The 230,686-nt window shown below is 40.7% G+C and carries 183 protein-coding genes, 5 tRNA genes and 1 riboswitch (2 of these 189 running past the window's edge); of the genes, 111 read left to right on the top strand and 77 right to left on the bottom strand.

Translation table 11 applies throughout. From position 1 onward, the window contains the following. Positions 1–26, top strand: partial view of an MBL fold metallo-hydrolase gene (locus AAH582_RS24040; RefSeq protein ID WP_343320801.1) — the 3' end only. The gene continues 1,084 nt to the left of window position 1, outside the view; the window shows 26 of its 1,110 coding nt (coding positions 1,085–1,110); its start codon lies off the left edge, out of view; its stop codon occupies positions 24–26. 4 nt (positions 27–30) lie between these two features. Here the strand turns inward: AAH582_RS24040 and AAH582_RS24035 are convergent, their stop codons facing one another. Next, entirely contained in the window at positions 31–1,266 is a 1,236-nt protein-coding gene (locus AAH582_RS24035; protein ID WP_046673099.1) for a glycosyltransferase, read from the bottom strand. Positions 1,267–1,390: 124 nt separating this feature from the next. On the opposite strand from AAH582_RS24035, the gene AAH582_RS24030 reads away from it, so the two are divergent. The 6 genes from AAH582_RS24030 to AAH582_RS24005 all read left to right on the top strand — a co-directional run bounded on the left by AAH582_RS24030 (position 1,391) and on the right by AAH582_RS24005 (position 8,454). Then, on the top strand, positions 1,391–3,985 hold the full coding sequence (locus AAH582_RS24030) for a phosphatidylglycerol lysyltransferase domain-containing protein (RefSeq protein ID WP_343320800.1): 2,595 nt from the start codon (positions 1,391–1,393) through the stop codon (positions 3,983–3,985). Between the two features lie 21 nt (positions 3,986–4,006). Then, complete coding sequence (locus AAH582_RS24025) at positions 4,007–4,675, top strand: AcvB/VirJ family lysyl-phosphatidylglycerol hydrolase (RefSeq protein WP_286752806.1); 669 nt, start codon at positions 4,007–4,009, stop codon at positions 4,673–4,675. A 171-nt stretch (positions 4,676–4,846) separates the two neighbouring features. Further along, the gene (locus AAH582_RS24020) at positions 4,847–5,887 is read left to right on the top strand and encodes an Atu2307/SP_0267 family LLM class monooxygenase (RefSeq protein ID WP_046673101.1); all 1,041 of its coding nucleotides are present in this window, start codon (positions 4,847–4,849) and stop codon (positions 5,885–5,887) included. 71 nt (positions 5,888–5,958) lie between these two features. Continuing rightward, positions 5,959–6,540 (top strand): tRNA-(ms[2]io[6]A)-hydroxylase, encoded by a 582-nt coding sequence (locus tag AAH582_RS24015; RefSeq protein WP_046673102.1) that lies wholly within the window; start codon positions 5,959–5,961, stop codon positions 6,538–6,540. A gap of 74 nt (positions 6,541–6,614) precedes the next feature. After that, positions 6,615–7,715, top strand: coding sequence for a 23S rRNA (adenine(2503)-C(2))-methyltransferase RlmN (gene rlmN, locus AAH582_RS24010; RefSeq protein ID WP_419722671.1), 1,101 nt, complete (start codon positions 6,615–6,617; stop codon positions 7,713–7,715). A gap of 40 nt (positions 7,716–7,755) precedes the next feature. After that, the gene (locus AAH582_RS24005; protein ID WP_046673103.1) at positions 7,756–8,454 is read left to right on the top strand and encodes a ComF family protein; all 699 of its coding nucleotides are present in this window, start codon (positions 7,756–7,758) and stop codon (positions 8,452–8,454) included. A 130-nt stretch (positions 8,455–8,584) separates the two neighbouring features. On the opposite strand, the gene AAH582_RS24000 is transcribed toward AAH582_RS24005, so the two are convergent. Beyond that, a complete protein-coding gene (locus tag AAH582_RS24000) occupies positions 8,585–8,971 on the bottom strand; it encodes a VanZ family protein (protein WP_084823112.1) in 387 nt (128 codons plus the stop codon). A gap of 154 nt (positions 8,972–9,125) precedes the next feature. Here AAH582_RS24000 and AAH582_RS23995 point away from each other — a divergent pair, with 154 nt between their 5' ends. The 3 genes from AAH582_RS23995 (at position 9,126) to AAH582_RS23985 (ending at position 13,704) form a co-directional block, all read left to right on the top strand. Then, complete coding sequence (locus AAH582_RS23995; protein ID WP_046673104.1) at positions 9,126–9,497, top strand: PadR family transcriptional regulator; 372 nt, start codon at positions 9,126–9,128, stop codon at positions 9,495–9,497. Next, positions 9,490–11,160 (top strand): PspC domain-containing protein, encoded by a 1,671-nt coding sequence (locus tag AAH582_RS23990; RefSeq protein ID WP_343320799.1) that lies wholly within the window; start codon positions 9,490–9,492, stop codon positions 11,158–11,160. The genes AAH582_RS23995 and AAH582_RS23990 overlap by 8 nt, the downstream gene beginning before the upstream one ends. A 135-nt stretch (positions 11,161–11,295) precedes the next feature. Continuing rightward, positions 11,296–13,704 (top strand): TonB-dependent receptor domain-containing protein, encoded by a 2,409-nt coding sequence (locus AAH582_RS23985; protein WP_343320798.1) that lies wholly within the window; start codon positions 11,296–11,298, stop codon positions 13,702–13,704. Positions 13,705–13,789: 85 nt separating this feature from the next. On the opposite strand, the gene AAH582_RS23980 is transcribed toward AAH582_RS23985, so the two are convergent. From AAH582_RS23980 to uxaC, 5 genes are all read right to left on the bottom strand, one after another. Then, positions 13,790–15,409, bottom strand: coding sequence for an NADP-dependent glyceraldehyde-3-phosphate dehydrogenase (locus AAH582_RS23980; RefSeq protein ID WP_046673107.1), 1,620 nt, complete (start codon positions 15,407–15,409; stop codon positions 13,790–13,792). Positions 15,410–15,480: 71 nt separating this feature from the next. After that, the gene (locus tag AAH582_RS23975; RefSeq protein ID WP_410528172.1) at positions 15,481–16,923 is read right to left on the bottom strand and encodes an MFS transporter; all 1,443 of its coding nucleotides are present in this window, start codon (positions 16,921–16,923) and stop codon (positions 15,481–15,483) included. 114 nt (positions 16,924–17,037) lie between these two features. Continuing rightward, on the bottom strand, positions 17,038–17,682 hold the full coding sequence (locus AAH582_RS23970) for a ketohydroxyglutarate aldolase (protein ID WP_046673108.1): 645 nt from the start codon (positions 17,680–17,682) through the stop codon (positions 17,038–17,040). Continuing rightward, positions 17,679–18,704, bottom strand: a complete 1,026-nt coding sequence (locus AAH582_RS23965; protein WP_336830615.1) for a sugar kinase — start codon at positions 18,702–18,704, stop codon at positions 17,679–17,681. The genes AAH582_RS23970 and AAH582_RS23965 overlap by 4 nt, the downstream gene beginning before the upstream one ends. A gap of 9 nt (positions 18,705–18,713) precedes the next feature. Further along, the gene (uxaC, locus tag AAH582_RS23960; protein WP_336830616.1) at positions 18,714–20,114 is read right to left on the bottom strand and encodes a glucuronate isomerase; all 1,401 of its coding nucleotides are present in this window, start codon (positions 20,112–20,114) and stop codon (positions 18,714–18,716) included. A 384-nt stretch (positions 20,115–20,498) separates the two neighbouring features. Here uxaC and AAH582_RS23955 point away from each other — a divergent pair, with 384 nt between their 5' ends. From AAH582_RS23955 to AAH582_RS23945, 3 genes are all read left to right on the top strand, one after another. Next, a complete protein-coding gene (locus tag AAH582_RS23955) occupies positions 20,499–21,800 on the top strand; it encodes a UDP-N-acetylmuramoyl-tripeptide--D-alanyl-D-alanine ligase (protein WP_343320797.1) in 1,302 nt (433 codons plus the stop codon). Positions 21,801–22,129: 329 nt separating this feature from the next. Then, positions 22,130–22,885 carry a tRNA pseudouridine(38-40) synthase TruA gene (truA, locus tag AAH582_RS23950; RefSeq protein WP_336830618.1) on the top strand — a complete coding sequence of 252 codons (756 nt, stop codon included), beginning with the start codon at positions 22,130–22,132 and terminating at the stop codon, positions 22,883–22,885. A 24-nt stretch (positions 22,886–22,909) separates the two neighbouring features. Next, a complete protein-coding gene (locus AAH582_RS23945; protein WP_046673113.1) occupies positions 22,910–24,673 on the top strand; it encodes an ABC transporter ATP-binding protein in 1,764 nt (587 codons plus the stop codon). Here the strand turns inward: AAH582_RS23945 and AAH582_RS23940 are convergent, their stop codons facing one another. Next, entirely contained in the window at positions 24,674–25,195 is a 522-nt protein-coding gene (locus AAH582_RS23940) for a hypothetical protein (RefSeq protein ID WP_053003581.1), read from the bottom strand. It lies immediately after the preceding gene. 192 nt (positions 25,196–25,387) lie between these two features. On the opposite strand from AAH582_RS23940, the gene AAH582_RS23935 reads away from it, so the two are divergent. Together AAH582_RS23935 and AAH582_RS23930 are read left to right on the top strand one after the other, a co-directional pair. After that, positions 25,388–25,870, top strand: coding sequence for a DUF4293 domain-containing protein (locus tag AAH582_RS23935; protein ID WP_046673114.1), 483 nt, complete (start codon positions 25,388–25,390; stop codon positions 25,868–25,870). A gap of 67 nt (positions 25,871–25,937) precedes the next feature. Beyond that, positions 25,938–26,402, top strand: coding sequence for a hypothetical protein (locus AAH582_RS23930; RefSeq protein ID WP_343320796.1), 465 nt, complete (start codon positions 25,938–25,940; stop codon positions 26,400–26,402). 63 nt (positions 26,403–26,465) lie between these two features. On the opposite strand, the gene AAH582_RS23925 is transcribed toward AAH582_RS23930, so the two are convergent. Beyond that, on the bottom strand, positions 26,466–27,005 hold the full coding sequence (locus AAH582_RS23925; RefSeq protein WP_343320795.1) for a DUF2892 domain-containing protein: 540 nt from the start codon (positions 27,003–27,005) through the stop codon (positions 26,466–26,468). A gap of 228 nt (positions 27,006–27,233) precedes the next feature. On the opposite strand from AAH582_RS23925, the gene ung reads away from it, so the two are divergent. After that, positions 27,234–27,908 (top strand): uracil-DNA glycosylase, encoded by a 675-nt coding sequence (gene ung, locus AAH582_RS23920; protein WP_343320794.1) that lies wholly within the window; start codon positions 27,234–27,236, stop codon positions 27,906–27,908. A gap of 147 nt (positions 27,909–28,055) precedes the next feature. On the opposite strand, the gene AAH582_RS23915 is transcribed toward ung, so the two are convergent. Next, complete coding sequence (locus AAH582_RS23915) at positions 28,056–28,526, bottom strand: Lrp/AsnC family transcriptional regulator (protein ID WP_046673117.1); 471 nt, start codon at positions 28,524–28,526, stop codon at positions 28,056–28,058. Positions 28,527–28,858: 332 nt separating this feature from the next. On the opposite strand from AAH582_RS23915, the gene sufB reads away from it, so the two are divergent. The 3 genes from sufB to sufD all read left to right on the top strand — a co-directional run bounded on the left by sufB (position 28,859) and on the right by sufD (position 32,500). Further along, positions 28,859–30,310: a Fe-S cluster assembly protein SufB gene (gene sufB, locus AAH582_RS23910; RefSeq protein WP_046673118.1), complete on the top strand. Its 1,452-nt coding sequence runs from the start codon at positions 28,859–28,861 to the stop codon at positions 30,308–30,310. A 64-nt stretch (positions 30,311–30,374) separates the two neighbouring features. Next, on the top strand, positions 30,375–31,133 hold the full coding sequence (sufC, locus tag AAH582_RS23905; RefSeq protein WP_046673119.1) for a Fe-S cluster assembly ATPase SufC: 759 nt from the start codon (positions 30,375–30,377) through the stop codon (positions 31,131–31,133). Between the two features lie 59 nt (positions 31,134–31,192). After that, positions 31,193–32,500: a Fe-S cluster assembly protein SufD gene (gene sufD, locus AAH582_RS23900; RefSeq protein ID WP_343320793.1), complete on the top strand. Its 1,308-nt coding sequence runs from the start codon at positions 31,193–31,195 to the stop codon at positions 32,498–32,500. A 494-nt stretch (positions 32,501–32,994) separates the two neighbouring features. On the opposite strand, the gene AAH582_RS23895 is transcribed toward sufD, so the two are convergent. Both AAH582_RS23895 and AAH582_RS23890 read right to left on the bottom strand, forming a co-directional pair. Continuing rightward, positions 32,995–33,067, bottom strand: a tRNA-Gly gene (locus AAH582_RS23895). Between the two features lie 59 nt (positions 33,068–33,126). Then, a complete protein-coding gene (locus AAH582_RS23890; RefSeq protein WP_343320792.1) occupies positions 33,127–34,671 on the bottom strand; it encodes an NAD(P)/FAD-dependent oxidoreductase in 1,545 nt (514 codons plus the stop codon). 165 nt (positions 34,672–34,836) lie between these two features. Between AAH582_RS23890 and AAH582_RS23885 the strand changes: the two genes are divergently transcribed. The 5 genes from AAH582_RS23885 (at position 34,837) to AAH582_RS23865 (ending at position 38,928) form a co-directional block, all read left to right on the top strand. After that, a complete protein-coding gene (locus AAH582_RS23885; protein WP_046673163.1) occupies positions 34,837–35,415 on the top strand; it encodes a LemA family protein in 579 nt (192 codons plus the stop codon). A 155-nt stretch (positions 35,416–35,570) separates the two neighbouring features. Next, positions 35,571–35,999 (top strand): TPM domain-containing protein, encoded by a 429-nt coding sequence (locus AAH582_RS23880; protein WP_046673123.1) that lies wholly within the window; start codon positions 35,571–35,573, stop codon positions 35,997–35,999. A gap of 199 nt (positions 36,000–36,198) precedes the next feature. Further along, positions 36,199–36,960 carry a TPM domain-containing protein gene (locus AAH582_RS23875; protein WP_046673124.1) on the top strand — a complete coding sequence of 254 codons (762 nt, stop codon included), beginning with the start codon at positions 36,199–36,201 and terminating at the stop codon, positions 36,958–36,960. Between the two features lie 74 nt (positions 36,961–37,034). Then, on the top strand, positions 37,035–38,174 hold the full coding sequence (locus AAH582_RS23870) for a TlpA disulfide reductase family protein (protein WP_046673125.1): 1,140 nt from the start codon (positions 37,035–37,037) through the stop codon (positions 38,172–38,174). Between the two features lie 307 nt (positions 38,175–38,481). Further along, positions 38,482–38,928: a hypothetical protein gene (locus AAH582_RS23865; protein WP_046673126.1), complete on the top strand. Its 447-nt coding sequence runs from the start codon at positions 38,482–38,484 to the stop codon at positions 38,926–38,928. 167 nt (positions 38,929–39,095) lie between these two features. On the opposite strand, the gene pfkA is transcribed toward AAH582_RS23865, so the two are convergent. From pfkA to AAH582_RS23845, 4 genes are all read right to left on the bottom strand, one after another. Then, a complete protein-coding gene (pfkA, locus tag AAH582_RS23860; protein WP_046673127.1) occupies positions 39,096–40,070 on the bottom strand; it encodes a 6-phosphofructokinase in 975 nt (324 codons plus the stop codon). Positions 40,071–40,267: 197 nt separating this feature from the next. Then, entirely contained in the window at positions 40,268–41,971 is a 1,704-nt protein-coding gene (locus AAH582_RS23855) for a protein-disulfide reductase DsbD family protein (protein WP_343320791.1), read from the bottom strand. An 86-nt stretch (positions 41,972–42,057) separates the two neighbouring features. Then, on the bottom strand, positions 42,058–42,507 hold the full coding sequence (locus AAH582_RS23850) for a protein-disulfide reductase DsbD domain-containing protein (RefSeq protein WP_046673129.1): 450 nt from the start codon (positions 42,505–42,507) through the stop codon (positions 42,058–42,060). A 155-nt stretch (positions 42,508–42,662) separates the two neighbouring features. After that, on the bottom strand, positions 42,663–43,433 hold the full coding sequence (locus AAH582_RS23845; protein WP_343320790.1) for a biotin--[acetyl-CoA-carboxylase] ligase: 771 nt from the start codon (positions 43,431–43,433) through the stop codon (positions 42,663–42,665). Between the two features lie 47 nt (positions 43,434–43,480). Between AAH582_RS23845 and rsfS the strand changes: the two genes are divergently transcribed. From rsfS to AAH582_RS23825, 4 genes are read left to right on the top strand one after another with little or no spacing between them, the layout of a single operon-like run. Further along, positions 43,481–43,855: a ribosome silencing factor gene (gene rsfS / locus AAH582_RS23840; protein ID WP_046673130.1), complete on the top strand. Its 375-nt coding sequence runs from the start codon at positions 43,481–43,483 to the stop codon at positions 43,853–43,855. A gap of 45 nt (positions 43,856–43,900) precedes the next feature. Continuing rightward, positions 43,901–45,982, top strand: coding sequence for an ATP-dependent zinc metalloprotease FtsH (ftsH, locus tag AAH582_RS23835; RefSeq protein WP_046673131.1), 2,082 nt, complete (start codon positions 43,901–43,903; stop codon positions 45,980–45,982). A gap of 55 nt (positions 45,983–46,037) precedes the next feature. Beyond that, positions 46,038–46,685 carry a LutC/YkgG family protein gene (locus AAH582_RS23830; protein WP_046673132.1) on the top strand — a complete coding sequence of 216 codons (648 nt, stop codon included), beginning with the start codon at positions 46,038–46,040 and terminating at the stop codon, positions 46,683–46,685. Positions 46,686–46,693: 8 nt separating this feature from the next. Next, entirely contained in the window at positions 46,694–47,317 is a 624-nt protein-coding gene (locus AAH582_RS23825) for a rhomboid family intramembrane serine protease (RefSeq protein WP_343320789.1), read from the top strand. On the opposite strand, the gene AAH582_RS23820 is transcribed toward AAH582_RS23825, so the two are convergent. Further along, complete coding sequence (locus tag AAH582_RS23820; protein WP_046673134.1) at positions 47,314–48,858, bottom strand: YifB family Mg chelatase-like AAA ATPase; 1,545 nt, start codon at positions 48,856–48,858, stop codon at positions 47,314–47,316. The two genes, AAH582_RS23825 and AAH582_RS23820, sit on opposite strands and share 4 nt — an antisense overlap. Positions 48,859–49,092: 234 nt before the next feature. Between AAH582_RS23820 and AAH582_RS23815 the strand changes: the two genes are divergently transcribed. The 3 genes from AAH582_RS23815 to AAH582_RS23805 all read left to right on the top strand — a co-directional run bounded on the left by AAH582_RS23815 (position 49,093) and on the right by AAH582_RS23805 (position 50,459). Further along, positions 49,093–49,362 (top strand): YtxH domain-containing protein, encoded by a 270-nt coding sequence (locus tag AAH582_RS23815; RefSeq protein WP_046673135.1) that lies wholly within the window; start codon positions 49,093–49,095, stop codon positions 49,360–49,362. 184 nt (positions 49,363–49,546) lie between these two features. Continuing rightward, positions 49,547–49,966, top strand: a complete 420-nt coding sequence (locus AAH582_RS23810) for a phage holin family protein (RefSeq protein WP_046673136.1) — start codon at positions 49,547–49,549, stop codon at positions 49,964–49,966. Further along, the gene (locus AAH582_RS23805) at positions 49,956–50,459 is read left to right on the top strand and encodes a hypothetical protein (protein WP_343320788.1); all 504 of its coding nucleotides are present in this window, start codon (positions 49,956–49,958) and stop codon (positions 50,457–50,459) included. Before AAH582_RS23810 ends, AAH582_RS23805 begins: the two co-directional genes overlap by 11 nt. 16 nt (positions 50,460–50,475) lie before the next feature. Here the strand turns inward: AAH582_RS23805 and fcl are convergent, their stop codons facing one another. After that, positions 50,476–51,417, bottom strand: a complete 942-nt coding sequence (gene fcl / locus AAH582_RS23800) for a GDP-L-fucose synthase (protein ID WP_343320787.1) — start codon at positions 51,415–51,417, stop codon at positions 50,476–50,478. A 201-nt stretch (positions 51,418–51,618) separates the two neighbouring features. Between fcl and trmB the strand changes: the two genes are divergently transcribed. The 5 genes from trmB (at position 51,619) to AAH582_RS23775 (ending at position 60,116) form a co-directional block, all read left to right on the top strand. Continuing rightward, the gene (trmB, locus tag AAH582_RS23795; RefSeq protein WP_343320786.1) at positions 51,619–52,275 is read left to right on the top strand and encodes a tRNA (guanosine(46)-N7)-methyltransferase TrmB; all 657 of its coding nucleotides are present in this window, start codon (positions 51,619–51,621) and stop codon (positions 52,273–52,275) included. Positions 52,276–52,913: 638 nt separating this feature from the next. Further along, a complete protein-coding gene (locus AAH582_RS23790; RefSeq protein WP_343320785.1) occupies positions 52,914–56,180 on the top strand; it encodes a SusC/RagA family TonB-linked outer membrane protein in 3,267 nt (1,088 codons plus the stop codon). A gap of 11 nt (positions 56,181–56,191) precedes the next feature. After that, on the top strand, positions 56,192–57,727 hold the full coding sequence (locus AAH582_RS23785) for a SusD/RagB family nutrient-binding outer membrane lipoprotein (protein WP_343320784.1): 1,536 nt from the start codon (positions 56,192–56,194) through the stop codon (positions 57,725–57,727). A gap of 31 nt (positions 57,728–57,758) precedes the next feature. Beyond that, positions 57,759–59,285 carry a DUF5689 domain-containing protein gene (locus AAH582_RS23780; protein WP_343320783.1) on the top strand — a complete coding sequence of 509 codons (1,527 nt, stop codon included), beginning with the start codon at positions 57,759–57,761 and terminating at the stop codon, positions 59,283–59,285. Positions 59,286–59,408: 123 nt separating this feature from the next. Next, positions 59,409–60,116 (top strand): DUF937 domain-containing protein, encoded by a 708-nt coding sequence (locus tag AAH582_RS23775; protein ID WP_343320782.1) that lies wholly within the window; start codon positions 59,409–59,411, stop codon positions 60,114–60,116. Between the two features lie 128 nt (positions 60,117–60,244). On the opposite strand, the gene AAH582_RS23770 is transcribed toward AAH582_RS23775, so the two are convergent. From AAH582_RS23770 to AAH582_RS23725, 10 genes are all read right to left on the bottom strand, one after another. Continuing rightward, a complete protein-coding gene (locus AAH582_RS23770) occupies positions 60,245–61,231 on the bottom strand; it encodes a rhodanese-related sulfurtransferase (RefSeq protein WP_343320781.1) in 987 nt (328 codons plus the stop codon). A gap of 95 nt (positions 61,232–61,326) precedes the next feature. Then, a complete protein-coding gene (locus AAH582_RS23765; protein WP_046673143.1) occupies positions 61,327–61,542 on the bottom strand; it encodes a DUF3820 family protein in 216 nt (71 codons plus the stop codon). Continuing rightward, positions 61,542–62,297: a glycosyltransferase family 2 protein gene (locus tag AAH582_RS23760; protein ID WP_046673144.1), complete on the bottom strand. Its 756-nt coding sequence runs from the start codon at positions 62,295–62,297 to the stop codon at positions 61,542–61,544. Before AAH582_RS23760 ends, AAH582_RS23765 begins: the two co-directional genes overlap by 1 nt. Positions 62,298–62,302: 5 nt before the next feature. Continuing rightward, positions 62,303–63,217 (bottom strand): sugar transferase, encoded by a 915-nt coding sequence (locus tag AAH582_RS23755; RefSeq protein ID WP_343320780.1) that lies wholly within the window; start codon positions 63,215–63,217, stop codon positions 62,303–62,305. Between the two features lie 3 nt (positions 63,218–63,220). After that, positions 63,221–64,093: a glycosyltransferase family 2 protein gene (locus tag AAH582_RS23750; RefSeq protein WP_343320779.1), complete on the bottom strand. Its 873-nt coding sequence runs from the start codon at positions 64,091–64,093 to the stop codon at positions 63,221–63,223. Beyond that, positions 64,094–65,554: a lipopolysaccharide biosynthesis protein gene (locus AAH582_RS23745; RefSeq protein WP_046673147.1), complete on the bottom strand. Its 1,461-nt coding sequence runs from the start codon at positions 65,552–65,554 to the stop codon at positions 64,094–64,096. Between the two features lie 23 nt (positions 65,555–65,577). After that, positions 65,578–66,321, bottom strand: coding sequence for a DeoR/GlpR family DNA-binding transcription regulator (locus AAH582_RS23740; RefSeq protein ID WP_046673148.1), 744 nt, complete (start codon positions 66,319–66,321; stop codon positions 65,578–65,580). A gap of 65 nt (positions 66,322–66,386) precedes the next feature. Continuing rightward, positions 66,387–67,652: a hypothetical protein gene (locus AAH582_RS23735; protein WP_343320778.1), complete on the bottom strand. Its 1,266-nt coding sequence runs from the start codon at positions 67,650–67,652 to the stop codon at positions 66,387–66,389. Positions 67,653–67,773: 121 nt separating this feature from the next. Beyond that, complete coding sequence (locus AAH582_RS23730; protein WP_046671585.1) at positions 67,774–68,499, bottom strand: YebC/PmpR family DNA-binding transcriptional regulator; 726 nt, start codon at positions 68,497–68,499, stop codon at positions 67,774–67,776. Between the two features lie 2 nt (positions 68,500–68,501). Continuing rightward, complete coding sequence (locus AAH582_RS23725; RefSeq protein ID WP_046671586.1) at positions 68,502–69,449, bottom strand: NAD-dependent epimerase/dehydratase family protein; 948 nt, start codon at positions 69,447–69,449, stop codon at positions 68,502–68,504. Positions 69,450–70,025: 576 nt separating this feature from the next. Here AAH582_RS23725 and AAH582_RS23720 point away from each other — a divergent pair. Then, entirely contained in the window at positions 70,026–71,015 is a 990-nt protein-coding gene (locus AAH582_RS23720) for an aspartate-semialdehyde dehydrogenase (protein ID WP_046671587.1), read from the top strand. Between the two features lie 118 nt (positions 71,016–71,133). Here the strand turns inward: AAH582_RS23720 and def are convergent, their stop codons facing one another. Further along, positions 71,134–72,360 (bottom strand): peptide deformylase, encoded by a 1,227-nt coding sequence (gene def / locus AAH582_RS23715; protein WP_046671588.1) that lies wholly within the window; start codon positions 72,358–72,360, stop codon positions 71,134–71,136. Positions 72,361–72,682: 322 nt separating this feature from the next. Between def and ruvX the strand changes: the two genes are divergently transcribed. Further along, positions 72,683–73,096 carry a Holliday junction resolvase RuvX gene (gene ruvX, locus AAH582_RS23710; RefSeq protein ID WP_046671589.1) on the top strand — a complete coding sequence of 138 codons (414 nt, stop codon included), beginning with the start codon at positions 72,683–72,685 and terminating at the stop codon, positions 73,094–73,096. A gap of 48 nt (positions 73,097–73,144) precedes the next feature. After that, positions 73,145–73,573 carry an rRNA maturation RNase YbeY gene (ybeY, locus tag AAH582_RS23705; protein ID WP_343320777.1) on the top strand — a complete coding sequence of 143 codons (429 nt, stop codon included), beginning with the start codon at positions 73,145–73,147 and terminating at the stop codon, positions 73,571–73,573. Between the two features lie 139 nt (positions 73,574–73,712). On the opposite strand, the gene AAH582_RS23700 is transcribed toward ybeY, so the two are convergent. Next, positions 73,713–74,132, bottom strand: coding sequence for a nucleoside-diphosphate kinase (locus AAH582_RS23700; protein ID WP_046672716.1), 420 nt, complete (start codon positions 74,130–74,132; stop codon positions 73,713–73,715). Between the two features lie 285 nt (positions 74,133–74,417). Here AAH582_RS23700 and AAH582_RS23695 point away from each other — a divergent pair, with 285 nt between their 5' ends. The 5 genes from AAH582_RS23695 (at position 74,418) to galK (ending at position 79,940) form a co-directional block, all read left to right on the top strand. Continuing rightward, entirely contained in the window at positions 74,418–75,266 is an 849-nt protein-coding gene (locus AAH582_RS23695; RefSeq protein ID WP_333627335.1) for a 4-hydroxy-3-methylbut-2-enyl diphosphate reductase, read from the top strand. An 81-nt stretch (positions 75,267–75,347) separates the two neighbouring features. Continuing rightward, positions 75,348–76,382: a ferrochelatase gene (gene hemH, locus AAH582_RS23690; RefSeq protein ID WP_343320776.1), complete on the top strand. Its 1,035-nt coding sequence runs from the start codon at positions 75,348–75,350 to the stop codon at positions 76,380–76,382. Positions 76,383–76,394: 12 nt separating this feature from the next. Further along, on the top strand, positions 76,395–77,669 hold the full coding sequence (locus AAH582_RS23685) for a metallophosphoesterase (protein ID WP_046672713.1): 1,275 nt from the start codon (positions 76,395–76,397) through the stop codon (positions 77,667–77,669). Between the two features lie 68 nt (positions 77,670–77,737). After that, positions 77,738–78,787 (top strand): UDP-glucose--hexose-1-phosphate uridylyltransferase, encoded by a 1,050-nt coding sequence (locus AAH582_RS23680; protein ID WP_343320775.1) that lies wholly within the window; start codon positions 77,738–77,740, stop codon positions 78,785–78,787. Position 78,788: 1 nt separating this feature from the next. Beyond that, positions 78,789–79,940: a galactokinase gene (gene galK, locus AAH582_RS23675; protein ID WP_343320774.1), complete on the top strand. Its 1,152-nt coding sequence runs from the start codon at positions 78,789–78,791 to the stop codon at positions 79,938–79,940. Between the two features lie 91 nt (positions 79,941–80,031). Here the strand turns inward: galK and AAH582_RS23670 are convergent, their stop codons facing one another. The 6 genes from AAH582_RS23670 to AAH582_RS23645 all read right to left on the bottom strand — a co-directional run bounded on the left by AAH582_RS23670 (position 80,032) and on the right by AAH582_RS23645 (position 88,165). Beyond that, positions 80,032–81,222 carry a trans-sulfuration enzyme family protein gene (locus tag AAH582_RS23670; protein ID WP_343320773.1) on the bottom strand — a complete coding sequence of 397 codons (1,191 nt, stop codon included), beginning with the start codon at positions 81,220–81,222 and terminating at the stop codon, positions 80,032–80,034. Positions 81,223–81,441: 219 nt separating this feature from the next. Then, positions 81,442–84,777, bottom strand: a complete 3,336-nt coding sequence (mfd, locus tag AAH582_RS23665; protein ID WP_343320772.1) for a transcription-repair coupling factor — start codon at positions 84,775–84,777, stop codon at positions 81,442–81,444. Positions 84,778–84,935: 158 nt separating this feature from the next. Then, the gene (locus tag AAH582_RS23660; RefSeq protein ID WP_343320771.1) at positions 84,936–85,067 is read right to left on the bottom strand and encodes a hypothetical protein; all 132 of its coding nucleotides are present in this window, start codon (positions 85,065–85,067) and stop codon (positions 84,936–84,938) included. A 2-nt stretch (positions 85,068–85,069) separates the two neighbouring features. After that, a complete protein-coding gene (locus AAH582_RS23655) occupies positions 85,070–85,654 on the bottom strand; it encodes a hypothetical protein (protein WP_343320770.1) in 585 nt (194 codons plus the stop codon). Between the two features lie 137 nt (positions 85,655–85,791). Then, a complete protein-coding gene (locus AAH582_RS23650; RefSeq protein ID WP_115046399.1) occupies positions 85,792–87,084 on the bottom strand; it encodes an HAD-IB family phosphatase in 1,293 nt (430 codons plus the stop codon). A gap of 109 nt (positions 87,085–87,193) precedes the next feature. Beyond that, a complete protein-coding gene (locus AAH582_RS23645) occupies positions 87,194–88,165 on the bottom strand; it encodes an NAD-dependent epimerase/dehydratase family protein (protein WP_286897772.1) in 972 nt (323 codons plus the stop codon). Between the two features lie 189 nt (positions 88,166–88,354). Here AAH582_RS23645 and AAH582_RS23640 point away from each other — a divergent pair, with 189 nt between their 5' ends. Together AAH582_RS23640 and rmuC are read left to right on the top strand one after the other, a co-directional pair. Further along, on the top strand, positions 88,355–89,542 hold the full coding sequence (locus AAH582_RS23640) for a formimidoylglutamase (protein ID WP_343320769.1): 1,188 nt from the start codon (positions 88,355–88,357) through the stop codon (positions 89,540–89,542). A 201-nt stretch (positions 89,543–89,743) separates the two neighbouring features. After that, positions 89,744–91,066, top strand: a complete 1,323-nt coding sequence (gene rmuC, locus AAH582_RS23635) for a DNA recombination protein RmuC (protein ID WP_343320768.1) — start codon at positions 89,744–89,746, stop codon at positions 91,064–91,066. Positions 91,067–91,156: 90 nt separating this feature from the next. Here the strand turns inward: rmuC and AAH582_RS23630 are convergent, their stop codons facing one another. Further along, a complete protein-coding gene (locus tag AAH582_RS23630) occupies positions 91,157–92,233 on the bottom strand; it encodes a DUF4407 domain-containing protein (RefSeq protein ID WP_046672704.1) in 1,077 nt (358 codons plus the stop codon). Positions 92,234–92,403: 170 nt separating this feature from the next. On the opposite strand from AAH582_RS23630, the gene AAH582_RS23625 reads away from it, so the two are divergent. Both AAH582_RS23625 and AAH582_RS23620 read left to right on the top strand, forming a co-directional pair. Next, positions 92,404–94,515, top strand: coding sequence for a M3 family metallopeptidase (locus tag AAH582_RS23625; RefSeq protein ID WP_343320767.1), 2,112 nt, complete (start codon positions 92,404–92,406; stop codon positions 94,513–94,515). A 126-nt stretch (positions 94,516–94,641) separates the two neighbouring features. Continuing rightward, on the top strand, positions 94,642–94,962 hold the full coding sequence (locus AAH582_RS23620) for a hypothetical protein (protein WP_046672702.1): 321 nt from the start codon (positions 94,642–94,644) through the stop codon (positions 94,960–94,962). 140 nt (positions 94,963–95,102) lie between these two features. Here the strand turns inward: AAH582_RS23620 and AAH582_RS23615 are convergent, their stop codons facing one another. Next, positions 95,103–96,488 (bottom strand): nucleotide sugar dehydrogenase, encoded by a 1,386-nt coding sequence (locus AAH582_RS23615; protein ID WP_343320766.1) that lies wholly within the window; start codon positions 96,486–96,488, stop codon positions 95,103–95,105. Positions 96,489–96,714: 226 nt separating this feature from the next. Here AAH582_RS23615 and dnaG point away from each other — a divergent pair, with 226 nt between their 5' ends. Genes dnaG through AAH582_RS23600 form a run of 3 tightly spaced genes read left to right on the top strand, consistent with a single transcriptional unit; the run spans position 96,715 to position 100,142 of the window. Continuing rightward, a complete protein-coding gene (gene dnaG / locus AAH582_RS23610; RefSeq protein ID WP_046672700.1) occupies positions 96,715–98,718 on the top strand; it encodes a DNA primase in 2,004 nt (667 codons plus the stop codon). A gap of 8 nt (positions 98,719–98,726) precedes the next feature. Beyond that, positions 98,727–99,083, top strand: a complete 357-nt coding sequence (locus AAH582_RS23605) for a YraN family protein (RefSeq protein WP_046672699.1) — start codon at positions 98,727–98,729, stop codon at positions 99,081–99,083. Positions 99,084–99,113: 30 nt separating this feature from the next. Further along, positions 99,114–100,142 carry a glutaminyl-peptide cyclotransferase gene (locus tag AAH582_RS23600; protein WP_046672698.1) on the top strand — a complete coding sequence of 343 codons (1,029 nt, stop codon included), beginning with the start codon at positions 99,114–99,116 and terminating at the stop codon, positions 100,140–100,142. A gap of 580 nt (positions 100,143–100,722) precedes the next feature. On the opposite strand, the gene AAH582_RS23595 is transcribed toward AAH582_RS23600, so the two are convergent. Both AAH582_RS23595 and AAH582_RS23590 read right to left on the bottom strand, forming a co-directional pair. Further along, entirely contained in the window at positions 100,723–101,745 is a 1,023-nt protein-coding gene (locus tag AAH582_RS23595; protein WP_343320765.1) for a Kelch repeat-containing protein, read from the bottom strand. Positions 101,746–101,748: 3 nt separating this feature from the next. Next, positions 101,749–103,116, bottom strand: coding sequence for a DUF4270 family protein (locus tag AAH582_RS23590; RefSeq protein WP_343320764.1), 1,368 nt, complete (start codon positions 103,114–103,116; stop codon positions 101,749–101,751). A gap of 119 nt (positions 103,117–103,235) precedes the next feature. Here AAH582_RS23590 and AAH582_RS23585 point away from each other — a divergent pair, with 119 nt between their 5' ends. Beyond that, positions 103,236–104,672 carry a sensor histidine kinase gene (locus AAH582_RS23585; RefSeq protein WP_343320763.1) on the top strand — a complete coding sequence of 479 codons (1,437 nt, stop codon included), beginning with the start codon at positions 103,236–103,238 and terminating at the stop codon, positions 104,670–104,672. Between the two features lie 121 nt (positions 104,673–104,793). After that, positions 104,794–105,468, top strand: a complete 675-nt coding sequence (locus AAH582_RS23580) for a response regulator transcription factor (RefSeq protein WP_343320762.1) — start codon at positions 104,794–104,796, stop codon at positions 105,466–105,468. 53 nt (positions 105,469–105,521) lie between these two features. Here AAH582_RS23580 and AAH582_RS23575 read toward each other — a convergent pair whose 3' ends face one another. Beyond that, on the bottom strand, positions 105,522–108,263 hold the full coding sequence (locus tag AAH582_RS23575) for an outer membrane beta-barrel protein (RefSeq protein WP_343320761.1): 2,742 nt from the start codon (positions 108,261–108,263) through the stop codon (positions 105,522–105,524). 219 nt (positions 108,264–108,482) lie between these two features. On the opposite strand from AAH582_RS23575, the gene AAH582_RS23570 reads away from it, so the two are divergent. After that, positions 108,483–109,025: a TetR/AcrR family transcriptional regulator gene (locus AAH582_RS23570; protein ID WP_046672693.1), complete on the top strand. Its 543-nt coding sequence runs from the start codon at positions 108,483–108,485 to the stop codon at positions 109,023–109,025. 367 nt (positions 109,026–109,392) lie between these two features. After that, positions 109,393–111,099 carry a glycoside hydrolase family 3 protein gene (locus AAH582_RS23565; RefSeq protein WP_046672692.1) on the top strand — a complete coding sequence of 569 codons (1,707 nt, stop codon included), beginning with the start codon at positions 109,393–109,395 and terminating at the stop codon, positions 111,097–111,099. 95 nt (positions 111,100–111,194) lie between these two features. Here AAH582_RS23565 and AAH582_RS23560 read toward each other — a convergent pair whose 3' ends face one another. Further along, the gene (locus AAH582_RS23560) at positions 111,195–112,742 is read right to left on the bottom strand and encodes a glycoside hydrolase family 10 protein (RefSeq protein ID WP_343320760.1); all 1,548 of its coding nucleotides are present in this window, start codon (positions 112,740–112,742) and stop codon (positions 111,195–111,197) included. 215 nt (positions 112,743–112,957) lie between these two features. Here AAH582_RS23560 and AAH582_RS23555 point away from each other — a divergent pair, with 215 nt between their 5' ends. The 7 genes from AAH582_RS23555 to AAH582_RS23525 all read left to right on the top strand — a co-directional run bounded on the left by AAH582_RS23555 (position 112,958) and on the right by AAH582_RS23525 (position 121,218). Further along, on the top strand, positions 112,958–114,385 hold the full coding sequence (locus AAH582_RS23555; RefSeq protein WP_343320759.1) for an L-serine ammonia-lyase: 1,428 nt from the start codon (positions 112,958–112,960) through the stop codon (positions 114,383–114,385). A 76-nt stretch (positions 114,386–114,461) separates the two neighbouring features. Further along, on the top strand, positions 114,462–115,274 hold the full coding sequence (locus AAH582_RS23550) for an MBL fold metallo-hydrolase (RefSeq protein ID WP_046672690.1): 813 nt from the start codon (positions 114,462–114,464) through the stop codon (positions 115,272–115,274). A 387-nt stretch (positions 115,275–115,661) separates the two neighbouring features. Beyond that, positions 115,662–116,378 carry a DUF4198 domain-containing protein gene (locus tag AAH582_RS23545; protein WP_343320758.1) on the top strand — a complete coding sequence of 239 codons (717 nt, stop codon included), beginning with the start codon at positions 115,662–115,664 and terminating at the stop codon, positions 116,376–116,378. Continuing rightward, positions 116,317–118,917: a TonB-dependent receptor gene (locus tag AAH582_RS23540; protein WP_231585214.1), complete on the top strand. Its 2,601-nt coding sequence runs from the start codon at positions 116,317–116,319 to the stop codon at positions 118,915–118,917. The genes AAH582_RS23545 and AAH582_RS23540 overlap by 62 nt, the downstream gene beginning before the upstream one ends. Positions 118,918–118,946: 29 nt before the next feature. Beyond that, entirely contained in the window at positions 118,947–119,279 is a 333-nt protein-coding gene (locus AAH582_RS23535; protein WP_112375062.1) for a hypothetical protein, read from the top strand. Positions 119,280–119,289: 10 nt separating this feature from the next. Beyond that, positions 119,290–119,568 carry a hypothetical protein gene (locus AAH582_RS23530; protein WP_070561349.1) on the top strand — a complete coding sequence of 93 codons (279 nt, stop codon included), beginning with the start codon at positions 119,290–119,292 and terminating at the stop codon, positions 119,566–119,568. Between the two features lie 6 nt (positions 119,569–119,574). Further along, a complete protein-coding gene (locus AAH582_RS23525; protein WP_343320757.1) occupies positions 119,575–121,218 on the top strand; it encodes a PepSY-associated TM helix domain-containing protein in 1,644 nt (547 codons plus the stop codon). 192 nt (positions 121,219–121,410) lie between these two features. On the opposite strand, the gene AAH582_RS23520 is transcribed toward AAH582_RS23525, so the two are convergent. Both AAH582_RS23520 and AAH582_RS23515 read right to left on the bottom strand, forming a co-directional pair. Beyond that, positions 121,411–122,826: a PLP-dependent aminotransferase family protein gene (locus tag AAH582_RS23520; RefSeq protein WP_046672685.1), complete on the bottom strand. Its 1,416-nt coding sequence runs from the start codon at positions 122,824–122,826 to the stop codon at positions 121,411–121,413. Between the two features lie 2 nt (positions 122,827–122,828). After that, complete coding sequence (locus tag AAH582_RS23515; RefSeq protein WP_343320756.1) at positions 122,829–123,200, bottom strand: hypothetical protein; 372 nt, start codon at positions 123,198–123,200, stop codon at positions 122,829–122,831. Positions 123,201–123,374: 174 nt separating this feature from the next. On the opposite strand from AAH582_RS23515, the gene AAH582_RS23510 reads away from it, so the two are divergent. Then, complete coding sequence (locus AAH582_RS23510; RefSeq protein WP_343320755.1) at positions 123,375–124,952, top strand: Na+/H+ antiporter; 1,578 nt, start codon at positions 123,375–123,377, stop codon at positions 124,950–124,952. Positions 124,953–125,028: 76 nt separating this feature from the next. Continuing rightward, positions 125,029–125,667, top strand: coding sequence for an NAD-dependent epimerase/dehydratase family protein (locus AAH582_RS23505; protein ID WP_343320754.1), 639 nt, complete (start codon positions 125,029–125,031; stop codon positions 125,665–125,667). 99 nt (positions 125,668–125,766) lie between these two features. On the opposite strand, the gene AAH582_RS23500 is transcribed toward AAH582_RS23505, so the two are convergent. Together AAH582_RS23500 and AAH582_RS23495 are read right to left on the bottom strand one after the other, a co-directional pair. Further along, positions 125,767–127,458 carry a HEPN domain-containing protein gene (locus AAH582_RS23500; RefSeq protein ID WP_343320753.1) on the bottom strand — a complete coding sequence of 564 codons (1,692 nt, stop codon included), beginning with the start codon at positions 127,456–127,458 and terminating at the stop codon, positions 125,767–125,769. A gap of 45 nt (positions 127,459–127,503) precedes the next feature. After that, entirely contained in the window at positions 127,504–128,787 is a 1,284-nt protein-coding gene (locus AAH582_RS23495; protein WP_343320752.1) for a hypothetical protein, read from the bottom strand. Between the two features lie 186 nt (positions 128,788–128,973). Between AAH582_RS23495 and AAH582_RS23490 the strand changes: the two genes are divergently transcribed. The 3 genes from AAH582_RS23490 to AAH582_RS23480 all read left to right on the top strand — a co-directional run bounded on the left by AAH582_RS23490 (position 128,974) and on the right by AAH582_RS23480 (position 131,236). Next, positions 128,974–129,390 (top strand): hypothetical protein, encoded by a 417-nt coding sequence (locus tag AAH582_RS23490; protein ID WP_053003538.1) that lies wholly within the window; start codon positions 128,974–128,976, stop codon positions 129,388–129,390. A gap of 26 nt (positions 129,391–129,416) precedes the next feature. Then, positions 129,417–129,797: a hypothetical protein gene (locus AAH582_RS23485; protein WP_046672679.1), complete on the top strand. Its 381-nt coding sequence runs from the start codon at positions 129,417–129,419 to the stop codon at positions 129,795–129,797. A 218-nt stretch (positions 129,798–130,015) separates the two neighbouring features. After that, positions 130,016–131,236, top strand: coding sequence for a hypothetical protein (locus AAH582_RS23480; protein ID WP_343320751.1), 1,221 nt, complete (start codon positions 130,016–130,018; stop codon positions 131,234–131,236). Positions 131,237–131,416: 180 nt separating this feature from the next. Here the strand turns inward: AAH582_RS23480 and lipB are convergent, their stop codons facing one another. From lipB to AAH582_RS23435, 9 genes are all read right to left on the bottom strand, one after another. After that, positions 131,417–132,112 carry a lipoyl(octanoyl) transferase LipB gene (lipB, locus tag AAH582_RS23475; protein WP_046672677.1) on the bottom strand — a complete coding sequence of 232 codons (696 nt, stop codon included), beginning with the start codon at positions 132,110–132,112 and terminating at the stop codon, positions 131,417–131,419. Positions 132,113–132,172: 60 nt separating this feature from the next. After that, positions 132,173–133,363 carry a GTPase HflX gene (gene hflX / locus AAH582_RS23470; RefSeq protein WP_046672676.1) on the bottom strand — a complete coding sequence of 397 codons (1,191 nt, stop codon included), beginning with the start codon at positions 133,361–133,363 and terminating at the stop codon, positions 132,173–132,175. Positions 133,364–133,874: 511 nt separating this feature from the next. Beyond that, positions 133,875–135,980 carry an ATP-dependent DNA helicase RecG gene (recG, locus tag AAH582_RS23465; protein WP_343320750.1) on the bottom strand — a complete coding sequence of 702 codons (2,106 nt, stop codon included), beginning with the start codon at positions 135,978–135,980 and terminating at the stop codon, positions 133,875–133,877. A 64-nt stretch (positions 135,981–136,044) separates the two neighbouring features. Further along, a complete protein-coding gene (locus AAH582_RS23460) occupies positions 136,045–136,470 on the bottom strand; it encodes a hypothetical protein (RefSeq protein WP_343320749.1) in 426 nt (141 codons plus the stop codon). Positions 136,471–136,775: 305 nt separating this feature from the next. Next, a complete protein-coding gene (locus tag AAH582_RS23455) occupies positions 136,776–138,446 on the bottom strand; it encodes a RagB/SusD family nutrient uptake outer membrane protein (protein ID WP_343320748.1) in 1,671 nt (556 codons plus the stop codon). A 96-nt stretch (positions 138,447–138,542) separates the two neighbouring features. Then, a complete protein-coding gene (locus AAH582_RS23450) occupies positions 138,543–141,602 on the bottom strand; it encodes a SusC/RagA family TonB-linked outer membrane protein (protein WP_343320747.1) in 3,060 nt (1,019 codons plus the stop codon). A gap of 436 nt (positions 141,603–142,038) precedes the next feature. Then, positions 142,039–142,962 carry an EamA family transporter gene (locus AAH582_RS23445; RefSeq protein ID WP_046672671.1) on the bottom strand — a complete coding sequence of 308 codons (924 nt, stop codon included), beginning with the start codon at positions 142,960–142,962 and terminating at the stop codon, positions 142,039–142,041. Between the two features lie 3 nt (positions 142,963–142,965). Further along, entirely contained in the window at positions 142,966–143,352 is a 387-nt protein-coding gene (locus AAH582_RS23440) for a RidA family protein (RefSeq protein ID WP_343320746.1), read from the bottom strand. Positions 143,353–143,364: 12 nt separating this feature from the next. Continuing rightward, on the bottom strand, positions 143,365–143,496 hold the full coding sequence (locus AAH582_RS23435; RefSeq protein WP_312128511.1) for a DUF6728 family protein: 132 nt from the start codon (positions 143,494–143,496) through the stop codon (positions 143,365–143,367). A gap of 147 nt (positions 143,497–143,643) precedes the next feature. Here AAH582_RS23435 and nagA point away from each other — a divergent pair, with 147 nt between their 5' ends. The 3 genes from nagA to AAH582_RS23420 all read left to right on the top strand — a co-directional run bounded on the left by nagA (position 143,644) and on the right by AAH582_RS23420 (position 147,205). Continuing rightward, positions 143,644–144,750 carry an N-acetylglucosamine-6-phosphate deacetylase gene (gene nagA, locus AAH582_RS23430; protein ID WP_046672669.1) on the top strand — a complete coding sequence of 369 codons (1,107 nt, stop codon included), beginning with the start codon at positions 143,644–143,646 and terminating at the stop codon, positions 144,748–144,750. Positions 144,751–144,844: 94 nt separating this feature from the next. Further along, entirely contained in the window at positions 144,845–146,470 is a 1,626-nt protein-coding gene (locus AAH582_RS23425) for a glycoside hydrolase family 10 protein (RefSeq protein WP_046672668.1), read from the top strand. 180 nt (positions 146,471–146,650) lie between these two features. Beyond that, entirely contained in the window at positions 146,651–147,205 is a 555-nt protein-coding gene (locus AAH582_RS23420) for an acyl-CoA thioesterase (RefSeq protein WP_046672667.1), read from the top strand. A gap of 15 nt (positions 147,206–147,220) precedes the next feature. Here the strand turns inward: AAH582_RS23420 and AAH582_RS23415 are convergent, their stop codons facing one another. Further along, positions 147,221–147,868 (bottom strand): DUF6266 family protein, encoded by a 648-nt coding sequence (locus tag AAH582_RS23415; RefSeq protein WP_343320745.1) that lies wholly within the window; start codon positions 147,866–147,868, stop codon positions 147,221–147,223. Between the two features lie 595 nt (positions 147,869–148,463). On the opposite strand from AAH582_RS23415, the gene AAH582_RS23410 reads away from it, so the two are divergent. From AAH582_RS23410 to AAH582_RS23330, 17 genes are all read left to right on the top strand, one after another. Beyond that, on the top strand, positions 148,464–151,625 hold the full coding sequence (locus AAH582_RS23410) for a SusC/RagA family TonB-linked outer membrane protein (RefSeq protein WP_286710256.1): 3,162 nt from the start codon (positions 148,464–148,466) through the stop codon (positions 151,623–151,625). A gap of 12 nt (positions 151,626–151,637) precedes the next feature. Next, positions 151,638–153,410 (top strand): SusD/RagB family nutrient-binding outer membrane lipoprotein, encoded by a 1,773-nt coding sequence (locus AAH582_RS23405; protein ID WP_046672664.1) that lies wholly within the window; start codon positions 151,638–151,640, stop codon positions 153,408–153,410. Between the two features lie 53 nt (positions 153,411–153,463). Then, the gene (locus AAH582_RS23400; RefSeq protein ID WP_159333454.1) at positions 153,464–154,111 is read left to right on the top strand and encodes an N-acetylmuramoyl-L-alanine amidase; all 648 of its coding nucleotides are present in this window, start codon (positions 153,464–153,466) and stop codon (positions 154,109–154,111) included. A gap of 444 nt (positions 154,112–154,555) precedes the next feature. Beyond that, the gene (locus tag AAH582_RS23395) at positions 154,556–155,800 is read left to right on the top strand and encodes an exo-beta-N-acetylmuramidase NamZ family protein (RefSeq protein WP_231585213.1); all 1,245 of its coding nucleotides are present in this window, start codon (positions 154,556–154,558) and stop codon (positions 155,798–155,800) included. Between the two features lie 51 nt (positions 155,801–155,851). Next, the gene (locus AAH582_RS23390; protein WP_046672662.1) at positions 155,852–159,343 is read left to right on the top strand and encodes a SusC/RagA family TonB-linked outer membrane protein; all 3,492 of its coding nucleotides are present in this window, start codon (positions 155,852–155,854) and stop codon (positions 159,341–159,343) included. A gap of 13 nt (positions 159,344–159,356) precedes the next feature. Beyond that, a complete protein-coding gene (locus tag AAH582_RS23385; RefSeq protein ID WP_070561302.1) occupies positions 159,357–161,198 on the top strand; it encodes a RagB/SusD family nutrient uptake outer membrane protein in 1,842 nt (613 codons plus the stop codon). A gap of 143 nt (positions 161,199–161,341) precedes the next feature. Next, complete coding sequence (locus AAH582_RS23380; RefSeq protein ID WP_343320744.1) at positions 161,342–163,201, top strand: PQQ-binding-like beta-propeller repeat protein; 1,860 nt, start codon at positions 161,342–161,344, stop codon at positions 163,199–163,201. 42 nt (positions 163,202–163,243) lie between these two features. Beyond that, entirely contained in the window at positions 163,244–165,070 is a 1,827-nt protein-coding gene (locus tag AAH582_RS23375) for a glycoside hydrolase family 9 protein (protein WP_343320743.1), read from the top strand. Positions 165,071–165,129: 59 nt separating this feature from the next. Further along, positions 165,130–165,765: a polysaccharide deacetylase family protein gene (locus AAH582_RS23370; protein WP_343320742.1), complete on the top strand. Its 636-nt coding sequence runs from the start codon at positions 165,130–165,132 to the stop codon at positions 165,763–165,765. A 22-nt stretch (positions 165,766–165,787) separates the two neighbouring features. Further along, positions 165,788–166,600 (top strand): N-acetylmuramic acid 6-phosphate etherase, encoded by an 813-nt coding sequence (gene murQ / locus AAH582_RS23365; RefSeq protein ID WP_046672659.1) that lies wholly within the window; start codon positions 165,788–165,790, stop codon positions 166,598–166,600. 38 nt (positions 166,601–166,638) lie between these two features. Then, positions 166,639–168,129 (top strand): sodium:solute symporter, encoded by a 1,491-nt coding sequence (locus AAH582_RS23360; protein WP_046672658.1) that lies wholly within the window; start codon positions 166,639–166,641, stop codon positions 168,127–168,129. Positions 168,130–168,247: 118 nt separating this feature from the next. Further along, on the top strand, positions 168,248–169,063 hold the full coding sequence (locus AAH582_RS23355; protein ID WP_343320741.1) for a purine-nucleoside phosphorylase: 816 nt from the start codon (positions 168,248–168,250) through the stop codon (positions 169,061–169,063). Between the two features lie 113 nt (positions 169,064–169,176). Further along, complete coding sequence (locus AAH582_RS23350) at positions 169,177–171,246, top strand: putative porin (protein ID WP_343320740.1); 2,070 nt, start codon at positions 169,177–169,179, stop codon at positions 171,244–171,246. Positions 171,247–171,376: 130 nt separating this feature from the next. Continuing rightward, positions 171,377–171,454: transfer RNA gene (locus tag AAH582_RS23345), tRNA-Val, on the top strand. 9 nt (positions 171,455–171,463) lie between these two features. Next, positions 171,464–171,541: transfer RNA gene (locus AAH582_RS23340), tRNA-Val, on the top strand. A gap of 9 nt (positions 171,542–171,550) precedes the next feature. Beyond that, positions 171,551–171,625: transfer RNA gene (locus AAH582_RS23335), tRNA-Val, on the top strand. Between the two features lie 35 nt (positions 171,626–171,660). Beyond that, a tRNA-Val gene (locus AAH582_RS23330) sits at positions 171,661–171,735 on the top strand. 117 nt (positions 171,736–171,852) lie between these two features. Here the strand turns inward: AAH582_RS23330 and AAH582_RS23325 are convergent. After that, the gene (locus AAH582_RS23325) at positions 171,853–173,034 is read right to left on the bottom strand and encodes an acyloxyacyl hydrolase (protein ID WP_343320739.1); all 1,182 of its coding nucleotides are present in this window, start codon (positions 173,032–173,034) and stop codon (positions 171,853–171,855) included. Between the two features lie 259 nt (positions 173,035–173,293). Between AAH582_RS23325 and AAH582_RS23320 the strand changes: the two genes are divergently transcribed. Then, positions 173,294–176,239, top strand: coding sequence for a M16 family metallopeptidase (locus tag AAH582_RS23320; RefSeq protein WP_046672655.1), 2,946 nt, complete (start codon positions 173,294–173,296; stop codon positions 176,237–176,239). Between the two features lie 205 nt (positions 176,240–176,444). Here AAH582_RS23320 and AAH582_RS23315 read toward each other — a convergent pair whose 3' ends face one another. After that, positions 176,445–176,966, bottom strand: coding sequence for an NADPH-dependent FMN reductase (locus tag AAH582_RS23315; protein ID WP_046672654.1), 522 nt, complete (start codon positions 176,964–176,966; stop codon positions 176,445–176,447). Between the two features lie 227 nt (positions 176,967–177,193). Here AAH582_RS23315 and AAH582_RS23310 point away from each other — a divergent pair, with 227 nt between their 5' ends. The 5 genes from AAH582_RS23310 (at position 177,194) to lepB (ending at position 182,186) form a co-directional block, all read left to right on the top strand. Beyond that, complete coding sequence (locus AAH582_RS23310) at positions 177,194–177,991, top strand: ParA family protein (protein ID WP_046672653.1); 798 nt, start codon at positions 177,194–177,196, stop codon at positions 177,989–177,991. Position 177,992: 1 nt separating this feature from the next. Further along, positions 177,993–178,928, top strand: a complete 936-nt coding sequence (locus AAH582_RS23305) for a ParB/RepB/Spo0J family partition protein (protein ID WP_046672652.1) — start codon at positions 177,993–177,995, stop codon at positions 178,926–178,928. A gap of 1 nt (position 178,929) precedes the next feature. After that, positions 178,930–179,652 (top strand): DUF5683 domain-containing protein, encoded by a 723-nt coding sequence (locus tag AAH582_RS23300; protein ID WP_046672651.1) that lies wholly within the window; start codon positions 178,930–178,932, stop codon positions 179,650–179,652. Positions 179,653–179,857: 205 nt separating this feature from the next. Then, positions 179,858–180,601 (top strand): 4-hydroxy-tetrahydrodipicolinate reductase, encoded by a 744-nt coding sequence (gene dapB, locus AAH582_RS23295; RefSeq protein ID WP_343320738.1) that lies wholly within the window; start codon positions 179,858–179,860, stop codon positions 180,599–180,601. Positions 180,602–180,617: 16 nt separating this feature from the next. Then, on the top strand, positions 180,618–182,186 hold the full coding sequence (gene lepB / locus AAH582_RS23290; RefSeq protein ID WP_084823092.1) for a signal peptidase I: 1,569 nt from the start codon (positions 180,618–180,620) through the stop codon (positions 182,184–182,186). A 228-nt stretch (positions 182,187–182,414) separates the two neighbouring features. Here lepB and AAH582_RS23285 read toward each other — a convergent pair whose 3' ends face one another. Next, positions 182,415–183,131 (bottom strand): pyridoxine 5'-phosphate synthase, encoded by a 717-nt coding sequence (locus tag AAH582_RS23285; RefSeq protein WP_046672649.1) that lies wholly within the window; start codon positions 183,129–183,131, stop codon positions 182,415–182,417. Positions 183,132–183,191: 60 nt separating this feature from the next. Between AAH582_RS23285 and cdaA the strand changes: the two genes are divergently transcribed. Then, the gene (gene cdaA, locus AAH582_RS23280; RefSeq protein WP_046672648.1) at positions 183,192–183,986 is read left to right on the top strand and encodes a diadenylate cyclase CdaA; all 795 of its coding nucleotides are present in this window, start codon (positions 183,192–183,194) and stop codon (positions 183,984–183,986) included. Between the two features lie 87 nt (positions 183,987–184,073). Here the strand turns inward: cdaA and AAH582_RS23275 are convergent, their stop codons facing one another. The 5 genes from AAH582_RS23275 to AAH582_RS23255 form a co-directional block, all read right to left on the bottom strand. Beyond that, on the bottom strand, positions 184,074–184,919 hold the full coding sequence (locus AAH582_RS23275) for a DUF2911 domain-containing protein (protein WP_343320737.1): 846 nt from the start codon (positions 184,917–184,919) through the stop codon (positions 184,074–184,076). Positions 184,920–185,154: 235 nt separating this feature from the next. Next, the gene (locus AAH582_RS23270) at positions 185,155–186,447 is read right to left on the bottom strand and encodes a sugar MFS transporter (RefSeq protein ID WP_159333446.1); all 1,293 of its coding nucleotides are present in this window, start codon (positions 186,445–186,447) and stop codon (positions 185,155–185,157) included. Positions 186,448–186,769: 322 nt separating this feature from the next. Further along, on the bottom strand, positions 186,770–187,195 hold the full coding sequence (locus AAH582_RS23265; protein WP_046673622.1) for a hotdog fold thioesterase: 426 nt from the start codon (positions 187,193–187,195) through the stop codon (positions 186,770–186,772). Beyond that, positions 187,161–187,709, bottom strand: coding sequence for a DinB family protein (locus AAH582_RS23260; RefSeq protein WP_046673623.1), 549 nt, complete (start codon positions 187,707–187,709; stop codon positions 187,161–187,163). Before AAH582_RS23260 ends, AAH582_RS23265 begins: the two co-directional genes overlap by 35 nt. Next, positions 187,690–188,919 (bottom strand): sensor histidine kinase, encoded by a 1,230-nt coding sequence (locus tag AAH582_RS23255; RefSeq protein ID WP_046673624.1) that lies wholly within the window; start codon positions 188,917–188,919, stop codon positions 187,690–187,692. The genes AAH582_RS23260 and AAH582_RS23255 overlap by 20 nt, the downstream gene beginning before the upstream one ends. A 121-nt stretch (positions 188,920–189,040) precedes the next feature. Between AAH582_RS23255 and gltX the strand changes: the two genes are divergently transcribed. Then, positions 189,041–190,561: a glutamate--tRNA ligase gene (gltX, locus tag AAH582_RS23250; RefSeq protein ID WP_343320736.1), complete on the top strand. Its 1,521-nt coding sequence runs from the start codon at positions 189,041–189,043 to the stop codon at positions 190,559–190,561. A gap of 241 nt (positions 190,562–190,802) precedes the next feature. On the opposite strand, the gene AAH582_RS23245 is transcribed toward gltX, so the two are convergent. Together AAH582_RS23245 and AAH582_RS23240 are read right to left on the bottom strand one after the other, a co-directional pair. Further along, the gene (locus tag AAH582_RS23245; protein WP_197084016.1) at positions 190,803–192,374 is read right to left on the bottom strand and encodes an MFS transporter; all 1,572 of its coding nucleotides are present in this window, start codon (positions 192,372–192,374) and stop codon (positions 190,803–190,805) included. Between the two features lie 11 nt (positions 192,375–192,385). Next, positions 192,386–193,435 (bottom strand): HlyD family secretion protein, encoded by a 1,050-nt coding sequence (locus AAH582_RS23240; protein ID WP_343320735.1) that lies wholly within the window; start codon positions 193,433–193,435, stop codon positions 192,386–192,388. A gap of 351 nt (positions 193,436–193,786) precedes the next feature. On the opposite strand from AAH582_RS23240, the gene AAH582_RS23235 reads away from it, so the two are divergent. Continuing rightward, the gene (locus tag AAH582_RS23235) at positions 193,787–194,596 is read left to right on the top strand and encodes an AraC family transcriptional regulator (RefSeq protein ID WP_343320734.1); all 810 of its coding nucleotides are present in this window, start codon (positions 193,787–193,789) and stop codon (positions 194,594–194,596) included. A gap of 8 nt (positions 194,597–194,604) precedes the next feature. Here AAH582_RS23235 and AAH582_RS23230 read toward each other — a convergent pair whose 3' ends face one another. Further along, on the bottom strand, positions 194,605–197,490 hold the full coding sequence (locus tag AAH582_RS23230; RefSeq protein ID WP_159333442.1) for a DEAD/DEAH box helicase: 2,886 nt from the start codon (positions 197,488–197,490) through the stop codon (positions 194,605–194,607). Positions 197,491–197,744: 254 nt separating this feature from the next. Next, positions 197,745–198,524, bottom strand: coding sequence for a diaminopimelate epimerase (gene dapF / locus AAH582_RS23225; protein ID WP_046673631.1), 780 nt, complete (start codon positions 198,522–198,524; stop codon positions 197,745–197,747). Between the two features lie 230 nt (positions 198,525–198,754). Between dapF and AAH582_RS23220 the strand changes: the two genes are divergently transcribed. The 5 genes from AAH582_RS23220 to AAH582_RS23200 all read left to right on the top strand — a co-directional run bounded on the left by AAH582_RS23220 (position 198,755) and on the right by AAH582_RS23200 (position 203,392). Further along, positions 198,755–200,308 (top strand): Do family serine endopeptidase, encoded by a 1,554-nt coding sequence (locus AAH582_RS23220; RefSeq protein ID WP_046673632.1) that lies wholly within the window; start codon positions 198,755–198,757, stop codon positions 200,306–200,308. A gap of 596 nt (positions 200,309–200,904) precedes the next feature. Continuing rightward, positions 200,905–201,351 carry a low molecular weight protein-tyrosine-phosphatase gene (locus AAH582_RS23215; RefSeq protein ID WP_046673633.1) on the top strand — a complete coding sequence of 149 codons (447 nt, stop codon included), beginning with the start codon at positions 200,905–200,907 and terminating at the stop codon, positions 201,349–201,351. Positions 201,352–201,386: 35 nt separating this feature from the next. After that, positions 201,387–201,734 carry a hypothetical protein gene (locus AAH582_RS23210; protein WP_046673634.1) on the top strand — a complete coding sequence of 116 codons (348 nt, stop codon included), beginning with the start codon at positions 201,387–201,389 and terminating at the stop codon, positions 201,732–201,734. 58 nt (positions 201,735–201,792) lie between these two features. Beyond that, entirely contained in the window at positions 201,793–202,551 is a 759-nt protein-coding gene (locus AAH582_RS23205) for a peptidylprolyl isomerase (protein WP_046673635.1), read from the top strand. 73 nt (positions 202,552–202,624) lie between these two features. Beyond that, positions 202,625–203,392 carry an exodeoxyribonuclease III gene (locus tag AAH582_RS23200; RefSeq protein ID WP_070561278.1) on the top strand — a complete coding sequence of 256 codons (768 nt, stop codon included), beginning with the start codon at positions 202,625–202,627 and terminating at the stop codon, positions 203,390–203,392. Between the two features lie 81 nt (positions 203,393–203,473). On the opposite strand, the gene AAH582_RS23195 is transcribed toward AAH582_RS23200, so the two are convergent. Further along, positions 203,474–204,538 (bottom strand): Mrp/NBP35 family ATP-binding protein, encoded by a 1,065-nt coding sequence (locus AAH582_RS23195; RefSeq protein WP_046673637.1) that lies wholly within the window; start codon positions 204,536–204,538, stop codon positions 203,474–203,476. 490 nt (positions 204,539–205,028) lie between these two features. Here AAH582_RS23195 and AAH582_RS23190 point away from each other — a divergent pair, with 490 nt between their 5' ends. Together AAH582_RS23190 and hpt are read left to right on the top strand one after the other, a co-directional pair. Next, positions 205,029–207,203 carry a biosynthetic peptidoglycan transglycosylase gene (locus tag AAH582_RS23190; RefSeq protein ID WP_343320733.1) on the top strand — a complete coding sequence of 725 codons (2,175 nt, stop codon included), beginning with the start codon at positions 205,029–205,031 and terminating at the stop codon, positions 207,201–207,203. A 27-nt stretch (positions 207,204–207,230) separates the two neighbouring features. Beyond that, on the top strand, positions 207,231–207,770 hold the full coding sequence (gene hpt / locus AAH582_RS23185) for a hypoxanthine phosphoribosyltransferase (protein ID WP_046673639.1): 540 nt from the start codon (positions 207,231–207,233) through the stop codon (positions 207,768–207,770). Positions 207,771–207,814: 44 nt separating this feature from the next. On the opposite strand, the gene AAH582_RS23180 is transcribed toward hpt, so the two are convergent. After that, positions 207,815–208,312 carry a hypothetical protein gene (locus AAH582_RS23180; RefSeq protein ID WP_343320732.1) on the bottom strand — a complete coding sequence of 166 codons (498 nt, stop codon included), beginning with the start codon at positions 208,310–208,312 and terminating at the stop codon, positions 207,815–207,817. A 105-nt stretch (positions 208,313–208,417) separates the two neighbouring features. Further along, entirely contained in the window at positions 208,418–208,981 is a 564-nt protein-coding gene (locus AAH582_RS23175) for a DNA-3-methyladenine glycosylase I (RefSeq protein WP_046673739.1), read from the bottom strand. 123 nt (positions 208,982–209,104) lie between these two features. Between AAH582_RS23175 and AAH582_RS23170 the strand changes: the two genes are divergently transcribed. The 3 genes from AAH582_RS23170 (at position 209,105) to AAH582_RS23160 (ending at position 212,154) form a co-directional block, all read left to right on the top strand. Continuing rightward, entirely contained in the window at positions 209,105–210,079 is a 975-nt protein-coding gene (locus tag AAH582_RS23170) for a DUF4271 domain-containing protein (RefSeq protein ID WP_046673641.1), read from the top strand. 11 nt (positions 210,080–210,090) lie between these two features. Beyond that, positions 210,091–210,861, top strand: coding sequence for a uroporphyrinogen-III synthase (locus tag AAH582_RS23165; protein ID WP_046673642.1), 771 nt, complete (start codon positions 210,091–210,093; stop codon positions 210,859–210,861). A gap of 423 nt (positions 210,862–211,284) precedes the next feature. Continuing rightward, positions 211,285–212,154, top strand: a complete 870-nt coding sequence (locus AAH582_RS23160) for a cupin-like domain-containing protein (protein WP_046673643.1) — start codon at positions 211,285–211,287, stop codon at positions 212,152–212,154. A gap of 110 nt (positions 212,155–212,264) precedes the next feature. Here AAH582_RS23160 and AAH582_RS23155 read toward each other — a convergent pair whose 3' ends face one another. Both AAH582_RS23155 and AAH582_RS23150 read right to left on the bottom strand, forming a co-directional pair. Beyond that, positions 212,265–215,144 (bottom strand): PD-(D/E)XK nuclease family protein, encoded by a 2,880-nt coding sequence (locus AAH582_RS23155; RefSeq protein ID WP_343320731.1) that lies wholly within the window; start codon positions 215,142–215,144, stop codon positions 212,265–212,267. Positions 215,145–215,151: 7 nt separating this feature from the next. Then, positions 215,152–218,502: a UvrD-helicase domain-containing protein gene (locus tag AAH582_RS23150; RefSeq protein ID WP_343320730.1), complete on the bottom strand. Its 3,351-nt coding sequence runs from the start codon at positions 218,500–218,502 to the stop codon at positions 215,152–215,154. Between the two features lie 443 nt (positions 218,503–218,945). Between AAH582_RS23150 and AAH582_RS23145 the strand changes: the two genes are divergently transcribed. The 5 genes from AAH582_RS23145 (at position 218,946) to AAH582_RS23125 (ending at position 225,706) form a co-directional block, all read left to right on the top strand. Continuing rightward, a complete protein-coding gene (locus AAH582_RS23145) occupies positions 218,946–219,467 on the top strand; it encodes a 30S ribosomal protein S16 (RefSeq protein WP_046673646.1) in 522 nt (173 codons plus the stop codon). 119 nt (positions 219,468–219,586) lie between these two features. After that, entirely contained in the window at positions 219,587–220,111 is a 525-nt protein-coding gene (gene rimM, locus AAH582_RS23140) for a ribosome maturation factor RimM (RefSeq protein WP_046673647.1), read from the top strand. Positions 220,112–220,221: 110 nt separating this feature from the next. Then, positions 220,222–221,073, top strand: a complete 852-nt coding sequence (locus tag AAH582_RS23135) for a hypothetical protein (protein WP_343320729.1) — start codon at positions 220,222–220,224, stop codon at positions 221,071–221,073. A 229-nt stretch (positions 221,074–221,302) separates the two neighbouring features. Continuing rightward, a riboswitch (SAM riboswitch) is annotated at positions 221,303–221,405 on the top strand. A 70-nt stretch (positions 221,406–221,475) separates the two neighbouring features. Continuing rightward, positions 221,476–222,432, top strand: coding sequence for a methylenetetrahydrofolate reductase (locus AAH582_RS23130; RefSeq protein WP_046673648.1), 957 nt, complete (start codon positions 221,476–221,478; stop codon positions 222,430–222,432). Positions 222,433–222,676: 244 nt separating this feature from the next. Continuing rightward, entirely contained in the window at positions 222,677–225,706 is a 3,030-nt protein-coding gene (locus AAH582_RS23125) for a glycosyltransferase family 117 protein (RefSeq protein ID WP_343320728.1), read from the top strand. 144 nt (positions 225,707–225,850) lie between these two features. On the opposite strand, the gene AAH582_RS23120 is transcribed toward AAH582_RS23125, so the two are convergent. The 4 genes from AAH582_RS23120 to AAH582_RS23105 form a co-directional block, all read right to left on the bottom strand. Continuing rightward, positions 225,851–226,516 (bottom strand): OmpW/AlkL family protein, encoded by a 666-nt coding sequence (locus tag AAH582_RS23120; RefSeq protein WP_046673650.1) that lies wholly within the window; start codon positions 226,514–226,516, stop codon positions 225,851–225,853. Between the two features lie 456 nt (positions 226,517–226,972). Then, positions 226,973–228,643 carry a glutamine--tRNA ligase/YqeY domain fusion protein gene (locus tag AAH582_RS23115; RefSeq protein WP_343320727.1) on the bottom strand — a complete coding sequence of 557 codons (1,671 nt, stop codon included), beginning with the start codon at positions 228,641–228,643 and terminating at the stop codon, positions 226,973–226,975. A gap of 178 nt (positions 228,644–228,821) precedes the next feature. Beyond that, on the bottom strand, positions 228,822–229,469 hold the full coding sequence (locus AAH582_RS23110; RefSeq protein WP_046673652.1) for a carbonic anhydrase: 648 nt from the start codon (positions 229,467–229,469) through the stop codon (positions 228,822–228,824). Between the two features lie 208 nt (positions 229,470–229,677). Continuing rightward, a protein-coding gene (locus AAH582_RS23105) for a SulP family inorganic anion transporter (protein ID WP_046673653.1) crosses the window boundary here: on the bottom strand, positions 229,678–230,686 show its 3' portion. 533 nt of this gene lie beyond the right edge of the window; 1,009 of the gene's 1,542 nt are visible here — the last part of the coding sequence; the start codon falls outside the window, past its right edge; its stop codon occupies positions 229,678–229,680.

Below are 230,686 nucleotides of genomic sequence, written 5' to 3'. Positions count from 1 at the left end.
CCCCTTGGTGGCGGGAAGTTAACTAAGGATCTATTTATTTTTTTCCTCGATCCATAAAGACATATATTTCGTGCTCTGCATCGTGTGGTGCAATAATATCTGACTAATAAAGTTTTGTTGACGATGCCTGTCAATCTGTACTTTTAATAAAGATAGATTAGTCATAAAATCGGACTGATACTTTCGTTTTTCATAACGTTCGTTGATAATACGGATACCATGTTCTTGGGCCGTTTTCCAAAGATCTTCATTTTCGTAGAGCTCAACAGTCTTTCGGCAGAACGTTTCGGGATCGTCTTCGATAAATCCATTCCAGTCCAAATTGCCCTTCATGGCTTCTGCACCAACTTTCGTGGTGACAGCTGGTGTACCTGTTTGCATGGCGTCGATAAACTTCCCTTTCACACCGGCACCAAATTGTATTGGAGCCACCAGTAGACGGTAACTTTCCATGGTTAGACGAGCAGATTCCGCTCGGCCCTTGATCAGGAAATTCTCTTTTGGGTTGTTTAACTGAAGTACTTTTTGGGTTGCGTAGGCGCCATAAATGTGTAATTCCACTTTGGGGAGCATCCTCCGTAATTGCGGCCAGATTTGTGTTTTTAGGTATTGTACCGTATGCCAGTTGGGCTCATGAATAAAATTTCCAATAAATAATAAGTTCTTGCGCTCTTCGAAGGTGTTCCATTGCTCCACATCTGCAGCAGTGATCTCATCTTCAAGAAAAGGGAGATAATAAAGAATATCGGGTGAAATGCGAAATTCTTCGATAAGAATCTTCATTTCGGATTCGGAAATGATCAACGAGAGGTCACTGCGCAATATCGCGGCAATTTCCCGTTTGGCCGTATCGGTAAATAACGCTTGAAAGGAAAAATCACCGTTATTTTTGACAGATGTCTGTCTCGCCTGACGCAAAAAATGCAAATCTTCCGTGTCAAGTACGCGGAGTGCATCTGGACAATGCTGTGCAACACGCCAACCATATTGCTCCTCTACCATAAAGCGGTCAAATACAACAATGTCGGGCTTAAGCTGAGCAATAAATTCATCAAAGCTATTGCTATTCAGCACGATGGCCTGTTCCCGGATCCCGAGAGATTGTAAAGGTGCACTATACGGCGATTTGGCAGCAGCAGAAGCAAATGTAATCTGATAAGAGCGATTAACAAACGTCTCAATTAATTGCATCATACGGAAGCCCGCTGCTGAAGATGTTGGCTCTGGCCATACCAGTCCGATGAACAAAACCTTTTTCTCTTTCATGCCGGAAAATTACTGATTAATGTGAAAAGAATTGACGAAAAATTAACAATTAGTCATTTTCAAACGATTAGCTTTATTTCGTGTTTATACTATATCTCAAGGTTATTCATCATTAAACGATTATATGGCCAAAACTATTGCGCAACGGATTCGACATTTTTCACCAAAGACCTATTGGAAGGAACTAATAGCTGTTTTGGTTATTTTGTTGGCCTTTGTATTTTTTAGAAATGAACGAAAAGAGCTTGCTGCCATCATTCCACATTTGCGTGCGGCCAATCTAACCTGGGTTTTGGTCGGCGTTGGAATTACTCTCGTCTATATTGTACTTCAGGGATTGATGTATGTGCAGAGTTTTAAAGCGATAGGCCTTTCTATTAATCTGAGAATCGCTATTGATCTTTTCCTGAAGCGAAATTTACTCAGTGTGTTTCTGCCTGCGGGTGGGATTAGTTCTTTGGCATATACAACAACGCAGTTGCGAAAAAGAAATTTGAATACGACGCAAATTCATCAAGCAGGGGCGCTGTATGGCTATGTCGGACTATTGACGGTCTTTCTGATCGGAGTACCTGTTATATTGTATACGATTTGGCACAATAAAAATTTTGGTGATGCCTGGATCTCATTGGTGGTTTTGGGGCTGCTTCTGGGTGTCGTATTTTGGCTCGTTTGGTCTTTTAGAACACACAAAGGCATCTATCGCTGGGTTGAACTAAAATTTCCTGCTGTAGCCTCTAATATCGATGAAATATTTTCAGGAGAGGTCAAGCTAAAATATTTGTTGGGTACCATGCTGGCATCGATGGTCGTTGAATGCTGCGGTATTGCCCATGCTTTTGTAAGTATGTATGCCCTTGGTTTGGACCACTCTTTCGAGGCTGCGGCTATTGCCTATACTGTTTCGGTGGTATTGATGATTGTTTCTCCTTTTCTACGGGGACTTGGGGCCGTAGAGTTGACTATGCTGTATATTTTTAAAGCCTACGGCTACTCGCAGGCAGAAGGATTGGGCATTACAATTCTCTATCGGGCATTCGAATTTTGGCTACCTTTAGTACTGGGGCTTCTGGCTTTTGCATGGCGTGGGAAGCAATTGCTGGCACGTATTGGCCCAGCGCTGCTTATCTTCTTCTTGGGCATGGTAAATCTCGTATCTGTATTGACGCCTCCTTTGGCCGACCGGATGAAACTTGATCGTTTCTATTTGCCTTTAGAAGCAATTCACGCTTCCAAATTTATGGTGTTAGTGTTGGGCTTAGGGCTGTTGGTAACCTCGGCTTACTTGATCAAAGGTTTCCGAATTGCGTTTTGGATCGCCGTAGTGTTTAGCGCATTGTCGCTTTTTGGGCACGTGTTTAAGGCATTGGACTATGAAGAAGCTTCGGTTGCTTTATTGACCTTGATTTTACTGGCCATGAGCTATAAGCAATATCGGATCAAGAGTAATATTCGTTGGGTGCGAATTGGGTTTATCACATTTTTTGTCGCTCTCCTAGCCATATGCCTTTTTGACGTAATGAGCTTCTACTTCATTGATAAACAGCATTTCGGTGTTGACTTCACCTGGCGACAATCCATCTATCATACAGCACGGAGTTTCCTCTTGTTTGCCGATGATGAATTGATGCCCCAAACTGTTTTTGGTCAAGAATTTCTGCGGATCACCCAGGTACTTGGACTTTTTTGCTGGTTTCTCCTAATCTATGCGTTAGCCCGCCCCCGTCTCTTGGCAGATGAAGACTCCAGTCATTCTGAATTGGAACGTGCAGAACAATTATTGCGCGAATTTGGACAGTCTCCCATGGATTTCTTTAAATTGGGAAAAGATAAGAGTCTGTTCTTCTCCGAAGTATCCGAGGGATTTACCGCCTATCGCTTGGCCAATGAATTTGCCATTGTATTGGATGAACCTGTCTGTGAACAGGGGGATAAGGAAGAGCTAGTCGAGGAATTTGATCAATATTGTTATGCCAATGGATTAAAGGCCATTTATTACCGCGTTGACGAAAATAGTTTGGTTCATTTTTCATCCCTGCGCAAGCAAAAGATCACCATTGGACAAGAGGCGGTATTGGAACTCGATACATTTAAGTTGGAGGGCAAAGACCGTAAGTCTTTGCGTAACGGGCTGAATGCGATTCAAAAAAAGGGTTTTGCTACGGAAGTTTTGAAGGCACCGCAAAAGAAAGAAGTTATAGCCGAATTGAAAGTGATATCTGATGAATGGTTGAGCGCATTTGATAAAAAAGAAATGGTTTTTTCGCAAGGGATGTTTGATGAAAATGAGCTTATTTTGCAAGATATCATTGTACTGAAAAATGAGCAGAATACTATCGTAGCCTTTCTGAATATTATTCCCGATTATGCCAAAGATGAGTGCACCTATGATATGATCCGGAAGTCGCTTGACGCGCCGGGCGGAAGTATGGACGCATTGATTGTCGAGCTTATTGCGTATGCTAAGGCTCAAAAATACGTCTATTTAAATTTGGGCATGGTACCAATGACGGGGTTGGGGGCGACAGATAGTCCCGCAGAAAAGATTATGAAATTTGCCTCAACACGATTGGGCAACTTTAAACATTATCATAGCCTGCGCGACTTTAAAGAGAAGTATGCGACATTTTGGGAAAATAAATACCTTATATTTGATAACGATTTTGATCTCATACAACTTCCTGTAGCACTGGTCAAAGTGATGAAACCGAACGAATAGCTTCATGTAGATGCTGTACAGATGAAAAAAATAGCTACCTTATTAATAATTGCTGGCATGGCGTTTCATGCGTTTGCACAACAGCGTTTGATTGACATGAAATATTGGAACAATAAAGCTGCATTACCTTTGGTTCTCTATCTGAGTGGCGATGGTGGATTTAATTCATTCTCTAACAAGCTTTGTGAGCTGATTGCTGGAGTAGGATATACTGTGGCAGCGATCGATTCGAAAACCTATTTCTGGAAGAAGAAAAGCCCGAGTGAGATTGCTGCCGATGTTTCGAATACACTGAAAAACGTACTCTTAGCACGGCAAAATATGCATCTTTTTGTAGTGGGGTATTCATTTGGCGCAGACGCGGTTCCTTTTATTATTAATCGCCTGGATCCCGTCATTAAGAAGAACCTCAAGAGTGTTGTCCTGCTGGAACCATCTGTGTCAACAGATTTGGAGATTCATATAGCGGATATTTTGGGTCGGAGTAATACAAAACGGAGTCTGGACGTGATCGCGGAAATCAATCGAATGGGTGCAGTCAAAACGGGCGTTATTCTTGGTGATGATGAAGCTGATTTCCCGATACAGAAGATAACACTTAAGAATTTCACAAAGAAATACCTGTCCGGCGGGCATCATTTTAGTGGCAATGCAGACCAGGTCGCGAAGAATACTGTTGCACTCTTTTAGCCGAGGAGCCTAGTATAACTTTGTTGATGGTCAGATCAAGTAAGCGACCAAATAGACAGCTCTTTATTTTTTTGTGATCCAGGGTATGGTGCGGTATCATTTTCTTATCCTAGATCAAATAATTCAGGGAAAGAAGGTGTTACTTTTGAATGACTTATAAAATAGATAAAAATGGAATTAGGAATAGGAATGTTTGGCGACTCGAGGATAGATCCTGTTACAGGTCAAATCCAGGCAGCACAAGATAGAATGAAAGAAATTATTGAAGAGATCAAGCTTATGGATCAAGTAGGATTGGATTTCTTTGGAATAGGGGAGCATCACCGTGCAGATTATGCGGTTGCAGCACCCGAAATTATCTTGGCGGCGGCTTCTACCGTTACTAAAAATATTAAATTGGGAAGTGCAGTTTCGGTATTAAGTTCTGCCGATCCGGTTAAATTATTTCAGGATTTTGCGGCTGTCGATCTTTTATCCGATGGACGTGCTGAGCTGATGGCTGGAAGAGGATCCTTCATTGAATCCTTCCCTTTATTTGGTTATGATCTAAAAGATTATTCCGAGTTGTTTGAGGAAAAACTAGAGCTTTTGCTTCGATTGAACAAGCAAAATCCGATAACTTGGCGTGGAAATTTTAGAGCGCCGTTAATTAATCAAGAGGTCTTTCCTCGGCCTAAAAATGGATCATTGCCGATTTGGGTTGCCGTAGGTGGTACAACATCTTCTGTTATCCGTGCCGGAAAGCTGGGTTTACCGGTCATGTTCGCCATCATCGGCGGGATGTATGAAAGCTTCGATCATTTATTTGAAATGTATCGTCAGGCTTATGAAGATAATGGACACGATATGGCTAACTTTCAGGTTGGGGTACATATGCATGCGTTCTTTGGCGACAACAGCGCTCAGGTAGCAGATTATTACTATCCGATTTATTCGGCCCAGATGGATCGTATCGGTGCAAGTCGTGGATGGCCGCCATATCAACGGACTCAATATGACTTCGGAAGGTCTTCGAGAGGGCACCTCATTGTTGGGGATGCTGCTTATGCCGTGGATAAAATATTGCAAATACAGGAAAAATTTGGATTGACACGTTTCTCTGCACATATGGATGTGGGGGCACCTGGGCATAAAGAAATGCTGCGTTCTATAGAGATTTTTGGTGAGAAAATAGCACCTGAAATTCGAAAGGCTCTTCATAAAGATGCCTAAAGAGCGATTATCATTTTTTTAACGCTGAGATATTCGTTACCTTTGTGACGTAAATCATTTTAGAGAGTAAGATGCTTGGATTAAAGTTGTTGACCGATCCGCGATGGGCAAACATCGCAGAAGGAAATTTGGAGGAAATTTTGACAGATCATGCCTGGTGTGAACAAAAGGCTGCTTCGAATGCCATATCCTTAATTACCAACAACTCAGAACACGAAGATTTAGTGCATGAGCTGACAGCAATTGCTATCGAAGAAATGGAACATTTTAAGATGGTTATTGATATCATCAAAGAACGTGGCTATACCTTGGGGCGTGAACGAAAAGATGATTATGTCGGTCAATTGATGAAATTCTCTAAAAAAGACGGCAGTAGAAATATGGCTTTTATTGACCGTTTATTGTTTGCGGCGATGATCGAAGCCCGAAGCTGCGAACGTTTTAGAGTGCTTTCACAAAATATTCAAGATAAAGATCTTGCGAAGTTTTACTATGATTTAATGGTATCTGAGGCAAATCATTATACCACATTTTTAAATTTTGCACGCAAATATTCCGTAGACGTCGACGTAGAAAAGCGTTGGAAGGAGTGGTTGGAATTTGAAGGGAAGCTAATTCAGTCGTACGGAAGTAAAGAAGCCATTCATGGCTAATTGAACCTCGCTCCTACCTATTTTAAAACACATACATAACAGTTGTCCCGTTCTATTTCTTAGAACGGGATTTTTTGTCACTTATTTATTCTTATCTTTGTACCGTGATTGAAAAAAGTAAAATAATAGATATCAGGAGTTTGTCTTTGGATCAGATCAAAGATCAACTTACCGCGTTGGGGGAGCAGGGCTTTCGTGCGAAGCAGATTTATGAATGGATTTGGGCGAAATCTTGCGTAGATTTTGATCAGATGAGTAATTTGAGTAAGCCCCTTCGTGAGAAGCTGAAAGCGAATTTTACGATCAATGCAGTTACAGTCAAAGAATCTCAGATCAGCTCCGATAAAACAATTAAAAGTAGTTTTTGGCTGTATGACAACAACATCATTGAAGGGGTATTAATACCAGCTCCGGAGCGTATGACAGCCTGTGTTAGTTCACAAGTTGGTTGTAGCTTGACCTGTAAATTCTGTGCAACGGGTTATATGGATCGTAAACGTAACCTCAATGCCGATGAGATCTACGATCAAGTCGTTCTTATCAGCAAGCAGGCCGAAGAAAATTATGGACAGCCACTGACAAATATTGTTTATATGGGAATGGGCGAGCCCTTGTTGAATTATGCCAATATGATGAAATCGGTTGAGCGCATTACTGCCCCAGATGGATTGAACATGGCTGCCAAGCGGATTACCGTTTCTACTGCCGGTATTGCAAAAATGATTAAGAAACTCGGTGATGATCAGGTACGTTTCAATTTAGCGCTTTCTTTACATGCTGCAAATGATAAAAAGCGGAATGAAATTATGCCGATCAATGAGCAGAACTCACTAAAGGCACTGGCCGAAGCCCTCAAATATTTTTATGCGAAAACAAAGAACCCCATTACATTTGAATATATTGTCTTTAACAATTTCAATGATGAGTTGGAGGATGCAAAAGAACTGGCCAAGTTCTGTAAACACGTTCCTTGTAAGGTCAACCTGATTGAATACAACCCTATCGCACTGGCCGATTTCCTGAATGCTGAAGCAGATAAAATCGAGGTGTTTGCAAATTATTTAAAAAGCCAAGGTATCATCACGAATGTCAGACGGAGCCGTGGCAAAGATATTGATGCAGCCTGCGGACAATTAGCTATCAAGGATAAGGAAAAAGAGGAATCCGAAGCATAATCTGAAGGATAGTTCCTATCTTTAATAGGGAATTAACCAGATGAAATCCGAATTAAATAAGGTTTTTAGCGATTTTATAGCCATATTTTTTCCAAGGGAATGTGGCTGTTGCGGCTGTGTGCTAAAATATCAGGAAAAGTTTGTCTGTACAGAATGCGATTTCCATTTGCCCTATACTAACTTTCACGAATATTCGGATAATGATACCGCAAGACAGCTCTGGGGGAAGGCTCCGGTGGAAGAGGCATGTTCTTTCTTATTATTGCAAAAGGATAGTCGCGTAGAGCGCCTCATTTATCAGATCAAATACAACAACCAACCTTTTCTTGCTGAATATTTTGGTTATCTATACGGCTTAAAATTAATCAAAATAAAGGCCTATCAGGATATCAATTGTATTGTTCCTGTTCCCTTGCACCGTAGCAAACTCCGAAAAAGAGGCTACAACCAATCCACTTACTTCGGAAGAGGGTTGTCCAGAGCAATGGGAATCCCTTTGCGTGAAGATATTTTGGTCAGGAAGAAAGCGACAATGAGCCAAACGGGTAAGGGGCGGCTCGACCGGTACGACAATGTAAGTGATATTTTCGATTACAAGCCCACTATGTTGCCGGCTAATGTACACATCCTTGTGGTTGACGATGTATTGACCACGGGAGCAACGGTTGTTTCAGCCGCATTAACACTCTTAGATGCAGTTGATTGCCGGATATCTGTTGCTACTTTGGCAAGGGCCTAGTTTGCAAGTCTATCCCATAACTTATACCCTTCTCCGTCCGGATAAAGCGAATTCAATAATTACGGGAACCACTATTACGAGCAGGTCATGCCTTCAATAGTAATGACCAGGTCAAAACGAATTCAACACGTTATTTGCGACGTCGGTTGACATAGTTTAGGAGATAGGCAAATCCTGCCATGCCTATTCCGATGCTGTCTGCAAATAAATCCCACCAATCACCACTGCGATACGTAAAAATATAGAGTTGGAGTAATTCTGTCAGTCCTGCAAATAAAAAACCAAGGATAGAAACGACAAAGATTGGAATCCAACGGGTCGGTTTACCATGGAATTGCTGGATTACACCATTGTATAGCAGCGTACAGAAAACAAAGAACATCCCACAATGGACTAATTTATCCATACCTGGATAGGCGGGAACTGCATCAAAATTATTGCCCGGGAGGGTGCATAAAATAATAACTATTATGGCCCAAATAAAACACCACTTATAGTCTAATAAGATTTTAATCATGGCGATAAATATCCAAAAATTTCCTGATAGAAATAAAAATATTATTTATTTAAAAATTATTTATCTGTAAATCAGTTGTTTAGTTATATTGTTTTGTTTTATACGGTACTATGTATTGCATGGTACCATAAAATACATATATCTTTGTATTGTTATGATAGCTGAAAATACACAAATCCAAATGAGGAAGGGGATACTTGAATATTGTATCCTATCCATAATTTCTCGAGGAGAAATTTATGCCTCCGATATTATCAGCGAACTGAAGAAAGCTCAATTATTGGTTGTGGAAGGAACCTTATATCCGCTTTTAACACGTCTAAAAAATAATGGCCTGTTAAGCTATATATGGAAGGAGTCAACTTCAGGTCCGCCTAGAAAATATTATGAAATCACCCAAGAAGGGTTAGAAGTCCTTTCAAGACTAGATGTTACCTGGAATGAGCTCGTGTTTGCTGTAAACACGTCATTGGTGGGTAGAAACAATGATTCAACTAAACCAGTTAAAGATAATAACGATGAATAAGACAATAATTATCAACATAAATAGTATCGTCTTCCATATTGAAGAAGATGCTTATGAGGTGCTTCGCTCCTACATGATTGATATAAAGAAGCACTTTGGACAATCGGAAGATAGTAAGGAGATTTTAGAAGATATCGAAAATCGTATTTCTGAAATGTTTACCGAAAAGATTCAGGCGGGGAGCAAAGAAGTTCTAAATATGGATGATGTGAATGCTGTCATTGAGCAGATGGGTAGCGTAAGCGATTTTGAGTCTGAGGATCAGGATGGTTATGCGTCTTTTCAGCGCCAGCCAAATGCAGATGGCTTTAAAGTAGGAAAGAAGCTGATGCGCGATCCCGACGACAAAGTTTTCAGTGGAGTATGTAGCGGACTGGGCCATTTTTTTGGTATTGAGGCAAAATGGGTACGACTACTCTTTGCGTTATTTGTTGTGATCGGCGGATCGGGTGTGTTGGTCTATGTTATCCTATGGATCGTAATGCCGCTCGCTGTAACCCGTGCAGATAAAATGGAAATGCGTGGTGAAGCACCGAACATTCAGAATTTCAAACGTTCTTTCGATGAAGAAATGAGTGGCGTAAAGGATTCGTTTTCAAGGGGAATAGACCGTACAGGCGATAGTGTTGCTAAGTTGCTGCAGGTTGTTGTAAAAGTTATCGGTGTATTTTTTGTTATTATCGTCGGGTTGACACTCATTGGTTTGATCATTGGGCTAATTTTCTTTGCTTTGGCTATTGTGAACGTAATTCCTGACGTCATGGACGATTCGGGTCCTTTTTACCTCATGGACCCAAGCGATGTACCTTTTGCCTTGATTGCGGGTTTCTTGGCCATTTTTATCCCTTTTGCCGGATTGTTTTATTTGCTTCTCCGAGTCCTCTTCGATAAAAAACCAATGAACAATTATTTGACAACTACCTTGTTTTTAGTATGGTTGGCATCGATAGGCGCTATTATCTACTACGCTACATCGGTAGCAAAGGAGTTTAAAGAATCCAGTACAATTGTTGAAGAGAAACCGCTGCAAAAACAGGCTGTTTATTATTTAAACGAAAATGATATTCGGGTAATCCGCTTGAAAAATGGTGTAAAAAGCGGTTTGGGTATCAAAAGCGAAAATCTTTCTACTTACCTGAGACGTAATATTCGTATTCGAGTTGAACGTATAGACTCCCTACAGGAACCTTATGTACGCTATGAGTATTCGGCTAAAGGAAGTACGTATAAAGTAGCAACGGACAGAGCTGGTAAAATTAATTATGCCTTGAGACAGGATAGTACGTCATTGATATTTGACAATGCGTTCCAGTTGAATGAAGGCGAGCGTTATCGGGATCAGGAAGTGAATGTTACCTTGTTTCTCCCGGTAGGCACCAAATTGATCATCAATGATAATTTGGAAGATAAATTAAGGGATATTTCATTTTACGAATGTCGTGATCGGTATAGCGAAGATCTAAGGGATGTAAAAGAGGTCGAGTTTGTGGTCACCTCACTCGGCTTGAAATGTGCTCTGCCCCCCAAAAAGTCTGATGAAACTGAAGAAGCAGATGCGGAGGGTAATGGAGTAGTCGCAAATGATACTTCTATTGTCATCCGTCGGGATACCATTATCAATGTCAAAAAAGATGGTGTTACCATAGAGACAAAAAAGAAATAATATAAAGCAAGTCTTCCGCCCCTAGGCGGAAGACAAATATTGAAGCTGTAACCAATCGAAAATTAATACTAAACCTCGTGTGATAAGCCGACTTAAAACAATCAAGTAAATGCTATTACACTTTTTGATAAACGAATGAAAAGATATTTTTACCTCTTACTCCTAAATTTTTTGATTGTTTCCTTTGCCTATCCACAAGTGAAAGTTACCGGCAAAGTACAGGCGGAAAATAATGCGCCTTTGGCTTCTGCAACTGCTTATCTGATGAAAGCAAAGACGGCTGTTATTTTGAAAGCCGTTGTTACCGATGAAAATGGAGAATACCAATTCTCGGATGTACAAGCTGGAAGTTATTATGTCGAAGCGAAAATGGTTGGGTATACCGCCAATAAGGGCAACGCTTTTGATATCAGTACGTCAGATTACAAGGTGCCAACGATCCTACTGAACGCGGACACACGAAAATTGCAGGAGGTCGCCGTAGAGGGTAAGCGGCCGATGGTTGAAAGCAAGCCTGGTAAACTGGTTTTAAATGTGGAAAATTCGCCTTTGGCCGCAGGGAATAATGCCTTAGATATTGTACAGCGGGCTCCTGGAGTGAGTTTAGATAACAATAACAATCTACAGCTGATGGGTCAATCTGGTGTTTCTGTGACCATCGATGGTCGGCAGACCTATATGTCGGGTGAACAGTTGGTGAATTTTTTGAAGAGTACGGATGGCAATCAGATTAAGTCCGTCGAAGTGATTACTACTCGTGCAGCAAAAGATGACGCTGAGGGGGCAGTGGGAACAATTAATATTGTACTCAAAAAAAATCGGATGGAAGGTTTTAACGGAACCTTTAACGTGACGGCAGGGAGGGGAGAAAAATTCAGAGGGAATAGCTCCTTATCCCTGAACTATAAGAAGAACAATACGACAGTATTTGGGTCGTATGCGTATTCGGATGAAAAAAGCCATCGGAAGCTCCTGCTTGATCGTGTTATTCAGAATAAAGGTGAAAAGACCTATTTTAACCAAAGGTCGATATTGGATGAAAAGGAAAAGAACCATTCCTATCGCTTTGGTGTTGAGCAGAGGACATCGGCCAGAAATACGTTAACCGTTCAGTTTAATGGATCGAATAATATCGAATACAACGATAACGATAGTAAGACCAATGTAGGAAAGTCTTTCACAACATTGGATTCGCTTTTGATTTCGACATCACAGTTCAAAGAGTTATTTGATCGTTACTCCGCTAATTTAAATAATGAGTTTAGAATTGATTCGAATGGCAGAAAACTTACCCTTGATTTGGATTGGAGTAAATTCAAAAGCAGCAAACGCGTAGGTTATAATAACCAATATTTTAATGGTCAGATGGATGCGATTACGCCCGAAGAGATCCAACGCAGTAGAATGCCCATCGGAATTGATATCTATGTCGCCAAACTGGATTATGAACGACCGCTATCGAAGGTTTCCAAGCTTGAGATGGGGGCTAAATATTCAAACGTTACGTCGGATAACGACTTAACCTTTGAAGACTTTTTGAACAATTCCTGGATTAATAATGAAAAGCGTACGAATCATTTTGTGTATAAGGAGCAGATCGCCGCTGGATACATAGACTATAACAATACCATAGGGAAATGGGGCCTGAAGGTCGGCGCGAGGGGAGAATATACATTTTCTGACGGGAACTCGTTGACCTTAAATAAGCAAGTGAAACGGAATTACTTTAAACTTTTTCCGAATGCAAATCTGACATATACATTCCATGAGAATCATATCCTTTCTTTAGGTTACGCAAGGAAAATCACGCGTCCTAATTACCGACAGTTGAATCCTTTTGATTATTTTATTGATAAACTAACCTTTGAACGTGGTAATCCTTACCTGAATCCGCAATTTTCCAATGAATTCACCCTAAACTATACGTTGCTGCAACGTTATAACGTGACATTGGGTATTAACGATGTGCGGGATGCGATTGTAGAGAGTATGGGGCAAGATTCGGTGCTGAAACAGACCTGGGTTATACGTGAAAATTTAGGTAAAAATCTGACGGCGTATCTGAATCTGAACATCCCAGTTACGGTATCCAAGATTTGGAGCATGAATAACAATATTACAGGCATCCATTTTAACTTTGATGGCATGGTAAGTGGTCATCCGTTGAAAAGGACCTCCTTTCTTTTGCAAGCTACATCAATGCACAATTTAAAATTGGCGAAAAGTCTGTCGGCAAATGTCAATTTGAGGTATTTCTCTCCGTTCAACTATAATGTATACGATATGAAGGCCCGTTGGGATATGGAGGTTGGGGCGACAAAGACATTTAAAGATCAACGTAGTTCGTTGAAGCTGGCGGTGAGCGACTTGTTTAATACAGGGAATCAGAACCTGAAAACCAATTTCGGCGACTTTGACTCCAGTATCAGGCAATACCAAGATCGTCGTGTGGTTCGATTGACCTATTCGTATAAATTCGGAAATTTAAAAAACAACTATCGTAAGAAAGATACAAGTAATGAGGAGAAAGAAAGAGCGCAATAGGCCCTTGAATTTTCTAAAAAAAAGCGACACCGCGAGATGATCTAAAATCATCCCGCGGTGTCGCTTTTTTTTATAGACAATGCTATTAGAAAATGTATTTGGTACTTAAAAAGTTCGATTCATTTTCACTAACGATGTCATTCAGCAATTTCTTGTTTTCTTCGGTGAACTTTGCCGCTACCAGCGATCGTATCGAGAATGAACGTAGGGCATCCACAACCGATAATGTTCCCTCAGCGCTGTCCTTTCTTCCGGTGAAAGGGAAGGTATCTGGACCACGTTGACATTGACAATTGATATTGACACGACTTACCTGATTGACCAAAGGATCGATTAAAGACGACACAACTGCAGCATTGTTACTAAAGATACTGACCTGCTGTCCATGTGAAGAGCCAATAAGGTACTCAATAGGTTCTTCAAGATCGTCAAATGGCACAACAGGGATAACTGGACCAAATTGTTCCTCCCTGTAAAGTTTCATTTGAGAATTGACCGGATAAACAATCGCTGGGTAGAAGAAAGATTCGGCTACCTGTCCGCCATTTTCGTTAATCACCTTTGCACCATAAGCTTTTGCATCTTCAATACATTCAGTCAGATAAGCTGGTTTGTTAACCTCTGGAAGAGGTGTCAAAGACACGCCTTTTTCCCAGGGCATACCATATTTTAGTTTAGCAACTTCCGCAGAAAGACGTTTTAAGAATTCCTGTGCCAGGCTGCGGTGTACATAGATAATTTTAAGTGCGGTACAGCGTTGGCCATTGAATGAAAGCGAACCCAATACGGTTTCAGAAACAGCAAGATTTAAATCGGCATCCTTGGTGATGATCGCTGCATTTTTAGCGTCCAGACCAAGAATTGCGCGGAGACGGTTAACTTTAGGATGTAATTTCTTCAGTTCGTCAGCAACACGGCTTGAACCGATCAAGGTCAACACATTGATCTTTCCGGATTGCATCAGACTTGGAACAATCTTGTTGCCACGACCATAAATTGTATTGACTACGCCTTTGGGGAAACTTGTTCTAAAAGCTTCTAATAAAGGGTAGTGTAGTAAAGTACCGTGTTTAGGTGGTTTGAACAACATGGTATTTCCCATGATCAATGCCGGGATCAACGTTGTAAACGTTTCATTCAGCGGGTAGTTGAATGGCCCCATACATAAAACGACTCCTAGTGGAGATCTTCTGATTTGGGCAATGATACCTTGTTCGATCTGAAAGCGGGAAGAATCGCGGTCGATATCTTTCAATGCGTCGATCGTTGCGTATATATACTCCACCGTGCGGTCAAACTCCTTAACAGAGTCAGCATAGGATTTGCCAATTTCCCACATAATAAGCTTGACAACAATGTCCTTCTTGGCAATCATCTTTTGCGTGAAATTTTCAACACAGGTAATACGATCGGCAACGCTCATTGTCGGCCACTCTCCACGGCCGTTGTCGTATGCTTTTACAGCAGCTTCCAAGGCTTCCATGGACTCTTTTTCAGTACAAACAGGGAAACTACCGATGCGCTTACGTTTCAAGCCATCCTTGGTCTTTACACAGATTGGTGAAAATACCTCGTTTACTTGACCCGTCCAAGAAATCATTTCTCCATTGGAAAGGAACTCTCTTTGATCGACCTGTTCGTCCAGTGTAAATTCTGCGGGAATGTCTTTCTCCTCGTAGAAGATACCTTCTAAGTTTAAGCTCATTGTTTTTAAAAATGGTTTAGATTGATATTTATAAAGATATCGCTAATATACTGTAAATTTTACAATATTTGTTAATTTTTTATTAAAATAAGTTTAGGGACTAGCGTTTTCATTACAATCCATGCAATCAAATAGGCGATGGAACAGAAAGAAAAAATAATAAAATAGCCCGCTTCTTCCCCCTTAAAACCCATAAAAACCAGTTGAGTCTCTTTCGCATAGTCGAATAGCCAGCCCGAAGTTTTATTGATAATAAAGGCTCCAACGCCACCCGCAAGCCCACCTATTCCTGTAACAGTGGCAATAGCACGTTTTGGAAAAGAATCGCCAATCGTAGAAAATATATTGGCCGACCAAGACTGATGTGCCGCACCTGCAAAACCAATTAAAATAACAGGAATCCAATAGGAAATATGCCCTAAGGGTTGTGCAAAGAGTACGACCAATGGGACGAAAGCAAACAGCAACATGGCCTTCATTCGGCCTTCATAGGCATTCATTCCCTTTTTCTCCACAAAATACGTCGGCAACCAGCCGCCATAAATAGACAGCATCGTGATCGCATATAAAACAAATATGGCCAATTGCCCTTCTGTATCGGAAGACTTTATGTCGTAAACAGCCGATAGATAAGCTGGCATCCAGAATAAGAAGAACCACCAGACACCGTCGGTCATGAATTTTCCGAAGACAAAAGCCCAGGTTTGCTTGTACTTGAGGCATTCCCCGATGGTGGTTTTAGGCTGTTTTGGTGCTCCAGTCTGTTCTGTTTGGTGTTCATGATCATCTTGGTGAATATAAGCCAATTCTGCCGCATTTACTTTCGGATTTTCGTGCGGTTTTTTATAAAGAAAGATCCAGAAACCCATCCAGACAAATCCAAGGGCTCCTATAATGATGAAAGACATCTCCCAACCCCAATGTGCGGCGATAACTGGTATCATCAGCGGTGCTGCTAGGGCGCCAATGGTCGCTCCAGAATTGAAGATACTCGTCGCTAAAGCACGATCTTTCTTTGGAAAATACTCTGCGGTCGCTTTAATGGCAGCTGGGAAATTTCCAGCTTCACCGACAGCCAATACAAACCGGGCGAAAATAAATAAGTTTACACTAACGCTGATGATTAAACCGACATTGTTCACATGAGAAATGGCTTCTTTTGCGCCTTCAAATCCAACAAACCACTCGCCAGCGACAATTCCTGAGGTTGCAATACCACAAAAAGCATGTAATATGGCACCAATGGACCAAACAGCAATCGCCCATAGAAAACCTTTTTTTGTATCCATCCAATCGACAAAACGTCCGGCGAAAAGCATGCTGATGGCGTAAAAAATAGAAAATAAAGCGGTAATGTTCCCATAGTCCGTATTGGTCCAGTGGAATTCGGGACTGATAAAATCTTTCCAGGTTAAGGATAATACCTGGCGATCCAAGTAATTAATTGTGGTAGCAAAAAATAGTAGGGCACAGATTACCCAGCGGTAACTACCCTTTTTCTCTGTATTAATCATAATGGGTTTAATTGTTTATTTTTCTTGAGCCTATCGTTTCAAATGACCAATAATTAATGCTGTATGCCATCCTTTAACGATGTTATTGGAAGGCATACAGCATCGATTATTGTTTTAACGTGCTTTTGAGACAAGATCAAGTGCTTTTTGTGTATTTTCGAATAAATTGCTGGTGTCCTTTGGATCAATCAGTTTACTGCCCATCCCTACTGCGCATACACCTGACCTGAACCATGCTTTTAGATTTTCTATTTCGATGTCTACACCCCCCGTTGGTATAAAGTTCTGACCTTTAAAAAGATCCCGAATAGATGACATAAATGCTGGTCCCAAAATATTTGCAGGGAATAATTTTATCAATGCGGCCTGTTGCTGCTGAGCCGTGTAGATTTCTGTCGGTGTCATACAGCCCGGAATCCACAACTTATGGTGCTCATGTACGAGCGAACCAACCAAAGGATTCACTAAGGGTGCAACAATAAAATCCGCTCCAACCTGGAGAAACTGTTGTGCATCGTCCACCGATTTGATGGTGCCGATCCCCAGGTAGAGGTCTGGCATCTCGAGGTTTCTTGTTGCAACAAGCTGCTCAAAAACAGCCAAAGCTTCGGGACCACGATTTGTAAATTCAAAAACGCGTACACCCGCTCGGTATAAAGTTCGTAGAATATCGATACTTTCTTCCTGATCATGATGGAAGAATAAAGGAAGTGTTCCTTGTTCGATAATTTTATTTAATACAATCTCTTTTAAATTCATGCTATCATTCTCTTTTTTATATCGTCCACTGTACTTGTTGTTGCATCGCTGGCGATAAATAGTTTATCGAATGCCGCGCTTGTTGCAAATTCCAAGGTCTCCTCCGGGGAGAGGTTGGAATACAATCCATAAATCAGACCAGCCATAAAGCAGTCGCCACTTCCTACTTTATCCAAAATCTCTTCCGCGATATAGGTTGTAGATTTGATGAGACGGTCTTTATCAAATAATGTGGTATAGTACTTTATCCCTTTGGTATGGTGGTCAAAACGAAAGGTATTGGCTACATACTGGCATTTGGGGTTTGAAGCAACAATTTCCCGGCTGGTCCGGTCTGCTTGGGCTTGTAATTCTTCTTCGCTGTATCCTGAAGAGCTTGCTAAGAATTGTTCGTCTAGTGAAGTTCCGAGCATCTGGTGTGCAGCCCAAATATTGCCCATAATTAAATTGCAATACCTGGCAATCGGAGGCATCACCTCTTTCGGCGTTTTACCATATTTCCAGAGCTTTGATCGGTAGTTCAGGTCTAGGGATACAAAAATTCCTTTTTCCTGTGCTTTTTGCACCGCTTCAAGACAGAGGTCTGCAATCTCTTGACTGATTGCAGGGCAAATTGCCGAAAAGTGAAACCATTTTACATCCTTCAAGGCTTTATCCCAATCAATACTGCCAACTTTGAGGCTTGCAAAAGATGAATTGGCACGATCGTAGATAACCCCCGCATTTTTAAGATCTTTGCCTTTTGGAAGATAGTATATACCCAAGCGCTCTCCGCCCCATTGCATCGCCGATGTATCGATGTTTCTACGGTTCAAATAGGAGTCTATACCTTCACAAATGGCATTTTGCGGTATTGCAGATAAATAAGATGATGGCAGGCCCCATAGGGCCAAAGCTGTAGCGACGTTTAATTCTGCTCCTCCAACGTAAAAAGGCAATTGATGCTGTTCAATCCAGTTTTCTTCAATATCCGGGCAGATCCGCAACAGCAATTCCCCAAAGCTTAAAACTTTACCCTGCATGTTCATTCATTAAAATTCAAAATATTCTTTTGCGTTATTGTAGCTGATATCCTGTATGATTTTCCCGACCCATTCGATATCATTTGGTATTTCTCCTTTTTCGATGTCCTGTCCAAAGATGTCACAGACCAATCTTCTAAAGTATTCATGTCTTGGAAAAGAAAGAAAACTTCTGGAATCGGTCAACATGCCTACAAGACGACTTAACAAACCCATATTCGACAAGGTATTAATCTGTTTTGTCATGCCGTCTTTTTGGTCCAAAAACCACCAAGCTGAGCCAAACTGAATTTTTCCTTTGATAGAACCATCATTGAAATTCCCAACCATTGTCGCAATAAGTTCATTGTCGGCTGGATTGAGATTATAGATAATTGTCTTGGTTAGCTTATCTTGGTTGTCTAATTTATTCAAAAACTTTGATAATGTACGTCCCTGACTAAAATCCCCAATAGAATCCCAGCCGGTATCTGGACCGATCAATCGGTGCATGCGGGAGTTATTGTTACGTAAAGCGCCCAAGTGGTATTGTTGCACCCAGCCTTTCTCATGATCCCATTCTGCAAAATAGACCAACATGGCGGATTTAAACTTCAGGTTCTCTTCAAAAGTTATTTCTTTGCCTGCACGAATTTTATCAAAGATGAATGCGATTTCAGTTTCGGTATAATCTTCAGCATAGATGTGTTCCAAACCATGATCTGAGACTTTACAACCGTTGGCGGCAAAGAAGTCGTGCCTTGCTTTCAAGGCGTTGAGGTAGTCGCTTAAACTGCTTATCTGGATATTGCTGACTGCTTCAAGCTTGTCGATGTATTGGTTCAATGCAGGCAGGTCATCGCAATTCATTGCTTTGTCAGGACGAAATGCCGGAAGCATTTTAAATGATTCACGCTCTTTCGCAAACTGCTGATGAAATTCCAGGCTATCGATCGGGTCGTCTGTTGTGCAAACGACTTCAACATGCATCATCTTGAGTAGTCCGCGTACCGAATGACTATCTTGTTGCAGCAAAGCACTGGTATCTGCATAGATCTTGGCCGCAGTTTTTGGAGATAATAGATCAGTTATGCCAAAATAACGTTGTAATTCAAGGTGTGTCCAATGGTGTAATGGATTTCGTAAGGTATAAGGAACAGTTTCGGCCCATTTGATGAATTTTTCTTCATCTGAAGCGTCTCCGGTAACATAATGTTCGTTGACACCGTTGGCACGCATGGCCCGCCATTTGTAATGATCACCATGTAACCAAACCTGACTTATATTATCAAACTTGACGTTATTTGCAATCTGTTCTGGGATTAGATGATTATGGTAATCAATAATCGGCAGATGTTTTGAATAATTGTGGTACAGCTCTTCAGCTGCTTTTGTGTTCAATAAAAAGTTGTCGTCTAAAAAAGTTTTCATACAATGTATTGATTTGCAGGTTTATCTGTTTTCTACCTTCTTTTGTCTGTCGACCTTTTTATTGCTGAAGTAATCGGACATAAAAAATGCAAAAGGGGATGAAAATACGGTCGCCTGAATTTCCCAAACTGTTTAAATGGTCAATGAAAATACCAATATTCAAGTCATCCTTAAAGGAAATTCACGAAAATAAATGCGCAAACGTTATCGGTGGGGTTTAAGGCAATCGGATTATGCCGCATTTTCTACGTTTTCTGAGCGAATTTTCGCTATCGATGATTGCTTGAAATTTTGAAAAAGTCGCGAATAATATGAGCTGCTAAAGCGTAATTGTATTGCATATAAAAAGCAATTTCTCTAAGTTTGTTCAACAAATTGCTCAACATGGATATCCAGTCACTCTATCAGATTTATAAACAGTATCCGAATATTACAACAGATACACGTAAAATTGAAAAAGATAGTCTATTTTTCGCTTTAAAAGGGGCCAATTTCAATGGGAATACTTTCGCCGAGAAAGCACTTGAAATGGGTGCTAAATATGTGGTTATTGATGACGAGACCTACCGAAAAGGAGAAGCGTATATTCTTGTTGATGATGTTTTAAAAACATTACAGCAACTGGCAAATTACCATAGACAGCAATTGCATATTCCAGTTATTGGGGTGACGGGAACCAATGGAAAAACGACGACCAAAGAGCTTTTGAATGCTGTTGTGTCGCAGAAATACAAGACCTATGCGACCAAAGGAAATTTGAATAATCACATCGGCGTCCCATTGACATTATTAGCCATAGATGATTCAATTGAGCTCGCCATCATCGAAATGGGGGCAAATCATTTGGAAGAGATTGCTTTCCTATGTGGGATTGCCGAACCGACACATGGTTTGATTTCTAACGTTGGTAAGGCCCATCTCGAAGGTTTTGGATCCTTTGAAGGCGTAAAGAAAACCAAAGGCGAACTGTACGATTGGTTGCAGGACCATCAAGGGGTATTATTTTTGCAGGCAGATAACCCACATCTCAAAGAGATGGCTTCCGCCCGCAAGATAGCCAACATCGTCACCTATGGTTTTTCTGAAGGTAATGATGTGATTGGAAAGCTTCTTAGGGCAAATCCCCTCTTGCAAATTGAATGGCACAAGAAGGGTGCGACCGAATCTTATGTTGTCGATACCCAGTTAACCGGATCTTATAATACCGAAAACTTCCTTGCAGCTATTGCTGTGGGTTTGCATTTTGGCGTTTCTTCTGCGTCGATCAATCGGGGTATTGAAGGGTATACACCTACGAACAATCGCTCCCAGATTATGAAAACTGCGCATAATACCCTAATCTGCGACTATTATAATGCAAATGCAACTAGTATGGCCGCTGCGCTGGACAATATCCGGATTATTGAAGCGGATAAGAAGGCTATTGTATTGGGTGATATGTTTGAATTGGGGGCAGAATCCTTTGAAGAACATAAAAAAATTGTCGAGAATGTAAGATCCATTCCTGCAGATCGTAAGGTTTTTGTAGGAAAAGAATTTTTTGCCCATCGGTATGAGAGCGGAGAGTTTTATGAAACTACTGCCGAAGCGAAACAAGCAATCAGCGAAAATCCGATAACTGATGCCACGGTTTTATTGAAAGCATCACGCGGCATGGCTTTTGAAAATCTGGTCGATCTACTATAGCCTTTTTAGCCTTGTGTTATGGACAATTAGGGGACAAGTTCGGGCTGCAACCATAGTGTCACCATGGTACTTCCGCATTGAATGTACTTAAAAAGGTGGACTCAACGTGGACTCACTGTGGACTTGCCGTGGTCGCATGGCGAAGATAGTAGGAGTTTGCTGTGGCTTTGGTGCCGCTGATACCGAATTACCGGCCAAGTGGATTCGAGCAAAAAGAAGTGCAAAATAACTAGTTTTGTCATGTAAGGATTAAATAATGAGGAAAATGAGTAAATTCGGTCCGCGAAGAAATGATGCTCATTTGGAAAAACGTACCTTTGTTTCATATAATGGATAAAAGACGTTTTTTTTTAGAAATAGCCTATTTTGGACAGGCTTATCATGGTTGGCAAATTCAGAACAATGCAATTTCCGTGCAGGAAGTGCTAAATAAAGCGCTTGAAACCCTGTTGCGAGAACCTGTTGAAACAACTGGAGCTGGCCGTACAGATACGGGTGTTCATGCCAAGCAATTGTATGCGCATTTCGATGCAGCACCTGTGGGTATTCTACAAAATGCGGATCGTTTTATTCATTCGCTCAATGCCTTATTGCCCTTTGATGTGGCCGTTAAGCGTTTGATCGAAGTGGGGCCTGAAGCGCACGCTCGCTTCGATGCGACACAACGATCCTATGAATACCATCTTCATTTTCATAAAGATCCTTTTATCTATCCTTATTCATGTTTTATGCGCGATCGTCCGGATGTAGAAAAGATGAATGAAGCTGCAAAATTTTTATTGGGCAGGCAGGATTTTGAATGCTTTAGTAAGTCTCATACGCAGGTGTTTACAAATATTTGCGATATTCGTAGAGCCGAGTGGGTATGGCATACCGAACAACATTTGGTTTTTCATATTACCGCTGATCGGTTTTTGCGCAATATGGTACGCGCTATTGTGGGGACATCGTTGGAAATAGGGATAAAAGGCAAACCTGTTTCATTTATGCAGGAGGTTATTCAAAGCAAAAACCGAGGAAAGGCAGGAGTTTCAGTACCGGCACATGGCCTGTATTTAACAGAAGTAGCCTACCCTTATTTATAGAATTTAATAGATATAAAATTTAACGTGAGTCAAGATAAAATAACGGGTAAAACCTACGATATCAATTTGGTAAAACGCATGAGTCGCTATATGCGGCCATATCATGTGGCGTTTTGGATATCGGTTGTTCTAACAATATTGTTGGCTGCCGTGGCGCCTGCTTTACCTATGCTAATCCAGCATACACTCGATAACTATATCTTAAACTTCGATACTAAGGGATTGTCCCTCATGCTGATTGCGATGTTGGCATTGGTCATCCTGCAGACCTTGATCCGTTATTACCATACCTTAATGACAAATACATTGGGGCAGTCGGTTATCCGTGATATTCGGATTCAGGTATTTAACCACATTGTTCAACTCAGGCTAAAGTATTTTGATCGAACAGCACTAGGGAAATTGATTACACGTACCATCTCTGATTTGGAGACTCTTTCCAATATTTTTTCTGAAGGTTTGATTCAGATTATCGGCGATTTATTGCAATTGGTCGTTATTCTGGTTGTGATGTTTTACTCCGATTGGAAGCTGACATTGATTGTTTTAATTCCGATGCCTTTGATGGTGGCAGCAACTTACGTGTTTAAAGAGGCGATGAAGTCTGCTTTTATCGATGTGCGGAAATGGGTTTCTAACTTAAATACCTTTTTGCAGGAACACATTACGGGAGTCGGTATTATCCAATATTTTGCGCGTGAAAAACAGGAAATGGATAAGTTTAAGGAAATTAATGCGCAACATCGTAATGCTCATATTCGGACCAATTGGTATTTCTCCATCTTTTTTCCTGTTTTGGAAATTATCATGGCCATTGCTTTGGGATTATTGGTCTGGTTCGGTTCCAAACAAATTATGGGTGATGTGATCTCTCCGGGGGTAGTGGTGGCCTTTATCATGTATATCAATATGATCTTTAGGCCCATTCGGGAGCTTATTGACAAATTCAATACGCTTCAAATGGGCATGGTTAGCGCTGAACGGATCTTTGAAGTGTTGGATACCGATGAAAAGACCCCAAATTTGGGTACATTGAAACCTGCACACATCAAAGGTGAGATTGCGTTTCGCGATGTTTGGTTCGCCTATAATGAGGAAAACTGGGTCCTAAAGGATGTAAACTTTAACGTTAATCCGGGTGAGACGCTGGCTTTAGTTGGGGCGACCGGTGCCGGAAAATCTTCTACGATCAATATTCTGAGCCGTTTTTATGAAATCAATAAAGGTGAAATCCTGTTGGATGGCCGTAATATCAGGGATTATGAGCTCGATTATCTAAGAAATACCATTGCTACGGTATTGCAGGATGTGTTCCTCTTCTCGGATAGTGTCATCAATAATATTACATTAGGTGATCCTGCGATCTCTAGAGAACAGGTCATTGAGGCAGCAAAAGAAGTGGGGGCGCATGACTTTATAATGCGTCTGCCTGGCGGTTATGATTACGATGTGAAAGAACGTGGGGCAACCTTATCTGCGGGGCAGGCCCAATTGATTTCTTTTATACGGGCTTTGGTGCACGATCCTCGGATTCTTATTTTGGACGAAGCAACTTCTTCTGTAGATACCGAAACGGAAGAACTGATCCAGCATGCCATCGACAACTTAATGAAGGGTAGGACTTCCATCGTTATTGCTCACCGTTTGTCCACCATTCAGAAAGCAGATAAGATTATTGTGCTGGATAAAGGCGAAATCAAGGAAATCGGAACGCATCAGGAATTGCTATCTTTTGATGGGTATTATAAAAAACTATACGACTTGCAATTTCATTCTGCAGGGATTTAATTAATCAATAATACTCTCTTTTGGGATCGTTTCTTCATCTTCGATCCGTGTATTTGCTTTAATTTCTGAACCTCGGCCTACGAGCACGTTTGCTCCGATCGAGACATTTGGTCCGATATTAACGAAATCTTCGATGATGGTATTGCTTTCGATAACGGCAGAACCGGCGATAACGCAATGGTTGCCTATCTGTACATCGGGAGCGATGGATGCGCCGGGAAGGATAATGGTTCCTTCACCAATCTCTGCTCGTTTTGATACGTAGGCTTTGGGATGGATGAGGGTCTGGTAATTCCAGTCTGCATTTTCCGATACAATCCGTTGGCGAAGGCCTGGGTTCTTGACTGCAATAAAGAAATCTTCATCCGTGCTTTTTACTTGATGATGAAGTTGAACCTCATAATCGAATACATCTTCAATGAGTAGCGATTTGTCGATAAGGCCACCAATTTCAATTGCTAAATCTTCTGCTACATCTACTGCAGTTTTTGCGTGGGCAGTTGCACCGTATATATATAACATGGTATTTTTTTTTCGCAAAGATAAAACTTTCTAAAATGAAGCCCTTTGGTATCGTGTAAAAAAATGCAACAAAATATAGGGTTTGATTGTTTTGCTGTTTAAAGAGCGTTAAGGTTGATTGTTTTTCGGACGCAATAATATTGCATATAAAAATCAATTTATCTAAGTTTGTTGGTATACAAAAATTAAACTATGATTCAACGTATCCAAACTGTTTATTTGCTGATAGCAGGATTAGTCATTTTTGGCTTGTTTCTATTTCCCTATGTTAATTATAGCGATTTAGTTGGTTTAGGAAAGAATGTGAAGGTGACCGGTGTGTATAGTGTTGCTGCGGGTCAGCCGGTACACGAGGGGGGATTTGGTTATATTCTCCAGACTGTGGCCACCGTATTATTAGGCGGGCTTCCCCTGTTCACGATATTTAAATTTAAACAGCGTAAAGTTCAACTTTTGCTTATTTGGGTAGAGGTTGTCGCAATTATCTTATTTGCAGTATGGCTCTACTCTTCTGCAAGTACTCATTTAGCTACGGTCGGTCAATTTTTGGGTGCTGGGAATATCGGTGTAGGATTCTTCTTGTTGCCTATCGCGATTATTTTCTGTGCGTTAGCCATGGGAGGCGTGCGTAAAGATGAAAAGCTGATCCGGTCTGCCGATCGGTTGCGTGCATAATTTTAAAATAATAACACCATAATAGTTAAAGCCACGAAGATCGTGGCTTTTTTAAATATAATATGATATGAACGTTTTTTTTCGATATGTTGTTGTCTTGATGCTCTTCCTTGGAGGCGGGTTTGTAAAGGCGCAGTCAGCAGATTCATTGCTGGTTGTTGACGATATTCAATTCGATATAAAGGAATTTCACGTAGATGAGCCTAAGCATGAATTGGTGATCAATTTGTTTGCTATATCGTATAGTAAGAATCCTCGGGAATATAAAATGAACACCTTTTCCACGCAAGTGTTGGATCAGAAGAAACAATCCCATTTCTTTTCAACGATTCAGATGGGTAATGTATTGGTTAAATTTGAAGATAAGCAGAATTATCTACACTATTTGCTGGAAGAAGATAAGCCTGTGGATATTCAGGTCGTTATAAAGGATTGGAAGAAAACGGATAAACCAGTTATGATCAAACTGGTCTTTGAGAGCAGTACGGAAGAGGGGGAGTTTTTGGAGGTTCCTATTTCATTAAAGAAATAATTGATTTTGGCTCTTGACAAAAAAAAGCTTCGAAGTTATAACTTCGAAGCTTTTTTGATTATATTATCGATTGTATCTGATCTGTTGTTTGTCCATCATGCCCATCTGGTCTTTCATCATTTTGATCTGATCAGCTAATAACTTATTTTTATCTGCTTTTTTAGCTTCTTGAAGAAGTTTTTCGGCTTCGCGTTTATTGCGCTTCGCCATGGCGACACCAGCCAAGCTTAATTTTGCTAAGGCGATGTTATGGTCCATATGGAGACCCAAAGACAATGCTTTCTTAAAATATTTTTCAGATTGCATAGGTGCACGTTGTGATTCGATCAGTCCGATCAGCATGTTGTAGTAACCATGCTGTTGTGGGATCAATTGCTTTTCGTAGTTGGTGATTTTACCCAGCCATTTTTCAGCTGCGGCCATATTTTGTTTACGCATATGCCATTGCGCAATCAGCATATATTCATGGAAAAATACAGTAACGAAGCCTAAGATCGTGATCAAGATCCCTAAAATTCCCCACCCCCAATTTCCGGTCCAGAATAAGGCAACTGTTCCGATAAGCAATGCACTGCAAATAATGATTCTAACGAGATTTGACATAAATCGTTGTTTAAATATTTGTATTCAATTTAATTCTGCAAATATCCGTTAATTTCACCGTTTAAGCAAAGGTTCAGGTTGTTATTTTGTAAAAATGTGTTTTTCCAGAAAAACGCAGCTTTTAGATTAAGCAATGTTTTCTAATCATCTTGCTTTGGAATATCGCGGAATAGGAGGGGGGCGCCGGATAAATTTGCCTTTATATGCAACTTTGTCTATGTTTGAATTATGGAAAAGCAATACGATGATTCTTGGGCCCCTGTGCTGAAGCCTTTATTCGCCCAGCCCTACATGAAACAGCTGTCTTCTTTTGTGCAAGCAGAGCGGCAGAAAACGAAAGTGTTTCCGCCAGCAAGTCTGGTGATGAATGCTTTTAAGCTGACGCCATTGGATCAGGTGAAAGTCGTTATTTTAGGGCAGGATCCTTACCATAATGATGGGCAGGCACATGGACTGTCTTTTTCAGTTCCGGCAGGGATTGCCTTGCCCCCGTCTTTAAAAAATATTTTTAAGGAATTGCAGGACGATATCTCTGGCTTTGTTGAGCCGCATGCTGGCGATTTGACGTCTTGGGCTAAGCAGGGGGTGTTATTGTTAAATGCAACCTTGACAGTACAGGCACATTTGGCCGGTTCTCATCAAAAGAAAGGCTGGGAGATTTTTACGGACAGTATTATTCATGCTATTTCCGAGCGTTGTGAACATGTGGTATTTCTGTTGTGGGGAAGCTATGCCCAGAAGAAAAGTGTGCTTATTGATGCCAAAAAGCATCTTATTCTCACGGCGGTACATCCCTCTCCGTTGTCCGTTTATCGTGGTTTTTTTGGTAGTAAGCATTTTTCACGCGCAAACCAGTATTTGACGGCACATGGTAAAACCCCGATTGACTGGCGTTTGGTTTAGGATTTACCTTGGGTTAAGCGTTACCAAGTGCTGGGCGGTCCCGCATCAAATTGGATAAACATCATTGCCGGTGATCGGCGCATGGTGCAAATGCGTCCAAGAGCAAGATTCCGGTAATGATATTGTTGATTGGGCTTATTCCGTCGCTTAATATTCTAAAGGAATAATGGGTTCTTTTTTACTGGTCGACATAATCATCATGGTTTGGAATGTCTTTACAAAAGGTATTTTAGAGATTTTTTCCATGATGACGCCTTCATAAGCTTTGATATCTTTCACGTAAACCTTGAGGATGAAATCACAATTGCCGGTGACGTGGTGGCATTCGGTTACCTCTGGTATCATTTTGACAGCGGCGACAAATTCAGGTATAGCGTTATGTGTATGAAAATCGAGCGAAATCTGGATGAACGATTTGATTCCAAGCCCCAGTTTCTCCTCGTCCACAAAAGCATGGTAACTTTTGATGAAGCCTGAGTTTTCCAGTTTTCGCACACGCTCTAAGGTTGGTGCGGGAGATAGTCCGATGCTAGATGCGAGTTGCAAATTAGTTATACGACCATTCTCTTGTAATAGTTTAAGAATTTTTAAATCTGTTTTATCCGGTGCAAAGGGCATATCTTAAGTCTTAATAATCAATAGTATTTGTAAATATACAAAATTATATTTGGAAATTTAAAAATATACAAAATTATTGATGATTAATAGATTTTAGTTATATTGTTGTTATTTTGTTATAGTTTTAATTGATGTAAAATCATTTGACTGTCATAATCGATTGAAATGTGCTCATTTTAATGAAATGGAGTGATAAATGTCATTTTTTTATTAAAAATACCTTCGTAAGGTGCTATTAAATGCTGTTTTATTGGCTTTGAAATTGTAACTTTGCAGTTCGATAGGTGCGGAGGTGAAGCCCTCCCAAATTAGTTAAACCGTGAGAGCGCAATATGAGTACTAAAGACGACGATTTGTTAAAAGAGCTGGAGCTCGAAGAATATAAATACGGGTTCACGACAGATATCGAAATGGAAATTGCAGCCAAAGGCCTTACTGAGGATACGGTTCGTTTTATTTCGGCAAAAAAGAATGAACCTGAATGGCTATTGGAATGGAGATTAAAAGCTTTCCGTCATTTCTTGACGTTAAGAATGCCTACTTGGCAAAATTTCAAAGCTCCGGAAATTGATTTTCAAGAGATTTCCTACTATGCGGCCCCGAAAGCAAAACCACAGCTTAATTCGATGGATGAGGTTGACCCTGAGTTGATTTCCACTTTCGAAAAGTTGGGGATTCCTTTGGATGAGCAGAAAATCTTGGCTGGAGTGGTGGCAGTAGATGCTGTCTTTGATTCTGTATCCGTCAAAACAACGTTTCGTGAGAAATTAAAAGAACAGGGGGTTATTTTCTGTTCATTTGGTGAGGCTGTGCAAGAGCATCCCGACCTGGTAAAGAAATATCTAGGTACGGTTGTTCCGCAAACAGATAACATTTATGCAGCCTTGAATTCGGCTGTGTTTTCCGATGGATCATTCGTGTACGTCCCAAAAGGAGTAAGGTGTCCAATGGAATTGTCTACCTATTTCCGTATCAATGCACAGAATACCGGGCAATTCGAACGCACGTTGATCATTGCAGATGAGGGGGCTTATGTTTCTTATTTGGAAGGATGTACTGCACCTATGCGTGATGAAAACCAGCTGCATGCTGCAGTGGTTGAATTGATTGCCGAACGCGATGCTGATATTAAATATTCTACCGTTCAAAACTGGTACCCTGGTGATAAAGAAGGAAAAGGTGGTATTTATAACTTTGTAACCAAGCGTGGAATCTGTAAGGGTGATAACAGTAAAATCTCCTGGACACAGGTAGAAACTGGTTCTGCAATTACATGGAAATACCCGGGTGTGATTTTAAAGGGTGATAACTCGATTGGCGAGTTTTACTCTGTAGCCATGACGCGTAATCATCAGGTAGCTGATACAGGAACGAAGATGGTTCATTTGGGTAAAAACACAAAATCTAAAATTATTTCTAAAGGTATCTCTGCCGGTAAGAGCCACAACAGTTATAGAGGTTTAGTGAAAATCGGTCCAAATGCCGACAACTCACGTAACTTTACACAATGTGATTCCTTATTGATCGGTGATAAATGTGGAGCGCATACATTCCCTTATATCGAAAATAGAAATAAGACGGCCAAATTAGAGCATGAGGCGACTACTTCCAAAATCGGTGAAGATCAGGTATTCTATTTGAATCAACGGGGTATAGACTCTGAGAAAGCTGTTGGTTTAATTGTCAACGGATATGCAAAGGAAGTATTAAATCAATTGCCGATGGAGTTTGCTGTAGAGGCTCAAAAATTATTGGCAATTTCATTAGAAGGTTCAGTAGGATAGATAAAAAAAATCATTGGGAATGTAGTTTAAGACGCTACATTGCACCATACTCAATACGAATAAAATGTTAAGCATTAAAAATTTACATGCGTCTGTAGAAGACAAACAAATATTAAAAGGGTTAAACCTAGAAGTAAAAGCTGGCGAAGTTCATGCAATTATGGGACCAAACGGTGCTGGTAAAAGTACATTAGGTAACGTATTGGCAGGTCGTGAATCCTATGAAGTAAGTGAAGGTTCTGCACTATTGGATGGTGTAGATTTATTGGATCTTTCTCCTGAGGACCGCGCACGTGAAGGGCTGTTTTTGGCTTTTCAATATCCTGTGGAAATTCCGGGCGTATCGAATATCAATTTCTTGAAAACAGCTGTAAATGATATTCGTGAGTATAAAGGCCTTCCTCCAATGGAAGCGAAGGAATTTTTACAAATGGTAAAAGACAAGCAAAAATTGGTTGAGTTTTCAGCTAATTTGGCTAACCGCTCTTTAAATGAAGGATTCTCCGGTGGTGAGAAAAAGCGTAACGAAATTTTTCAATTAGCGATGTTGAATCCGAAATTATCTATTTTGGATGAGACAGATTCTGGTTTGGATATCGATGCACTTCGTATCGTTGCAAATGGTGTGAATCAATTGCGCTCTAAAGACAATGCTTTTATTGTTATTACACACTACCAACGTTTGTTGGATTATATCGTTCCAGATTTTGTTCACGTATTGTACAATGGCCGTATCGTGAAATCGGGACCTAAAGAATTAGCTTTGGAGCTCGAAGAAAAAGGATACGATTGGTTAAAAGAATATGATACACAAAACGCCTAATCTTTTACCTGAGTAAATAGGATTAGAAGAGAATTTTGGCGATTTGATTAAAAAATAACATGAGTACATTAGTTTCAGAATCATTACTTCAACAAGTGTTGGGAGCTTTCAAAGAGCAAGGCGTTTCAGACGAACCTTCGTTTTTCGTGGAGGCCCGCCAACTTGCATTCGAGCGTTTCGAAGCAGCAGGCTTTCCCACCGTTAAGAATGAAGAATGGAAATATACAAACATCCACAGTATTATCAATAAGCCTTATGCGCTTGATGTCGATGTGGATATCGAAGGCTTAAACTTTAGTGCAGGTGAGATTCCGCAGCTAGATGCCTACCGCATTATTTTGGTGAATGGTCAATATGTATTAGCGGTAAGTGAATTAGAAGATGTAAAGGGACTGTCGGTTATTCCAATGGATGAAGCCGCTTCAGAGCCTGCATTTGAGTCCCATTTTGCTAAATATGCAGATAAGTCAGACAATATTATGGTCGCATTGAATACGGCTGCTTTTACCAATGGTGTTTTTATCCATTTGAAAAAGGGAGTTGTACTTGATAAACCAATACAGATTATTCATGTCGCTACAGGGAAAGAGGATTTCTTTGCACAAACACGTAATTTGATCGTTGTCGAGCCAAATGCAGAGCTTGAATTGATCGAAAGCTTTATTACTGCAGAGGGCACCGCAAATAATGTACACAATAAGGTCTCTGAGATTATCGTCAAAGAGAATGCTAAAGTGCAACATTATTATTTGCAGCTCGCGGAATCTGTAAGCCGTTACTTTAATCATACAGAGGTATACCAAGAAAAATACAGCCTTTACAATAATTACAACTGTAATTTTCCAGGCGCTTCGTTTATCCGTAACAATATCAATGTCCGTTTGGATGCCGAGCATGTGGAGAGCCATTTATATGGAATCAACTTAACGGCTGCTGATCAATTGGTCGATAACCATACTATCGTAGACCACCTGAAACCACATTGTGAGTCTTATGAATGGTATAAAAATATTACACAGGACAAGTCCGTTGCGGTTTTCAATGGAAAAATCTTTGTGCGCGAGGATGCGCAGAAAACGAATGCTTTTCAACAGAACAATAATATGTTGATGTCGGACAATTCGGCGGTTTATACCAAACCACAATTGGAGATCTTTGCCGATGACGTAAAATGTTCACACGGGTGTACCATCGGTCAGTTTGATAATGAAGCGCTGTTTTATCTGAGAGCAAGAGGGATTGGCGAAGAGTCCGCCCGTATCCTGTTGGTACACGCATTTGCATTTGACGTAACGACACGTTTCTCTAATGAAGTTGTTCGCAAATATGTTGAAGAGCTTGTAGAAGAAAGTCTAAGAACAAATTAAATCCATTTAGGATCATATAGCTTATAAAAAGGGCGTTTACCCATGCGGTGAACGCCCTTTTTATAGAAACAGTAGGATCTGCGCGATCTTTTTGTGTTTTGTACGACCATGTACATGTCTTTATCTACCACTTACGCTTACAAACCTTGGGTTTATAGTGTCTTCGCTTATTTTCTTGTTAAGACCCCTATCGACAAATAGATAGGACTGTCTCTTTGTATTAGCATATTCCTGCTTTATGGAATACGCTGGAAATGGGTCTGCATCCTGCTTATTTTTTGGTAAAGTGATCTGTTGTGTGCCTACAGAAATGTTGGAACGGGTGTTTTCGGTTTATTTTAATATAGCCATTTTGCTGAGTATAATTGGTATCCTTTTTACTGGATCTATAGCAGATGCTATCGGTTGCGACGGCTTTTGTTATAGAAGGAGGCTGGAAAAAAAGATAGTACTATAAAACGAAAAAAGCTTCCAAATTTTGGAAGCTTTTTTTGAGCGAAAGACGAGATTCGAACTCGCGACCCCAACCTTGGCAAGGTTGTGCTCTACCAACTGAGCTACTTTCGCGTTGATGCTACAAAAGTAAGGCATTTATTCGTATTCTGCAAGAGGAAAAGCAAAAAATATTAACTTAAATTGATCGCATCAACACAATTAATACCGTCTATAGCCGCTGAAATGATACCGCCGGCATAACCAGCCCCTTCACCACAAGGGTAAAGTCCTTTGACCTGAGGGTGTTGTAAATCTTCTTTATTTCTAGGAATCCGAATCGGTGAAGAGGTACGTGACTCTACACCTACTAAAATGGCTTCATTGGTATAATACCCTTTCATCTTTTTGCCAAAGATGGGCAATGCACCGCGTAATGCTTCGTGAACAAAAGCAGGTAGCACTTCGGTGAGATCTGCAGATGCTGTTCCCGGCTTGTACGAGTTTTCTGGCAGATCCATAGACACACGTCCTTCAACAAAGTCGACCATGCGTTGCGCCGGAGCAACGAGCTTGCCGCCACCTACTGCAAAAGCCTTTCGCTCGATCTCTTTCTGAAAATTCAGTAATGCAAATGGATCCTTATGTGCATTGGCGACGTCCTCAAGGTTGATTTGAATAACGGTGCCTGAATTAGCGTGTGGATTATTTCGTTTGGATGGCGACCATCCGTTGACAACAATTTCATCTAAATCTGTTGCACAGGGCGCAATGACGCCGCCTGGGCACATGCAGAATGAAAATACACCACGGTCATTCACCTGTTCAACCAGGCTATAATAGGCTGGCGGCAAATGCTCGCTTCTTACCTGGCAGTGGTATTGCGCCTGATCAATAATTGCCTGCGGGTGCTCGATACGCACGCCCAAAGCAAATGCTTTGGCTTCGATCAGCCAATTGTTGCGATGAAAAAGCTCGAAAATATCCCGCGCAGAGTGTCCTGTCGCTACAATGACATGATCTGCCTTAATTTCTCCACCATTGGCTAATTTGACACCGCGTACTTGACCGAAAGATTCTAAAATGTCATCGACACGTTGGTCAAAATGAAATTCGCCCCCAAATTCAAGGACGCTCTCGCGCATGGCCTCAATAATATGCGGCAATTTATTTGTACCGATATGTGGCCGTGCATTCACCAGAATATCCGTCGTGGCCCCATGGGAAACGAAAAGTTTGAGTACTTTATCGACATCACCTCTCTTATTGGAACGTGTATATAATTTTCCATCGGAGTAAGTTCCAGCTCCACCTTCACCAAAGCAGTAGTTTGACTCAGGATTTACGATGCCTTCCCGGTTCAGCTTAGCTAGATCGCGTCTACGGTCTTGGACCTTTTTACCGCGTTCGATTACAATTGGTTTGAGACCACGTTCAATACAGCGTATTGCTGCAAACAGGCCGGCAGGACCCGCGCCAATAATAATAACGGGTGTTCCGTCTTTAACGGACTTAAAATTATTTTCGTAGATTTCTGGAACAGGAAGCTCGTCAATGTAGTAAATAACCCGAGCTCGGTAAACAACCTGCTTGCTTCGGGCATCAATGGAACGTTTACGGATTTTATAACCTTTGACTTGTTGAGGTTGGACTTTCAGGGCTTTGATCCCTTGCTGTAGAATATACTGATCGTCCTCGATTCTTTCTGGAAGTATCGCAATTTCAATTTCTTTTTGCATAATATGAGGGCTGGGTTTTTATCCCAAAACCGGGACAAAGTTAATGAATATTGGCTATTTGGAGATTTGGAAATAAAAATATTCTTATCTTAGTAAGAGCTTGGTATATGCTTTGATAGTGTAACCGTATAATTTGAATAGTATTTAATTCTTTGAACAATGAAAATTAAAAGATTTTTGGTCGCCCTATGTGGTTTATTTGCATTAGTATCATTAAACTCCTGTGGGTACAATACGATGGTCTCACAAGATGAGAATGTTAAAGGAAAATGGGCACAAGTTGAAAATGCGTATCAACGTCGTGCGGATCTAGTTCCAAATTTGGTTAATACAGTAAAAGGAGCGGCAAAACACGAAGAAAGTACATTGACAGCTGTTGTAGAGGCAAGAGCTAAAGCAACTTCGGTGACGATTAATGCCGATGATTTGTCTGAGGAGAATATTGCCAAGTTTCAAAAAGTTCAAGATGAATTCAGCGGTTCGTTGAGTCGTCTTTTGGCGTCTGTTGAAGCTTATCCTGATTTGAAAGCCAATCAGAACTTTTTGGAATTACAAGCACAGCTGGAAGGTACTGAAAATCGTATTTCAACAGAACGTAGATCTTACAACGAAGCGGTACAGCAATATAATACCACCGTACGTAGCTTCCCGAATAATTTAATGGCGGGTATGTTCGGATTTAAGGCAAAAGGTACATTTACTGCGGCCCCGGGTTCGGATAAAGCGCCAACGGTATCATTCTAACAGCAAATTGTTAGGAATGAACAGGATGATGGATGATGCGGCTTTCGTAGAAGCACATCATCCATTTTTTTATCGTGTTTTAATTAGTTTAGACCCTTTGAATCTGGAATAACCGGTATGGTAATCTAGTTTTGGAGTGCAAACGTATACAAACTATGGCATTAAATTCTGAAGAACAAGAGAAGATCGTTCACGCTATTAATGTGGCTGAAAATGAGACTTCTGGTGAGATTCGTGTGGTGGTCGAAAATCATTGCCCCGACGAGGTACATGATCGTGCAACCTATTATTTTTCCAAATTGGGTATGCATAAGACCGCATTGAAAAATGGTGTTCTTATCTATATCGCGCTTGAAGACCATAAATTTTCCATTATTGGCGATAAGGGAATTCACCAACGTGTAGAAGGTGATTTTTGGAACAGTACCAAAGATCTTATGGTGGCGGAGTTTCGGGTAGATCGTATTGTTGAGGGCTTGGTCAAAGGGATCGAACATGCGGGTAAACAATTGGCAAAATTCTTCCCGCGTGAACACGATGACATCAATGAGCTTCCAAATGATATTGTTTTTGGAGACCGTTAGTTGTTAAGTGACCAGAAACAGTCCCGAAAAGCGATTCCCTGTCTCATAAATAAACTGATAAAGATCGTGATAAACCCGATTTCGGGATTCACCGAACGCCATTTGCATGAAAACTGCTCAAGGCAAATAAAAATGAATAAAAGAGAATTATAGGATGAAATTTGTATCGAGATTATTTTCTCGGGTTCGAATCCCTGCTATGGCTATGTTGCTTTGTTTGCTGTCGGTAGCCACAGTATTGGGACAAGATTTCCCAGAAACATCAAATAGGCTTGTCAATGATTATACAAACACATTGACCGCAAGTCAGAAGCAATTATTGGAGCAGAAGCTATTGGCATTTGAGGATTCCGCATCTACGCAGATTGCAGTGGTTATGATGAATTCTACCGGTGGCTATGATATTTCTGATTATGCGGTTCGTTTAGCGAAAAAATGGGGTATTGGGAATAAAAAGTATAATAACGGTATTCTTTTGTTGGTCGCTCTGGGAGATCGGGCGGTGACCATTCAAACAGGTTATGGTATAGAGGGCGCTGTCCCGGATGCCATTGCATATCGTATTATTGAAAATGATATCAAGCCGGCTTTTCGTCAGGGCGATTACTACAAAGGAGTGGACGATGCGACCAGTTCGTTAATTTCCTACACAAAGGGTGAGTACAAAGCTGATCCAAAACAACCGAAAGGAAAGGGATCAGGTTCGGTGATGTTTGTTGTTATTATTGTGATAGTCTTGGTTGTTCTTTTCTCCAATCGCGGTGGACGAGGTGGTGGCGGTGGTGGCCGTGTGATGAATGGACGCGGCGCTTCTGATATCTTTTGGTGGACATTGCTGAATGGTCTTGGCGGCGGTGGCGGCCGAGGTGGCGGCGGTGGCTTCGGCGGAGGCTCTGGTGGCGGCTTTGGCGGTTTCGGTGGCGGTGATTTTGGTGGTGGCGGTGCTTCCGGACGTTGGTAACATCTTTGCTAAATAATGTTAAATAAAACGACAGTGAAACAGAAATGTTTTACATTTATGGGAAGTATATAATTATGAAAAAGGGAATATTAATGGGTTTAAGCTTTTTACCGGCCTTGTTAATGGCACAAGAAAGCTACACGGTTACAGGAAAAGTAAACACGACGTCAGACAAAGCGAAAGTGTTTATGCAGTATGCTGCGAATGGCACTCGTCAGACTGATTCAGCAACGGTCGTAAAAGGCGAATTTAAGTTCAACGGACAGGTAGCTACACCAACAAAAGGTATGATGATCTATTCGCCGGAGGGCTTAACTTTTGCAGAACTTAGAAATAGTCAAAAGCAACCTGAAACAGCACAGTTATATCTTTCTAAAGGCGTTATCAAAGTCGATGCAACCAAAGGGTTTAAAAATGCAACGGTCTCAGGTACGGCGCTTAATGACGATCTGACACAGTACAAGGCTTTTGTGAAACCGCATACAGATGCGTTCGAGGCATTGAACCAACAATATTATGCGGCTTCGGAGACGCAAAAACAGGATCCTAAATTCATCGAAGGATTACAAAAACAAGCTGGTGAGATTTCCGAAAAAATGGAAAAAGCAGATGCTGAATTTATTAACAAAAACCCAAAAAGCTGGTATACGTTGGATTTGTTGTCTGAGAATATCAGCGGTGAGAACGTCAATGAATATGTGACTTCTTTTGAGAAATTGTCTCCTGAATTGAAAAATTCTGAAAAAGGGAAGGAATTGGCTGAGCGTATCCAAAAGTTGAAAGCAGTAGCTGTTGGTTCGGTAGCACCTGACTTCACATTGCCAGACACAACAGGCAAGAATATTTCCTTATCTTCTTTAAGAGGAAAATATGTCTTGTTGGATTTTTGGGCAAGCTGGTGTGGTCCTTGTCGTCATGAGAACCCGAATGTCGTTGCGGCTTTCAATAAATTCAAAGATAAAGGGTTTACCGTGTTTGGTGTTTCTTTAGACAATCCCGGTAAAAAAGATGCTTGGGTGAAAGCTATCCATGATGATAATTTACAACAATGGCCACACGTTTCGGACCTACAGGGCTGGAAATCCGCTCCGGTAAAATTGTACGAAGTACGTGGTATTCCGCAAAACTTCTTAATTGATCCTTCTGGTAAAATTGTCGCATCAAATTTAAGAGGTGAGGCTTTGGAAGCGAAGTTAGCTGAATTGCTAAAGTAAACTGATATCTAGTTGCCATTAGGCATTGGAATAGCCCCTAATTGTTATACTCAGGTGAACTGAGTCTGCGATTAGGGGTTTCTTTTTAATCATGTTTGTCCTGATCCAATTGCTCTTTCATCGTTACTGCGCTAGCTGTAGTGTTAAAATAGGGGGAATTCGCTAACTTCGTCTGCTGCTATGGCAAATGATTGCGGGAAACCGCTGTATCCTCGTAAAAGCTGGATTAGGGGATGATGAATCCTAGGTGTTTAAACATGGTGATCAACGGGATTTCTAGTGCTATTGTGGTTATAAAATTATAAAGATGAAAAAAATAGCAATTTTGGGTATATTTTTGGGTACGGTGATCGCTTCCTGTAGTGGCGATCAAGATAAGGGGATTCCTGTTGTCAACCTGGAGGCGTTGCATGGCATTCCTTTGGATCACCCTATTGATCAATTGGCTAAAGACACGACATTTATCGATGTTAAGCTGCCGCCAAATGCCCGGATCGATCAGTTGTCGCAACAGGAGCTGGGCCAATTAAAGGCTGCGGCATATCGTTTTTATCAGCATGTTACACTGGAAAATAATCAATACCGTGTTGATCTCAAAGATCCTAAAGTCCTACACCTATCGGAACAGGTTGTTAAGGCGTATGAACAGGCGATCAGTAATACGAACCATTTTGCGGACTCGATGGCCAAAGCAGGCCAGGCCATTCAGCTGCCGCCGGTATCTGAAGAATACCGCAATAATTTGCTTAAATAACAACTGTGCAGGATATGATGCTCATATGCCTTTATGGAATATGACCGTTCAGGTATCAGGCCTTACCAAAGAATTTGGGGCAAATCTCGCAACGTAAGGCATAAAAAAGAGTATACATCACGATGTATACTCTTTTTTTATTGTTAGTCAAGAATAAACTAGATCATTTACAACGAAAGTATCTCAATGATACGCAGCAGATCTTCATTCATTTTTACGTTATGCTTAATAGCGCTCTTAAAGGGAGTGAATCTTACTTCACTGCAAATCAGTCCGGCCATTTCACCTCTGCGGCCTTGTAGTAAAGCCTCTACCGCTGCAACTCCAAGCCTGCTGGCCAATACGCGGTCCATGCAAGTAGGGCTTCCGCCGCGCTGAATATGTCCTAAAATAGATAATCTAACGTCGTAATGCGGGAAATTTTCCTTGATTTTTTCCGATACCACCATACCGCCTTCTTTGTCGCCTTCAGCAACAATAATAATGCGGGATGATTTATTTTTACGGCTTTTGTCAAGTCTTTTCATGATCGCATCATAGTCTACCTCGAACTCAGGAACCAGGACTGCTTCAGCACCAGTACTGATACCAGAACGGACGGCGATAAGACCAGAGTCGCGGCCCATCACTTCGATCACAAAAAGTCTATCGTGAGACTCAGCGGTGTCGCGAATTTTGTCTACGGCTTGGATAACAGTATTAATGGCCGTATCATAGCCAATAGTGAAGTCTGTGCCGGCCAAATCGTTATCGATTGTGCCCGGGAGACCGATGATAGGAAAATCGAATTCTTCGATAAATTTGGATGCGCCGGTAAATGTACCATCGCCACCGATAACAACCATGGCATCAATACCGTGGCTGCGTAAATTTTCATAAGCCTGCTTACGTCCTTCAATTGTTTTGAAAGCCTCGCTGCGGGCTGTTTTTAGGATAGTACCACCACGTTGTATGATATTGGCTACAGATTTAGCATCCATAGGGATAATCTCACCATTAACTAGACCATCATAACCTCTGCGTACCCCAAATACTTCAAGATTATTGTAGATCCCCGCTCTAACAACAGCGCGGATACCAGCATTCATTCCTGGAGCATCTCCTCCAGATGTCAAAACAGCAATTTTTTTAATGTTACTCATACGTACTCAAACTTAGCTATTTTTAAGCGTATATACAATTATATTTCCGTTATTAGAAGTCGCCAATATCGCTATTAAGAACAAGCAATCGCTTTTTTAACTGCAATTCATCTAAGCGTGAGCTAAAGATAATGCAAATTTAATAATTGCATGTTCTCTGCTGTTATTCTCTAAGCATACCTTCTGCTGTATACAGACTATTTTTTTGCCTTAAAGGCGTCAATTCCGCTCTGTAAAAACGCCGTGTACTCCGCAATATTATAGTTTGCACCGGTTTTTGGAACCAATACGGTGCCGGATGCATCGACGATAACATAGAGTGGTTGCGAATTGCTGTCGAAAGCTGAGGCTTGGAAATCGCTATTTTTATTTCCTATCGTTTTGATTTTTTTGCCACTGTATTTTGATACGAATTGTTCGTTTGCAGGTAATTCTGTTTTATCGTCGACAAACAATTCGGCCATTATAAATTCTTCCTTCAATAGCTTGGCAACGGCGGGATCAGTCCAGACATTTGCTTCCATTTTTCGGCAATTGACACAATTCCAGCCTGTAAAATCTATCAATACAGGTTTATTCTGTTCTTTTGAAGCCGCAAGCGCCTCATCATAATCGTAATAAGGATCAAATCCTTTTGGTGTACCGCGTTCGTGAAAAATCTCCGCGTATTTTTTGACTTTACCGTCAGTGTGTGCGGGAGCGGCTGCTATTCCTGCCGACAGGTCAAAGTCCTGTGTTGCCGAAGGCGGCAAGAACGCTGAAATAGATTTTAGGGGAGCTCCCCATAGTCCCGGTACCATATAGACAACGAAGGAGAATACAATGATAGCGAGGATAGTTCTGGGTACGGAGAGGAATTTTAATTCACTGTCATGTGAAAATTTAATCTTTCCAATAAGGTATAAGCCCATCATACTAAAGATGGCAATCCATAGCGATAAGAACACCTCCCGATCCAGCCAATTCCAATGGTAGGCCAAATCTACATTTGATAAGAATTTCAGCGCCAGTGCGAGCTCTAAGAAGCCGAGTACAACCTTCACCGAATTTAACCAGCCACCAGATTTTGGCAGGGATTTTAACATCGAAGGGAACATTGCAAATAAGCCAAAAGGAATTGCAAGTGCTATAGAAAAACCGAGCATACCAATTGCGGGACCTAGGCGTTCTCCTTTTGAGGCCGCTTCGACCAATAAGGTGCCAATAATGGGGCCAGTACAGGAGAAGGAGACCAGTGAAAGGCTGAATGCCATAAAGAAAAGTCCTACTAGGCCGCCTTTGTCGGATTTGGCATCCATTTTATTGACGAAGGAACTCGGTAAGGTGATTTCAAAAGCACCAAAAAAGGACGCGGCAAAAACAACCAATAACAGGAAGAATAGGAAATTAAATATCCCATTTGTCGATAAAGCATTCAACGCATCCGAACCAAAGGAAATGGTAATAATCATTCCTAAAGCGACATAGATCACAATAATAAAGAGACCGTAGAGGAGTGCCTTGCTGATACCGCTTGCGCGGCTTCCAGCCTGTTTTGTAAAATAACTTACGGTAAGTGGGAGCATTGGAAATATACAAGGCATGAGTAGCGCTGCGAAGCCACCAACGAGTCCTGCGATAAAGATACTCCAAAGTGATTTTTTACTTGATTCTTGCCCGGAGGGTGCGTTTGCCTTAGCAGGAGCTATTTTGCTGCTGTCTTGACTAACCATTGTGTCAGGTGAAGCTGTAAAATTTAGATCTTCAGGTACCGCTTCAACAGCAGTAGCTGTATCCGGTGATGATTCAAATTGAAGTCCTTCTGTACTTGTTAAGCTATCTTGTGCGGAGGCAAAAGTTGCTGTCGTTAAAGAAAGACTGAAAAAAGCAATTAAAAGTAGAATGAATGTGTTTTTTAACATGCGTATGAATTTCTGATGTTATGGTCAAAAATAAAAAAAGGCGATGAGAATCGCCTTATTAATTTATCCGTGTAGAATCATTTTTACTATTTGATTGTCACAGCAAAAGCATATTCATCTGGAGGAAGACATTGTGATGCATCACATGCTTGCCATTCAACAGTGCCTTTAACGGTGGCAGTTCCTTTGTTTAAAGTTACTTTCTGTTGGAAAATTACCTCGTTTGTAAAATAACCAACATCCATCTTAAATACATCCTCGTGTTTTACTTTTGGTTTCGGTTCTGCAGTTTTACCAACCAATGCGTAATCTGCTGCTTTAGCAAAGTTGAAAGAAGTTGGAATCGGGCCCCCATCTTTCACGTTTTGTGAATAAATGTGCCATCCATTTTGAATTGTAGCTTTTACATAAACTACAGCTTCTTTGTTATTTAACTTTTTGCTCGCCACAGTCCATTTTACAGGTTTGTGAATCTGAGCGAATGCTCCCGTAACTGCAAAAATTACCACAGTCATTAACAGTATTAACTTTTTCATCAGAATTTAATTTGTTCTTTCCTTTTTCACTACAATGATTGCAGTGTGTTCTTGTTCTTTGATGCTTCGGGTGAATAAAGGTTTAATCACGCTGTTGACAAATTTAGAACAAAGGTTTGACAATTCTAAAATGGGTTATCCTTTTTTTGTAAAGATTAGGTAATAAGATGTGTAATTTCTTTGATATCAAATTCGCGCAGGGTGTCTTCTAAAAGAACCAGTAGCTTCCCGTCATTAGACACTTGTTGAATAATGCCAGTTTTTTTGATGCCGTCGACCAGAAATGGTCTTTCCTCACCTTTCCAAAATAATAATGCGTTGTAGCGGCTTAACTGATGTTGAGGGCCCTCCTTATATAGGGTCAGGTACTCCTGTTGGACCACTTGGAATAACTCCTGTGCCAGTTCCTTGATGTTGTAATCCTGTCGATCGGTCAGGCAGGCGAGCGAAGTTATTGTTGTTGCTGTGTCAAAATTAATTTGATTAATATTTACACCAATGCCGATAATAGCGTGCTCTATTTTACTGCCTTTTAATTTATTTTCTATTAAAATGCCTGTTATTTTCTTTGAATTGACGTAAATATCATTGGGCCATTTCACGGCTACAGGCTGCTCGGTTTTGCTTTTCAGCCAATTGACGGTTGCAATGGCGATTGTGGCGGAAAGCGCAAATTGTTCCGCTATCGGCAGGAAATGAGGCTTTAAGAGGATGGATGTCGTTAGGTTTTTCCCTGGTTCACTGACCCAGGAGCTTCCGCGCTGCCCCTTCCCCTGAAATTGTTCTTCTGCTAAAATGGCAGTCCCCTCAGCTAGTGGCTTGAAATTTGACAATAATTCTCTGAGATAATCGTTTGTAGAGGCGACTTTGTCAAGATATATTGTATTTTGACCGATGATAAGTCCCGAAATATTGTTATTTTGCAAACTGAAAGTATTAAATAAATATTAAGTCAAAACTATCACATTTTTTAATGAGTAAAAATAAAAGTTCAGAATTGTCCCAACGTCTATCAGAAATTATCGTTTATGGTATGCAAGAAAAGAAAGCAAACGAGATCGTTCGCTTGGATTTAAGAGATCTTCACAGTTCTGTTTCCGATTATTTTGTGATTTGTCATGCCGATTCTAACATTCAGGTGAATGCGATAGCAAAGAGTGTCGAAGAAGAAGTCTATAAGGCATTTGGTCAAGAACCCCAATATAAAGAAGGACAATCCAATGGAGAATGGTTGATTTTGGATTTTGTGGATGTGGTTGTACATATCTTTAAGACCGAAAAAAGAGCGCATTATGGTATCGAGGATTTATGGGGAGATGCAGAAGTACAGCATTTCCAAAGCGCTTAATTGTCCTCAACGAAAAATTTATAAAGAAAATATAATTACGATATAATGAAAAAAATCCCGAGTAGTAAGGTAAGCCCGAAACCGCCAAAATTCAATTTTGTGTGGCTTATGATTGCCATGTTTTTAGGTTTTTTTGCCTTACAGTACGTTTTTGGAGAAAGCCCAGCTAAGGAAGTTAGCTATAGTGATTTTGAGACACGTATGTTGAATACAGGCGCTGTAGAGCGTCTTGTCGCCTATAAAAAGAATGATCTTGTCGAAGTGGAGGTCTATTTAAAAAAGGGCTGGAAAGATAACCCAAGTTTTAAAGACGCTACAAAAGCTGCTGATCCGCTTCCAAGTCTATCAGGACAGGAAGACAAGGGGCCACAATATATTTTTAAGGATGCTTCGCCTGATGTTTTAGAAAAGAAATTAGCTGCTTCACAAGCGGAATTAACGCCAGGTACACCAAAAGTCCAATTGACTTATGATGATCGTTCTAACCCTTGGGCAAGCTGGTTTATCACGTTTATGTTGCCCTTGTTGGTATTGGCTGCCATCTGGATCTTCTTGATGCGTCGTATGGGCGGTGGTGCTGGCGGCGGTGGCGGTGCGATCTTTAATATAGGTAAATCTAAGGCGACGTTGTTTGATAAAGAATCGCAGATCAATATCACATTTAATGATGTTGCTGGTCTTGAAGAGGCGAAACAAGAAGTTATGGAGATTGTGGATTTCTTAAAAAATCCACGTAAATACACCAATCTAGGGGGTAAAATTCCGAAAGGCGCTTTGCTTGTAGGGCCTCCGGGAACGGGTAAGACGTTATTGGCTAAAGCTGTAGCCGGAGAGGCTCAAGTGCCATTTTTCTCATTATCCGGATCTGACTTTGTCGAAATGTTTGTGGGTGTAGGTGCATCGCGTGTTCGCGATTTGTTTAAGCAAGCGAAAGAGAAAGCGCCATGTATCATTTTTATCGATGAGATTGATGCTATAGGTCGTGCTCGTGGTAAAAACTCGATGATGGGCGGTAATGACGAGCGTGAAAATACATTGAACCAATTGTTGGTGGAGATGGATGGTTTCGGTACGGATTCGGGGGTTATTATTTTAGCGGCTACTAACCGTATCGATGTACTGGATACAGCATTGTTGCGTCCCGGACGTTTTGACCGTCAAATTTCTATTGATAAACCGGATTTGATTGGCCGTGAGCAAATTTTCAAAGTGCATCTAAAGCCGTTGAAATTATCGGCTGAGGTCGACGCAAAAAAATTATCGGCGCAGACACCTGGTTTTGCGGGAGCTGAAATTGCCAACGTGTGTAACGAAGCAGCCCTTATTGCTGCCCGTAAAAATAAACCAGAGATTGATATGCAGGATTTTCAGGATGCCGTTGATCGTGTGATCGGTGGTCTTGAAAAGAAAAACAAAATCATCTCTCCGGAAGAGAAACGTATTGTAGCTTATCATGAGGCTGGGCACGCTATTGCGGGCTGGTTTTTAGAGCACGCCGATCCTTTGGTGAAAGTATCTATCGTGCCACGTGGGGTCGCTGCTTTGGGTTATGCACAGTATCTTCCCCGTGAACAGTTCTTATATACGACAGAACAACTTATAGACAGTTTATGTATGACTATGGGAGGTCGTGTTGCTGAAGATATTACGTTTGGAAGAATTTCAACAGGTGCTCAAAATGACTTAGAGCGTATCACGCAACTTTCGTATGCGATGATTGCAATCTACGGTATGAATGATAAAGTTGGAAATGTCTCTTTCAGAGACAGCTCCGAAGCCTCTTTCCAAAAACCATATTCTGACAAAACGGCAGAGCTGATTGATGCTGAAGTTCGTAACTTGATCAACGATGTTTATGCACGTACCAAACAGTTATTGCTGGATAAACGTGAAGGTTTGATTAAAATAGCAGAAAAGCTATTGGAAAAAGAAATTCTTTTTCAGTCGGACTTGGAAGAGATCTTAGGTAAACGCCCATTTGAAACGAAGACTACTTATGAGGAGTTTGTGAATGGTGCTGATGGTGGTGGAGTTCCACAGACAGATCTACCGTTGGATGTTCGCCCGGACGAAGCGCGATCTAGTGAAGGACAAGGTTCAGAAACACCGTCAAATAATTTGAATTAATTTGAATGCTGCAGCGCTAGAGTCATCTAGCGCTGCATTTATATAGATATGCGCCATGAACGTGAAGAACGCAACAGCGAAGGAGGTAATGTTAAAACGGGTACGTCAGGCATTACTACAGAAAAACGATAATCCTCATCCCAATTTCAAAGAAACAGCCCTTTATAAAGAAGAGGATGAGTTGGTGGATATTGTTTTTGTCCGCGAATTGACTGCTGCAGGAGGCAAGTTTCTCTATTGTGATGGCGAAATCGGTCTGATTGAAAATTTGATTTCATTGACTGAGGAGAATAATATTAAAAATATATACGCTTGGGAGCAAGGTGTTCAAAATCTACTCAGTCCATATGGTTTTCCTTTTTTAAAAACAGAGCGCGATTTTGAATTGGCAAACGCAAGCATCACATCCTGTGAAGCATTAGTTGCACGTAATGGCAGTATTATGGTGAGTAATGCAAATGCTTCAGGGCGCCGGTTGAGCATATATCCACCAATTCATATTGTTATTGCCAAAGCCTCGCAACTGGTGTGGGATCTAAAAGATGCTTTAGCCTATATGCAGAAGCGTTACGGTCAGGAAATTCCGACGATGATTTCGACAATTACGGGCCCTTCCAGAACGGCCGATATTGAGAAAAGATTGGTTTTGGGGGCACATGGACCAAAAGAACTTTATGTTTTACTTTTAGAGGATCGATTCTAGGAATTACTATGCTATTGTATTATCTAACAGAAATGCCTGTTGCGAGTATTATTTTCTTTTTTACACTCACTACCAGTATCTATACATTTTCACATGAACAACTTTACGGCAAGCTGATGTTGCATCCGTATAGTATCGCGCGTAATCGAAAAGTATATACTATCCTTACCAGTGGTTTTGTCCATAAAGATTGGGGGCATTTACTGTTTAATATGCTTACCTTCTACTATTTTGCATTTGGTTTGGAGCGTATACTTGCAGAGGCGAGTCCATATGGTCATATTTTATTTGCGGTGATCTATATCGGTAGTTTAATCTTGAGCGATATACCGACGATCATCCAACAGAAGAATAGCCCCGGTTATTATAGTTTGGGCGCTTCTGGAGCGATCTGTGCGGTCTTGTTCAGTTATATTCTTTTCGACCCGAAAGTGACCATTGGTGTGATGATGATTATACCGATGCCGGCTTACCTGTTTGCATTCTTATTTTTGGGCTATTGCATATGGGCATCGAAAAAAGGACAAGATGGTATAAACCATGATGCCCATTTCTTTGGTGCATTGTCAGGTCTGATCTTGACGATTATCTGTTTCCCTTGGGTTATTAAGCATTGTTTGGCGCAGTTTTAGAATTTTCCGCCCCAGGTTTCCCGGTCTAAATTTCTGTATTGGATCGCTTCAGCAAGATGATGGTTCTCGATGTTTTTACTCAGTTCCATATCAGCGATTGTACGAGCAACCTTGAGTATTCGATCGTATGCTCTTGCGGATAGGCTGAGGCGTTCAATCGCCGTTTTAAGTAACTTCTTTCCGTGCTCATCAACCTGACATATTTCTCGGGTCAATTGTGTACTCATCTGGGCATTACAATGGATGTCTGGCAAAGAATCGAACCGTTCCTTTTGAATTTCGCGTGTCTGAATGACCCGACTTCGCACAGTGAGGCTGTCTTCGGCTTTATGTGTTGTACTCAGTTGGTCAAATAGTACAGGTGTCACCTCAATATGCAGATCGATACGGTCTAAAAGAGGTCCCGATATTTTACTTAAATAACGTTGTACCGTGTTACTGCCACATATACATTCCTTTTCGGGGTGATTGAAATAGCCGCAGGGACAGGGGTTCATGGCGGCAACGAGCATGAAACTCGCCGGATAATCCACCGTGAGTTTTGCCCTTGATATGGTAATCTGTCGTGATTCAAGAGGTTGGCGCATGACTTCCAATACAGTACGTTTGAATTCCGGTAACTCATCAAGAAACAACACGCCATGATGTGCCAGTGAGATTTCACCTGGGAGCGGATTGGAGCCTCCACCTACCATGGCGACGTCCGATATGGTATGATGGGGAGAACGAAATGGCCGTGCAGTCAAGAGCGACTCTTTGGTTTTCAGATTTCCAGATACAGAGTGTATTTTGGTGGTTTCTAAAGATTCAGTCATATTGAGGGGTGGGAGGATCGTCGGTAATCTTTTTGCCAACATCGTTTTTCCTGCGCCGGGGGGACCTATTAAAATGAGGTTATGGCCGCCCGCAGCTGCAATTTCAAGGGCTCTTTTAATATTCTCCTGTCCTTGAACATCCGAAAAATCGACATCATAATGATTTGTATTGCTCTTAAAGAAACTTTGAATATCAATTTTTGTGGGGTCAATATTTATCCTATGGTTTAGGAAGTCAACAACTTGGCTGAGGTTTTCTACACCTATAATATCGATTCCCGAAACAATAGCGGCTTCCCTTGCATTCTCTTGTGGTAAAATAATCCCTTTAAAGCCTTCCTTCAAGGCTTGTAAAGTAATGGGTAAAATACCGCGTATAGGCTTAATGCTTCCATCTAATGATAGTTCGCCTAAAATGAGATAATCGGCCAAAAGCTCATTTGCCATTTGTCCGGAGGATGCGAGTATGCCGATTGCGATTGACAAGTCATAGCTGGAGCCTTCCTTACGGAGGTCTGCGGGTGCCAAGTTGACAACAATCTTTTGGCGTGGCATGTGAAGTTGACAGGAAGTAATGGCACTTTCGACACGTCTTAAGCTTTCTTTTACGGCATTGTCAGGCAATCCTACGATATAATAATGCAGGCCTGTAGACACGATTACCTCAACGGTAATTGTGCAGGCATTAATCCCATAAACAGCACTGCAATAGGTTTTATTTAGCATAATTTTTATAATGGGTTGATTTAAAGATACTAAAAATCCCAAAGGGTTAATAATTGTTTGGTGAATTATTGAAAGTCAATCAAAATTTATTAAAAAATGATTATATTGGAAGATATAGTTTCTCGTAAATAATGGATTAAATGCCGCATTTGGCAAACGATTTGCTCTGTTAATTGTATTATACACGAGGACTAGTTTCATCGTAATAGAATTAGAAATTAAAACGAAAAAGAAATGAATGACACAAGTAAAGTAGCTTTGGCGTTGTTAGCGGGTCTTGCTGCAGGTGCAGCTTTGGGAGTTTTATTTGCTCCAGACAAGGGGTCGGATACGAGAGATAAAATCAATGATTCATTAAGCGATTTGAGTGATGCTATTCGTGAAAGAGCGGAAGAACAGTTCGATCAACTGAATGACTTTAAAGAGAAGATTGTTTCTACATTGAAAGGGAAATTAAATCAGAGCGAAGAAGTGCTAGATGATGATATCATCGAACATGCATAATCCGCAGATTATTCATTGGAATAATTGGTGTAGAATACATATTATCAGGCTATTTCTAGGGATAGCTGTCTGACGAACTATTTACTCCTTATGCGTAGAGAGTGGATTTGTGTTGGCATCCTAGGATGCAGCGTTTTCGTTTTTTAAGCTAGCGGTTGAAATAGCCTGAATAAATTTTAGATGCATGGAAGAAGAAAAATTTTCACTTAGCGGTACGTTTCAAAAAACCAAAGAGTATGTTGACTCTCAGTTTAAGCTTGTCAAATTAAAGACAATCGAACGGTCGTCCAGATTGATTGCTAGCCTTGTTGTTGATGCGACAAAGTTGATTTTCACGTTGTTCGTTCTGTTTTTTTTGTGCTTGGCACTGGGTTTTTGGCTCGGGGAGCTATTGGGAAGCTATTCACTGGGCTTTTTGGCGACAGCAGGTATCTTTTTAGTGATTATCATCTTAATACGGGTTTTTGAGCCTATGCTGGAATCCAAATTTATGGATCTGTCAATCCGCCGTTTTTTAGCGAAATGGAATGACGAGATCGAGGAAGAGGAGGAAGAATTGCACAAGGAAAAACTTGACAGAGAAAGGGTTACAAATGAACAATAAACAGACTAAAATACGTAATCTGCAGGAACTTAAAGCTGAGATTTCCCGTTTAAAGACATTAAAAAACGAACAAGAATCTTATCTTAAGGCTCAATTTACCTTGCTCAACAATAAAATAGAGGCTCCGATTCGTTTTTTCAATACCTTAAAAGATAATATACCGGGGGTAAATATCGTCCAGCAGTTGTTTGCGAAAAGTAGCAATCCAGATTCCGATTGGCTAACGAAGACCTTACGTATCGGCGTGCCCTTTGTTATGAATAGGTTGTTCCTAAAAAATACGGGCGTTTTAAAGAAAGCGCTGATGTTGCTGTTATCAGAGCGTGCTGTCGGCCAGATCAATCAAGATAAAATCACCGGCCTCATTGGTAAATTAACAAGCTTTATTCGTCCCAAGAAAAAGAAGAAAAATAAAGCTGCCCAAGCGGAAAATGTAGTTATCAAGGATGAGGTTAACGAGTACGGCATTCCTTCCTATAGCGAGACTTACTAATGCAATCGTGTTGGATTTATTCGGAAGCGTTTGCTTCTTTCTTTAAAAAATCCGCATAAGCTAGTTGAATGCCTTCCCGGAGGTTAACTCGATGTTTCCAGCCCAGCGCATGTAGTTTTGAGACATCCATGAGTTTTCGCGGCGTTCCGTCAGGTTTGGAACTATCGAAGGAAATAGCTCCCTGGTAACCGATGATGTCTTTAATCAATTCGGCAAGTTCTTTAATGCTTATGTCTTCGCCAATGCCAATGTTGACAAATTGTTTCTCGTCATAATTATTCATTAAGAAAACGCAGGCATCTGCCAGGTCATCCGAAAAAAGAAATTCCCGTAAGGGGGTCCCTGTTCCCCAGATCATAACTTCAGGGAGCTGATTGATTTTAGCTTCATGAAATCTTCTGATCAAGGCCGGTAAGACATGTGAATTTTGCGGATGGTAGTTGTCGTTAATTCCGTAAAGATTTGTTGGCATAACGGAGATATAATTGCATCCATACTGATCCCGAAAGGCTTCTGCCATTTTTATTCCCGCGATTTTAGCAATTGCGTAGGGCTCATTTGTAGGCTCCAGTGTGCCCGTGAGTAGCATATCTTCATTCAAAGGCTGTGGAGCCATTTTTGGATAGATACAGCTTGAGCCTAAGAACATTAATTTTTTAACCTTATTATCGTAGGAAGATTTGATGACGTTATTTTGTATAGCCATATTCTCGTATATAAAATCAGCGCGATAGGTGTTGTTCGCCATGATCCCGCCAACTTTGGCTGCGGCTAAGAAAACATAGTCCGGTTTTTCCTGATCGAAAAAATCAGCGACCGCTTGCTGGTTGCGCAAATCTAATTCCGAAGATGTGCGGGTGACAATGTTATTGTATCCAAGCTCCGATAATTTGCGATGAATTGCCGATCCGACCATTCCACGATGGCCTGCTATATAAATTTTAGCGTCTTTCTCCACGATAAGTTATTGATTCCTGCAAACTTAGATAAATTGCTTTTTATATGCAATATAATTCGCCCGTGTGGATGCAATTTATGGATTACTGTGTATGCTATCGGACGTCGGATTGTTCTGTAATTGCCGGTATTGGTGCTGTCTCTCAGATTTATTTTTTTTAGCGGGAATATAAGGTTATTTTTGCGGGATATTTATTAAAAAATGGGAAAGGACAAACTACGTAAATTTGCTGAAGTTGCTACTTTTGAAAATGTAATCCAACTCGACGCAGGCAAAGAATATAAAGGAAAATGGGCTGAGAAGCAATTTGGTAATACTAATCCGGTTGTTTTGGAGCTTGCTTGTGGTAAAGGTGAGTATACTGTTAATCTAGCGAGATTGTTTCCGGAGAAAAATTTCATCGGTATCGATTTTAAGGGTAATCGTATTTGGCGGGGAGCCAAAACAGCTTTGGAGGATGGAATTCGGAATGTTGCTTTTCTTCGGATACAAATTGAGACTATTCTTGAACATTTTGCTGAAAATGAAATTGATGAAATCTGGATTACCTTTCCGGATCCGCAACCACAAGATAGCCGTGAAAAGAAGCGATTGACCGGGCCAAAGTTTTTGGATCGTTATAAAGTCATTATGAAGCCTGAAGGAATGATGAATCTGAAAACAGATAATGATGGTTTTTATGCCTATACATTGGAGCAGATTGATCTACAGAATCTGAAAAAATATAAAGAAACGACAGATCTTTACCATTCGGACTTAGTGGATAATGTTTTATCCATCAAGACATACTACGAACGGAAGTATTTGGCACATGACAAGAATATTAATTATGTGAAGTGGAGTTTCGAGAAGGCTTAAGCCTTAACGCTTCTATTGTAATAAAGAGCCCAAACTTTCGTTTGGGCTCTTTTTTTTTCTTCCGGGGGTGTGGATCTAAAGGCCTGATCGCTCGATTTTAAGCCTTATTGGCAGCTGCGCCCCTTGGTGGAATCTATTTTTTCGTATTATACATGAAGGTTGTCCCATGCTTTCTGTATTGTTTGCATATTGTAGTATATATATTGGTGAGAAGTCCTAATAGCTGCTAAAAGCAGCTGAGAAATTTGCTTAAAACTTTCTTGGAATACCTTCTTCCCTACAGTTGCAGTAATTTTATATGTCCTTTAGGTTCACTTGACTCTTGTGTTGTGTGTTCTGATGTGCGGTTTTAAATAATTTCGATTTATTTCGTTTTTTAAATATTATTAATTATTTTCGATTTGGAAAATAAAAAATAACCAAAAGAAAGAGCACTTTATAGTGTGCCTAATGCGTGATAATCCCTTCATAGTGGGTTTCAAAGCATTTTACTAAAGATTGAAACAGTAATAGTGTGCCTAAAGGAAATGCTATTCGAAATAATTGTTAACAAAAAGAAAACATTAAGTTAAAGCAAACTTTTTGTTAGGGATATATTTTTGTGCCAAATTGAAAATTAACAATTTACACCAATAACTATGTTTAGTATTAACCCTATCCAAATTAATCTAAGGCACTCCTCCTCGAAAGTGCTATTTGTGGCCTTAGCAATTGCCTGCAATATGGATGTAGCTGGGGCAGCGGTTCCATTAGAACGGGGCCACGGCGTTTTTCATTATTTTAATCAGGGGAAGATTAAAATCAAAGGAAAAGTTGTAGATAATAAAACCAAGGAGCCATTGGCTTCAGTATCGATACTTTCAGGTGGGGTGACGAAGGGTTCTACGGATCGAAATGGTAATTTTGAGGTAGATATCGAAGCTGGGGGGAAAGTCCGTTTTCAGATGATCGGATATGAGGCTCAAACAAGGGCATACGATGCTGCGCAAACAAATGTTCACATTGGTTTAAATCCAACATCTGAAGCACTTGAAGAAGTTGTTGTCACTGCATTGGGGATTAAAAGACAAGAACGAGAATTAGGGTATGCCACCACGGTTGTAAAAGGAGAACAGTTGACTGATGCACTATCCAATAACTGGAGTGACGCATTGTCGGGTAAAGTGGCAGGCTTGAACCTAATGCGTTCAAATGCTGGTCCTACGGGGTCGACTAAGATTATTTTAAGAGGCGAAACGAATTTAAACGGCGATCCTGGGGCATTGATCGTCGTGGATGGTGTCGTTGTGAATGAAGGGAGCGGCCGTAAGACGGCAAATTCGGGAGAAAGTGCTTATGGTACAGGATCAGACAATATGCCGGCAGACTATGGGTCTGGCATAGATGATCTTAATCCTGAAGACATTGAAAATATAACGGTTCTAAAAGGGGCCAGTGCAGCGGCGTTGTATGGTCAACGGGGTGCCAATGGGGCTATTATGATTACGACCAAATCTGGAGCAAAAGGTAAAAAAGGCATTGGAGTTACGGTAAATTCAAATACCTCGCTAGAAGCCATTAATCGAATGCCCGATTTACAGTATGAATATGGACAGGGGCTTGACGGTGCGGATTATTACTCTTATGGTACAACGGAGGACGGCGCAAGTACATCGGGAACAAGTTCAGCCTATGGACCGAAATTTGACGGCCAATATTTTTATCAATATGATCCGGTTACGCAAGCAGTGGGTACGGAACGTACCCTTTGGCGTCCTTATAATAATTTGAAGTCTTTCTTTGATGTCGGAAAAACATTCACTAACTCAGTCAGTATAGATGGGGGAACGGATAAAACATCAGCGCGGTTTTCTGCAACCAATGTAAACAATACTTGGATCGTGCCAAATACGGGTTACAAAAGAAATACGGTTGCATTGTCGGTTAATTCAAAAGTGAGCGACAAACTACAGATCAATGCTAAGGTAAATTATACAAATAAATGGTCTGATAATTTACCAGGAGCTGGATATGGAAATCAGTCGCTGATGTATTGGTTCATTTTTTGGCAGCCCAATGCTGATATGAATTGGTTGAAAGATTATTGGGTGCAAGGAGCTGAAGGGCAGAAGATCAAATACCCATTTTCTTCTTATCCTGAAAATCCGTATGCCATATCTCGGGAGTTTATAAATGGTACCGATCGCCATGGGGTCACGGGAAATGTTCAGGCGAGCTATCAGTTTAATAAACATTGGAATCTGATGTTACGAAGCTCTTTGGATATGGCTTACGAGAATAGAGAGCAAAAAAGACCATATGATGCAGGTGCGAAAATGCCATATGGTAGTTATCGAACTCAATCTATTTCGTCGCGGGAAACCAATTTGGATTTCTTATTGAAATATGAAACGGAGATAAACAAAGACTGGAAAATGACGGGGACTATCGGTGGTAGCACAAATGATAACCGTTATCATAAAGATGAAATGCGTGCAGATTCGCTGACTTATCCTGGGGTGTATGTCATGGCTAATGCAAAAGGGCCTATTCTTAACTTACCTTATAAAAGTCATGTGCAGAGGAATGGCCTGTATGGACTATTTACAGCAGCTTATAAGAATTTCTTGTATGTAGACGGGACTTATCGTATTGATTGGGCAAGTACATTGGCATCTGCAATGGCACCAGATAAGAAAAAATATTTTACTTATCCGTCGTTAAATGCAAGCTTAATCGCTTCAGAATTATGGAAATTGCCCAAGGCAATTAATTATGCAAAATTGAGAGGCTCGATTTCAGGTGTAGGAAGTGGTGGCGATGATCCATATACTATTGATTTTTCTTATGAAAATGCAGGTGGTCAATATCCTGGCGGGTTACAAGTACCAACATTAATTGTAAATCCTTACTTACAGCCCTTACGTACACAATCTATCGAGTTTGGTACAGAGGTGCGTATGTTTAAGGATAGATTTGGTTTTGACCTTGCTGTTTATCAGAGTAATACAAGAAATCAACAGCTAAAAAGGACGATAGATGCTTCGACTGGTGGTCGGCAGAAAGTTGTCAATGCAGGGGAGGTTAGAAATAGAGGGATAGAGTTGGCCATGGATGGCACACCAATTAAAAATAAAGATGGATTTAATTGGAAAGTATTCGCGACATTCTCCATGAATCAGAATAAAATTATGTCGTTGGCAGATTCGTCTATGATTCTTCAGACCGGACCTGTGGCAGGTGGTCAGTTGGTGGCGAAAGTAGGTGGTTCAATGGGCGATCTATACGGTATTGGTTATAGAAGATCTCCGGATGGACAAATTATTTATGATAGTAAAACCGGTGTTGCTTTATTGACTGATGATGTGGTTTACTTAGGGAATACGATCCCTAAGGGAAAAGTAAGTTTGGGCAATGAATTTAGATATAAAGGTTTCCGGTTAAACTTATTATTTGATGCACAATTTGGTGGGGTAGCACATTCCTTGACACATTATAAATTGGCAGAGCAAGGAAAAACTAAAAATACGCTTCCTGGACGTTATAGTGGAATTATTGGGAATGGTGTTGTTCAAAATCCCGACGGTACCTATCGCAAAAATGATGTCATTGCAACAAATGTTGATGAATATTACCGTTCTCATTATGGGCAGGATAATGCTGAGGGAAGTACCTTTTCAACAAACTTTATCAAATTTAGGGAAGCTCGATTTGATTACTCCTTTTCCAAAGCTTTTGTTAGCCGCTTGAAATTACAAAAAGCTTCAGTTGGTGTTTATGGAAGAAATCTTGTGATTTGGTCAAACTGGCCAAACTTTGATCCAGAATTTGGTACGTTGTCGGGGACTGACATTGTCAAAGGATTTGAAATTGCTCAATTTCCTTCTACAAGGACGTACGGTTTTAACTTAGTTGTAGGCTTTTAACAATATAGACAATGAAACAATCGTTCAATTTTATAGGGATGGTCCTAATTGCCGTTGCAATGTTTTTGCAATCTTGCGATAAAAATTTTGAAGAAATTAATACAAATCCAAATAACAGTGTAAACGCTTATCCCTATCAATTAATGCAGCCTGCATTTAGGGATCTTGTTGCGTCCAATATGTCTCGTAATCGCTCATTAAATAATGAGCTGATGCAGGTCACGGTTAATATCAGTGATGGAGAATACCGTGTGTTCCGTTATGATATACGTAATACCGTCTCTGACGGACCTTGGAATTCCATGTATCCCGAGCTGAAAAATGTAAAAGAAATTTACAGATTGGCTGATGGTGGGCTCAATGATAATGCATCTTATCGTGGAATATCTTTAATCATGCAAACTTGGGGATTTTCTATCCTGACCGATACCTATGGCGATATTCCTTATACAGAAGCATTAAGAGGATTGGGTGAAGATATCCTGGAGCCTAAGTTCGATACACAGAAGGAAATTTATCTGGATTTCTTTAATAAGTTAGATTCTGCCAATGTATTATTATCAAAAAGCACGGCAATCAAAGGGGAATATGATCCGATTTACAATGGAAATGTCAGCAGATGGCGTAAGTTTGGAAACTCGTTATTTTTACGATTATTGTTAAGAGCTTCCGGGCAGACTGATCCAGCAGTTGCGACATTGGTTCGCTCAAAAATTAATGACATTTTAGTGAATAATGCATCTTTCTATCCCATTATGTCAAGTAATGACGATTCTGCTATCCTACGTTGGACAGGCATGTCTCCCTTGATTTCTCCATTTATGGAGGTGAGAGCACAGGACTTTCGTCAAGCATCTTTAGCAAATTTTTTTATTGATCATTTGGTTGCCTGGAACGATCCACGAATTAACATTCCGACCTATGGTTCAAACGGTGTAAATCGTTTGGGAATTGCACCGGTCAGTGGAAATTTCGTTGGTATTCCAAGTGGTTATGCTCCTGGCGAGGGTTGGGAACGTCAGTCCTATTTTTATTCTTATGATCAAACCGTGAATAATATTCCTGTGAAAACCATGATGAACGAGCCACTGACAGGAATGATCATGAATTGTTCGGAATTGCAGTTTATTAAAGCAGAACTGGCATTAAAAGGATTCTATGCAGATAAGGTCGGCGACCTTTACAAAGATGGTGTTATGAAAGGTATTACGACATGGCTTCCAACCTATGCCGAGCCTATTGAAGAATATTTAAATAATGGCGATATAAATTGGGATGATAACAACAGTTTCGAGAAAAAGATGGAAATGATTCATCTACAAAAATATTATGCCCTCTTATTTGTAGACTGCCAGCAATGGTTTGAATTTCGGAGGACAGGTTACCCTTTGTTGCCAAAGGGAACTGGTTTAAAAAATGGAGGCGAGATGCCTGCCCGCTTGAAGTATCCAATTTATGTCCAATCGGCAAACCCTACAAACTATAAACTAGCTATCGCACAGCAAGGGGCTGATGAGATTAATACGAAAGTGTGGTGGCAGAGATGATAATGGGTTTTATAATTTTAATGCGTAGATAATGAAAAAATATATTTTTTATATAATAACGGGATTCATGGGCGCGTTTGTTCTTGGTTCTTGCAGCAAAGACGGAAATTATCCTGGCGGGATGGTTAGTTCTTATATCGGTATTTTCGACGTCAGAAACATTTACAAGGGACAGCCTGTACAAATCAATCAAGATAATTTGGACGGATCTACAACAATTGCTGGAGTCGTTGTTTCGGACCATCGCGAGGGAAATTTTCCGGATGGATACCTGGTCATCCAAGATCGTAGACGCTTACGCCAGCTACGTGGTATTACCATACCCTTGGGAAAGGCGGCAGAAAATTATGTCATAGGAGATTCCTTGGAAATCAATATCGTTGGCAGTGAGTTGACGCGGGAAAATGGTATTCTGCAGTTAAAAAACATTGCCGAATCAAATATCGTAAAGATTGCTTCGGATAGGCCGATTCCCAATAATCGCGTGACTGCGAAAGATATTTTGGCAAATCCAGATAAATATGAAAGTACGTTGGTTGCAATTGTAAAGGGCGGTTTTAATCCTTTGCCTGCTGCTGGGGATATTTTAGAGGGGCAGAAAATTCTGAATGATGGATTCGGTAATTTAAATTTGGAGACCAAATCATCGGCAAAGTTTGCTAAAAGGAATTTAAGTGTTTTGGCTAATTATTTTGGTGTGATCTTTAATAAACAGGATTCCGAGGGAAAGCTCATTCCTTATGAGGTCTTGCGTAAAGAATCGGATATTCAGGAATTGAGCTCGGTAATTGAACATACCTCTGTGGCTATTTCTGGTTTTGCCAGCGATGTAAAAGGTGGGGATGGAAATTATGAATATGTTCAGCTTTTAGCAATTGAAGATATAGACTTTTCAAAAACGCCTTATGCTGTCATTGTCAGTAACAATGCGAATGCTTCTACACCAACTGGTATCCCTGCAAAAGGTTGGGCGACAGGAGGAATGCGAACGTATAAACTGAACATTACTTCTGGCACTGTTACAAAAGGCCAGTATTTCTATGTAGGTGGAAAATATAAATTAATTAATGGATCGAGTTCAACAGATATTTCGAATGCAAAATGGGTGGTAAATTATGACTATGTTGCAAAAGATGGTTTCGATGGTATTGGAACTAAAACTGGTGGGTTAATGGCTAATAGTGGTAATGCATTTGGCATTGCAGTATTTAATACGACTGCAGTGACAGAAGCAACAAAACCGGTGGATGTGATGTATATTTCGGGCGGCGGAGCATTGACCGATGGAACGAGGGGATATCGTATTACAAATAATGACTTTTATGATGTCATCGATCCCCTATCCTTGAAGTCACAGCCATTTTTTATGGCGGGAACCAATACGATCTTCTTAAAATACAATACGGCTGACGTAGGTTATTTTGTTAGTTTGGGTGGGGTATACAACACATCGTTAGCACGATGGACTTCTGCTCGATCTCAAAATAACATCGAGATGACCAAGGCTTCCACGCTGAGTGAAATCGAAAATGAGTTGTCAACGAAAATTGAACAATAGGTTGTATAAATAAAGGGGCTACAGCCCCTTTATTTATTCTATAGAAGCATGTCATTCTCCAAAAATTGGTAAAGCTAAAACATATTTTTATTATCTTCATTATATAACTATAAACGAAGACTTATGAACTTAACAGATTTAGTTACAGGTGGAGTAGGCTCTAAAGCGATAGAGACTATTTCAAAAATTACTGGTGTCAGTGAATCTAAAGCCAAGTGGATTGTAGCAGCGGCAGTTCCTTTGATGATTGCAGCATTGAATTACAATGCGAAAAACAAAGGGCAGGCTGAAAATATTGATAAGGCTATTGACCAGCATAGCAGTAGCGGGATACTCGACAAAATTGGAGATTTCTTTGGGCAGGGGGGAGCAGAACAGGGCAGTGCGCAAAATGTTTCTGAAGACGGTAATAAAATTGTCAACCATATGTTCGGCCAAAATACCGAAGTCGTGACACAGCATATAGCGGATAAAGCAGGCTTGAGTTCTTCTCAGGTGACGGGGGTACTGGCCACACTTGCACCTATCGTAATGGGGTATCTAGGGCAACAAAAGCAGGCTTCAAGCGGCGCTGGGATTGGTGATCTGATCGGCTCTGTGCTTGGTGGTGGAACACAGCAAAATGCAGGTGGCGGTATGTTGGGTGGTATATTAGGCTCTTTTTTAGGCGGTAGCCAAGAAGAACAAGCGCAAGCAACTGAGCAACCGGCATCGGGAGGTAGTGTCACCGACATGTTGGGCGGATTGGCAGGCAGTTTTTTTGATAAAAATAACGATGGGCAGGCAAAGGGCAATATTCTTGATTCAATCGCCGGTATGTTTGGCAAGTAAACTTTGTTAGGCTATTATTCGTCTTGATAAAAAGCTAGTATGGGATTAAGCTAAGATGGTGCAGATCCTAAACAGGAAGCGGTCGGAAGTTCTACACTTCCGACCGCTTTCTGTTTGTTCAATTTGTATTAATCTTCGGCCGATACTTTCGGTGGAAAATTTTTATGTTTTCTTTTGCTGATTTTGTCAATATTGACGGGTTGAGGTACCTTGACATAATATCCTGTTCCGTCATATTCACGTTTATTGGGATTTTCCTTACATGCTGGTGAACAGCATCCATCCATCTCCCAGCCGCACTCATCACATTGTGTGAAATGTTCATTACAAGTCGGGTTGGCGCAGTTGATCATTTTGGTGGTTTTCTTGCCACAGTTAAAACAAGTTGATACCACGGATGGGTTGACAGAATTTACATCGACAGTAACGCGATTGTCAAAGACGTAGCATTGACCTTCAAAATCTTCACCACCGGCTTCCTTTCCGTATTTAATAATGCCGCCATGTAATTGATAAACATCCTCGAAACCTTCTTTTAACAAGAGAGCAGATGCCTTCTCACATTTGATACCGCCTGTGCAGTACGTTAATATTTTTTTTCCTTTATATTGTTCGAGCTCTTTGATTTTCTCCGGGAACTCGCGGAAATTGTCAATATCTAGGGTAACAGCATTTTTAAAATGACCAACATTGTGCTCGTAATTTGAGCGTACATCCAATACGACCACATCCTCTTGGTCTTTCATGGCCAAGAAATCCTTCGGTTCAAGGTGCACACCGGTTTGACGGTTGGGATCAATTTCTTTTGGATCTCTCAAACCAGAGTGAACGATTTCGGCTTTGTAGCGGCAATGCATTTTAATGAATGATGGTTCATCTACATCGTCAATTTTGAACTCTGTTTTATTGAAACGACCATCGGCATAAATGGCATCGATATAGCTTTTACAGGATTCTACAGTACCCGAAACAGTTCCATTAAGACCTTCATCAGCTACAATGATACGGCCGACTAAGTCCAGTGATTTACAAAATTCTAAATGATCTGATGCGAATTTTTCGGCATCCTCGATAGGGCTGTAACAATAGTACAGCAAAGTTTGATATTGTGTCATGATATTCATTGATACCGCTGCAAACGGCGTTTAATGCTAAAAATAAATTTAGTGCAAAGCTACGAAAAATAATAAGTGGAATAAAATGACCCTCGTCACCTTTTCTTCAAAGGTTCGAGGAGGTATTCCAAGCCATTAAGCTTTATTTCATAGAGTGTCGCTAACTGCTGGCCTAGTTTTCCCTTTGGAAAGCCTTTTTGGTTATACCACACAAGATAGGGCTCAGGAAGATTACATAAGGTGTATCCCTGGTATTTGCCAAATGGCATCTTGACTGTAACAAGCTCGGTTAAAATTTCAGGATTCAACATTAGTCTTGAGGTTTTCCATAATTAAGACGGTACCAAATCGCTTTTAGCGCAATGATGCCATGATTGAATAAATTGGGAATGGCTCCATAGTACCGTTTGAATATCGCAAAGCGCTCTTTCAAGGATTCCTGATGTCTTTGTTTTGACATTCCGCCAACAAGATACCGGGCAACATATTGCTGCGCATTGACCGTTTTTTTTGCCTTTTTGGCACAACGAATAACCCAGTCAATATCAGCGCACAATTTATAATTGAGATCGTAGGGCTCGGCGATTTCCCGCTTGATGTAGATCGCCTGATGGCATATATTCATGCCATAGCGAAAGCTTTTCCAGTCGAAATGAGCCGGAACCTTATGTCTCCGTTCACCAATAATATTCCGATTGTCGTCCACGAGGATTGTTTCGCCGTAAAGAATATCTGCGTTATCGCTCAGTTTGGCGAGGTTCTCAATGCTATTCAGATCATAGATCTCGTCTCCAGAATTTAAAAAAAGAACATAATCGCCTGTTGCTAGGGCTAAACCCTTATTCATGGCATCATAGATACCCTTATCCTTTTCGGAGAGGATGACGGCGATTTTATCCTTGTATTTTTGGATGATCTCTAACGTTCCGTCGGTTGATTGTCCATCAATGACAATATACTCTATATGATCATAGCTCTGATTGACAACAGATTTTAGGGTGTGTTCTATGTCACGCACATTGTTGTAAACGACAGTTATAATCGAAAATTTAGGATGAGCAGACATGTTTTTTATGTATTGAATTTATTTATTTTCTTCTTCAGGAATCGGATGCCACGGTCGAGTAAAGATCCTTTCCGATGGGCGTAGAAATACTTGATGGCTTCATAAGCTTGCTTGTTTTCTGAAATTTCCGTCGGAAAATACCGTACAGGACTTTCCGCTAGTGTAACCTGATATGTAGCTTCTGCAGCGGTATGTGTACCCGAACCATCGTTACCAATATTTTGCGTCATCGAATTCCTTGGATACAAAACTAACCCATTTTTTTTGAATACAGAAGCATACCAGCGTATGGCCCAAGAGTTGATCTTTCCCGCTTTAAATTCCTGCACTTGTTTCCAAAAGTTTTCTTTCCCCTCGATACTGAATTGGTGTATCTGCTCGTCCGTAAAATCCGATACAAGTTCATCGATATTAGGATTGAAATGTTGCCAGGCGCGGTCCCAGGTTGCCCAGCCCCAACTATTGGCGACCCGAAAAAAGAAGGTTTCTGGCAGTTTATTTAAATCTTTTAACGGATAGCCATAACCGCTGATCTCCATGACCCGATCTTGATCTTTATAGCGCTCCAGTGCCTGGTTGAAATAGTCTAGTGCAAACACCGCAGTTTCCAGATCGTCTTCCAAAACAATAATTTTTCCATGTGCATTGACCACTTTTGTAACACCATCGATCACATTGGCCGCTAAACCCCAGTTTTCTGTTCGTTCGACAATAATAACCTCTTTGAAGTTCCAGGACTTATTGATAATCTTTCGGACTTCAGTAACGGCGGGAACAGATTTTTCGTTTTTTGCAGCATCCGAATAGATGTATAGCGTGGTCTGGTCTGCTAATATATTATTTTCTAAAGCTGAGAGTGTTTTTATTGTATGATCAGGACGATTGTACACAAAAAGTATGACGGGAGCAATATTGTTCATTTATCAATAGATTTTGTTGAATACTTTTTTGTTGGTCATACGGGTACGATAAACGGCTCCTGTTTTGCCCAGCAATCTAAAAGCAATGTTTAAGTAGCTTTTTGCTTCAAAAGTATGACCTTTAAAAAATGAAGACGCCATTTTCTTTAGACTTGCCAATATTGCCATGGAAAAAGCTTTTACAAAAGTATAATTGATATTGCAATATTCTGTCAAATGATAGACAAATTCGCTTTTCAGAAAGGCCCTGCGGTCTATTTTACGTTGTTGCCTATCGTGGTAGGCTTTGGCTCCTTCAGCGAGAACAATGTTTAATCTGTAGTACTTGATGCGGTTGGCATAATCTTTATCTTCTCCATAATGAAAAAAGATCGGTGCGAAACCACCGACTTTTCGGATCACCGGATTGGGGATAAACCAAAATGCAGCATTGACGAACGTGCAAATTCGATTAGAATTTTCGATTATAGCATTTTTTGTATAGACAGCAAAACCGTAGTCCAGTGTTGTTTCGGTTCCATCGTAGTGAATAGGAGAGATAATTCCGATATTGTCTGCGTTGACCTTCAATAAGTTGGCAATACAGTCCCGATCCAGCCAGGCGTCCTGATTGACCAAAAATGCATAATCATACTCTTCTTTCAAAACAATGTCAAGTCCAATGTTGTTAGCCTTTCCAAAACCTAAATTTTCGGAACTTTCTATCAGTCGTATTGTTGGATACGTTTCTTTTATGATCTGTGTTGTGTTGTCTGACGAATTGTTGTCTACAACTAAAATATCTGTTGGGTAGCTCGAATCCAATAAGCTGGGTAAGCACTTGTGAATCCAAGGCTCAAAATTATAAGAGACGATTATGGTGAGAATCCTGGCCATCTATTTTTTTCGGATAACTGTTAGGAAATAGTGGTACAATTCCAACAAAATACTGGGTTTAAAGATTCTATTTACGATGATATAACTGCATACTGCAATTCCAATTGTACTTGCAAACCGAAGATAGAGGTTGGCTATGGCTGCGGTGGCATAATGTGCTGCTAAGCAGCTTATCGCTGCCAATAGTGCATAAGCAAAAATATCTGTTAGCAGATAACGAAATGAATAGTTCATATAAGGTTTGGCTGATATGTACCAAACGAATATCCAGAGGGCATTTAATGCCGAGGTCAATCCAATGAGCAATTCTAGGCCTAATGATTTGCCGAAAAATAGGATGGCAATTTGGAGCAGACCAAAAACGATGATATTGCGCATGTAAACTTCAGGTTTCCCCTTGCTAATGATTAAGTTGGAGAAAACATTGCTTACAGAATCAAATGCGGCGCCGATACAGAATATTTGAAGAAAAATAGCGCTTTTCGCCCATTTGTCGGTGATCGCAATAGTAATAAAATCTTGTGCTACCGTGGTTAAACCCAATAACATTGGAAAGGCTAAAAAGGCTGTAAAGGAAATCAGTTTGCGAAAAACCCGAACTTGTCTATCCTTATCATCTTCTATTTCCTTTAAAATAGGCTGTGTCACGTTATTGACCATATTGGTCAATATATTTTGGGCCATGATGCTCCAACGATTTGGATTCACGGTATACCCCAGTTCTTCAGCGGTATAATGCCGGCCTAAGATCGCTGCATATATATTTTTGTTGATATTGATAAAAATATTGGTGACCAGTATTTTGCTGCTAAATCCTAAAATGTCACGAATAGGTTTAAAATCGAACTGGAAAGTAGGCCTGAATTTGGAAAAATACCAGAATCCGAGCATATTGAAACCACTATAGGAGACAATTTGGATCGCGTATGCCCAATAGGCATAGTCCTTATAGGCTAAATAAACGCCAACTATATTTGATGCGATAAGAGCAAAGGTGCCTGTGATGACCCTTTCTTTGATTTTTAAATTTCGGAAGAGGTAAGCATTGTGTGCAATACCAAAGCTACCTAACCAAAAGGATAAAAAGGTAAATCTGCTTAGTTCTACAAGTACTGGCTGATTATAGTATAAGGCGATAAGAGGAGCTGCAAAAAATAGAACGATATAAATAAATGTTCCAATCCCTACACTTGTCCAGAATACCGCGTTATAATCTTTATGTTCAACATCTTTTTTATTGACAATCCCATACACAAATCCACTTTCTTGGAACGCAGAAGCGAGAACAGAAAAGATGGTGATCATAGCGACTAAACCATAGTCTTCTGCTGTTAGCTTACGGTTTAGAAGGATGCCGAAGCCGAAGCCCAAAAACTGCTGGATGATACTGGCCATACCACCCCATAGCAGTCCTTTTGTTGTTTTTGATTTTAAAGAGTCATTTTTCGTTTGCGATGACATGCTAAATTAAATGAGCGGCAATATTAAAGTATTGCAATTGTATTCGCAAATTCTTTTAGGGAAACATCAGTTGGATTGACATCGGTAATCAAATAGGAAATATCACGTAACGGAACTACTTTCATTTTTTGAACTGAATTAAGTTTTTCCGCAATGCTCAGAATAGCTACTTTTTTTGAGCATTTAATCATCGCACGTTTGATTTGCACCACTTCCCAGTCTGAATCGGTCACCCCATCTTCTACGGAAAGAGAATTTGTTCCCAACAAACAAAGATCGACTTTAAGATCGGCCAGTTCATTAGCTACCTGGGCACCAGAAACAATGTTTGTATTGCGTGAAAGCTTACCACCAACAAGGATGACTTCAAGATTTGGCTTTTCGGCCAATTCTAATGCAACTAGCGGACTTATGGTGAAAAACGTACACTGCAGGTGATCGGGTATTGTTCTTGCTAATTCAATTAAGGTTGTCCCGCCGCCGACTAAAACGGTCATACCATTAGAGATTAAAGTGCTTGCTTTTTTGGCAATTTCTTTTTTTGCCTCTTTGGCATAAACGTTCCCATCCTGAAAAGGGAACTGAAATGATTTTGATAATGCTCCACCATAGACTTTTAGAACTTTACCATTCTCAGCAAGTTCGTTCAAGTCACGTCTAATTGTATCTTCAGACACATTCAGCTGAACACTGAGGTCTGAGGATAAAACTTTATTATGTAGGTTGATCTGATGTATGATGAATGCTTGTCTTTCTTCCTTTAACATTGGTCTTTTGGTTTTTAATCGGAATTTTAAAATTAATTGAGAAATCAGTCTAAATGTAGTGAAAATTATTCTTCCTTTTTATCAATTTTTGTTAGGCCAGCTTTGAACCTCGGTTTGAAGCCTGTAGGCTTGCTGGCAGCAGGTTCCTGTGTTTCTGTGCTGTTGTTTTCAGGTTCAGCCTTTACGCTCGCATCTAACTTAATTTCGTCTTTCGTATCGGGCAGCTGTGTCTGTTCAGCAGTTTCTGTTTTGGTTACTCCGGCCTTGAACCTCGGTTTGAAGCCCGTAGGTTTTGGAGCGGATGTTGTCGCCTCATCAGTCGTTTCGTCGGATGCAGAAGTGCTTGCCGCTGCGTCGGGAGCTTTGGTTACTCCAGCCTTGAACCTAGGTTTGAAGCCTGTAGGCTTGCTGGCAGCAAGTTCCTGTGTTTCGGTGCTGTTGTTTTCAGGTTCAGTCTTTACGCTCGCATCTAACTTAATTTCGTCTTTCGTATCGGGCAGCTGTGTCTGTTCAGCAGTTTCTGTTTTGGTTACTCCGACCTTGAACCTCGGTTTGAAGCCCGTAGGTTTTGGAGCGGATGTTATCGCCTCATCAGTCGTTTCGTCGGATGCAGAAGTGCTTGCCGCTGCGTCAGGAGCTTTGGTTACTCCAGCCTTGAACCTCGGTTTGAAGCCTGTAGGCTTGCTGGCAGCAGGTTCCTGTGTTTCGGTGCTGTTGTTTTCAGGTTCAGCCTTTACGCTCGCATCTAACTTAATTTCGTCTTTCGTATCGGGCAGCTGTGTCTGTTCAGCAGTTTCTGTTTTGGTTACTCCGGCCTTGAACCTCGGTTTGAAGCCCGTAGGTTTTGGAGCGCATGTTGTCGCCTCATCAATCGTTTCGTCGGATGCAGAAGTGCTTGCCGCTGCGTCAGGAGCTTTGGTAACTCCGGCCTTGAACCTCGGTTTGAAGCCTGTCGGTATTGAATCTGGAGTGGATTCCGCTGAATCAGCTATTTCCTGTTTGGATGCTGCCTGAACTTCATCTACTACAGCTGTAGAAGGAGCCTTGAATCGCGGTTTAAAGCCTGCAGGTTTTGCCGTAGGAATCCTGGAGGTCTCGGATGATGCATCTGGGGTAACCTGCTTTTCAACAGGTTTTGCAATAACAGTTTCCTCCTCTGCTAAATGGAAACTTTTTCGAAGCTTGTTGAACCAAAACTTTTTGCTGTGGTCAAAACTTTTTTCTCCCATAGCAGAATAATGTGCTTTGAACTCTTCAAATAAAGGTTCATCTGCAGCTTTTAAAGCTTTTAAATCAATTTTCTTTTTTATGAAAAATTCTTCAAAAGTCATTCTGGTACGAGTTTGATTTAGTCTATTACAAATGTAGTAATTTTTCTGACGGAGCTAGGCGGTGCTTTAAATAAAAAAGAGCGACAAGCGCTCTTTTTTATAGTTTTATAGGTTCAATAGCTTAAGCCATGTTATGGTAAACTGCTTGAACATCGTCATCTTCTTCGATTTTATCGATCATCTTCAATACATCAGCAGCTTGTTCTTCCGTAATATCTGAATGCGATAATGCGATACGTTCCAATTTTGCAGATGTTACTTCAATTCCCTTTTCTTCCAGTAATTTTTGCATATTACCAAAGTCTTCAAAGGAAGTTTGAACGACAGCAATATCATTGCCTTCTTCATCAGATTCTACGTACAATTCTTCTAAGCCTCCATCGATCAACTCTAATTCAAGCTCTTCTAGGTCCAGTTCATCTGTTGCAGCAAAACGGAAAATGGATTTACGATTGAAAATAAAATCCAATGATCCTGTTTTCCCCAATGAACCACCTGCTTTTGTGAAATAGCTACGGATGTTTCCTACGGTGCGGTTGGTGTTATCTGTTGCAGTTTCAATTAATACAGGTACGCCATGAGGGCCGTAGCCTTCGTATACATATTCTTCGTAACCTTTTGAATCTTTTTCCGAAGCACGTTTGATTGCGGCTTCGATACGATCCTTTGGCATATTTACTGCCTTGGCATTGTGTATTGCTGTACGAAGTCTCGAGTTAGTTTCAGGGTGAGGGCCGCTTTCTTTAACCGCCATAGCGATTTCTTTACCTAAACGTGTAAATTGAACGGCCATTTTGGCCCAGCGTTTGAATTTCCGCTCTTTTCTGAATTCGAAAGCTCTTCCCATTGTTATATTTTGTTTTTAAGATTTTCAATCATGTCGACTGTCATCTTCTGGATGTCAAATTCCGGCGTCCAGTTCCAGTCTTTTCTTGCATAAGAATCGTCTAGACTAGCAGGCCATGAATCGGCAATCTGTTGTCTTGGATCGTTCTCGATGTAAGAGATTGCAAAATTAGGAAGAATTTTTTTAATTTCTTGTGCAAGTTCTTTTGGAGTAAACGTAATTCCACCAAGGTTATAGCTATGACGAATGCTTAGGCTTTCTTTGGGTGCATCCATTAATTCGAGTGTACCACGGATGGCGTCCTCCATATATAACATGGGTAATGCCGTGTTTTCAGATAAGAAACACGCATAAGTCCCGGTTTTCAATGCTTCATAAAAAATATCGACTGCATAATCCGTTGTGCCACCCCCTGGTTCTGTTTTCCAAGAAATGATACCTGGATAACGGACACTGCGAATATCCAGACCACGGTGTTCTTGATACCATTCTATAAGGCGCTCACCTGCAAGCTTGCTGATGCCATAAATTGTGTTCGGATCCATTACGCAATATTGTTCGGTATTTGTTTTCGGAGAATGCGGTCCAAAAACAGCAATCGAGCTTGGCCAAAATATCTTTGAAACTTTATAGCTCACGGCTAGATCAAGCACATTCAACAGACCATTCATGTTCAATTCCCAAGCCTTCTCAGGGTATTTTTCACCTGTAGCTGAAAGCATGGCAGCTAATAGATATACTTGAGTAGGTTTATATTGTTGAAATAATGTCTCGAGTCCATTTTTGTCAAGGACATTAGCGATTTCGAAATTTTCGTCAGGGCTTTTAATCTGTGGTTCTCTAATGTCAGTGGTTACAACATTCTCTGCACCAAATTTTTTGCGCAAGGCGATAGCTAATTCTGTGCCGATCTGGCCATTTGCACCAATGATAATAATGCTTTCTTTCATTTGTAAGTTTTATTTTATGAAGCTCCTGCTTTCACTATAATGAGTGTTTATGCTCAAAATATAAATGAATCGCTTCGCTCGTTTCTTCCTATCGATATGATAGGATCTAGCCTGACATAATTTACGTTTCATCATGTAATGAAAAATGAAATTTCAACCATGGCGGTTTATGATGCAAATATAAAGGCTTTTCAGTATCTATCAACTTTGTGGCCTTTTAGGAAGTCGGGAAAAAATGTTAATTTTTAGACTCTTGGGACTGTTTTTATGAGATTTTAAACTGTTTCAATCGTTTGTTCTTTTTTTTTGAATAAGCGGTGAAAATTTTTATTTTTTTTGAATTGCTTTAATTCTAATTTTATAGCATGAATCAAAGAACTTAACGATTCCATTTTAGCAATTTAGGAGGGGAAATGCTAAATGTTGTGACATTTTTAGCTAAGCGCTTAATATTTTGTTATTTTAATAGTGGAATTGGGGAATATTTTTTAAATTTGAAGAATTCATTCTTCGAGAATCAACTAAAAACAAAATCAAATAACAATTTTAATATACACAATTTAAACACAGACAAAAATGAAAGTGGCAGTAGTCGGCGCAACAGGCCTTGTAGGTACTGAGATGCTAACCGTGTTGGCGGCGCGAAATTTCCCAGTAACAGAATTAATTCCAGTAGCGTCAGAGCGTAGTAAGGGTAAGGAAATTGAATTCAAGGGAAAGAAGTATAAGGTGGTTACACCATCTGAGGCTATTGCTTTGAAACCTGATGTTGCGTTATTTTCTGCTGGCGGTGATACCTCGAAAGAATTTGCCCCTCAATTTGCAGAAGCTGGAATTACAGTGATCGACAATTCTTCGGCATGGCGTATGGACCCAACGAAAAAGTTGGTTGTTCCAGAAGTAAATGGTGATGTGTTATCTGCTGAAGATAAAATTATTGCAAACCCGAATTGTTCAACTATACAAATGGTGGTGGCTTTAAAGCCATTACATGATAAATATAAAATCAAACGTGTTGTCGTTTCTACCTATCAATCTGTAACAGGTACTGGTGTTAAGGCGGTTAATCAATTGATGGATGAACGTGCCGGAAAAGATGGGGAAAAAGCTTATCCTTATCAGATTGATCTGAACGTTATCCCGCATATTGATGTTTTCCAAGAAAATGGATACACCAAAGAGGAGATGAAGATGATTTTGGAAACAAATAAAATCATGCGTGATGATTCTATTAAAGTAACTGCAACGACAGTGCGTATTCCTGTGATGGGTGGACACTCTGAATCATTGAATATCGAATTTGAAAATGACTTTGATTTGAATGATGTACGTGCAGCTTTAGCCGCGCAAAGTGGCTGTATTGTTGTTGACGATCCTGCGTCGCTACAATATCCAATGCCAAAGGATGCACACGGTAGAGATGAGGTTTTTGTAGGACGCATCCGTCGTGATGAATCTCAGCCAAATACGCTCAACATGTGGGTAGTAGCGGATAACTTACGTAAGGGTGCTGCAACAAATGCAGTTCAGGTAGCGGAGTTATTGGCTGAAAAAGGATTGATCTAACTCAAGTAGATTCCATAATAAATATTGAGCCCCCATGAATTCGTTCATGGGGGCTCTTTTTTGTCCTGTTATCAAATCACAATTTATATAATTTGGTCTTTGATGCCGAGGCTATAAATTATGGTGTCAGTGTTTTGGGTTGGATAGAAAACTCAATCTTATCATTTAACGGTGCGTAGGCTTCTTTGCTTTGCTCTTCCAGTCGATCTGGAAATAGAATGCCGAAAAGATGATCCGTTTCGTGCTGGAAAATAACAGCGGTAAAACCCTCGATATTTTCTTCGATAACTTTACCTTCTTTATTGATGTATTGCAGGCGGATCGCATAACTCCGTAATACATCTTCTTTCCGGTTGGGGATAGAAAGACAGCCTTCTGCACCTTTGCGCTTCAGTTTGGAGCGCCATAGAATTTTAGGATTCACATAGAATTCAAATGGCTGATCCGGTTTGTCAAATCGCTGTACCCAGATTAAATTTTTATTGATGCCGATCTGTGGTGCTGCGATGCCTACACCGGGGTGATTGGGATCACGTACAGTCGCGAACATTCTTTTGGAAAGAGACTCAATCAATGGGTCGTTGTATTTGACATCACTGCTTGTCGCTTTTAAAACTTTCAGATCTTTATCGTCTGTTGTTTGCAATACGCGAAGAATTGCATTTTCATCTCCTGATAAAATGATTTTCTTGTCGGCAGCACTGAACTCCTGTCCTGCGTTAAGATTGACTGGTCTTTCATTCTTTGACTTATGAAATGCTTTTTCTCCGGCCATAATTTTTGTTTCTAAATTGTTCTCGACTGGGGGTACTGGGCAACGGTACCCGTTGCTATAAGCACAGTATGGGTTGTAGGCTTTGTTAAAGTCTATCTCAACATCGTTTCCTTTAATGTCGTCTGTGGATAAATCAATATACCGGCCCCCACTATAGCTTTCCTGACCATTTGTTAAATCTAAAAATGGTAAAAATAAATGTTTTTTGTATGCAGGATTTTGAAATAATGCGACACTTTGATAGATATTTAGCGTATGTTCCTTTCCATGAAGATTAAATGTTATGATGGCGTAACGTTTGTACTCGTTGCTAGTGCCGTCGTAGGTTGGCATCCGAAATACCGGTTCGTCAAACAGCACCTCAATTTTGGCGTTGACTTTATAGCTGGCGTCTACAGGAAAGTAATCCAAAAAAGCTACTTGATCTGATTTTAATGGGCCATATTGTTCTTTCGCCAATTCAGCGGCTTTTTCTTCACGAAGAGCAGTAATGTGTTGCTCGTATTTACTTTGGGCATGCGTATTCAAGCATAAGGCCAAAAGGAAACTGGCAATAAGTGTTTTTTTCATTTGTTTACATATTTATTTGTCCGATTTCACACAGCGAGATGCCCTGTTGCTTTTGCTGTTATTTTGATCCGTGTACTTATAGGGTAAGTCCGTAGACACGCTATGATCGGATTGAATTCGGTGATCTATTGCCCCAAAAAGCAACTTAGTTTGCTTTTGTTAAATAGTCTATCAAAGTTATAGTTTTTTTTGATTAAAAAGTCAGAATTAAAAGATCAAAAATTAAAACGGCATGTATTGAAAAGATGGGGGCAATTGAAATATTACATCTTCCTGTGTAATACTCAGGACTACTTTGTATTTTTGTGAAAAATATATATCCATGAGATTGATGGCCTTTGATTACGGTACAAAACGAATAGGGGTTGCGGTGACCGATCCAATGCAAATTATTGCTACAGCATTGACGACGGTACACCCGCAGGATATCTGGACATACTTAGCCGATTATTTACAGACAGAACAGGTGGAAACTTTTGTTGTAGGCAAGCCACGGCAGCTGGATGGGACCGACTCTGAATCCGCACAGCATGTTGTCGGGTTTATTCGAAAATTGAAAAAGACTTATCCCGCAATTGCTGTCGCTGAAATAGACGAGCGTTTTACTTCTAAAATGGCTTCTGCAGCGATCGCACAAAGTGGCAAAAAAAAGAAGGATCGTCAACAAAAAGGGCTGATTGATACGGTTTCTGCAACGATCATTTTGCAGAGCTACATGGATAGCCGTAATTTTTAGATACACAGTGACTAATACGTCAAATAAGAATGAATAATAAATAGAAGGATGAAGAGCATATTATTTTTTACCGAGGATACGGATTTCAAATTAAAAGAAAAGGGAAAGATTCGCCAATGGATTGCTGATGCCATCAAAGGCGAAGGGTTTAAACGGGTAGGCGAATTGAGCTTCATCCTTTGCTCGGATGCTTACTTGCTTGAAATCAATAAGCAATATTTAAATCACGACACCTATACTGATATCGTTACCTTTGATTCTTCCGAATATGACGACACCATCGCCGGTGATATTTTTATCAGTGTGGAACGTATTCAGGAGAATGCCGAAAAATTTAAGGTTGATGTGCGAGACGAGCTTCATCGGGTGATCATTCATGGTGTCATGCATCTGTGCGGTTATCCGGATAAAAAGCCGGCAGATAAAGCCAAGATGACGGCCAAGGAGAATGAGTATCTCGGTAAAAGAAACTTTTAACATATTCCTTCGTACACTCATTAGTGGCTATGGTTCAGTGAACGGTTGGAGATTCTTTTTAGGCTGCAGTCGAAGGGGGCAATACATAAAAAAAGCGCTTTACAAATTGTAAAGCGCTTTTTTTATGTTGTTCTAACGACTAGAATCTTTCAAATTGAGAGAAGAAGAAGTTTCCTTCTATAGCAGCATTCTCATCTGAATCCGATCCATGGATAGCGTTTGCGTCAATAGATTTAGCATATTTGTTACGGATTGTACCTTCAGCTGCATCAGCAGGATTAGTCGCGCCAATCAATGTACGGAAATCTTCAACGGCATTATCTTTTTCCAAGATTGCAGCAACGATAGGACCTGAAGTCATAAAATTTACCAACTCACCATAGAAAGGACGCTCTTTGTGTACTGCATAGAATGCACCAGCTGTCTCTTGAGAAAGTTGGATGTATTTCATTGCAATGATTTTAAAACCACCAGCAATGATATCGTTTAAGATTGCACCGATGTGACCGTTCGCTACTGCGTCAGGTTTGATCATCGTAAAAGTTCTGTTAGTTGCCATTATTTTAATTTTTTTGCAAAATTAGATAAATTGCTTTTCATATGCAATATCATTACGCCTCTATATAGACACAATTATTGATAAGCCGACGGGTTGATGTCACCCTTATCGCTAAATTATTGGTTTTTGTTCCCGGATCTATGCCTCTGCTGAAATAGATGTTTCCGTTTGTTCCCAACTGAATGTCTTTCTCTGTATGTAACAAAACTTTGTATCTTACCGTTTATAGAAAAGTAAAAAAACAATTGATCTAAGTTCAATACGAATATGTAACTTTGTGTTATTATGGCATTAAATCTAACAGTAGACATCGATAAAGATTCAGGCTTTTGCTTTGGAGTGGTATACGCTATTGATATGGCGGAAGAGATTTTAGAGGAAGAGGGGTACCTTTATTGTTTGGGAGATATCGTTCATAATGATGAGGAAGTTGCCCGATTGAAAGCAAAAGGTTTGCGGATTATCGATCATGCCGCTCTGCCGACCTTGAGCAATGAAAAGGTATTGATCCGTGCTCATGGTGAAGCCCCGGAGACTTATCGAGTTGCTTTGGAAAATAACATTACCTTGATAGATGCCTCTTGTCCAGTGGTGCTTAAACTGCAAAACCGTATAAAAACGTCGTTCGACCAAGAGGAGAAAATTTTAATCTTTGGGAAGCATGGACATGCTGAAGTGATCGGTTTGCAGGGTCAGACAAATAATGAAGCTTTGGTTTTTCAGGATATTTCCGAATTGGATCAAGTCGAACTGCCGGCCTCATTTACCCTATACAGCCAGACAACAAAAAGCGTGGATAAATTTTATGCCATCAAAGACGAATTGATCAAGCGAGGCTATGAGGTAAAGGCCAATGATACGATCTGTCGACAAGTTTCTAATCGATACGAAGATCTTGGCGCTTTTGCCAGACAATACGATAAGATCGTTTTTGTCTCAGGCAAGAAATCCTCCAATGGAAAGGTGCTGTTTGAAGTTTGTCAAAACGCCAACCCCGCTAGTTATTTTATTTCTGATCCAGCTGAATTAGATGCATCGGTCTTTGCTGAAAACGATCGCATTGGAATCTGTGGCGCTACTTCAACACCAATGTGGTTGATGAAAGACGTAAAAGCAAGTTTAGAAGCATTATAAGTACAATTACCCGTCACAGATATTTCATAATTCCGCGGTTTAGGTCCGGAGTGCACTCTTTTTTGCGTAGCTTTGTAAGCTATGAGCAATAAAGGCAAAAAAGGTATTCTTTTAGTACAATTGGGTACACCTGATAGTCCCACCACTCCAGATGTAAGAAAGTATTTAACGGAGTTCCTAATGGATCCGCGAGTTATTGATATTCCTTATTTTCAACGCACCTTATTGGTCAAGGGAATCATTGCACGTACACGTGCGCCCAAATCGGCAAAAGTATACGAAACGATTTGGGATAAAGAAACGGGATCACCTTTGATGCACTACAGTATTTTGCAACGTGATCTGCTTCAAGAAGCGTTGGGAGAAGAATACCATGTGGAATTAGCAATGCGTTATCAAAATCCGTCAATTGAGGCTGCATTGAAAAATATGGAAGGCCTATTTTTGGAGTCCATTCGCGTAATCCCTTTATTTCCACAGTACGCATCGGCAACATCGGGCTCGGTCATTGATCGTGTTATGGAGCTCATTCGCAAATGGAATTATCTGCCAGAAATTAGTTTTGTAAGCAATTTCTGTACAGATGATTTAATGGCAGAAACTTATGCAGACCATGCCCGCAGGCACGATTTGGAAAGTTTTGACCATTTTGTCTTTAGTTATCATGGCCTTCCTGTGCGGCAGCTTGGAAAAGTAGATCCGACAGGCCAGCTTAAATGCCCCGAATCAGGCTGTGATTCCTGTAAAACGACGGCCAATTCATATTGCTATCTTTCGCAATGTTATGCGACAACACGGACGATAGCTGCCAAGCTCGGGTTAAAAAAAGAACAATATTCGCTCTGCTTTCAATCCCGTTTAGGTAAAGAACCCTGGATACAGCCCTATACCTCCGATTTATTGCATGATCTTGCCGCTAAGGGGTATAAGAAGTTATTAATTTTTAGTCCTGCTTTTGTGGCGGATTGTATCGAGACCATTGATGAAATTGGCGTGGAATATGCTAATGAATTTAAACATTTAGGTGGGGAGGAAGTGTGTTTGGTAGAGAGTCTGAATGATGATCCCAAATGGATCGAATCTTTAAAACAATTGGCGCTTAATGCCAAAAACTAAAATCGATAAAAGATGTTGCTAGTAAACGCGTGTGTATTACTCATATTGGATTTTTATATTTTCTTTGCGCTCCGTGCAACGAAGATTAAATTCCCCAAAACAAAAGTATTTGCTATTCTCTGGTGGTCTTATTCTGTTTTACTGCTATTGGGCGTTTTTATCTCAGCACAATATAGTATTCCTTTAATCGTACGGTCGGTTATTTTAGTCGCCTTTTTTCTGACAGCCGCATCAAAGATATTTTTCTTTTTGATTTTGTTGATTGATGATATCCGACGTGGGGGTGTATGGTTGAAACGTCTGTTCGCAAAAAAGAGATCTGTTGAGGATTTAGTCGACGATGCCGGAGAACCTTTACCGGAAAATCCAGTGAAAGGGATTAGTCGATCCGAGTTTTTAACAAAAGCTGGTATTCTAGTCGGTGCCTCACCCTTGATACCCTTGAGCTGGGGTATTATTTCAGGAGCCTACGACTATCGTGTAAGGAGAGTACCGTTGTATTTACCAAATTTGCCCAAAGCATTTCATGGAATGACCATCGCGCAGATTTCAGATGTGCACTCTGGATCTTTCTACAATAAAAAGGCTGTCAGCGGTGGTATTGATATGCTTTTAAAGGAAAAAGCAGATGTGACATTTTTCACCGGTGATATCGTGAATGCCCAAGCTTCTGAAATGCGTGGTTATCAAGATATTTTTGCGCGTGTGAAATCTGATTTGGGTGTGTTTTCTACATTAGGTAACCATGATTATGGTGATTATTATTATGGTAAAGAAGATTCTCCTGCAAAGCGTAAGAACCTCAAAGATGTTATCGATGTTCATAAAATCATGGGCTGGGATCTTTTAATGGATGAAAATCGTAAGATTAAGGTCGATGGTGAAGAGCTTTGTATTGTCGGGGTTCAGAATTGGGGGACTGGCCGTTTTCCGAAACATGGTGATATCAAAAAAGCGTTAATGGGTACCGAAGAGCAACCTGTTAAGTTGCTTTTATCGCACGATCCCTCACATTGGCGGGCCCAGGTATTGGATACAGACGTTGATGTGATGTTTGCTGGACATACACATGGTATGCAATTTGGCGTAAGGTCCGAGATGTTGCAATGGAGTCCAGTGCAATATATCTATAAGGAATGGGCGGGGTTATACCGTGCGCAACAGAACAAACGATTATATGTTAATGTGGGCTATGGCTTTTTGGGTTATCCAGGACGTGTTGGAATTCTTCCTGAAATTACCATATTCGAATTGCTGAAAGCGCAGGACCCAAAGTTTAAAGCCTAAAAAATCTCCTTTGACTTTTGAGTTAATATACCTATAATTGTGTATTCTGTACACCAGTTATACATAACATGCAATCAACTTTAAACTTTGGGGACTCTCCCCACACACGTGTTAATATTCTTACCGGGGAAAAAGTACTTGTGTCTCCGCATCGTAGTAAAAGACCATGGCAAGGGCAAGTAGAAGATCTTCCCGGGGATAATAGACCGGAATATGATCCACAATGCTATTTGTGCCCGACAAATAAACGAGCAGACGGTGATATCAATCCAGATTATAAAGAAAGTTTTGTCTTCGTGAACGATTTCTCAGCTTTACTAAAAGATACAAGCCAGCAAGAATTTAATGAAGATGAATTATTTATCGCCGAAACCGAAAAAGGAATCTGTAAAGTAATTGCATTCACACCACGCCACGACCTAACCTTGCCAGAAATGGATCAGGTAGCTATTAAAGCAGTAGTCGATCTTTGGCAGAAAGAGTTTGTTGAGCTCTCTCAGGTTGACTGGATCAAATATATTCAGATCTTTGAGAATAAAGGTGCAATCATGGGCTGTAGTAACCCACATCCCCATGGACAGATCTGGTCACAAAATCATTTGCCTGTAGAAATCCAAAAAGAATGCGTTCAGCAACAGCACTATTTCAATAAATATCAACGTACGATCCTGTCAGATTATGTTAAAGCGGAGTTGAGAAAAGAGGAGCGCATTATAGACGAAAATGATTCTTTCGTTTCGCTAGTCCCTTTTTGGGCCGCCTGGCCTTACGAAACGATGATCGTCAGCAAACGATCTATCCAAAACATTGCTGGGTTTGACGAGAAGGAAAAGTCGGATTTTGCCGCTATTCTCAAGTTACTGACGACGCGTTATGACAATCTCTTCAAAACATCTTTCCCCTATTCTGCAGGAATGCATCAGGCCCCAGTAAATGATGGTGACCACCCGGAATGGCACTGGCATATGCACTTCTATCCACCACTGTTACGTTCTGCTACCGTTAAAAAGTTTATGGTTGGTTATGAAATGCTAGCAAATCCACAACGTGATATCACACCGGAGGTTGCCGCAGAACAATTGCGAAATTGTTCGACAGTACATTATAAAGCGAAATAAAATGATAACAAAAGATACAATTGTAAATAAATTTAAAGAACTCTACCAAGAAGAACCTCTTGTCGTTACTTCCCCCGGCCGGATTAATATCATTGGAGAACATACGGATTATAACGATGGATTTGTATTGCCTGCCGCAATTGACAAAGCAATATATGTTGCTGTAAGTAAGCGATCGGATGATAACATTGTGCTTTATGCGGAAGACTACAAGGAACGTCATGAGGTCAAGCTAGCAGCTATTGCTATTTCTGAGAAACATTGGCCAAACTATATTTTGGGGGTTGTTGACCAGTACCTGAAACGTGGGGCAACACTGGGGGGCTTCAACCTGTATATCGATGGTGATGTGCCACTGGGTGCTGGATTATCGTCTTCAGCTGCCGTTGAATGTGCCGTTACCTTAGCACTCAGTGAACTGTTCAATTTGCAGGTCGAACAACTTGATATTCCACAGATTGCTCAAAAGGCTGAACATACCTATGCTGGTGTGATGTGTGGTATCATGGATCAGTTTGCTTCAGCCTTCGGTAAAGAGAAAAATGTCATCAAACTGGATTGCCGTACCTTGGGTTTCGAGTATGTTCCGCTTGATCTTAAGGGTTATGAAGTTGTATTATTGAATACAAACGTAAAACATTCATTAGCTTCTACAGCGTACAATACGCGTCGTGAACAATGTGAGCAAGCTTCTGCATGGGTGCAGGAGAAGTACCCGGCTGTAAAGAATTTGCGTGATGTAACCATTGCGATGCTTGATGAATTAGTGAAAGATAAAGATGCCGACATTTATGCGAAAGCAAGCTTTGTAGTTCGCGAGAATGAACGCGTAGAGAAATCGTGTGATGCACTACGTTCAGGAGATGTTGCTCAGCTTGGACAGTATATTTTTCAGAGCCATGAGGGATTAAGTAAAGTGTATGAAGTCAGTTGTCCGGAGCTGGATTACTTAGTGGATTACGTCAAACAGTTTCCTGAGGTGATCGGTGCCCGAATGATGGGTGGCGGGTTCGGTGGATGTACAATCAATATCGTAAAAGAAGGCGTACTACCTTCAATTTTGCCAACACTTGAAAAAGAATACAAAGAGAAATTTGATAAAGAACTTTCGGTCATTCAAGTCAGGATTGCCGATGGTACCCGCGTACTTTAATAAAAAATAGGTGTGCAGTAAGGGGAATAACACGTTCATGTTATTCCCCTTATTTTTTTGTATTATGTGATAACGACTTACCATATAAGTCTTAGTTAAGCTGGTCCAATGCCTGTTTTAAGTCGGCGATTAGATCATCGGCATGCTCGATTCCAACAGAGATACGCAACATGCCTAGCGTGATTCCGGAAGCTTCTTTTTGTTCCTTCGTATGATGACCGCCCCACATACTCGCAGGATGTACAATAAGCGACTCGACCCCTCCCAAACTGGCCGCATTGATAAATATATGGACTCCATTGATGAGTTTCTGTGCATTTAAAAATGCCTCCTCTTCATCTTTACCATTGACATCGATACAAATCATGCCCGAAAAACCGTTCATTTGTTGGGCGGCGAGTTCATGTTGGGGATGATTAGGGAGTCCGGGATAACTCACTTTTTTGATTTTTGGATGTTGATCCAGAAATTCAGCCATCTTTAGCGCATTGGTATTGATCTGTTTGACTCGTAGACTTAATGTTTTTAATCCTCGTAATAATAACCAGGAATCAAGCGGTGCGAGTGATGCGCCCAAAGCGACGGATCGTTTCCATACGCTGGCGATATAGTCCTGCTTACCGCAGACGATACCAGCAGTGAGGTCACTATGTCCACCTAAGTATTTCGTGGCACTGTGGACAACGACGTCTATTCCAAAATCTGTCGGTGTTTGGTTGATAGGAGAGGCGAATGTATTATCGACCATGCTCTGAATCCCATGTTGTTTGGCGAGTTCCCCGATCGCTTTTAGGTCTGTGATATGAAGATTAGGGTTCGATGGAGTCTCTATATAAATCAGCTTGGTATTTGCCTGAATAGCTTCTCCAAATGCTGAAACATCGGTCTGGTCTACAGCAGTAACCGTGATACCATAATCGGTTAGGAACTCTTTAAAGAAAATAGCTGTTCCGGAATAATGTGCATGTTGGGCGACAATATGATCCCCCGATTTAACGATGGCCAATATGGCTGTACTGATCGCTGCCATACCGGTTGCAAATACCAGTGCATCCTCCGTTTTTTCCAATTTTGCTAGAATGGAGGCGACTTGGCTATTCGTCGGGTTGCCATGACGATGATAAAAATAAGGATGCTTCGGTTCGGTAGCGGCCTTGATATATTCCGCAGGGTCAGGATCCGCAATGTAAGTGGATGTCTGATAGATTGGCGTAGTTACTGCAGATGTCTGGTTGAATTGCTGTCCTTCATGGACGAGTATCGTTTCGGTATTGGTAGCCATACTAATAATGTTGATTGATGCTTGTATTGCCTTAAGAGTCTATAATTCGATCTTGTCGAATCTTTGACCGTAAGGAACCCTTCGCTCGTTTGAAAGCATTGTTGGTGCTAATAGCGCGAAGACGGTTTATCTTGTATCTCAAATATAAATAAAATCTACTCAGTATGTAGATTTTATTTATATCGGGTGCATCAATATCGCTTACAACATTAATACATCTTATAACATTTCTTTCAGAAGACTCAACGCATACCCAATGGTATTCACATTATTTAACGCTAAACGGAGCTGGCCTTTGACTTCTTTGAGGTTGCTGATCTCTGGATGGCTTTGTACAAAGGACAGTACACGGCCGAATTGATCCGATTCAAAGTAGCTGGATTTGGGGTTATTGACAAAATAACCTTTCAGTGTATGCTTTTTATACGCTATTTTTTCAAACCCGATCGTTTTGCCAAACCACTGTAAACGGAGTGTATTGAATAATTCAAAGACTTCGCGTGGGATGGGGCCAAATCGATCTTCAAGTTCTTTTTCAAAGGCTGCCAATTGCTGCTCGTTCTCCAATTTGGAGAGTTCAGTATACAGATTATACCGTTCTGTAATATTGGTTACATATTCATCGGGGATCAATACCTCGAGGTCTGTGTCAATCTGCGTAAAGGATACATATTTTCGTTCTTTCTCATCCGCGAATACTGCCGAGAACTCGTCCTCTTTTAGCTCCTGAATAGCTTCGTCTAAGATTTTATGATACATTTCGAAACCGATCTCGGCAATAAAGCCCGATTGTTCGCCGCCCAAGAGATTTCCCGAGCCACGTATATCTAAATCGCGCATGGCAACATTAAATCCAGAGCCCAGTTCCGAAAACTCTTCTATTGCAGAAAGTCGTTTATAGGCTTCCGGTGTTAAGGTCGACAATGGCGGACTCAGTAGATAACAAAAAGCTTTCTTATTGGAGCGGCCCACCCGACCCCGCATTTGGTGCAGGTCGCTCAGGCCAAACATATGGGCATGATTGATAATGATCGTATTCGCATTTGGGATATCAAGACCCGCTTCAATAATCGTTGTTGCAATTAAGACATCAAAATCGTGATTGATAAACTTGAGCATCACATCCTCAAGTTCATCCCCTTCAAGCTGGCCATGTGCCACACCGACCCGTGCTCCGGGAACCAGCTTGCGAATCAAATTGCCCAGCTGCGGAAGATCTGCAACACGATTGTGGATAAAAAATACCTGCCCGCCACGATCAAGTTCGTAACTGACAGCTTCGCCGATCAATGTTTCATTGAAAACATGCAGTTCGGTCTGTACGGGCTGCCGGTTGGGTGGTGGAGTCGAGATGATACTCAGGTCGCGGGCCCCCATTAATGAGAAGTGCAATGTTCTTGGAATTGGCGTTGCTGTCAATGTCAGCGAGTCTACATTCGCACGCATGACTTTCAATTTTTCCTTTACTGCCACCCCAAACTTTTGTTCCTCATCGATAATCATCAGGCCGAGATCTTTGAATTTGACATCTTTGCTAACAAGGCGGTGTGTACCAATGATAATGTCTATTTTTCCTTCAGCGAGCCTGGCTAAGGTATCTTTGATCTGTTTGCTCGTCTTGAAACGGTTGATATAGTCGATCGTGCATGGAAGACCCTTTAGACGCTCCGAAAATGTCCGGTAGTGCTGTAATGCCAGGATAGTAGTCGGTACCAGGACAGCGACTTGTTTGCTGTCTGCTACAGCTTTAAAGGCCGCACGGATGGCAACCTCCGTTTTTCCGAAGCCTACATCCCCACAGATCAATCGGTCCATCGGATGTGGCGATTCCATATCTTTTTTCACATCGGCAGTAGCCTTTTCCTGATCCGGTGTATCCTCATAGATAAAGGAGGCCTCTAGTTCATTCTGTAAATAGCTATCCGGTGAGAACGCATTTCCATGCTGTGCCTTTCGTTTGGCATAAAGCATGATCAAGTCGCGCGCAATATCCTTGACTTTTTTCTTGGTCGTCTTCTTGAGTTTGTCCCAGGCGTCGGTCCCCAATTTATTCATTTTGGGAACAGTGCCCTCCTTACCGGAATATTTGGAAATGCGGTTTAAGGAGTTGATGTTCACGTACAACAGGTCATTGTCCGCATAGATCAAGCGGATCATTTCCTGAGATTTACCGTTGACGTCCACTTTTTCCAAACCACCATAGCGACCGACACCATGATCAATGTGGGTAATGAAATCGCCTGGTTTAAGATCCCGTAGATCTTTGAGCGTAATTGCCTGTGAGCGCTCGTAAGCCTTCTTTCGTTTATATTTATAATAACGGTCAAATATCTGGTGATCCGTGTAACAGGCCAACTTTAAACTGTCGTCCCTAAAACCTTCGCGTAACGCTTTATGAATCGGAATGAAAGTGGCTGATTTATCGAGATCTTCCAGAATCGTATAGATCCGTTCGACCTGTTTGGTCGAATCTGAAAAAATCAGATTCTGAATCCGCTGGCCCTCATTCTCCTTGAAATTATGGATTAAGAGATTAAAATCTTTATTGAATGAAGGTTGGGGATGTATATCGAACTTGAATGTTGTCTCAGCTTTATAAAAGAACTGTTTGCCGAATTCGATGATGGGGAACTCAAAAAATAAGGCGTTGAGGTTTTTCTCGTCTGTAAATTCATAGGCTGGATTATGCCATTCGGGATTATCTTTTTTCTGCTTATCGGTTAATCCCGCCCATAATTTTTCCGCTTTCTTTAACCCATCTTTCACAATATCTAACGTAAATTGAGCGTCTTTGATCCAGATTGTAGCGTCCTGATCTACATATTCCAATAGTGAAATGTGTTGGGATGTCAAGAATTTCGCTTGAACATTTGGGACAATGGTTACTTTGTGGATTTTTTTGACAGACAACTGGGATTCAATGTCAAATGTACGTATGCTTTCGATGTCATCGCCAAAGAATTCAATACGGTATGGGAGGTCATTCGAAAAAGAAAAGATGTCTACGATGCCACCGCGTATCGCAAATTGTCCTGGTTCATACACAAAGTCGACACGTTCGAAATCATATTCGATCAAAAATTCGTTGATGAAATCAATACTTAGCGCCGTGTTTTCTGTTATTTCTAAGGTGTTTTTATCCAGGTCGTTGCGGTTGATCACTTTCTCAGCAATAGCCTCTGGATAAGTAACAACCATTTTCGGTAATTCCGAAGTATGATTGAGCGAACTTAATGTCTCCGCACGTTGCAATACATTGGCAGAGTCCGTTTGCGTAAAATCAAATGTTTTGCGATAAGACGAAGGGAAAAAAAGAACCTGCTTATCCAACAGGCTTTCCAGGTCACTTAAAAAATAAGAAGCGTCTTCATGAGTCGGTAAGATAAAGACCATTGGACGTTCCTGTAAGTTGTAAGAAGATACGGCTATGAATGCATCCGAAGAACCAATAAGCCCTTTCAACTGAATCTTGGGTTTTTTGGATTGTAAAGCCTTGGTAAGCGACTGAACAGTTTCGCTTTGGCTGTATTTTTCTAATATTTCTTGAATTCCCACGAGCAAAAATTTCGAATAAGTGCGAATTTAACGAAATAGTATCAAGTATCGGGTATGAAGTGCTAATTTTTTTGGTAAAAAAATAGTTGACTTGCTCGTTAAGAAGGAGATGACTTTGTGAAGCTCAAAAGCTATAATAGATGAATCTGTGCAGGGGCTTATTTCGCGAGGTAAAAAGTGTAGGCAAAAGCGAGCAACACCAATAAGGTGGCCAAGTAAATTAATTTATATTGCTCATAAGCTGTAACCTGAAAGGATCCAATTTTAACGCGATTTTTGCTGTTTCTCATAACTAATTTAGGTCGAGGTCAATCTTCTGTTCACTAATATAGCTTTTAAGTGTTGTATTACCAAAAGCATCCAGTGTATTTTGAAAATCTTCCCGATAGTCAAATTGAAAGTCTTCATGAAGTTTACTGTATTTGCCCACCGCATGCTTGATACGCCCTGTTATATATTTATGTAATTTGTGGGCAGCAGACTGATAGGAGGAGTCGAAAAGCCTGTCGTAATCAGCGATGGCTCTCTTTAGGATATAACATCTAAATTCTACTTCACTGATTTTATCCTTGGTGACTTTTTCGTGCTCATTCACTAAACCGCTTGCCTGTTTGATAAGCTTGCTAAGCGAGATAAAATTACTATGTTGTGGCGTATTGCCAATTTGACTCAAACCACTATCGAACAATTGCTCTAGCTGCTTCCGTAGTTTTTCAATACGTCTCTCTAAATCCTCCGCGTCCTCCAACAATTGGAAATGCAATTGCTTGATGAGCATTTTGTCCTTGCTGATCAGGCGTACGAGGAGTTTGTCTTTTTCCTTTTGGGGTAGATCAAGGACAGCTCTCTTTAGTTGGGCATCTTGATGTAAGGACATAATATGTGTGTTTTAGTGTAAAAAGAGTTATTGAGCGAAAATTCAGGCACACCGTCGGTATGCCTGAATAAATTTCTCGTTTCATAAGCCGGAATTTATGTACGCAATAGCTGCCCCATATTTACCGCCGCATGCTATTAATACAATATTCTGAACTTAATTGTATTGTCGATCTGTTTGAGTTGTTTCAATAGATCTTTATCATATTCACCTTGTATATCGGTTACCGCATAGCCAATGTCGTTTTTGGTCATTAGAAATTGGGCAACGATATTGATGTTATTTTGGGCATAGACCTTATTAATCTGAGCCATAATTCCGGGAACGTTTTGGTGGATATGCAGCAATCTTGTGACCTGTTTTACTTTTGGTAAAATCAGATTTGGGAAGTTGCGACTTAAATAAGTATCACCATTGTTGATAAAATCGGCCATCCGACGCGGAATAAACTCTGAATTTTTCTTTTTATTTTTCTTGTCGTCGAAAACGACAATACCTTTTGCATTGCAGATATCCTTATTGATATGTCCTTTGATATCGCCCAAATATCCGATTGTTTTTAATTTGTCGGCCTGCTGAAGCTGTTCATCACTGATGTCTATATTGTCGCCCAAGAGCAGCATCCCTACATCCTTTACATACTTTTCTTCGAATGTATCTTTTGTGCGGATAGAAAAACCGTCTCTTTTTAAGATATGAGCCGCTATTTCTGGTACATCTCCCACGATCAAACAAAGGATACGATTTTTAGGATAGGAGATGGCACGGGGCAGATCATTTACATATAAGAACTCATCAAAACTAGGTGTGATGAAGTCTGCTTTCTCAGTGACACTTTTGCGTTGGATATTTTCTGTAAATGCAAAGAATTTTTCAATTAATCCCGATTCTTTCAGTTGAAAATCTGAATAACCGTCACCAATGCCAAATAGTCTTCCTTCAATATTCAATTGTTTTAATAATTGCACTTTTCCACCTTCATTTGATAGAGGATTCTCTTCATCAAAACCGATGATATTACCTTCTTCATCAAATCTGAATGTATTGGCATAGATATTTTCAGTCTTGATATGATAGGGTGTAACGACAGGTGTAATAAACTCCTTAAAACCTCCTGAAACGATCCATGCGGTGTCGGCGTGTTTCTTGAAAAATTCACGATTTCGAGAAAAAGAAGTTGAAACCTTTTTCTTAAGATGTGAAACAAGTTTATCGAGATGAGATTTATTGGCATTGAGGAGTTTTACGCGACCAGCCAAAGCCTCTCGGAAAGAGAGTTTACCCTCCATGGCAAGATTGGTGTACCGCTCAATTTCTTGATAGATAGATTCGCGATCCGGATGGTTCTCAAGAGAGATCCGTGCAAGTTCGTCAAGTGCTTCTACTTGTGTAAATGTACTATCAAAATCAATGATGTAATAGTTTTTCATTTTATTAATTTTTTATGAAACGATCATGAGCAATAGCGCTGAATGCTAGTCTCCGATATCGGTAGGTTGCCGATGGTTTCAAGGTTCGGTTGTTTGTTATGTTATAGTTTTACTGTTTGTTATATAAATCTGCAATTTCCTTTAGCGTTTGTTCCAAAGGCCGATAACTGTGGTTTAAAAGTTCTTGGATTTTAGCGTTGGAATACTGCAATTTGGCGCTTGAAGCCGCCGCAGTTTCTTTTGTTAATGGTGTATCCGATTTTTTAAATACGGAAAGCACGCTGGAAACAGTAGAGGCAATTTGTAGTAAGGTCTCGGAAACTTCGATTGTCGGTTCTGGCTTGTTCATTAACACACTTGCCACACTCAACAGATCCTTGTTGCTTATATTGAGATGATTGATAATATAGCGCTCAGCAGTAATATCGTCCCTTTCCATCAATTGAATCATGATCGCAGCAACATCTTCTACGTCAACAACGCCAACGCTTCCTTTTGGGTAAAATCGTAAACCTTTATTGATCATTGAAAAAATAGCTCCAGAGCCTTTGTCGTTGGCCGAAGCACCTAAAATTACGGCGGGGTTGACAATAACTGCATTTAGACCCTCGGTAATGCCACGCCATACCTCCATCTCCGCCTGATACTTTGATAACGAATAGTTGGATGTTAGTGCATTGTGTTCCCAGTGGTCTTTCTCGGATACCGGCAGGTTGTCTCTATTTGTCCCTAAAGCTGCGATCGAGCTGACATGAAGTAGGCGAATGCCCTTTTCAAGGCAAAGATTGACTACATTTGTCGTTCCTTCCACATTCACTTTAAAGAGCGCTTTAGCGTCTTTCTTTTGGTAGGAAACCAATGCTGCACAATGGAACACTTTAGTAACCCCTTCAAGAGCATCTTCTAATTCAAAATAATTGTTGATATCAGCGTCGATCCATTGAATCAACGAAGAAGATAACAACGAGGCAGGAATAGTCGATTGAGCTCTTTTGATGGCAATGACGTCAATTCCTTGGTCTATCAACTGTCTGATTAGTGTAGACCCTAAAAAACCTGTTCCTCCAGTTATTAATATCACTTGATAAAGATACTGTTAAAAATAATGTTTTCAAAAGTTAGTTAATAAATGGATATTTGTGTGAATTGCATCCTGAAAAACCTTCATGCTTTCGCAGGTATTAAACGCCATGAAAGCCGGGTAAATTCTTTCAGTCCAATTAAAACAGTCGTTTTCAGAACAAATAGGAGATTTTACAAATTATAGCTTATGTCATCACTGTCCGTATTCTTTAGCCCGATTTCAATTACAGGTTTTGCTCCTGAGCATGGGTTCTTGAGTTCTCAACTTGGAAACGTTATTCAAGCCTATGAAACTGATTTTCCGAGCTGGGAAAGGGATAAACAGCCTCAATTGGCTATTGTCGGTGTGGAGGAAGATCGTGCATCCATGAATAATAATGGAACGGATAAAGCGCCGGATGCTGTACGAAAACATCTCTATGCACTATATCAGGGCGATTATAAGATGAATATCGTTGATTTGGGAAATATTAAAGCAGGTAATACAATTCAAGATACTTATATCGCTTTAAAATCTGTCGTGGAGGAACTGGTCAAAGAGAATATTCTTCCAATTATCATTGGTGGTGGACAGGACCTCACCTATGCACAATATTTGGGGTATCAAAATTTAGAGCGAAAGATCGAGCTGGCAATTATAGATGCGCGTTTTGACCTTGACGAGGAAAATGCCGAAAATGTAATACTGAATTCCCGATCTTATGTAAACCATATTATTTTGCATCAGCCTGACTATTTATTCAATTTAAATGCCATAGCCTATCAAACCTACCTCGTCAGTAAAGAGTCTATCCATATGTATGATAAACTATTTTTTAATGCGACACGAGTCGGTATGATTGCCGGTAAAATGGACCAATCAGAGCCTTTGATCCGGGCGGCAGATTTAATTAGTTTTGATATTGGAGCCATTCGGGCCTCCGAAGCACCTGGAAATGCCAATGCAATGCCCAATGGTTTATTTGGCGATGAAGCTTGTCAACTTGCCCGCTATGCGGGGATGTCGGATAAATGTTCTTCCATCGGTTTTTATGAATTCAATCCAACATTTGATCCAATGGAACAGACGGCTATGTTGGTCTCCCAAATGATTTGGTGCTTTATTGATGGTTATTATAATCGTAAACAAGATACGCCGTTGTATCCCAAATCATCTTATATCATTTATCGCACCACACTGGAAAATGAGGAGCATGAATTGGTCTTTGTGAAAAGTAAAAAATCAGACCGCTGGTGGATTCAAGTGCCTTATTTTGGATCTAAATCAGTCAACGAACGCTATTACCTCGTGCCTTGCCGTTATGAAGACTATCAATTGGCTGTCTCAGGTGAAATGCCCGATCTATGGTGGAAAACACACCAAAAATTGCAATAAAGCTTCGTTGAACGGTACATTGCTCTGATTCTGCTTCGATGGCGAAGCGGATGATGCACCGTGTAAATTGACAACAGACTTTTTATCGGTGTTTTAATAGCGCTGATCCATTGAATTTGGGCACCTATAGTTAATTTAATACAATGATGGCTAAACTGACCTGCGTAGGTAAGGATACACCATCTTCAGAAAATACAAATCATGGAAATATTTTTCTTTGCGGGAATCGTGTTGTTATTGGTCATTTTGATCGTATTGGTACTAAAAAAGAATACCGATGCCAGTGCTGGTCCTGCGTACAATAAAGAGGTTGAAACACTAAAAATTGAGCTCGCTAGATCGCATCAGCGGGAACAAAGTTTGCTGGAAGAGCGTCTTACACTAAAAAATGAATTGGATAAGGAACGGGAGAATCTTCTGGTCGCAGAGCGGTCTTTAGAGAGTACACGTTCATTTTATGAGGCGCAGCTCGATAAATTTCAGGAACAGAAAAATGAAATCGCCGAGATTAAACGGCAGTTCAACAATGAGTTTCAGGTTATTGCCAATAAAATATTGGAAGAAAAGACACAAAAGTTTACAGAGACCAATCATCGTTCCCTGGGGTTGATTTTGGACCCATTGAAGGAAAAAATCAAATTGTTTGAAGAGAAAGTCGATAAAAATTACAATCAGGAGGCAGCGGATAGAAATTCTTTAAAGGGAGTTGTCCTTCAGCTGGTCGAACAGAGTCTTAAAATTAAAGACGAAGCCAATAGCCTAACCAAGGCATTAAAAGGGGATACCAAAAAGCAAGGCAATTGGGGCGAGGTAATTTTAGAGCGGGTCCTGGAGCGTTCTGGACTGATGCGCGATCGGGAATTTAGATTACAGGTGTCTCTTATGGATGCCGAAGGAAGAAGAATGCAGCCCGACGCGATTATCGACCTTCCTGAAGATAAACACCTGGTTGTGGATTCAAAAGTTTCGCTAATTGCATACGAACGTTGGGTCAACGCCGACACGGATGAGGACCGTGCAATTTTTGCAAAACAACACGTACAGTCCGTGGAAAATCACGTGAAAGAACTTTCCGCAAAAAACTACCACGAGTTATATGGTATAGAATCGCCAGAATTTGTATTGTTATTTATGCCAATAGAATCGGCTTTGAGTATGTCTGTAGCGCAAAAACCAGATCTGTTTAGTGAGGCTTGGGATCGCAAAGTTGTTATTGTAAGTCCTTCTACATTATTAGCAACCCTGCGTACCATAGCAAGTATCTGGAAACAGGAACGTCAGACCAGGAATGTAATTGAAATAGCAAAGGAAGCAGGAAGCCTTTACGATAAATTTGTGAGCTTTCTGAACGATATGGAGCAGGTGCAGAATCAGTTGGAGCGCGCATTAAAAAGCCATGAAGATGCAACTAAAAAACTTTCTACAGGAGCTGGGAACGTGATTGGAAAAGTAGAGAAATTAAAACGTTTAGGAGCTAAAGCAAATAAACAGATCGATTCCAAATTTTTAGATGAGGAAGATTAACTAAAACGGACTTGCCGAAAGGTAAGCCCGTTTATAATTTTTAGCTGCGAAATGCAAAACCTGCTTTGCTAACTTATGCTAGCGGTTCTACTAAAGCTCTTTCATGCGCTTATTGATAGAAACATCAACATACGTATCCTTTAAACGGTCTACGGCTTCTTTCTGAACAGTGACATTGGTGTCTGATTCGTAATCATGAATAGTCCTTTGATTTTGGATTTCATTATCATAAGGATCCTTTCCTGCCAAAAGTTTGACGATTACCGGGAGACATTCGAGGAAGACAAAAAGCAACGCGATAAAAAATACAGCATTTGCATTGGACTCGTTGATCTTTCCATTGGCATCGTATCTTAGATTGCCCAGCGCAGAGTTGCGGTCTGCAAAACCAGCGACGTTGACGGCGCTATCCAAAGAAGCGTTGGATAAGACTTTTTGGTCCAATATCCCTTCAAATTTCTGTTTCTGACGTATCGCGTTTTGTTGGGTCGTTATCTTATTGCGTAAAGTGTCCAAATACCCCTCTTTTTTCTTCAGCTCTTCTTCTTTCATTTTGGCATAAGGGCCATAGCCCATGACGCCGGATGTTTCAGTTGTTTTGTTTCCGAATATCTCGTAATTCAATTTTGTACGGTCATTTTTAATGCTGGATTCCAATGAGTCACGTTCTGTCGTGGTTGCTTTCAAAAGTGCAACTTCATTAGCATATTTCTTATTGAAAGTACTGTTGAGTGTGTCAATTTTAGCGCGTTGGTCGGCAAGAAACCGTACACGGAGGTTTTCCCGGATCTCTTTATCGAAGATCTTCAACTCCAATGGCCTCGAGATAACCAAACCGATCAAGATAGCCAATAAAATTCGAGGAAGAGCCTGCAGAAGTTGCATAAACCCACTTTTGGATTTATTAATACTGAGCACAATATAGCGATCCATGTTAAATATCGCTAAACCCCAAATAATACCAAATACAATAGCCAAAAGCCAGTCAAATGTTCCCCCACTAAAGACGAAATACATGGCATAACCACCCGAAAGGCTGGCAAACAATCCTGTAAAAAAAATAGTAGCACCTATGGCTGTGTACTTACTATGTTCTTCCGGATATTTTTCAAGAGTTTCTTGATGTACCCCCGCACATCTCCAAAAGAAACGGTTAATATCGCTCATTAATATATTTTTACTCAAATTGACAGATTATTTTTAACAAGATTTATGAATAAGTTTTTGTTTTACAATAGGATGACTGTTTTCATGCTCCTTTGCAACGCCTCCCCGTGGAGGCCATGCATTTGCCTAATTTTATTATCTTTGAAAAAAATCAGGAATAATCAGATAATATGAAGAAAAGACAACTTTTGCCCTTCTTTGCGATAGTGGCAACTGCATTTGTTGGTTGTGAGGAAAAAAAAGTGATGACAGATAATCCTCTTTTATTGGCTTACGAAACCCCGTTTAATGTACCACCTTTTGACAAGATCAAAACAGAGCATTTTAGGCCAGCGTTTGATGAAGCAATAAAGGTACACAATCTGGAAATTGACACAATAGTCAACAATTCGGATAAAGCAACATTTCAAAATACGATAGTCGCCTTAGAAAATGCGGGCGGATTACTGAATAATGTATCAACTGTATTTTATAATCTAAATAGCGCCAATACGAATGACAGTATTCAAGCGATAGCGAAAGATCTGGCCCCCATCTTATCGAGCCATTCGGATGAAATCTCGATGAATACCAAATTATTTGATCGTATCAAAACAGTTTGGAGCAGCCGAAATACACTTGGATTGGACGAACAGGATAATAAACTGTTAGAGGAAACCTATAAGAGTTTTGTCCGTTCCGGCGCAAATCTAAAGGACGCGGATAAGGAAAAAATGAAAAAAATTAATGCTGAACTTTCAACATTAACAACGCAATTCGGACAAAATCTGCTTGCTGAAACCAATGCTTATACATTGGTCGTTGATTCCGCGAGCCAATTGGAAGGCTTGCCGGAATCGTTGAAAACAGCAGCAGCTGAGGAAGCCTTAGCAAAAGGAAAGAAAGACAAATGGGTCTTTACCTTACAGAATCCGTCCATTATGCCCTTTCTTCAATATGCAAAAAACCGTGAATTGAGAAAGCAACTTTGGGAAGCCTATCAGCTACGTGGAAATCAAGATAACACCAACGATAACAAGGCAATCATTCAAAAAATTGTTAATCTCCGTCTTCAAAAAGCAAAATTATTGGGTTATTCATCACATGCGGCTTATGTACTCGAGGAATCCATGGCGAAGAATCCGACCAATGTCTATGCACTATTAAATAAACTTTGGACTCCAGCACTTGCTAAAGCAAAAGGTGAAGAGGCTGATATCGCACAGGAAATTAAAGCTGAAGGCGGCGATTTTGCTGTCGCTCCTTACGATTGGAGATATTATACAGAGATTATTCGCAAAAAACGTTTTGCATTGAATGAAGACGAAATTAAACCTTATCTGAGTCTTCCGGCAGTTCGTGAAGGAGCATTCGGTGTTGCCAATAAATTATATGGTTTGACATTCGTAGCCTTAAACAATGTCCCGACTTACCATAAAGATGTAGAAGTGTATGAAGTTAAGGACAAAGACGGTTCACATTTAGGTCTCCTATACGCTGATTTCTTCCCGCGTGAGTCTAAACGAGGGGGTGCATGGATGACTTCCTACCGTAACCAGTCGACAAAAGATGGAAAACGTGTTGCTCCGGTAATTTCCATCGTATGCAATTTCACAAAACCAGTGGGAAAAAATCCTGCCTTGTTGACATTCGATGAAGCGACTACCTTGTTCCATGAGTTTGGACATGCGTTGCATGGTCTTCTTTCCAATGTGAGATACCGTTCAATGGCGGGAACTTCTGTGCCACGTGACTTTGTTGAGCTACCTTCACAAGTGATGGAAAATTGGGCAGCAGATCCAGAAGTGTTAAAAACATATGCTAAGCATTATAAGACGAAAGAAGCGATGCCAGATTCATTGATTCAGAAAATGGAAAAGGCCGGTACCTTTGATCAAGGATTTGCAACCGTTGAATACCTTTCTGCTGCGTTGTTAGACATGGATTATCATGCTACCACAAAAGAAATTTCAAAAGATATTAATGGCTTTGAAAAAACGGCAATGAAAAAAATTGGTATTATTGATGCGATTATTCCGCGCTATAGAAGTACATATTTTCAACATATTTTCGCCGGTGGGTATTCTGCAGGTTATTATGCTTATATCTGGTCTGAAGTATTGGATTCGGATGCTTTTGCAGCTTTCAAGGAAAAATCATTGTACGATCAAGTGACAGCAGATTCTTTCCGTAAGAATATCCTTGAAAAAGGAGGTACAGATGATCCTGCTAAGATGTACCGTACGTTTAGAGGTACAGATCCAGATCCAAAATATCTATTGAAAAAGAGAGGTTTAAACTAATGCTCACTAATCAAAAAAAGGCGATATAGAAATATATCGCCTTTTTTTTGTTCAGGTACTTGTTATTCTAAAAACTATTCTTACATTTGAATGTTATTTATAATGAGTCTAAATAAAAGAGGTGCTATGTGTGACACAAAAATTCTAAGCCAAAGAGGAGATACCCATATTAGTGTTTGCCATAAGTGTCAAACCTACTATATCTGGCAACAAAGTTTTGTATTGACATTTACGAAGAATAAATTCTTCGATTTCTTGAATATTACAAAAAGTAATGGTGATGAACTCTTTTTTAGTACATTTCCAGATGGTGAATTTCGATTGATCATGAAAACACCTTATCCAGATATCGTGTTTTCATTTGACGAGGAACAATGGCAGAATTTCAGAGATGCGCTCCAAGAATCTTATTACATGAATGAGTTTTATGGAATGCTGAATAATTAAGATAAAAAGTCCTGTTGCATCGCTTGTGTTTCATCTCTCTTTCCTTATGCGTTGACAACAGGCACAAACAAAACCCTCAGTTATAGTTGCATACACTTATGCAACTATATACTGAGGGTTCTTTTTTAACTATATATTGATTACTCGCCTATCGCGTAATATTTAAAATCAAGGTCTTCAAGTTTCTTACGGTTTAATAGTTTACGGCCATCGAACACAAATGCAGGCTTTTTCATGTACTCCTTGATTTTGGCCCAGTCATAGTTCTTAAATTCATCCCATTCAGTCAATACTGCAATTGCATGTGCGTCATTGCAAGCCTCATAGGCGGTATTGACCACTTTTACCAAGGCCCTGTTTTCTTCCGAAGATCGGGTGTTCAGATAATCGAGGTCGGCATAGATGCGTTCAGCAGAAACTTTAGGATCGTAGACCGTGATTTCAGCTTGTTCACTCAATAGATAATCAGCCACATAGATCGCTGCAGATTCACGCGTATCATTCGTGTCTTTTTTGAATGCCCAGCCTAAGAATGCAATCTTTTTGCCCGATACAGTATTATACAATGTTTGGATAATATTGTCCGCAAATCGTTGTTTTTGATAATCATTCATCAAAATCACCTGATCCCAATACTCGGCAACCTCTGTGAGACCGTAACTCCGTGCGATATAAACTAAATTGAGGATATCTTTTTGAAAACAAGAGCCCCCGAAACCTACAGAAGCTTTCAGAAATTTGGATCCAATTCTGGAATCCATACCGATCGCCTTGGAAACTTCATCTACATTCGCGCCTGTTTTCTCGCATAGTGCCGAAATAGAGTTAATGGAGGAGACACGTTGTGCTAAAAAGGCATTTGCGGTTAGTTTTGACAGTTCGGACGACCAAAGGTTTGTTGTGAGAATCTTGTCGCGACTTACCCAATGTGCATAGATATCGACCAATGCAGCAATAGCTTCATCATTCTCTCCACCTATAAGCACGCGGTCTGGATTGATTAAATCCTGTATCGCTGTTCCTTCAGCCAAAAATTCAGGGTTGGAAAGAATATGGAAATTAACACCATTACCTGTGTTATCCAGGATACTTTTTAACGCTGCCGCTGTGCGAACGGGTAAAGTCGATTTTTCAACGACAATTTTGTCGTTTTTGGCAACCGCCGCAATCTGCCGCGCACAAAGTTCAATATACTTTAAGTCCGCAGCCATTCCCTTGCCTTTTCCGTAATTCTTAGTCGGTGTATTGACCGAAATAAAAATCATGTCGGCCTCGTCGATAGCTTTTTCGATATCGGTTGAGAAAAACAAATTACGATTACGCGCTTCTGCAACAATCTCTTGTAAGCCTGGCTCGTACACAGGAAGGTTGTCAAGATTCTCATCATTCCAGGCCGCGATACGGGCTGCATTGACGTCGACGATCGTAATCTCAATATGTGGACATTGTTTTGCAACAACCGACATGGTAGGTCCACCGACATAACCAGCACCGATACAGCATATTTTCTTGATTGTTTTGCTCATTTTGATTATCTTAATCAGCTATAAATTGAAGAACAAACTTAGATAAATTGCTTTTGATATGCAATACAAAGCATAGCATATCAAAACAATTTATTTATAGGAGCTGGCTCATCACTTGTTCTGCTTTCTATTTGCCTCATTGTCCTTATGCAATGCTATTAAAGAAGCCATTTCGTAGTGGAGATGCAAAAGATTTATTCTAATTTTACATTAAAAAAGAAACGTTTTGATAAAGCAGGAAGTTATTGATAAGGTACTGGAAACAGCACGGATAGAAGAGGTGGTGGGAGACTTCGTTGATTTAAAGAAACGGGGAACTTCTTTGATCGGAAATTGTCCTTTTCACCATGAAAAGACACCCTCCTTCCACGTTTCTGTTTCGAAGGGTATCTATAAGTGTTTTGGTTGTGGTGTCGGTGGGGATTCCCTTAAATTCGTCATGGAACTGGAAAAGTTCTCTTACCCGGAAGCCATTCGTTATTTAGCCGATAAATATTCCATTCAAATTGAAGAAGTCGAGCGTTCTCCAGCCCAGCTTGCCGCGCAGGATAAACGGGAAAGTCTATATGTGCTAAGCGCTTGGGCCAGTAAATTCTTCGCCGAACAACTCTGGAAAACTGAAATGGGACAGGTCATCGGGCTCAACTATTTCAAGGAGCGCGGCTACCGTGAGGATATCATCAAAAAATTTGAATTGGGTTATTCGCCTGAGGAATGGACGGCATTGGTCGATAAAGCACAGGTAGCTGGTTTTCACCCAGATTATTTGGCCGCGAGTGGTTTGGCTATTGAACGCGATGATAAATCTTTATATGATCGTTTCCGTGGCCGAGTCATGTTTCCGATTCATAACCTGACAGGACGTGTCATTGGCTTTGGTGGTCGGACACTAAAGACTGATAAAAAAGTTGCCAAATATGTAAACTCTCCCGAAAGCGAAATCTACCATAAATCCGATGTGCTGTATGGACTGAATTTTGCCAAGAAGGCAATTATGGAAGAGGATAATTGCTACTTGGTAGAGGGGTATGCAGATGTTCTTTCGGTACATCAAGCTGGAGTCGAAAATGTTGTTTCCTCCTCGGGAACTTCGTTGACAACAGGTCAGATCAAGCTTATTTCCAGATTCACAAAAAATGTGACCATACTTTATGATGGGGATGAAGCAGGGATCAAAGCCTCCCTACGCGGTACAGATATGCTGCTCGAAGAAGGCTTAAACGTTAAGGTACTGCTTTTTCCCGACGGTAATGATCCCGACTCTTACGTGCAAAAGTTTGGTGCCACGGCTTTTAAAGATTATGTCAAATCCAATCAGCAGGACTTCATTTTCTACAAAACGAATATTTTGCTTCGCGATGCCAATAACGATCCCATAAAAAGGGCCGAGGTTATTCGCGATGTGGTCGAAAGTATTGCATTGATTCCCGATGAAATTAAGGTTTCTGTTTTTATCCGGGAATGTAGCAGCCTTTTGGATATCGAAGAGCGTATTTTGTTGACTGAACTCAACAAGATTAGGCTCAATAGAGCAAAGAAGGCGGATAAGGATGCTGCTCGTAAACCTCAGAGTCCGCCGCCAAATACAGGGATGCCCCCTTTCGGAATGGACGGACCACCGCCGGATTTCTTTATGACAGATGATGAAAGGGGGGGATTACCTCCCATAGAGTCTGTAGAACAGCCGGCACAGCTGACTTCGGAAATTCTCCAGGAACGTGAGATCGTCCGTATTTTAATCAACTATGGTGATTATCTGGCAACCTGGGAAGGTGACGGTGATATTCCAGTTGCAGGACTGCTATTGGGAAATATCAGCGACATTGAATTTAAGGATAAAGCTGCGGCTTATATTTTAAACGTCTATAGAGAAGCTGCGGAAAAATACGAAATTCCAGATACGAAACAATTCTATTCAAATTCTGACCCTGCTATAGCAGATTTGGCGATCAATTGCGTTGCCAGTAAATATTCGCTCAGCGAAAATTGGAATGACGATAAGCGTAAAATTTATGTAACGCAAGAATACGAACATCTAAAACAACTTGTCGTTACAGCGATCTATCGGATCAAGAAACGTAAGATCGAAGCAGAAATGCATCATATTCGCGAAGAAATGAAACATGAACAAGATGTGGCCAACCTGGAAGTCCTTATTTTTAAATATCAGAAATTAAAAGAAGCCGAACGCCTATTAGGCGGCTTTCTGGGCAACACTATTGTAAAGTAATCTTTGATATGGCAAAGCATCTTGAAACGGGCGAATGGGGCGAGCAGATGGCTATGGAATACCTCGTCAAGATAGGCTATAAAATAGTGTTAAGAAATTGGCGATTTAAGAATTTAGAAGTAGATTTGATTGTCGTGGACAAGGATACCTTGGTATTTGTTGAAGTAAAAACACGATCGGGAACGGATTTCGGCGAACCCTACGAATTTGTAGACCGCAAAAAACAGCGTCTATTGATTCGTGCAGCTCAGGCTTATATTCTTAAAACAGGTTATGTCGGTGAAGTCAGATTTGATGTTGTCGCAATAACAAAATCTCCCAAAACAGCGCTCAATCATATCAAAGATGCGTTTTGGGACAGTTAAGAATACTTACTTATAAATAACTATACATAGATGAGAAAAATCACTTATTTTATGGCAATTGCAGCACTAGCTTTTGCTTCTTGTAAGTCAAAAAAATCAAGTTTGGAATTTGCATCTCCTGGAGCAAATCAAGCTGTTTTAAAAGGTGCTCAGGTCCAATTGAAATTGAAATTTGAATCCGTATCAATGGACTCTGTGGCTTATTTTGTAGATGATAAACATGTTGGGTCATCAACTGACACAACGGCAATTACAGTTGATACCAAAGACATGGCCTATGGTACACGTAATATTTCCGCCCTGGTATACAATGCTGGAAAACCCGATTCTGTTTCAAGTACATTTTATGTTGTACCTGAAAATGCGAAGAACTATGGTTTTGAGGTGGTCAACAAATACCCGCACGATACCACAGCTTTTACACAAGGGCTACAGTTTGCGGATGGTATTCTCTACGAATCCAATGGCCGTTATGGAGAGTCCAACTTGAGAAAGGTCGATCTAAAAACAGGCAAAGTACTCCAAGAGATCAAATTTGATGAAAAGACTTTTGCCGAAGGAATGACATTGGTTGGTAATAAGTTATTTATGTTGACTTGGCAACAGGGAGAAGGATATGTCTTTGATAAAAACTCTTTTGTCAAGGAAAGTTCCTTTAAATATGAAAATAGTAAAGAAGGATGGGGCTTGACTTACGATGGACAGCATTTGATAAAGTCTGACGGCTCCAATAAATTATTCTTTTTAGATGCAACAACCGGTAAGGAGCTAAATGCTATCGGAGTTTACGATGAAGCTGGGCCGGTGGATGAACTTAATGAACTGGAATATATAGACGGCAAAGTCTACGCAAATGTCTATCAAAAGGATGTTATTGTTATTATCAATCCTCAAACAGGAGCGGTAGAAGGACGGATTAATCTTGTTGGTATCTATGAGCATACTTCCGCTTATGACAATGAATTGAATGGAATTGCTTACGATCAAGCTGGAAAACGTCTTTTTATAACAGGGAAGTTATGGAATACATTATTTGAGATCAAGACAGTTGAAAAATAAATGAACGTCAGGTCTTGATCCTTTTTCCTGAGGTCGACACAATTGTAAGTTTGTATAAAATTAGAAGGGGGTATCCAAAAGATTGGAAGGCCCCTTTTTCGTGCAACTTAATCCGTACTCCCCTCCTGCATTATTTTGGAGGTTCAGTTCTCAAAGGGTTTGATTTGGCTTTTGCGCACCTTCCTTTTTATCGCACCCACTCTCCTTTGAAGTAGGGATGTTATAGCGTGAAACTTTCAATTCGACCTTTTGTATACGGCGCTACAGCCGATTACTTTTTAATACTGTATAGAGCGTATTATTATGTGAGCAGATCTCTCGGAACGTCGCTCCAATAAAGAAGAGCAGGAGTTGCCCCTTCTATATGTACAGCAGGGGTGAATTAGTCTAGAATAGCCTAGGTTGGCTGATGAAGAGATCACATTAACTGAATGCCCCAAACCTTACACGATTTCAATAGCATTAACGACGGCCGTAGAGAACTGAAAATCCTTTTGAACCGGTAGAAAAAAATAGGAAGCAAAAAAAAAGGAATGAAGTGTTAATCTTCATTCCTTTTTTTATATTGATTTTATTTCGATTAATAAATCGGCGTAAACATCCAAGTATCGTCAAAACGAGATGAACCGTTAAGTCCAGTTGTGATGTAACCATTGTTTCCTACAGCGAATCCAATAGCATCTTGACGTGCAGAGCCTGCAAAAGCACCGTTATCGTTTGTCCAGTAGTCACCAGAAATATTATATTTCCATGTGCTGTTGATAACCGCATTTTTGTAACCACCAACAACGAATGGCGTACCATTGATCGCGAAAGCAGAAGCATTCGAACGAGTCAAATCGTAAGTATATGAATTATCAGCTCTATTTAAATCGTTCAATTTAGTCCATTTGCTACCATCAAATTTGTAGAAATCTTTTGGATAAGAACCGTTAGAGATACCACCACCTACATAAGCTACATTGTTAACAACAAAAGAGAAAGCTGCTTTTCTTTTCGCTGAAAATGGAGCATCACTGATTGCTTGCCAAGTATTTGCAGCAGGGTCGTATTTGTAGAACTCATTGGTATTTGTTGTGCCACCGTTCACGACAGTTTCACCTGTACCGACATAGGCCGCACCGTTTAAGGTAAAAGCCACTGCATTAGACAAAGCAATAGGAAGTGGAGCAATGCTTGACCAAGCACCTTTTCCGCCATTAGCTGTAGGGTCAAACTTGTAGAAATCTGTTAGGTTGTTTGTTCCATCATTTCCACCACCAACATAACCGACATTACCAATGGAAAAACCGATGGCACCGTTTCTCTCAACACCTGTGAAAGGTGCTTTTTCAGCCCAAGTATCTGACGCTGCGTCATACGCATACGTGTCTTTTACACGGAAAGGTTTACCACCAGCATTGCTTGCTAGACCAGTAGTGACATATGCAACGTTATTTATTAAAAAGCTAGCAGCAGATGAAGTTTGTGGCCCTTTAAAAGCAGCTTTTGCAAACCATTCGTCTGATTTGGTTGTGCTGTCGTCACTTTTTTTACAAGAAGAGATAGTTGTAACTGTAAATACAAAAGCTAATAAAACGAGTAGCCAATTTTTCTTGTTCATAAATTATTGAAATTTAGTATAAAGGATGTTTAATTTAATTTTCGGATCATTCTCATTATCTTTTGCCAATATTAATCTATTTCCTGTTGAAAACAAACCCGATGTTGGTAAAGATAGATATAATGAAGTATTATTGTATGCTGTTGTTTTAATTTTTGTCAAATATTCAATCAGATTGAAGGTATAAGTTCCATTAGAACCAAAATCATTCCCGCGCACTAACGTTGCTTGTTGTGTTGTTGTTGAATAAGGCGACGTTAACAAACTGATCGGATTCCCATTATTACTTGCCACCATTAAGACCAAACTTTGAGGCTGATCAAAAATGCTTGTGGCGCCGTTAGGAACTTCAATGACAAGCTCAGCTTTATTAATCGCAATGGATGGATTGTTCACCAATTCCAATAACGTTGGAAACTCAATTTTTGCTACAACACCAGTTGAGCCTTCTAAAAACACATTTCCATCAGTTTGTTGACTCGCAATTTGAGGATTTTTTAAGGTCATCGGTGCAAACTTTGTTGCAGAGCGATCCGCTTCAATGTGATTATACTGGTAAGCTTTGTTATCAATCGAAAAATATTGTTTGCCAACGGATTTTGTACCTTCATTATTCAGGAATGAATAATGAACCTGTAAAAATACGGTGTCCTTGAATCCAATTACTGCCGTATTGCCATTATCAGGAACAAGGGCCAATCCTTTGAAATACTCCTGGAAACTTGTGCTATTCTGAATCCGGTTATCATTATTTTTGATCATCGTAAACAGCTCATTGCTAATGCTGTTGTTGAATCTAAAAAATAAGGAATCTGCCGATTGTATACGCGGTCTAAAGGAAAGTTGTGCCAATGGTGTATTTTCATAGGCAAACTTTTGTTTACTGAATATCGCTGCAGAAGTGACAAAAACAGGGCGTTCATCAACTGGCTTGGTTAAATCAATCTGAGTTTGTGTAATTTCTTCTGTGACACGATGAACCGATATCTTTTGTACTTTCGTTGTATCACCGTAAGAGTACTTGTTTGGCGTCAATACCAGAGTCACCGAATCCAAAACCGCATCATCAGGTATAGAAGCATTGCTTATCGTTCCCACGCCTAAGCGCATATAAGCGGTAGACGTCATGCTACCCGTAACAGCATTGCTATTCTTTCCGACAAGCATTGTTCCAGTAGAAGAAGTCGGAATATCATCCAATTGATAAGTCGAAACTTTGGCGGAAACCGTATCAATTGGTACTAAACCGATTGTTTCATCTCTTGAACTATCCAATGAGAGCGAAATGTCTTTATTACAACCGACGAAAGCGGCCAATGTAAAAAGTGGAAGTAAAAATTGAATACTACGTCTCTTAAAGTCTTTAATCATATTAATTTTTGAATAGTGCAAAAGTAATCAATGCGAACTGTTAATCAGTGTTATATTTTGTTAAATATGGTTAATTACCACAGCGATTGCAAATCTAGTAATTTAAATTTGTTTTAGTTATGGGTAGAAGATTTAAATTACTGATCAGTTTGATCGTTTTAATAGGGGCAGGAATTACTGTAGTGCTAGGCTTTTGGCTTTATGGAAGTTATACCAATCGTCGCGACCTGTTCCTTTCTACCGCAGAGCGTTCACTCTTCAATGCTGTTCAGGAGGCATACCAAGCGCGCAATGGTGATCGGAAGTTAGATGGCCCCGAGGCTGATCGGAATCGCCTCCTCCAAGATGTAAAACGAGAGCTTCTGGGCTTATTGCCAGCTACTGAACTCGATAAGGCTTTACAACGTGTAAGCGCCGAACGACCTAAAAACGAGCGATTTGATCGCGAGATCCACAGTAGGCGGGAGAAAATGTTTCCCAAAGACCGGGAAGGGCAAGGCGCAATTATCCCGCCCTTTCTGTTCCGGGACTTTGAGATGAACAAAGCTAATCTGGATTTGATCGAAAGGAAGTTTAAAGAATCCCTGAACAATAAGAGCATAGCAGTACCATTTGAAATGGCTATTGTCACGATTCCACACGATCAAATCAAAGATGTACGACGCAAATACCGCGAAGCAAATCTTGCTTGGACGAGACCCATGATGGTTAATCCCATAAAAAATGAATTTCTTGTTATCAAGTTTCAGGAGGATTGGAAGTATTTGCTGTATAGCTTAAGTTGGCAGCTGTTGATCTCACTGCTTTTGATTGGACTGCTGCTTGGGACATTCTTCTATTTGATGAAAACCATTCTCAACCAAAATAAGATGGCCGAGCTGCGTAAGAACTTTGTCGATAACATGACGCATGAACTAAAAACACCGGTTTCCACTGTGATGGCAGCTATAGAAGCGATACAGTTGTATGGTGTACAGGATGACCGAGAAAAGATGAATCGTTATCTGAATATCTCCAGAAAAGAACTGGAGCATCTGTCCAATATGATTGAAAAAGTGCTTCAGATGGATATTGATGCAACGAGAGGGATTGTGCTGCAGCGTTCTGATTTTGATCTTGTCGCGATGGTGAAAGGAGCCATTGAAGTTGCGCAGCTGAATAAGGCCAAGCAAGTGGACTTTAAGCTCATTGCCGTTCCAAGTGAGATAAGGATTAATGGCGATGAAGCCCACTTAAAAAATGTGATCAATAATTTACTGGAAAACGCGATGAAATATGCTGGACAGCACGTTTATATTGAGGTAGAAGTGAAGGAAATGAAAGAAAATGTCCATATTCGTATTACAGATAATGGTAACGGAATATCCGCAGAATACCATAATCAAATCTTTGATATGTTCTTTCGGGTTCCTTCCGGTAATCTGCACGATGTGAAGGGTTTTGGCTTGGGGCTTGCTTATGTCAAGCAGGTTGTAAAAAGGCACGAGGGCAAGATCACAGTGGACAGTGAGCTGGAAAAAGGGAGTACCTTTAATATCCGATTACCTTACAAATAAAAAGCAATATTTATATTTCAGAAAGAAAATAGGGCCGTTTATCGGACAGTAATTAGGCTGATTTATCCTAAAGATTTCTTAGAAACAAAGCCGAAATATATTTTGATTGAATGACAACGCTATGATTGAAATTTTATATGTAGAAGATGAGCCAAGTCTCGGAATGATTGTTGCCGATAGCTTAGAAGCCAATGGGTTTCATGTTACCCATTGTAGTAATGGTCACGAAGCCATGGAAGCATTTACAGCCGCACGGCCAGATATTTTGGTGGTCGATGTCATGATGCCCGTGATGGACGGCTTTACATTGGCAACAAAAATACGCGAGTCCGATACGCAGGTACCCATTATCTTCTTGACAGCCAAAGTGCAGACGGAGGATGTGGTGCGGGGATTTCGTTTGGGCGGAGACGATTACGTCAAAAAACCATTTAAGATCGAAGAATTGGTTGTGCGGATAGAATCCTTATTAAAAAACAGCCCCAAAATGTTATTCGGCCAAAAGCTGATGATTGGAGACTATAGTCTCGATAGTTTAAAACATCAATTGACCTATCAAGGTGAGGTGCTTAAGCTGTCTTTCCGTGAAAGTGAACTGCTGCGGAAGTTATACGAACAAAAAGATAAGGTCATTCCACGCGAGGATATCATGCGTGCCTATTGGAGCCATGATAAGTATTTTACAGGACGAAGCTTGGATGTATTTATCAGCCGGATACGAAAGTATCTCAGCCAAGATAACCGAATCAAGATAACCAATGTCAGAGGGGTAGGGTACATGCTTACTGTGGATTGACTGATTGATTGATTGATGATGTGTTCCATGTGGAGTGGCAATGATGGCGCATATTAACGACGGGTTTTTATCTCTCCTTTTCCGCCAAGCCCCCGAATGTGGTAGGTAAAACTTAATATGGCGTAGCGTGTTATTGCATTGGATTGGGATACACGTACCCAAAGATCATTGACCTGCTGATTGATGTTTTTATTGTCATTAAATAGATCAAATACCGTAAGATTGATCTCGGCATTCCTGCGTTTGAACAATTTCTTGCCGATAGAGACATTCCACAATAAACTTGTTGTACTGGGTGAGTTCAGGATGCTGCCATTGTATAGGTAGTTGAACGTTGAATTGAGTGTCCAGGTCTTTAGTAAAGTCAACGCGATCGAATTACCTAGGGTATGTTTATAAACCGAATAATTCGATTTTTCGCTGGCTGAGTTCTTGGAGAAGGCGATGTTTCCATTGTAATCCAATCCGATGATGACATCCTTGCTGAATGCCGTGTTTACACCGATTCGTTGACTTAAACCGTACGTTTGCGCATTGACCTTTTCGAGATTCAATAAAGTGTAATTCTGGTTGAAATAGAGGTTATTGTTTAGGTTGAAGTTAAGTTTCAACAGTTCAGAACGGTATCCAAGGCTATTTTGCCATTTGAGGTTATAAACACCATTGAAATTTTCGGGCCTTATATATTGCCCCCCTGGGCCGAGGACGATGTCCTCAGTGATCGCGAATGCTGAATCTGTGGTAAAAATGGTATTAGAGATTTTATGTTCAATAAAATCTGCTGTAAAGTCAGAAGTGAAACTTCTGCCCGAGGCTTTATTGATTGATCTAAACTGTACCACAAGGTTGTGATCATATTCTTGCTTAAGATCTGGATTTCCGGAGCTAATGCGCAGTGGATTTTGATTGTCTATAAAATCTTGCAATTGCTCTATGGAAGGGGTATTTGTCTTTGCATTATACCGAAGTTCGACCCGAGTATCTTTATTGAAATTATATTGGAAGTTGAGGTTAGGTAGTAGGCTATTGAAACGGCTTTTTGTGGTCAGTATATTCGGAAACAATTTGTCATTGACCTGTGATGCCGTCTGATAATCTAAACCAATCTGAAATCTCACGCTATCCTTTTTGTTAAATAAGTAAGAAACCCCACCGCTATGGTAAACAAAATCATTCCGGAATTCATTGGAAAGACGGTTTTTTAATTCACCTAGCTGGCCTGTTTCGGCCAGAAATTCATAAGTCTTGCGGTCCGAATAGCGTGCCGTATTCCGAAACGTATAATTCCCTTGCAACCGGGAATATGTACCGAGCATCTCGGTGTAAGCTATCTTTGAGCGAAGACCATTAGTGTCACCATTCGAGTAATTCCTGTTGTTGACGGTGTCGACTCGATTAAATAATCCATCTTTATAATACGAGTTTAGTGCAAAATTTGTTGCATGACTCTTGTTGCTGCTAAATGAACCACTGATATTAAAACTGATCGTTCGACCAGGTTTGTTGAGTCTCCGCATGTAAGTGAGGTCTCCGCCCCAGTTGAAATTTTCCCCGAAACTGTTGTTCCTACGATCTGAACTATTAAGCATCTCGGCAAGATTTAATAATGTATTTCCTTTAGAGCTGCTGTTTCTATCGTTACGCTGATAGGAAAAATTAGGCTGAAAGTCCAGTTTTTGAATCGAATCTATCTTCCAGTTTGCGCGGATTGCTAACGCATGATTGTTGCTGTATGTGCTGTTTAATTGATCCTGATTGTTGATTTGGTTGGCCCGATTGCCTGCCGTATATTCTGTTTTACTTTGGCTGAGGATAGTATTGTCCGTATAGTTGTAGGTATAATTTGCATTGAAGTCCATTCGGTCATTGAAAAAACGATCCAAATAGTTGAAGCCAGTGTTGAAGCGTGTCGTTACGCCCTGCCCGGTACGCCCTCTGGTGTTGCCGCGGGGTGCAAAACCATTGGGCTGGTTGACGTTGTTGGTATTTATGTTGATAGCATACTGACGTTTGGGATTCATTTTGGTCACCTGGGTATTTATGGCATATTTCTGGTCGGGACCTACTCCCCCGGAGAGCTTGCCAAAATAGGATTTTCTTTTATCGGGCTTGGTGACAATATTGATTACTTTCATGCGCTTCCCGTCGTCAAAACCACTAAATTTAGCCTGCTCGGTTTTGTCATCTATAATTTGAATCTTGGCAATAACATCGGCCGGAAGATTTTTGAGGGCCACCTTAGGATCTGTACTAAAAAACTCCCGGCCATCAATAATAATCTTATTGACAGGCTCGCCCTGAGCCTTTACATTGCCGTCTTCATCAATTTCAACACCAGGAATCTGTTTAACCAACTCGTCCGCATCTGCAAAATCCTGTGTGACGTATTTCTTGGTGTCAAACTCCAGCGTATCTCCTTTAACCTGTATACTGCTCGAAGAAATGTTAATTTCATCCAGTACAATCTCGGCATTAGTGAGTTTAAACGTTAGATCGATTGTCTGGCCCATTAGTTTTACGCGCCGAAGATCCATGGAGTAGCCCATCGGCTGTGTGCTGACCAGATAATCTCCATTGGGGAGGCTGCTGCTGCTAAACCTGCCTAAAATGTCTGTTGGGACCTGAACTTTACTGGAATCTTTTACTGCGATAATGGTGATGCTTGCACCTTTAATAGGTTGCGAAGTCGTATGATCAAGCAACTTGCCCGTAATATACTGTTGGGCGTACGCGGTTTTCCCCAATAACGATAAGCAAATAAAAAAGAGCAAAATGGTCCAAAGCTTGATCTTCATCGGTCGAGGTGAAAATATGTTCTAATGTGTTGTTGACGGTTATATAATTTTATTTCTCAAAAATAGGGCACTATTTGTTACGAATTATTATCATTTTAGTTACAATAAACCCAAGTGAATGGAAAGATTAGATATATTTGCAGTAGAATTATAAAATCAACTGAACAGGACCGTATAACGATCTAGTGACAATACGGATACAGATTAAAAAAATAAGAGATGAAAGAAAGTGTTTTGAGTAGAAAAGAGCGTATTATGAAAGAAGCATTGTTGCTTTTCTCAGAGCAAGGCTATACGAATACCTCTACCAAAACGATTGCCCAAAATGCGGGAGTCTCCGAAGCATTAATCTTCAAACATTTTGGGAATAAAGACGCCCTGTTGGTTTATTTGATTAAATCCGGTTATCGTAAGGTTCTTACACATCACCGCGGCATGATGACCTATCGTGAGCCAAAAGAATTTCTGCGCACGATGATCAATCTACCAGGCAAGCTAGTCAGTGCAGAACCCATATTTTGGAGATTGCAGGAGCGTCTGTCTCATCACCCTTTTTCCAAACAGCAGCACGAACAATTTATGAAACCTGTTCAGCCTATTATCCACCGTGCTTTTAAAGAACTGGGGTATGAGAGTCCCGAGTTTGAAACGGAATTCCTATTACTGATCATAGATACCCTATGGAAAAAAGAGGCTATTGGAGAACTCGAAAATACCATGGAGCTGACCCTCTTCTTGGAGAAAAAGTATAACCTGATATAGTCATTATTGCCAAGTAATTGCATTTTTCTAGACCTGTTTCAGTAGGCATAGTATTGCTGTATTGTGCACAAAAGTTTACCGCCTCACAATTGCGCAGGACAATAGCGTCCAATATATCGCTGCCGAGGTAATTCCATGTATGGTCGCGTCACAGCTTGGGATGATACTGTTTATCGTATTATCGCCGCATAGCATTCCTGTTATTGTTGCTTCCAGTAATCGAGTGGGTATATTTCAAAGCTTCGTATCCTAGTGTATTGCTGTTTTATGCGTTTTTATATAAAATTGTTGCAAAAACAATTTCATATTGTCCGAAATAATAACGTCCTTAGTATTTCTATTTTAAATACATTATACAAACTAATTTATGTTCAAAAAACTCGGTCTGGGAATATTGGCATTAGTCGGCACAATTTCTTTTTTGAAAGCTCAGGACAAAAAAGATTTTGTGAAATACATCAACTCCCAGCATGCATGGGTCGATGCGGTATTCAATACGTTGACGCCAAAAGAAAAAGTCGCACAGCTATTTTTGGTTAGGGCACACACCAATTTAGGACAGAAATATATTGACTCCGTGGCTCAGGTTATACAGGATCAACATTTGGGCGGTCTCGTTGTTTTTCAGGGTGGTCCTGTCCGCCATGTCGATATGTTCAATCGGTATCAATCCCTGTCCAAGGTCCCTTTGATGGTGACATTTGATGGCGAGTGGGGATTAGGCATGCGTATGCCGGATTCTACGTTGTCGTTCCCTTATCAGATGACTTTAGGAGCCGTTCAGGATAATCAGCTGATCTATCGCATGGGACGTGAGGTTGCTTTAGACTTCCAACGTATAGGTATGCATTTCAATTTTGCCCCCGATGTGGATATCAACAATAACCCTAAAAATCCCGTCATCGGTATTCGCTCCTTTGGTGATAATAAATATAATGTAACCCAGAAAGCTAAAGCGTATATGGACGGTATGGTGGATGGTGGTATCCTGGCTTCCATTAAACACTTCCCGGGGCATGGCGATACAGATGTGGATTCTCATTATGATCTGCCGCAACTACCATTCGACAAAAAACGCTTGGATACCCTGGAGTTGTATCCGTTCAAAGAGCTTATCAAAGCTGGCGCTCCTGCTGTTATGGTGGCCCACATGAACATTCCGAGTTTAGATGACACACCTAATATGCCGTCTTCCATCTCTAAAAAGGTTGTAACCGATCTTTTGCGCAACGAACTTGGCTTTAAAGGACTAACAGTCACTGACGCAATGGATATGAAAGGTGTAAAGAAGTTTTTTCCAAATGGAGAAGCCGACGTACAGGCAATTATTGCGGGGCATGATTTACTTGAAGTGTCCGAGAATAGCAAGCGTGCGATCGATTTGATTGTAAAAGCTATTGAAGAAGGACGTATCGCGCAGGCTGATATTGATGCGCGTGTAAAACGAGTGCTTGCCGCTAAGCTCTGGCTTGGTTTAGATAAATATCAGTCGACTTCACAACAGAATCTATACCATGATTTGCATCGCGCCTCAGCAGTTCAGCTTATTGACGAGCTGTCTAATGCAGCGATCACCGCTTTGAACTCAACAGAAAAATTAAAATCCTTCAAAAAGGATTTACCTACGGCTATTATCAACATTGGTATTACAGCCAATCAGACTTTCCAAAATGAATTGGCTAGTGCGCTAACAAATGAAACGCAATATTTCATCACGGATAGCACAAGTAAGGAAGATATCAAGCGCCTTACCAAAGAAATCAAGAAGAACAAACAATTTATTATTGCCGTACACGATACGAGACTTCGTCCACGTCCGACCATGGTATTAAATAAAGATGTTCAGGGCCTGATGAAGAAATTTGCGAAAAAATCAATCCTGACTTTATTTACCAATGCCTATGCTGTGGATGGATTTGAAGCATCGAAAAAAGCAAAAACAATTTTGCTGGCCTATCAAAATGATGCCTTCATGCAGAAAGCGGCGGTGAAAACTATTTTAGGGCAAAATACGCCGAAAGGAAAACTCCCTGTCACGATCAACAAAAAATTTAAATACGGACAGGGGAAATAACGTATTTTAAAATCACACTAACACGGTACCTCTTCCAAAAATGGCCTCGCTGCAATTGCAAAGCCATTTCGGAAGAGGTATTTTTTTAGCAGCACTTAAATCTCTTCATTGGCGGTCCTGCTATCGGAGGGCTTACTTTCATTTTTCATGCGATCAATCGCTGTCACAACATACTTATACTGTTGATGTTGTTTGATATCGTCATCGGTATATTGAAGTTTATCCCCGTCAAAAGTGATAAAAATGATTTTCCCAGGATCCTTGAGACTTACTTTTTCGTTAAGGTTGAATCGATAGATCACGTAGCCATAAGCCGACTCCCCATCAGTGGCCGCATCCGGTTTTTGCCAAAATAAGGTGTTCATTTTACCATTGGATGAATTTTTCACCAGCAGGCCAAAAGGTGCATTGGGTGGGATACTATCTAACCAAGGCATGGTAGGGGGTAAAGCCGGTGTACGGTACAGGTCATTTCGCATGGAATCCTGCAGTCCAACAAGATTGTCCGTAAGTGATTTGGAACTGAAATAAATACTTCCCGCCACATCGTGCTCCTCCCTTAAGTGGCGTACCTGTCTGGGGATCTGACTGCGGTCTGTCCAGCCGATTTTATTTTCGGTAACACGATAAGCTCCATGCCCGACATAAAAGTGACGGCCATAGGTGTGTTTCTGCCACCAGTCAACCAAGATCTCATAGGCTGCTGCGCGATTTTTGAAAGGAAAGTAGATCTGTGGATTGATATAATCGATCCAACCTTCCTGCATCCATTTGACACCGTCAGCATACAGTTCCCGGTAAGCACTCAGACCACGGGTATCTGACCCGGCACTGTTATTTTCTTTGTTGTCCCATACCCCACAAGGACTAATGCCATATTTGACATATGGTTTTATCTTTTTGATGGCAACGCCAAGATCGTGCACCAGCAGGTTGACATTGTTGCGGCGCCAGTCGTCAATTTTCTCAATCCCATTATTATATTGACCAAAGGTAATCTGATCCGGTACCGGTGTATTTCTGCTATCGGGATAGGGATAAAAATAATCATCGAAATGAATGCCATCTACATCGTAGTTTTTGACCACATCTATGATGACATCAATAATATATTTGCGAACTTCCGGAATACCTGGGTTGAAAAGCTTCTTGCCAGCATAGGTGAAGAACCATTCCGGGTGACGCTTAGTAATATGGTCATCCGAAAAATGAGCCGGATTTAATGTTGTCGAAGCACGGTACGGATTGAACCAGGCATGTAGTTCCATCCCTCTTTTGTGAGCCTCGGTAATGGCAAATTCCAGAGGATCATAGAATGGCGATGGAGGCAGGCCTTGTTTTCCGGTTAGATATCTACTCCATGGTTCTCTGCCCTTCGCGTAAAATGCGTCGGCAGCCGGACGTACCTGCAAAATAATGGCATTCAGTCCCGCGCTGCGGTGCTGGTCCAGTAAATCAATAAACTCCTGTTTTTGCTGTGCGACATTATTGCCCGCTTTGACAGAGGGCCAGTCAATATTACCTATGGTTGCAACCCAGACGCCGCGAAACTCCCGCTTAGGTAGTTGCTGGGAATACGTTCTAATCGAAAATAAACAGATAACAATGGTAAAAAAAGAATATAAATATGTTTTTCCCGTCATTCTATAAATTATAGCCAACAAAGATAGGGAAGCATTTCTTACTTTTTCCCTAAAAAATGTAAGATGTTTGTTGGATACTTGTTAAAAGAACCTGAGCTTGGTTTTCAAATTGATAATAATGCAAATACAAGTAACATTGTACTTTATTTGTGCTAATTTAGATGCGGTTTTCACAAAAGCAATGGCTTGATCGGCTGACCGCAATAAAAAAGATTATGAGCAAAGAACAAATATCCGTTTTTGACATGTTTAAGATTGGTATAGGACCCTCGAGTTCGCATACCTTGGGACCTTGGCGTGCAGCCCAGCAATTTACAGCTGTTCTCAGGTCAAAAGGTGTCTTGCATGAAGTCGAACAAGTCAAAATCCTGCTGTATGGTTCTTTGGCCAAAACCGGTGCTGGGCACGGTACCGATATTGCTGTGCTCCTGGGACTAAGTGGAGATGATCCGGTTACCTTTGATGTCAATAGCGTGATGCCCAAGGTCGAGCATATTAAGACTGTCGGTGAACTGGAAGTTGCTGGCGAAAGGACGATTCCTTTTTCCTATCCGGAAGACCTCTTGTTTCTATATGCGGAAAGTTTACCTTTTCACCCCAACGCAGTGACCTTTCAGGCATTCCTATCGAATGGGAAGGCAATGACCGAAACCTATTATTCGATAGGGGGTGGTTTTGTGGTGCAGGAAAATGATACGGAAGGTGTTTTGTCTGAAGTGGACCTCCCGTTTCCTGTCGATACTGCACAGGAACTCTTGCATTGGACGATGAAAACGGGGCTGAAAATCTCTGAGCTGGTCCTTGAAAATGAATGTGCATGGCGTGAGGAAAGTGAAACCGTGGCAGGCGTATTGAATATTTATAAAACAATACATGAATGTATCTACCGGGGCTGTCATACCGGCGGGACATTACCCGGAGGATTGAATGTCGAACGTAGGGCAGCCAAGCTAAATAAGAAATTAATGCAGGGCCGAACCTACCAAGATTACGAGTCCTGGGTAGCGGCCATCCGCGAGGGCGGCCAAAACTTTCAATATATTCTGGATTGGGTAAGTTGTTTTGCACTTGCCGTAAATGAGGAGAACGCCTCTTTCGGACGTGTGGTTACAGCTCCTACCAATGGAGCTTCAGGCGTTATCCCAGCGGTGTTGCAATATTACATTACTTTCCACGACGGAATGCTTGAAAATAAAATTATCCAATTTATTCTTACCGCATCCGAGATCGGATCGATATTTAAGAAAAATGCAACCATTTCAGCCGCAATGGGCGGTTGTCAGGCCGAGATTGGCGTTTCATCAGCGATGGCAGCCGGTGCGCTGACAGAAGTGCTGGGCGGATCACAGCGCCAGGTGCTGATGGCTGCTGAAATTGCCATGGAACATCACCTCGGATTGACATGTGATCCAATCGGTGGACTGGTGCAGATTCCTTGCATCGAACGCAACACAATGGGAGCCATTAAAGCCATTACTGCGGCACAGTTAGCACTGCAATCGAATCCGGATAAAGCAAAAGTAAGTTTGGATACGGTGGTTAAAACCATGTGGGAGACTGCTTTGGATATGAATGCCAAATATAAGGAAACAGCAGATGGTGGATTGGCCGTCAATATTCCATTGAGTTTGCCGGAATGTTAATGACTGCCGAAGTTTTCTCGTTTTTCGTATCTTTGACGCGGTAAAATAGATCTATTCTTATAAAGAGCATAAACGAATGAAATATTGTGCAATCGCCTCCGGCAGTAATGGGAACTGTTATTATGTCGCTAAAGATGATTCTGCTATCTTGATAGATGCTGGAATCAACAGCAAGCATATACACCTGCGGATGTACAATCTGGGTATTTTACCGACTCAGATCAAAGCAATTTTCATTACCCATGAACATTCTGATCATATTAGGGGCCTATCTGTATTTGCCAAAAAATATAATTTACCGGTTTATATTACCAAGGGAAGTTACGATGGCACCCGTTTGCATCTTCCATCCCATTTGGTCCATATCATTTCTCCTGATGAGGTTGTTGAAATTGGAGGACTTAAGGTGTACGGTATTCCCAAATATCACGATGCCAAAGAACCATGCAGCTTTCTAGTCTCAGATGGAACATACAATATCGGTGTCCTGACAGATATTGGACGACCTTGCGAAAATGTGCAGCATGTTATTCAACATTCGGATGTATTGCTCCTGGAATCAAATTATGACGAGGAGATGTTGCGTACAGGACGCTATTCGTATTTTCTGAAAAATCGCATCAGCAGTGGTTGGGGACACCTGTCAAATCGCGTTGCCGTCGAATTGTTTAACGCCTATAAAACCGACCGTCTGAAACATCTTATCCTCACTCACCTCTCCGGCGAAAATAATACAGTCGATCTGGTGCAGCAAACTTTCGAACCACATTGCGAACGTATCCAGCTGCATGTCGCGACACGTTACCAGGAAACAGAATTATTCGACCTGAAACTTGTGCTGGAAAACCATGTGGCATCTTTTTCAATCCTTTCCGCACTCTCTTCCTAACTAACAACGCTCTTTTTGTTCGCTGTATTTCTTCAGTTAAAGCGTAAGAATACTGTAAAATGAAAAAATTAGTTGTTTTAAAAAGATTTCCTGTTATATTTGCTTTGTTTTTAATCAGTCTAAATAATATCTTTTATACTTATTTGGACACAAGAAACAAAAACACCATGTAATAGACGGCAATCTATCACATGGCGTTAATCTACATACAGCGGCAACTGCATGTAGATGACTGAAACAGCACGCTGTGTCAGTTACTCCCGATATACGATATGGAAGAACTTGCAAGATAACGAATTTTATTATTTTATTCGTTGTTAAGCATATGCAACACCTGCAAATTCTCCCATAATAAGTTGAAGAAAACTAAACATCAATCAACATATTATGAAAATTTTAATTTCATTTTTCACATTTCTTACGGTATTACTGTGTAGTCATACTAGTCATGCCCATGCCCTTTGGATTGAATCATCTTCTTATGGAACGTTAAACCAATCCCATGAAGTCAAGGTATATTACGGCGAGTTTGCAACGAATGAAAGAGATCAGGTCGACAAATGGTACTCCGACGTGAAGGACTTCTCATTAATGTTACATGCCCCGGGACAGGAACCCGTCAAGCTTCAATTGACGAATCAAGGCGATCACTTTAGCGGTTCATTCCAACCTACAGCAGCCGGAACCTATTTCCTATCCATTGTTAAAGCACCTAAAGATCTAGGCGGTAAAACGAAATATGAATTTTCTTCCTTAGTGCCTGTTATCGTAGGAAAGTCTGCAACACTCGATTATAAAAATGTAAAAAGCCCATTGCAAATTGAGTTGCTTGGTGCGGCTAACGCAAAAAAGGGGCAACGTATACAAGCAAAGATCACCAGCTTCGGCAAAGCTGTTCCACAGGCCAAAGTTTCTGTTTTTTCGACTACCGGTTGGGGAAAAGAGTTTGTTGCGGACGAGCATGGCATCCTGACATTTGACGCAATATGGGCTGGTCCATACGTCTTGGAAGCAAGTACGTTTGCTGAAACTGCAGGTGAACATGAAGGGAAAGCCTATGCTTCGGCATGGCAGGGAAGTACAACTTTCATTACCGTCAAATAATCGCAGCTATAGCGCAGACAGCATAAGGATCTATCTGAAACGATGGAAACACCAATGGGTCCTTACAAAAAAAGAATATCTAAGCGGTATCTACTATAACAACATCTACCATACTACATTCATGAATAAAACTTTATCCTTTCTAGCTATTCCTATGATTAGTTCGGTGTTTTCTGTTGCACAGGCGCAGACGAACAAAGTCATTGAAGGAATTCTTATCAATGAAAAATCCGAACCTATCACAGGGGCGACAGTAAAATTAAGCAATACGGGTGTGACCACCAGCACAGATAGTGAGGGGCATTTCGCTTTTCATAAGCTTTCATCCAAAACCTATCATATCGAGATTAAAGCGATCGGTTACGGTAAGCATACGATGGAAGTGAACGTAACAGATGAGACGACAAACCTTGGTCCCATCATCTTGAAAGACCAATCGCAAGCTATCGACGAAGTTGCGGTTTATGGTAAATACTATGAGCATTATAAGTTTGACAGTATCTCCGGATCGTTACGCCTTAAAACACCAATCCTAGAGCTGCCTCAAAATATACAGGTTATTTCTTCCGATTTAATGGCAGATCAACAGGTTTTCGACATTGTTGATGGTATTACGCGTAATGTTAGTGGTGCAACACGTCAGGGCCATTGGGACAACCAATATGCCAATATCCGTATGCGTGGCTCTAAGATCCCCGCGTTCCGTAATGGGATGAACATCGAAGCTTCTTGGGGGCCTACAGCCGAAGATGCAAGTATGATCGAACGGATCGAATTTGTAAAAGGACCCGCCGGTTTTATGCTTGCCAATGGCGAACCTGGCGGCTTTTATAATGTGGTAACAAAAAAACCTACCGGAAATACCAAGGGATCTGTTACCCTGAATACAGGGAGCTTCAGTACCTATCGCGCTGCCGTTGATCTGGATGGTAAATTGCGCAAAGATGGCAAACTGCTTTACCGTCTGAATGTGGCCGGACAACAAAAAGATTTTTTTACAAAATATAATTACAGTAACCGGCTTGTTATAGCGCCAGTGGTTACCTATAAAGTAGATTCTTTGACGAACTTAACATTTGAATACACCTACCAAGGGTCTACCTACCTGTCAAATGGTAATTATACGTTCTCACCCAAAGGATTTGCCGATCCGGGTATTGCCAATGACTTCTTCTATGGTGATCCCTCCATGGAGCCCGGAAAGCTAAAAGACCATAGTGCCTATATTTATCTGGACCGCAAACTAAACGAAAACTGGAAATTGCATGCACAGATGGCCTATTTCAATTTTGATATGAAAGCCACCAGTACATGGCTGAATTACATGAAAGCCAATGGCGATATGCCACGTTATTACAGTATTGCCGACGAACATGGTGAAAATAGTTTTGGTCAGGTTTCTTTAAACGGAGAAGAATATACCGGAAGCGTTCGTCATCGGATTTTGGTGGGAGCCGACTATGGTAATAAGAAGTTCTGGGGCGATTTTAGAACGATTTTAGATTCGATTCCTTCAGCTCCGCTCAACGTCTATGATCCTAAATACGGTATTCCAGGCAGTGTATTCCCTACGCTGGATCGTTCGCAGAGTGTAAAGGTCCGTGCGGGCGGTAGCAACTACGTGACTTCAACAAACTATATGTCATTCTACGCGCACGATGAATTGGCGTTCCTGGAAGAGAAATTGCGTTTATCGCTTGGCTTACGCTATACAATTAATGAGACCATAGGAAAAACGTCTGTAGCTGACAGAACCGATAAAGCATTTACGCCGAGGGTAGGGTTGAGCTATTCGATCGATAAATCCATGAGTGTATATGGCTTGTTTGATCAATCTTTTGTTCCTGTCGCTGGTACCGACTGGGAAGGTAATGCTTTCAAACCAATACGCGGAAATGATTTAGAAGCAGGTGTTAAGAAAGAGTGGATGGGTGGAAAATGGATCTCCACGTTAAGTGCCTACACTATTGCCCGTAAAAATGCGCTGGTAGCTGACCCCGATCCGAGCCACGTCGTTAATGGTGTGTCATTCCAGACCCAATTGGGAGAAACCAGAAGCAAGGGTATCGAATTTGATGTCACCGGTGAAATTATTAAGGGGCTGAATGTGAATGCAAATTATGCTTTGACAGATTCGAAGATCTCCAAAGATACCAAAGAAGAAAATATAGGTAATATCACTCCGAATACGGCCAAACATACAGCCAATGCATTTGTATCCTATCGTATTCAGGATGGGAAAGTGCGTGGACTTGGCTTTATGGGAAGTGTTCAGGGAATGTTTGACCGTGCAGTTGGGACAACAAAAGAAAGTAATTTCAAAAATTATCTGCGTACCGATGCAGGCATCAGCTATCAAAAAGGGAAGTATGCCATTTCGGTCGTAATCAATAATGTGTTGGACAACCGCAAATTGCTGACTGCTGGATCGATCTCCAAAGCAAGTGCGGCCGTTCAGAAGCTCGGTGGTGTGGATTATTATTCCTATATCGTCGAAGCCAGACGTAACTTCCGCATGGGAGTGACCTATAAATTTTAACGGACCGATCCAGATAAATTATAGAATCGATGTATAGTACACTGTTAATCGTTATACTCATGGGAGCCTATCTTTTTTACAATACAAGTAAAAAGGTGAAGTTTGGCCCTAGACCACAATGGCTTGAAAAATTGTGCGCACAAACGAAGTTTGTGCGCACATTGAGCATGCTACTGTTGATCTTTCCATTTATAGCTGTTCTTTATCTGCAAGGCTTTGGAGCAGGTTTTTTTGCTTTTTTTGCCTATTTCATGTGCATGATGTGTCTTGTGGTCCTATTAAATCCTTATCGCTATTTCAAATTATACCCAATTATGGGATTGTATGTATTTAGCCTTTGTGTTGAATTATTGATTTCTTAACCGATTAAATATGCCTGCTAATAAAAAATACCTCAGTACGCCCTTTCAGCGATTCCTGAAAATTACAGCCGGATTTATCGGTGGTTATGTCGTCATGATCTCTTTCCACGTTTTGGTCACTCATATTTTTGAGAAAAAGGATGTTGTTGCCACGGCTTGCTTCACGGGCTATCTTCTATGGGCAGTACTGCTCTTGTTGGCCTTTCTTGCTAAGAGTGGATGGAAAATATGGGGATTATACTTACTCTTGGCGGCAGTTTTTTCGCTGCCTTATTTTTTCAAAATGTAATTGACCATGAATAACCGAAATTATAATATCTATTTCAATACGCATACCATTAGTGGCATTATTATTTGCGCTATCCTTTATGTGATATTTTTTGCGGGATCATTTGCGTTTTTTAGGAATGAAATTGCTGCCTGGCAGAATAATACGTCGTATAAGACTTATCGCGAAGATCATAAAAACGTTGATCATTTGCTCGACTCACTCAAAGGACAAACAAATTTGCATGGACGCGATATTACCTTTTATATGCACCGGGAAGGGACTTCAGCCTACGTGGGCTTGAGTGCATCCAACGATAGTATTCTCAATAAAGAAAACCTGGCGAAGATCACGCCTGAACAAAAAGCTGCAAAAAAGAATAGCCGCAGAAGGGGTGGAGATGATGATTCAAAGAACTTTACCTATAATTTTGCCAATAAAAAGGCTGGAGACTATGTGCAGAATTACGATATGGGCGAGTTTTTATTTCGTTTGCATTTCTTGGCCCAGCTCAATCAGGTGCCGATTCGGGTAGGCATAGCGCCATTTGGTTATCTTATTGCAGGTATTACAGCTTTTATTTTTCTGTTTGCCCTTATTACCGGGTTATTGCTGCATTGGGATAAGATCGTCTCAAATTTCTTTGTGTTCAGACCCTTTAGTAAATGGAAAACGGTATGGACCGATATGCACACCGCATTGGGCGTAATTGGTTTTCCGTTTCAATTTATCTTCGCGGTAACAGGTACGTTCTTGATCATTAATTCAGTACTCGCTTTGCCGCTGAGCAAGTTGTTGTATGATGGTGATCAGCAAAAAATGTATCAGGATATCGGTGTGAGTGCCGCAACCGATTTTCCCTATACCTATAAACCTTTAAAGAAAGCGATTGCGATCGCTCCATTTTTAGATCTGGCAAAACACAAATGGCCGGAAGCCGATTTTCAGCGTATTACGATCAAAAACTACGCAGACTCCAACATGCACGTTGTTATGGAACTGGAGCCGCATTTTAACAAAAGCTTTGCTGGATCTGGGTTGCTGTCTGTGCGAGCTGCCGATAATAAAGTTGTTGCCGAAAAATCACCGGTTAACGATGCTAGCTATGCAGATGGGGTACGCAGCATTATATACCGGTTGCATTATGGCGATTATGGCGGTTACCCGCTTAAGATGGTGTACTTTATTTTGGGAGTTATGGGCTGTCTGGTTATTATTTCGGGTATATTGATCTGGTTGGTAGCGCGTGACAAAAACAACGTAATTCCACGAAAACGAAAATTCAATTTCTGGGCGGCCAATATTTTCACGGCAATATGTTTGACGATGTTACCTGTCACTGCATTGACTTTCATTGCTATTAAATTGAGTCCAGCGGTCAATCAGGATTTTATATACCGCGTTTATTTCTATAGCTGGCTCCTATTTTCACTGTATTACATTATCCGGAGAAGCATACGCAGAACCAATCGCGAAACATTGCTGGTTGGAAGCATATTGGCATTTTTTATTCCACTTGTCAATGGTTTTATGACTGGTAACTGGATATGGGATACCTTCCGCAATGGACAGCGGGATATTTTTGTCGTCGACTTTTTATGGCTGATGATCGGTATAATCGGTGTAATAGCCTATAACAAGACTAAAAAATTCTTTGAGACGATTCGTTAACAAAGATTCTTTTCTCTCTGCGAAGTGAATACACTTTGTTTTTTAATTCCAAGGGTGCTCACAAGGTGCCCTTGGAACGTTTATAGGGTACGGCTTAAATACCTTTAAGGTCAGATCCTGGTAGACAATGCCTCATAGCGCAGAGCAATTCTTATCCAAGGATACCATACTGATGATCGCGGAAATTTCCTCTTACAATACAGCCTTAAAAAATCGGCCGAGGCGCATCAGATCCTGTGCTGTCTTTTCGTTCCAGTCCACTGCATAGTTAAGCCGAATACAGTTCTTAAACTGATCGTGCTGTGTAAACATCCTTCCCGGTGCAAAACTCAACTTTTGCCTGAGCGCATAATCGTAGAGCACCGTTGAGTCTATCTTTTTGTCCAGCTCTAACCAAAGTACAAAGCCACCTTCGGGCTGCGACATTTTGGTATTTTCCGGAAAATGGGCCTCAATGCTATTTCTGAAATTGACATAATTGCTGTACAGTTTTTTTCTGAAGCTATTGAGGTGATGGTCGTACCGGCCGATCTGTAAGAATTTGGAAACAGCTTCCTGGTAAATTGCAGGCTGCGAAATCGTTTGTATGAGCTTTTGTTTTAGGATCTTATCCTTGTATTGCCCGGGCTCAACCCAACCGAGCCGAAAACTTGGGGCTAATACTTTGGTAAACGATCCACACCACATCACCAGTCCCTCCTCGTCAAAATATTTGCATGGTTTGGGCCGTGACGAACCGAAATAGATGTTTCCATATAGGTCGTCTTCAATCAATGGAATATGGTGGTGTGCGAGCAGTTTGACAAGCTCTTTCTTGTGCTCCTCAGGCATGAGTGCGCCCAATGGATTGCTAAAGTTGGTGACAAAACAACAGACATCAATTTTATGAATAACTTTTTTCAGGGCATCCAATTCAATTCCCGTAATAGGGTGGGTCGGAATCTCGATGGTTTTGAGGCCCAGTAGTTGAAAAGCCTGAATAAAGCCAAAGTAAAGGGGGCTTTCTACCGCTATGGTGTCACCGGATTTAGTGACGGCACGAAGGCAGCTGTAGATGGCATTCATGGCGCCCGACGTGATAATAAGATCCTCGTCACTTATTTTTCCCTCAAGTACCAATGACCATTTGGCAATTTCTTTCCGTAAGCTCGGACTTCCCTGTACCTGTCCATATTGATCACCGTAATCATGCAGCTCATGAACCGACTCTATAATGCATCGATTGAGTTTCTGAATCGGAAGTAATGATGCACTGGGTAAACCCAGTGAAAAGCGTGTAATTTCCTTGTCTTCCAGGGAGTGGAAAACTTTATCGATCAATGCCGCGGGATCTTGTTTCTTTTCGTCGATTTTGAAGGTAGAAATGGACGGGATAGCCATCCGACGAAGCCCGGATCGGCTAACGAAATAGCCTGATTTGGGGCGTGATTCAATGAGCGATCGACTCTCTAGTTCCATATAGGCACTTTTTGCCGTATTTAAACTTACATTGTATAATTTCTGAGCGCTGCGGACAGAAGGTAAACGATCGCCATAGACCAAGGAACCATTTTTGATCTGGTTCTCGACAATATTGGCTATTTTTTTATATAACAGTTGCTGTTCCATCCTTATGCTAATTTACTGTTTCTGTTTTGATTTAACCAGTTATTATATCGGCGGATTCCTTTTATGAGCGATTCTTCCGAACCAAATAGGTCCATCAACTGCTGCTCAAAGAAGGATTGCGCTTTGTCCATAAATACGTTGGAAAGCATATCCGAAATAGGACCGTCGTAGGTCATTTCGACCGACAGTAAATTCTTTCTGCAGAGTATTACAGACGAAAAGGCTTTTAATTGATTGCCTTGGTCGAGCACCAGGAAAGGCATGCTTATGCGTGCTGTATCTACCTGCTTTTTGTTTTGTATTTCTTTGATAAGCGCTAAATCAGAAAGATCCACTTGTCTGATCAGATACGGTTGATGTGCAGTTGTCGCCATAAGAATAAATCTTTTTGCTAATTTAAGAAGGGTACAGGATGCTGTTTAGGTACAGAGTGCCGTTAAAATAGGGGTACAGAAAAAAATTAGGTTGTCCGGTGATTTTTGTAATTTCCATTTGAGATCTTTACACTACGAAAAGGATATCTCCGGATCTATAAATTATGAAGTAGTATGCACAGCTTATTTCCTTTATTTATCGCAATGATTGCGATCATCGTATTGATCGAAATGTGGGCGACCAAACTACGGGTAGCCTATCCCATTCTCTTGGTTCTGGCAGGGCTATTCATCAGTTTTATTCCCACTTTGCCCGTAGTTACGATTGATCCGGATGTCATCTTTCTCATTTTTCTACCGCCCTTGCTTTGCGAGGCTTCTTGGTCAATTTCGTTTAAGGAGATGAAGAAATGGTGGCGTATTATCGGGAGTTTTGCCTTCTTGGTTGTATTCTTTACGGCACTTTCTGTCGCGGTGGTTGCCAATTATTATATACCGGGCTTTACACTAGCGTTGGGCTTCCTGCTGGGAGGTATTGTGTCACCGCCAGATGCTGTCAGCACAGGAGCGATTATGAAATTTGTGAAAGTTCCCAAAGCTACTTCTGCGATCCTGGAAGGCGAAAGCCTATTAAATGATGCTTCTTCCTTGATCATTGTACGTTTTGCCCTTATTGCTGTTGGGACAGGTCAATTTGTGTGGGGACAAGCTGCGGTATCCTTTATCTGGATGCTGGTCGGTGGTGTGGGTATTGGCCTGTTATTGGGTTGGTTTTTTATACAGGCACACAAGCGTCTACCGACAGATGCGCCCTCGGATATTGCACTTACCTTGATTGAACCTTACTTTATGTATTGGATCGCAGAGCAATTCCATAGTTCAGGTGTATTGGCTGTCGTTGCCGGTGGCCTTTTGATGTCCGGTCAGCGGCTGACATTTCTCAATAGTACGAGCCGGGTGCGGGGGCTGAGTGTCTGGGAGAGTTTTGTGTTTATCCTGAACGGTATCGTATTTTTTATTATTGGATTAGATCTTCCGGAGATTGTTGCGGGTTTGCGGTCCAATGGAACGTCTCTGTTGGAAGCCATCGGGTACGGTCTTTTGGTAACGGCAGTATTGATCCTTGCCCGTATTATCAGCTCGTATGCAGCCATGATTGCTACCCTTATTTTTCGCCCGGGTGTGGCGCCAAGATCGAGATCTACCAAACAGCGTTTTCTAATGCCTCTTTTGTTGGGCTGGACCGGCATGCGTGGTGTGGTGTCACTGGCAGCAGCATTATCTATTCCTGTCGTTATGAATGGTGTGGCTATTCCGCAGCGAAACCTGATCTTATTTATCACCTTTGTAGTGATCTTATCCACGCTCTTGATACAAGGGCTTACCTTGCCCTACTTGATCAGAAGGACTAGACTATTTGAAACTTTTGGAGAAGAGCCCGAAGAGCAGGTCCGTAGTCGCATGAAGCAAGGATTGAAACATCATGTTTACCAATTTCTGAAAGATAAACATGAGAAAGAACTGCACAATCGTGATGTTATGGACCGCATTCTGAAACATTGGGAGGAAAAGGTGAATGCGGCCGATGATTCGTGGATGAACGAAAAGACAAAAGTGATATTTATGGAGCTTTTGGATGTGCAACGGGAATATCTTCAGAAGCTAAACTGCGAGTCGACCATTGATGAGGGGATTGTTCGTTCACAGTTATATCAACTAGACTTGGAAGAAGAGCGGTTGCGGCGGATTTAGTCATTGGGTTGTATAAATGCCTCAGGGTAATAATGTATTTTTAATTAAAGGTTCCAATGAGGAGCTATGCTGAAATATGAAGGTAATTATAACAGGAGCCACCGGAATGGTTGGCGAAGGCGTTTTGCTGGAATGCCTACAAAATGAAAAGGTAACAGCCGTGCTGAGCATTTCCCGCCGGACGGCTGCCATTCAGCATCCAAAATTAAAGGAACTTTTGGTCGAAGACTTTACTAAACTTTCGCTATTTAGAGATGCGATTGCGGGCTATGATGCCTGCTTCTACTGTGCTGGCGTGAGTTCTGTGGGAATGAAAGAAGACAAGTACCGTTATATTACTTATGAGACAACACTAGCTTTTGCAAAGTCCCTGTTGGAAATCAATTCGGAGATCAGTTTTATTTATGTTTCTGGAGGAAGCACCGATAGTACGGAGCAAGGCAAAGTGATGTGGGCTAGGGTTAAGGGTAAAACAGAGAATGATCTTGCCAAATTGCCGTTCAAAAAGGAGTATAACTTTAGACCAGGAGCAATGACGAATGTTGCAGGGCAAAAGCATGCTAATCCCTTTGCTTTTGTGGCCAAAATAATCAAATTTTTTGCCCCTTCAGCAGTACTTTCCCTACATGAAGTCGGACGTGCCATGATACATGCCGTGGAACGCGATGACGTTAAGAATATATTGGAAATTAAAGATATTCGGGCCCTTGCTTGACCGCTTTGTTAAATATTTATATAGCAATCGGAATAATCCCGATTATTTGCAAATTATTTGACATAATTATAATTGGTTTATTCCTTCATAATCGGCCTTCTATTCAACTTGTTCGACCAGCTGTTGGCTAGAAATTTTCTCGAAATAGCTCTCCATCTCTTGGTTACACCTTTCTATAAACGTTTTTGTGCGTTTTTGCAATTCTATAATTGTTAGTGGATTTCCTTTATAATTTGCATTATATCTAAATTCCTGTTGTGCTTCCATGATGTTTTTAAAGGCGTTAAGCTGATCTTGATGATCCAAGCAAAAAATGAAGTAGGCATCAGGAACTATTAATTTGCAGAGTTGCATGAGGAAAGTAAGGTTGACCCGTTGCGGTTTGTATTGAAGTACGGTATTGATTACGCCAAGACAAACTTGTTCCAGCGCTTGAGATAGCATAAAATATACGGCCTCGATGCTTATTGCCGAGCAGTCTTCCTCATAAGGCAAGTATAATGTGCGCGCATTATTATAGCGCGTCTTCCATTGTTGACGTACATAATCTAGATTTAGCTGTGGGGCAACGATGCTTTCCAGATCGATATTGGCCATGGATGTATTTTGCAACCAGATGTCACCTGCTTTCAGGAGTGAAAGAAAAAAGGGATGACCCTTTGAAAACTGTTTGCTGAAAACGGCTGAGTTTTCCAGGGCCAGCGTGAGTGACACATTGTTGGGGAGCATATCCGCAATGAGTTGTGATAAATTATTGAGTTCGCCATTTAAAGTCTCATAAGCAACAAAAATATAGTAGGAATGGGTGATATGGTCCTTTTTGGCTCTTTGGAGCGCATTATGGTATCTGTGATAATCAGAGTCATAACCAAAACAAGCAACCAAAGCAGGTGTACAATAACATTCAATTGCATTAAGAATAAGATCCCGATAGTTGGAGTTACAATAGGTTTGTTTGTATATATCATCGTTTGTTTTGTAATTTTCAATCTCTTTATTGCAGCTCGGGAGAATGGTAAGTTTTACCTTAATTTCTTCATAGAGAAGATTGGAATAATCGTATATCCAGTTTAATGTATTGATCGCAATCTGATAGGCTGTTTCTAATACATCTTCATCGATAAAATAATCAAAGTGATATCGATAGTCGATGTAAGCCTTGTTAATTTTCTCCAAAGCTTGTTTTTTTTCGTTATTATCGGCTAGTGTGCCGAGGCGATCGTCGAAAGATTTGAGATAGTTTATATGGTTTTTTAAGGAATGGGACTTCTTATCCTCAACAACAAGGATATTTTCGGCTGTTCGAAATGCAAGTTCTAAAGCTTGATGTAGCATGAATGCTGCGTGTGCATAATTTTTATGCTCAAAATAGAAATTGTAGCCATCAATAAAAGATCGAATCTTGCTCTTTTCCTTTTCAATATATGTCCGTGTTTTTTCGATGACTTCGTCACTTTTATTATTTGGTAAGATAAGGGGAATCTCTTGCACAGGATTCTGATAAATGCGGTTTTCAGGTTGGCAAATAAGATAGGCCCGGCCTAAACCTTGATCCACTTTTTGTTGTATTTCGTGCGTGAAGTTCACATTGATATATACATTGGGATAGGAGCCAACAGTTTTGTTTATCAGACTGTTGGCATCGGAAAATCGAATTCCGGCATTTGACGTAAGATTGACCTGTAGCATCTGATGCTTTTTACCATCGTGGTCAAAAGTCCATTGGTAGATTTCATCGACAGCAACAGCACGAAGGATTGCCTCGACAATAGGGTTAATATCGGTGTTCATAATAGGGGTTATTGATGTAAAATTGGTTTTTAGCTTCTCGTGTTTTTAGTGCTGGAAAGCAGTATCAAGTATTTCAATTTCATCTTTATAAGCAAGTAGGTACGCAAGTTCAATGATATTAATTAATCGATCATGGATACATAGTGTTTGATTCGAAAACTCTGCATTGGAGTAAGCTTCTTTAGACAATCCATATTCTAGCCAGTCGTATAAAATCTCATTCCATTCGATCTCTGCATGCTGATTGATCAGATTGGCAATAGAAAGAAACGAGTCCTCGAGTTGTTCAGTGCTTGTATAGTTTAAAGTGTATTTTTCCTCCTTATGTTTGATAAGGATAGCATGAGGGTAACGGAGGATTATTTGCTGTTTTGGATCTTGGACGGTACATGTTATTTTTCGAAGATCAGCTTCATTGCGAAACATCTCCAATAGAGAATATATGCAGGAATAAGTGAATAGCAACGTTGAACTACTATAATTGCTGCCCGCAGACCAGGAGCAATTTTCTGTGATTGCTGCCCTGTGCCAATATTTAATGTATTCTCTCCAACCGTCAAGACAATTATGGATAAAGAACGACTGAATAGCTTCCATTGAAAAGGCTTGTGGAGCTAACCACAAAGGGATTTTAACTTGCTTTTTAGGATAAAAATCAGGGTTTTTCTTATGCTCTGTTATGGTGATATCGCTATCTTTTGAATCTCCGATTTGTTCAATGCGTTGATTCTTGGATTTAACTTTAAGATTCTCTTTGGAATCATTTGTGCCTGGAAGAGTTCCACTTTCCCTGATTTTGTCAAGTGAAACTGCTAGTCTCTGAATGAGCTCCAAAATAGCTAATATTTCATTGGCCTGGTTACTCATGAATTCGTCGTCAGCATTACCGGTTTTTATCCATAGATCGTCCAATACCTCGTACCATTGGCGCAGGGTTTTATAAGAGAAAAAGTGAGCAATACTATCTGTTGAAGACTCAATTCCATTGTTTGTGTAAATGCCGTCAATAGTATACTTCCAATAATCTGCTTTTTTAGAAAAAAAGAATAGCGGATTCTCTATAATTTGGATGTTGCATTTTTTGAAAATGATGTAAGCAATTTCGACCTGTTGTATGAGTTCCTTGATGTAATAATTGTTGATACATGTGGGACTTGCCATTTGGTGATTCGTGGCGATATTGATCAAGAGGTTTACATCCCTGAGCCAATAGTCGATTCTTGTACCATTTACGAAAAAATCCTCGAGATATTTCATCGGATCGTCGATGTATTCTTGGCTTAAATAGCGAAAATGTTTCGCTTTTAGTTTCTTTTGCGTATTTTTCATCAGATTATATGTTTTAAAGTTGATGAAACTGCTGCTAGGGCTCATTACGATCTGTGCACTGATCTATAGCCTTGTTGGTTTCATTTGTTAGTTTTTGGTGAATGATGTGTTTATAATTATCAATAGTTAAGCTAATTTAAACACTAATTTTCAATTAATCAAATTTTATATTGATAATTATTGATTATGAGTTCTTTTTTAACGAGAATTAAAGTTATTGCAGATAGAGAAGGACTGAGCGTGACAGCCTTTGAAACTGCCGTTGGAGCTAGTAGAGGCGTATTTACACGTGCCTTAACCAACAATACAGATGTACAGGCGAAATGGTTAGTTAGTATTGTTGAAAAATATCCTGCATATTCTTCCGAATGGTTGTTAAAAGGCGAAGGTGAGATGCTAAAGCCCGTTCTTGCTCAGGAAGAAGAAAAGGAGGGTTATGTGACAAATGAAATTGAGGGCGTTAGTAATGCCGTTGTCAACTCCTTAAGACAGGTTATATCGTCACAAAATATCACAATTAAATCTCAGGAGAAGACAATTATTTCTTTGGAGCGATTATTGTCGATTCAAGAGCAAGAAATAAAATCGTTAAGAAATAAATAAACAGCCAACATTTAAAAAAGCTATAAGTGAATGTAAAGGAACGTGTGCTGCTGATCGCTGAAACCAAAGGCATCAGTAAAACCGAATTTTTCAAAGATGTGCAACTTTCCTATGCAAACTTTAAGGGAGGGCAGAAAAATACTGCACTCAGTTCAGATGCTATGGTGGCTATATTGTCCAAACATCCTGACATTAGTCCAGCCTGGTTGCTCATGGGTGAAGGGACTATGATGCGAAAGGATGAGAAGGGGACGCTCGGTGCGCAACCAGCCGAAACAGCTCCTGCCACTGCCGAAGGCCTCGGAATTTATAAGCAGCTGGTTAATGCCTTAGAGCAAACGGTCAAGGCACAGGAAAAAACAATCCTCTCATTGGAAGGACAGGTGAGTTTACTGCAGCGCAAATAGCCACACTGCGTAGTTTAGAAACCAAACAATCTCCTGCCCAAAAAAATACCTGATTCCGGTGATTTCATTGGCCTCCTTTTTGTTTTAATTTCGTTATTGCAACGGTGCGTGTTTGACCGGTAGCCAGGAAAAGTTTCTATTGCATTTATAGATGTCTCGTGCCCTGCTTTTGATCGCAATGGAGCGACCAATAGTCATGTATTCAAAGAATTAATTTTATGCCAAAAAAAGGATTACTCATACTCTGCTTTTTTGTTAGTTGGTTTGTGCATCACGCAGTAGCACAGCCAGCGGGTCAACGGCCACTTTATACCTCAACATGGGGGCACCTTTTCCGTGAAGCAGGAAATAATAAAGACCTCTTGGGAGTTTTTCCGACAGAGGCACCTGTGTATCTGTTGGACTCCACCAATACGCAGTACAAAGTGCAGGTGAGTAATGGGGATATCGGTTTTATCGACCGTCAGCCGTTGAAAAGTGCTATGGATGGGAAAAGGTCTGCCGGAGAACCGCAACAATATTTCTATCGCGGAACCGAAGGCGCTCAATGCCCACATTTCTATGTACAGGTCTCGCAATTGCGCGTGCGTAAAGCACCCAATACCACAAGTACCGCTGTGCGTAGGGCGGGGCTCAATGAAATGGTATGTATCGATTATGTGCCGCTCTACACAGATGGATGGGTCTACATCGGAGACCACTTCCATGAAAATCCGGAGTACATTCAGATGAAATTTTTGGGTGCTGAGTTAAGCTATGACAAGGTCCTTAAAGAATATTTGGCTGTCAAAGGGAAGAACCAGGAGGAAGAACTGATACAGGCAGGCCGTCTACGTGAAATCGGCTGGACGAAGTATTCTAAGTTAAAACAGGCGCTTACCTATTGGAAGGAATCTTACGACAAAGCGGGAAAAGTGGACCCCAAGGTTGATATCGATTTTGAACTGTTATTGGCCGATAAATTTCAACATGAGTTCCAGTCCGAGGTGTACGCAAAGAAACTGAAGGCCTTAAACTTCCATTTCGAATGGAAAGGAGTGTCTTTATTTGATGGTAAAATCACAGATGGACAAATGAAGCAACTGGCGCTGCAGCGGGTTACCGAAATCCCCGATATGCCCGAATGTGGCTGGGAGCCGCGGTATTATTATAAAACACCGAATATGATCGTTGCCTTTGAAGAAAATTATAAAGGCAAAGTGGTCGGAACCTTGTATAAGCTATTTTTTAGTGCGGGTGAAGCTATTGTGTTGGGTAACCAGCGGATGGATGCCAATTATGCAGAAAGAGACTTTGTAAACCACTTTGGTGAACTGCTTTCGGCAGACTGGATTTCAACGCCACATACTTTCTATATTCAAAATGGCGATGCAGGATTATTTATTTTCAGATTTGTTGATGGAAGACTGGCCAGCTATGAGTGTATGTATTATTGTTGATATTCGGAAATAGCGTCGGGGTCGCGTAAAGACCTCCAAGTGCCTGAAAATGTCCCTCGTTTGTGTCTTTAGTAGGGGGGATTAACCAGGAGGAACAGGGATGCTCAAAAAAGTAAGGCCCTTTGAAAGGAGATTAAATTCCGCTTTCAAAGGGCCTTTGTATGTTATTGAAAACTTAAATTACACTATTTGCATTTCAAAGAGTTGGGCAATATGGCCTTTAAGTTTCCCTTTCACGTCTTCCATATCAACTTCTTTGCCAAGCTCCCGTTTTAAAGACGTTACATCCTTATCGTCAATGCCGCAAGGAATGATGTTGCCGAAATAATCAAGATCTGTATTGACATTGAATGCAAAGCCATGCATGGTCACCCAGCGTGAAGCACGCACTCCCATTGCACAGATCTTGCGTGCAGTTGGTTTATCCGGTTCTATCCATACTCCCGTAAACCCGGGATATCTCCCTGCTTCGATACCATAATCCGCACAGGTCAATATGATAGCTTCTTCCAGTGTACGCAGATACAAATGGATATCCGTAAAGAAGTTGTCGAGATCCAGTATCGGATAACCGACAATCTGTCCTGGACCATGATAGGTAATGTCGCCACCACGGTTGATCTTGTAGAATTTGGCCTCTTTCTCTTCCAGTCCTTTCTCATCCAGTAATAGGTATTCCTCGTGCCCGCTTTTCCCTAAGGTGTAAACATGGGGATGTGCTGTGAAGATCAAGTAATTTGGGGTATTTGTTGCTGTTGCATTGACTCTGTTGTCATGTTTGATGTCCAATACGCCCTTAAAGATGGATTCTTGTCTGTCCCAGGCTTCCTGATAATCGACAAGGCCCCAATCTTGAAACTGCACCTCTTTGTTCATTTCGTATTTTATTAAACTGTGAACGGACATAAGGTCCGTTCACGGCATTGTTTGTCAAAATTAATACAATAAGTTATTGTAAGGGTAGCGTTCATTGTGCATTTTCACAATAATATCGTAAAGTTTTTGTTTGAACTCTTCGATATTCGTTTTATTCGTTGCTGATAGAAAGATTGCTGGATCAGAATTTTTTGCCATCCAGGAATTACGAAAATCATCCAACGTGACCTCGATTTCCTCACCATCGTGTCCTTCTTCGACGGCCGGTTTATAAAGGTCAATTTTGTTGAACACTGTAATCACCGGTTTGTCAAGTGCTTTAAGGTCCTTCAATGTTTCGTTTACGGCCTGGATATGATCCTCAAAATTCGGATGCGAAATGTCGACCACATGGATCAGGACATCGGCTTCCCGAACTTCATCCAATGTGGATTTGAAACATTCTACCAGGTGGTGCGGTAGTTTGCGGATAAAACCAACGGTATCTGAAAGCAAAAAAGGAAGGTTGTCGATCACAACTTTACGTACCGTCGTATCCAATGTTGCGAAAAGTTTATTCTCGATTAGTACATCAGACTTGGAGATCATATTCATGATCGTTGATTTTCCGACATTGGTGTAACCTACCAAAGCTACACGGATCATCTCGCCACGGTTTTTTCGTTGTGTCTCGTTTTGCTTGTCGATTGCTTTTAGGCGTTCTTTGAACAGGGAAATCTTGTCCAGGATGATCCGTCTATCGGTCTCGATCTGTGACTCACCCGGACCACGCATACCAATACCCCCGCGCTGACGTTCCAAGTGGGTCCACATACGGGTCAGACGTGGTAATAGATATTGCAGCTGTGCCAATTCGACCTGTGTCTTTGCCTGAGCAGTTTTGGCATGTCGGGCAAAGATGTCCAGGATAAGGTTGGAGCGGTCCAATATCTTGCGTTTCAATTCTTTCTCAATATTACGCAGCTGCGAAGGTGAAAGCTCATCGTCGAAAACAACGATGTCAATTTCCTCCGCTTCAACGTATGCTTTTATTTCTTCCAGCTTTCCACTGCCGACAAATGTAGCGCGATCTGGGAAGCCCAGTTTCTGTGTAAACATGCCTTTGGTCTCGCCACCGGCAGTCTGTACCAAAAATTCAAGTTCCTCCAAATATTCCTTTGCTTTTGTCTCCGTCACACTTGGCGTGATCACACTCACCAAGACGGCTGTTTCGGGTTTTATTGCTGTATCGTGTATTTTAATTCTGGCCATTTTGTACTATTAAGTCTTTCAAGTGAAGTAGGGAGGTCATTAAGCTTTGCAATGTATGCTATTGCCTACCTCTTGTTATACGTTCACTTTTTAAGTTATTTTCAATGAGCTTGTAAGCCCGGTTTTTGTTTGAAAAGGTAAATTTAAGAATTTATGCTTTTGTACACCACACAAGACTGATGCCGATTATGACATAATTCTCCATTAACCAATAAATTTCCTGTGATTTGCTTACCAGGGCAACTCAAAATATGTAAGCGTTCGGTCGCCATCTTTTGCCTAGTAAAAGAAGGGATATTTTTCTATATCATGTTCATAATGATGCAAAAGTAAATAAATTTGGTTTTATATACAAAAAAGATAAATTGTCTTCAAGAGCTAATTAACAACAATTCGTATCCTATTTATGTTGACGAGCGGCCTTTAGATTCCACTGTGCTCTGTTTATTCACTTAAACGCGTTGTTGATTTATTTGCTGGCCCCGTTTTTTATTTCGAAAATGACATACGATTAAGAAATCTTATCCCAGGCGATACCATCTGATTTTCTGGCGAGGAAGCTTCGGAGCAAATGATTCTTTTCGCTTTGGAGCGTCGGGTCTTCTTTGAAGATTTCGATAACGGTATTACGGCACTCAGTGAGCAACGCTTGATCTGTGGCTAAATTTGCCATTTTGAGATCAAGAACACCCGATTGTTGCGTTCCAGAGATGTCGCCCGGGCCACGTAACTGTAGATCGACTTCTGCAATTTCAAATCCGTCATTGGTACGCACCATGGTATCCAGTCTTAATCGTCCTTCTTTGCTCAGCTTATTGCCCGACATCAGAATACAGAAAGACTGTTCAGCACCACGGCCTACACGACCACGTAATTGGTGCAGCTGGGATAATCCAAATCGTTCGGAATTTTCAATGACCATCACCGATGCATTGGGAACATTAACGCCCACCTCGATAACGGTAGTGGCAACCATAATCTGTGTTTCGTGTTTGACAAAGCGCTGCATCTCAAAGTCCTTGTCTTTTACAGGCATCTTGCCATGAACAATACTGATCTTGTATTGTGGAAGGGGAAATTCACGCTGTAAGTTCTCCAAACCTGCTTCAAGGTAGATCAGGTCCAGTTTTTCGCTCTCCTTGATGAGGGGATATACCACGTAGACCTGTCTGCCCTTGGCGATCTCCTCGCGCATAAAACCAAACATCCGTAAACGGGAGCTTTCAAAAAAGTGAACAGTCTTAATCGGTTTACGACCAGCAGGTAATTCGTCTATCACGGAAATGTCCAAGTCACCGTACATGGTCATGGCTAATGTCCGTGGAATTGGCGTCGCTGTCATGACCAACATGTGTGGTGGGATGACATTCTTGCGCCAGAGTTTGGCCCGTTGTTCCACGCCAAAGCGGTGTTGTTCGTCAATAACAACGAAGCCCAGGTTCTTGAACTGTACCTTATCCTCGATCAAGGCGTGGGTGCCAATTAAAATATCTAAGCTGCCATCTTCCAGTGCCTGGTGGATCAAACGGCGTTCCTTTGTGCTTGTGGATCCTGTAAGTAGTTTGATATTGACGATGTCATCGCCCACGAGCTGCTTTAGTCCATGATAATGCTGTGTCGCCAGGATTTCTGTAGGAGCCATCATACAGGCCTGAAATCCATTGTCGACAGCAAGCAGCATGCTCATGAGGGCAACAACTGTTTTCCCAGAACCTACATCGCCCTGTACCAGGCGGTTCATCTGTGCACCTGTATTGGTATCTATGCGGATTTCCTTTACAACGCGTTTCTGCGCTCCTGTTAAAGGAAATGGAAGGCGCTCGTTAAAGAACGTGTTGAATTTTTCACCGACTTTATTGAACCGCTGGCCTCTAAATTTCTGTGTGTTGAGCTGCTTGTTGTTGAGCAGCTTCAGCTGAATAAAAAATAGCTCTTCAAATTTGATGCGTTTGATGGCCTGGTTCAGCTCCTTTTGATCGCTTGGAAAATGGATGGAAGCGAAAGCCTGTTGCCTGGAAATGAGACCATGTTTAGCAAGCACATCCTGGGGAAGCGATTCGTCAATACTACGGAATACGGTTTCCAATGCAGTCTGTTGTAAGCGTTGGATTCCTTTGGTATCCAGATTGAACTTTTTGAGTTTTTCTGTCGATGAATAAACCGGCTGTAAACTCATATTGCCGATCTGTTTTACTTGCGGGTTATACAGATCCATTTCGGGATGGGTAATGGATAGCTGGCCATTGAATTCGCTCGGCTTACCATAAATAATGTATGCGGAACCGACTTTCAATGATTTTTGAAGCCAGGGGATGGACTGGAACCAGACCAGCTCCATGGAGCCGGTTTCATCTTTGAATGAGCCAACAAGACGTTTCGTTCTCTTTTCGCCCACGAGCTGTAAAGAAACCAGACGGCCCAGCACCTGTGCAGCCATCATATCGGGATGAAGTTTCCGGATTTTATGAAACTCCGTACGGTCGATATAACGGAAAGGGTACTGTGTCAATAGATCACCAATGGTAAATACCTGTAGCTCCTTTTTGAGTACATCTGCCTTTTGTGGGCCTACACCTTTGAGGTATTCTATGGGGGTAATTAAACTTAATTCAGCCATTCTTCTTGATGGCTAAATTACGAAAATTTATGCGTTTATGGAGCCGTTTCTTAGGCTCGAGTAACTATTTTGAAGCAGATTCTTCATATTTAATGTCTGCTTTTCCTTCTTTACAGATCACGCCCAATGGTTTGCGATACGATATACAATTTATTTTGGGCGCCATCATTGGCTGGTATATTTCCATCAACCGGTTGTTGTCATTGATCATGTTTTGCAAGGTTATTTTGTCAACGGATTTATGATAGGGAAGGTAACTTGTCCCGCATACTGTCCGTATTTCTATCATTTCCCATTCCGTGGCATCAGTACATGCTTTGGGGCTCGCAAAGGCAATGATTTTGCTGTGTTTTTCATTAGATAGGGATTCGAGTTCCTTTTCTGTTTTATCTTTATAAGGGTTTTCCCAATGTGACTCCGATTTACAGACAACAAATAACATGCAACATGCTAAGAGGATGGTCATCCCCAAAATGGAAAGATTTTTCATAATATTCTTCTTGGTTTTTTTAATTGAACGGGTAATTCTTTGCCTCTGCTACAGCAGATTTCTATTAAGTTTTTGTTAAGAGAAATTTGATTTTGAGATCTATTGCAGCTGATTTCTGTCATATTGTAGGTTTGAAACAACAATATGTTGGTAAAAATGTAGTTTTAAAACAACATTATTTAGTTGACTTTGTAATATAGTTACAACAATCTGGAAACTTTGATTAACTTTCAAGATATCATAAAAAAGGGGCAATCCATAACTGGACAGCCCCTTTTTGAGATTTATCTAGGCTAATCTCTCGATTAGAAATTACCCTTATTTACATCCCACCAAAGTCTGGTGCCACCATTGTCAGGTCCGCCCAACAAGGAGATTGCAGATTGTACTTCAGTTGCATTTGTATTGTATTCATTTTGTGGGAACGGTAAACGACGAATCTGTATTTTCGTGTCGATCAGTCCACCGCTATTGTTGACCACAACAGGGAATAGACGCGGATATCCTGTACGGCGGAATTCACTCCAGGCCTCTTGTCCTTCAGGGAAGATCGCCAACCATTTTTGCGTAATGATACGTTCCAATTTTTCTTCGTTGGTAGCGCCCTCATTCCATTTGATGGTCAGTGCGCTAGGTGAAGCTGCGTTATTCTTCGCGTTGAAAGGATCCTCGTAAGCCGCTGCCTTACTTGTATTATCATTGAGATAAGTGCTTAACCCAGCTGATACACCCCATTGTGTAAAGGACGTTTCTACTCCTTTTTCATAAAGTGATTGCGCTGTTCCCCCAGCATTGTTCCAACCTCTCAATGCTGCTTCGGCACGGAGGAAGTAAACCTCAGCAGCAGTCATTAATATCGGTGCTGTAGTCGCTACGAAAGTTGGCGTTGTACCTTCAGTATTCAATGCCGATAGCTTTTGGTATTTATCCTTTTCGATGCCGTCTGCTCCTGCACGGATTCCGATATATTTTCCCGCGAAAGCTGTTGTTGTTGCGTCTTTAATGACGGGAGACATATACTTAGAGATACGAGGGTCGTTCAATCCTGTCATATAAGACGAAAGTGTCGCATTGATACGCGTGTCAGCCCAATTTTTGGAAATAAACCAAAGTGGGTTGCTGTAGGTTCCGTCTGCTGGTACAGTGATCTTGAAGTTTTCGCTATTACTTTCCAATACACCGCCATTTGCTGGATCCAATGCTTTTTCAGCTTGTGTTTTCGCTAAAGTTGCATCGATTTTAACCAAACGCATCGCTAAGCGAAGACGTAATGAATTGGCAATTTTCAACCAATTTTTAAATCTGACCTGATTATCTGTATTCGGAAATACAAGATCGATCTGGTCTATTTTAGCAGCCATTGGGCTATCCGCTTTGTATGATTTTAATGCTGTTACAGCCTCATCGAGCTCTTTGAAGAAAGCAGCATATACATCGGATTGTTTGTCGTATGGAACAGTATTGGAGGTGCCTACTTTGCTATATGGAATAGGACCATAGATATCTGTCACCCGGCTGGCAGCTTCTACTTTGATCACCAATGCCGAACCCCATAATGCAGGGTAAGTCTCTGCAAGTCCATTGCTTTTTAGCTTTTCAATAGATTTGATAACATTCAAATAGAGTACTTTAAATGGTTCTCCATTCCATCCGTTTACCATGGCGTAATTCAGGTTGTTCTGCCCGCTATTAAAAGGAGTAGGAGACATGAAGAAACCTGAAAATACATCCGCATTTAAATTCTGTTGTACCTGATAGGAATTGGGATCGCCCGCGCCCGAGAAATTGTAAATCGACATCTGTGCATTTCGCAAGAAAATGACAAGATCTTGGCCATCACCTTTTAAATCCTCATCCGTAACGCCAATGTTATTTTTGTTATAGTCCTCAAAATTCTTGGTACAACTACTTAAGGTGCCGCCAAGCATTAAAAAAGCGAGAGAGAACTTGGATATGTTTTTTATGTTAAATTTCATCTTTTAATCGTTTGTATTTTAAGACTATATAAAATATCCTCGTCATTTTTACCGATATATGTGTTTTTTAACGAGGGATATTTCATTGTTGGTCGTTTAGAAAGTCGCATTTAGTGTAAGACCATAGTTACGTGTTGCCGGCATCATAAAGATATCCACACCACTTAAGGAATTACCCGTAGACATCGTTACTTCAGGATCGAATGGAGCCTTTTTCGAAATATAGAATAGGTTTCTTCCTACAGCATTTACGCGAAGTTTTTTGAAGAAACTGTCTTTAATATTGAAGTCATAACCGAAAGTCAATTCACGCAACCGCACGACCGTTCCGTCGTAAATATATTGGCTGCTAACCGGACCCATACCAGCCGTGGAAGTGTACCATTTTTCGGCGTCCACTGTTGTTACGGCTTTACCGCTTGGTGTAACCCCATTGATGCTAACACCGCCATTGGCACGGGCGTCGCCACTCGCTTTTGAGACACCGTAACCGTCAAGCAACGCTTGTGTCACGGACATCACTTCGTAGTCAAATTTACCATCGATCAGGAAGCTTAAGTTGAAATTTTTATAATTGAAACTGTTGTTCCAGCCCATTTGCCAAATTGGGTTTGAATTCCCAAGTTTGGTATAGGTGTTGTTTTTCTGCGGAATACCGTCCTCAGAAATAAGAATCCTTCCTTGGCCGTCACGTATAAAATCTTGACCATAGATGTCTCCGAAAGAACCACCAACTTGCAATTTAGAAGCAAAATTATTACGTCCCTCACCTGTTAGGGTAAATTCAGAAATACCGTCAGCAAGTTTTACAATTTTGTTTTTATTGTACGTAAAGTTGAGGCTGGTTGTCCATTTGAAGTCATCATTTTTGATCGCATCCAATGATACCAATGCTTCTACCCCTTGATTTTGAATGTCTCCGGCATTAACTGCATACATGTTGTTGAGGGATGCATTTCCAGCTGCAATTTTGAAAAACTGATTGGTGGTGTTTGTTTTGTAATAAGTAACATCCACATTCAAACGGTTATTCCACATGCGCCATTCCGTACCGATCTCCAAGGAAGCCGTTTTTTCTGGTTTTAATTCCTTCAAAAAGGCAATATCATTCACCGTTAGTACAGCATATGGGTCTACCCGGTTGGTAAGCAAGGTGGTGTAAGGCGGAAGATCATTTCCGACTTTTGCGTATGAACCCCGAATTTTGGCCATATTTACAAATTCAGGTAGATTAAGCTTGTCGTTCAAAACGATACCCAAACCGACCGACGGATAAGCGTATGGGTTTTGCGGTGTATAGGCCAATGTGCTCGACCAATCCCAACGTGAAGTCAGATCCAAATAAACCCAGTTGTCATAGGCTAAGTTAGCCGATGCAAATACCGATTGCAATTGTCTTCGGTTTGCAGACAATGTCGAAGTGACCGGAGTTGTCGTATTTTGGATAAAGAACTGATTGGGAACTTTGAGTCCATCTTTACCGCTGGTAAAATCTGTACCTTCTGTTTTCCAGTCGGTGATACTCGTTCCAACCAATCCTGTGATTTGTAATTTATCGCCAATATTAAAGTTCATGTTGGCCGTTAAATCACCGTATTGTTGGGTGATCGTGGTATTGGTATAGCTATAAGCTCCATTTTCACGCGCTAAAATGTGCTGCGTGCCTGCATAAGCTTTCCGGTCCCATACTTCGCTGGTACGGTCTACACTACCGCGGGCCTGCACGCTGATCCAAGGTGCAATTTTGTATTTCGCACTACCATTCAAGAGCAAACGATTACGTGTTGAACGTGTTGAATTACGGTTCATAATCCACCAAGGATTTTGTTGGGTAGTTTCGTCATCCGAAAGTGTAAACCAGTTTTGATCGTAAAGATTACGGCCTGTGTTGAACGTTTCGAAATTTTTATAATCCGCAATATTTAAGCTGCGAGGTAATAGGTAGGTTCCAACCAATGGATTATAATAGAAACCTGAAGTAGGTGCATTATCTAATTTTTGGGTAATGTAATTGGCACTTCCTTCAACGGTCAACTTATTATCAAAGAATGAAGCACTTTCCTTGAGATTGAAGTTGTGACGCATCAGGTCATTTTCTGGAAGTATACCTTTTGCAAGGGTATTTGCATAAGAAAAATACGTTTGGTTTTTCTCGTTACCACCTGACAAGGTCAATGAATTGGTGAAGTTGCTACCCGTACGGAAAAATTCACCTAGATTATCATAGTTGGCACCATTGGTTTTGTCGCCCCAGCTAAATACACTGGTGTTACTGTTTTTGCCACCCGAACCTTGACCATATTGGCTTTGGAATTTTGGTGTCGATACAGCCTGTTCGATCTGTGCACTTGAGGAGAAGTTGATCGTTGTGCGGCCTTGTTTACCTGATTTCGTTGTTACCAAGATAACGCCGTTGGCCGCTTGGCTACCATATAATGCCGCCGCAGATGCTCCTTTTAATACGGAGATATTTTCGATGTCTTCTGGGTTGATCAATGAAATAGGATCGCCACCATCACGTTGTCCGCCGAAAACGTTGTCTGGCTGGCTTGCTAATGTCTGATTGTTGATTGGAACACCATCGACAACATACAGCACTTGATTGTTACCGGAAGCCGATTTGTTACCACGCAAAATAACTTTTGCTGAACCACCTGGTCCAGAAGAGCTGGAAGCAATGTTAACACCTGCAACTTTACCGTTTAAATTATTCGCCAAGTTGGTGCTTTTAACTTTGTTTAATTCGTCACCACTGACCTGTTGTGTAGAGTATGTTAATGATTTTTGTGCACGGCTAATACCCAAAGCAGTAACGACCACACTTTCCAGTTGCTGTGTCTGTTCGTCCAGACTTACCGTCACTGTCGTTTCGCCGGGACCAAGTGTTACCGTTTTGTTTTCATAGCCGACCGTACTGATGTTTAATATGCGGTTTTTGTCATCGACATTGATCTGGAATGCACCTTTAACATCCGTAGAACTTGCGTTGGAAGTGCCCAATACTTTGATCGTGGCACCTGGAATAGGAGCTTTGGTTTTAGCGTCTACAACCGTTCCCTTTACTTGGCTGGTTTGCGCGTGCAATAAAGATGCTGAAAAAAGTATTGTTGGAACAATACCTAACACCCTTAATGTAGAGTATAATTTGTTATTCATATAGTATATGTGTTATATTCAGTTTTTTATATACATATTTTCATAACGGTGAAATTTTAATGAAATGGGCTAATTCCATTTAGCATTTTGGTTAGAAGAGAAGATATTGAATAATCGGGGGGCAAAATAAGTGATTATTTGTAATAGTGTGTTTGCTATTCAATACCTGTTATAAGAAAAAAGAGCGGTATGATTTCCCTTAATAAAGATCTAATTTACTATAGTTGAGCAAAAATCAAAAATTTTATGAAACAAAAATGATACACTTTAACTGTTTTTAGTGTTTAATATTTTGATAATCAGTGTATTTTGTGTTTTGTCATTTTTTTTGTCGGATTTTAGCTGGTTGGTGGATATGAATAAAATAATTGTTTTCTGCTAGAAACTGGCCATTCCATGTGGATGAAGTTTCCTATTGCATTGTTAATCATTGTGCTTAACCGCGTAATGGCCTTGCAAAAACCTGTTTGATGTTTGCAGCATTAAATAGCATGATCGCAACCAGTATAATTCCGTAAGCGACATATTTGATTGGAGAAACGGGTTCTCCGAAATAGGTTGCAGCCAAAGTAAAAGCGATCAGTGGATTAATATAGAGCAGAACGCCAGTCGTTGTTGATGAAATGCCAATGAGTGCATACATGCTCAGGAATAGGGGGATAATCGTGAATAGCGATGCGATAAGAACTATGGTGCCCCAAAATATGGGGTCTGTAGGAATTGCATGATGATTATAGATTAGTTTGGGGATCACAAATAATGCACATATACTGAGTTGGACCGCCAATTGATTGAGTTTATCGAAACCCGTAGATACCCGTTGTACGATCAGATAAAAAGCGTAACAGGTGGCAATAGTGATAGCCCATAGGACATCATGAAGCGAGCCATTTGCAAGGAGGCTTACGCTGCCAAAGGCAATAAAAAGCGCTGTTTTTTGCCAGTTCGTTAGCTTTTCCTTGAGCATGAGATAGGCACCCGCCGCCGTGATCAGGGGGCAGGTCAGGTAAGCCAATGCCGCAGACTGAATGCTAATATGGTTGACCGCATAGATATAAGTAAACCAGTTGCCAAAGATTAACGCCGAAGCGAGGAAGGTAAGACAAATTTGACGGATCTTGCCCACTCGAGGTAGAAGCTGAAACTTAAGAATATCAGCTTTAAAGGTTTTTCTTCGAAACAGCAGCAGGTATATCCAAAGGACTAGAAGTGCAGTTATTATTCTAAAATAGAGAATATCCTCCGCCGGATAGCCGCGTATCCAGCGTACAGGGATAGACATAAATCCCCAGATAAAAGGGGCCAAAAAAGCCGCGAAAAGATATTTTCCGCGGCTTGCTGTTTCGTTGTTATTTTCCACGGATTAATCTTTCCAGGCAATGACCGAAATTTCGACATTTACGTTCTTAGGAAGGGTTTTTACCGCAACACACTCACGCGCTGGTTGCGCTTCCTTAAAATATTCGGCATAGACATCATTGACTAAGGCAAAATTACCCATATCACTTAAGAAAATCGAAGCTTTGACAACATCTTCAAAAGTATATCCCGCATTGGTCAAGATAGCTTCTACATTTTTTAGTACCTGATGCGCTTCGTCTTTCACACCCGATGAAATTAATTCCATTGTTTCGGGAACCAGAGGAATTTGTCCAGAGACATATAATGTATTACCGGCTTTGATTGCCTGGTTATATGGTCCTATTGCAGCAGGAGCTTTGTCGGTATTTAAAATTTCTTTTTTTGACATGGATAACAGTGTTTAGGATGTAAAAAATATTTTGTAGATCAGGCCCAATAAAAAGACAATAATGGCCGTTGCATTAATAATATGCATAGCTTTTATGCTGCCATTTGTGGGGCGATCGGCGTTACGCTTTCTAAAGAAGTACATGGAACTAAGTTACAACAGTAAATTAGAAAGTGAAAATGAAAAGATCAAAAACTTTGAACGGATTTCTTGTAGGCTACGAAACAAAATCTTATGCAAGTGACAGGTTTTTTTTGAATTTTGGTAACTTGGTAATGAAATAGAATTTATATGAATAAGATAGCATTAATTGGTGGCAAAATATACACTGGTGAGTCGATTTTGGAGCAAAGAGCATTGCTGATCAGCGAAGGTAAAATTGTAGCGATTGTCCATGATGATGAGGTGCCAGCAGATTATACCAGTTATCCAGTCGGCGGGTCTAATATTTGTGCTGGGCTGATTGACCTTCAATTGTATGGTGACGGATCGGACTTGTATTCTGCCGAACGTAGTGTAGCATCTTTGGAACGCATCGCTGAGGGTTTGGTCCGTAAAGGCACAACTTCTTTTATGATGACCTTAGCGACCAATACGATTCCCGTATTTAAGGATGCCATTCGGGTGGCAGAAGGCTTTCGGCACGATGCATTTTTAGGATTGCATCTGGAAGGTCCCTTTTTGAATCCTAAAAAACGGGGTGCGCATCCCGCGGAATTAATTATCGAGCCTACAAAGGAAAAGATTGACGATCTTTTGTCCGGAAATCAGGTTGTCAAGATGATGACCATTGCGCCAGAATGTATCGCTGATGATATCTTACAGCATTTGCAGGGCTATAATCTATTGCTCAGTGCCGGGCATAGTGATGCGACTTTTGAGGAAGGTACCCATGGCTATGATCTGGGGATTCCAACAAGTACCCACCTGTTTAATGCCATGTCGCCGTTACATCATCGCGAAGTCGGGTTAGTCGGCGCAATTTTTAATCATCCGACTGCACAAGCAAGTATTATTGTCGACGGACATCACGTAAGCTTTGAAGCCGTAAAAATTGCGAAACGTCAGATGGCTGAGCGGCTGTTTATGATTACAGATGCTGTAGCCGCCTGCGATAAAGACATATATCATCACGTATTGAACGATGGCTATTATTCCCTGCCTGATGGCACCATTTCAGGAGCGGCAATCTCCTTGCTTGAGGGGGTAAAAAACGCTGTGCAAAGGGTGGGTATACCGCTTGATGAAGCGATCCGAATGGCAACACGGTATCCCGCAAATCTTTTAAAAAGGACGGATATTGGAAACCTCAATCAGGGAAGCATAGCGAATATCATTGTCTTTAACGACGACTTCAGGCTGGAGCAGGTGATCTTCAAAGGAGAGTTCAAGCGTTGATCTATGTCGGAGAAGATTAACCGATTGGCCGTGATTGACTAATATTATATGTATCTTCGTTCGTTATTTTGAAAAAACACTATTCTATAGCTTGATGAAACGTTCCCTATTATTTTTAGCGACAGCACTTTTTGTTTTATCTTCTTGTTCATCCAAGAAAAATAAAAAACAGGAGCCTGTCAATACCACAACTACAAATGTCGAAATTGTAAAAAAAGATCCGCCTTCGGTACCCAAGCGCGAACGGGTGAAAAATACAATTGAAACAAAAGAACAGCCGGCTGCAGAAAAGAAGAAGGAAATTGTTGTCGATCTTCCGGTGTTACCGCGCGAGTTTCGCGCCGCTTGGGTGGCTTCTGTTGCCAATATCAATTGGCCGAGCAAAAATAACCTGAGTACCGCCGAGCAGCAACAGGAAGCAATTGGTATTTTGGATTTTTTGAAAAACAATAATTTTAATGCTGTTGTTTTTCAGGTGCGTCCATCAGCCGATGCATTTTATAAAAGTGATCTTGAACCCTGGTCTTATTTTTTGACAGGTACAGAAGGACAGGCGCCTTCCCCTTATTATGACCCGCTTGATTTTTGGGTTGAGCAGGCGCATAAACGAGGAATTGAGCTGCATGTTTGGTTGAACCCTTACCGTGCTCATCATACTGCTGGCGGTGCTGTTACTTCAGCTTCCATGGCACGTAAAATGCCTGAGTCGGTTGTCAAATTGAAGCAGGGCTATTATTGGTTTGATCCTTCCAAACAATCTACACAGGACCACGCAGCACGTGTGGTTATGGATATTGTCAAGCGTTATGATATCGATGGCGTACATTTCGATGATTATTTCTATCCTTACGCGGAATATAATGGTGGACAGGATTTCCCGGATTCGGATAGTTACAATGAATACAAACGTAATGGCGGGGATCTATCACGCGGAGACTTCCGCAGAAATAGTGTGAATACCTTTATCGAACGGATTTATAAGGATATTAAGAAAGAGAAGAATTTTGTAAAATTCGGTATCAGTCCTTTTGGTATCTGGAAACCGGGTTATCCGTCAGGAATCCAGGGATCTAGCCAGTATGATATGCTTTACGCAGATGCTAAATTATGGTTGAACAAAGGCTGGATAGACTATTTTGCTCCCCAGTTGTATTGGCCTATACAGCCAGCCAGACAAAGCTATACGGCTTTGTTAAAATGGTGGGAAAGTGAGAATACATTGGGACGCCACCTTTGGCCGGGCATCAATACAGTTGGCAGACGTGGTCCGGAATATGTTCAGGAAATTGTTAATCAAGTGGAGGCAGCACGTACGCTATTGCCTGATAACCGAGAAGGGGTGATCCACTGGAGTCTGGCAGGGCTTACCAAAAACCCGGCCATGACACAAGCTTTGGTGAATGGGCCTTATCAGGTGAAAGCATTGGTACCAACAAGTCCTTGGTTAAATGCAAATCCTTTGTTGAAACCTACTTTGCTGGTAACTCCACAGGGTGGTACTACTTTTGTGAAATGGCAGCACCAGCAAATTGATCAGGTTGCAAAATGGGTATTGTATCTCAACTACGGTGGCGTATGGCAATATGAAATATTGGAGCCTGGGGTTACAGGTAAGGACATCCCAACGACATTGAACAACAAAAAACTGCAGTATGTTGCGGTAAAGGCTGTTGACCGTTTGAGCAACGAAGGTCCTTATGCCGCAGAGAAGATAAAATAACGAGCTGTTGTTTCATCAACGCGTAAAAAAGGGATATCTGAATTTTGGATATCCCTTTTTTGTATCATTATCTATCGGTAATGGTCAGGACGAACCTTCTGTTGGCGCGTGTACGTAAGCCCATGTGATTCATTCAGGTTTTGTTTTGAATTGTAATCTATCCAAAGTAAATTTATGGGTATGGAAGAAATCTATAAAACGGTAAGCGAATCTGTGATTCGGATGTCACAGCTGATGTTGCCCTCCAATGCTAATTTTGGCGGTAAAATTCACGGCGGTTATATTTTATCTTTGATGGATCAGATCGCATTTGCTGTGGCATCTAAATTTTCTGCACATTATTGTGTGACGGCCTCCGTTGGCAAAGTTGATTTTTTGAAGCCCATTGAGGTGGGTGAATTGGTGACATTGATCGCTTCTGTGAATTATGTAGGTAACTCTTCTATGGAAGTCGGTATTCGGGTCGAAGCCATGAATATTCAGACGGGCGAAACCAAGCATTGTAATTCCTCTTATTTTACGATGGTGGCAAAAGATGAAACAGGCAAGCCCGCCCGGGTGCCAAGGTTAATATTGGAGACCGAAAAAGATGTATTTCGTTTCTACCGCTGTGTGGTGAAGATGGAAGTCGACAAAGAAAGAGACCGTGCTATTCATGATCTGGAGACAGATTCTGCGGAGCAGCAGGCCTATATCAAGCAGCATTTTGATGTGAAGATCAGTCTGAGCTCCTAGGCCTTCTTCCCTTTCTTACCATTCAAATGTCCCTAGATATTTACTGTCTGTGCATTCATCGCTTCCGTCTGTTTTGTAGAAAAATACATAGACATGATAGTTGCCGACGGTTTGCTGTCGGGATAGGATAGCTGTCTGTGTTTTATGCGTAAGAGGATTCATGCTTTCATTTGTGAAAGCGCACTCATCGGGATTGTATAGCAGCAAACGGCAATTACTCGAGCTGATGTTATGTTGTGATGCAGTATCTGCATCATATTCCCAGGTGAGTGTAAATGTTCCTGTCTCTTCATCTACCTGATATGTATGGGTGGAAATGGGATTGGGGATTCCTTTACTCACGCGAAAGTTTTCAAAATTGATGACATAGCCAGTTGCCGTTTTTTCTACGGCATTATTGAGGTTGTAAGACATCGCATTGCCATATGCTTTCTTCTCGGGGTTATAATTTTTAAATCCGACCCGTATTAAATCTAGCATTGGGGAAATAAATTTTTGGATGAGGGAGAAACGCGACCTCGATTGAATTTGATTTGCAGAAGGTTTTTTTCTACTTTTCTTAGGTAAGCCCCTTGCATAGGTTGTATTTCCATTGGTAACAAATACTACTGATCCTGCTTTGCCCGAAAGCGTGCCATTGGCACCGTTTTTAATGACTGCCATAATATTAAGTTAATTGCGATTGATTTTTCTTTAAGTTACAAAATAAATAAGTATTGATCAATAGTAGATTCAACCTTTTTTCGGATTTACAACGAATCTTGATCGGAATTTAGTCGGACTTTATTCGGTTCCAACCGAAGAAGCACCGAAGGAGCACCGAACAAGTACCGAAGAAGCACCGAGTAATCTCCGAATACAATAGCTAATAATTAGTCTAAAATGGCGGTGTAAATCGAACATCCCTTTGCATGAGCACGCTGTTATGTGTAGGATGCTGCATGCTATTGGTGGTTTTGTTATGCTAATGTTTGTTTTCTGCTATCAAATTCGGTGAAAAGGTCTTGCTAAATGCTTTTATAAGATGTTTTGGTTTTTATTTTGCTGTGCTATGCGTTTTTGTATCTGTTTTTATAGGGATTAATGGTTTTTTTGCTGTCAGATTGTGCGTTAATGTGTTTATTGTTATTTCTTTTTCAAATAATTATGCATAAGCTTGCAAAAATAGGAAGCTTTTCATACTATTGTGTAGTAATTGATATAAACTTAGGGTTGGAACCGCCCGTTATGGAAAATTATTAACAACTAACTAAAAACCATGAATAAAAAAATTCTCTTATTCTGTTCAGGGGTGATGCTGTCAACCAGTTTATGGGCACAGACCAAAACTGTAACGGGTAAAGTGACGAATGCTTCTGATGGTGGTACAATGCCTAATGTAACCGTGAGCATCAAAGGTAAATCTGTCAGTACACAGACCAAGCCTGATGGAAGTTTCACCATCAATGCGGAGCCAGGCGATATTTTGATTTTCAGAGCCGTGGGTTCTCAGGAAAGACAACAACTGGTTGGGACAAATGCAACGATCAATGTTACGCTTTCTGGCAGTGAGGAGGCCCTTGAAGAGGTGGTTGTGACGGCTATGGGAATTAAGAAGGAAAAAAAGGCGCTTGGCTATGCTGTTCAGGATATAAAATCGGATGAGTTGATGAAGAATAAGACGGCTAACGTGGTCAATTCACTGGCAGGGAAGATTGCAGGGGTTAATGTAACACAGGCTTCGGGTTCTGCCGGTGCCGGAGCGCAGATTATTCTTCGCGGCGGAACTTCTCTTGAGCGCGACAACCAGCCCTTGTTTGTTGTAGACGGTGTGATCTACGATAACTCTACGGTTATTGGCGGAAATAGTGCCTTCGATGGCGCTCAAGCAACAGCAACCTCTAACAGTAACCGGGTGATGGATATTAATCCCGAAGATATCGACAATGTGTCGGTGTTGAAAGGTCCGGCTGCGGCAGCCTTATACGGGTCAAGAGCTGCTGCGGGAGCTATTATCATTACGACGAAAAAGGGACAAGAAGGGCGTACGGAGATTGGTTTTTCAAGTAGATTTTCAAATAACTGGGTGAATCGCTTGCCAGAGCAGCAAGGAAAATACAAACGTGGCTATTATAACAGTGCGGGTGTACTGGATGATTATACCACGCAATCCTGGGGTGAAAAATTTGGAAGTAATGATGTTGTTTATAACAACGTGAAGGATTTCTTCCAGCATTCGACGGTATTTGACAATACCGTTAATTTATCCGGCGGAAATAAAAATGGATCATTCTATCTGTCTGGTTCCCGCTTTGATCAAAAGGGTATCGTACCTAATACAAGCTTTGATAAAACCACGTTCCGCTTTAATGGGGATCAAAAATTTGGTAAACTGACGGTGGGCGCTAATGTGGGGTATTCGCTGGCAAATACAGATAAAACCCTAACTTCTGCGGGGTTATGGGGATCAGGTGGCACAGGAGCGATGGAGTCCCTGTACAGCTGGTCAAGAAGTGATAATATGAAGAAATACCTCAACGATGACGGGTCGAAGTATCGGATGTTTGAAGGCCGCCAGCCGCTAGAATCTGATGTCGAAAATCCATACTGGACAATCAATAAAAATATTTTGGGCGATAACACCGAGCGTATTACAGGTAGTATCAATGCAAGTATGCCCATCTTCGATTGGTGGAGCCTCACCTATCGTGTCGGGATGGATAGTTATCTGACTAAAAACTCAACTATTATCGGTGAAGGTGGTGCAATTAAGAAACCTTGGCAAAAAGGTATGATGTCGGAAAGTGATTTCAAATACAACTATTGGTCTTCCAACATCATGTCCAATTTCAATAAAAAGGTAGGTGATTTTGATTTAGGCGCTTTAGTGGGATTTTTCTCGGAACAAACCAAGACGACAACAAACCGCCGTATGGGCTATCATTTTGAGGTAGATAATTTTTACAGCTTCGAAAATATAGCGGCAGCGAATAAACAGTTCGCAGTAAACAATACAAAAAAACGTCTTTTTGGTTTGTACGGTGAGTTAAGAGCTTCGTATAAAAATATGTTGTTTTTGAATGTTACGGGAAGAAATGACTGGACCTCAACGTTACCAGTAGACAATAGGTCTTATTTTTATCCTTCTGTTGGTGGTAGCTTTGTGTTTACCGAACTCATGAAAGACAGTCGCCCAGACTGGTTGGATTTTGGAAAGCTGAGAGCTTCCTGGGCGCGCGTGGGTAAGGACGCAAATCCGTATGTAACCAATACCTACCTTTGGAAGCCTGTTGAATATTTAGGTGGAATTGTAGGCGCGGGAAATAACTGGCAGAAAGGTAATCCGTTTTTGAAACCTGAAACAACAGGTTCGTTTGAAGTCGGTGCTGAATTGCGCTTTTTTAAGGGGCGATTGGGCGTGGACTATGCCTACTATACCAATAATTCCTATAACCAGATTCTGTCTCCACGTTTAGGACAATCGACAGGATATATTTTCATCTCAGTCAACGGTGGCGATATCTACAATAAAGGAATGGAGTTGTCCTTAACTGGTAAGCCGATTGTGAAAAACGACTTTGTTTGGGAATCTACGTTAAACATGTCCAGAAACAAAGGGACAGTAGATAATTTGCTCGCAGGGGTCAATATTTTGTATGTCACAGACGTGCAGGTAGGGAATGCGAAAGCCGCATCCTTTAACGGAGGAAACTTTATGGGGATCTCAGGTTCGCAATGGACCCGTACACCTGATGGAAAAGTTGTTTTGGACGCTAATACGGGTATGCCAACAAGTGACAACCAGACGACATATAATATCGGAAACCGTGAGCCTAAGCTGACGGGTGGATTCAATAACAGCTTGACTTATAAAAATTTTAATCTGTCCTTCCTGTTTGATTTCCGTATAGGTGGCGATATCTATAACGGTACAGATTATGCAATGACGATTAATGGAATGAGCAAGCGAACCGAAGATCGTGATCAGCTGATTTTGGACGGAGCCATCCGTAACGGTGGAACAAACGACGCTCCGGTGTACGAAAACAAAACATTCACTTTCTTGGCCGACCAGATGTACACGATTAAAGGTGTGTCAACAAGCGGACGGAAGATTATCCAAGATTATTGGAGTGATTTCTACGCCCGTGAAAGTGCGAACTTTATGGTGAAAACAAACTGGTTGCGCTTGCGGAATATCTCGATGTCCTACAACTTTTCGGACGGTGTCCTGAAGAATGCCGGTGTTTCCAAAGTGGTAAAAGGTCTTACAGCTACTTTGACTGGTACTAATCTTTGGTTGTTGACCAACTACAAAGGGCTTGATCCGGAGGCCTCCGCTGCCGGATCTGGTGTAACGGGATCTAGTTCGGTAGGTATTGATTACAACGGTGTGCCAAGTACGGCCGGTGTTATGTTTGGTTTAAATTTTAGATTTTAAGATAGAAAAGTCATGAATAAATATAAGAGAATAGTCTCATTTCTGTTGGTTCTAACTTTATTTTCGTCCTGTAGTAAGAATTGGTTGGATATCAATATAGACCCGAATACGCCATCCAGCACCGTGGCTTCGGTTCAGAGTCGTTTGGCTTGGATACAGCATTATTACATGTATGCACAAGGGACAGCGGGGACACGGGCGGGGTTTGTGACACAGCAACTGACATTTGTCAACGGTACTGCATCAAACAGTATGATTGCTGGCTGGAACCCTGCAGCAGGTATGTCGACCACACCTTATCAGTTTTTCTTTGTCGGTGCAGGGGCAAATTTTAAGGATATGGAAGATAAGGCTACGGCCGATAAGGCTTATCATTATCTTGGTGCATTGCATGCTATCCGTGCCATGGGTTTTATGCTAATGACGGATTGGTATGGTGAGATGCCTTACACGGAGGCCTTGGGTACCATCATAACGCCAAAATTTGATGGTGGAAAAGTGATTTTCGAGGGTTGTCTTGCTGATATTGATAAGGCAATTGAATACTTTAATATGACACAGCCTGGCACTGCTGCCCCCTTGTCAGCCGGCGACAGCTGGAATGGTGGCGATGTAAGTAAGTGGCTGAAGATGTGTTATGGCTTAAAAGCGCGATGGTTGAATAACCTATCGAAAAAGAGCGCTTTGTACAAACCGGATGATGTATTGGCGGCGTTAAATAAGGCTGCCACTTCGGTGGGAGAAAGCACAGTGATAGCCCATATGGATGATGCGACTGATAATATCGGGGATATCCTATTTGCAGATCCTGTAAAAACCTCTATCGTTTTTAATAATGCGGGTATGAATACCAATACTTTGGTTACGAAATGGTATGAGAATTTATTAACCAATTTTGACAATAAAGGCATAGAGGATCCGCGGGCAGACAAATTATTACCTTGGGCAGAATACGGTTATCCCAAAAAGATGATCCGTTCCAAGGGAGTAGATATGCAGTCTACTATCCGCATGAACTCCGGGCCTATAGCGTCCTCTTATAATGATAAAGATGTGGCTATTCAGAGTAATGGCCGTACGGTAAACCCACACTCCTGGTATATTAACAGTGCCAATACAGCACGTTGGGGAGATACCGTTTATGTATCCATTAAAAGTAGTTCCAAGGGATATGACAGCGATGTGTCAGATACCTATAGATGGAAAGATGGTACCGTGGCTGCTTCAGGTACATTTTATTCGCGTCCCGATGCGCCTACCCATCTGGTTGCATACCCCGAAATGTGCTTTATTAAAGCTGAGGTCTTATTTAATAAGGGAGATAAAGCAGGTGCCTTCAATGCCTATAAAGAGGGAATTAAAGCACATATTGACTTAATGAATATAAAGCTGGGTTCTTATGCAGACGCCAGTCCGAGCAAATCGCCAATGACCCAGGCCAAGATCGATAATTTTCTAAACAATGGCATTGGTACGGCGGGAGATATTACATTGGCTAAAATTATGACGCAAAAATTTATCGCACTTTCGTTTTCACAGCAAAACTGGAATGATATGCGTCGCTATGATTTTAGTAGTTCAGTCTATCCCGGTTGGTCAGTTCCCTATGAGTACACGGTGACCGCAGCAGCACAAACTAAAATACCGCAAGGAAAGCAGTTCAGAAGAGTACGTCAGGTTTCGCATGAGATCAACTACAATTCCGATAATTTAAAAGCATCTCATCCGAATGCGTTAAATGACGATATCTGGTCATTCCCGGTTTGGTGGGATACCAAAGAATAATTTTAAATTTGAAAGCCGCAACTGCGGCTTTCTTTATCTAGTTTGTTTTTGTTATGAAATATTGTATTAATTTCCTTCTTCTTTTTATACCATTTGTGCTTTTTGCACAATCACCCAAAATTATTCAAAAACCGATTACCTGGGATAAGGACCGTATTCAACTTTCATTGGAGTACCTCAAAAATCGGCACGGTCTATCGCAGTCGACTCCGGTTATCCATCCTAAAATGGTGGTAGTGCATTGGACGGCGAATAACAGTGTGAAAGCGACCTTTAATACATTCAATCCTACGCGGCTTCCGGGTCGTCCGGAACTGACCAAGGCAAGTGCCTTGAATGTATCTTCGCAATTTGTCATCGATCGTGACGGTACGATTTATCAGTTTTTACCAGATTCTATTTTTGCACGGCATACCATAGGTCTCAACTATTGTGCAATAGGGATAGAAAATATAGGTAGTCGTCAGAATCCACTGACTGATGCACAATTGAAAGCAAATGAAGAGCTTATCCGTTACCTCAGTAAGAAATATCCCATCGAATTTGTTTTAGGTCACCATGAGTACCAACGTTTTAAGAAAACAAGCTGGTGGAAAGAAACTGATCCCAATTACATCACGGGTAAAGATGATCCGGGAGATAAATTTATGCATGAGCTAAGAAAGCATCTTGTCGATCTGAAATTGAACCCCCTACCTTAAATCATGCCTAATCGAAGAATTTCGTTCTGCAGGTAAATTGCGTTTTCCTACAGGAATAAGTAATAAGTGTGCAATTGGTGATCGTTTTGCAATATATTTTGCTGGTTTGCTGTATTTTGCTGCATTGTTAATAAAATGTTAATTGTATTTGATTTGTTACGTGAGCGTGTGCTCTGCACACTTACTTATTTTTCTTTTTAATCGTCTGATTTATTGTAATCGACTGTATTTCAATTTATTGTAATGTATTTTTGCTTTCAGTCTCAACTAATATATTGCGGTTTAATTCCTGTTACAGAAGTAATTTGTAAGTGAATACTTACTTTCTTTTGCGTTTTTATGTTGCTTTAAGTTTTAAAAACGAAAAGTTCTACTTACTTTTATTCTGATTTTCAATTATTCGTGCATAAAACTGCAATTTGTGCATGATCTAAGAGTCTATTTATGATGAAAAATGCCTTATTAAAGCTATCCTTTTTAATTTCTGTTGTTGCTTGGGTTTCCTGTGGGAATTCGTTGAAGTCTACGCAAGCGAGCAAAACCGCAGTAAACAGCATGACCGGCCGGGTAACGAGCCAAGTTGTTATTCCGGGTGCAGATCAACTTACGCTGTATTTACCACAACTAAAAGGTAAGAAAGTGGGAATAATGGGAAATCAAACTTCCATTGTAGGGGCTGATAAAAAACATCTTGTCGATGTCTTGATCGATAATAAGGTTGATTTGAAGTTTGCCTTTGCGCCTGAACATGGTTTCCGCGGGAACGTTGAACGTGGTGAGAAGTTTGGGAATGATGTTGATCAAAAGACGGGTTTGCCGCTGTTTACATTATATGGAGGTAATAAGAAACAAGATTCTATCGTCAATTCCATTGATGTGATGATTTTCGACCTGCAGGACGTTGGGGCACGCTTTTATACATACATCACTTCTTTGCACCGTGTAATGGAATTATGTGCAAAGCATAATAAAAAATTAATTGTACTGGATCGTCCAAATCCAAATGGCGACCAGGTGGATGGACCTGTAAGGCATGATGATAAGTTTAAATCAGATGTTTCCTGGCATAAAATAGCCATGATCCATGGTTTAACAATCGGCGAGCTGGCGCAGATGATCAATGGAGAGCGGTGGCTTGAGCATGGCCGCCAGGCCGATGTAACGATTGTACAGGTCAAAAATTGGAATCATAACAGTAGGTATGAGCTGCCGGTCATCCCATCGCCAAGTCTGCCAAATTATCTTTCTGTTCGGTTGTACCTTTCATTATGTCTTTTTGAAGGTACGGATATTTCGGTAGGTCGGGGTACGGATTGGCCGTTCCAGGTATTAGGTTATACAAATCCGGTCTATGGCTCCTTTACTTTTACACCGGGCGAACGTCACGGTATGTCCAAACATGTGGAGGGCAAAGGAACAGTCAATTATGGTGTTGATTTGCGCGGTCTGGATGCTGATCATCAAAAATTTACCTTAAAATATCTGTTGGACTTTTATCAAAAGACACCTGATAAATCCACTTTCTTCGCGCGGCCTGAATTTTTTGATAAGCTTGCGGGGACAGATCAATTACGTAAGCAAATCCTTTCCGGACAATCTGAAGCTCAGATTCGTGCTTCTTGGTCTGAGGACTTGAAAGCCTATAAGCAAATGCGTAAAAAGTATCTGCTTTATACCGATTTCGAATAGCAATAACTAACAATATTAACTAGAATCATTTATTTTAAAACTCTATAATCAATGCGAAAATTTGTACTATTTTCTGTTGCTCTTGGATTGAGTTTTCCTTCTGAATCCTATTCTTTTGCAAAAAAAGAAGGTGCTTTGAATCGCGACAATTTAGCAAGCGCTTTTCTGAGTTCTTCTGCAAAAAATGCGTTTCAAAATACGGTGCAAGGTACTGTAAAGGATGGAAAAGGTCCAGTCTCTGGGGTAAGCGTGTCTGTGATTGGCGGTACTGCGTCAACTAAGACTGATGCTCAGGGGCATTTTAAAATTACAGCTGCCGTGGGGAGCAAGTTGCGTTTTTCGTCTGTAGGATACGTGACGAAGGAGGTTGCCGTTACTTCAGCTACGCTTGATGTAACATTAGCGGACGATAATCAAGCGTTGGACGAAGTGGTCGTTGTCGGTTACGGTACCCAGAAAAAAGGTAACCTAACTGGTGCGGTTTCATCGATCAATGTGAAGGAGAATCTACAGAGTCGTCCGATCGCCGATGTCGGCCGGGCAATTCAAGGGACGACGCCAGGATTTAGTGTTACTGTACCGAGTGGTGAGGTTGGATCTGATCCTACCATGCGTATTCGTGGTGCAATATCTTCCATTCAAGGGAATAGTAGTCCATTGATCTTGGTGGATAATGTGGAAATCCCGAGTATCCAATATGTAAATCCGGATGATGTTGAGTCGATCACCGTATTAAAAGATGCTGCCTCTTCGTCCATCTATGGTGCGAAAGCTGCTTTTGGTGTCGTATTGATTAAGACGAAAACAGGTGGAAGTGCGGAAAAGGTTACCGTAAATTATTCTAATAACTTCTCATTCCAAAATCCATATAAAAAGTTGGAAATGGGACGTGTTAATGCCTTGAAATATACCATTGACGCATTAGAAAGAGTTGGCGGAACCGAAACGGGTGCTTTCTATAAAGTAAATAGAGAAAGTTATGAACGCGCAGTGGAGTGGGATAAAAAATATGGATCTTCAATCGGGAAAGATGATCCAACGGTATATGGCAGAGACTGGTATGTAGATCCGGGGTCGCCGACGAAAAAGTACGGTGTTAGAACGTATGATCCATATGATTATATGGTGCGCGAGTGGGCTCCCACACAAACACATAACTTGTCTTTAAATGGTACCATTAAGAAGACACAATATACAGCTTCATTTGGTTCGTTAAACCAAAGCGGTATGTTAAAGGCAGGCGATTCGGATAAGTTTAAACGGTATAATGCTGCATTAAGACTGAATACCGAACTGAATAAATATGTGACTATTAGGGGTGGAGCGATGTTTGCACAACGGAACAAGATCTATCCTTATGCGACAAACTCAACAACGGCCGATCCATGGTTGTACATGTATCGCTGGAGCTCCCTTTATCCAATGGGCTATGACGAAAATAACAACCCAATCAGAAGTCCATGGAGTGAAAATGAGGCGGCAAACCAAGCTTCCATGCTTCGCAATTATATTAATTTAAGCGCTGGTGCTACAGTTAATATAATGAAGAATTGGAAAGTAGATGTAGACTATACATTTACCAATGAGGATTATAGCTGGCGTAAAAACGGGACGAGATATACAGCAGCCAATTCTTGGGTAGCAGCCAAACAACGGTTTGATGCACAAGGAAATCCAGTTTATGTCAATAAAGAAGGAGCTGTTGTCAATAAGGGAGATGCTGATGCAACTTTAGCTTATGATCTTTCCAATGATATGTATACAGCGAATGGTTCTGCGCAAGATCATATCTATATGCGTTCACAAAATGAACATAAGCATACTGTCAATGCATTTACAACGTATGAACTCGACTTGAATGATGATCATAACTTTAAATTTATCCTTGGTTTAAATAGAGTAACAAACGATGGTTCTTACCATTGGACACAGCGTGCTGATTTATTGGATATCACAAATCCTCAGTTTGATTTGGCTGTGGGCCAAATTACGGGTAGCGGTGGTGAGTATTGGGAATCTCAATTAGGGTATTTTGGCCGTGTGAACTATGCGTATAAGAATAAGTATCTATTTGAAGGTAATATCCGTTATGATGGTTCCTCCAAGTTTCCAACAGATTTGAAATGGCGATGGTTTCCATCTTTTTCAGCAGGCTGGGTAGTTTCAGAAGAAAAATTCATGGACTGGTCAAGGGCTACATTAAATCAGTTGAAGTTTAGAGGTTCATGGGGTGTTATCGGAAATCAAACGGTACCTTCTGATCTTTATGTTTCAAACATGGATGCGGGTCAGATTAATTACATCGTCAATGGCGCATTGTTGAATTCTGTGGGTACGCCAAAACTGAATTGGCCAAACGTTACGTGGGAAGATCTGGAAACCCTGGATTTCGGTGCGGATGCCAGATTCTTCAAGAATAAATTAGGTTTGACGTTTGATTGGTATCAGAAGAAGACCAAAAATATGTTTGCTCCTTTGGAAGGAACAACACTCACCTTGGGTTCTGCGGCGCCTTGGGGTAACTTCGGTACCTTGACGACCAAAGGCTTTGAATTGGCCATCGATTTTAATCACCGATTTGAGAATGGATTGGGTATTAATTTTAGGGCTAATTTGGATGACTCTAAATCTGTTTTTAGTGGATATACGTCATTACGCACTACCGGTGTGAATTATAATGGTCGGGTATATGGTGATATTTGGGGGTATGAGACAGACCGTCTGTACCAATACAATGATTTTGTATTGGATGGAAATAACAATCCGCAGTTGGTAAAACCAAATGCAGATATGACCAAATATTATGGAAGTACAGATAACGTCTATCTCTTGAAAGAGGGGCCGAATGGTGAAAAGCCTGTCTATCAGCCACGATTCCAAAATTCAACTAATTTCTATTTTGGTCCTGGGGATGTTAAATTCAAAGATTTGAATGGTGACGGCGAGATCGATAATGGTGACGGTACGATCGATAATCCTGGCGATATGAAGATCATTGGTAATTCGACGCCTCGTTATCAGTATGGCTTTAGATTTGGTGCTGATTGGAAAGGCTTCGATGTTTCAGCATTTTTCCAAGGTGTGGGGCAACGTAAAGTTTGGGGAGCGGGATTCTTGGCGATTCCAGGATTTAACACTTCAGATGGAGCGATGCCTGCAAGCTTTGTAAACGATTACTGGACGAAAGATAATCAAGGAGCATTCTATCCGGCTGCATTCAACAACGGTGGTAGTGCGAATGTCAATAATATGCAAGTTCAGTCCCGCTATCTGTTGGATATGTCGTATTTGAGAATTAAGAACCTAACTGTGGGGTATACAATTCCTCAGCATATTGTGCAACGAGCTAAGATAAATAACTTACGTGTTTATGTTTCGTTGGAGAATTTCTTCACTTGGGATAAGCTTCGTGGCTTACCGATTGATCCGGAAGAGGTGGAAGGCTTCTCGATTTTTAATGAAACGAATTACAACGGTGGACGTACAGGTGTTGGAACACCAACATTTAAGAGTGCCTCATTTGGTGTTCAGTTAAACTTTTAAACGAATTTGACAGATGAAATTAAATAGAATAAAAATTGGATCTATCATGCTTTCCGCCATGTTATTGGGGGTAGGCTGTAGTAAGGATGTGCTGGATAGGCCTGATCAAACTAAAGTAATCGATGAAAACTTTTGGAGAAATGAAGCTGATGTTCGTTTGTATGCAAATGATTTTTATTTAAATTATTTTGTTGGCTATAATACTTTTTATGGTACGGCCTATGCTCCCTTAGTGGGATATAACTATGCAGATGACTTTACTTCTGAAGGAACGCAAGGTGGCTTTGAGTCAGTTGTTCCGACGAGTAGAGGTGCGAGTACGGTGACACCTGATATGTTGACGACCTACTCAGGGCCGACCTGGAATTTTTACTGGGTTAGAAAGGCTAATGTGATGTTGACCAGGATTGAAACAAAGGCCAAGTCAAAATTGTCAGAGGCTGAGTATAAGCACTGGACTGCAGTAGCTCGTTTTTTTAGAGGCTACGAATATAGTAGGTTAGTTTCTGTGTTTGGTGATGTGCCTTATTTTGATGTTGAAGTTGATCCGATGGATCAGGCTACAATGTATAAGGAACGTACCAAGCGCGGTGAGGTCATGGATAAAGTCTATACAGATTTTGAGTATGTGCTTGATAATATGCGTGCTGATGACGGAAAAGGTTATGTAAATAAATATGCAGCAGCGGCACTTATTTCTAACCTCATGTTGTTTGAAGGTTCCTGGGAAAAATACCATGGCTTGGATCAAGATCGTGCGAAAAAGTATCTCGCGCTTGCGGTTAAAGCGTCCGAAGTTGTCATGAATAGTGGAAAGTGGTCTTTTGGAAGTGATTTTAAAAGCCTGTTTGCATCTGAAGATCTTTCAAGCAATCCAGAGGTAATTTTCTTCAGAACTTATAATGATGCCTTGAAAGTAACGCACGCCGTAGGTTCTTACAGTAATGGTACTGAAGGGCAGAAGGGCGTTAACTTGGATTTGTTGAAATCTTTTATCTGTAACGATGGAAAGGTTTGGCAAAACTCAGCGCTTACAAATGCTTCGGACTTTTCGATGAAATCTTTGGCGAGAACGAGAGACCCACGGTTTGAAGCTTCGTTGATGGATACCGTTAATACAGCTTCATCAACATTTGCTTACGGTCATAAATTTGCTGCTAGAGAAGCCTTGACGTATATTGGAAAAACTTATCCAGCAAAATGGAGTAGTAATACAAATACAAATGATGCTCCGATTGTGCGTCTTGGTGAGGTTGTGTTGAATTGGATTGAGGCAAGGCAGATTCTTGCGGAGTTTTTTGGTGGAGCAGCTGTTACCCAAGGTGATTTGGATAAATCAATCAATGCGGTACGGAATAGGCCGCTAGACGCAGATGCCATAGCTAAAGGGGTAAAGAAAACGGCACCTTTGACATTAAATTCCCTGCCGAACGATCCAAGCCGCGATGCGGATGTATCGCCGTTGATGTGGGAAATCAGACGTGAACGAAGAATGGAATTTGTATATGAGTATGCGCGATTGAATGATATCCGTCGCTGGAAAAAATTGGATTATATGAACTTTTCACGCAATGTCGATTATTCATTGGGTCCCTGGGTAAATATCAAAAAGGACCTTCCAAATCGTTTGACAAAAGCTTACGAAGGTGTTTTGAAAGTCCGTGACGCAGCAGGAAATACAATCACCTACAATGGTAAAAACGCCGATGCTATGGTAGGATATTACGTTGTTCCGAAATTTGCAAACAGGGTAAGTTTTACCGATCGGTCGTACTTGGCTCCTGTTGGACTGAATCAGATTCAACAATATGCAAATTTGGGCTATATCTTAACACAGACGCCAGGCTGGCAATAGATAGCATTGTATTAAAAGGCCTTTCTGAATTTCAGAAAGGCTTTTTAATACATAATGAATTTTGATTTACATGAAGATGCATAAAAATGCAATATCATTTCTGTTTTATGCATAAAAACGCTATTTTTAAGAAAACATTACGCATGAGGTTTCCAATTATCACCTTTTTTATTGCATTATCCTGCGTTTTTAACGTTGCGATAGCACAGCAGTCCTTCAAATTTGCCCACGTAACAGACACGCATGTCGGTGGTGCAACAGGTGAGGAGGATTTGCGACGTACTGTAAAGGACCTGAATACATTGAAAGATATTGATTTTGTTATAGTCTCCGGAGATATCACCGAGTTTGGTGCTGATCATGAGTTAAAGCTTGCGAAGCGAATCTTAGATAGTTTGCAGCTGCCTTGGTACGTGATTCCGGGAAATCACGATGGCAATTGGTCAGAAAATGGAGCCAACACGTTTCGCACCGTTTTTGGTGGCGAAACCTTTTTCTTTAAGCATAAAGGCTACGCATTCATTGGAACCAATTCAGGGCCCAATATGCGCATGAGTCCTGGTCAAATTCCTCGGGAAAACCTGGTTTGGATGGATTCCATTTTTGCAGCGAATCCGGATAAACAGCTACCATTGATCTATATTAATCATTATCCACAGGATTCATCGTTAAATAACTGGTTTGATGCACTGAAAAGAGTTAAAACGCGGAATGTCCAATTGGCGCTTTGTGGGCATGGTCATGCCAATAAATTATACGATTGGGAAGGAATTCCGGGGGTGATGGGACGGTCTAATCTGCGTGCGAATAAAGCGATTGGGGGTTATAATATCGTGACCATCGCCGATGGCAAAGCCAGTTATCAAGAGCGTAATCCCGGTGTAGGAACGCAGGAGAAACCTTGGGTTGTTGTTCCAATGTTCGACCATCATTATGAAAATGAAACGATAAGCTACCCGAGACCAAGTTATGCTGTGAATGCAAAATATGCGGGCCAGGTTAAAGTCAATTGGACGTTTGAAGACGCCAGCGACATCGGGGCGGGACTAGCCGTTTACAAAAACAGCGTGATCACATCAAATACCGCGGGCGATATCTTTGCGCTTGACTTAAAAACTGGCAAAAAGCTATGGGCATACCGTACCGGTGGTAAAGTTTATTCTACGCCTGCTGTGTGGAAAGGGATTGTCGTGGCGGGATCATCGGATCATGCAATTTATGCGGTAGATGCCCGTAATGGCAAGTTGTTGTGGAAGGTGGAGACTGAGAAGGCGGTTTTGGGTTCCCCCTTGCTACATGATGGCGTAGCTTTTATCGGTGGCTCGGATGGTAAGTTTAGAGCGCTGGACATCAAGACGGGAGCTGTAAAGTGGAGTTTTGACCAGGTCAAAGGATTTGTATCGACGCTGCCAACGTATTATTTGGGGAATGTAATTTTTGGTTCCTGGAGCAATGGATTCTATGCTTTGGATGCCAAAACGGGTAAGCTTTCGTGGGAGTGGAATAATGGACAGGCCAATCGGATGTTTTCTGCTGCGGCATGCAATCCGGTGGGGGTAAACAATCGTGTTTTTGTAGTTGCACCGGATCGTTTTATGACAGCACTGGATGCGAAGAACGGTGCGGTCATCTGGCGGGAAAAGAAAGATACCATTCGGGTGCGCGAGTCTATGGGGTTGGCTGCAGATCATAAATTGGTTTATGTGAAGACGATGGATGGGGATCTTTTAGGTATTTCGGTTGCTGGTGATCGTATGGATGTTGCCTGGAAGTCCAAACTTAAATTGCCCTACGAATTGACACCTTCTGCAATTACATCCAATGGCAAGTTGGTCTTTGTGCCGAGTCATTCGGGTTTGCTATCTGGAGTTGACGCAAAAACAGGCGCGGTAGTATGGCAATATAAAATATCCAATGGAATGGTTAATCCCGTTGCACTAAATGGGAGAAATACCGTGATAGCGAGTACGATGGATGGCAAAATAGTTTCATTACAGTTTTAAGCAATCGATTGAAATGATCTTTTTGAAAATAAATGCCTTGATATGATAAAAAAATGTCTAAACTTCTTAAATTTACGTCAAGCTTTTTTGCTTGTTTTTGCATGTTTTGTTTGTAACTTTGCGAAAGCACAGCAAAATGCTTGGATTAGAATAAACCAATTGGGCTATACTCCAGCGGGCAAGAAGGTCGCGGTATGGGGTGGGAAATCAATCAGGCAGCTTCGTTCTTTTGAAATTAAAAACGCACAAACGGGTAAAACAGTCTATGTACATCCTGTTGGAAAAGATTATGGGGCTTATGGTCCTTTTGTTCAGAGCTTTCGTTTTGATTTCTCTTCCATGCAGGATACAGGACGCTTTTTTGTTCAGGCCGGAGAGGTGAAGTCTCCAACATTCCGAATCGCTCGGGACGTTTATAAAGGAGCGGCAGATTTTGTACTGCGTTATATGCGGCAACAACGGACATTGTTCAACCCTTTTCTGAACGATAGCTGCCATACACACGATGGCTTTGCGCTGTATGCAGGAAAGGTTGGCATTCCCGATAGCTCCCGTATCGATGCGGGGGGCGGTTGGCATGATGCTTCTGATTATTTGCAATATGCGACAACGTCAGCAAATGCGACATTTCATCTGTTAGCGGCTTACCGCGATTTTCCAAAGGTGTTTGGTGATCTAAAGCAAGCAAATGGTCTTGATGGAAAAAATGGTCGGGCCGATGTGCTCGATGAAGCAAAATGGGGCTTGGATTGGCTGTTGAAAATGCATCCCAAGGCCAACCAAATGTACAATCAGATTGGTGATGACCGGGATCATGCCAGCATGCGGATGCCAAAGGAAGATCCTTATTATGGTCGTGGATTTGATAGACCGGTGTATTTTATCGATGGCGAGCCACAGCAGCGTGGCAAGTTTATGAACAATACAACCGGGACAAGCTCTACTGCTGGTAAATTTAGTAGTGCTTTTCGCCTGGGGGCGATGTTGTTTGACAAAGAGGATCGGAAATATGCAACGCTGCTTTCGAAGAAATCGGAAACAGCCTATGCTTATGCCAATATAAAACCAGGCGTGACACAGACAGTTTCTGTGAAATCGCCCTATATTTATGCCGAAGATAATTGGGTAGACGATATGCAGTTGGCCGCTGCAATGGGTTTTTCGATGACAAAAAAAGAAAAGTTTGCACGAGAAGCCTTACGCTACGCCCGGCAAGAAAAGATTACACCTTGGATGGTTAGCGATACTGCTGCACATTATCAGTGGTATCCTTTTATCAATCTTGGGCATTATGAGTTGGCAAAAGGATTAAAAGGACAAGATCGCGAGGAGATTGTTTCCTATTATAAACAGGGGATTGAGCAAGTCAATCGGAGAGCTGAGAAAAACGCTTTTTTTCGGGGAGTTCCCTTTATTTGGTGTAGCAACAACTTAACGGTATCCTTTGCTATCCAGTGTCTCTGGTATAAAGAATTGACGGGAGATGCACATTTTGATGAGCTAGCCCAAGCTAATTTTGACTGGTTATTCGGGGCGAACCCTTGGGGCACGAGTATGGTATATGGTCTTCCGGCTGGAGGCGATACACCTGTCGATCCGCATTCGGCGTTTACCTTTCTTGGAAAGCATCCGATCGACGGCGGGTTAGTTGATGGCCCTATTATGGCATCCACGTATCGCAATCTGATTGGTATCAAGTTGAATAATCCGGATAGTTATGCGGAGTTTCAAAGTGATCTGGCGGTCTATCATGACGACTACGGAGATTATAGTACGAATGAGCCGACAATGGATGGTACCGCTTCGTTGATTTATCTGTTGGCTTCAAAGGAGGGTAAGGCTATGGAGGAGCCCGCCGGAAAAAAGTAACACGGGATGTTTTTGGAGCTATTGTCCGGGGCGACTCGACAAAACGGCAGGTGGCTCTGGTGTTTACCGGTCATGATTTATCTGAGGGTACTGCTGAGGTATTAGCAAGTCTAAAGCATAATGGCGTTAAAGGCTCTTTTTTCCTGACAGGCGATTATCTCAGAACTCCAGGTTTTAAGCCGTATGTCCGTCAGATGTTAAGCGATGGGCATTGGATTTCGGGGCATTCGGATAAACATATTCTGGTGAGTGACTGGGGGAGTAGGGAGGTGCTTTTGGTCAAACGTGACTCTTTTGTCGCTGATCTTAAAGCAAACCTGAAAGCACTGGAAGGCGCGGGCGTCAAAAGAGAGCACTTGTCCTATTATATTCCTTCTTATGAATGGTATAATAGTGAAACAGTCGATTGGGCAAAAGCGGTTGGTCTGAATTCGGTTAATTATACACCAGGAATACGGACTGCGGCCGATTATACCTATCCTGAAATGGGGGCTAGCTATTTATCGTCGACAGCGATTCTCGACAATCTTTGGTCTCATGAAGCTCGATATGGGCTCAATGGATTTCTGATATTGATTCACATGGGAACCGATGATCGGCGGAAAGATAAGCTGTATCATCATTTGGATGATATCATTAGCATATTAAAGGGAAAAGGGTATCAACTTGTGGATGTGCCCGATTTATTGAAATAAAGAAATACAATATATACTAATAATGGTAAATACAACGGAGAAAGATTCGAATTATCAGGATTTGGACAAGATGTCTGTGCATGAGTTGTTGACAAATATCAATAATGAAGATAAATCTGTGCCACTTGCGGTAGAGCAAGCTATCCCTCAGATTGAGGCATTGGTCAAAGTCACTGTGGAGAAAATGAAGGCTGGTGGTCGAACTTTTTATATCGGCGCTGGCACAAGTGGCCGTTTGGGTGTGTTGGATGCTTCTGAATTACCTCCGACTTACGGCGTTCCATTTGAATGGATCATTGGGTTGATTGCCGGTGGTGATACTGCAATTAGAAAAGCAGTTGAATTTGCAGAAGATGATCTGGAGCAAGCCTGGAAAGATATGGAAGCGTATGATATTGATGAAAACGATGTTGTTATCGGCATTGCGGCTTCTGGAACCACCCCTTATGTTATTGGCGGATTGAAAACGGCAAACGAGAAAGGGCTTGTGACGGGATGTATTGTCTGTAACGGGGGCTCTCCGATTGCGGAAATAGCGCAGTATCCGGTTGAAGTTATTGTTGGGCCAGAATTTGTTACCGGGTCTACGCGAATGAAATCGGGTACAGCACAGAAACTTGTGTTAAATATGTTCAGTACCGCAGTGATGATCCAATTGGGTAGGGTAAAGGGGAACAAGATGGTCGATATGCAATTGTCAAACCATAAGCTGGTCGGTCGTGGTGTACGTATCATTATGGATCAGACCGGGGCGCTTGAAGAAGAAGCTGCGGCTTTACTTGAGCAATTTGGTAATGTGAGACAGGCAATCGAAGCTTATCAGGATACCCATTGAGCATAACCTATTAAAATCACCTATTTTAAAAACAAACTATGTCACCAGTAATATTATTATCCTTTATAATAATCTATTTTGCAGTTCTGCTTGCTGTAGCTCACTTTACCTCGAAGGGAGCTTCCGATAACTCTACCTTTTTTGTCGCAAACCGGAACTCTAAATGGTATATGGTCGCCTTTGGGATGATCGGTACCGCGCTCTCCGGCGTAACTTTTATCTCGGTTCCCGGCGCAGTCGGTGCGTCTGAATTTAGCTATTTTCAATTTGTTCTTGGGAACGCCGTTGGTTTTGTCATTATTGCCTATGTATTGCTTCCGCTCTATTATAGAATGAACTTGACTTCCATTTATACGTATTTGGAAGAACGTTTTGGGCACACCACGTACAAGACCGGTGCTGCTATTTTTTTGGTTTCCCGTACGATCGGTTCGGCGTTTCGTCTTTATCTGGTCGCAATCGTATTGCAGCATTTTATTTTTGATGCCTGGAATGTGCCTTTCGCGATTACCGTCGTTATATGTTTGGTGTTAATCTGGATGTATACAAATAAGGGTGGCTTAAAGACGATTATTGTGACAGATACCCTACAGACTACCTTTTTAGTGACCGCAGTAATTCTCTCTATCTATTTTATGGCCAAAGGATTAGATTTTGGTATCGTCGATACTTTCGAGGCTGTAAAAGAAAGTAGTTATTCGAAGATCTTTTTCTGGGATGATTTTGTCGGTAGTAAAGCTAATTTTTGGAAACAATTCTTGGGAGGGATTTTTGTGACCATTGCGATGACGGGGCTAGATCAGGATCTGATGCAGAAGAACTTATCGATGGGGACCATTAAAGAAGCTCAAAAGAATATGATTACTTTTACAAGTGTTTTTGTGGTCATCAATATTTTCTTTTTAGCTGTCGGTGCTTTGCTGTATATCTATGCGGCTAAAAATGGAATTGATGTGACTCAATTAGCAACACGCGATTATTTGTACCCGGAAATTGCATTAAACCACTTGGCCATTGTTCCTGCAATCATCTTTATGATGGGGTTGACCGCGGCTACTTTTGCAACGACGGATAGTGCGCTAACGGCATTGACAACATCTTTCTGTGTGGACTTTCTAAATTTCAATAAAAAAGAAAATCCCAATGATCCAGCGCTGATCAAGCAGCGTAATTATGTGCATTTTGGTTTTTCCATTGTGATGCTATTGGTTATTCTGGTCTTTAAGCTGATCAATGATGACTCGGTCGTCAATGCAATCTTTACTGCGGCGAGTTATACTTACGGGCCTTTATTGGGTTTATTCGTTTTCGGAATATTCACAAAATATGCCGTGCGGGATAAGGCTGTACCTTATATCTGTGTGCTTTCGCCTACTGTCTTATTTTTGCTTAAAACCTATGTTATTGAGGTGTATACACCTTATGTTATCGGATTGGACTTGATCATTATTAATGGTTTTATCACGTTTTTAATGCTTTTGATCAGTTCTCCAGGTAAAGCAAATGAAAAAGCGTTATCTCATCACTAGTATTTTTCAGCTATAAAAAATTTCTCCATTGGTGAGAAGATGTAAATACAAGTATTGATTTTGATTTGTACGTACAGAAAAATTAAGTTAAGTTTGATATACTTAGTTTTCTGTACGTATGTATCATAGCATAAATGAGACTACGGAATTTATCCGTAGAAAAATTGGAGATTTTACTCCAGAATTCGGTATCATCCTAGGTACTGGTTTAGGTAAGTTGGTTGATGAAATTGAAGTCAAGTATCAGCTGATGTATTCCAATATACCAAATTTCCCTATTTCAACTGTTGAATTTCATTCTGGTAAGCTCATTTTTGGAAAACTGAGTGGCCGCAATGTGGTCGCTATGCAGGGGCGGTTGCATTATTATGAAGGTTACGATATGCAGCAGATTACATTTCCGATCCGTATCATGAAAGTTTTAGGGGTACAAAAATTGTTTGTTTCCAATGCCGCAGGGTCCTTAAATCCTGAGGTGAAAAAAGGTGATCTTGGTATTATTGAAGACCATATCAATTTATTGCCCGATAACCCACTTCGCGGGCAAAATCTATCCGAGTTTGGTTCTCGATTTCCCGATATGAGTGAGGCTTATAACCGAGAAATGATCGTACAGGCTCTTGAGATCGCAGCAAAGCATGATATTAATGCACGAAAAGTTGTTTATGTTTCCTCTGCAGGTCCAAATCTGGAAACAAAAGCGGAATATCGCTATATGCGTCTGATCGGTGGCGATGTGGTCGGTATGAGTACCGTTCCAGAAGTAATTGTCGCTAATCATATGTCGCTTCCGGTATTTGCGATTTCTGTTGTTACGGATGAAGGTTTTCACGAGGATCTTAAACCCGTTTCCTTGCAGGAAATTGTCAGTGTTGCGGAGAAAGCGGAACCTAAAATGACGTTAATTTTGAAAGAATTAATAGCTTTGCAATAAATTGTCTTTTCATGTATCATCTTTGATGGCGAAAGTTGATGGATTGGTGGATATTTGAGAGTAATTTGTTCATTCAGGTGAATTTAGCTTTTTTGGTTTTTATATAATTTTAGATGAAGTTGATCGTACGCATACTTGCCGCATGGTGTGTTTTATTTGTTTATTCCATGGATGTTATTGCCCAGAGCAAGGAAGAGTGGAGTAGTGCATTGGATTCGGCTAGGGCAAAGGAAGATGGGAAGAAAGATTCTGTGATTCTTTCGGCAAAATATATCCGGTATGCCACGCTGGATATGTTGAAAAAAGGCACTTATACACGTCAAATTGATACATCACATCATAATTATCAATATTATAATCCGCAGAATTTACCCTGGAATCCCAGCGTGAACCTTGGGGCTTATGGTCTTGCTACACGGGATCTATTGTTCCAACCTAAAAAGACCATTGGCTTTCAGTCTGGTTTTACAGCATTGGAACGTTATTTATTAAACCCCGATTCGATCCAATATTTTAGGGCCCGGGCGAGGTACTCCGAACTGTCGGCTGTGGGATTCTTTTTTAATGACCAAGTCTTTAGGGCACGGGTAGCACAGAATATCAATTCTCAATGGAATATGAATGTCGATTTCCATTCGACCAAAACGGATGGATTTTATCTTGGGCAGAATTATTCGGATTTAAAGGCTTCAGTTGCGTCTTGGTATGAATCGAAAAATAACCGGTATAATTTGTTGATCAATGCAGTATTTAATCGTTTGGATGCCATGGAGAATGGTTCTATTACGGAGGATCTTCCATTTGCACCCGGAAACAGGCAGTCTCCGGACCGGTTTATACCGAAATTCAATGATCCGAGTAAAACAAATGTACCGCGATCCAAATGGTGGGATAACTCATTGTTTCTACGTCAATCGCTTTATTTAGGGCGATTGGATACAATCGATAAAGGAAAGCCGACCATGCAGATCCATCCGACCAATAGCATGGCGCATAATACGCGCATAAGAAGACAGACCTATAATTTCTTCAAGAACATGGATGATCAAAATGCGGCATTGCCTTACAATAATAAGGCATTGGCGCTGAACAGTGATAAGACGCTGATCACGAATGTTTCCAATGAATTTGAATATAACTTTTTTCTCAGAGGAAAGTCGGTCTTTAAGAATGAGGCGAAACTAAATTTGGCTTTTCAGCACGACATGAACTGGGTGGAGCAGCATCAGTTGGATTCCATGCGCTATTATAACAATACTTCAGCTTATCCACAGCCGCTGAAGAAATTGCCGGATAGCACCACATTTGATCGCTTTTATCAAAATGGAATCGTGAAAGGTGAATTAGGGTATAAGTTTTCAGATCGTCTTGATTTTAGTTTAAAAGCGAATCAGATTGTATTTGGTCACAACTTTGGGGATTTCTTGTATGAAGCTAAAGCGGATATCTCCATGGGGGATAAAATTGGAAAGGTGACCCTGTCGGCTTATTCACAGAATAAATCGCCAGAGATGGTTTTCGAGAATTTAAATTATACCTACGGAAAATGGAATGATTTAGATCTTAAAAAGATGAAAATTCAGAACCTCGGTTTTCAATATGCCAATCCGATGCTTGGTTTCCATGGCAAGGTAGAGTATTTTCTGATGAACAATTATACCTATTTCGAGGAGTTGTCGAATCCACAGAACGATCCTAAAAAGGATAAATGGATTGTTCCGGCACAATTGGACAAAGCGAATTTGTTGAAGGTAAGTGTTGGACAAAAATTTAAATTAAACCATTTTACCCTCGATAATCTCGTGGTCTATCAAAAGACAGATCAACAGAACACACTGGCTGTTCCGGAGCTGTATACTTGGCATAGTTTGTATTACAGTAACCTGTTTTATAAAGTTATTGATTATAGTATCGGTCTGGATGCAAAGTTCAATACACCTTATGCCAATCCGAATTATTCAATTGGGACAGGACAGTTTTACAATGCTTACAAACAGATTGAGTTTTCGACCTATCCAATCATGGATGTATGGATTACAGCGAATATACAACGGGTAAATATGTTTTTGAGTTATAATTTTTTAAATCAGAACTTCTATCCGCATGGATACTATACAGTCCGACGTTATCCGATGAATAGTGCTAATTTTAGATTTGGTATTTCTTGGAAGTTCTATGATTAAAAATTATTTCGGTGTTTTTTAGCTTGTTGTGATGTTGGAGGCATAAAATCTTATAAAATAATTTTGAGAATAGAATTTTTAAGCTATATTTGCACACGCAATTAGGGAACGGCGTTCTTTAAAAAAGTATGGAGGCTTAGCTCAGCTGGTTCAGAGCATCTGCCTTACAAGCAGAGGGTCACAGGTTCGAATCCTGTAGCCTCCACCATACAAAGTCGGAGAATTAGCTCAGCTGGTTCAGAGCATCTGCCTTACAAGCAGAGGGTCACTGGTTCGAATCCAGTATTCTCCACCAATCCAAAACGGAGGCTTAGCTCAGCTGGTTCAGAGCATCTGCCTTACAAGCAGAGGGTCACAGGTTCGAATCCTGTAGCCTCCACAAAAGCATCATCAATTGGTGCTTTTTTTTCGTTAGGGGGTTTAGCTCAGCTGGTTTAGAGCACTACCTCGACAAGGTAGGGGTCACTGGTTCGAACCCAGTAATCCCCACGATAAAAAAAGCGTTCTTCATGAACGCTTTTTTTATGGACTAAATTCGCTGTAAATTTGAAAGTCCCCGATCCGGTATTCAATCTATCTCGGGCATCTTTCGCATTTATGTTCTTACTATTTCCGTTTCTTACCTAGTTTAATTCCGTAACCTGTTGTCCATTCAATAAAATCAGCTTTGCCACCATGGGCTTTAATGGAAACGCCGGCAAAGAAATCTTTGTACACTTTATATCGTACACCTGCTCTTAAATATACAGGCATGCTCTCGCCATTAAATTCGTTGCGATGAAGGTAAACTCCAACATTTCCGTTGATATAAAGGCGTGAGTTTAACACATGATCAATGTAGAAAGCTGGGCCGTAAGAAAATAAGGCAGAGAATTTCCCGGCTTTGTCGCCAGCAACCTTCTCGTCGTTCCCACTGGCCGAATAAAATGCATCAAACCCAGCGCCAAGCCGCCATTTGTAGCCGAAATGCTTGCTGTAGTATGCACCTAACATAGATTTAAAATATTGGCCATCGTGTTCGCGATCAATCTGTTTGAAACCAAAGGCATAGTTGAAATGGAGTTCCTCTGTTTTCTCCATTTGTGGAATACTACTTTTTCTAAAATCAAAGGGCTTGTCGGTTGGTGTATAGGAAACAGATAGGCTCAAGGGGACGAGGTTTATCCCTGTGTTCGGTAATGCCAGAGCGCCATTGCTGAAGTGATGAAAGGCTGCGCCGGCCCCAACCTGAAAATGTTTGTTTAGTCGATAGTTGGCTTGAAGTCCAAAATCAATAAAAACATTGTTTTTACTGCCTATAAGTAAGTTGAAAGGATTATCCTCCTCGTTATAGGGGTTGAATCTGCCGGAAAGACCGAGCGCAATGCGATAATTGAAATTCCAGCGCGAGTTTACTTTTGGTCGAATGGGGATGGCGACAAAGCCATAGGCTGCGAAAGGTCGGCCGAGGTGTTCCTGGCCGAAGGTACTGCTATAGATTCCGATGCCATATATCGGATAGTTGTATATTTCATTGTAAATGCTCTTTAATGAGTCTTGAAACTGGGTTTGAAAACCGACTCTAAAATTCAGTCCACTATAGTACGAGTCAGCAAGGGTTTCTTTGGAGCGCTCATTGAATTTGAGTTCGCCCCCGCTTTCATGTTCAAGTTGAAATATAAGTCTCTTCTTGGCTGGGCTGAGGCTTTGTAAGGTGTCTTTCGGATTTTCTATTCGGGGTGTGACCTGTGCTGTGGCACGAAAGGAGAGTAGTGCCAGGGTCACAAAAGCAAGTATTCTTGATCTCATGAAATAAAACGTTAGCGTTTTTTAAAATTTTTGCAAAAATAAGAATGATATATCATTGTAACAATAGTATTTAAACAGTAGGGAAAATCAAGTTGCAAGAAATGCCATTTTTTAGCTACGCCCGTTGGTCTGTGATAGGTGAAATTCGACCATATAACCATCAGGATGTCAAATGGGTAAATAATTGTTGTTTATGTCTGTAATGTATTGCATATAAAAAGCAATTTATCTAAGTTTGAGGTGAAAAGAAAAAGGATATATGATTAAAAACCTATTTAAAATTACTGCTGTTACGTTTGCACTAACAACAGCAGGGGGTGCTTTGTTTGCCCAAAACGCCAAGTTTGATTGGAAAGAAGCATCTGAAGGGGGATACACTTACAAGTATGTAACGAACGACCCTACTCATTCGCGGTTTTACAAGCTGAAAAATGGCTTAACGGTGATTTTGAGTCCGACCAAAAAAGAACCACGTATCCAAACTTACATTGCGACAAAAGCGGGGAGCAAAACAGACCCGAAAGATCACACCGGTTTGGCCCATTATCTGGAGCATATGCTGTTTAAAGGAACCGATAAATTTGGTTCTAAAGACTGGGCAAAGGAAAAACCGTTGTTAGATCAGATTGATGCGCTCTATGAGAAATACAATGGTACAACAGATGAAACCGAACGGAAAGCAATCTATAAGGAAATCGATAAAGTATCTGGAGAAGCCGCGAAATATGCTATCGCGAATGAGTACGATAAATTGATGGCATCGATGGGGGCGGAAGGTACCAATGCTTTCACTTCATTTGAGCAGACTGTTTATCAGGAACAAATTCCAAGTAATGTAGTGGATAAGTATCTGGCGGTACAAGCTGAACGGTTTAGATATCCGGTATTGCGTCTTTTCCATACCGAGCTTGAAGCTGTTTATGAGGAGAAAAATATTAGCTTAGATAAAGATAACCGTAAGGCTGTAGAATCGATGTTCTCCGCAGCTTTCCCGAATAATAATTATGGAAAGCAGACGACAATTGGTACTGTAGAGCACCTTAAAAATCCATCTTTGAAAGCGATTCGTGAATATTTTCATACCTATTATGTCCCTAACAATATGGGGGTCATTATGTCGGGTGATTTTGATCCTACAGAGGTGGTGAAAAAGGTGGATAAGGCCTTTGCTTTTATGCAGGCGAAAGAAATTCCGGCCTACACGTTTGATGCGGAGAAACCAATTTTAACTCCTGTTGTCCGCGAGGTTAAAGGTCCAGATGCTGAATTTATGTTAATGGGATTCCGTTTTCCTGGCGCTGCAACAAAGGATGCCCGTATGCTCAATCTGATGAGTCAGATCTTGACAAATGGTTCTGCCGGTCTGATTGATCTGGATTTAGTGAAGAATCAAAAATTATTAGGTGCAGGTGCTTTTCCGTATGTATTAAAAGACTATTCTCTGCTTCTGTTGCAGGGTAATCCTGGTCAGGGACAGAGCTTGGAACAGGTGCAACAGCTGCTGTTGCAAGAATTGGCAAAATTGAGAAAAGGAGAGTTTTCGGATGAGCTGATTACGGCGATTGTGAACAACGCTAAGAAAGACGAAATCAAACAAAATGAAAGTTATGGTGACCGTGCTGAATCATTGATGGATGCCTTTACTTCAGGTCAGGATTGGGCTTCTGTTGTGGGCTATTCGGATGAATTGAATAAAATCACCAAGCAAGATGTGGTAGATTTTGCTAACAAATACTTAAATGACAATAATTACGTCGTTGTTTATAAACGTAAGGGGGTTGATAGCAATGTTGTTAAAGTTGTTAAACCTGAGATTACCCCTGTAACGGTCAATCGTGACGATCAGTCGGAGTTTTTGAAGCGCGTAGAAGCAATGCCAGAGGATAAAATCCAGCCGGTATGGGTAGATTATAACAAAGATATTCAGAAAGCTACTGCAAACGGTTTACCAGTGCTTGCTGTAAAGAACTCAGATAATGAGCTGTTTTCGCTGTCTTATCGTTTTGATGTGGGAAAATGGAGCAATAAATTACTTTCATTGGCTGCGGGTTATCTAGAATTTTTGGGTACAAAAGATAAATCCAGTGAGCAGTTTAGCAAGGATTTTTATCAATTGGCGTCTGATTTTTCAGTGTCTGCAGGAAATGAGGAAACCATGGTGTCGATTTCGGGTTTGAATTCAAACTTTACGGCTACACAGAACTTGATTCAGGATTTGTTGCGTAATTGTGTTGCTGATCAGGAGGCTTTCAAAATGTATATTGCCCGTCTTAAAAAGGCGAGAGCAAATGCGAAAGAAAACAAGGGAGCGATCATGGAAGGCCTAAAATCTTATGCTAAATACGGCGCTAAAAATCCGTTTAATAATGTGTTTACAGATGCGGAATTGGATGCTTTAAAAGCGGAGGATTTGGTGAAGGCATTGCACGATTTGGCTAATATGAAACATACGATGCTTTATTTTGGTCCATTGACGGCTACGGAATTTGTAGCAAAAGCGAAGCCTTTAAAACAAGGTGCCGGAGAGTACGTCCAAGCGAAAAAAGGGTTGGTGTTTGCGGAGTTGCCTACAAGCCAGAATCAGGTTCTTTTTGCTAATTTCGATATGAAGCAAGCTGAAGTATTTTGGTATAGAAGTTCAGGTGTATACAGCAGTGCGCTAACGCCAACGGTTTCTCTGTTTAATAATTACTTTGGCGGCGGCATGGGAAGTATCGTTTTCCAGACTATCCGTGAATCGAAAGCATTGGCCTATTCAACTTATGCCTATTATGGACAGCCTTATAAAAAAGAAAACCATTATACCGTTGGAGCCTATGTTGGGACGCAGGCTGATAAGTTTAACGATGCGATTAAAGGCATGAATGAGCTATTGGATGTATTGCCTGAAAGTGCCAAAGGGTTGGATATTGCGAAAGTAAGTTTGGAAAAATCAATAGCGAGCGAGCGTGTATTAAATGCTTCTATTTTAGGTAGTTATTTAGCTGCTCAGCGTTTGGGGAATGCAACTGATATTCGTAAAGTTGTCTATGAGCAAGCGCCAAAATTAACTTATGGTGATCTAAGCACTTTCCATAAGAAAGAGATGAGTCAAAAACCCTATGTTTACTGTATTGTGGCAAAAGAAGAAAGTCTTAAGCCGGAAGACCTTGCGAAACTGGGTGAGGTGAAAAAGCTGGATCTTAAAGAGATCTTCGGCTATTAGATCCCGGATTGCTTGTCTTAAGAATTAGATTAGCGTATGATACGAAAGAAGCCTCCGGTGTTTGCCGGAGGCTTCTTTCGTATCAGGTTTTGTGAGCCCTTTGTTTTTTTATTCTTGTTTCACGCTACGGAATCCTTGTTTCACTGTTCGCGAGTAGGATTAGTTTTAAGGTGAATTCGCTATCATGGCTACTAAAACTAGCGTATTAAAACCGGATAATCTCCTCAATCTGTTCGTTGATAAATTGCAGCGTATCTTCTTTGAATAACTGCCCATCATCATTCAGTTCGTTCTGAACATTGGGTAGAAAGATCTTAAGGGGAAGCACGTGCATTCTTAAGTAATGGCAAATACCAGTCAGATGATCGATGCCGCGGAGGTTGCCGTAGCGACCTGAGGATAATCCAACCAATGCAACTTTCTTGTGATAAAAACTAATCGGAAATGTACAGCAGTCAATGAACAGTTTCAGTGCTCCTGGAATACTTCCATTGTATTCGGGAGCGATGAAAATAAATAGCTCAGCTTTACTGACCATTTCTTGGATGGGTTCAAATGCGGTACTTCTTTTTCCGTAAAGATCTGTTTCTAAAATGTTTGCTGGTAGATCTTCCAACGAAAAGATGTTACTTTCAATTGACTTACGATCAAGTAATTGCTGGTAGCATTTTGCTATTTTTAACGTCTTACTATTGGGACGGTTTGTTCCGGATATTATTAAAATCATTGTGTTGTTGATACTTATAAAAAGCGCATTTTCAAAGTGGATACATATCTTGATTTTTTGTATCTTAGCATCCTGAGGATATGTGCTTTCGATCAATCAAAAGTACGAAATATGCTGAATTAGTTCTGTTAATTTGAATCGCAGATTAAAATTTGGGCAAATTGATCTTCAGAAACGTGAAATGTAGTATAAAATGACATTTTAATTAAGAAAGGTTTTCATTCAAGATGGGAAAAGTAATCGCAATCGCAAATCAAAAGGGTGGGGTCGGAAAAACCACAACGTCAATTAATTTGGCGGCTAGTTTGGCGGTTTTAGAATATAAAACATTGTTGGTAGATGCAGATCCTCAAGCAAACTCTACTTCTGGGATTGGTTTTGACCCACGTACAATCAGCGCAAGTGTTTACGAATGTTTAGTGAATGATTTGGATCCTCATGAGGCTATTCAATCAACAGAAACACCAAATTTGGATCTTTTACCGGCTCATATTGATTTGGTTGGGGCAGAAATTGAGATGATCAATATGCACGAAAGGGAATACAAGATGAAAAAAATCTTGGATCAGGTAAAACAGGATTATGATTTTATTATCATCGATTGTTCGCCTTCTTTAGGCTTAATAACAATTAATGCATTATCTGCTTCGGATTCAGTCATCATTCCAGTACAATGCGAATACTTTGCCTTGGAAGGACTTGGAAAGTTATTGAACACAATTAAAATTGTTCAAAACCGTTTAAATACGAGTTTGGAGATCGAAGGAATTTTGTTGACCATGTATGATGTCCGTTTAAGATTGTCAAATCAGGTGGTCGAGGAGGTGAAAACACATTTCACAGATTTAGTTTTTGATACGATTATTCAGCGAAATACCCGTTTGAGCGAAGCTCCAAGCTTTGGAATTTCTGTTATCATGCATGATGCGTCCTGTAAAGGGGCGATCAACTATTTAAATTTGGCGCGGGAGATTTTACAGAAAAACGGGCATCTTAATGAAATGAATAAAACAGTAACCGCATAATATGGCAGCACATCAGCGTAAAACAGGACTGGGAAGAGGCTTAGGTGCGCTATTAAACGATAGTGTAGAAGTTCCTGCTAAAAGTAATCAGCAAGTGGAAGAGGCTCCTCTAGTTACACCAACTGCTGTAACAGCAACAAAAGAGAATGGCAGTATCAGCCATGTTCGTGTAGAAGAAATATCTGTCAACCCTTTTCAGCCGCGTACAGAATTTGACCCGGTTGCTCTACAGGAGTTATCGGAATCCATTAGTTTACAGGGGTTAATTCAGCCGATTACAGTACGTAAAATTTCGGACGGCAATTATCAATTGATTTCTGGGGAGCGACGTCTCCGCGCTTCACGCCTGGCAGGTATTACCGAAATCCCGGCTTATATCCGTACAGCCAACGATCAGCAGATGCTGGAAATGGCCCTGATTGAGAATATTCAGCGGGAGAACTTAAATGCGATTGAAGTTGCCTTGAGTTTTCAGCGCATGATTGAGGAATGTAATCTAAAACAGGAAGAATTGGGTGAGCGTGTTAGTAAAAACCGTTCTACTGTTACAAATTACCTTCGTTTATTAAAACTCCCACCTGTCATCCAAGCAGCAATACGTGATGGGGCTTTGACTATGGGACATGCTCGTGCCTTGATCAACATTCCAGAGGTTGATAAGCAACTTTATATCTTTAAACTGATTATCGATCAAGGTCTATCTGTTCGTAAGGCTGAGGAATTGGTTCGTGAGTTACAAAAAGGCGGTAAGAAAAAAGCTGGAAAAGATAAAGCTCCGATGTCTTTTCAATTGCAGAAAATTGAAGATGATCTGGCGTCGAAATTTTCTTCTCGGGTCAAATTGAATCTGAAAAGCACAAAAGGAAAGGGTGCTATTGAGATCCCTTTTGAATCGGAGGATGATTTGAGTCGCATTCTTGAATTGTTAGATTGGTAATATGGCCAAGTTAATAAGCTTGATATTTGCGGTGTTTGCACTGTCTGTGGTACATGGACAGACTGTGGATACAATTCCTAAGAAACAATTGGCACCCGTCAAAATAGATAGCATAAAGCAAAAATCGGTACAGGATACCGTAAAGAAGGAATCTCGGAAGGAACGTAAAAAACGGGAGAAGGAGGAGGCGAAGGCGAAAGAGAAGGTTGTGTTTAAAGATTCTACCCGGTTGGCTATTGAAGCAAAAAATAAACAAGCATGGAAGCGCTCTTTAGTACTTCCAGGCTGGGGACAGTATACAAATGGCGGAGTTTGGTGGATAAAAGTACCTGCAATCTATGGTGGCTTAATAACAACCGTACTTGTTTTTGACTTCAATAACCGTTATTATAAGGAATTACTGGGGGTATTACAAGACAAAGCTCTTGGTAGGCCAATTGATCCTTATTACATCGGAATCTCCGACCAATCTATCATCCGGGCAAAAGATAATGCGCGGCGAAATCGAGATCTTATGGTGCTACTTACGTTAGGTGTTTATGGTCTGAATGTCGCAGAGGCTTATATTGACTCGATGCTTAAATATCGTTGGAGTATTGGGGATGATAAACCCAAAAAGACTGCTTTCTTAATTGGACCTACTTTAATGGATGCAAGTCTCGCGTCGGGAACTTATTCGTTTAAACCTACGGTCGGACTTAAATTGACAATGAAATTTAATTAAACTACCGGATTTCAAAGGTTATATTTCGATTCCATTTGTTTATTCATGAGTTTATTCCTTATTTAAGGCATTCCTATAACCCCAGCAAAGTTAAGACAATATAAGGCTTGCTCAGTTTATTTTTCATGAGGGTTATGGTTTTAAACATGGGTATTTCATTGAAATTTTTTAATTTTAAAAATAAACTATACTTTTTTCTAAATATATGAACATCATTCTCTTGGGATATGGCAAAATGGGGCAGATTATCGAACGATATGCACTAAAAAGAGGCCATCAAATTTTTTTAGTTGTCGATGAACATAATCGTCCTAACCTGACTGCTGATGATATTAAAGGTGCTGATGTCGCAATTGACTTTAGTGTACCTTCTGCAGCACTGGATAATATGAATCTTTGCCTTGAAGCAGGGGTGCCTATTGTAGTAGGAACAACTGGTTGGTATGATCACCTGGAGGATGTTAAGGTGAAGTGTTTGGATGCTGATGGTTCTATTTTGTATGGCTCCAACTTCTCTATCGGAGTGAATGTATTCTTCCATATCAATAGAATGTTGGCGAAGGCATTGCAACCTTATAAACAATATGATGTTCAGGTAGAGGAAATACACCACATTCACAAGTTGGATGCACCAAGTGGTACAGCAATTACGATTGCTGAGGGCATATTGGACAATAGCGATGTGAAAACCAATTGGGTAAATACTGTTGTTGGTGAACAGGATGAGATTATTCCAAAACCGCAGGAACTTTTAATAGAAAGTCATCGAATTGAAGAAGTTCCAGGAACACATACCGTGCTTTATAGTTCTGAGGTTGATCAAATAGAGTTTAAGCATACTGCACATAGCCGGGATGGATTTGCTTTAGGGGCTGTAGTTGCTGCTGAATGGTTGAATGGCAAAAGAGGTTTCTATCAAGTTACGGAAATTTTTGATTTTAATAAATAGTACTAATTAGTAGATTATGGGCTTAATTATATTTGCGGTTTTAACAGCAATATCGGGATATGGATTGTGGCAATTGTTTGTTAAAGCTGGCAGAAATGGCTGGGAAGCGATCGTGCCTTTTTATAGCCAGTATATTCAGGCAAAATTGACGGGAAGACCTACATGGTGGGTAATTTTATTGCTCGTGCCAATTGTCAATGTCTTTGTTTTCTATAATCTTTACCTTGATTTTATCCATTGTTTTGGAAAACGCCGTTTTTGGGAAAATGCAGCTGCAGTTTTGGTTCCTTTTATTGTTCTGCCAATGTGGGCAAAGGACAATAATGTGCGTTTTTTGAACGGCTTATATGCTAAAAATTTAAAGGCCGCAAGCCAAGAAGGTATTGAACTGACTGAGGAGAAACGTGCCGAAATTGCACTTGAATCTTACAAAGATTATAAAATTAAATATCCGTATAAGAAATCCATGGTGCGCGAATGGGCAGATGCCATTGTATTTGCAACTGTCGCAGCGTCGCTTATTCGTGGTTTTCTGATTGAGGCTTATATGATTCCTACCGGATCGATGGAGCGGACCTTATTGATCGGAGATTTCCTATTTGTCAGCAAGTTAAATTATGGACCACGGGTTCCTAACACGCCGATTGCATTTCCTTTTGCACATCATACGATGCCCATCACTGGAGGGAAAGCATATTCTGAATTGATTGAATTACCCTATAAACGTTTGCCAGGATTTCAAAAGATTGAACGTAATGATGTCGTTGTTTTCAATTTTCCTGCAGGTGACACTGTCGCGCTTGAGAACCAAAATGCAAGTTATTACGATCTTGTTCGGGCTTATGGCTGGCAGACTGTCAATTCGCAGTTTACGATTCAGGCAAGACCTATTGATAAAAGGGAGAACTATATTAAACGTTGCGTCGGATTGCCGGGCGATAAAATTTCTATGAAGGATGCCAAACTCTTTGTGAACGACCAACCGGGGTTTGATCCGCCAGAAAGCCAGTTGGATTATCTCGTATTAACGGACGGTACACCATTAAATATGGACCGATTAAGAGAGCTGAGAATTGAAGCGGTGGGTGGTGATCAGCAACCTGGTGTTTATCAATTGTTCATGACAAAAGATGAATTAGCTATAGTAAAATCATGGTCGAATGTCAAAGAAATCAGAAGAAGTCCCGTTGGTGAAGGTGCTTATCCGTACGATCCACAATACAAATGGGATTTTGACAATTTTGGACCGATTTTAATCCCGAAAAAAGGATGGACAGTGGCATTAAATGCACAGACTCTGCCCATTTATGAAAGAGCTATCCGTGTTTATGAAAACAATAAGTTAGAAAAACGTTCGGATGGGATCTATATCAATGATGTGAAAGCAGACCATTATACGTTTAAAATGGACTATTTTTGGATGATGGGTGACAATCGCCATAATTCGCTCGACTCAAGAGGTTGGGGATTTGTTCCCGAAGATCATGTGGTCGGAAAGGCTTTATTTACTTGGATGAGCTGGGATGAGATTGGTACAGGGCTTTCGAAAATTCGCTGGAACCGTATCTTTAAAGGAATTCATTAGCAACTGCAAGTTGAGCAATAACACCGCTATTTGGGGTGCAATAAAAAAGGGCTTTCATTGAGAAAGCCCTTTTTTATGAATCTGTGTTTTCTCTCGGCAAGAGAAAACCTTTGTGATCTCGTTTGCAGCTGCTGGTGACAGCGAAATTACGAAGGTTTTAATGAATATTTTTGCAGTTTCTCAATCACAACGGTGCTGACTGATGAATGCTCTTTACTGAACGTTGCATTACTTCAAACAAGCAAGATAACGTTTGATCGTTTCCTCTAACCCTAAGTATAGTGCATCCGAAATGAGCGCATGGCCTATGCTGACTTCCAGGAGTTCGGGGATATGTTGGTTGAAATATTGCAGGTTGTTGAGATCTAAGTCATGGCCCGCATTTAGACCTAATCCAACTTCACGTGCTTTTAATGCAGCTTTGAAATAGGGTTTTATCGCAAGTTCTTTATCGAAGCCATACTCCGTAGCAAATCCTTCTGTATAGAGCTCAATGCGATCTGTTCCTGTTTCGGCCGCGGCCTCTACCATTTCTTCGACCGGATCAACAAAGATGGAGACACGTATACCAGCATCTTTGAACAATTTGCACATATCTTGTAAGTAGGCTTTGTTTTTAATGGTATCCCAGCCATGGTTAGAGGTTAATTGTCCTTCGGTATCGGGTACTAAGGTTACTTGTGCTGGTTTATTGGCCAATACTAGGTCAATAAACTTCTGTTCTTGGCAATTCCCTTCAATATTGAGTTCGGTCTGGATTTCTGCTTTTAGATCAAAAACATCCTGATATCGAATATGTCTTTCATCAGGTCGTGGATGCACAGTGATACCTTGAGCGCCAAAACGTTCACAGGCTAATGCCGCAGATACTAGATTGGGGTTATTGCCACCTCTAGAATTTCTGAGCGTTGCGATTTTATTGATATTTACTGAAAGTCTAGTCATTTTCCTGTATGTTATGATGTAAAAATACAAATAATATCTATTTTTTTTTAACTTGCATATATGGATGGAATCGACTATAGCCTGTTTAGCGGCTTTCGCCTATTGGACGTTATTGATATCATATTGGTAGCGATTATTATCTACTATATCTATAGTTTGATTAGAGGGACCATTGCTGTTAATATCCTGATTGGCGTAGCACTGTTTTATGGCGTTTATATTGTCGTCAAACAGATGCATATGCGCTTGCTGACCGAAATATTTGGCGGTTTTATATCTGTCGGGTCCATTGCATTGATTGTCGTGTTCCAACAGGAAATCAGGCGGTTCTTACTGCACGTGGGAAAGAATATATCCATGAAACGGAAGAAAGTTTTTTGGTCGTTTATCGGGAATAAGAAGGCAATACAGAAAGATTTGACGGAGGACCTAAAACCCGTTATCGAAGCCTGTAGAAGCATGTCGCGTACACGGACGGGAGCTCTATTAGTTTTCTCAAAGTATTTTGACGAGGAATATTATCAGAGCAGCGGGGAGTATATTGATGCCCATATCTCCAAGCGCTTGATTGAAAGTATATTTCATAAAAATAGCCCATTGCATGATGGTGCAGTCGTTATTGTTGATTTTAAGATTATGACAGCATCTTGTGTGCTTCCATTGTCAGATAGTGAGGATTTACCGCTGCAATTCGGACTACGGCATCGCGCTGCAATTGGAGTGACGGAAATCTCGGATGCGATTGCCGTTATCGTCTCTGAAGAGACTGGTGAGATATCTTTTGCGAAGGATGGAAACGTCAATATGAACGTTTCACCAGAAGAACTTGAGCAATTGCTAAAAGACGAGTTATAAAACTAAAAGCCGAGCTGTAAAAAAGGTCTTAAATGGAATGCCCCCAAAAAGTTAGATGCTTTCTGGGGGCATTTTAGATAGAGATACCTATTTTTTTGCGGCGTTGATCACTTGTGTGTTCAATTTGATGTACTCACTATTTTTATCTGCTGTGGCAACTTCAAGACCTTTGGTTGCTGTTTCTATCGCACCTTTTTTATCACCAGCTTTTAATTGCGCTTTTGCTTTCCAATATAGGACGTGAGCAGCTTTAGGTTGAGCTTTGGCAGCTTCGTCAAACCAGCTTAGTGCTTTATTTAGATCTAAATTATTACTGAAGTAATATTGGGCTGCGGCAAAATAAGGTTTTTTCTCACCCTTCATAGCCTCGTCGATGGAAGCTAATATTTTAGCCTGTTGATTGACTTTGAGATCAACCTTTACGGACGTTTTTTCCCAAGCCAGATTCAATACAGCACCTGTAGGTGTAACATTATCAAAAGAAATGGTAAATGTCTCCACTGGATTTGCTAAGGTCTGCGGTTTAACATTGAAGCGTAAGGCATCTTCAGTTTGTTTATAGGTATAGGCACCCCATTGTTTGGTGTTTTTACTGATGATGATGGTCCACTCTGATTTGTTCGGGATTGTGAAAAGAGCGTAGGTTCCAGCAGAAAGCTTATGGCCATTCAACTCAACGTCACCTTCAAAGGTTAATGTGGTATTGGTATTTGCTCCTGTACGCCATACTTCATTATAAGGAACAAGATCGCCAAAGATCTTACGGCCGTTCATGCTAGGTCTGCTGTAATTAAGGGTTACGTTTTCAATACCCAATCCTTGTGTAACTGTCTGTGAGCTACTTGCTGCAGGTAGCTTTAGCTGAGCAAAAGATTCGTTGGCCGTAAACATCATTGTTGCGGCAATGGCAATTGCAAAAAGATTCTTTTTCATCTGTATTATTGTTTGTTTGTTGTTGTATGCTTAATCCTGTGGTTCAACGTGCTGTTGATATGTATTTGATCATGTTTTCTACTCTCCTGTTGAAAACAGAAAATCTGATTATAGCTTGGCTGTAGTATTTAATGGCTCTTACAGCATCTATATCCTAAAAGTAGGAAGAATTTTAAGAAAAAAAGGCATCTATTTTTAGATGCCTTTTTTTCTTAAAATATAAGATGGATTTACGTTAATTCGTTTTTCCAACTTTATGACCTGCTATAGAGAAATACATAATGTATAGATAGCCTGGTACCATTGCATATAGGAATGCATGTTGAAAATCAATATGTAAATGATCTTTTAACAGCCCGTAGATCAAAGGCCATATCGCTCCACCAGCAATACCCATAATCATAATTGCTGATCCTGTTTTTGTGAATTTTCCCAGACCTTTAATTCCTAGCGGGAAGATGGCTGGCCACATGAGGGAGTTCGCGATTCCTAACAAGGCAACAAATATAAATGATGTTGTACCAGTTGTGAAAACAGAAATAACGGTGAATGTGATACCAATGATTGTGCAAATGCGTAGGGCCATTTGTTGTGATACAAATCTTGGAATGGAGATAATACCGATAATATAACCGATCAACATGCAAGATAGTGTAAATGCTGTTGCGTAGGTCGTAAAGAAGGGATCAACTTTCAGTTCGCGTGCATAGACGCCAATGATATCTCCCGCCATAACTTCGACCGCTACACAGAAGAAAATTGCCAAAGCGCCCAAGAACAAATGTGGATATTGAAATATCGATGTTTTCTTTGCCGCAACAGTTCCGCTTTCTGCGCTGCTTTCTTCTTCTGCATCCATATCGACCTCAGGCAGGTGAGTGAACTTTAAGAATATTGCGAAGGCAACGAATATAATTGCAAGAGAGATGTATGGCGTGTGTACGCGTTGAAGAAGATCATCTAAGATCGCATTCTTTTGGACCAGATCCGTTGTTGCTTCTAATTTTGCTGTTACTTTTTGAGCATCTTTTAAAAAGAGTGTTCCGAAAAGGATAGGTACAATGATACCAGCCGATTTATTGAAAAAACCAGCTATTGAAATACGTTGTGCTGCGCTATCAATAGGACCAATAATACTTAAGTAAGGGTTAACTGCTGTTTGTAATAATGCCATTCCTGAACCTTGAATAAAGATTCCTGTTAAAAATAGGCCATAGCTTCTGTTATCTGCCGCAGGAATAAAGATCAAAGACCCTAAACCTAATATAATAAGACTGACAACTAAACCATTTTGGAAACCAATTTTTTTGATGATGACTGAGCTTGGAAGTGCTAGGAAAAAATAAGCAATATAGGAAGCAAAGGTTACGAAGAAAGCTTGTAAATCTGTTTCGAGGTTACAAGCAATTTTTAAGAATGGAATTAAAGTTCCGTTTGCCCAGGTAATAAAACCGAGGATAAAAAATAAACCACAGCAGATGGCCATAGGGCGAAAAGCTGTTTTACCAACGTTAGGATTAGTGGTCATGTTTTGTTTTATTATATTTAGTTAAGTTATCGTTCGAGTAGTTAAGTTATCGTTCGAGGATTGGTAAATCAGTAGGAATAAGGAATGAACAAACGATTGCGCTTCATAATTACTGATTTTTAAAGTATCCATCCTACAAGACTACTTAAATTTCTTGAATATTGGAAATAAATAAAGGCATATTTTTGAGGGATTTTGATAATTAATTGACAAAAAAAAGGGGGATAAATTGTGAAATTTGTCCCCCCTTGCTTATAAACGTTGTCGAATTGTAATTGGAACGAGGTGATAAATCGAGTTAGCAAGAGCCGTATAATTATCGTTATTTTGGAACGATAGCTACTGTAAGTCTCGAGATACAATTTAATTTGTTGAAGCGATCGTACATCTTTATTTCCCAAATATGTGTGGATCGACCAATGTGTATTGGGCTACATTTTGCTGTTATTACGCCGCTACTGACCGGGCGTATGTGATTGGCATTTACTTCAAGTCCCACACCGCGGTATTTTTCAGGGTCAACCACGAGATTGGATGCGATACTTCCCAAAGACTCCGCCAGAACGACAGATGCTCCACCGTGTAAAATACCGTGTGGCTGTTTGACTTTATCTGTTACGGGCATGGTTGCTGTAATGGAGTTGTCGTCTATTTCTGTTGCTTGAATCTCGAGCAGACCCGACAGATATTTATTGAAGAATACGTTAATTTCCTCAATGCTGTAATGCTGAAACCAAATTTTTGACATCGTCTGAGTTTAAATAACGTTCCTGGATAATAATGCGGTGATGATTGAGATGGCCCGCAATGACATACAAAAGCGCTTTTACACTTGTTAGGCGTTCAGATGCCATCCCCTTACGTTCTAATTCCACGTCATTAAAACTGTTGAAAAGCATCATGTTAGCTTTGCGAAGAAAGGTGAATTCTTTGCTTAGGCTTTCTAATGTACGGTCGTTGTAACGGGAATATTGAATGAGATAGTCTTGGTCATATCCGGCAAGCTCTTTAAGATCATTACGTGAAAAACGCAATGCCCGGTAAGCCATGATACGTTCATTATCGATGACGTGGCCAACAACTTCTTTGATGGTCCACTTATCCTCGGCGTATTTAAAATTACCTCTTTCCTCAGGAATCGTGTCCAGAAATGCTGGAAAGGAGAGCGTTTGTTCTTCTAGTGCATCAAACACGTTATCGACGACAGTTTCAATATAAGGCGCGTAAACTGCTGGATATTCGTCAGATTTGAGTGGCTTCATATTTTAAATTGCTTTTTAAGATTATTCGAAATGTTGTTCCTTTACCTACTTCAGATTCTTTTACAAAAATTTGTCCTTGGTGATACCGCACCATTCTTTTTGTCAGACTAAGGCCAAGCCCCCAACCTCTTTTTCGTGTTGTGAACCCCGGCTGGAAAACAGATTCAAAATTAGATCTCGGAATTCCTTTGCCCGTATCACTAATGTCTATAAAAATTTCTTCTTTCGCAATATTTTCTGAAATATTAACAGTTATCTTTCCTTCTGTGCCAATGGCGTTTACTCCGTTTTTCAATAAATTTTCGATAATCCAATCAAAGAGTGGAATATTGAGCTGTGCTTCAAGATGCCTGTCGCCTTTTAATTCGAAAGTAATTTTATTACTGGTTCGTATACGAAAATAGTCCATGTAATTTTTGATGACATCATAGAGGTTATGGTTGGTCAGTACGGGAGTAGATCCTATTTTGGAGAAGCGGTCAGCGACGATTTCAAGTCGTTTAATGTCATTTTCCATTTCATTTAGCGTGTCATCGTCTTCGGCATCAAATTTTATGCGAATCAATTCTAACCAGCCCATCAGCGACGAAATAGGGGTGCCCAACTGATGAGCCGCTTCTTTGGTTAATCCGACCCAAACTAGATTTTGTTCAGATTTTCGGATGGAGTTGAAAACCGTATAGGCAATAATGAGAAAGAGGGCAATCAATGATAATTGTACATAAGGAAACACTCTCAACTGTTGCAAAAACCACGAATCCTTATAATAAACATGCCATTTTTGTCCATTTTCCAATTCCAATGTAATCGGAGGATGGCTCTTCTTCATAAACGCAAGCTGCTTTTGAAAATATGCCGGATCATAATCGAGATGTTTTGTAACACTGTCGTTGTGTCCGGGTTTAATATTTGTCTTTGTGGAGTCGAGGTTACGCCAGAAGATAATGTCTTCCTTATCGTCAGTAATAATTGCTGGTAAATTGAGACTGTCTCTTACGGCGTAAATAAACGTAATGAATTCATCATCAACGTCGGGCATGGTCATGATATTTTTGGTACTCATGGCCCATACCTCAGCCTTTGAACGTTCGGCATGCGCAAGATTTCGAACGAGGTAATTGGTATAAACCAAAGAGGCGACAGCAATGACTGCTGCAAAGATAAGCAAGATAAATTTCCAGCGTTGCTGGCTAATCTGATAGGGTTTCATGATTACGTATTCGTGTCCTTCATTTGCAAATTACTGAATAAATGTCTGTTTTCTGCACTTTTATTTCATTGAAGAAGTTAACGTACCATCCAAATCAAAAATTTTGTGGTAATTTTGCGGCATGAGTTCAGAAAGAAAAGTAAGAGTGCGTTTTGCACCGAGCCCGACAGGTGGTCTTCACCTTGGTGGGGTACGTACAGCTTTGTTTAATTTTCTCTATGCGCGTCAGCATCAGGGAGATTTTATTTTACGTGTCGAGGATACGGACCAAACTCGTTTTGTCCCAGGTGCTGAGGAGTATATCAACGAATGTTTAGCATGGTGTGGTCTTTCTCCAGATGAAAGCCCGTTAAAAGGGGGCGAGTACGGACCTTACCGTCAAAGTGAGCGAAAACCATCTTACCGGAAATATGCTGAGCAGTTGATCGAGAATGGTTATGCTTATTATGCATTTGATACTGCAGAGGAATTGGATGAGCAACGTAAGTTGCAGCCTAATTTTCGCTATAGCCACGAAAATAGACTTCAATTGCGTAATTCATTGAGTCTGTCTGAGACTGAAACTCAACAATTATTGGACGCGGGGACTCCGCACACCATTCGTATAAAAATTCCTACCGATGAAACGGTAACATTCACGGATATGATCCGTGGAAAGGTTGCTTTTGATACCAATCTTGTCGATGACAAGGTGTTGCTTAAAGCAGATGGCATGCCGACTTATCATCTGGCAGTTGTTGTAGATGATAAAGCTATGGAAATATCACATGTATTCCGTGGTGAGGAGTGGCTGCCTTCGGCGCCCATCCATATTTTATTGTGGGAATACCTCGGCTGGGGCGATAGCATGCCCGACTGGGCACACCTTCCATTGATCCTTAAACCAGATGGAAACGGTAAATTAAGTAAGCGCGATGGCGATCGCTTGGGCTTCCCTGTTTATGCAATGAACTGGACTGATGCGAAATCTGGTGATACAACAAAAGGATTCCGTGAGATGGGCTTCCTGCCGGAAGCGTTTGTCAATATGCTTGGCGTGTTGGGCTGGAACGATGGAACTGAACAGGAGATTTTCTCCTTAGATGAATTGATCCAGAAATTTGGTGTTGACCGTATCAGTAAAGCTGGGGCAAAATTTGATTTTGAAAAAGCAAAATGGTTCAACCATGAATGGATTAAACGCACGTCGACAGAATCTCTATTGCCGCAGATCAAAACAGTCTTGGAACACCATCAGGTAGAAGCCGATGCCGCTTATGTGAGTAGGGTATTGGATGCCGTGAAAGAACGTTTAACCTTTGTTGAAGACTTTTGGACTCAGGCGTCCTTCTTCTTTTCGCAGCCTGCGGAATATGATTTGAGCGCGGTAAAACCTAAATGGTCTGCTGAGAAAACTGCATTTTTTGAGGATATTAACCAATCATTCGAAGGATTTAATACCTGGAAGGCTGCTGAATTGGAACCCTTCTTCAAAGATGCGATTCAGGCATCGGGAATGAAGATGGGCGAGCTTATGATGCCATTCCGGATTATGCTGGTAGGGGGTAAGTTTGGACCAGATGTATTTCAGATTGTTGAATTACTTGGTCAACAAGAGGTCATAGCGCGTGTGAAAAAAGCACTTAAAGAATTCGATGCTTAAATAAATTAAGTACAAGATACCGAAAAGGGGTTGTCTGCATTGCTATGCAAATAGCCCCTTTTTTCTGAACGAGGCTGTTTTATTGATTCCTGTTGTTTTTATCAAGTCATCAATGCGCGATTAAGTCATCAATGCGCGCGCGATACGCGGTTGATTAGCCAAAAAGAATCTTCCGTTCGGGTTCTTAACTGTTGTTGCTCGCGAAATCATGGAGCTTGTCTATAGGGGGGAGCGGCCTCATTTACAAGTATGGTATCCTTAGGCGCATGAAAAGTGTTTTGGCTGGGCCGAATAAAAATATAAGCCCCGTTATTAGTATTCCTAGTATCCCTAGATAAGTAAATATCTCCATGTTACTGATTAACGTTGCTTGCTGACTTAGGGTTCCCGAAATACTTTTGCTGGCAATACGGCTTGCTATCTGATCGCCATATATTCCGGCATATTTCTCCATTAATGTATCCCAATAGTTTATTGTTAAGGTATTGCTTGTATTCAATGTTTGTTCGAGTTGAATATAATGTTTTTGATTTAGTACATAACTGACGTTTTGGATAAGAGCAAATCCGACATTCGTACTCCAGAACCGAGCTGTTGTGCCCATAAGACCTGCATTGCCAACGTGATGGGATTCGACACCAGTCAAGATATAGATAACAAGCGGTGTAAAGAGCCATCCCTGACCTATTCCTTGAATAAACAAAGGAAGACCGATTGCCCAAATTGTGGTGTCAGGGTAAAATGTGGGTACAAATAGAAAACATGAGGTCGCCAAAATCAAAAAGCCGAAACCAAAGATATATTTAGGAGATACATCGCGCAGGAGTAAAAAACCTGAACTACCGACACCCAGTATTGTGCCAAACACGTTGATGTACTGTACATCAATAATATAATGCCAGGGCCACTTCCAAACTGTAGCCATTACAGTATAAACATTATTGAGGCAGCTACGAATAATATAAAACAGAAAAAACAGGGTAACACCAAAGATCACATTTTTGTATCTCAAGATCTCAAAATGAAAAAGGGGTCTTTTGACCGTCTTTTGTTTAATCATAAAGAGTGCGCCGAAAATAAGGGAAAGGGCGAAGTTTATGGTGATATTGGCGTGTTCAAACCAATAGTATTTGCGACCATAAATTAAGACATAAGCTCCACAGCTCAATGATATCAATAAAAACAAGCAACTTGCCAGATCTAATTGATAGAGGGGGAATTTTTTACCCAAGCGATTATTGTTAAGTAAGAGCAAAGCTATTGCAATCACAATCAAATGCCAATAGAGCACGACGTGGATCATATCTTGCCATCCATAATCCATAATACTTTCTTTGAGTAAGGAGGTCGTTAAAGTTGATCCCGTAAGCATAAAGGTGTACAGGAAAAAATAAGCAATCGTACGGCTTTTGGCATGCCTAATCTGCATCATAAGCAAGGGAAGAAAGCAAGCTCCTTCCAATACACAGAAAATACCTTCGACCACGCGTAGAATGCCAATAAGAAATGGATCTCTTGTCAGCGAAATACCTAGTAGGATCAAAATGGAAAGACTGCAGGTCAAAAGAATATATGTTCTAACTCTGAAGAAGGAAAATAGCCGCTGAAATAGAAGTAAAGCAACGACTATGGCACCATACATCAAGGACAGAAAATACTGAATATCCTCGGCTTCGATATCCAGTGCCGAAGCGGTAAATGCTGTATTGGAATGGAAGAGCGACATTAACATGAGATGTGGGAACATCGCTAATATCATTAGCGGAAGTTTTATCCATTCGGGCACCCAGCTATAGTATAAAGATTTATTCATACGCATGATAATTAGGATTGATGGGTAGCATGGATAACCACATTCATACCGGCACGCAATTTCTTAAGATCCTGTTTTGGATCAAATACAATTTTAATAGGAATCCGTTGTTCAATCTTTACGAAATTTCCGGTTGCATTGTCTTGAGGTATCACGGAAAATTTGGAACCTGATGCTGGGGAAAAAGAATGAATTTTTCCTTTAAAACTAAGTTTGGGAAAAGCATCAACCTGTATCGTGACTACAGTACCTTCTGAAAGGTTTTCGAGTTGAGTCTCTCTAAAATTAGCGTTGATCCATTTTTCCTCGCTAATGACGTTGGCTAGTGTCTGGCCTTCCTTTACAAATTGTCCTGGTTGGATCGTTCGTTTGCCAACAAAGCCATCGTAGGGAGCGGTTACTACGGTATAGGAGAGAAAAAGCTGTGCATTTGTTTTCGCAGCCTTTTTGATATTGATATTAGCTCTTGCCGGCAATTCGTTGGCTTTTTCTTTGCTGCTGTTCAGTTGAGCTGAATTATATTCTTCCGTAATGGCGTGCAATTGCGCCAATGCGATATCGTATGCTGCTTTGGCATTATCGTACTGCTGTTTGGTGGCAGCCTCAGCTTCAAATAAATTCTTGAACCGATTGTAATCCTGTTGGGTCTGCCATACACTTACTTTTGCAGCCTCTAATCTTGCCTTTTGAACCGAAATACTATTAGCTGCCGCATCGGCTGTTTTGCTGAGAACCTCGGCATTTCTCTCACTACTTTGGAGTTCGGCATTCGCCATATCCACCTTGGTTTGATACTCGCTCGCGTCTATAATAAGCAGCGTGTCGCCTTGATGAACATATTGATTTTCCTCAAATCGTACCTCTTTAATAAAACCAGCGATTCTACTGGCAATGGGTGTTACATATTGATCAATTTGAGCGTCATTTGTCGTGACATACTGATTAGTAAAAATGAGGTGTCTGACTAAGACGCCAATACCGGTCAATAATAATAGGCTGGCAAATATGACGAGCACTTTATTAAATCCGTTTGTTTTGTCTTTTTTATCTTCTTTATTCATTGTTGTTTAATTGCGCGTTTTTCAATTGTGTGCTTTGCCTGTGCTTATTACTTTGTACGTGCCTATAAAGTGTCAATAGACGTATCCATTTACCTTAAAATCATCAAAGCTTCCAGCTCAAAAAGTCTCGGAGCCATTCTTCCAGTTCAGCTATGCTGTACTCGGAGGAGCAATCTTTCTGGTTTTGTATTTGACTTAAACAGGAGTACTCGGAATACGAGCAAATTTCCTCTGAGCACATGAGCCTATGGCTGTACAAAGATACTGTGAGATAGAAACGTTTTGTTTTGTATAGTCGGACGAATATATGTTCATTTGCGCCATGTTGTAGGAAAAGTGTAATTTTAAGTTATGGAAGAGGAAAAACTGGCAGCTATTGATGCTGATCAATATGATTTTTATATAGACCACATGTATGTCGATCGTATCGATTCTCGTGAGTATAAACATAAAAAGGCACGGTTGCTCTATGCCGAAGGTGGAATTGTTCATGTGTTTACGGCAACGAAGCACTGGTACTTACCGGCAAGATTTTACATGTGGATTCCGGCAAATACAACCTATCATCTGGAAAGCACAAGCTCCCGTATCCCGCTATATAGTTTTTATTTCAAGGAGCGGCAGCAGATGCCGTCCGTACTTTCAGTACCGAATATATTTCTTAGCAATGATCTGGTGCGTGAAATGTTTTTATTTGCTCAGGATTGGAGCGGAGGGGTCAGTAAAACGGCCGATTATTCAAAATACTGTCTCTTGCGCGCGATGATGGCTATCATTCCGGATACAAGTTCACCAATAGATGCTTTCCCGATGCAGCATCCCTATCCTAAAAGTGAGAAACTCAGGAGTGTGGCTAGATATCTGAACAGCAACATTGATCAGGCCTTTACCATAGAACAGATTGCGGCTCGCTTTGGAATGAGTAGCCGCTCGTTGTCCAGACTTTTCAAAGACGATATGGGCATCAGTTATATTCGGTTTTTAAGAGCCATACGAATTGCAAAAGCTTTGGAGCTGATGTCCGAGAATAGCTATTCCATTCTAGAAATAGCTATGCGCGTGGGATACAACGAGCTGTCTTCTTTTAGTAATATTTTTACGCGTGTAACGGGTATCCGTCCATCGATATATATGGCGAAGATTAATGAATATAAACAGTAATATTTTATTTAGGCCAAAAGTTCCTGTAGATCTTCCTGAGATAGTGACTTGATAAAGCTTTCCTCTGTCGTGATCAGGCTTTGTGCAATCGATTTCTTTTTATTCTGTAAAGCCAGTATCTTTTCTTCGACGGTATCTTTACTGATAAATTTATAGATAAATACATTGCGCGTTTGACCGATGCGGTGTGAACGGTCTACGGCCTGTTGTTCCACAGCTGGATTCCACCACGGATCCAGAATAAAAACATAGTCCGCTTCAATCAGATTGAGTCCCACCCCACCTGCTTTTATCGATATAAGGAATAACTTAGTATCGTTGTTTTTACGAAATTGGCTAACGGCTTCATCCCGATTCTTTGTGCCGCCATCCAGGTAGGCATAATTTATTCCTTTATTATCGAAATACTGACGGAAGATATTGAGCTGTTTTACGAACTGGGAGAAAATCAGTACTTTGTTTCCCCTTTGCATGACCATTTCAAGCGTTTCAATGACAGCGTCGAACTTGCCGGAAGCACCCGAGAACTTCTCATCCACCATTCGGGGATGATTGGCTAATTGTCGGAGCTTTGTCAAGCCCTGCAACAGCGCAATTTGGGTAGATTTTGGCTTGCTGTCCAATTGTCCGTCAAGAATGGCATTGCGATATTCAGATTTGACTTTTTCGTACAACTCGGATTGTTTTTCAGTCATTTCACAATAAAGTACCTGTTCAGTTTTTGGCGGTAATTCTGTTGCCACCTGATCTTTTGTACGTCTTAATATAAAAGGTTTGACAATCGCTTGAAGACGCTGCGCCTTTTCTTCATCTTTTTTCTTTTCTATGGGCTGTACAAATTCCTTCTGAAAATAGGTATAGCTTCCTAGTAATCCTGGATTGGTGAAGTGCATCTGTGCCCAAAGATCCGAAACGGAATTTTCTACAGGAGTTCCACTCAAGGCCAATTTGTTTTTGCTTTTTAGGCTTTTGATGGCTTTAAACGATTTGGAAGTTGGGTTTTTGATATTCTGGCTCTCATCGAGGATAATGTAATTAAAATAAAAGCCACTCAAGGTTTCTTCATCAATACGGGCAATCCCGTAGGTAGTAATGACCAGATCATATTTAGCGAAAAGCGAGGCATCTTTAATGCGGTTGTTTCCGGTATGAAGGTGAATATTAAGCTGTGGCGCAAATTGCTGTGCTTCTTTTTGCCAGTTGTATACCAATGATGTTGGCAAGACCAAAAGTGAGGTACGGACATCCTGTTCGTCTTGGAGTTGTTCTTTTTGCTGTTGCAATAACGCTAAAGTCTGTATGGTTTTACCTAAACCCATATCATCCGCCAGACAGCCGCCAAATTTATACTGCTTCAAAAAATTAAACCAATTGTATCCTGCTTTTTGGTATGGACGAAGATTTCCCTTGAAATGTTTTGGTTCGGGAATATCAGCAATCTCTTCAAAGTTGGCTAGATTCTGTAGTTTTCGTGTAAATACCAGTTTTGTATGCTCACTAATTTCAAAGAGTAGACCAATATGTACCTTATTTAGTTTGAGCTCATGTCGGTCTGCAGAAAATTGGAAGAGATGGTTGTATTTTGCAAACCATTCTTCCGGAATCATGGCAATTTCTCCATTTGGTAAGGTGAATTCCTTAATATTATTAAGGATATGGTTGCGCAGCTGAATAAATGGAATCTCATAAGGCCCAAATTTTGCGATAGCACTTATATCAAACCAATCATTGTCTTCATCAATGGAGATATCTAAGGAGGTGTGTCCTATGAAGAAGCGTTTTTCTTCACTATTTTGTATAATGTGGAATCCAAGAGCCTCCAGTTGTTCTTGATGGTTGTTCATCCAGTCAAATACTGAAAGCCGTTTTCCAGTTTGGTTTGCTGGCGTTAATAAGCCGAGTTGGAGATCAACATCCTGTAGTCCCAATTTTTTTAAGCTTTCATGTTGTTGTTCTTCCCATTGCAACGATCGTTTGACACGGTGGAATATATATTGATCATCTTGCGCATTATATTCCATACGAACAGTAACTTTATTCTCGGCTCCCGCGGTAAAGGTATGCGGTCCGTACTTGAATTGCAGTTGTAGTTGCGAGGCTCCATCCTCGACATAAATCAAATGGAGGAGTGGAATTGCTTGGTGCTGGTGGGTCTGAATTTCAAATCCTTCGGCATAGACATGATAACGTTCAATCAGTCCACATACAAAGGTTTCGAAATATTTTTTTTCAGTGCTTCTACCGACAGAAATGTAACGTTTATTCAGGAAAGGGCTGAGCTTCTTGCCCTCAAGGGCCTGATCGAAATAATATAGGGTATTGTTTAAAAGTAACCATGCTTGTACATTGGTCAAGACAATGGCATTTTTGAACATAAACTCCAGACGCTGATTTTCGTATTTGATTGTCGGGAAATAACGTGTTTCTTCTTCGTTTCGTCGAAAATGAAATAGAATCGATGCCGCAGAGGTTGCCAATTTAATTTCTTGATCTGCTGGATAACCATCTTTGCTCATCATGAAAAGTGGTTTGTCTCCAACAGCTTCAAAAAATTGGATCATTTTTTCATCTATTTTAGGCCGAAGAAGTTCATACAACTTTTTATCGAAAACTTTGGAAAAGAAATCGACAGGTCTAATTGCTTTTTTATAGTATTTTTTGATGAGATGCGTTTGTTCGATTTCATCGAGCAATCGAATCAGTTTGTAATCTACTTCATCCAATTCCGCGGCGTAAGCATCGACAGTATTGCTAAATATACGCTGATAACGTAGTGAGTAAGTCCCGTTGGGATTGAGTTTGACCATGTGTGGCTCAATAAGATAGCCAAGATAGGGGTGCTCACATATAGAATAAACGATTTTATATACTGGAAATGACTTTGACTGTTGCATTAAAAATAGCGGACCTTATAAATAAAGGTTTCTAATATACAATAAAATATACCATAAATCGCAATTTGCACGTTGAAATTTTAAAAAATCGATTCCAAGGGATAGCCTCGTTAAGATGCTGTACTAACCTTCATTATGAAGTTGTTCACAGGTATCGTTAAATACCAAAGATAACAGGTCGTCCTTCACGGCTTGATTTACCTGAATTGAAAATTTGGGTTGTAATTAGCCTGACTCGCTATAGGATTAAAAATCTAATAGTTTCCTTCAAAGACAAATTGTGCTGGACCTTTTAAGAATACCTCTGAGAAATGGGAGTCCTTCTTATGGAATGAAATATAAAGCTGCCCTCCTAATACGCGGATAGGAATAGTGATATCACCTTCTAAATTTTGCTGCAGGGCAACAGCCATCGCTGCTGCAGTTGCTCCAGTGCCGCAGGCATAGGTTTCATCTTCAACACCGCGCTCAAAAGTACGGAGGAAATAACCATCTCCTTCCGCTTCAATGAAATTTACATTGATGCCTTCTTTTTCATAAGTAGCATTGTTGCGAATTGCGTAGCCATCTTGGAAGACATTTTTATCCTGCAGATTTTTTACAAACTCAACATAATGTGGAGACCCCGTTTGTAATACATAAGCTTCACCATCACGTGTATAATCTTGTACATCGATCATTTGCAGATTGACAAGGTCTGCTGCTAGCGAGGCATGGTGTATGCCGTCTACTGCCAAAAAGACAGTTTTGTCAGTAATGATGCCTAAGTCGCGTGCAAAAGCGACGATACAACGGCCCCCGTTACCACACATGCTGCCTTCTCTGCCGTCGGCATTATAATAAATCATCTCAAAATCGTAATTTTCCTTGTTTTGAAGCAGCATTAAGCCATCGGCACCAATGCCAAACCGACGGTTACAGAGCTTTTCTACCAATGCTTCATCTGCGCGGTCAAATGCACTGTCGCGGTTGTCTACTAAAATGAAGTCATTTCCTGCGCCCTGATATTTTGAAAATCTTACTTTTGATGCCATTACGTTGATTTGTAGTAACAAAAATACGTTTTTTTGTTACAAAAAACCGGGTAAAAGTTAAGATTTGTTAAAATGATTGCATTTGTCTAGCAATTAACATTTTTTAACGTGTCGGATTTTCCGAAGGCCTTGAAATGGTATTACATTTGAACATATCCGAATAAAATCGGTAATTTTAGGAGCAAAAGTTATCAGCATATATTAGGACATTTTAAAATAGAAATAAGTTTATGAATAAGGTCGGTTTAACGCTATTAACGGCTGTTTTCGGTGGAGCGGTAGCATTAGGTGGTTACAAGCTTATTGAGAATAAGAAGTTGGATGGTATGTCTTTCGAAGACAAACAAAAAGTTTATTTTGCAAACAATCCTACAGGAGTTATGTCTTCAACAGGCAATCCTGATTTCACCCAGGCTGCAGCAATAGTGTCGCCAGGTGTAGTGCATATTAAGACAACCTATAGCCGTAAAGGATCACAGCAATCGCAAGGTTCTCCGTTCGATATGTTTGAAGAGTTTTTTGGCATGCCACAAGGTGGTGGACGTCGTCAAATGCAGGCGCAACCTGTGCAGGCATCCGGATCAGGTGTAATTATCTCGGATGATGGTTATATTGTAACGAATAACCACGTCGTAGAAGATGCAGATAAAATTGAAGTCGTATTAACAGACAAACGTACGTTTGAAGCCAAATTGATCGGACGTGATCCGAATACAGATTTAGCCCTGTTGAAAGTGTCAGGCAAGGGGCTTCCTGTGGTTAAATTAGGTAACTCAGATAATGTCAATGTCGGTGAATGGGTGTTGGCTTTTGGATACCCGCTAGGGCTTCAATCTACAGTTACCGCAGGTATCATTAGTGCAAAGGGGCGTCAGATCGGTATTCTGAGTGAAGGTCAGCAACAACGTGGTAATCCATTTGGTGGTGGACAGGATCAAATCCCGGTGAGTTCAGCGATAGAATCCTTTATTCAAACAGATGCTGTTATCAATAAAGGAAATAGTGGTGGTGCGTTGACGAATGCTTCGGGAGAATTGATTGGTATTAACTCTGCTATCGCTTCTCCGACAGGAACCTATGCGGGTTATGGTTTTGCGATTCCGGTCAATTTGGTGAAAAAGATTGTCGATGACTTTGTCGAATACGGTAATGTAAAACGCGGTTATATCGGTGTTACCTATACCGAAATAACACCTGAACTTGCTAAAGAGAAAGGTTTTACAGATGTTGATGGCTTGTATGTTCAAGACGTTGTAGCTGGTGGTGCCGCAGAGGCTGCAGGTGTTAAAAAAGGAGATATCCTGACCAAGATTAATGGAAAAGTGATCACAGGTTCACCTGTCTTAAGTGAAACTATAGGTCGTGCGCGTCCTGGAGATAAGGTCAATGTCACCTACAAACGTGATGGTAAGGAAAAACAAGTAACCATGACATTGAAAGGGGAAGAATCCTTGAAGACCGCAAATACCGGCGGTAAAGCTTCTAAAAGTGCAACGGAGATTTACAATAAATTGGGTGCAAGCTTTATTCCTGCTTCAGCTCAGAAGAAAAAAGAGCTGGGTGTCAACTCTGGAGTTGTTGTGACCCAAGTGAATCGTGGTGGCATCTTTGATTACTTCGGTGTAGAGCGTGGATTGGTCATTACTGAGGTTAATGGAAAAGCTGTAAATACAGTAGACGATGTTGAAACTGCGCTTGGCGCAACACAACGTAATATTGTGCGATTGAAAGGGGTATCTCCTCAAGGTGGTGCTGTTCAATTGAGCTTCCCAGTAGAATATTAAGCGTTGAATTAAGAATTGGTTGATTAATATAGTTTAGGTGGTTCTAACCGTAAGGTTAGGCCACCTTTTTTTTCTGAAAGTGTCTGATCTTATTGGCCAGAAAGAACCTTCAGTTTGCTTTCATTGCTGTTGGTGGCTGCGAAGTCATGAAGGTTTTATCCTTTGTATTATGATCACGTTTTTTCATTAAGGGAGTAATGAACTCGCTATGCTTGGTTTACTAAGCATTGTTTAATTTCATTGGCTTTAATGAACTCAGTTATTGGTCAGAATGATTTTTAGGCGGGTTTTTTCCGCTGTTTTTGTATGCGAAATCAGGAAAATTTGGTGGAAATGTTATGTCACTTGGTAACATGTAGGTCAATTTTAAGCTGGTTGTTTCCTTAATAATTTTAGTTTAGCTATTTTGCGGAATGAAGTGCCAAAACAGCTCCAGTATTTTTATGCTGAGCCGGTTTGGCCTGGTGATTTATTAGATATTTTGCTATTGGCAAATGTGAGAACCTGATTGTGTGAGCTAATAAAGTTCTTTACTTTGTTTCGTTGGATCGCAGAACGGTATTACTCTTGTTTGATAGTTTTTTTTAATTATAGAGATGAAAATTTTAATGGTTTGTTTGGGCAATATCTGTCGTTCGCCCCTTGCACATGGTATATTAAAACAAAAAGTTGCGGATAATCAATTAAATTGGGTCGTTGAGTCGGCGGGTACAGGTGACTGGCACATTGGTGAAGCACCCGACCGTAGGGCGATAGCCATTGCAAAGAAGTATGGTGTCGATATTTCCGGTCAGCGGGCCCGACATTTCAAGCCGAATTTTTTTGCCGAATATGATCTTATATTTGTGATGGATAGACAAAATTATGAAGATGTATGCGCTCAGGTGATTGATAAGGAAGACCTGAACAAAGTGAAATTGTTTTTAGGAGATGATGTTGTTCCCGATCCGTATTTTGACGATAATTTGTTCGATCCAGTTTTTCAGATGATTGATCAGCGCTGTGCAGAGGTTATTGCAAAAGGAGGGAATCTAACGGCATAAGTGTATTTATATCTTAGTTTGTTTAAAACAAAAAAATGAAGGCAGCAGAAGTAAATAAGAAGTGGAGCATTCTACAGGATGAAATTGCTTCACTATTCGATATGGAAAAGCCGGACATCAAAGTCTGTTTATTCCTCATTGGTGTTCAGGAATTGGGTAAAGGTGCTCAAAAGTTCTCAAAACGGGAAAAAGAAGAATTGATGCACATTGCGACCTGTCGTCTTTTCAGTGCAATGGGATTTTATAATCTGAAAGGTCTGGATGAAGAGGGGTGGCCACATTGGGAATTGGTAAAACCTATTCCTAACTATACGCTTTTGGAACAAGAACTGATTATGAAGTCCTTGATCATAAATTATTTTGAGGAATTAAACGTTATCTAGAAGATAGCACAATTGAAAAAATTGGAAGTTCTAATTGGGAGCATATAATTATTAACAGATGAAATTTTTAAAGGCTAGTTTAATAGCAGTATTCTGCTTTCTGCAGGTTTTGGCATTTGCGGCTAAACCCGAGTTTAAATATGTACAGATCGTTACTGACAAGGGGACCTGTGTGCTGCGGTTGTATAATGAGACACCTAAACATCGGGATAACTTTGTCAAATTGGCAAAAAGTAAATATTACGACGGGACTTTGTTCCATCGTGTCATCCAGAATTTTATGATTCAGGGTGGTGATCCTGATTCAAGAAATGCCGTTGGCGGCGCTCAATTGGGTAATGGAGGACCAGGGTATACAATTCCTGCAGAGATTCAGGATGGTTTATTCCATAAAAAAGGTACTATCGGAGCGGCTCGAGATAATAATCCCGCAAAGGCTTCTTCAGGTTCTCAATTTTATCTCGTTCAGGGAAAGGTATTCACCCCTGAAGACCTCGATCGTTTGGAGCAAACACGAATGAACGGTAAGAAATTTTCGGAAGTGCAACGTCAGGCGTATACGACTATTGGTGGCGCTCCGCATTTGGATTGGAATTATACCGTATTTGGTGAGCTGGTCAAAGGCGTGGATGTCATCGATCAGATTGCAGCTGTGAAAACCGATAAGCACGATAGGCCAGAAGTCGACCAAAAAATGAGCATGCACGTGCTCACAAGACGAGAAGCGTTAAACCTGGAGCGAGAACTAAAAGGTCTAAAACCTCAGACGGGTATCTTTTCTAAAATCGGTGATTTGTTCTCTTCCAAGGATTATTAATGTGTTTAAGAAGTCGCAAATCAGGGGTTGAAGAGCTTTTTCCCTTATTATTTAGCATCTCAATATTCAAAAAATGAAAATAGTAACCTATAATGTGAATGGTTTACGTGCAGCCTTGAAGAAAGATTGGTTAGGCTGGTTGAAAACTGTAAATGCAGATGTCATCTGTCTTCAGGAGATTAAAGCTACACCGGATCAAATTCCCGAAATTGCTTTGTTGGAACAGATGGGCTATGAGCATTACTGGTATCCCGCTCAAAAAAAGGGCTATAGCGGAGTCGCCTTGTTTACGCGTATCACACCTAAGCATATTGAGTATGGTTGCGGCCATGAAGATTATGATTTTGAAGGACGTATTATCCGTGCTGATTTTGATCAGGTTTCCGTGATGAGTACCTATTTTCCATCAGGTACGACAGGAGATGTGCGACAAGATTTTAAATACCGTTTTCTGGCGGATTTTCAGTTATATAGCGATAAGCTTTTGGTCGAAAAACCGAATTTGGTCGTTTGTGGTGATTATAATATTTGTCACCGTGCTATTGATATTCACAATCCAAAATCAAATGCAAATTCTTCGGGATTTCTTCCAGAGGAGCGCGAATGGATGGAGAATTTTATTAATTCGGGCTATATCGACTCTTTTCGCCATTTAAATCCGGATCCGCACCATTACAGTTGGTGGAGTTACCGTGCTGGAGCACGTGCGAAAAACCTGGGTTGGCGTATTGATTATAATATGGTTTCAAAGCCTCTGGCAGAGAAAATCAAATCTTCAAGCATAATGCCAGATGCTGTCCATTCCGATCATTGCCCGGTATTGTTGGAGCTTGCCGTCTAATTAGATGGCATCTCACAAAAAAAGGCTTTCATATGCATGAAAGCCTTTTTTTGTGAAGCACGAGGGACATTTATTAACTAATTACTTCCCCTGGCTATGGATAATGGAAAGTTGCTGGGCAACTTTCTCTGCAATCGTTAAAAATGATTTCGTTACAGGGTCTTCGGTATCTATGGCAACTGGGAAACCATTGTCTCCAGCATCAGAAATGCCTTTTAATAAAGGGATTTCACCGAGGAAAGGAACTTTATATTCTTCTGCTAAACGTTTTCCACCGTCTTTACCAAAAATATAGTATTTATTCTCTGGCAGCTCAGCCGGGGTAAAATAGGCCATATTTTCCACGACACCCAATAATGGAATATTGATGCTATCCATTAAGAACATTCCGATTCCTTTGACGGCGTCGGCCAGGGCAACGTGCTGCGGCGTAGTGACAATCACAGCTCCGGCAATAGGGAATGTCTGCGATACGGTGATATGGATGTCACCAGTGCCTGGAGGCATATCAACGACCAAGTAATCCAGTTCGCCCCAATGCGCATCGTTAAAAAGCTGCTTGATTGCGGAGGTGGTCATTGGACCACGCCATGGAATAGGTTGGTTTGGATCGGTGAAAAATCCTATTGAAAGTAATTTCAGCCCAAATTTTTCAAGCGGTTCAATTTTAACCTGTCCGTCTGGCATTTCTACCGAACCTGGCTTAGCGCCTTCCAATCCAAACATAATCGGAAGCGATGGTCCATAGATATCGGCATCTAAAAGTCCTGTTTTAGCACCTTTGGCATGGAGAGCAAGAGCTAGATTGGCGGCAACCGTAGATTTACCAACTCCACCTTTGCCTGAAGATACCAAAATGATATTTTTAATACCCGATACTTGTGCACCTTGCTTCCCAATCACATTGGAAGTCATGTTAATCTGAACTTCGAGATTTTTGTCGATGAAATGGGCTATAGCGTTTCGACAAGCATGCTCAATATGGTCTTTAAGCGGGCAAGCTGGCGTAGTTAAAATGACATCGAAAGAAATTTTTTGGCCTTCGATTTCGATATTTTGAATCATATTCAATGTTACAAGATCCTTTTTCAAATCAGGCTCTTCAACATAGGATAATGCATTTAATACTTGTTCTTTGGTAACCATCTGTTATTCATTTGTAATCACGGATTACAAAACTACTCATTGCAGATCAATTTCATGTCATTTCTTTGTTTTTAATGGGATCTAGAAAGCTGTATTACACCAAAAGGGATGGGACATTAATCTTCCATAGTTCAGGTTCAAAACATGAAGTGAATATTTCTATTCTTTAAACGGACCTAATAGGGACCTAATAGGGACCTGATAGGGACCTCATTCGGATGAATCCCTATAAAATAAGTTGTAAATTCCTGCTAGAAAATAAGCTTACAGGAAGTTGTCATGCCATTGGTCGGAATGGTTTTTATCATTTTTATCCGTCTATGTGTGCTTAGAAAAACTTCATGTATATTTCCTCAATAAATAAATTCCTCAATAGGCAGAGGAGAGATCGATAAATTACGTATATATGCCACGCAATTAAATTGCATATAAAAGCTAATTTATCTAAGTTTGACTGTTGATATGCACGAATTTGCATTAAGTAATAATTATGTCCAATCGATTTATAACATCTTTTAAGTCCCGCAAGTGGCGATGGCTTTATATTGCGCTAGCTGCTATGCTGATTTTGGCTATTGCAGTTGGTACCTATGCTTATCAGAAAAGAGATGCCATGCTCATGGGAGCAATCAACAAAGCGAAAGCAAAATTGCTTGAAAAGTATGATATGGAATTGAAGATCCAATATTATGCCTTCCAGGGAATTAGTGCAGTACAGTTTAAGAATATACAATTGTTGCCCAGACATCGCGATCAATTGGCACAAATCAATGATCTGACGGTATCTGTAAAATTGTGGCCTTTGCTGTTCGGAGATGTAAAATTGGGGCAGGTTATTTTGGATAATGGGACCGTCTCTCTTGTTAAAAAAGACTCGGTCAGTAACTACGATTTCTTATTCAAGAAACAGAAAAAAGATACCGTAGAAAATGATAACCCAAAACAGAATCTGGCAGCTTTAGCAGATCGATTGTTGAAAAATGTGTTTTTTAAGGTTCCAAATGATCTGGATCTCAAGAATCTTGAGCTTTCCTATCGCGACGACAGCACTTCACAGCGCATTGTCATTCCCTCTGCGGTGATCGACGGTGGAGATATGGAAACGAAGTTCCTGCTAAACGACCATGAAGCGGCCTGGAATCTGACTGGAACAATAGATTCGGATAATCAAGAATGTGACCTTCGTCTTTTTTCTGATAAAAAGGAGGTCAATCTTCCCTTGTTGCAACGCAAATTTGGTCTTGCAGTAAGTTTTGATGAAATATCCTTCCGACTGGACAAGGCGCACAGGAGGAATAAGGAATTGCTGGAATTGCATGGGCAATGGGGCTTTAAAAATTTGAAAGTAAATCACTGGCGTATTTCTAGTAAAGATGTCATCTTTCCTGAAGCTATCATGCAGGGGGCATTGAATATTGGAGCATCATCGATTGAAGTGAGTAAAGAAAGTACCGTACAGGTCAAAGATTTTGTGTTTTCTCCTTATCTCAAGTATGTGCACAAACCAGAAAAAGAACTCTTCCTTGCTATTCACACTGAAAAGATAGCGGCACAGCACTTTTTTGATGCCATGCCAGTTGGATTATTCCCAGGTTTAGACGGTATTCAGGTGGAGGGGCACATTCAATACGATTTAAACTTTGCGCTCGAAATAAAAAAGCCCGAAAAGCTTCTTTTCTCTTCCAAAATGGATGATAGGGATTTAAAAGTCGTTAAATGGGGAGAGGCTGATATTGCGATGCTAAATACGCCTTTCACGTATACAGCTTACGAAGATGGTAAGCCGATGCGGGAGATTGTGGTGGGGCCTCAAAACCCTAATTTTACACCGCTAGATCAAATATCCCGTTATATGCAGATTAGTTTGATCAATACAGAAGACCCCTTTTTCTTTAAACACAAGGGCTTTGAGGAGAAGGCTTTTAAGCTCTCCATTGCTACAAATATCAAGGAAAAAGGGTTTAAGCGCGGGGCGAGTACGATATCTATGCAACTGGTAAAAAATGTTTTTCTAAATCGGAATAAGACCGTTGTGCGGAAGCTGGAAGAAATTTTGCTGGTATGGCTGATGGAGCGTTCACAGCAAGTCAGCAAACAACGCATGTACGAGGTTTACCTGAATGTCATCGAATGGGGGAATAATGTATATGGTATCACCGAAGCTGCGCGTTATTATTTTGGAAAAACACCGGCACAGTTGGGGCTTGGAGAGAGTATATTTTTGTCCAGTATCGTTCCACGACCTAAAAAAGGACTCAACTTTTTTGATTGGACAGGGCACCTGAAAGGGAATATGTTGCGCTATTTTAATACCTATGGTCATATTATGACCAAAACGGGGCAGATTAGTGTGGATTCAACAACTTCAAATTATGGTTTTTATGAAGTTGTTCTGCAACCGCATCTGCGGGCAGCTCGACCAGCTGTGGTAGATTCGGTTGATGTATTTGATATGGGAGATGATCCATTGTTGTTCGATCGTCTCGAAAGTAGCTCTCCTGCCGATCATCTTGAAAGTGTATCTGTTCCAAAGAAGCTAAAACAAATGGATCTAACGGAAAAGAAAGATGAGGAGGCGACTGAACCAGAGAAACCAAAACGATCGCTATTTGACAAGATATTGGGACGTAAAAAAGAAGAAAAACAAAACGACGCACACAAATAGTGTCTGTGACGAAAGAAGGATATTAACATGAAAAAGATAGAAATTGACGGATTGCTTTTCGAACCTTTATTTGAAGAAGAACAAATTCAGAAGCGAGTGCGCCTAATGGGGATTGATATAAGCCGGCGTTATGAACACAAACTGCCTGTTTTTATAGGCGTCTTGAATGGATGTTTTATGTTTATGGCAGATTTGCTTAAGCAAATTGATGTTCCTTGTGAGATGTCCTTTATTAAGTTGGCATCTTATATTGGAACGGGACAATCTGAATTAAACGAGCTTTTAGGACTTGGTATCGACCTTGAAGGCCGTGATGTGATTATTGTAGAAGATATTGTCGACTCCGGGCATTCACTTAAATATACCTTGGATGCAGTAAAAAAATTAAATCCAGCCAGTGTGATTGCCTGTGCACTTTTGGTGAAACCTGAGGCACTGCAGTATCATTTTGAGGAATTAACTTATGTTGGCTTTGAAATAAGTAAGGAATTTGTAGTTGGGTACGGTATGGACTTTAATGGTCTTTGTCGGAATCTCCCCGATATTTATAAAAACGTAGCAATCTAATGTGCTATCAAGTGATCGTTAGATTTTAATGGTAGAATTTCGCTCTATTCAAGCGTTTGATCGCTGTATAATGCTTTCAGATTGATGAGCAAAATTTCCAGATCAGACAAGGGGAATTTAGAGACAGTTTCAAACATTTCCTTTTCATCAAATTTAATGACCAAGACACCTTTATGATCTTCTTCATAGCCCGCTTTTTGTATTGTAAAGTCTATCTTTTCAAAATCAATTTCTTTTAGACTTCCTTTAAACCATTGGTAGTTAGCTGCGTAATTAAATTTGTTTTTTTGAAAATGAATAATTTCAGTGCCATAGGTATTCCATAGTGAAACCCGGATCATATACCATGCTATTAATCCAAATATACCATAGAAGACAACACTCATAAGTGTTACCCCGTCATTGAGAACATTGGCAATGAAGCCGCCTAATGGGAGAATTATCGTCATTATGGTCAGTAAATAGATGAATATTCTGGCAATTAGCGGCCCCTTTTTTTCTTTCAATACCAATTGGTTTTGTGTTAGGTCGATTTGATTCATAGCTGGCATTTCTGTTCTGAAAGGTTCGTTTTTTATGGGGTAGAACACTTGTTTTGAATTCTTTCAAATTGATTTGCGAAATCGATGCGCATTTTACTGGCTAGCCTATTTAAACGAACAGGTTTCGATATGGTCGTTCACCATTCCAACGGCCTGCATATACGCATAACAAATGGTAGAGCCGAAAAATTTGAACCCTCTTTTCTTCATATCTTTTGCTATCTTATCAGAAATAACTGTCGTTGCAGGTACCTGTTGCAAACTGCTCCAGTGGTTTACAATCGGTTGTTTTTCAGGTAAAAAGCTGTATAAGTAGTCATAGAAGCTACCATATTCTGCTTGGATTTTCTTGAAATGTTGCGCATTGGTAATGGTGGATTCAATTTTATTCCTGTGTTTGATGATTCCCGAATCGCTCAAAAGCCTCGCAACATGTTCGTTGGTATAGGCCGCGACTTGATCAACATCAAAGTTGGCAAAAGCTTCTTGGTATGCTGCTCTTCGACGAAGAATTGTGATCCAGCTTAAGCCAGCTTGTGCAGACTCCAGGATCAAAAATTCAAATAAAGTTTTGTCATCGCGGACTTGTCGCCCCCATTCTTTATCGTGATAGTCTACATATTGCGGATCAGAACCGCACCATTGACAACGTATGATTTCTTTGTACATGTTCTCTGAAGATTTTTTGAATGCAATATAACTTTTTATCCTAACTTTACGACCAAAATTAAAGAGTTTCGAATAGAGACGGTTCATGAGTATTTCATTGCCGTTAAGAGATAATTCATTTTAATGAGCGTAACTATCTTCAAATATCATCTTCTATTTGTAGTGCTTCTGCTATTTTCAATTACGGGATTGAATGCGCAGCGGCGGACTTTTCGGGCGGTTGTACAGAACAGCAGCACAGTTAAGGCTGATAGTCTAAATGTAGTAAAAGATTCTGTTGAATCGCCAAACCAGAAAGTCTTGGCATCTTTGAACCCTGCGTTACAGAATCAATATCGGATCGTGACCGTGAACGGGGAAGGGCTGAAGGTTCATAACATTTATAATTTTGATGTACAGCAGTATTTTCAGGGTGAATTAAGAAGTAGCAATTTGGATCGGCAATATGGCACGCTCAAGGCTCATCGTGAAAACTGGATTTTATTTACAGTTCTCGCATTAATTTTTGGTGTTGGGATGATTCGGGTATTCTTCCCGTCAGATATCAAATTGGTTTTTCAGGGCTATTGGGACGATCGGGTCTTACTATCAGTAAGTAAGGAGGATACGATACTGACATCTTGGCCATTTATTTTTCTGTTTATATTATTCTCTGGGGCAATAGGCTTATTTGTAAGCCTATTTTATGCGTATGAATTAAATAGATTCGATTTTATTACTTTTCCCAATTATATGAAGACTGTGGGTATGGTTGGCGCTTTGTTTGCACTAAAAATCGGGTTTATCCGGTTCTTATCCTTTGTGTTTCAAATCAGAAAGTTGGTAAAAGAATATGTGACCGTGCTGTATCTGATTTATTTCAATACACTTTTTTTAATGCTTCCTGTATTATTAATTTTGAGTCTTGTGCCTTTGACATCGGTGGGTGTTGTACTGCATTTGGCCATCGTTGGAGCGGCCTTACTCTTTTTCTATCGATTTCTGAAGACAGCGACTCATATTATGTCCATGTATAAATTTTCAATTTCCTATTTAATTTTGTACCTTTGTTGCCTAGAAATAGCACCAATATTAATACTGTTAAGATTATTGAGCTAAAACTGGTTAATATGCAAACTTCAGACGTAGAAAGAGCAAAGAAGGTAAAAAGTGTACTGGTGACTTTACCAAAACCTGAAAACGATAAGTCCCCTTATTATGATTTAGCAAAGAAATACGGGTTAAAATTAGACTTTCGAGGTTTTATACACGTAGAAGGAGTTCCTGCCAAAGATGTGCGTAGGGATAAGGTTAATCTAGCAGATTATTCTGCCGTAATATTTACGAGTAGAAATGCTGTAGATCATTATTTTAGAATTTGCGAAGAGATGCGGTTTGAAGTGTCTGCAGAAATGAAATATTTCTGTATTTCAGAGACGATTGCCCTTTATCTTCAAAAGTATATCCAATATAGAAAACGGAAGATTTTCTTTGGTAAACAGACCGCGAAAGACCTTGAAGAGGTATTGAAAAAACACAAAGGGGAGAATTTTTTGTTCCCTTGTTCGGATGTTGCCAATGAGGAAACAAGTAATTGGTTACTACAAAACGGCTACAAATTTACACCAGCTGTGCTTTTTAGAACTGTAGTAAGCGATTTGACGGATTTGAAAGATGTTTTCTACGATGTTATCGTGTTCTTTAGTCCTTCAAGTGTACAGTCCTTATATGATAACTTCCCTGATTTTAAGCAGAATAATACAAGGATTGCAGCCTTTGGCGCTTCTACGCAACAGGCTCTTTTAGATCACGGATTAATTTTAGATATCCCTGCTCCAACACCAAAAGCGCCAAGTATGACGATGGCTGTCGAAGAATATATCAAAAAGGTAAATAAGTAATAGCCTAGCATAAGGTAAATAACAAAAAAAGGGTTCTTAAGACCCTTTTTTTGTTATTTATGCAATTTTAAGGACCACAAGATCGCTAAAGACTTCTATGGGGAAGGGCGTTTTATCATTCCGAATCGATGTCGGTACGACGACAATTTTACGTATCGGCAGATGATCAATAGCTGTGGTATGTTCCTCTTGTAAAAGATAGATGAATAGTATGTTTATCTGTAGGGGGGTAGAAATGGTTGCGAGTTGAATCGATGATGTTAAAATGTAATAAAAGTGACGAAGGTCATGGAGATTTTAAATATATTTCTATTAAATTGCTAGGAGTAATTTGTTCCAATTAAAAATAAAGCATAGGCAATATTTTTAAAATTTGATAGAAATATTTTTTTTATGTTTGTAATTAAGCAAAATTAGTCAGTCGTGAAGTTAAAGCAAGTTGATAAAATTTCGGGCATTCAATCAGAGGACTTCTTAAAGAATTATCTGAAACCAGGTTTTCCTGTAATTATATCAGATTTTATCAGTGCAGAAAGTCCAGCATGGAAGAAATGGAGTTATGATTACTTTAAGGAAATCGCAGGAGATATAAAAATAGATGTCTATGGAAAAGAGGAGGAATCAATGGACCGTGCTGCCAGTGCTCCTGTTGGCCATATGACATTTGCAGAGTATTTGGATCTGATCACAAAAGAACCTACTGAGTTACGGTTGTTTTTGTTCAATCTGCTCAAAATACGTCCTGAACTGAAAAACGATGTTATTTATAATGATGTCACAGGAGGTAAGGTCTTGCAATGGTTGCCATTTATGTTCTTTGGTGGAGAGGGGTCAAGTACCCGTAATCATTTCGATATTGATATGTCACACGTATTTATCTCTCAATTTCAAGGATTAAAACGTATTTGGCTTTTTCCGAATGATCAATCTGATTTGATGTACAAATTGCCCTACAATTTTCATAGTATTGCCAACCCAAAATATAGTAGTGAAGAGGAATATCCCGGGATTAAGTACCTAGAAGGTTATGAAGCGGTCATTCATCCTGGCGAAACCTTATATATGCCAGCAGGCTGGTGGCATTACATTCAATATGAGACAGAGGGCTATTCGATTTCTGTTAGGGCATTAGCAAATTCGATCAGTGAAAAGTTGAAGGGGGCGCGTAATCTGTTTATCACGAGACATTTTGACAATACCATGCGAAAGATCTTCAAAGACCATTGGTTCCATTACAAAATCAAAACGGCGAAACGCCGAGCCAATAATGCAATCAAAAGAAACAAACGTTAATATAGAAAGGGGAATGTAAAATTCCCCTTTTGTTTTTAAATACACTTTATGTACCACTGATGTACCGCATTTAGTTTGATCTCTCCCTAATTAAAAAGCCTTTGTTGTACTTATTCTTCTGCATCAGCCCATTTACTCGCTTCCCGGTAGAATAGTGTATAAGGGTCGCTTGGATAAACTACCGTGTCCGGATTATGTCGAAATGGAATAGCCGGATTAAAGATTTCCTGAAGAGTATCCCGCAAGAATTCGACAAAATTCTCTTTCTGGAAAGCAAGGAATTCATCGGTCAATACCCCTTCTTTACCACTGAATAATGTTCCCTCTTCCCGCATTTTACGCGCAACATAGAGATGGGGTTCAAGTTGTTTTCTTCCTGTCTTCTGTTCGAATACATAGGCATAGAATAGGGTTTGGACCATCGCCTTATTTTCGGTGTTTGGCGCAAATACCTGATCAATTCCTTTAAACATGATCGAATCACCACCTGTTTTGTAATCGACAATTCTACTGATAATACGATCGTCGTGTGTTACGACCTCGTCTACCCGGTCAATAATACCGTAAAGTGTGACCTGTTGTTCTTCTCCATTGATCTGAATAGGAAAGGGCAGTACATAATCGTTGTCATTCTCGAGTTCAATAATCCGAAATGCTTTGTAGTTGTTGATGTCATATTCGAGATACATCTTGACATACTCGCAGGCAATTTTCAGCATGATCCGCTGCAAGCTGTTTAAATCATTTGTTGCCTTTAATTCGATCTGATATTGCAGGCCTATTTCACGGATCACCTGTGCCTCTACCTTGTCGAACTGCTTCTGCAAGACACTTGTGGGCGTAAAGTCCTGTTGTCCTTTGAACGGTAGGAATATCTTCTCCATCACATTGTGGATGACAGTTCCCAGTTTATTCATCTCAAATTCCTGAGAGATGGAAGGGGGCTCTTTAATGCCGGCAATATGTTTTAGAAAAAATTGCAACGGGGACTGCAGATAAGTCGTCAGTGCCGTTGCAGATATCCGTTTCTGGTTGACGATAAAGTCCTGGTACATCTTTTCCCAAACCTCGCCACGCTTCTCAATAACAATTTCTTGGGCTTTATCCGCAAATTGAATGGTCTGTTGCTGAATTTTTCGGTCAAATCTAAATTTACTTTCAAACTCCAGCTGTTTGATAAAGCGACTTTCTTCGCCAGTAGAGCTTTCGTCAACCAAGCCATTGTAGAAAATATGTATTCCTTCACTGTATTGAAAATGGCGATAAAATAAATAGGCCGACAAGGCATCCTGATTTTCTAATATAGGAAGCCCATAAGCACTTCTTAGGCTGTTAGGTATAAAAGTAGGTGAATTTGACGTTTTGGGTAGAATGCCTTCATTTGCTCCTAGAATATAGACGTTGTCAAAATTTAAACAACGACTTTCCAAGAGCCCCATTATCTGAATACCTTCTAGGGGATCACCTTCTATGGCCGAATTTATTGGGGCGATGGCTTTTTTAATCAAGCCGATTTGGAAGCTGATACTTAATGGAGCAACAGTTTCAAAGCCCAATAGCAGCTGATTCAATGTTTTCTTTGTTTCAATCAGGAGGTTGTTGTCAATTTGGCGGATACGCTCCTGAGAAGAAATACTGTGCAACAGATCATCAACGAGCAGGATGAGCGAGGGTATCAAATAGGCTGAATTTTCAATCGGTACAAAAAATTGAGGCAAAGAGCTTTTGATATGAAGTTCCTCCAATGCGATCTCAAAGAGCTGTTTATCGGCAATCTCTTTCTGAATCTGAAGTTTGTCGGCTAAAGAAACCATACTGAGCGGATGGTTGATGAAGGTTTCAATTATCTGATAAGGAATCTTCCGTTTCTTGAACTGGGATATCTCCAAATGAACTTCCAGCCATAGGTCTAGTATTCCGTAAATAGGAGACTGTGTCAAGGGATATCCTGTTGTGATATTGGGTTTGACCTCGGGTAGACTTTGCAGCAAAGGGACAAGTAGGTTTTCATCCGCTAGGAGAATGGCGGATGTTTGTTCCATTTTATTATTGCGTTCGAGAATGTCATACAGCAATTTTGTTTGGCTGATCTTTCCGGTACTGGCATATAGATTTACGGTTGAGGTCCTATTGCCAATAATATTCGGGCTATCGCCTAAAGCGTTGACCAAACCTGTTTGAAAAATATTACGTCGAATAAAAAGGCCGGCCTCTTGCATCGTGTCTTCGAGGTAATAAGCATCGGCATCAAAGTAGAATAATGCACGGCCTTCATCCTGCCATTGTCTAAATAATTTTGTTTCGGCCTTATTCAGTGCATTGAAGCCGACAAAAAGGATGTGCTGGAAGGAAGATGCAAACTGCTGATTTGTGGCCTTACCTTCAACCAGATCACGGTAGACTGTCGGATAGTTCGTTTGGCCTTCTGTTTTAAGCTTTTCTTTGAATCGATCATATAATATGGGCAGTCTTTTCCAAAGTTGGAGAAAACGCTCTTGTACTCCACTATGTCCCGCAATAGAAAAGGACTGCCAAAATTGACGGATAAACCCTTGCTGCTCTTGTGTGAGATGTTGAAAAGCAAGGTCGATTTTGGTATTGTCATAAAGTTCTAAGTAAATCTGCTCGATGGGGACGAGATCGTAATCCAGTTGGCCGAAGTCGCTCAATATAATTTCGGCAATCGGATAAAATTCTTCCAGCGTTTCTGGCAGTTTGCCTTCAGCTACCAATAACTCATTATGAATATTAAACAGGTGGAAAAATTGGGTTAAAGGACTGGCTTCGGTATCGTCGGTCGAAAGCCTAAGAAATTCTTGGATCGTAAAGAATTGTGGCGACCAAATGGCCTGTCCGTACACTTCAGAAAGATGTTTTTTGAGATAGGTAATTGGCCGTTTATTATTAAACACGATGGCTATTTCACTCAGGTCGTTTCCAAAACGCTTTTGAATGTCTGCTGCTACTAATTTTAGAAAGGCTGTTTGCATCGTGCTATTATTTTACTTCAGTTAATTGATTTGATTTCGCATAGTAGAGATAGGCTTTAACGTTGCTGTAGCCCAGGTTCTCCAAATTCTTTTTATAATTGTCGACTTGATATTTGTGTCCGATATAATCTGTCTGTGTGAATTTAAAATCCAGTACAATTGTTTCCTCTTTGGAAGTGAAGACTTTATCAGGACGAATGGTCTCTCCTTTGGCGGTAATGATGCTCGCTTCGTTCCAGATTTTATAGTTTCCTGTGAGCCATTTATTGATCATGGGGTGCTGCCAGATCTGATTGATTTCCTGCATGAGAAAAGGCTCTTCTTCCTTGGAGAGGATCCCTTCCTGAATCAGCTGGCGTACCAGCTTGTGGATATCTTCTTCCTTTGAAATTTGGGCCATAATATCGTGGGCCAATATGCCGTACTGCGCGGCTTTCTCCAGCATCATAATATCATTGATGTTGCGTGTACTGGATTTTTCTAAGGCCATTTCCAATTCTTTGGAAATGGGATAATGGTGAAGGGAAATAATATTGTTTTTTTGAGCCTGACTTTTTTTTCGTTCGATTATCTGATCGATATATATGCCTCTTTCTTCCAGTGTAAACGGGGATGTTGAAGTCTCTAAGACCTGATAGAGTACATCGCTGATATATTCATCTTTGATATCATAACCAGTAATTTCGCCCGTCTTCTTGTCAACAGATTCTTTGAAGGAAGGTGCCGTAATATAGAGGTGTTCAACAGCACGTGTTGTTGCTACATACAATGTATTGAGGGCATCCATGTAGTTGAACAGCATCTCTTCAAAATATTGCTTGAAAAATACTGATTTGCCGACCGTGGAAGTATATTTTATTGGAATTTTTCCCAATTGGGCAAAAGGGGTATCTGATGTCTCGATCCAAAAATCGCCATTAATCATTCCGTCAAGATCCCACGAACAGAATGGAATCATCACAACATCATAAGCCAGACCCTTTGATTTGTGGATTGTCGTTACCTCGATCGCATCAATTTCTCCGTTGGAAGGGAGCACAGCCCGATTGCCATCCTCTTCCCAAAATTCCAAGAACTGTATAATGCCACGTTCGCCATTGGTGGAGAAAGCTGAGATCATATCCTTGAAAGCTAGGAGGTAGGGGAGGTGGATATTGTCTTTGGTTGTGAAACCGTAGATTTCAATAAGTTTCTCAATTAAATGGACTAAAGGCTGCTTCTGTGCCATTTCCCAGGAGTCAATCAGCGCCTCAGGGAGATAATCTTTCAGGGTACGGATGTCATTGCTAGCAAATTTTAACCATGCATTCTGATCGATTGTCTTATTTTGAATATGCTGGTAGAGATAGACCATCTTTGCTTTATGGATGGTATGTTTGTCCGAATTATAGACTAAAGCCTTCAACGTTTCGATCAATAATCCTACAGCATCATTGCTCGCTAGGGATAATGCATCGCCTGATATCACTTCAAATGTAAGCTGTTGCTCTTTTTTGAAATCCATGAGCTTTTGGATCACCAATTTAGCCTGCGCATTACTCCGTACCAGAATACCGATCTGCTGCGCCTGATAACGACCGCTGCCGATCCAGTCGCCTATTTTTTGACATAGCTGCAGGAGCGATTCTTCAACAACCTGATTTCTTCGATAGCGTCCATCAGTGACAGGAATGTAGGAGATTTCAATAGATCCTAATTGGTCGAGTTTTCCTTTTTTATGCTCAGGGACCTCTTGTTGACTGTTTTCATAAGCTTTGACCAACATGTTGTCATTGCCGGCAGAAATCCACCACTGTTTACCTTCTTCATCGAGGCTTTCGGATACTTTTTCATTCAGTACCTGCTGCAGATGTTGGGGGATACTGCTAAAGAGGTAGTTGTTTAAATGAATGATATTTGGAAGACTTCTAAAATTGGTGTCAAGGCTTCCGTTTTCGATAAAGGTTGTTTTGCTATCCTCGTCCAGGTGAAAGGTATGACCAATCTGTTGTTCTACCTGTTGGAGTAAAATTCGCCAATCACCATTTCGCCAGCGATAGATACTTTGTTTGACATCCCCAACAATGAGGTGTTCGCTCACTGTGCCCTTGGCATCGGCCAATGCATTAATCAAAAGCGGACTATAGTTTTTCCATTGGATACGCGAAGTGTCCTGAAATTCGTCAAACAAAAAGTAGTTAAAACGATTGCCAATCTTCTCCCAGATAAATGTTGGATCGCTATTTTCATCCAATCCGAGTTTGTTTAATAGAATTTGTGAGTCAGAGATTAATTGAGCGCCATTGTCCCGTCGCCATTGCGTCAGTAAGTCGCTCATTTCCTTGAGCAGGCGTAGATAATAGAGATTATTTTGTACCGCTTGATAAGCGATGTAGGCGGATAGATTATCATGTAGCTTCTGGAAAGATGCCAGGATGGGGCTGAGTGCGGCGATAAGATCATAACGTATATTTTTGTCACTATCTGTAAACGCATCTTCATTGTCGATCAACTGCAGGTACTTTTCCAATACTTTGGCGATTTCAGAAGCGCTCAGTTTTTCCGTTTTTTTGTTGGTTTTGCTTGCGGAGATTATTTTGTTGCGCGATTTGCCTTTCAGGTCATTTTCGGAGATGTTAAAATTTTTGAACGTTTCACTAAACGCTTCAATCGTCATGGAGAGCGCTTCGGTAAAGGAGTTTATCTTCTGTTCAACCTCCTGATTCAGGAGATTAAAAACCTCCTTGGGATTAGCAGAGTTGATATAGCCGTCAAATTCCTGGAAGTTTTCAGAGAAAATAAGGCTTGCCAAACTCATTAATTGTTGGCGGTAGTTCCAATTTTCATTTTTTGCTATTTTCTTTTCCGCATACGCTATAATCCAGTCAAGTAAGTCGGGGCGTTCATCCAGCAATTGATTAAGCATGACTGTTAAGTCATTTTTTACTTTATTGACATTCATTTCAATCTTATAAGCTGCATCAAGATTGAGTTCATAAGTAAATGCACGAATGACTTTTTGGGAAAAACCATCAATTGTACTTATGGTAAAATGACTATAGTCATGTAGGATACGACGGTAGACACGGTAAGCTTTCTCTTGTATTAGATGCGGGTTCCAATCTGGCTGTTGCTCGAGAAGAAGCTTTCTGAAATCTTCAATTTTAGGGCTACGATCGCCTGTTGCCAAGCCATGGAGTACCGAAAGGATACGTTCCTTCATCTCAGCGGTTGCTTTATTGGTAAATGTCACCGCCAAAATCTCCTTATAGCTATTCTCGTTGGATAGTAGGAGTGTGAGATAGTGTAAAGTTAAGCTAAAGGTTTTTCCCGAACCGGCCGAAGCTTTGAGTATTTTTAATGGCGCAACAGATTTCATAGAATGAAGGTAGAAAGTAAAAAGTGAATTGGCAAAAATGTCAGTGACTATTTCGAAGGCATAGGACGCAAACAATTCATCCCGTTTACATTTGGTAAAATAGCTTTTTTTTGAAAGTGTCTTAATTTTATTGGCCAGAAAGAACCTTCAGTTTGCTATCATTGCTGTTGGTATCTGCGAAGTCACGAAAGTTTTGAAGAAAAGGGCTATTTTGTACACTGATTTTTTGAAAGACTTGTTTCACCTACAGTATGGTAAGGGCAAAATCTTAACGTGCGTAGGACGTGTTTAACCTGAAAGAGGTTACTGAAAGAAGCTAACCCTGTCGTTTTCAGTGAAGTTTTATTAAATTATAACGCTGATTAAAAAAAAATAACTATCTTTGCATCCCCTCTAGTATGAAGCTCGGGGGATATGTTGAATACATAAAATAAAATTAAAAAATGGCAACTAAAATCAGATTGCAAAGACACGGTAAAAAAGGACGTCCTTTTTACCACGTAGTCGTAGCGGATTCTCGCGCTCCACGTGACGGTAAATTCATTGAACGTATTGGTTCTTACAACCCAAACACAAATCCAGCAACTATCGTTTTGGATTTTGAAAAAGCTTTGGATTGGATGAATAAAGGTGCTCAACCAACTGACACTGCTCGTGCTATCCTTTCTTACAAAGGTGTTCTTTACAAAAAACACTTGCAAGGTGGTGTGAAAAAAGGTGCTTTTGATGAAGCTGCTGCTGAAGCTAAATTTACAGCTTGGACTGACGCTCAAGAAGCTAGAATCTCTGGTAAAAAAGATGGTTTAGCTCAAACTAAAGCTGAAACTAAAAAAGCTGCTTTAGCTGCTGAAGCTAAGAAAAAAGAAGAAAAAGCTGCTGCTGTAGCTGCTAAAAATGCTCCTGTAGCAGAAGAAACTGCTGCTGAAGAGACTGAAGCTCCTGCATCAGAAGAAACTGAAGGTTAATTCTTTCATAAAGTATTCGAGAAAGCCGACTCAATCTTGAGCCGGCTTTTTTTGAAACAGCCAATAGGCTAATCGTTTGCCAAATCATGTCTCACAGCTAATCGCCAAATAAGAAAAATATGACTATTGATCAATGCTTTTACATCGGTTACATCAGTAAAACAAGAGGTCTTAAAGGAGAAGTACAACTGTTTTTTGAATTCGAAGAATACGAGAGTTTGGATATCGATGTTGTCTTTGTAGAAGTGAACAAAAAGCTTGTTCCTTATTTTGTTGATGCCATTAAATTTCAAAAAAATAGCACTGCTTATGTAACATTTGAGGATGTGGATCATATCGATAAGGCTCAGGTACTCGTCCGTAAAAAGCTATATCTTTCCAATGATAAAATGCCCGAGCGCGACCCGGATGATTTTAGATATACTGATTTAATCGGATTTTTAGTGATCGATGAAAACCATGGCGAACTGGGGCAAATAACAGATGTTCAGGAATTCCCACAACAATTTGTCGCCACAGTAGATATGGATGGCAAAGAACTGATGTTTCCGCTGTCCGACGATTTGATCTTAGGAATTGATGGCGAAGAGGAGATCATTGAAGTTGAATTGCCTGAGGGATTGGTCGATCTGTATAAGGAATAGGCATATCCCCAAGCTTATTCAATTGAATATCCTATACTTACTATTGCAGTAATTTCTTATCTTGGTCCTTATATATTAATATTACTATTGGCCATAATTATTAATTGATTTTGAAACCGTTATTACTGCTGTTACTCACACTCTCATTGTCTTCGTGTACTTTCTTTGGGAAGAAAAAGGAGTTTCCTGAAGGCAACTACCAAATGATATTGGGCTATCCAAATGATGAGTATCATAAATTAAAAAGAGAATCTCCCCAAAATGTGGAGGCAGATACCTATGGTAATGATCCTATTCTATACCGATCCTTTCTTTCGCTTCATGATAAGGACCAGTTTGTCATGGCGATCGATGATATTTTACTCTTTGGTAAGTACAAATTTGACGGTGATAGATTAGAATTGACGGATGAGAAAAAAGGTAGTGTCGCTTTGGATATTGTTAAAATAAAAAAAGATTTTGTTCAGCTGAGAGGTGATTTTTCACAGTTTAGCTCAGCACGTATACCCACTAGTGAAAGACTTTATATCAACTTTGCGTTAGATAAAACCCTTATTCGGGAAACGCCCAGTAAATTTGATAGCCAAGTGAATTTATGGCGAAATGCTCCGGTAAAATCAGAAAGTGAAAGGGAGATAAAAGCGAGGGCCTTGAATTTTGTAGATTATTCTATCGCTTATTTCCAACACATATCAAGCTCTGGCACCCATCACGATTATCGAATGGATGGTGTCGAATCACCAATTATTTATGCTGAGAATGGCATTGTGCTCAAGGCATGGGCAGATGTTCCCGATTCTTGGAAGGAATTATTTTACAACGAACAAGAGGCATTGGTCGCCTATCACTATTTATTTGACGGATTTAAATATGGATCGAAAGAGGAGTACCATGTTACAGGACTCTTATTGGTCACATTTTATCTCAAAAATTTACGAAATTCTTTGGCAGCTAATCTTTAGCCAATGTTCTTGTGGCATAGTCAATCTCTTCGCTGTCTATGATCCTCGATCGTTAATTCTACTGGTTTTTCTAGATCTTTTGCTCTTGGTAGGGCGAAGAATCCTGTCGTAGCATGGACACAAAGCTAAAGTGACGTTGAAACATCGTTTATTGAAGTCTTTTTGCTGCTATTTTTGCCTTTTCGAAAAATAATTTTTGTCTTTTGATTTTTTAAAACGATATTAGCAACGCTTATAGAGAAAGGCCGAGGGACTAGACCCGTTGAAGCCTTAGCAACCTGTATTGTTCAAGGTGCTAAATTCTACCCTACTCCATGTGGGAAAGATAAGTTACATGTAGATAAACGATTCCTCGACGTGTGCGTTTCGATGTAAGCCAACCAAACTAAAAACAGTTTTTTAATGAAGATTATCGATCATATCCAGAATGCCAAAGGAAAAACATTGTTTTCTTTTGAGCTATTGCCACCGGCGAAAGGGCAGGGCATCCAAAGTATTTTTAAAACCATGGATGAACTGATGGAGTTTAAACCTCCTTTTATCGACGTCACCTACCATCGGGAAGATTATATCTATAAAGAGCATGCGAGTGGATTGCTGGAACGTGTTTCCTATCGTAAACGTCCTGGGACAGTGGCGATATGTGCTGCAATCATGAATAAATATAAAGTGGATGCGGTGCCACATTTGATATGTGGGGGTTTTACAAAAGAGGAAACTGAAAATGCATTGATCGATTTGAACTTCCTGGGGATAGATAACGTTTTGGTGTTGCGGGGTGATGCACGTAAGGGCGATGCCGATTTTATACCAACCGATGGTGGACATGCTTTTGCAACAGACCTATTGGAACAGGTAACCGATATGAATAAAGGAAAGTATCTGCATGAAGACATTATCACGTCGGAAAAGACTGATTTTTGCATCGGAGTAGCCGGGTATCCCGAAAAGCATTTTGAATCTCCAAATTTCAATACTGATTTTAAATATCTGAAACAAAAAGTCGATATGGGAGCAGAGTTTATTGTGACTCAGATGTTCTTTAATGTTGAAAAATACAAGGAATTTGTAACAAAATGTAGGGACAATGGAATCCATGTGCCTATTATTCCGGGATTAAAACCACTGACAACAAAAAAGCAATTGGTGACCTTGCCAAGAATTTTTCATTTAGATATTCCAGAGGAACTGAGTGACGCTGTCGCGGCATGTAAAACGAATGCCGACGTCAGACAGGTAGGTGAAGAGTGGTTGGTACAACAGTGTCAGGAGCTGATTAAATTTGGCGCTCCGGTATTACATTTTTATACGATGAGTAATCCTGGTCCAACAAAGAAGATTGTTGAAAAACTAGCCTAACTCATAAAATGATAAAAAAGGGAGCAGATAAGCTCCCTTTTTTTATGATAATATTCATTGTGAAAGCCTGAAATAGGTAGAAAGTTTTGGCAGCGTGGTTTAGGTCGATCTCTATATTCAGTGTTGAATAGCCTGTTTATAGTCAGGTACTGGTGTTAAATAGTGTTAATTCGTGTGTCGGAGTCAGGATAACTTTTTAACTTAAAGTGCTAAAAAGGATTTTAACAATAGACCAATTGACCTTATGACGTACAATAGATTAAATTCTCTACTCGGTTTTGCTTGCGGACTAATTGCCACCTGTGTATATATCGCTACAGTTGAAAAGACGGTAAGCTGGTGGGATTGCGGTGAATTTATAGCCTGTGCCTATAAATTGGAGGTGGCACATCAACCGGGAGCACCATTGTTTCTTCTTATTCAGAATATATTTTCTAATCTCGCTTTAGGGAATAAGGGGCAGATCGCCTATTGGATGAATATAGGTTCTGCAGTTTGCAGTGGAATTACTGTTACCTTTTTATTTTGGACAATAACCGCCATTGCTAAAAAGCTACTCAACAAAGACAAACAAGCTTCTTTGTCAACCTACCTGCAGATCTTCGGCGCAGGAGTTGTCGGTGCAATGGCATTTAGTTTCAGCGATTCATTTTGGTATTCGGCAGTTGAATCTGAAGTTTATGCAATGTCTTCGTTATGTACAGCAGTTGTATTTTGGGCAATTTTAAAGTGGGAAGTCCGTGCAGATGAAGACGGTAGCGATCGTTGGCTGGTTTTTATTGCTTTTGTTATGGGGCTTTCGATCGGAGTGCATCTATTAAATCTTTTAGCAATCCCGGCTATCGCGATGCTTGTTTATTTCCGAAGAGCGCGACAGGTTAGTGCGAAAGGGACAATAAAAGCTTTCCTCGTCGGAGTGCTGATCTTGGGGGCCGTTTTGTGGGGAATTATTCAATGGTTAGTCGGTCTAGCGGCTAAAGTGGATCTCGTATTTGTGAACTCATTGGGAATGGGATTTGGTACCGGAATTTTTTTCTCGTGCCTATTATTGGGGGGATTGATAATTTACGGTCTATATTATTCCTATAAAAAGCAGAAATATACACTCAATACAGCCTTGCTGGTTCTTTGTTTTGTTTTATTTGGATACAGTTCCTACACCATGGTCATGATCCGTGGGAAAGCAAATCCATCCTTGAACAATAATGCGCCGGATAATGTATTTTCTTTTTTAGGATATTTGAGCCGTGAACAATATATACGGGAACCGTTACTCAAAGGACCTTATTATGACTCGCAAGTGGTTGGCGTCGATAGTAAGACGAGCTATCGGAAAGATAAGTCGGAGTATGTTCCCTTCACACAGGTAGACAAATATCAATTTGATAAGGAAACCTTTTTCCCGCGTATCTATAGCCAAGATGGAAGCCATCAAGCTTATTACAGAAGTTACCTCAATTTGAAAGAAGGGCAACAGCCAACGTTTTCCGATAATTTTAAGTTCTTTTTTAATTTTCAACTGGGAGATATGTATACCCGATATTTCTTATGGAATTTTGTGGGTAGACAGAATGACAGGCAAGGGTATGGGACCTATAGTGACGGCAACTGGTTGTCGGGGATCAGACCATTGGATAATTGGCGTTTAGGGGGGCAAGATAAAATATCTCGATCGCAGGAGCATGACCCGAGCCGGAACACTTATTTTTTTCTTCCATTGCTACTCGGAATAGCTGGTGCGATCTGGTTGTACCGAAACAATAAACCTTATACCTTGGTACTGACCTTGCTGTTTGTGTTTACGGGGGTAGCGATCGTAGTTTATCTCAACCAAACTCCTATGCAACCCCGGGAACGAGATTATGCTTACGTGGGGTCTTTCTATGCTTTTGCGATCTGGATTGGGCTGGGAGTAATAGCATTTGTTCGGTTTTTCAACCGTTTTGTACAAACACGTTATGCTTTAGCGACAGGTATTTCTTTTGCGCTGTTGGGAGGCCCTATTATTTTGGCTCATCAAAACTGGGATGATCATAATCGGTCCGAGAAATCGTTGGCAAGGGATATGGCACGCAATTATTTGGAATCCTGTGCTCCAAATGCTATTCTATTTACCTATGGCGATCATGATACATTTCCTGTATGGTATTTGCAAGAAGTAGAGGGCGTACGTCCGGATGTTCGGGTTGTCGTGTTAAGCTATCTCACAGGCGATTGGTATATGCAACAGGCCAAACAACCCACGTATCAAGCGGCAGGGCTCCCCGTGACGATTCCCGCTGAAAAGACGAAAAAAGGCGTTCGTGATTATATCCCTTTCGTAGATAGACAACTTGACAATGCGGTAGATATACAGCAGTTATTGCAGTTTGTCACATCGGATGATCCGGAGTATAAAGTTCAGCTGAATTCCGGTGATATGGAAAACTATTTCCCTTCCAAGAAAGTCCAATTGCGCATTGATAAAGACGAGGTGGTTAAGAAAAATGCGGTTCCGGCGTATTTTCAGGGAGCTATAGTTTCTGCAATGGAATGGGAAATTCCGAATGATCATCTGACCAGGTCGGATTTAACCCTGTTATCCGTGCTTGAAAATAATCATTGGGACAGACCGATATATTTTTCGAATATGCTGCCAAGTGATATTAAGTTGGGACTGGATAAATACCTGGTCAATGAGGGCTTTACTTCTCGATTGATGCCTGTCACTGCTACAGATCGATCGACAGGAAAACGAAGTGAGCAGGGTGGGCTAGTTAATATGGAGGCGTTATATAGCAATATTATGCATACGTATCATTGGGGTAATGTTAAAAATGCACAATACTTGGATACAGATTCGTTCCGCTTTGCAAGCATGTACGCCCGTGATATATTTGGAAAAGCTGCCCGAATGCTTTTAGCCAATGGCCAGGTCAAACAAGCTGGGGAGGTGGCAAAAAAAGCATACGATCAATTGCCCGATCGCGTATATGCGATGTCGGACGCCATCAATTATGCCGATATTATCGATAGTCTGTATCGCTCGGGGCAACCTCAGCTGGCCAACAGGATGATGGACCGGAACCTTGATTATGTCGCTGAAAATATGGAATACCTCCATCAATTGGTAATGGATAAGAAAAACCTGAGCTTTGAGTGGAATGATATTCAGACCGGCTTGGACTCTGTAGACCGGTATAAGGCTATTTTATTGGAAGCAAAGGATACCAAACGATTGGCACGTGTTGAGCAGTTGAGACAGCAATATCAAAATTGGTACGGCGTAGAATAATTTTGATGATGAACTGAACCAAATTACCAGGCACGCCTAATGGAGCATTGGATTAACGTATTTGAGATAAGAAACCAGATGAGGCCTCTTCTAAAATATTGGAAGAGGCCTCGATACATATAGGATAGGGAATGAGCCGAGTTATTAAAATTTCATACCGACTCCAAAGCCAAGCAGGAAGGGGTTTATGTCAACTTTTGCCGGTATGGATAGGTTGGGGGCGAGGTTGGATGCATCCACATTGACATCGGTCTTTAAAAGAATATACTTAGCATCTAAATTCACGAAATATTTTTCAGATAGCTTAAAATCAATTCCCAGTTGAGTCGCAAAGCCGAAAGCATTATCATATTTTACATTTTTAACCGTTTGCCCCGCATTGACGCTATAGAATATGGTGTAATTTATTCCCGCTCCTACATAGGGTTTAATGGCACCGTCGGGGAGGAAGTGATATTGCGCTGTCAGTGTGGGAGGGAGGAGCCATACACTCCCAAGATCGACATTGCTGGATGGACTGCCACCAATGGCAGTTAAATTCGAACCTGTTGTATTAACTTTATGTTTTGTAGTCCCAAGGATCAATTCCGCCGCAATGTTTTTTGTGAAGAAATAGGTGAAGTCAAGTTCAGGGATAAATTTCGTATTGATGTCGACGTCTCCGCCTATGGTATTAATATTGGCCGATTCGTTTGGCATGACTGTCACACCTCTGAGTCTCATTTGCCAGCGTTGATTAGGGATTGTTTGTGCCTGTAAACTTAGTGCGCCTAGGGTAAGTGTTAGTGCAATTAAAAGTAGCTTTTTCATATCATTAAGGGTATTTTGTTTGCTGTAAAACTATTGCTAAAATCAGGGCAAAAGAGTGACGATAATCAGGTTGAAAAATGAATGATACGATGTTTTTCCTATTGCAGATGATGTACCTTTATAAATTACTGTTGTAAAAAATAGGAAAGTATGGGTAGGTGTAAATCCGCTGTAATAGTTTTTCAAGCCACATTGGGATAATAGGCCTATTACACGCATTTGTCTCGCCTGAGGACGAGCAAACGTTATGAAAGTATGTCATTCGCGCAACTGCGGATTGTGCACCAGAATAACTGCTAGGAGAGTTGGGGGCAAGTGGGGGACTGGAGTCTCGTTTAGCAGGGTTAATGGGGATACAAATCCGGCATGTCAATGCATATTGAATGGAATAGGAATGCTTCTAAAATAGAACAGGTCGGATTTATTCCGACCTGTTCTATTTTAGAAGTTACGGTTTTACGCGTTTTTCTTCACTTCCTTACCCCAGGAGTCTTTTAATGTAACCGTACGGTTAAAGACTAGATGGTCTGGCGTTGACTGTGTGTCTAATGTAAAATAACCCAATCGTATAAATTGATATCCCTTTCCAGGCGTAGCGTTAGCCAGATCCGGTTCAATGTAAGCACGTTGGATAATATGTAAACTTTCAGGGTTGATCGATGCTTTAAAATCTTCTGCAGCGGCAGGATTTTCATCATTGAACAATCTGTCGTACAACCTTACTTCGGCTTCTTTCGCATGTGGAACCGAGATCCAATGGATTGTTCCTTTAACTTTTAATCCTGAAGTATCTTCTCCTGATTTTGAGTTTGGAACATAGGTACAATGAACTTCCGTCACGTTTCCGTTTTCATCTTTCACAAAATCATGACAGGTAACGATGTAAGCATGTTTCAAACGTACGGAAAGCCCAGGGCCCAAGCGGAAGAATTTTTTTGGTGCATCTTCCATAAAATCATCGCGCTCTATCCAGAGCTCTTTTGAAAATGGAATGGAGCGTGAACCTTCACCGCCTTCAACTTCAGGGTTATTCTCACCAATAAGATCCTCTACCTGACCATCAGGATAGTTTGTAATCACCAATTTGATTGGATCAAGGACAGCCATTCTGCGCCATGCCGTTTTGTTGAGATCCTCACGGATACAGAATTCCAAAAGACTGACATCGATCATGTTTTCACGTTTTTGAACACCGATTTTTTCACAGAAGTTGCGGATACTCGCCGGTGTATACCCCCTTCTGCGCAATCCTGAGATCGTAGGCATGCGTGGGTCGTCCCAGCTTTCAACAAACTTATCATTGACCAGTTGCAGTAATTTACGTTTACTCATGACAGTATAGGTCATATTCAAACGTGCAAATTCGTATTGTTTAGAGGGGAAAATCTCCAATTTATCTATACACCAATCATAAAGTGGACGATGTGGAATAAATTCCAATGTACAGATGGAGTGTGTAATTTTCTCAATGGAGTCTGATTGGCCATGTGCAAAATCATACATCGGATAGATACACCATTGATTCCCCGTTCTGTGGTGGTGAGCGTGCTTGATGCGGTATAACAAAGGGTCGCGCAAGTGCATATTTGGGCTAGCCAAATCAATCTTTGCCCGGAGTACTTTTTCGCCATCTTGGTATTTACCGGCGCGCATATCTGCGAATAAGGTCAAATTTTCTTCAATAGACCTGTCGCGATATGGTGTCGGAACACCGGGTTCTGTTGGGGTACCTTTTGCTGCTGCAATTTCTTCAGCAGTGCTGTCGTCCACATAAGCTAGACCTTTTTTTATTAGCTCAACGGCATAACGATATAGTGTCTCAAAATAATCTGAAGTATATAATTCCTCTGCCCACTGGAATCCAAGCCATTGAATATCTTTCTTGATGCTTTCAACATACTCGGTATCCTCAGTGACAGGGTTAGTGTCATCAAAACGTAGATTAGTCTTGCCATTATACTGCTGTGCTAATCCAAAATTCAAGCAGATGGATTTGGCGTGACCAATGTGGAGGTAACCATTTGGCTCAGGAGGAAAACGTGTCAATACACGTCCGCCATGCTTTCCTGTTCGAAGATCCTCTTCGACAATTTCCTCGATAAAATTTAATGATTTTTCTTCACTCATAATACAAAGTTAATTATTCGTAGCGAGATATTAGCTAGGAGATCGTAGATATTCGCCTTAGTATGAGTGATTGAATGTGCTGGCTGTATCGGTAAGAATGGGAAGACGTAATAAGGTTTGGACCCGCAATAAAAAAGGGACGAAATTTCGTCCCTTTTTACCGATTTTTATTACTACGCTATTTATAAGCGAAGACTTCACCTAGCTCGTCATTATTGGTAAACGTACAGTGTTGATCGATCAATTCTCCAGTGCCGATATTGATAATCATGCCGTGTACGGCAAGATCATCACGCTCTTTCCATGCATTTTGAATGATTGACGTCGCGCACAGATTGAAAACTTGCTCTTGTACATTGAGCTCGATTAAACGGTCTACTTTTTTATCATGCTCTTGGATCGCATCAATCTCTGCACTGTGTAAGCGATATACATCTTTGATATGACCCAACCAGTTGTCAATAATACCGTACTGCTTGCGGCTTAAAGAGGCTGCTACACCACCACAGCCATAGTGACCTGCGATAATGACATGTTTTACTTTCAAAACATTGACCGCATAGTCTAAGACGGAAAGCATACTCATATCGGAGTGAATGACCATGTTGGCAATATTACGATGAACGAATACCTCTCCAGGCTTTGTACCTGTCAATTCATTTGCAGGTACTCGGCTATCGGCACAACCGATCCAAAGAATTTCTGGATTTTGACCTTTAGAAAGCTGTTGGAACCGCCCTGTAGCATCATTCTTTACAAACTCCATCCACTCTTTATTTCCCTTAATGATATTGTCAAATCCTATTTTTAAATCTTTATTTTCCATATTCTTCTTATTTCACTCTTGCCCGAAGGCATCGTTTCAATTTTATTATAATAATACAAATGTCTAAATTCATTGTTTACTTCAAACAACTTATTTTTATTGAATAGCTGTTCTTGCTATTCAATAACCGTCTCCCCCCATTTCAATCCAGCTTGCTAGCCGACCAATGGAAGGGAATGGCTTACGAGATACGTCAAAGACCCGTATCCTATGAAGGTTTCTTATAGACCACCTGCAAAAGTTCGATGTCTTTGCCTTTACTTCTGGCATTCTGTTCAAAATCTTTGATGACTTCGATGACATCCTTGTCTATAAATTTACTGAATGTCCCATCGATTCGGATCTTACTGATCGATTTTGGTAAGCTGTACAATTTTTGTTGGATAGGAACCTTGTTCAAAAATGATACTTCCTCCGCTAATGTAATGACAGCCTTATCTTCTTCATTGTCTTTTTCAATATTATATTTAAAAGCATTTTTCATATTGGCTCTTAAGATATAGAATGTCGCCACGACAATACCTATCCCTACACCCATAAGGAGATCGGTAAACACAATCGCTACAATGGTGACAAAAAATGGGATAAATTGATCTAAGCCTTTTTTGTACATTGAGGTGAATAGACTTGGTTTAGCCAATTTATACCCTGTATGGAGAAGGATGGCCGCCAGACAGGCCAAAGGAATCATGTTCAGCATTGTTGGGATAGCGAGCATAGCGACCAATAGCCATATACCATGCATGATGGCAGATTGCCTTGTTTTTCCGCCTGCATTGACGTTTGCTGATGAGCGTACAATGACGGATGTCAATGGCAGACCGCCCAGAAGTCCACTGGTCATATTTCCGATGCCTTGTGCAACAAGTTCGCGGTTGGTTGGCGTATTTCTTTTGTAGGGGTCTATTTTATCAACAGCCTCGATGCTCAATAAAGTCTCTAAACTTGCAATAATTGCAATCGTAAATGCAGCTATCCACACATCTTTGTTGACAATCTGTGTAAAGTCCGGGAGGGTAAATAATCCTGTGAATTCAGCAAAAGAACCGACAATAGGGACTAGTACAAATTGCTTGTCATGCAACTGGAATGCTGAGCCGTTGAAAAGATAAGCTAAACTTACGCCTAGCATCACGACAACCAATGGGGCTGGCACCTTGTTGAGCTTTGGAATAGATGGCCAAAAGATTAGGATCGCCAATGACAAGGCGCAAATG

The sequence above is a fragment of the Sphingobacterium multivorum genome, assembly GCF_039511225.1.
Taxonomy (GTDB): Bacteria; Bacteroidota; Bacteroidia; order Sphingobacteriales; family Sphingobacteriaceae; genus Sphingobacterium.
The sequence above is the reverse complement of the archived record's forward strand: the minus strand, read 5'-3'. Positions and strand labels throughout refer to the sequence as shown.

Bases quoted from the DNA above. Each gene is read 5' to 3' on its own strand.
- AAH582_RS24035 (WP_046673099.1), bottom strand. From the start codon at position 1,266: ATGAAAGAGAAAAAGGTTTTGTTCATCGGACTGGTATGGCCAGAGCCA.
- AAH582_RS24030 (WP_343320800.1), top strand. From the start codon at position 1,391: ATGGCCAAAACTATTGCGCAACGGATTCGACATTTTTCACCAAAGACC.
- AAH582_RS24025 (WP_286752806.1), top strand. From the start codon at position 4,007: ATGAAAAAAATAGCTACCTTATTAATAATTGCTGGCATGGCGTTTCAT.
- AAH582_RS24020 (WP_046673101.1), top strand. From the start codon at position 4,847: ATGGAATTAGGAATAGGAATGTTTGGCGACTCGAGGATAGATCCTGTT.
- AAH582_RS24015 (WP_046673102.1), top strand. From the start codon at position 5,959: ATGCTTGGATTAAAGTTGTTGACCGATCCGCGATGGGCAAACATCGCA.
- AAH582_RS24005 (WP_046673103.1), top strand. From the start codon at position 7,756: ATGAAATCCGAATTAAATAAGGTTTTTAGCGATTTTATAGCCATATTT.
- AAH582_RS24000 (WP_084823112.1), bottom strand. From the start codon at position 8,971: ATGATTAAAATCTTATTAGACTATAAGTGGTGTTTTATTTGGGCCATA.
- AAH582_RS23995 (WP_046673104.1), top strand. From the start codon at position 9,126: ATGATAGCTGAAAATACACAAATCCAAATGAGGAAGGGGATACTTGAA.
- AAH582_RS23990 (WP_343320799.1), top strand. From the start codon at position 9,490: ATGAATAAGACAATAATTATCAACATAAATAGTATCGTCTTCCATATT.
- AAH582_RS23985 (WP_343320798.1), top strand. From the start codon at position 11,296: ATGAAAAGATATTTTTACCTCTTACTCCTAAATTTTTTGATTGTTTCC.
- AAH582_RS23980 (WP_046673107.1), bottom strand. From the start codon at position 15,409: ATGAGCTTAAACTTAGAAGGTATCTTCTACGAGGAGAAAGACATTCCC.
- AAH582_RS23975 (WP_410528172.1), bottom strand. From the start codon at position 16,923: ATGATTAATACAGAGAAAAAGGGTAGTTACCGCTGGGTAATCTGTGCC.
- AAH582_RS23970 (WP_046673108.1), bottom strand. From the start codon at position 17,682: ATGAATTTAAAAGAGATTGTATTAAATAAAATTATCGAACAAGGAACA.
- AAH582_RS23965 (WP_336830615.1), bottom strand. From the start codon at position 18,704: ATGCAGGGTAAAGTTTTAAGCTTTGGGGAATTGCTGTTGCGGATCTGC.
- uxaC (WP_336830616.1), bottom strand. From the start codon at position 20,114: ATGAAAACTTTTTTAGACGACAACTTTTTATTGAACACAAAAGCAGCT.
- AAH582_RS23955 (WP_343320797.1), top strand. From the start codon at position 20,499: ATGGATATCCAGTCACTCTATCAGATTTATAAACAGTATCCGAATATT.
- truA (WP_336830618.1), top strand. From the start codon at position 22,130: ATGGATAAAAGACGTTTTTTTTTAGAAATAGCCTATTTTGGACAGGCT.
- AAH582_RS23940 (WP_053003581.1), bottom strand. From the start codon at position 25,195: ATGTTATATATATACGGTGCAACTGCCCACGCAAAAACTGCAGTAGAT.
- AAH582_RS23935 (WP_046673114.1), top strand. From the start codon at position 25,388: ATGATTCAACGTATCCAAACTGTTTATTTGCTGATAGCAGGATTAGTC.
- AAH582_RS23930 (WP_343320796.1), top strand. From the start codon at position 25,938: ATGAACGTTTTTTTTCGATATGTTGTTGTCTTGATGCTCTTCCTTGGA.
- AAH582_RS23925 (WP_343320795.1), bottom strand. From the start codon at position 27,005: ATGTCAAATCTCGTTAGAATCATTATTTGCAGTGCATTGCTTATCGGA.
- ung (WP_343320794.1), top strand. From the start codon at position 27,234: ATGGAAAAGCAATACGATGATTCTTGGGCCCCTGTGCTGAAGCCTTTA.
- AAH582_RS23915 (WP_046673117.1), bottom strand. From the start codon at position 28,526: ATGCCCTTTGCACCGGATAAAACAGATTTAAAAATTCTTAAACTATTA.
- sufB (WP_046673118.1), top strand. From the start codon at position 28,859: ATGAGTACTAAAGACGACGATTTGTTAAAAGAGCTGGAGCTCGAAGAA.
- sufC (WP_046673119.1), top strand. From the start codon at position 30,375: ATGTTAAGCATTAAAAATTTACATGCGTCTGTAGAAGACAAACAAATA.
- sufD (WP_343320793.1), top strand. From the start codon at position 31,193: ATGAGTACATTAGTTTCAGAATCATTACTTCAACAAGTGTTGGGAGCT.
- AAH582_RS23890 (WP_343320792.1), bottom strand. From the start codon at position 34,671: ATGCAAAAAGAAATTGAAATTGCGATACTTCCAGAAAGAATCGAGGAC.
- AAH582_RS23880 (WP_046673123.1), top strand. From the start codon at position 35,571: ATGGCATTAAATTCTGAAGAACAAGAGAAGATCGTTCACGCTATTAAT.
- AAH582_RS23875 (WP_046673124.1), top strand. From the start codon at position 36,199: ATGGCTATGTTGCTTTGTTTGCTGTCGGTAGCCACAGTATTGGGACAA.
- AAH582_RS23870 (WP_046673125.1), top strand. From the start codon at position 37,035: ATGAAAAAGGGAATATTAATGGGTTTAAGCTTTTTACCGGCCTTGTTA.
- AAH582_RS23865 (WP_046673126.1), top strand. From the start codon at position 38,482: ATGAAAAAAATAGCAATTTTGGGTATATTTTTGGGTACGGTGATCGCT.
- pfkA (WP_046673127.1), bottom strand. From the start codon at position 40,070: ATGAGTAACATTAAAAAAATTGCTGTTTTGACATCTGGAGGAGATGCT.
- AAH582_RS23855 (WP_343320791.1), bottom strand. From the start codon at position 41,971: ATGTTAAAAAACACATTCATTCTACTTTTAATTGCTTTTTTCAGTCTT.
- AAH582_RS23850 (WP_046673129.1), bottom strand. From the start codon at position 42,507: ATGAAAAAGTTAATACTGTTAATGACTGTGGTAATTTTTGCAGTTACG.
- rsfS (WP_046673130.1), top strand. From the start codon at position 43,481: ATGAGTAAAAATAAAAGTTCAGAATTGTCCCAACGTCTATCAGAAATT.
- ftsH (WP_046673131.1), top strand. From the start codon at position 43,901: ATGAAAAAAATCCCGAGTAGTAAGGTAAGCCCGAAACCGCCAAAATTC.
- AAH582_RS23830 (WP_046673132.1), top strand. From the start codon at position 46,038: ATGAACGTGAAGAACGCAACAGCGAAGGAGGTAATGTTAAAACGGGTA.
- AAH582_RS23825 (WP_343320789.1), top strand. From the start codon at position 46,694: ATGCTATTGTATTATCTAACAGAAATGCCTGTTGCGAGTATTATTTTC.
- AAH582_RS23820 (WP_046673134.1), bottom strand. From the start codon at position 48,858: ATGCTAAATAAAACCTATTGCAGTGCTGTTTATGGGATTAATGCCTGC.
- AAH582_RS23815 (WP_046673135.1), top strand. From the start codon at position 49,093: ATGAATGACACAAGTAAAGTAGCTTTGGCGTTGTTAGCGGGTCTTGCT.
- AAH582_RS23810 (WP_046673136.1), top strand. From the start codon at position 49,547: ATGGAAGAAGAAAAATTTTCACTTAGCGGTACGTTTCAAAAAACCAAA.
- AAH582_RS23805 (WP_343320788.1), top strand. From the start codon at position 49,956: ATGAACAATAAACAGACTAAAATACGTAATCTGCAGGAACTTAAAGCT.
- trmB (WP_343320786.1), top strand. From the start codon at position 51,619: ATGGGAAAGGACAAACTACGTAAATTTGCTGAAGTTGCTACTTTTGAA.
- AAH582_RS23790 (WP_343320785.1), top strand. From the start codon at position 52,914: ATGTTTAGTATTAACCCTATCCAAATTAATCTAAGGCACTCCTCCTCG.
- AAH582_RS23785 (WP_343320784.1), top strand. From the start codon at position 56,192: ATGAAACAATCGTTCAATTTTATAGGGATGGTCCTAATTGCCGTTGCA.
- AAH582_RS23780 (WP_343320783.1), top strand. From the start codon at position 57,759: ATGAAAAAATATATTTTTTATATAATAACGGGATTCATGGGCGCGTTT.
- AAH582_RS23775 (WP_343320782.1), top strand. From the start codon at position 59,409: ATGAACTTAACAGATTTAGTTACAGGTGGAGTAGGCTCTAAAGCGATA.
- AAH582_RS23770 (WP_343320781.1), bottom strand. From the start codon at position 61,231: ATGACACAATATCAAACTTTGCTGTACTATTGTTACAGCCCTATCGAG.
- AAH582_RS23765 (WP_046673143.1), bottom strand. From the start codon at position 61,542: ATGTTGAATCCTGAAATTTTAACCGAGCTTGTTACAGTCAAGATGCCA.
- AAH582_RS23760 (WP_046673144.1), bottom strand. From the start codon at position 62,297: ATGTCTGCTCATCCTAAATTTTCGATTATAACTGTCGTTTACAACAAT.
- AAH582_RS23755 (WP_343320780.1), bottom strand. From the start codon at position 63,217: ATGAACAATATTGCTCCCGTCATACTTTTTGTGTACAATCGTCCTGAT.
- AAH582_RS23750 (WP_343320779.1), bottom strand. From the start codon at position 64,093: ATGGCCAGGATTCTCACCATAATCGTCTCTTATAATTTTGAGCCTTGG.
- AAH582_RS23745 (WP_046673147.1), bottom strand. From the start codon at position 65,554: ATGTCATCGCAAACGAAAAATGACTCTTTAAAATCAAAAACAACAAAA.
- AAH582_RS23740 (WP_046673148.1), bottom strand. From the start codon at position 66,321: ATGTTAAAGGAAGAAAGACAAGCATTCATCATACATCAGATCAACCTA.
- AAH582_RS23735 (WP_343320778.1), bottom strand. From the start codon at position 67,652: ATGACTTTTGAAGAATTTTTCATAAAAAAGAAAATTGATTTAAAAGCT.
- AAH582_RS23730 (WP_046671585.1), bottom strand. From the start codon at position 68,499: ATGGGAAGAGCTTTCGAATTCAGAAAAGAGCGGAAATTCAAACGCTGG.
- AAH582_RS23725 (WP_046671586.1), bottom strand. From the start codon at position 69,449: ATGAAAGAAAGCATTATTATCATTGGTGCAAATGGCCAGATCGGCACA.
- AAH582_RS23720 (WP_046671587.1), top strand. From the start codon at position 70,026: ATGAAAGTGGCAGTAGTCGGCGCAACAGGCCTTGTAGGTACTGAGATG.
- def (WP_046671588.1), bottom strand. From the start codon at position 72,360: ATGAAAAAAACACTTATTGCCAGTTTCCTTTTGGCCTTATGCTTGAAT.
- ruvX (WP_046671589.1), top strand. From the start codon at position 72,683: ATGAGATTGATGGCCTTTGATTACGGTACAAAACGAATAGGGGTTGCG.
- ybeY (WP_343320777.1), top strand. From the start codon at position 73,145: ATGAAGAGCATATTATTTTTTACCGAGGATACGGATTTCAAATTAAAA.
- AAH582_RS23700 (WP_046672716.1), bottom strand. From the start codon at position 74,132: ATGGCAACTAACAGAACTTTTACGATGATCAAACCTGACGCAGTAGCG.
- AAH582_RS23695 (WP_333627335.1), top strand. From the start codon at position 74,418: ATGGCATTAAATCTAACAGTAGACATCGATAAAGATTCAGGCTTTTGC.
- hemH (WP_343320776.1), top strand. From the start codon at position 75,348: ATGAGCAATAAAGGCAAAAAAGGTATTCTTTTAGTACAATTGGGTACA.
- AAH582_RS23685 (WP_046672713.1), top strand. From the start codon at position 76,395: ATGTTGCTAGTAAACGCGTGTGTATTACTCATATTGGATTTTTATATT.
- AAH582_RS23680 (WP_343320775.1), top strand. From the start codon at position 77,738: ATGCAATCAACTTTAAACTTTGGGGACTCTCCCCACACACGTGTTAAT.
- galK (WP_343320774.1), top strand. From the start codon at position 78,789: ATGATAACAAAAGATACAATTGTAAATAAATTTAAAGAACTCTACCAA.
- AAH582_RS23670 (WP_343320773.1), bottom strand. From the start codon at position 81,222: ATGGCTACCAATACCGAAACGATACTCGTCCATGAAGGACAGCAATTC.
- AAH582_RS23660 (WP_343320771.1), bottom strand. From the start codon at position 85,067: ATGAGAAACAGCAAAAATCGCGTTAAAATTGGATCCTTTCAGGTTACA.
- AAH582_RS23655 (WP_343320770.1), bottom strand. From the start codon at position 85,654: ATGTCCTTACATCAAGATGCCCAACTAAAGAGAGCTGTCCTTGATCTA.
- AAH582_RS23650 (WP_115046399.1), bottom strand. From the start codon at position 87,084: ATGAAAAACTATTACATCATTGATTTTGATAGTACATTTACACAAGTA.
- AAH582_RS23640 (WP_343320769.1), top strand. From the start codon at position 88,355: ATGTCATCACTGTCCGTATTCTTTAGCCCGATTTCAATTACAGGTTTT.
- rmuC (WP_343320768.1), top strand. From the start codon at position 89,744: ATGGAAATATTTTTCTTTGCGGGAATCGTGTTGTTATTGGTCATTTTG.
- AAH582_RS23630 (WP_046672704.1), bottom strand. From the start codon at position 92,233: ATGAGCGATATTAACCGTTTCTTTTGGAGATGTGCGGGGGTACATCAA.
- AAH582_RS23625 (WP_343320767.1), top strand. From the start codon at position 92,404: ATGAAGAAAAGACAACTTTTGCCCTTCTTTGCGATAGTGGCAACTGCA.
- AAH582_RS23620 (WP_046672702.1), top strand. From the start codon at position 94,642: ATGTGTGACACAAAAATTCTAAGCCAAAGAGGAGATACCCATATTAGT.
- AAH582_RS23615 (WP_343320766.1), bottom strand. From the start codon at position 96,488: ATGAGCAAAACAATCAAGAAAATATGCTGTATCGGTGCTGGTTATGTC.
- AAH582_RS23605 (WP_046672699.1), top strand. From the start codon at position 98,727: ATGGCAAAGCATCTTGAAACGGGCGAATGGGGCGAGCAGATGGCTATG.
- AAH582_RS23600 (WP_046672698.1), top strand. From the start codon at position 99,114: ATGAGAAAAATCACTTATTTTATGGCAATTGCAGCACTAGCTTTTGCT.
- AAH582_RS23595 (WP_343320765.1), bottom strand. From the start codon at position 101,745: ATGAACAAGAAAAATTGGCTACTCGTTTTATTAGCTTTTGTATTTACA.
- AAH582_RS23590 (WP_343320764.1), bottom strand. From the start codon at position 103,116: ATGATTAAAGACTTTAAGAGACGTAGTATTCAATTTTTACTTCCACTT.
- AAH582_RS23585 (WP_343320763.1), top strand. From the start codon at position 103,236: ATGGGTAGAAGATTTAAATTACTGATCAGTTTGATCGTTTTAATAGGG.
- AAH582_RS23580 (WP_343320762.1), top strand. From the start codon at position 104,794: ATGATTGAAATTTTATATGTAGAAGATGAGCCAAGTCTCGGAATGATT.
- AAH582_RS23575 (WP_343320761.1), bottom strand. From the start codon at position 108,263: ATGAAGATCAAGCTTTGGACCATTTTGCTCTTTTTTATTTGCTTATCG.
- AAH582_RS23570 (WP_046672693.1), top strand. From the start codon at position 108,483: ATGAAAGAAAGTGTTTTGAGTAGAAAAGAGCGTATTATGAAAGAAGCA.
- AAH582_RS23565 (WP_046672692.1), top strand. From the start codon at position 109,393: ATGTTCAAAAAACTCGGTCTGGGAATATTGGCATTAGTCGGCACAATT.
- AAH582_RS23560 (WP_343320760.1), bottom strand. From the start codon at position 112,742: ATGACGGGAAAAACATATTTATATTCTTTTTTTACCATTGTTATCTGT.
- AAH582_RS23555 (WP_343320759.1), top strand. From the start codon at position 112,958: ATGAGCAAAGAACAAATATCCGTTTTTGACATGTTTAAGATTGGTATA.
- AAH582_RS23550 (WP_046672690.1), top strand. From the start codon at position 114,462: ATGAAATATTGTGCAATCGCCTCCGGCAGTAATGGGAACTGTTATTAT.
- AAH582_RS23545 (WP_343320758.1), top strand. From the start codon at position 115,662: ATGAAAATTTTAATTTCATTTTTCACATTTCTTACGGTATTACTGTGT.
- AAH582_RS23540 (WP_231585214.1), top strand. From the start codon at position 116,317: ATGAAGGGAAAGCCTATGCTTCGGCATGGCAGGGAAGTACAACTTTCA.
- AAH582_RS23535 (WP_112375062.1), top strand. From the start codon at position 118,947: ATGTATAGTACACTGTTAATCGTTATACTCATGGGAGCCTATCTTTTT.
- AAH582_RS23530 (WP_070561349.1), top strand. From the start codon at position 119,290: ATGCCTGCTAATAAAAAATACCTCAGTACGCCCTTTCAGCGATTCCTG.
- AAH582_RS23525 (WP_343320757.1), top strand. From the start codon at position 119,575: ATGAATAACCGAAATTATAATATCTATTTCAATACGCATACCATTAGT.
- AAH582_RS23520 (WP_046672685.1), bottom strand. From the start codon at position 122,826: ATGGAACAGCAACTGTTATATAAAAAAATAGCCAATATTGTCGAGAAC.
- AAH582_RS23515 (WP_343320756.1), bottom strand. From the start codon at position 123,200: ATGGCGACAACTGCACATCAACCGTATCTGATCAGACAAGTGGATCTT.
- AAH582_RS23510 (WP_343320755.1), top strand. From the start codon at position 123,375: ATGCACAGCTTATTTCCTTTATTTATCGCAATGATTGCGATCATCGTA.
- AAH582_RS23505 (WP_343320754.1), top strand. From the start codon at position 125,029: ATGAAGGTAATTATAACAGGAGCCACCGGAATGGTTGGCGAAGGCGTT.
- AAH582_RS23500 (WP_343320753.1), bottom strand. From the start codon at position 127,458: ATGAACACCGATATTAACCCTATTGTCGAGGCAATCCTTCGTGCTGTT.
- AAH582_RS23495 (WP_343320752.1), bottom strand. From the start codon at position 128,787: ATGAAAAATACGCAAAAGAAACTAAAAGCGAAACATTTTCGCTATTTA.
- AAH582_RS23490 (WP_053003538.1), top strand. From the start codon at position 128,974: ATGAGTTCTTTTTTAACGAGAATTAAAGTTATTGCAGATAGAGAAGGA.
- AAH582_RS23480 (WP_343320751.1), top strand. From the start codon at position 130,016: ATGCCAAAAAAAGGATTACTCATACTCTGCTTTTTTGTTAGTTGGTTT.
- lipB (WP_046672677.1), bottom strand. From the start codon at position 132,112: ATGAACAAAGAGGTGCAGTTTCAAGATTGGGGCCTTGTCGATTATCAG.
- hflX (WP_046672676.1), bottom strand. From the start codon at position 133,363: ATGGCCAGAATTAAAATACACGATACAGCAATAAAACCCGAAACAGCC.
- recG (WP_343320750.1), bottom strand. From the start codon at position 135,980: ATGGCTGAATTAAGTTTAATTACCCCCATAGAATACCTCAAAGGTGTA.
- AAH582_RS23460 (WP_343320749.1), bottom strand. From the start codon at position 136,470: ATGAAAAATCTTTCCATTTTGGGGATGACCATCCTCTTAGCATGTTGC.
- AAH582_RS23455 (WP_343320748.1), bottom strand. From the start codon at position 138,446: ATGAAATTTAACATAAAAAACATATCCAAGTTCTCTCTCGCTTTTTTA.
- AAH582_RS23450 (WP_343320747.1), bottom strand. From the start codon at position 141,602: ATGAATAACAAATTATACTCTACATTAAGGGTGTTAGGTATTGTTCCA.
- AAH582_RS23440 (WP_343320746.1), bottom strand. From the start codon at position 143,352: ATGTCAAAAAAAGAAATTTTAAATACCGACAAAGCTCCTGCTGCAATA.
- AAH582_RS23435 (WP_312128511.1), bottom strand. From the start codon at position 143,496: ATGTACTTCTTTAGAAAGCGTAACGCCGATCGCCCCACAAATGGCAGC.
- nagA (WP_046672669.1), top strand. From the start codon at position 143,644: ATGAATAAGATAGCATTAATTGGTGGCAAAATATACACTGGTGAGTCG.
- AAH582_RS23425 (WP_046672668.1), top strand. From the start codon at position 144,845: ATGAAACGTTCCCTATTATTTTTAGCGACAGCACTTTTTGTTTTATCT.
- AAH582_RS23420 (WP_046672667.1), top strand. From the start codon at position 146,651: ATGGAAGAAATCTATAAAACGGTAAGCGAATCTGTGATTCGGATGTCA.
- AAH582_RS23415 (WP_343320745.1), bottom strand. From the start codon at position 147,868: ATGGCAGTCATTAAAAACGGTGCCAATGGCACGCTTTCGGGCAAAGCA.
- AAH582_RS23410 (WP_286710256.1), top strand. From the start codon at position 148,464: ATGAATAAAAAAATTCTCTTATTCTGTTCAGGGGTGATGCTGTCAACC.
- AAH582_RS23405 (WP_046672664.1), top strand. From the start codon at position 151,638: ATGAATAAATATAAGAGAATAGTCTCATTTCTGTTGGTTCTAACTTTA.
- AAH582_RS23400 (WP_159333454.1), top strand. From the start codon at position 153,464: ATGAAATATTGTATTAATTTCCTTCTTCTTTTTATACCATTTGTGCTT.
- AAH582_RS23395 (WP_231585213.1), top strand. From the start codon at position 154,556: ATGATGAAAAATGCCTTATTAAAGCTATCCTTTTTAATTTCTGTTGTT.
- AAH582_RS23390 (WP_046672662.1), top strand. From the start codon at position 155,852: ATGCGAAAATTTGTACTATTTTCTGTTGCTCTTGGATTGAGTTTTCCT.
- AAH582_RS23385 (WP_070561302.1), top strand. From the start codon at position 159,357: ATGAAATTAAATAGAATAAAAATTGGATCTATCATGCTTTCCGCCATG.
- AAH582_RS23380 (WP_343320744.1), top strand. From the start codon at position 161,342: ATGAGGTTTCCAATTATCACCTTTTTTATTGCATTATCCTGCGTTTTT.
- AAH582_RS23375 (WP_343320743.1), top strand. From the start codon at position 163,244: ATGATAAAAAAATGTCTAAACTTCTTAAATTTACGTCAAGCTTTTTTG.
- murQ (WP_046672659.1), top strand. From the start codon at position 165,788: ATGGTAAATACAACGGAGAAAGATTCGAATTATCAGGATTTGGACAAG.
- AAH582_RS23360 (WP_046672658.1), top strand. From the start codon at position 166,639: ATGTCACCAGTAATATTATTATCCTTTATAATAATCTATTTTGCAGTT.
- AAH582_RS23355 (WP_343320741.1), top strand. From the start codon at position 168,248: ATGTATCATAGCATAAATGAGACTACGGAATTTATCCGTAGAAAAATT.
- AAH582_RS23350 (WP_343320740.1), top strand. From the start codon at position 169,177: ATGAAGTTGATCGTACGCATACTTGCCGCATGGTGTGTTTTATTTGTT.
- AAH582_RS23325 (WP_343320739.1), bottom strand. From the start codon at position 173,034: ATGAGATCAAGAATACTTGCTTTTGTGACCCTGGCACTACTCTCCTTT.
- AAH582_RS23320 (WP_046672655.1), top strand. From the start codon at position 173,294: ATGATTAAAAACCTATTTAAAATTACTGCTGTTACGTTTGCACTAACA.
- AAH582_RS23315 (WP_046672654.1), bottom strand. From the start codon at position 176,966: ATGATTTTAATAATATCCGGAACAAACCGTCCCAATAGTAAGACGTTA.
- AAH582_RS23310 (WP_046672653.1), top strand. From the start codon at position 177,194: ATGGGAAAAGTAATCGCAATCGCAAATCAAAAGGGTGGGGTCGGAAAA.
- AAH582_RS23305 (WP_046672652.1), top strand. From the start codon at position 177,993: ATGGCAGCACATCAGCGTAAAACAGGACTGGGAAGAGGCTTAGGTGCG.
- AAH582_RS23300 (WP_046672651.1), top strand. From the start codon at position 178,930: ATGGCCAAGTTAATAAGCTTGATATTTGCGGTGTTTGCACTGTCTGTG.
- dapB (WP_343320738.1), top strand. From the start codon at position 179,858: ATGAACATCATTCTCTTGGGATATGGCAAAATGGGGCAGATTATCGAA.
- lepB (WP_084823092.1), top strand. From the start codon at position 180,618: ATGGGCTTAATTATATTTGCGGTTTTAACAGCAATATCGGGATATGGA.
- AAH582_RS23285 (WP_046672649.1), bottom strand. From the start codon at position 183,131: ATGACTAGACTTTCAGTAAATATCAATAAAATCGCAACGCTCAGAAAT.
- cdaA (WP_046672648.1), top strand. From the start codon at position 183,192: ATGGATGGAATCGACTATAGCCTGTTTAGCGGCTTTCGCCTATTGGAC.
- AAH582_RS23275 (WP_343320737.1), bottom strand. From the start codon at position 184,919: ATGAAAAAGAATCTTTTTGCAATTGCCATTGCCGCAACAATGATGTTT.
- AAH582_RS23270 (WP_159333446.1), bottom strand. From the start codon at position 186,447: ATGACCACTAATCCTAACGTTGGTAAAACAGCTTTTCGCCCTATGGCC.
- AAH582_RS23265 (WP_046673622.1), bottom strand. From the start codon at position 187,195: ATGTCAAAAATTTGGTTTCAGCATTACAGCATTGAGGAAATTAACGTA.
- AAH582_RS23260 (WP_046673623.1), bottom strand. From the start codon at position 187,709: ATGAAGCCACTCAAATCTGACGAATATCCAGCAGTTTACGCGCCTTAT.
- AAH582_RS23255 (WP_046673624.1), bottom strand. From the start codon at position 188,919: ATGAAACCCTATCAGATTAGCCAGCAACGCTGGAAATTTATCTTGCTT.
- gltX (WP_343320736.1), top strand. From the start codon at position 189,041: ATGAGTTCAGAAAGAAAAGTAAGAGTGCGTTTTGCACCGAGCCCGACA.
- AAH582_RS23245 (WP_197084016.1), bottom strand. From the start codon at position 192,374: ATGAATAAATCTTTATACTATAGCTGGGTGCCCGAATGGATAAAACTT.
- AAH582_RS23240 (WP_343320735.1), bottom strand. From the start codon at position 193,435: ATGAATAAAGAAGATAAAAAAGACAAAACAAACGGATTTAATAAAGTG.
- AAH582_RS23235 (WP_343320734.1), top strand. From the start codon at position 193,787: ATGGAAGAGGAAAAACTGGCAGCTATTGATGCTGATCAATATGATTTT.
- AAH582_RS23230 (WP_159333442.1), bottom strand. From the start codon at position 197,490: ATGCAACAGTCAAAGTCATTTCCAGTATATAAAATCGTTTATTCTATA.
- dapF (WP_046673631.1), bottom strand. From the start codon at position 198,524: ATGGCATCAAAAGTAAGATTTTCAAAATATCAGGGCGCAGGAAATGAC.
- AAH582_RS23220 (WP_046673632.1), top strand. From the start codon at position 198,755: ATGAATAAGGTCGGTTTAACGCTATTAACGGCTGTTTTCGGTGGAGCG.
- AAH582_RS23215 (WP_046673633.1), top strand. From the start codon at position 200,905: ATGAAAATTTTAATGGTTTGTTTGGGCAATATCTGTCGTTCGCCCCTT.
- AAH582_RS23210 (WP_046673634.1), top strand. From the start codon at position 201,387: ATGAAGGCAGCAGAAGTAAATAAGAAGTGGAGCATTCTACAGGATGAA.
- AAH582_RS23205 (WP_046673635.1), top strand. From the start codon at position 201,793: ATGAAATTTTTAAAGGCTAGTTTAATAGCAGTATTCTGCTTTCTGCAG.
- AAH582_RS23200 (WP_070561278.1), top strand. From the start codon at position 202,625: ATGAAAATAGTAACCTATAATGTGAATGGTTTACGTGCAGCCTTGAAG.
- AAH582_RS23195 (WP_046673637.1), bottom strand. From the start codon at position 204,538: ATGGTTACCAAAGAACAAGTATTAAATGCATTATCCTATGTTGAAGAG.
- AAH582_RS23190 (WP_343320733.1), top strand. From the start codon at position 205,029: ATGTCCAATCGATTTATAACATCTTTTAAGTCCCGCAAGTGGCGATGG.
- hpt (WP_046673639.1), top strand. From the start codon at position 207,231: ATGAAAAAGATAGAAATTGACGGATTGCTTTTCGAACCTTTATTTGAA.
- AAH582_RS23180 (WP_343320732.1), bottom strand. From the start codon at position 208,312: ATGAATCAAATCGACCTAACACAAAACCAATTGGTATTGAAAGAAAAA.
- AAH582_RS23175 (WP_046673739.1), bottom strand. From the start codon at position 208,981: ATGTACAAAGAAATCATACGTTGTCAATGGTGCGGTTCTGATCCGCAA.
- AAH582_RS23170 (WP_046673641.1), top strand. From the start codon at position 209,105: ATGAGCGTAACTATCTTCAAATATCATCTTCTATTTGTAGTGCTTCTG.
- AAH582_RS23165 (WP_046673642.1), top strand. From the start codon at position 210,091: ATGCAAACTTCAGACGTAGAAAGAGCAAAGAAGGTAAAAAGTGTACTG.
- AAH582_RS23155 (WP_343320731.1), bottom strand. From the start codon at position 215,144: ATGCAAACAGCCTTTCTAAAATTAGTAGCAGCAGACATTCAAAAGCGT.
- AAH582_RS23150 (WP_343320730.1), bottom strand. From the start codon at position 218,502: ATGAAATCTGTTGCGCCATTAAAAATACTCAAAGCTTCGGCCGGTTCG.
- AAH582_RS23145 (WP_046673646.1), top strand. From the start codon at position 218,946: ATGGCAACTAAAATCAGATTGCAAAGACACGGTAAAAAAGGACGTCCT.
- rimM (WP_046673647.1), top strand. From the start codon at position 219,587: ATGACTATTGATCAATGCTTTTACATCGGTTACATCAGTAAAACAAGA.
- AAH582_RS23130 (WP_046673648.1), top strand. From the start codon at position 221,476: ATGAAGATTATCGATCATATCCAGAATGCCAAAGGAAAAACATTGTTT.
- AAH582_RS23125 (WP_343320728.1), top strand. From the start codon at position 222,677: ATGACGTACAATAGATTAAATTCTCTACTCGGTTTTGCTTGCGGACTA.
- AAH582_RS23120 (WP_046673650.1), bottom strand. From the start codon at position 226,516: ATGAAAAAGCTACTTTTAATTGCACTAACACTTACCCTAGGCGCACTA.
- AAH582_RS23115 (WP_343320727.1), bottom strand. From the start codon at position 228,643: ATGAGTGAAGAAAAATCATTAAATTTTATCGAGGAAATTGTCGAAGAG.
- AAH582_RS23110 (WP_046673652.1), bottom strand. From the start codon at position 229,469: ATGGAAAATAAAGATTTAAAAATAGGATTTGACAATATCATTAAGGGA.